Source organism: Methylobacterium sp. Gmos1, from assembly GCF_053764715.1.
This window is the reverse complement of the sequence record NZ_JBSNCC010000004.1, coordinates 220,132-444,168: the sequence shown is the minus strand read 5'-3', so window position 1 is coordinate 444,168 and position 224,037 is coordinate 220,132. Positions and strand designations below refer to the sequence as shown.

The window sequence follows — 224,037 nt, the reverse complement described above, 5'->3', positions numbered from 1 at the left end:
TTCGTCCCTCTCCCCGCCGGGCCGGCGGATCGACGCTTCGTCTCAACGCTAAGACATTGTAGAGCCGGCTTTTCCCCTCGCCACAAGGGCGCCGGGAGGGGCCGTGTCAACGGCCGGCATCCCCCCGCCTCCGCCGGCGCCCGGGGGAATTTCTCCGTGTTAAGTCTTGAACATTCCGCCGGTGACGCTAGAAGCGTTGACCCAGCGTCTCCCATCCGCGACGGATCTCGCCCGCCGCGGACGCAACATCCGGCGCTCCCAATCCGGCATAGCCGGAACCGGGAGCGTGGTTAACGGTTCGACACCACAAGGCAGCCGCCGATCACGCCAGACATCCGGGATCGCCAGACCCCCATCGTCTTCCGGAGTTCGCCCGTCATGCCCGTCTATCGCCTGCTCTCCGCCTCCCGCGACCGAAGCGAGGCCTTTCCCCTCCACGACCTGCCGATCGAGGCGCCGACCGTGCGCCACGCCGCCGCCCGCGTCCTCGGCCGGGCCGACGAGGTCCTGTGCGACCGCACCGGCGAGGCCTGGCTCGTCGCCGAGGACGGCGCCCGGGTCTGGAGCGTGAGCCTCGAGGCGGAGGAGGCCGAGAGGTCCGCCCTCGCCTGATTCCGGCCGGACGTCCCCGACGCCTTGCTGGCGCCGCAAGCGCCGCGCATCGGGACGGCCCCCGAGGCCCGTTCCGAGACCCCCGCTTCGATGAGAGCCCTGCTTCCGGGCGCCGTGATCGGCGTCGTTCTGGCCGCCACCCCGGCCGCCGCCGACTGGCGCTACTGCCTCGCCCGTGGGCCCGCCCGTACCGTCTACCTGTCGGCCCCGTTCTCGACCGTCGCGGCGATGCCCACCCTCGACGCCGCCTTCGGGCGCATGCTCGACCGGACCAAGCGCCCCCACGATCCGGTCCAGTGCCCCCGGGCCGACGACGCCGCGGCCCTGCGGGCGATGCGGCTGACCGCGCTCCGCTACAACCGCGAGGACGGCGAGACCGTGGTCGAGCTCGACTGGACGCCCGACCGCGACGCCGCCGCCCGGCAATAGGCGCGCCTTCCGAGCGCATGGCCGACCCGCGCCGGCCGCGCTTCACCCTAAATCGTTAGCATCCTATCTATGAGGACGATCAAGGATCGGTCCCACGACGGCGATGCGACGCGACCTGCTGCAATCCCTCACCCTGACCCTGCTCCAGGCCGGGCGCGTCTGGCGCCGGGCCGCCGACGAGGTCGTGACGGCCTACGGGCTGACCGAGGCAACGGCTCTGCCGCTGCTGCTGATCGGGCGGCTCGGCGGCGATCTGCGCCAGACCACGCTCGCCGATGCGCTCGGCGTCGAGGGGCCGAGCCTGGTGCGCCTCCTCGACCAGCTCTGCGAGGCCGGCCTCGTCACCCGCCGGGAGGACCCGACCGACCGCCGCGCCAAGGTGCTGCACCTGACGGAGGAAGGCCGGGCCCGCGCCGCCGCCATCGAGGCGCGGTTCGACACCTTGCGCGAGGCGGTCTTCACCCATGTCGGCGACGACGACCTGAAGGCCGCGCTACACGTCTTGCGCGCGCTCCAGGCCGAGGGCCCGAAGGGCGCAGGCAGGGGTGGGGCGAGCCTCGCCTGCGGGCCCGGCGACGCGCCGATGCCCCGCCCGGCCACCGGAGGACGCGCCTGATGCTGCCCGGCTGGCGCCAATGGCTGTTCGCGCTGAAGGTCAGCGGGGCGGCGCTGCTCGCCCTCGGCATCGCCCTGTGGGTCGACCTGCCGCGGCCGTACTGGGCGATGGCGACCGTCTACATCACCATGCAGCCGCTCTCCGGCGCCACCCGCTCGAAGGCGCTCTACCGGGTGGTCGGCACGCTGATCGGCGTCTCGGCGGCGGTCGTGATGGTGCCGCCGCTCGTCAACGCCCCGGAGGTGCTGACGCTCGCGCTCGCGCTCTGGACCGCCGGCTGCCTCTACCTCTCGCTCCTCGACCGATCGCCGCGGGCCTACCTGTTCATGCTCGCCGGCTACACCGCGGCGCTGATCGGCTTCCCGGCGGTGACGGCACCCGAGACGATCTTCGACACCGCGGTGTCGCGGGCGGAAGAGATCACGCTGGGCATCCTGTGCGCCTCGCTGGTGGCGAGCCTCGTCCTCCCCGAGGCGGTCGGCCCGGTGCTGGCGGCCCGGGTCGGCGCCTGGCTCGGCGAGGCCGGGCGCTGGACCGGCGACGTCCTGTCGGGCACCGGCGAGGCGCCGGCGACCCGGGCGCGGCGCCTGCGCCTCGCGGCGGAAGCGGCGGAGATCGACGCGCTCTCGACCCACCTCGCCTACGACACCTCGGCCCAGCGCCGGGCGGTGCCGCTGGTGCAGTTGCTGCGCGGCCGGATGCTGATGCTGCTGCCGGTGCTCTCCTCGCTGGCCGACCGGATCGCGGCGTTGAACGGCCTGTCGGGCCTCACGCCGGACCTGCGCCGGCTCCTCGCCGACGTCGAGGCGTGGTCGGAAGCCGGCGCTCCCGCGGCGGAGGCCGACGCGCTCATGGCCCGCATTGAGGCCGCCGACCGGCCCCTGTCCTCCCGCGCCTCCTGGCCCGCCCTGGTGCGGGCGAGCCTGATCGACCGCCTGCGCGAACTGGTGGCGATCGGGCGGGACTGCCGGGTGTTGCAGGACGGGATCGCCCGCGGCGACGGCCGTCTGCGCGAGCCGCTGGCCTTTGCGAGCGAGTTCGGCGGCCGCGCCCCGCGCCACCGCGACCACGGCATGGCGCTGCGTTCCGCGCTGGGCGCCTTCCTCGGCACCGTCGCCTGCGTGGTGGTGTGGATCGCCACCGCCTGGCCCGACGGCGCCACCGCGGCGATGATGGGCGCGGTGTTGTGCTGCATGTTCGCGACCCAGGACGATCCGGTCCCGGCGATCCTGAGCTTCGCCACCTGGACCGGCATCGCGGCCGCGGCGATCGGCGTGCTGCTGTTTGCCGTGATGCCGCTGGTGCACGACTTCGTCAGCCTGGCGCTCGTCTTGGCCCCGGCCCTGATCCTGTGCGGCCTGCTGATGACGTATCCGAAGCTGCTGCCGGTCGGCCTGGCGCTCGGCGTCAACGGCAACGCCCTCCTGGCGATCCAGGACCGCTACACCTCGGAATTCGGCGGATACGTCAATTCGAGCATCGCCCTCGTCGGCGGCATCTGGCTCGCCGCCCTCGTGACGCGGCTGGTGCGCTCGGTCGGCGCCGAGCACGGCGCCCGCCGGCTCGTCGCGGCGAGCCGGGCCGACCTCGCCCGGGCGGCGCGCCGGCGCGGGCGCGGCGACCGGACCGCCTTCGCCCACCTGATGCTCGACCGCCTCGGCCTGCTGGTGCCGCGGCTCGCCGCCAGCGGGCCCGGCAGCGACCTGTCGCGGATCGACACCCTGGCGGCCTTGCGGATCGGCATGAACCTCGTCTCGCTGCGGCGCGCCCGCCACGGCCTGCCGGCCGGGGCGGTCGCGCCCCTCGATGACGCCCTCGACGCGGTGGCGATCCACTACGAGGGCCCGCGCGGCCCGGCCTCGGGCGACCTGCTCCACCGCATCGACGCGGCGCTCGTCGGAATCGAGGCCTCCGAGGGCGCCGGCCGGCGCGACGCGCTGCTCGGCCTCGTCGGCCTGCGCCGCGCCCTGTTTCCCGAGGCGCCGCCGCCCGGCGCCGCCCTGCCCGCCCGGGAGGCCGCCTGATGACCGACATCGACCTCTACGGCGTCTTCGTGCCGGCGCTCCTGGTCTGGGCGCTCGTCGCCTTCGTCCTCAACCTCGTGGTGCGCCGGCTGATCGGCGCGCTCGGGCTCTACCGGCTGGTCTGGCACCGGCCGCTCTTCGACCTCTGCCTCTACCTCGTGTGCCTCGGCGGCGTCGTGTCGCTCGCCGGCCGCCTGACCTGAAGACCGGACCATGACCCGCGCGCTCGCCTTCCTCGGCCGCTTCGCCGTCACCGCCGCCATGCTGGCGCTCGCCATCGTCGTCGGGATGGCGCTCTGGGACTACTACCTCGAGGCCCCCTGGACCCGCGACGGCCGGGTGCGGGCCGAGGTCGTCGGCGTCGCCCCCGACGTCTCGGGGCTGGTGCGCGACGTCGAGGTGCGTGACAACCAGCGCGTCAGGCGCGGCGACGTGCTGTTTCGCATCGATCCCGACCGCTTCGGCCTCGCTTTGCGCCAGGCCGACGCCGTGGTCGCCGGCCGCAAGGCGACCCTGGTCCAGGCCGAGGCGGATCTCGCCCGCTACCGCCAGCTCAGCGACAACGTCGTGTCGCAGCAGAAGCTGGAGGCCACGCTCGCCGCCGAGCAGAGCGCGCGCGCCGCCTACGACCAGGCCGTGGCCGACCGCGACCTCGCCAAGCTCAACCTCGACCGCTCCGAGGTGCGCGCCTCGGTCAACGGCCGCATCAGCAACCTCGAACTGCGCCCCGGTGCCTATGTGGGGGTCGGCAAGGCCGTGATGGCGCTCGTCGACAGCGACACCCTGCACGTCCAGGGCTATTTCGAGGAGACGAAGCTCGACCGCATCCATCCGGGCGACCCGGTCAGCGTGCGGCTGATGGGCGAGGACCGCGACGTCACCGGCAAGGTCGAGAGCGTCGCCGCCGGCATCGAGGACCGGGAGCGCAGCGCCGGCTCGTCGCTCTTGGCCAACGTCAACCCGACCTTCGCCTGGGTGCGCCTCGCCCAGCGCGTGCCGGTGCGGATCGCGCTCGATTCCACCGTAGACCGCGACCGCCTGACGGTCGGGCGCACCGCCACCGTGGTGGTGCACCCGCGCGGCGAGCGGCCGGAGGTCCGCCCCTTCGAGGGTCTCCGCGATCTGAGCCTCGGCAGTTTCCGCCTGCGCGACGGCTGGGAGGCGCTGAAGGCCAACCTGGCGGTGCGCAAGGGCTGACGCGCCAGGGCCTGGTACTCGCCACCCCTATCGCCCCGGCCGGCGGCGGATTAAGCAGCGCCGCCAAGGCCACAGCAGCCAAGACGTAGTGCGTGGGCACGGCCGGGAGGAGACCCCATGGCAGACCAGAGAAGGGCAGACCCGCAGCAGGACGCCCTCGGCGTCGGCACCGATGCCCTCGGCATCGGCACGATCGCGACGATCACCTGGCGGCTGATGCCGCTCCTCGGCCTGATGTACCTGATCGCCTACATCGACCGGCAGAACGTCTCCTACGCCAAGCTCCAGATGGTGGGCGACCTGGGGCTCAGCGAGGCGGCCTACGGCTTCGGTGCCTCGCTGTTCTTCCTCGCCTACTTCCTGTTCGAGGTGCCCTCGAACGTCATCCTGGAGCGGGTCGGCGCCCGGGTGTGGTTCACCCGCATCATGGCGACCTGGGGGATCATCACGATCCTGCTCGGCTTCTCGACCGGGCCGGTGATGTTCTACGTCCTGCGCTTCCTCCTCGGCGCGGCGGAGGCCGGGTTCTTCCCCGGCGTGCTCTACGCGCTGACCCTGTGGTTCCCGCAGGCCTTCCGCGGCCGGATGGTCGGCTGGTTCATGATCGCGAGCGCGGTCGCCAACGCCGTCGGCGCGGCGATCGGCGGCGCGCTCCTCGACCTCGACGGGGCGCTCGGCTACCGCGGCTGGCAATGGGTGTTCATCGCCACCGGCGTGCCGGCGGTGCTGCTCGCCTTCGTGGTGTTCGTCATCCTGCCCGACCGGCCGGACAAGGCGCCCTGGCTCGACGCCTCCCAGAAGAAGTGGCTCGCCGACACCCTGGCGCGCGAGGCGGACACCACGCCCCACACCGACCATTCCAACCCGTTCCGGGTGCTCGCCGACACCCGCGTGGTGCTGCTCGCGCTCCTCTACGTCGCCTTCCCGCTCGCGGCCTACGGCCTGAGCTACTGGCTGCCGACCGTGGTGAAGGGCTTCGGCGTCTCGAACACCGTGAACGGCTTCATCAACATCATCCCGTGGATCTGCGTCGCGCTGGCGCTGTGGTGGGTGCCCCGGCACGCGGCCCGCACCGGCGAGACCACCTGGCACATCGCCGGCCCGGCCCTCGTCGGGGCGCTGGGGCTGGTCCTCAGCGTGGTGCTGCCCGGAGACGCGGTGAAGTTCGCCTGCCTGTGCGTGGCCGCCGCCGGCATCTTCTCGGGCCAGCCGGTGTTCTGGTCGCTGCCCCCGACCTTCCTGCGCGGCGCCACGGCCGCGGCCGGCATCGCGATGATCAACTCGGTCGGCAACCTCGGCGGCTTCATCGCCCAGAACGTCGTGCCGTGGATCGGCGACGTCAGCGGCAGCAAGCTCGTGCCGATGCTCTTCCTCGCCGCCTGCCTCGTCGTCGGCACCGTGATGGTGTTCGTGGTCCAGGGAATCCTCAAGCGCTCGGCCGCGGCCGAGACCGGGGGCGTCGCGCCAGGTCGGCGCTGATCGGGAAATTATCCCTTTTCGGGCCGGTTTCGGTCATGAAAGGGATAACGCCTTTCTTATCAATGGCCTGGCGGAGAAAAACGGCGTAGGATCGAGCCATAGGCAGCCCGATCCGAAACCCGATGGCCGATTTCACCGACTGGACGCACGAGCAGGTCCGCCAGTTCGTCGATGCCGAGCAGGTCTTGTCCGCCTACCAGGCGGCCCGGACCGAACTCGCCCGGCGCTACGCCGGATCGATGGCCTGGAAGACGGTGCGCGGGCACCAGTACCTCTACCGCAAGCGAGGGACCGCCTGGTCCTCCCTCGGGCCCCGCGGCGCCGAGACCGAGGCCGCCCACGCGGCCTTCCACGACGGCCGGTCACGGCTGAAGCAGCGCCTTTCCGGCCTCGCCCAACGTCTCGACGCGATGGCCCCGGTGAACCGTGCCCTCTCGCTCGGGCGGATGCCGGTCGTCGCGGCGCGCGCCCTGCGGGTGCTCGCGGCAGCGCACCTTCTCGGTGCCGGCATCCGGGTCGTCGGCACCCACGCCCTCTTCGCCTACGAGCGCATGGCCGGCCTGCGCATCGCCAGCGGCCACCTCGCCACCGGTGACATCGACCTGCTGTTCGACGCCCGCGCCCGCCTCAGCCTCGTCGCCGAGGCCCTGCCGGGGGGCGATCTGGGGCGGGACGGGCTGATCGGCCTGCTGCGCAGCGTCGACAGGTCGTTCGAGCCGACGGGGCCGCAGAGCTTCCGGGCGGTGAACCGGGACGGCTTCATGGTCGACCTGATCCAGCCGCTGCCGCCGGACCGCATGGCGCGCAACGCCCGCAGCCGGATCGGAACCTCGCCCGAGGATCTCAGCGCCGTCGAGATCGAAGGGCTGGCCTGGCTCGTCAATTGCCCGAAAGTGGCCGCAGTGACGATCGACGCCCGCGGCTATCCGGTCGGCCTCGTGGTGCCCGACCCGCGGGCCTTCGCCCTCCACAAGGCCTGGCTCGCCACCCGGGACGACCGCGACCCGCTGAAGCGCGGGCGCGACGCGGGCCAGGCGCGCCTCGTCGCCGGGCTCGTCGCCGCGCGCCTGCCGCACCTGTCCTTCGACGATCCGGCCCTCGGCGCGATCCCGCGCGCCCTGCGCGACCGGGCGGGCGAGATCCTGCCCGAACCGGGGGAGGCGCCCCGGTCCATCGAGCCGGACTGGTGAAGGCTCACACCACCAGCGCCAGACACGCCAGCCCCGCCGCCAGTCCCCACAGCAGCAAGCAGGCGCGCCGGTACAGCGCGAGCGCCCGCCGGATGTCGGCGGCGCTCGCCTCCGCCCGGCCCGATCCCATCCACGCATCCTCGACCCGGGTGGTGCCGTAGACCCGGGGACCCGCGAGGCGTAAGCCCAGCGCGCCGGCCATCGCGGCCTCGGGCCAGCCGGCATTGGGCGAGCGGTGGCGGCCGGCATCGCGCCGCAAAGCCGCGAGCGCGGCCCGGGCGCTGGCCCCCGGGGTGAGGGCGGCGGCGGCGAGGAGGAGCCCGGCGGTGAGGCGCGAGGCCGGCAGGTTGACGAGGTCGTCGAGGCGGGCGGCGGCCCAGCCGAAGGCCTCGTGGCGGGGCGTGCGGTGGCCGATCATGCTGTCGGCGGTGTTGATCGCCTTGTAGAGCGCCCCCCCGGGCAGGCCGCCGGCGCCGAGCCAGAAGGCCGGCGCCACGATCCCGTCGGAGAAGTTCTCGGCCAGGCTCTCGATCGCGGCGCGGCAGAGCGCGGCCTCGTCGAGGGTCTCGGGGTTGCGCCCGACGATCATCGCCACCGCCCGGCGACCGCCGGGAAGCCCATCGCGGTCGAGCTCCCGCGCCACCCGGGCGACGTGGTCGTGCAGGCTGCGCTGCGCCGGCAGGCTCGCGGCGAGGAGCGCGCAGACGATCGCGCCGGGAAGAAGCCCGAGCGCTCCGCAGGCGAGGGCGAAGGCCGTCGCCGTAAGGCCCGTCGCCGCGAGGACGAGGAGGAGCGCCAGCACCCCGGCGGCGCGCCGGCGCCCGGGCGGGTCGCCCTCGCGGTTGAGGCGGCGGTCGAGGGCGGCGATCAGGGCGCCGATCCAGGTGACAGGGTGACCGGCCAGCCTGTAGAGGCGGTCGGGATAGCCGAGCACGGCCTCGACCGCGAGGGCGAGGACGAGCACCGGGAGGCTGTCGGGCGGGTGCAGCAGGGCGGTCATGACGCGTGAGGTGGAAGGGGCGATCCGGCACGGGGGCGACCTCGGCGAGGCCCGCCGGCTCTTCCCGCAGGCCCCCGAGCCCTGGATCGACCTGTCGACGGGGATCAACCCGATCCCCTATCCGTGGCCGGCCCCGGAGGCCAGCGCCTTCACGCGGCTGCCGGCCGGCGACGACCTCGCGGCCCTCGAGGCCGCGGCGGCGCAGGCCTACGGCGCGGACTCGGCCCAGGTCGTCGCCGCCCCCGGCACGCAGGCGCTGATCGACCTGATCCCGCGGCTGCGGCCGCCCGGCCGCGTCGCGGTGGTCGGCCCGACTTATGCCGAGCACGCCGCGGCCTGGGCCCGGGCCGGGCACGCGGTCGCGACGGTGCCGGACCTCGCGGGCGAGGCCGACGTCGTGGTGGTCGTCAGTCCGAACAACCCCGACGGACGGGTGATCCCGGCCCGCGACCTCGCGGCGGCCTCCGCCGGGCTCGCGCAGCGCGGCGGCTGGCTCGTGGTCGACGAGGCCTTCGCCGATCTCGAACCGGTCGAGAGCCTGTGCGCGGCACCGCCGCCCGGCTGCCTGGTGCTGCGCTCCTTCGGCAAGACCTACGGCCTGGCCGGCCTGCGCCTCGGCTTCGCGGTGGCGGGCGAGCCCCTGGTCGGTCTGGTTCGCCGCGCGATCGGGCCCTGGGCGGTGTCGGGCCCGGCGATCGCGGTCGGCCGCCGGGCCCTCGCCGACACCGCCTGGCGGCGGGAGGCCGCCGCGGCGCGGGGCCGCGATGCGGCCCGGCTCGACGCGCTGCTCGCTGCCGCCGGCGGCCGGATCGTCGGCGGCACGCGCCTGTTTCGCACCGCCGACTTTCCCGAGGCACCGAGCCTGTTCGGGCAACTCGGCCGCGCCGGGATCTTCGTGCGCCGGTTCGAGGCGGCGCCGTCACGCCTGCGCCTCGGCCTGCCCGCCGACGAGGCGGCCTGGACCCGCCTCGCCGCCGCCCTCCGGGGGCAGTGAGGCGCCTTTAAAAAGGCCGAAAACCGCAGCATCCGGTGCCCTTGGCCATCAGGGTCACGCAGGCGGCCGACGCCGCACGAGGAATCTGGCAGTATGGACGCGGACGAGGTCAAACGGCGCGACAGGCTCGGCAGCATGATCGCGTTCGCGCGGCGCACCGTGCCCGACCTGCGCCGCAACGCCGAGACGGTCGAGCCGATCGCGCCCGAGGGCCCCCGGGGCCGGCTGCCGGCGCTCCTCAACCCGCTGCGCTGGACCCGCGTCCCGCTCCTGCCCACCGCCGGAACCCAGAACCGGGTCCTGGCCCGGCTGGTGCGCAACATCGGCATCTTCGTGCTGCTGCCGACGGCGCTGATCGGGATCTACCTGTTCGTCTTCGCCGCCGACCAGTACGTCGTCGAGACCCGCTTTGCCGTCCGCGGCGAGGTCGAGCCGATGGGCAACGTCGTCCTCGGCGAATTTTCCTCGCTGATCCAGAAGAACAACAGCCAGGACAGCTACATCGTCCAGGAATACATCCAGAGCCAGCCGATGCTCGAGAGCGCCCAGAAGGAGCTCGACGTCGTGCGGATGTTCACCCGCGACGAGGCCGACTTCTGGACCCGCTATTCCGGCGACAAGCCGATCGAGAAGCTGCTGAAGTACTGGCGCAAGCACGTCCAGGTCCACATCGACCTGGTCTCCGGCGTGATCACCCTGACGGTGCAGGCCTTCACGCCCGACGACGCCATGGCGATCAGCCGCCATATCATGGCCCGCGCCGAGGCGCTGATCAACGCGATCTCGTCCCGCGCGCAGCAGGACATGCTCAAGCACAGCCAAGCCGACCTGGCGGCGAGCGAGGAGCGGATGCGCAAGGCTCACCTCGCCCTGCGCGAGTTCCGCAACCGCTGGGGCATCATCGATCCGGCGAAGTCCGCGGAAGCCACGATGACCACGCTGCTCACCTTGCGCAAGGACAAGATCAAGGCGGAGAACGACCTCCAGGTGCTGCGCGGCTCCGGCCTCGACGAGAAGTCGCGCTCGATCCAGACCATCGTGGCGAGCCTCAGCGCCACCAACCAGCAGATCAAGCAGCTCGAGGACTCGCTGACCAACGACGGCATGGCGGTCGGCGGCCGGTCCGTCTCGGAGGCGATCCTCGAATACGAGGGGCTGATGGTCGAGCGCACCATCGCCGAGAAGCTGAACGATTCCGCTACCATCATGCTCGACCGTGCCCGGGTCGCGGCCAACCGCCAGCACGTCTACCTCGCGGTCTTCGTGCCGCCGAGCCGGCCCGAGCTCTCCACCGTGCCGATGCGCGGGCAGTCCCTGGCCGTCGCCTTCTTCGCCTTCCTGGTGATCTGGGGCTGCAGCAGCCTGCTCATCGCCGGCGTCAAGGACCACAACATGTGACCGGGCCCGTCTCCGGGGCCCTTCGGTCCCGGCGCGGGCCGTGCGATGAAGCGGGCCGGGGCGCCGCACGGAGCGCCCGCGACGCGTCAGGACGAGCAAGACACCGATGTCCGATTTCACGGACCTGGTCGCCCGGGCAATCTCCCCGGCGATGAGCCGCGAGGAGCGCGAGGCGGTCTACCAGGTGGTCAAGCAGGCCATGCGCCGGCTCCAGGAGCGCGAGAACCTGGAACCCGACGATCCCCGCGCCCGGCTCCAGGAGCACCTCGTCGAGGAGACCATCCGCGACGTCGAGGCGCTGGTCACCCGCTACCTCGCCCGCCAGACCATCCTGGAGGCCGAGCGTGCCAACGAGGCGGCCAACGCGGCGGCGGCGGCCGGCATCTAGCTCATGCCTCCTCGGTCAGCCGCTTGAGCGAGGTCTGGAGCGCGTCGCCGCCGAGGAGCAGCGCCCGCGACAGGTCGGCCAGGGTGACCCAGCCGGTGACGCGCCCGCCGGCATCCCGCACCGGCAGGCGCCGGACGTGGTGGGCGGCCATCAGGTCGAGGGCGGTGCGCACGGGATCGCTCTCGGTGCAGGACACGACCGGGCGCGACAGAACCTCGCTCACCCGCAGCGCCTTCGGGTCGAGCCCCTGCGCGACGACGCGATAGAGGATGTCCCGGTCGGTGACCACGCCGTCGAGGGCGTCCGCCGTACCGACCGGCAGGGCGCCGACGTCGAGCTCGCCCATCAGCACCGCCGCCTCCTGCACCAGGGCCTCGCCGGGGATGAACTCCACGTCCCTGCTCATCACGTCCGCGACCGTCGCGCTCATCGCATCTCCTCGGCGTCCTCCCGGCAACCCGCGGCGGCGCCCGCGGCTCCGGATCGCGGCGCGATTTCCGCCGGTAAAATTGCACCGGTGAAATTTTGACGGCGGGACGGGAGCTTGGGCGAGGGCCGGCGCGTTCAGCCCACAGTCAGGCTTCTCGCCTCCGGGACCGTTGAACGCGCCGATGAACATGGAACTCACGTCCAAGCCCGCTCCGGAAGCCCCGGCGGCCTCGCCGCTCGTCCGGCGCACCTCGCCCGTCTCGCGCATCAGCGAGGGCCAGCCCTTCCCGCTCGGCGCCACCTGGGACGGCCTCGGCGTCAACTTCGCGCTGTTCTCCGCCCACGCCACCAAGGTGGAGCTGTGCCTGTTCGACGATTCCGGCGAGACCGAGATCGAGCGGATCGCCCTGCCGGAATACACCGACGAGGTCTGGCACGGCTACCTGCCCGACGCCCGTCCCGGCACGATCTACGCCTACCGGGTCCACGGCCCCTACGAGCCGGAGGCCGGCCACCGCTTCAACCCCAACAAGCTGCTCCTCGACCCCTACGCCAAGGCGCTCGTCGGCTCCGTCACCTGGAACCCGGCTTTGTTCGGCTACGTGATGGAGAGCGGCGACGACACCACCTTCGACACCCGCGACAGCGCCCCCTTCACCCGCAAGTGCCGGGTGATCGACCCCGCCTTCACCTGGGGCCGCGACCAGAAGCCGAACGTGCCGTGGGACAAGACGGTCTTCTACGAGACCCACGTCAAGGGCTTCACCAAGCTGCACCCGGCGGTGCCTGAGCGACTGCGCGGCACCTATGCGGGCCTCGGCACGCCCGAGGTGCTGGAATACATCCGCAGCCTCGGCGTCACCTCGGTCGAGCTGCTGCCGATCCACTCCTTCGTCAACGACAGCTACCTGCTGGAAAAGGACCTGGTGAACTACTGGGGGTACAACACCCTCTCGTTCTTCGCCCCCGCCCGCCGCTACGCCGCCGTGCCGGACTTCGCCTTCTCCGAGTTCAAGGAGATGGTGGCGCGCATGCACGGCGCCGGCCTCGAGGTGATCCTCGATGTGGTCTACAACCACACCGCCGAGGGCAACGAGAAGGGCCCGACCCTGTCGTTCAAGGGCATCGACAACGCCTCGTACTACCGGCTGCTGCCGGACCAGAAGCGCTACTACATCAACGACACCGGCACGGGGAACACCGTCAACCTCTCGCACCCGCGGGTGCTGCAGATGGTGACGGATTCACTCCGCTACTGGGCGACCGAGATGCGGGTCGACGGCTTCCGCTTCGACCTCGCGACGATCCTCGGCCGCGAGCCCTACGGCTTCGACGAGGGCGGAGGCTTCCTCGATTCCTGCCGCCAGGACCCGATCCTGTCCTCGGTCAAGCTGATCGCCGAGCCGTGGGATTGCGGCCCGGGCGGCTACCAGGTCGGCGGCTTCCCGCCCGGCTGGGCCGAGTGGAACGACCGCTTCCGGGACGAGGTGCGCGGCTACTGGAAGGGCGACGAGGGCCTGCTGCCGGCGCTCGCCTCGCGTCTCACCGGCTCGGCCGACAAGTTCAACAAGCGCGGCCGGCGCCCCTGGGCCTCGGTGAACTTCATCACCGCCCATGACGGATTCACCCTCGCCGACACGGTCTCGTACAACGAGAAGCACAATTCGGCGAACGGCGAGGACAACCGCGACGGCCATTCGCACAACCTGTCCTACAATTACGGCGCCGAGGGACCGACCGACGATCCCGAGATCAAGGCGGTGCGGTTGCGCCAGATGCGCAACCTGCTCGCCACCCTGCTCCTGTCGCGCGGCACCCCGATGCTGCTCGCCGGCGACGAGTTCGCCCGCACGCAGAAGGGCAACAACAACGCCTACTGCCAGGACAACGAGATCTCCTGGATCGACTGGAAGGGGATCGGCGAGGACGAGCGCGACCTGGCGGAGTTCACCCAGCGCCTGCTGATCCTGCGCAAGTCCCTGCCGATGCTGAGCCGGGGGCGGTTCCTCACCGGGGCCTACGACGCCGATCTCGGCGTCAAGGACGTGAGCTGGCTCACCCCGGCCGGGACCGAGATGACCCCGGAGAACTGGAACGACGGCGGCGCCCGCTCGCTCGCCGTCGTCCTCGACGGCCGGGCGCAGACGAGCGGCATCCACCGCCGCGGGGGCGAGGCGACCCTGATGCTCCTGTTCAACGCCTATCACGACGTGGTGGAGTTCACCCTGCCGGAGGTGGTGGGGGGCGACGCCTGGATGCGGGTGCTCGACACCAACCTGCCCGACACCCAGGACCTCGCCCGGTTCGCCGTCGGCGACACCTACGCGGTCACCGGCCGCTCGATGCTGATGTTCGTGCTGCGCCCCACCGACGTCGACCACGCCAGCGAGACCTGGCGCTCCTACCAGCACGTCATCCAGGCCTTCGAGCGGGCGGAATCGGAGTGCGTGGAGTTCGGGTTGCCGCACGAGGGATGACATCCGGGCGGGCCGGCCCACTTGTGTCGGGCCCGATCTTATGGCCGGTCCGCCGCGTCGGCGGCGGGCCTGTACGAGGGCCTGTCGATCAGGCGCGAAGCCAGGGGCGGCCATCCGGCCCCCCGGGGGGTGCGCGAGCGTGGAGTGGGGGCGGTGGCAAAGATCCTTCTCGTCGAGGACCACGAGGAAATCTGGGATTTCCTCTCCCGGCGGCTCAAGCGGCGGGGCTACGAGGTGGTGCTCGCCCATGACGGCGAGGAGGGCGTGCTGAAGGCCCGCACCAGCCGACCCGACATCATCCTGCTCGACATGAACCTGCCGGTGCTCGACGGCTGGTCGGCGGCCCGCGCGCTCAAGTCCGACGCCGAGACCGCCCGGATCCCGATCATCGCGCTCACCGCCCACGCCATGTCGGGCGACCGCGAGAAGGTGATCCAGGCCGGCTGCGACGACTACCACCCCAAGCCCGTCGACTTCTCGAAGCTCCTGACCCAGATCGGCGCCGCCCTCGGCACGCCGCCGACCTCCTGACAGCGCGCACGGGCGCCGGTTTCGATCGCCTTCGCGTCGATCGAGGCGAGGGCGTGCCGCCGCGAGATCCTGTTTGATCGGGTCGGACAGTCCATCCTACCCTCGACCTCATCCTGAGGTGTCAGTCGATCAGAGGATCGACTGACCTCGAAGGAGGGCGCCAGAAACCTCCGAGAACTCTGGAGCCCTCCTTCGAGGCTCCTTTCAGTCGCACCTCAGGATGAGGTCGCGAACAGGAAAAGCAGATGCGTGCCATGTCGCTCTTGCCTATCGAACAGGCTCCGAGAGGCCGATGATCGACGATCCCGTGACGGCGCGCCGCCTGCGCGACGCGATGCCGGTGTTCACGGCGCTGGCGGCCTGCCTCCTGGTGCTCGCCATCGGCGCCATCCTGTCGCTCGGGCGCGACGTCCTGATGCCGATCACCCTCGCGGTGCTGCTCAGCTTCGTGCTGGCGCCGACGGTGCGCGGCCTGCAACGCCGGCGCCTGCCGCGCTCGCTCGCCGTGCTGGTCGTCGTGCTGGCCACCTTCGCGGGCCTCGGGGGCCTCGGCCTCCTCATCGCCAACGAGGCCTCGCAGCTCGCCTCCGACCTGCCGCGCTACACCGTGACGATGCGCGAGAAGATCGGCTCCTTACGCTCCCAGGCCGGCGGCGGCGCCACCCTGGAGCGGCTGTTCCAGGCGGTGCAGGACCTGAGCCAGGACCTGCAGCCGCCGGAGCCGGCGAAGACGCGGGGCGGCCCGGCCGAGACCGGCAAGCCGATGCTGGTCGAGGTGCAGGAGCCGAAGGCCGGCCTGCTCTCGACCCTCGGCAGCGTCGTGGCGCCGGTGCTGCACCCGCTCGCCACGGTCGGGCTGATCCTGCTCTTCACCCTGTTCTTCCTCGCCCAGCGCGAGGACCTGCGCAACCGCGCCATCCGGCTCGCCGGCTCCGGCGACCTGCGCGCCACCACGGCGGCGATGGACGACGCGGTGGCGCGCCTCTCGCGCTTCTTCCTCGCCCAGGCCGGGCTCAACCTCGCCTTCGGCGTGGTGGTGGCGATCGGCCTGTGGTTCATCGGCGTGCCGAGCCCGATCCTGTGGGGCGTGCTCGCGGCGATCCTGCGCTTCGTGCCCTATATCGGCGCAGTGATCGGCATGGCCTTCCCGCTCATGCTCGCGGCGGCGGTCGATCCGGGCTGGTCGATGCTGATCGCGACGGTGCTGCTGTTCGCGATCGTCGAGCCGATCGCCGGCCACGTCGTCGAGCCGCTGCTCTACGGCCACTCGACCGGCCTGTCGCCGGTGGCGGTGATCCTGGCCGCGACCCTGTGGACCTTCCTGTGGGGACCGGTCGGGCTGGTGCTCGCCACCCCGATCACCGTCTGCCTCGTCGTGCTCGGCCGCCACGTCGAGCGCCTGGCCTTCCTCGACGTGATGCTGGGCGACCGGCCGGCGCTCGCCCCCTCCGAGATCTTCTACCAGCGCATGCTGGCCGGCGACCCCCTCGAGGCGATCGACAAGGCCCGCCAGGTGCTCAAGGAGCGCGCGCTCGCGACCTACTACGACGAGATCGCGCTCGGCGGCCTGCGGCTCGCCCAGAACGACCGGGCGAGCGGCGCGCTCGCCGCCGACCGCCAGCAGGCCGTGGGCCGGGCGATCGAATCGGTGGTGACGACCCTTGGCACCCTGCCGGTGCGCAAGGGCGCCTCGGCGGTGCGCAGCGCCGAGACCGAGGCGGCGGTGGCCGCACTCGGGCCGGACCGGGCCTCGACCGCCATCGTGCGCCGCCCGGAGGATCTGGCCCCGGCCTGGCGCGGTCCCGCCCCGGTGCTGGTGGTGGCGGCCCGCGGGCCGTTCGACGCCGCCGCCGCCGGCATGCTGGCCCAGGTGCTCGGGAGCCACGGCCTCAACGCCCGCACCACCAGCCAGGACGCCCTGAACAAGGGCGAGCGGCCCGACACCGCCGGCGTCGCCCTGGTCTGCCTGTCCTACATCGAGCCGATCAGCACCTCGCACATCCGGCTCGCCGCCCGGCTCGCCCGGCGGGCGATCCCCGGCGTGCGGGTGATGGTGGCGATCTGGCGCGAGCGCGACCCGGCCGGCCGCGACCGCCTGCGCCGGGCGACCTCCGCCGACATCCTGGTCACCACGATCAGCGACGCCCTCGACGCCGCCCTGGTGCTCTCGGGCGACGGCGAGGTTCGCGAGGCGCGGCGCCGGGCGGCCTGATCGGGGCGGAGGATGCTGCGGGCCTCGGCCGCAGCATCCGGCGGTCGTCGCCGGTCGCTCTCCTCTGGAGGCAAGCACAGTTCGGCATCTGGCGCCCGTGTCAGAGCAGAGTCCGACGATCCTGTCCCGCCCCAGCGGTGTTGTGGCGGCGCAGAGCAAGTGCATCGGACGAGGGAGCGAGGAAAAGTCCGGTCGCGGCGATCGTTTGCCGCTTCGGCACCGCGTCTCGGCCGCCGCGGCCGCGATTGCAACCTTGCGTCCCCTGGCCTATCGAAGTCCCCAGGCGACGCCCGGTCGCGGTTGCAAGGGTCGTCTCGACCGTTGTGCAGGGGCGCCGAGTGTAGGATCCCTTGGCCGGGCAGGATCCTGGTCCGGAGCGGGATTGGGTCACCGGAGCGACGATGAGTGTGAAGCGAACGCCGACCGAACTCGGGACCCGGCCGACCGTGGCGGACGTGCCCACCGACGTCGCGGACCACCACAGCGACATCTTCTTCGCCGCCGTCGAGATGACGCGGATGCCGATGATCGTGACCGATCCGCGCCAGCCGGACAACCCGATCATCTTCGCCAACCAGGCCTTCCGGGCGATGACCGGCTACGCGCCCGAGGAGCTGGTCGGCCGCAACTGCCGCTTCCTGCAAGGGCCCGAGACCGACCGCGAGACGATCGCGGAGGTCCGCCGCGCCATCGCCGAGCGCAAGGAGATCGCGACCGAGATCCTGAACTACCGCAAGAATGGCTCGACGTTCTGGAACGCGCTGTTCATCTCGCCGGTCTACGATCCGAACGGTGAGCTGGTCTACTTCTTCGGCTCGCAGCTCGACGTGTCGCGCCGGCGCGACGCCGAGGAGGCCCTGCGCCAGGCCCAGAAGATGGAGGCCTTGGGCCAGCTCACCGGCGGCATCGCGCACGACTTCAACAACCTGCTCCAGGTCGTGGTCGGCTACGCCGACATCCTGCAATCGGGCCTGGGGGACCCGGCGGCGGATCCGCGCCGGATGACGCGCGCGGTCGACAACATCCGCAGCGCCGCCGAGCGCGCCACCACCCTGACCCAGCAACTCCTCGCCTTCGCCCGCAAGCAGCGCCTCGACGGGCGGGCGGTGAACCTCAACAACTTGGTCGAGGGGATGCGCGACCTCGCCGTCCGCACCCTCGGCGACGGGATCGCCCTCGCGGCGGAATTGCCCGAGGGCCTGTGGAACGCCCGCCTCGACCCGACCCAGACCGAGGCGGCGCTGCTCAACATCCTGATCAACGCCCGCGACGCGATGCCGGCGGGCGGCACGGTGACGATCCGGACCGAGAACCACGTCTTCACCGCCGAGGACCTGCCCTCCGGACTGCCCCAGCCCGGGCGCTACGTCTCGGTCGCGGTGTCCGACACCGGCGACGGCATGCCGCCGGAGATCCTGGCGCGGGTGATGGAGCCGTTCTTCACCACCAAGGAGGAGGGGCGCGGCACGGGATTGGGCCTCGCGATGGTCTACGGCTTCGCCAAGCAGTCCGGCGGCACCATCGTCATCGAGTCCCGGGCCGGCCACGGCACCACCGTGCGGCTCTACTTCCCGATGAGCGACAGCGAGGAGCGCCCGGCCCCCGGGCCCGGCCAGCGTGCCGACCAGCGCTCCGGCACCGAGACGATCCTGGTCGTCGACGACCGCCGCGACGTCGCCGAGCTCGCCCGGGCGATCCTGCGCGACTTCGGCTACACCACGCTGCTCGCCACCGACGGCCGCCAGGCCCTGGAACTCCTCGACGGCGGCGACCGGGTCGACCTCCTGTTCTCCGACCTCATCATGCCCGGCGGTATGAACGGCGTGATGCTCGCCCGCGAGGCCCGCCGCCGCCAGCCCCGCCTCAAGGTGCTGCTCACCACCGGCTACGCCGAGGCCTCGCTCGAGCGCACCGATGCCGGCGGCACCGAGTTCGAGATCATCAACAAGCCCTACCGCCGGATGGAGCTGGCGCGCCGGGTGCGGGCGGTGCTGGACGGGCCGACGGGGGTGACGTGAAAAACCCGCCCGCTGCCGGGAGGCCGCGGGCGGGTTTTTCGTCTTGCGCGGACGGGCAGCCGGGCGGAGCCCGGCCGCCCCGATGCGACGCCTTACGCCTTCATCGCGGTCTTCAGGTTCTCGTCGATCTTGTCGAGGAAGCCGGTGGTCGAGAGCCACTTCTGGTCGGGGCCGACGAGCAGCGCCAGGTCCTTGGTCATGAAGCCGGCCTCGACGGTGTCGACGCAGACCTTCTCCAGGGTCTCGGCGAACTTGGCGAGATCGGCGTTCGAGTCGAGCTTGGCGCGGTGCGACAGGCCGCGGGTCCAGGCGAAGATTGACGCGATCGAGTTCGTCGAGGTCTCCTTGCCCTTCTGGTGCTCGCGGTAGTGGCGGGTCACCGTGCCGTGGGCGGCCTCGGCCTCGACGGTCTGGCCGTCGGGGGTGAGCAGCACCGAGGTCATCAGGCCGAGCGAGCCGAAGCCCTGCGCCACGGTGTCCGACTGCACGTCGCCGTCGTAGTTCTTGCACGCCCAGACGTAGCCGCCGGACCACTTCAGGGCCGAGGCGACCATGTCGTCGATCAGGCGGTGCTCGTAGGTGATGCCGGCCGACTGGAACCGCGACTTGAACTCGGCCTCGTACACCTCCTCGAAGATGTCCTTGAACCGGCCGTCATAGGCCTTGAGGATGGTGTTCTTGGTCGAGAGGTAGACCGGGAACTTGCGGGCGAGGCCGTAGTTCATCGACGCGCGGGCGAAGTCGCGGATCGACTCGTCGAGGTTGTACATCGACAGGGCGACGCCGGCGCCCGGGAACTTGAACACCTCGCGCTCGATGACGGTGCCGTCCTCGCCCTCGAACTTGACCGTCATGCGGCCCTTGCCCGGCACCTTGAAGTCGGTGGCGCGGTACTGGTCGCCGTAGGCGTGGCGGCCGACCACGATCGGCTGGGTCCAGCCCGGCACCAGGCGCGGCACGTTCTTGCAGATGATCGGCTCGCGGAAGATCACGCCGCCGAGGATGTTGCGGATCGTGCCGTTCGGCGACTTCCACATCTCCTTGAGGTTGAACTCCTTCACCCGGGCCTCGTCCGGGGTGATGGTGGCGCACTTGACGCCGACGCCGTGCTTCTTGATCGCCTCGGCGGCCTCGATCGTCACCTTGTCGTTGGTGGCGTCGCGATGCTCGACCCCGAGGTCGTAGTATTCCAGCGGGACGTCGAGGTAGGGGTGGATCAGCTTGTCCTTGATGGACTGCCAGATGATCCGGGTCATCTCGTCGCCGTCGAGCTCGACGACGGGGTTCGCCACCTTGATCTTCGCCATGTCTGATCCAGCCTTCCGTGAACCGGGGGCCGCCCACATGCCCGCGTAAGGCACGCGGCCGGCCGTGGCGCGGTCATAGCGCGCTGCACAAACCTGGGGAAGCGCCGGGACGGAATGGTTTTTCGAGGCTGTCACGAAAAAAGCCCCGGCGCGGGGGCGCCGGGGCTGCAAGGAGGTCCGTGGAAAGAACGCGAACCGGGGGCGGCGGGTTCCCGGGCCGGCGCGAGGCCCCTTCGCGATCCGGACGCGAGGCCTTATGTGCCGGCGATCCGTTTCGTCCGACACCGCGCCATGACCGATCCTTCGCTGAACCGCCCCTGCATCATCCTGGTCGAGCCGCAACTCGCCGAGAATATCGGCATGACCGCCCGGGCGATGGGGAATTTCGGGCTCGAGGCCTTGCGGATCGTCAACCCGAAGGGCGGCTGGCCGATGAAGGGGGTGCGCGAGACCGCCTCGAACGCCACCCACGTCCTCGACGGCGCGACGATCTTCCCAACCGTCGCCGAGGCCCTGGCCGACCTGCACTACGTGCTCGCCACCACGGCGCGGGAACGCGGGCAGATGAAGCGGGTCTTCGGGCCGGACGAGGGGATGGCGGAGGCGGCAGGCCGCCTCGCCGCGGGGGAGCGGGTCGGCATCCTGTTTGGGCGCGAGCGGGTCGGGCTGTCGAACGACGAGGTGTCGCTGGCCGATGCCATCGTCACCTTCCCGGTCGATCCAGACCACGCCTCGCTCAACCTCGCCCAGAGCGTGCTCCTCGTCGCCTACGAGTGGCGCCGGGCGGCGGGGCGGGCGGTGCTGCCGTTCTCAGGGGCGATGCGGTCGGGGCCGGCGCCGCGGGAGGCCGTGATCGCGCTGTTCGAGAGCCTGGAGGCCGAGCTCGACGCGGCCGGCTACTACCCGCCGGCGAAGCGCGACGGGATGATCCGCAACATGCGCGACATGTTCCACCGCATGGCGATGACCGAGCAGGACGTGCGCAGCTTCCGGGGGGCGCTGCGGGCGCTGGCGCGGCGCCCCCCGGAGGAGTGACGCCTACAGCTTCACCACCAATTTCCCGAAATTGCGGCCCTTGAGCAGGCCGATGAACGCCTCCGGCGCGCTCTCCAGCCCCTCGACCACGTCCTCGCGGTAGCGCACGCGGCCCTCGCGCAGCCACTGGCCGACGTCGGAGAGGAAAGCCTGCTCCTGGTCGGCGAAGTCCCAGACGATGAAGCCGCGGAAGGTCAAGCGCTTGCTCAGCACCGCGCGCATCAAAGCCGGCACCCGGTCGGGCCCGGGGGGCAGCTCGGTCATGTTGTAGTTGGCGACGAGGCCGCAGACCGGGATGCGGGCGAAGTCGTTCAAGAGCGGCAGCACCGCGTCGAACACCGCGCCGCCGACATTCTCGAAATAGACGTCGATGCCGTCCGGGCAGGCCGCCGCGAGCGCCGCCGGCAGGTCGGCGGAGCGATGGTCGACCGCCGCGTCGAAGCCGAGCTCTTCCGTGAGGTGGCGGCACTTGTCGGCCCCGCCGGCGATGCCGACCGTCCGGGCGCCTTTGAGCTTGGCGATCTGGCCGACGAGCGAGCCGACCGGCCCGGTGGCGGCGGCCACCACCACGGTCTCGCCGGGTTTCGGCGCGCCGATGGTGAGGAGGCCCGTATAGGCGGTCATGCCCGGCATGCCGAGCACCCCGAGCGCCGTGGTGACGGGGGCGGCGGAGGCATCGAGCTTGCGCAGGCCCTGGCCGTTCGACACCGCAAAATCCTGCCAGCCGCCATAGGCCAGCACGGTGTCGCCGATCGCGAAGCCCGGATTGTGCGAGGCCACCACCTCCGCGACCGTGGCGCCGACCATCACCTCGTTGATCTCGACCGGCTTGGCGTAGGACTTCGCGGCGCTCATCCGGCCGCGCATGTAGGGATCGAGGGAGAGGTAGCGGTTGCGCAGCAGCACCTCGCCCTCCTTGGCCACCGGGACCGTGCCACGCTCGACGCGGAAATGGGCCGGATTCGGCTCGCCGTGCGGCCGGGACGCCAGGACGATGCGGCGGTTCACGTCGGACATGCGGGACCTCCCCTGTGGGTTCTTGCGCGGGCGCGGCCCCCGGCCCCGCTCGCGCCCGGTGTCGCACTTGGGACGCGAGGCCCCGCGCGTCAACGCCGCGCTGGCCGGACATCGCCGGAGCCTTACCTGCGAGAGGCGCGCCGGGCCGTCCGGCGCCGCCGCGAAAGGGTTCGGCATGATTCCGTCGTCGCTCCTCGCCTCGCTCCTCGCCGGCCCGCTCGTGCTCGCGGCGATCCTGCCGGCCGCCTCCGCCGGGTCCGACCTCGACCGCTACCGCTGGAAGTCCCGGGTGCTGGTGATCGCGGCCGCCGCCGACGATCCCCGTGCCGCCGCGCAGGGGCGCATCGCCGAGGCGGCGGGGGCCGGGATGCGCGAGCGCGACCTCGTGGTGGTGCGGGCGATCGGGGAGGGGTCCGAGGCCATGGCCCTGCGCCGCCGCCTCGGCCTGCCGGCGACCGGGTTCCGCGCGGTGCTGGTCGGCAAGGATGGCGGGGCGAAGCTCACGGCCGCGGAGCCGATCCCGGCCGAGCGGCTGTTCTCCACCATCGATGCGATGCCGATGCGGCAGGACGAGGCCGCGGGGCGGCGGAACTGATCGCGAGCCAAGGAAGCAGGGCACGAAAAAAGGGCCGCCCTCGCCGGGCGGCCCTTTTCCCTGCCGATGCGGCTTCCGCTCAGTAGCAGCGGGTCACGAGGACGCGGCGGTAGCCGTAGGGCGTCCAGCGCACCCGGGGCACCTCGTAGCAGCCGCCGCCGTAGCCGTAATCGTAGCCGCCGCCGTAATACCCGACCGGGGCGTAGCCGTAGCCGTAGCCGCCATAATACGGGTAGGCCGAGGCTGCCGCGAGGCCGAGACCGAGGCCGATCCCCAGGCCCGCCGCGCCGTAGCCGAAGCCGCCGTAGCCGCGGCGGTAGCCGTAGCCCCCGCGCCAGCCGCCGTAGCCGCCGCGGTACCCGCCGAAGCCGACCCCGCGATAGCCGCCGAACCCGCCGCGGTACCCACCGAAGCCGACGCCGCGATAGCCGCCGAAGCCGCCCCGGAACCCGCCGCCATGGAAGCCGCCGAAGCCGCCGCCGCCGCGGAACCCGCCGCCGCCGAAGGCGAAGCCGCGGGCTTCCGCGGTGGCCGGCACGGCCAGGAGCGCGCCCGCCAGGACCGCCGATGCCGCCAACATGCCCTTCATGATCCGATCTCCCTCGAGAGAGTGTCCGACCCCCAGGCCCTCAAAACACGCAAGCTCGATGATCGGTTCGTGCTGCAAAACGTCACGATCGCTCTATACCGGTAGCGCGAAAACCGGACGGAGTGCGGGGACAATGACGGCGGCGAAAGCGGGACGGATCGGGATGTGGCTGCTCGGGGCGGGCCTGTGCTGGCTCGCCGCCGGCCCTGCCCCAGCGGCACGCGCCGCCTCCCCTTCGGTCGCGCCCGCGCCGTCGGCATCCGCCGCCTCCTGCCGCCCGCAGACCCACGAGGGCCAGGCCTACGCCGTCTGCACCGTCGATCTGCGGCGTGCCCGGGTGAAGCTGTTCTGGCGCGGACCCGACGGCCTGCCCTACGGCTCGCTGTCGCGGCTCGCAGGCCAGCAGGGCGACAAACTCGCCTTCGCGATGAATGCCGGCATGTACGACAACGGCCTCGGCCCCGTCGGCCTCTACGTCGAGGACGGGCACGAGCTGAAGGCGGCCAACACCGCCAACGGCCCGGGCAACTTCCACCTCAAGCCGAACGGCGTGTTCTACGTCGCCGGCGACCGGGCCGGCGTGCTCGAGACCGGCCGCTACCTCAAGGTCCATCCCCGGGCCGAGTTCGCCACGCAGTCGGGTCCGATGCTGGTGATCAACAACCGCATCCACCCCAAGATCTCCGAGGACGGGCCCTCGCAAAAGATCCGCAACGGCGTCGGCGTGCGGCCGGACGGGCACACGGCGGTGTTCGCGATCTCGGAGGCGCCGGTGAGCTTCGGGGCCTTCGCGCGGCTGTTTCGCGACGCGCTCGGCTGCCCCAACGCGCTGTTCCTCGACGGCAGCGTGTCGAGCCTCTACGCCCCCTCGCTCGGCCGGCAGGACCTGAGCCGGCCGCTCGGGCCGCTCGTCGGCGCCGTGACCAGGTGAGCGGGCCGACGGGACGGGCGGTTCCGTCAGGCCCGAAAATGCTCTAGGGGGACCACGATGAACCGCACCGCGCTCTATGCCGGCTCCTTCGATCCGGTGACCAACGGCCATCTCGACGTGGTGCGCCAGGCCTGCCGCCTGGTCGGCTGCCTCGTCGTGGCGATCGGCGTGCATCCGGGCAAGACCCCGCTGTTCTCCGCCGAGGAGCGGGCGGAGCTGATCCGGGCCACCTGCGGGCCGCTCGCCGCCGAGACCGGGACGAGCCTCGAGGTGGTCACCTTCGCCGACCTCGCGGTGGCGGCGGCGCGCCGGCACGGCGCCAGCCTGTTCATCCGCGGTTTGCGCGACGGCACCGATCTCGACTACGAGATGCAGCTCGCCGGCATGAACGGCGCGATGGCGCCGGAGGTGCAGACCGTGTTCCTGCCGGCCTCGACCGGCGTGCGGCCGATCACCGCCACCCTGGTCCGCCAGATCGCCGCCATGGGCGGCGACGTGCGGCCCTTCGTGCCCGCGGCGGTAGCCGACCGCCTCGGCGCCCGCTTCGCCCCGTCCGCCTGACGCAGGCGTTCTTCCACCCAGGAGACCCCCATGATCCGCTGGCTCGCAGCCCTGGTGCTGTCCGTTGCCGCCTTCGCCGCCCCGGCGAGCGCCGCGCCCGACCAGAACACCGTCTACCTCGACACCAAGGACGGCCGCATCACCATCCAGCTGCGCCCGGACCTCGCGCCCAAGCACGTCCAGCAGATCAAGACGCTGACGAAGCGCGGCTTCTACAACGGCATCGTCTTCCACCGCGTCATCGACGGCTTCATGGCCCAGACCGGCGATCCGACCGGCACCGGCATGGGCAAGTCCGACCTGCCGAACATCCCGGCGGAGTTCTCCAAGGCGCCGTTCAAGCGCGGCACCGTCGGCATGGCCCGCTCGCAGGACCCGAACTCGGCCAATTCCCAGTTCTTCATCTGCTTCGGCGACGCCTCGTTCCTCAACAACCAGTACACGGTGGTGGGCGAGGTGACCTCGGGCATGGACGTGGTCGACAAGATCAAGAAGGGCTCGTCAGCCCAGAACGGCACCGTGCAGAGCCCGGACAAGATCGTCCGGATGAGCCTGGCCCAGGACGGCCAGTAAGGCCTTGCGCGGCGGGCTCCGGCCGGGCGGTCCCCTGATGAGGAGAATTCTGGCCGGCCTCGCGCTGGTCCTCCCGGCCGCGCCCGCCGCCGCGCAGTTCGACGTGTACGACAACCCCTCGGTGCTCTCGCTGCCGACGACCCTGCGGGCGACCGTGCGGGTGCCGGTGGCGAGCCCGCCCCAGGGGTCCGCCGACACCCTCGCGGCGCTCTATCCCCGGCTCGCCGCCTGCTGGCGCCCGTCGGCGGGCCTCGGGGCCGCGGCGATCACCGCGCGCTTCGCCCTGCGGCGGGACGGGAGCCTCCAGGGCACCCCGCGGATCACTTTCGCGCGCGTGGCCGAGGAGCGCCGCGCCGCCTTGACCGCCGAGACCCTCTCGTCGCTGGCCCGCTGCACCCCGGCGCGGCTGACGGCGGGGCTCGGCGGCGCCGTTGCGGGGCGTCCCATCGCCCTGCGTTTCGTCTACCCTGGTCCGAATCAAGGAGACCGACCATGACCGACAGCAACCGACTCGTGATGGAGACCAGCAAGGGCCGCGTGGTCATCGAGCTGCGCCCCGACCTCGCCCCCAACCACGTCGAGCGGATCAAGACCCTCTCGCAGCAGGGCTTCTACGACGGCGTGCCGTTCCACCGCGTCATCGACGGCTTCATGGCCCAGACCGGCGACCCGACCGGCACCGGCACCGGCGGCTCCGAGCTGCCGGACCTGAAGGCCGAGTTCAACGCCGAGCCGCATGTGCGCGGCACCTGCTCGATGGCCCGCACCAACTTCCCGCACTCGGCCAACTCGCAGTTCTTCATCTGCTTCGGCGACGCCAAGTTCCTCGACCGCCAGTACACGGTGTGGGGCAAGGTGGTCGAGGGCATGGAGGTGATCGACCAGATCAAGCGCGGCGAGCCGGTGCGCGATCCCGACACCATCACGTCGATGCGCGTCGAGGCGTAAGGCCGGGATCCGGCGAGCCCTCGGCTACCGATACGCGCGCGCGAACCCTCCCCCCTCTGCGGGGGAGGGTGGCCCGCGGAGCGGGCCGGGAGAGGGGCAGCGCGACGCTGGTCCAGCGGGCGCCCTTCACGACGGTTCGGTTCTTTCCGGAAACGTGGTTCCCCTCTCCCGCCCGGCGCACGAGTGCTTCGCACTCGCAGCCGGGCACCCTCCCCCGCAGAGGGGCGAGGGTTATGCCGGCGCTTCACTGGATCGGCGCTCGGCCCTCGTTCGCCACCAGCCGCTCCGCCGCCGAAAAATCCTCCGGCGTGTTGAGGTTCAGGAACGGATCCACCGGCTCCACCCCCCACGCCGCCTCCGCGGCGTTGTGCCGGGCGATCCACATGCCGACCCGCCGCAGGCCCCGCTCGACGAGGGCCGCCCGCAGGTCGTGGCGCAGGCCCACCGCCCAGAGCCCGTTGACGAAGTGCAATTGCCCGTCGGAGGCGGCCACCGCCATCTCGACGCCGTCGCGGGCGCGCGCCGCGTGCAGGCGTTCGACGAAGTCGTGCGGCAGGAACGGCGTGTCGCCGGCGACGCTCGCGACGTAAGGAACGTCCGGGTGGTGGCTCGCGCAGAAATCGAGGGCGGCGAGCACCCCGGCGAGGGGTCCGGGCGCGTCGGGCACGGAATCCGGCACCACGAAGCCCGTGAAGGTATGAAACCGCCCAGGATCGCCGTTGGCGTTGAGGATCAGCCCGGCGGCGCATTGCGGGCGCAAGCGCTCGGCCACGCGTTCCAGCAGGGTCCTGCCGCCGAGCCGCAGCAGCGGCTTGTCGCCGCCGCCCATCCGGCGGGCGAGCCCGCCGGCGAGGATCACCCCGAGGGTCGGCGGCGTGCTCACTCGATCACGATCCGGGGCGCCGGGCGCGGGCCGGCGCCGCCGCTGAGGTTGGCCCACAGGCCCGCGGCGATCGCCCGGTAGGCGGCGGCCTGCGGCCCGTCGGGATCGACCGCGACGACCGGACGGCCGGCATCCGATGATTCGCGGATCGTCATGTTGAGCGGCACCTCGCCGAGGAACGGCACGCCCATCGTCTCGGCCTCGTGGCGGGCGCCGCCATGGCCGAAGATGTGCGAGGTGCCGCCGCAATGCGGGCAGACGAAGGTCGCCATGTTCTCGACCACGCCGAGGATCGGCACCTCGACCCGGCGGAACATCGTCACCGCGCGCCGCGCGTCGATCAGCGCCAGGTCCTGCGGCGTCGAGACGATCACCGCGCCGGCAAGCGGCGTTCCCTGCGCCAGCGTCAGCTGCGCGTCGCCGGTGCCGGGGGGCATGTCGACGACCAGGACGTCGAGCTCGCCCCAGGCGACCTCGCGCAGGAGCTGGGTCAGGGCCGACTGCACCATCGGGCCGCGCCAGATCATCGCCGTGTCGGCGGAGATCAGGAAGCCGATCGACATCACCGCGAGGCCGTAGCCGTTGAGCGGCACGATGCGCTGGCCTTGCGGCGTGTTGATCGTCTCCGGCTTGCGGTCGAGGCCGAACAGCTTCGGCACCGAGGGGCCGTAGATGTCGGCATCGAGCAGGCCGACCTTGAGCCCCTGCGCGCGGAGCGCCAGGGCGAGGTTACAGGCGGTGGTCGACTTGCCGACGCCGCCCTTGCCCGAGGCCACCGCCACGATGTGGCGCACCCCCGGCAGGGCCGGGCCGGGACGGGGACCGCCCTGGGCGCCACCTTGCGGCGCGGCGGGGCGCGGGGCGGGGCCGGCGCCGCGCTCGGCGGTGAGGCTCGCGAGCGCCGCCTTGACGCCGGGCACCTTCAGCACCGCGATCTCGGCCGCCTGCCGCACCGCCTCGAAGGCCTTGGCCTCCGGCGGCGCGATGCCGATCGAGAACACCACCCGGCCGGAAGGGTCGATGACGATCTCGGACAGGCGGCCGGAGGCCGGCAAACTGGTGCCCGCCGCATCGACCGTCACGCCCGCGAGCGCCTTCAGCACGTCGTCCCGGGTGATCGCCACGTCGCCTCGCTCCTGTCCGCTGCTCGTCGTCCCGGCGTCATGTAACCCCTGCGCCGGGAAACGCCAGCGCGGCGGGAGCGGCCACGGGTCGGGGTCGGCGTGGGGCGCAGGCCTCACGAATGGTCAGGAGGTTGGCTCCAGGGGGTGGGAGCCGCCGCACGGGCCTTGCCGCTCCGTCCCACCCCCGACGGTTGAGAACGAGGCGGACGACGTCCCGCTTCATCCTGGAGCGTCAGCGGTCATGGGTCCCGGGTCCCGCTGCGCGGCCCCGGGATGACGTGGAGAGTGCCGGCTCTGCGGGATCCGATCAGACGGGCTCCGACACATCAGGACGAGGTCGCTGACGAGAGGAACGCTTCAATCGAGGCAGACGGGACTGCGCGCTCGACGCCGCCCGACCACCTCCTCAATGCGCCGCCACCCCCCGCGTCGGCACGATGTCGTTGGCGATCACCTCGCCGAACGGGCCGTCGTTGCGCGCGCCCGTCGCCGCCGTCCCGGTGGTGCTGCGCAAGGGGAGCTTGGGGAAGACCAGCTCGGCGAAGCGGTAGGCCTCCTCCAGGTGCGGGTAGCCCGAGAGGATGAAGCGGTCGATGCCGAGATCGATGTACTCCTTCATCCGGTCGGCGACCTGGTCGGGGGAGCCCACCAGCGCCGTGCCGGCGCCGCCCCGCACCAGGCCGACGCCGGCCCAGAGGTTCGGCGAGACCACGAGCTTGTCGCGCTTGCCGCCGTGCAGCTGCATCATCCGGCTCTGGCCGACGGAATCCTGGCGCGCCAGGGTCGCCTGCGCCTTGGCGATGGTGGCGTCGTCGAGACGCGAGATCAGCGACTCGGCCGCCTCCCAGGCCGCGCTTTCCGTCTCGCGCACGATGACGTGCAGGCGGATGCCGTAGGAGAAGGTCTTGCCGCGCTTCTCCGCCGCCTCTCGGGCCCGCGCGATTTTTTCCGCCACGCCGGCCGGGGGCTCGCCCCAGGTCAGGTAGACGTCGCAATGCTCGGCCGCGACCTCGATCCCGGCCGGCGACGAGCCGCCGAAGTAGAGCGGCGGGTAGGGCTTCTGCACCGGCGGGAAGATCAGCCGCCCGTCCTCGAGCCGCAGGTGCTCGCCCTGATAGGTCACCGTCTCGCCGGAGAGCAGCCCGCGCCAGACCCGCAGGAACTCGTCGGTCACCGCGTAGCGCTCGTCGTGGGCGAGGAACACGCCGTCGCCGCGCAGCTCGACCGGATCGCCGCCGGTGACCACGTTGATGAGGAGGCGCCCGTCCGAGATCCGGTCGAGGGTCGCGGCCATGCGGGCGGCGGTGGAGGGCAATTGCAGGCCCGGCCGCACCGCCACGAGGAAGCGCAGGCGCTTCGTCAGGGGGGCGAGCGCCGAGGCGACGACCCAGGAATCCTCGCAGGAGCGCCCGGTCGGCAGGAGCACGCCGAAATACCCGAGCTCGTCGGCGGCCTGGGCGATCTGGCGCAGGTAGGGCAGGGTGACAGCCCGCGCACCCTCTTGCGCGCCGAGGTAGCGGCCGTCGCCGTGGGTGGGCAGGAACCAGAGGACGTCGGTCTGGCCGGTCATGGGGGACTCCGTGAAGGGGTTTTGGCGCCTGGTCGGCGGCCGCTTTCCAATCATCCCAACCCGCAACCTCATCCTGAGGTGTCGGTCGATCAAGGATCGACTGACCTCGGAGGAGGGCTCCAGAAACCCCTGCGACCCCTGGAGCCCTCCTTCGAGGCTCCCTGACGGTCGCACCTCAGGATGAGGTCGTGGGTGGGATACGGGTCTGGATGGTGGGCTTGTCGGTCGAGGAGCCCGTCAGGCCCGCCCATCCAGGAGATGATCGAGGATGCGCCCTTCCAGGGCCGCCAGCTCCGGGTCGCCGCGCCGGCGCGGGCGGGGCACCGGCACCGCGACGTCGAGGGCGATGCGGCCGGCATCGACCACCAGGATGCGGTCGGCGAGCGCCACCGCCTCGGCGACGTCGTGGGTGACGAGGAGGGCGGTGAAGCCCTGCGCGCGCCAGATCCGCTCGATCATCGCCTGCATGTCGATGCGGGTCAGCGCGTCCAGCGCGCCGAGGGGCTCGTCGAGGGCGAGCAGCCCCGGGCGGCTGACGAGGGCGCGGGCGAGCGCCACCCGCTGGCGCTGCCCGCCCGAGAGGGTCGAGGGCCACTGCCCCGCCTTGTCGGACAGCCCCACCTCCTTCAGCGCCGCGGCGGCGCGCTCCCGCCGCTCCGCCGCCGAGCCGTCGCGCAGGCCCACCGCGACGTTGTCGAGGACCCGCGCCCAGGGCAGCAGCCGCGGCTCCTGGAACATGATCCGGCGCGGGGCCTCGGCCCCCTCGATCGCGATGCGGCCCGCGCTCGGCGCCTCGAGGCCGAGGATCAGGCGCAGCAGGGTGGACTTGCCGCAGCCCGAGCGACCGACCACGGCGACGAACTGGCCGGCCGGGATGTGCAGGTCGAGTCCGTCGATGACGGGCTTGCCGCCGTCGAAGCTCTTCGACAGGCCGCGGAGGGTGAGGCCGAGGCCGGCCGTCGTCGGCTCGCGGGCGATCTCGCGGTCGCGGGCGTCGCGGCGCAGGCGGGTGGGGGCGGCGGGCGAGAAGCCCTCGAACCGGCGAAGCGTGCTGGCGATCATGGAGAGAGAGTCCTGGACGCGGGTCTTTGGAGGGTCAGGCCGAGCGGTAGGCCGGGTTCCAGGCGAGGCAGGCGCGCTCCAGCTGGCGGGTCAGCAGGTCGGCGACCTTGCCGAGCAGCGCGTAGATCAGGATCGCCAGCACCACGACGTCGACCAGCATGAACTCGCGGGCCTGCATCGCCATGTAGCCGAGCCCCGAGGAGGCCGAGATCGTCTCGGCGACGATCAGCGTCAGCCACATGATGCCGAGCGCGTAGCGCAGGCCCACGAAGACCGAGGGCAGGGCGCCCGGCAGCACCACGCGGCGAAACAGTTCGGCCCGCGACATGCCGTAGATCCGGCCCATCTCGACCAGCTGCGGATCGACCGAGCGGATGCCGTGCAGGGTGTTGGCGTAGATCGGGAAGAACACGCCGAGCGCCACCAGGAAGAGCTTCGCTTCCTCGCCGATGCCGAACCACAGGATCACCAGCGGGATCAGCGACAGGTGCGGGATGTTGCGGATCATCTGCACGGTGGTGTCGGTGAGCCGGTCCGACACGCGCGACAGCCCGTTGGCGAGGCCGAGGGCAAAGCCGATGCCGCCGCCTATGAGGAAGCCGCTCGCCGCCCGCAGGAAGCTGACGCCGAGATTGGTCCAGAGCTCGCCGGTCTCGGCCATGCGCCAGCCGGCGGCGGCGACGTCGAGGGGGGCGGGCATCAGCCGGGTCGAGACGAGGCCGGCCGAGCCGGCGATCTGCCAGCCGACGAGGATCGCGGCCGGCAGCAGCCAGGGGGCGAAGCGCCGTGCGGCGGAAGCGGGGGAGGGGAGGGTGGGCATGGAGGGTCAGCCGTTCTGGGAGACGGGCGTGCGGAGCGCATCGGCGATCCGGATCGGGCGCGGGATCAGCGAGAGGGCGTGGAAGCGGTCGGCGACGCGCTGCTGCTCGGCCACCGCGCTCGCGGTCATCGGCCCGAGGACGAAGTCGGTGCGGTCGACCGCCCGGCGGGTCGCGGGCAGCGGCACGCCGGTGCCCTTGGACAGGATCGCCGCCACCTCGCCCCGGTTGGCCTCGCACCAGCGCGCCACGCCCGAAAGCGCGTCGAGCGCCGCGTCGAGCACCGGCCCGCGCTCGGCGGCGAGGGACCGGTGGGCGAGGAGGAAGCTGTTGGGCCTGGCGATGTCGTTGGCGAGCGTCAGCACCCGGGTCGTCGGCTGCATCTCCGCGATGGCGAAGTACGGATCCCAGATCGTCCAGGCATCGACGCTGCCCCGGGCGAAGGCCGCCGCGGCGTCGGCCGGCGCCAGGGTCACCGGCTCGATGTCGCGGTAGGTCAGGCCCGCCTTCTCCAGGGCCGCGATGGTGAAGTTGTGCGCGCTCGACGCCTTGGCGAAGGCGACGCGCTTCCCCCGCAGGTCCGCCAGGGTGCGGATGGGGGAATCCCTCGAGACCACGATCGCGGCGCCCGAGCCCGCGGCCTCCTGCGCCGCCACGTAGACCAGCGGCGACCCGGCGGCCTGCGCGAAGATCGGCGGCGCGTCGCCGGTCGAGCCGAGATCCAGGGCGCCGAGGCTGATCGCCTCGAGGAGCGGCGGGCCGAACGAGAACTCGACCCAGGCGACGGTGACGCCGAGAGGCTTCAGCCTCGCCTCGATCGCGCCCTGCTGCTTGGCGACGACCAGGATGCCGCTCTTCTGGTAGCCGATGCGCAGGGTGTCCCCGGCCGCGGCGCGGGCCGGCAGGGCGGCGCCCGCGAGCGCCGCCGCCAGGAGGGTGCGCCGGTCGATCACCGGGCGCCCCCGGCGACGCGGGCAAGCGGCGCCGCTTCCGTGGCGCGGGCGCCGGCGAGGGCGGCGAGCTGGCCGCCGGCCTCGGCCACCCGCTGGCGGATCGCCGCGGACTCGAGGCCGCCGTCGCGAAAATCGGCGTCCGAGGCGTAGACGGCGGTCGGCACCGTGAGCGCGGTGAAGAAGCCGAAGAGCGGGCGCAAGCTGTGCTCGACCACCAGCGCGTGGCGCGGGCCGCCGCCGGTGGCGACGAGCGCCACCGGCTTGCCGGCCAGGGCCTCCGGCGCCACGAGGTCGAACAGGTGCTTGAACAGGCCCGTATAGGCGCCCTTGTAGACGGGGGTGCCGACCACGAGGGCGTCGGCCTCCTCCACCGCCTCGACAAGGCGGCGGGCCGGCAGGGAGAGCTGGTCGCGGGTGAGCGCGGCCCCGAGGCCGGGGCCGGCATCGACGAGGTCGAAGATCCGCACCTCGACCGGCAGCCGTACGGCAGCCTCGGCGGCGACCGCCTCGACCAGGGTGCGGGTCTTCGAGGGCCGCTGGATGTTGGCGGAGAAGCCGACGAGGCGCGGTCGCGTCATGAGGATCGATTCCGATGGTCTGGGACGGGGCTCGGGCGGAGCGTCGCGGCCCCGGTCTTCGATGCCCAAGGATGCCGCCGGGGCCGGGATGCGTCAATGAAATGAGATTTTAAATGCGCGTATAGCGGGAGTTGATCCTGCTACGGCGGCCATGGAAGAGAGAAGATAAGGCTTGGTTCCCGGTCCGGAACGAGAATGATCCTGGATTTATCGTGGAATATGCTGGTGCGACCATGGTTGTCGTCACAGGGCGGCGTTTCGTCGGGCAGCGCGGCCGTGCGAGACCTATGCCGGCGGCCGGGCTGCCAGCATCCAGCATCTTCAAGCATTGGCGCGGGATTAATTTCGACCGACAAACGTGTGGAAGAAAAACCGGCCGGTATATGGGAGCTTAAGCCGGCAAATGGAATACGCCCAGCGCGAAAAATACTCTCTCTCGATAAGCCGCGTGGCGATCGACACCGCCGCATCGTTGCGGTAATCGACCGCCTGCGCTGATCGTCGACTCAGCACACTTCCAGAGCACTTGGCCAGGGGCCCCCGACGATGTTCAACATGTTCAAGTCGCAGACCTCGCTCGACCTCACGCCGCGGACCTGCCTCGCGGTCTCGCTGATCTACTGCATGAGCGCCGACGGCGAGATCGACCCGGAGGAGGTCGGCCACCTGATGTCGGTGCTCGGCCGCAACGCGACGCGCCAGAGCCTCGAAGCCGCCGTCAAGTACGCCCGCGCCACCCAGCCGGCCCAGTTCCTGGCCGACGCCGCGCCGCGCCTGCGCCCGGAGCAGAAGCTCTGCATCATCCTCAACATGATCGACAGCGCCATGGCCGACGGCGAGGCGGAAGCCGGCGAGCAGCAGCTGATCATGCAGTTCTCCCAGGCCTTCGGCCTGTCGGAGAACGACCTGACCCCGTACTTCAAGGCCCTGGTGGCGAAGAACGACCGGGCGGTGCTGGATCGGTGAGGGAGGCGCCGGGCGCAGTCTGAGGCGATCGCTCCCGGACCGGCACGGGAATTCCCCTTTCCCCGCCCGCGCAGGGCTGTCCGGGGAAAGGGAAGAGCGCGGGTTTCCCCCTCCCCCCAACGGAACTCGGGCATGCCCGAGTTCCGCATCCACTTGCCCAAGTCGGGCTTGCCCGACTTGGGTCGGGGGAGGGTGGCCTACGGAGTGGGCCGGGAGAGGGGCAGCGCGACGCTGATCCAGGGGGCGCCCTTCAGAACGGTTCCGCTTCATCCGGAAGCGGCGTCCCCTCTCCCGACCCCCGCTAACGCGGGGGCCACCCTCCCCCGCAGAGGGGGGAGGGAAAACCCGCGCCCCTTTCTTCCCGGACAGTCCTGCCGTCCGCGGGGAGAGGCGGACGCGCACAAGCCATCGGGTGAGCGGGAACCTGCGGAGATATGCGGTTCTTCTCGGACCCTCACACCACCGGGTTCACCAGCTCCTCCCCCCGCCGCAGCCGCGCCAGGTTCTCGACCAGCAGGTCGATCACCCGGCCCTCGTACTGGCTGGTCTCGCCGGCGCTGTGGGGGGTGACGATCACGTTCGGCATGCGCCAGAACGGGGCGTCGGCCGGCAGCGGCTCGTCGTGAAAGCAGTCGAGGCCGGCGCCGGCGATGCCGCCCTCGGCGAGGGCGCGGGCCAGGGCGTCCTGGTCGACCACGCGGCCGCGGGCGACGTTGACGAGGAGCGCGCCCGGCTTCATCGCGGCGAGCGCCGCCCCGTCGATCAGCCCCTCGGTCTCCGGCGTCAGCGGGCAGGCGAGCGCCACGACGTCGGCCTGCCCCAGCGCCTCGTGCAGCCGGTCGGGGGCGAAGACCGCCTCGACGGGGTCGCCGGCCTCGAGCGGGCGGCGGCGCAGGCCGATCACCCGCATGTCGAAGGCCTGGGCCAGCCGGGCGATGCGGGTGCCGATGCGCCCGAGGCCGACCACCAGCAGCGTCCGGCCGCCGAGCTCCTGCTCGCGCTTGCCCGGGTCGGCGATCATCGGCCGCCAGGTCGCGGCGGCCTGGTTGCGCAGGGCCTCCGGCAGGTGGCGGGTGAGGCCGAGCATCAGCGCCAGCGCGTGCTCGGCCACGGCGCGCTCGTTGCCGCCCTGCGCGCTGGCGAGCCGGATGCCGCGCTCGCGCAACAGGTCCTTCGGGAACTGGTCGGTGCCGGCGCTGACCGACTGGATGAAGCGCAGGCGGGGCGCCCGCTCCAGAAGGCCGTGGCGCCAGAGGCCGGAGACCACCAGCACCTCGGCCTCCGCCACCGCGTCCTCCAGCGCCGCGAGGTCGCGCACCTCGACGAAGGGCTGGGAGACGCCCTTTGCCCTGTACGCGTCGCCGAGGCGATAGGCGGCGTGGGCGAGGACGATGGGGCCTGCGAGGGCGGGTGCGGTCATCGGCGGGCGGCTCCGGGGCGCGGGGAGGCGGGAGTTCACACCGGTGACGGGTCGGAGGCAAGCCGCGGAGCGGATCGGCGGCCGCGACCGTCTAAAAACATGAAAGCCCGCCCCCGCTCGCGTAGGGACGGGCTTCACCGGCTCGCGAGAGCAGGGGTCCCGAACGGGGCGAACGGGACCCCGGGCTCGATCAGCGGCCGTAGACGTACGGCGCGGCCGGGGCGTAGCCCGGGGGCACCTCACGGACCAGCACGCCGCGGTCGTCGCGCGGGACGATGACGACGCTGCCGGTGCTGTCGATGGTGGTGGCCGGGGCGCCGCCCGGGGCGCCGTAGGCGCGCTCCATGCCGGCCAGCGGGCCGCCAGCCTGCGAGCCCGAACGGTTGTAGGGCGAGCCGCCCTGGGCGAAGGCGGGGGCGGCGGCGACGGTCAGCAGGGCGGCCGCGAGGGCGAGACGGGTCTTCATCGTGCAACCTATGAAGTGAGGGGGACCGCGATGCGGTTTCGCAGCGTCAACCGCCTCGCCGGCAAAAGGTTCGCTGCGACATGTGCGCTGCCGCACGCGGCCGGATCTGGGCGGTGCGAGGGGCCGGATTAGTTTGGAGCGCGTCTAGCTTGGAGAAAGCCGCATGAGCGTCGACATCGTCCTGACGGTGAACGGCACGAGGCGCACGATCCCGATCCCGGACCCGCGCACCACCCTGCTCGATCTCCTGCGCGAGGGCCTGCATCTCACCGGCGCGAAGAAGGGGTGCGACCGCGGCCAGTGCGGCGCCTGCACGGTGCTGGTCGACGGGCGGCGGATCAATTCCTGCCTCGCGCTCGCGGTCAGCCTCGACGGCGCCGAGATCCTGACCATCGAGGGCCTGGCCGAGGGAGACCGCCTGCACCCGGTGCAGGAGGCGTTCATCGCCCATGACGGGTTCCAGTGCGGCTTCTGCACCCCGGGCCAGATCATGAGCGCCGTCGGGCTGATCCGCGAGGCCCAGGCCGGCAACGATCCCGAGCGGGTGCGCGAGGCGATGAGCGGCAACCTGTGCCGCTGCGGCGCCTATGCGGGCATCACCGAGGCGGTGCTGGAGGCGCAAGGAGCCATGAGCCAGCAGGCCCGGCATCCGGCCGCGACCCGGCAGGGAGAGGCGGCATGATCCCGTTCGAGTACGTCCGCGCCACCGATCTCGCCGGCGCGCTCGCCGCAGGCTCGGCCCCCGGCGCCGCATACCTCGCCGCCGGCACCAACCTCCTCGACCTGATGAAGGGCGACGTCAGCCGGCCGGCCCGCCTCGTCGACATCACCCGCCTGCCCGGCCTCGCCGCGGTGGAGCGGCGGGACGACGGCGCGGTGCGCATCGGCGCGCTCGCCCGCAACAGCGACCTCGCCCACGATCCCGCCTTCGCCAGGGCCTATCCGGCGGTGGCCGAGGCGCTCCTGTCGGGCGCCTCGGCGCAGCTGCGCAACGCCGCGACCGCCGCCGGCAACGTGATGCAGCGCACCCGCTGCCCGTACTTCACCGACACCGCCAGCGCCTGCAACAAGCGCCAGCCCGGCAGCGGCTGCGACGCGCGCGGTGGCGAGAACCGGCTGCACGCGATCCTCGGCTGGAGTGAGGCCTGCATCGCTACCCACCCGTCGGATTTCTGCGTGCCGCTCGTGGCGCTCGACGCGAGCGTCGAGATCGCGGGTCCCGCCGGGACGCGCACCGTGCCGCTGGAGGAGTTCCACCGCCTGCCCGGCGACGCGCCGGAGCGCGAGACGGTGCTCGAACCCGGCGAACTCGTCACCGCCCTGGTGCTGCCGCCGGAGGCTTCGCGCTTCTCCGGCCACAGCCGCTACCTCAAGGTCCGTGACCGCACCTCCTACGCCTTCGCGGTGGTCTCGGCGGCGGTGGCCCTGCGGCTCGACGGCGGCCGCATCGCCGAGGCGCGGCTGGCGCTCGGCGGCGTCGCCCTCAAGCCCTGGCGCGCCAGGGAGGCGGAGGGCCTGCTCGCCGGGCGGGCGCCGGACGACACCGCCTTCCGGGCCGCCGCCGACGCCGCCCTCGCGCAGGCGAAACCCTCCGGCGACAACGCCTTCAAGATCGAGCTCGCCCGCCGCCTCGTGGTGCGGGCGCTTCATCGCGCCGCGTCCGGCACGCCCGAGCGCCTGCCGGCGCTGCCGGGTTCCGCCCTCGCCTCGGAGGCCGCTCATGTCTGAGACCGCTGCCCGGACCCGCCACGGCTCCAATATCGGCCAGCCGCTCACCCGCCGCGACGGGATCCTGAAGGTGACGGGCGCCGCTCCCTACGCCGCCGACCGCCACCCGCCCGGGATGCTCTACGCCGTGATGGCGGTGAGCCGCATCGCCCGCGGCCGCGTCACCGGTCTCGACGTCGCGGCGGCGGAAAGCCATCCCGGCGTCGTCGCGGTGATGACGCCGCAGAACAAGCCCACGCTCGCCCAGCACCCGGACGAGAAGCACGACGGCTTCACCTTCCGGCTCGACCTCCTGCAGGACGACCGCGTCCGCTACGCCAACCAGCCGGTCGCGGTGGTGATCGCCGAGACGCTGGAGGCCGCGACCGAGGGCGCCGCGCTCCTCAGCCCCCGCTACGAGGCCGAGACCCCGGCGGTCGGGCTCGATTCGGCGCGAGCATTCACCCCGCCGGCGATCGGCGTCGGCGACCCGGCCGACATGGAGACGGGCGACGTCGCGGCGGGCCTCGCCGCGGCCTCGCGCACCATCGAGGCGACCTACGAGACGCCGGCGCAGTACCACAACGCGATGGAGCCGCACGCGGTCGTGGCGACCTGGGACGGCGACCGGCTCGACCTCGACATGCCCTCGCAGGGGCTGGCGATGGCGCAAGGCCGCATCGCCGGCCTGTTCGGGATCTCAGCCAGCGACATCCACATTCGCAGCCCGTTCCTCGGCGGCGGCTTCGGCTCGAAGGGGATGATCGCCGGGCCCCAGGTGCTCGGCATCATGGCGGCCCGCCTCGTCGGCCGGCCGGTGAAGCTCGTGATGAGCCGGCCGCAGATGTTCGGCCCGGTCGGCCACCGCGCCCCCACCCGCCAGACCCTGCGCCTCGGCGCCACTGACGATGGCGGGCTCACCGCCCTCGAGCACCACACGCTCACGGCCACCAGCACCTTCGACGACTTCATCGAGCCGAGCGGCGGCGTCTCGCACACGCTCTACGCCGCGCCGGCGCTCGCCACCCGGCACCGGGCGGTGCGGCTCGATACCGGCACGCCGCTGTTCATGCGCGCGCCCGGCGAGGCCTCGGGCAGCGCGGCGCTCGAGGCCGCCATCGACGAGATGGCCGAGGCCTGCGGCATGGACCCGCTGGCGTTCCGCCTGCGCAACTACGCCGAGACCGAGCCGGCCTCCGGCAAGCCGTTCTCCTCCAAGGCCCTGCGCGAGTGCTACGCGCGCGGCGCGGAGGCGTTCGGGTGGGGCAAGCGTCCCCTGGCTCCGGGGCAGATGCGCAACGCCGACGGCCTCCTCGTCGGCTGGGGCGTCGGCACCGCGACCTTCCCGGCCCTGATGTTCCAGGCCGAGGCGCGGGCGGTGCTGAAGGTCAGCGGCGAGGCCTCCGTGGCGATCGGCGCGATCGACATGGGGCAGGGGGCCTGGACGGCGCTCGCCCAGATCGCCGCGGAGGAACTCGGCCTCGACATCGACGCGATCGACTTCCGCATCGGCACCTCGGACCTGCCGAACGGCGGCATCGCCGGCGGTTCGGCCCACACCGCCACCGCCGGCACGGCGATCAAGGGGGCGGCGGCCGACGCCATCGCGCAGCTCGCGGCGCTGGCCACGCAGGACGAGCGCTCGCCGCTCTACGGCGCCGGCAATGCCGGGGTGATCGCTCGCGGCGGCCGCCTCGTGCGGCGCGATGACGAGGGGCGGTCCGAGGCCTTCGCGGAGATCCTGGGGAGGGCCGGCAAGGAGTCGGTCGAGGGCAAGGGTGCGGCCGGGCCCGACGCGGCGCGGGAGCACTACGCCATGCACGCCCACGGCGCGGTCTTCGCCGAGGTGACGGTCGATCCCGATCTCGGCCAGATCCGGGCGACGCGCCTCGTCGGCGCCTTCGCGGCCGGGCGGATCATCAACCCGCGGCTGGTGCGCAGCCAGTATTACGGCGGGATGATCTGGGGCGTCTCCTTCGCCCTGCACGAGCAGGCGGTGATGGACCCGCGCACCGGCCGGCCGATGAACGCCAACCTCGCCGAGTACCACGTGCCGGTGAACGCCGACGTGCCCTCGCTGGAGGCGATCCTGGTCGATGAGGAGGATCCCCACGTCAACCCGCTCGGGATCAAGGGCGTGGGCGAGATCGGCGTCACGGGAAGCGCCGGTGCCATCGTCAACGCGATCTGGCACGCCACCGGCAAGCGGGTGCGCAAGCTGCCGGTGACGCTCGACAAGCTGCTGTAGGGCCGGGATCCGCCGGACAGAAACCTCCCCCGCAGAGGGGGGAGGGTTCCAGCGCGATTGCCGTCGCTGCCGCACGCGCGCAACCTGCCGTGTCGTGTACCGTGCTGCAGGGCGATCGGGCTCTGCCCTCGCGGGCGCATCCGTGCGACGCGACGAACCCCCGTCAGCGCCGCGGCCCGCGATCGAGCCCCGCCTTGCGCAGGGCGTCCGCCAGCGCCCCGCCGCCGGCCGGCTCCTCGCGGCGGGCTTGCGGGCGCGGCGCCTCGCGCCGTGGCGCGTCGCGGTGCTGGCCACCTTGCTCGCGCGGCGGCCTCGCGCCGACCTCGTCGTCGAGGCGCATGGTGAGCGAGATGCGCTTGCGGGGGACATCCACCTCCAGCACCTTTACCCGCACCACGTCGCCGGGCTTCACCACCGCGCGGGGATCCTTCACGAAGGTCTTCGCCAGGGCCGAGATGTGGACGAGCCCGTCCTGGTGCACGCCGACATCGACGAAGGCCCCGAAGGCCGCGACGTTGGTCACCACCCCCTCCAGCACCATGCCGGGTTTGAGATCGCCAATGGTCTCGACGCCGTCCTGGAAGGTCGCGGTCTTGAAGGTGGGGCGCGGGTCGCGGCCGGGCTTTTCCAGCTCGGCGATGATGTCGGTGACCGTCGGCAACCCGAAGGTCTCGTCGATGAAGGTCCTGGGGTTCAGGCCCTTCAGCACCGTGCCGTTGCCGATCACCGCCTTGATGTCGCTCTTCGTCGCCTGGAGGATGCGGCGCACCACCGGGTAGGCCTCCGGGTGGACGCCCGACGCGTCGAGCGGGTCGTCGCCGTTCTGGATCCGCAGGAAGCCCGCCGACAACTCGAACGCCTTGGGCCCGAGCCCCGCGACTTTCTTCAGCCCTGAGCGGCTGCGGAACGGCCCGTTGCTGTCGCGGTGCGCGACGATGTTCTGCGCCACCCGCTCGGTGAGGCCCGACACCCGGGCGAGCAGCGGGCCCGAGGCGGTGTTCACGTCGACGCCGACGCCGTTCACGCAATCCTCCACCACCGCGTCGAGGGAGCGCGACAGCTTCCCTTCCGCGAGATCGTGCTGGTACTGCCCGACGCCGATCGCCTTCGGCTCGATCTTGACGAGCTCCGCCAGCGGGTCCTGGAGGCGCCGGGCGATCGAGACCGCGCCGCGCAACGACACGTCGAGCCCCGGCAGCTCCTGGCTGGCATAGGCCGAGGCCGAGTAGACCGAGGCGCCGGCCTCCGACACCATCACCTTGGTGAGCTTGAGTTCCGGCTGCTTGGCGATCAGCTCGGCGGCGAGCCGGTCGGTCTCGCGCGAGGCGGTGCCGTTGCCGATCGCCACCAGCTCGACCCCGTGCGCCCGGCAGAGCTTGGCCAGCGTCATCAGCGAGCCGGTCCAGTCGCGCCGCGGCTCGTGCGGGTAGATCGTGTCGGTCGCCACCACCTTGCCGGTGGCGTCGACCACCGCGACCTTCACGCCGGTGCGGAAGCCCGGATCGAGGCCGAGCGTCGTCCGGGCACCGGCGGGGGCGGCGAGCAGCAGGTCGCGCAGGTTGCCGGCAAAGACCCGCACGCCCTCCGTCTCGGCGGCGTCCCACAGGCGCGCCCGCAGGTCGAGCTCGATCGAGAGCCGCAGCTTGGTGCGCCAGGCGAAGCGCACGACCTCCATCAGCCAGCGGTCGCCGGGCCGGCCGCGATCCTGGATCCCCACCGAGAGGGCGATGCGGCCGTCATAGAGGCTCTGCGCGTCGACCCCCTCCGGCGCCTCGTCGAGGCGCAGGTCCAGCACCTCCTCCTTCTCGCCCCGGAACAGCGCCAGCACCCGGTGGGAGGGGAGGCGGGTCAGGGGCTCGGAGAAGTCGAAATAGTCGGAGAACTTGGCCCCCGCCTGGGCCTTGCCGTCGCGCACCCGGGAGACGAGCCTGCCGCGGGTCCAGAACGCCTCGCGCAGCTGCCCCACGAGTTCCGCATTCTCGGCGAAGCGCTCGACCAGGATGGAGCGCGCGCCCTCCAGCGCCGCCTCCGGCGTCGCCACGCCCTTGCCCTCGTCGACGAACGGGGCGGCGGCGGTGAGCGGCACCTGATCGGGGCGGGAGAGCAGCGCCTCGGCGAGCGGGCCCAAGCCCGCCTCGCGGGCGATCTGCGCCTTGGTGCGGCGCTTCGGCTTGAACGGCAGGTAGAGATCCTCGAGCCGCGCCTTGGTGTCGGCGGCGAGGATCTGGCCCTTGAGCGCGTCGTCGAGCTTGCCCTGTCCCTGCACGCTCTCGAGGATCGCGGCGCGGCGGGCCTCCAGCTCGCGCAGGTAGCGCAGGCGCTCCTCCAGGGTCCGCAGCTGCGCGTCGTCGAGGGTGCCGGTGACTTCCTTGCGGTAGCGGGCGATGAACGGCACCGTCGAGCCGCCGTCCAGGAGTTCCACCGCCGCCTTGACCTGCCACTCCTGCGCGCCGAGTTCGGTGGCGATGCGCTGCGTGATGCTGGACATGACGACTCCGCGATTCCGGGGCGACGGGGAGGCGTGTCCTTAGAGGGGTTGGGAGCGCGTTGGAAGGGCGGGGACGGGTCAGGCGGCCGGGTCGTCCGACGCTGCCGTGGCTCGCCGGCGGGAGCGCAACGTCCACCCGTCGCGCTCCTCGCGGGTGAACAGGGCGCAGACCGTGATCTGGGAGAGCGCGATCACCGGCATCGCCAGCACGGCGGCGACGACATACTGCCCGTGGCCGCCGGGCAGGCGCCAGAGCGGGGCACCCTGCATGACGCCCTGGAGCAGGCTCAACTGGCCGCCGATGAGCTAGCCGAAGCGCTGGTCGCTCGTGAAGCGGCGCTCGACGGGGCGGAGCAGGATCACGAAGACCATGATCGACCACGCCGCCAGCCCGGCCACCAGGGGGATGACGGCCGGATCAAGGGTCCCGACGAGCAGCACCTGCAAGGTCTCGTAGAGGACGACGCTGACGGCGCCCGCGACGAGCAATACGAGCAGATGCGCCACATTACTCTCCCGGGACGGACTGCCGATGCGCTGGAGTTTCGCCTTCGCGGGATGATGATGTTGCTAGTCTATCTTTGGGTCAAGAGTCGCGTCGATCGCTCAGAGACGGAAATATTCGGAAATGAAAACAGTCGGCCTGCATGAGCAGGCCGACCGACGCGATCACGAATGGGGACGATGGCTCCCGTGGGCGCCGCTCAGCGCACCCCGCCCGCCGGCAGCACCCCGGTCGGGGCCGGCACCCGGCGCATCCGCTCGCGGTGGGCGGTGTAGAGGCCGCTGCCGCAGATCACCAGCACGCCGAGGCCCATATAGGCGTCCGGCACCGTGCCGAAGAACAGGAAGCCGAGGAGGCCGGCCCAGATGATCTGGCTGTAGGAGAACGGCACCAGGGTCGAGGCCGGGGCGTGGCGGTAGGCGATGGTGACGATCCAGTGCCCCATGGTCGAGATGAAGCCGATCGCGGCGCCGATCGCGACCTGGGTCAGGTTCGGGGTCTCCCAGACGAAGGGCACGATCGCGGACAGGATCAGGAAGCCGACGATCGCCGACCAGGTCATGGTGGTCTGCGGCGCGTCGTAGCCGTTGATCTTGCGGGTGACGACGAGGGCGGCGGCCCAGAACAGGGCGGAGACGATCGGCAGCAGGGCCGCGGCCTGGAAGGCGCTGGTGCCGGGCCGGACGATGATCAGCACGCCGATCAGCCCGACGAAGGCGGCGGCCCAGCGCCGGGCGCCGACCTTCTCGCCGAGCACCGGGATCGACAGGGCGGTGACGAAGATCGGCGACACGAAGGCGATCGCGGTGATCTCGGCCACCGGCAGGGAGCGCAGGCCCGCGAGGAACAGGAGCGCCGAGCCGACGAGGGCGACGCCGCGCACCACCTGGAGGCCGGGCCGCGCTGAGCGGAACGGCGAGGCGCCGCGCTTGAACCGCGCCCGCACCAGGGCGGCGACCAGCATCACGGCGAGGAAGCCGACGTAGCGCAGCCACGCGACCTCGATCCCGGAGAGCTGCCCGGTGAGGTACTTGGCGGTGGCGTCGGAACTCGACAGGAAGACGGTGGAGACCACCACCAGCACGATGCCGCGCAGCGGCTGGTCGCCGATGAGGGCCGGCAGGGCCGGGCGGGCGGAGGGGGCGGCGACGGGGAGTGTCAGGGAGGCCACGGGGCTAACGGCGGGTGCGGATGAGGGGCCTCCTCTGTAGCACCGCACGGCTCAGCTCAGCCGTGTCGATTGCGCGCCGCCGCCATGCCGTCCGATCAGCCCTAGTTAAGGCGCGCTTTACCCGATCGTGTTCGGCCGGTGGCGACTTGCGAGAGCACTGCCATCATCCTGCCGCAAGCGTTACGGGTGTCACCTGAAAGAACCATGAAGACGTTTCGTCTTCGCCGGAACCGGATCCGGCATTGCGTGTTGTTTCGCCCGCGCGGGTTCGAGCCTGCGCGGGCGAGAGGTCGGTCAGCAGCAGCGGAAGCCGCCGCGGCCGCCGACGCCGAACCGGGCGTTCTGGCGCTCGCGGAAGAACTCCGTCGGGGTCATCGGCTGCTGGTCGGGGTGGGTCTTGCGGATATGGGCGACGTAGGTGTCGTAGTTGCCCTGGCCGACCATCAGCCGCGCGCCGTCGCAGACGCAGCGGGTGAGGGCCGCCCAGCGCTCCCGCAAGGCCTGCCCGTTCGGTTGCGCGGTCGCGTGCCTGTTCATGGGCTCATTCATGGGCTCACTCCGCCGCCGCCGGCAGCGCCCGCGGATCCGCCTCGACGGCGGTCCAGCGGTCGGCCCGGTAGGCCTTGAGGCAGGCGCTCACGCCGAAGGCGATGATCGCCACCACGACGCCGACGAAGAGCAGCGCCAGCACCGCGTCGATGCGGTCGTTGAAGATGATCTGGCGCATCTGGTCGGCGCTCTTGGCCGGCGCCAGCACCTTGTTCTCGGCGAGCGCCGTGGCGTAGCGGTCGGCGTGGGCGAGGAAGCCGACCCGCGGATCGGCGGAAAAAACCTTCTGGAGGCCGGCGGTGAGGGTGCAGGCGACGAGCCACAGCGTCGGCACGATGGTGACGAGGGCGTAGCGCTCCCGCTTCATCTTGAAGATGACCACGGTGCACAGCGTCAGCGCGATTGCCGCCAGCATCTGGTTCGAGATGCCGAAGAGCGGCCACAGGGTGTTCACGCCGCCCAGCGGATCGGTGACGCCCTGGTAGAGGAAGAAGCCCCAGAACGCGACGCAGAGACCCGTCGCCACGATGCTCGGGCCCCAGGACGCGGTGTCCTTGAAGGCCGGCACCGCGACGCCGATCAGGTCCTGGAGCATGAAGCGCCCGGCCCGGGTGCCCGCGTCCACCGCGGTGAGGATGAACAGTGCCTCGAACAGGATGGCGAAGTGGTACCAGAACGCCATCATCGCCTTGCCGCCGACGACGTTCGAGATGATGTGGGCCATGCCGACCGCGAGCGTCGGCGCGCCGCCGGCCCGCGAGATCACGGTGTGCTCGCCGACATCCGCCGCGGTCTGCTTGATGGTCTCAGGGCTGATCGGGAAGCCCATCGTGGTGACCGCCGCCGACGCGCTCTCCGCCGTGGTGCCGACGACCGCCGCCGGCGAGTTCATGGTGAAGTACACGCCCGGATCGATGACGCTGGCGGCGACGAGCGCCATCACGGCGACGAAGGACTCCATCAGCATGCCGCCGTAGCCGATGAAGCGGGCATTGACCTCGTTGTCGATCAGCTTCGGGGTGGTGCCCGACGAGATCAGGCTGTGGAAGCCCGAGACCGCGCCGCAGGCGATGGTGATGAACAGGAACGGGAACAGCGAGCCCGACCAGACCGGGCCGGAGCCGTCGACGAACTTCGTCACCGCCGGCATCTGGAGATGCGGCGCCAGCACCAGGATGCCGAGCGCGAGGCCGACGATGGTGCCGATCTTGAGGAAGGTCGAGAGGTAGTCGCGCGGGGCGAGCAGCAGCCAGACCGGCAGGATCGAGGCGACGAAGCCGTACCCGATCAGCATCCAGCACAGCTGCGTGCCGGTGAAGGTGAACATCGCAGCCAGCGTCGGGTCGTTGGCGACGTTCTGGCCGAAGATGATCGCCGCCATCAGCAGCACGAAGCCGAGGATCGAGACCTCGCCGATGCGGCCCGGGCGGATCCAGCGCGAGTACACGCCCATCAGGAGCGCGATCGGGATCGTCGCCATGACGGTGAAGGTGCCCCACGGGCTCTCGGCCAGCGCCTTGACGACGATCAGCGCCAGCACCGCCAGGATGATGACCATGATGAGGAAGGCGCCGAACAGCGCGACGACACCCGGAATCGTGCCGAGTTCGGCCCGGATCAGCTCGCCGAGCGAGCGGCCGTCGCGGCGCATCGAGACGAACAGCACCATGAAGTCCTGCACGGCGCCGGCCAGCACCACGCCGGAGAGGATCCAGAGCAGGCCCGGCAGGTAGCCCATCTGGGCCGCCAGCACCGGGCCGACCAGCGGGCCGGCGCCCGCGATCGCCGCGAAGTGGTGGCCGAACAGGACGTACTTGTCGGTCGGGACGTAATCGAGCCCGTCGTTGTGGCGCAGAGCCGGGGTCTGGCGGGTCGGGTCGAGCCGCATGATGCGGTCGGCGATGTAGAGCGAGTAGTAGCGGTAGGCGATCAGGTAGACCGACACCGCCGCGACGACGATCCAGAGGGCGTTGATGCTCTCGCCGCGCTGCGTCGCCACCACGGCGAGGGCGGCGGCCCCGAGCGCACCCACGAGGGCCCAGGGTCCGTGCTTCCGGACGGCAGTCATGAGGGTTTCCTCCCGGCTTCGCCGCCGGGCTGACCACGGGCCTTCGGCGGCTTCCTTCGACTTTCGGGTAAAGGAAACGTTAAGGGCTGCCAATGCGGCGGCGAGGCGGGGGCGTCGGGGAAGGATTAGACTTTCGTCGCAAGGATGGATGAGAGGCGATGCGAGCACGTGGCGGGAAGCTCTGACACCCGCCATCGTCATCCCGGGGCCGCAACAGCGGAACCCGGGATCCACGAACGCCGACGATGCAGGACGAGACGGGACGGATAAGCTTCGTTCTGGAGCGTCAGCGGCTATGAATCCCAGGTTCTCCGTTGCACCGAGCTCCGGGATGACGTCGGGCTGGATGGGTCTCGTCTTGCGGATGGCCGCTCAGCCCGACGGCAACCCCGCCAGGATGTGATCGTAATCGAGGTTCGCCGTCTCGATGACGATCTGGGTCCGGCTGATGACCCCGAGCTTGCGCAGGATCTCCGAGACGTGGGCCTTGACGGTCGAGTCGCCGACGCCGAGCTCGTGGGCGATCTGCTTGTTGAGCTTGCCCTGGCGGATCATCAGCAGCACCCGGACCTGCTGCGGCGTCAGCTCGGCGATGCGCTCGGCGATCGGCGCCTTGCCGGGCTTGCGGCCGGGGGCCTCCGCCGGGCCCGCCACGCCCTCGGGCACGAACACCGCGCCGTTGAGCACGTCGGTGATGGCGCGGATCAGCACCGGCTTGCCGGCGGCCTTGGGCACGAAGCCGGCGGCGCCGTGGGCCAGCGCCTCGCGCACGATGCGCGGATCGTCGAGGCCCGACACGACCAGCACCGGGATGCGCGGGAAGCGGGTGCGGATCGCGATCAGCCCGTCGAAGCCGTTGACGCCCTGCATGGTGAGGTCGAGGAGCGTCAGGTCGATCGAGCGGCCGCGCGACAGCGCCGCGCAGGCGCTCTCGATGCCGTCGGCCTCCTCGACCTCGGCGGCCGGGAAGGCGAGGCGGACCGCGCTGCTCAGGGCGTCGCGGAACAGCGGGTGATCGTCGACGATGATCAGGTGCATGTCCGCCCCCTCCGCGACGGGCGTCGGCGCCCCGTCCGGCCGCGGAAGAGACACCCCAGGGGCCGGACCGGTCAATCCCGTCATCGCAGCGGACCCCCTCTTGCACATGCATGGCCTTGCGGCATGCGCACCCGCAGATCGGGCACAGCAACGCCGCCGCGCCCGTAAGTCGAGGAAAGAGTTAGCACGCGGAGCCCCGCAGCAGCCACCGTGCTTTGGTATGGATGTCGAAATCGAGGGGGGATTCCCCGGGGCCGGACCGCCCCCGCACATTGGTCCAATGGTGGGCGGTGCCAGCCCGGTCCTATCGTCGTGCGACCTTCCTCGCCAAGGGACCTCCTGGCCGAGGGACCTCCTCGCCGCGCCTGCGCACCGCACGCCTTTGTTGCCAGCCACACCCCCGCGCCGCATAATGGCGCCAACGCCGCGACGGAGCCGGCGACACGGGAGGGACGGCTTGGTGCTGGACACCTTGGCGCGGGGAGACCCGGCGCGGGCCATGCCGGAGATCGGGCCGGGCGAGGCCACGCGCACGCGCTCGCATCTCTGCGGGATCCAGACCGCCTGGACCGAGGCGACCGGGCCCGAGGCCGCCGCCAGGGCGCTCGCCGCCTCCCTCGACGTCACCCGCATCGCCCACCTCGTCATCTTCTTCTCGCCGGCCTACGGGGTCGAGGCGCTGAACGCGGCGCTCGCCCGCGCCTTTCCGGGCGTGCGGATCGCCGGCTGCACCTCGTCGGGCGAGATCAGCCCGATGGCCGGGCTCGACCGCGGCCTCGTGGCGATCGCCTTCCCGCACGAGGGGTTCCGCATCGCCTCGACGGTGCTGGAGGCGGTCGACAACCTCGACGCCGAGCGCGCCGCCGCCTCGATCCGCAGCTTGCGCTGCGCCCTCGAGCGGATCTCCCGCGGCGGGCAGCGTTTCGCGATCTCGCTCATCGACGGCCTCGCCAATGCCGAGGAGACGGTGATCGCCGCGATCGGCTACGGGCTCGACGGGGTGCCGCTGGTCGGCGGCTCGGCCGGGGACGAGCTGACCTTCTCCGAGACGGCGCTGATCCACGACGGGCAGGTGCACCGCCGCGCCGCGATCCTGCTCCTGATCGAGTCCGACTTCCCCGTCGAGATCTTCAAGAACGACAATTTCGAGCCGACCGGCGTCAAGTTCGTGGTCACCGACACCGACCAGGAGCAGCGCACCGTGCGCGAGCTGAACGCCGAGCCGGCGGCGGTCGAGTATGCCGGCGCGCTCGGCCTCGATCCCGACGCGCTCACGCCCACGAGCTTTGCCGCGCACCCCCTCGTGGTGCGGGTCGGCGGCGACTATTTCTGCCGCTCGATCCGCCACCTCAACCCGGACCGGTCGCTGAGCTTCCACTGCGCCATCGAGAGCGGCGTGGTGCTGACCCTGGCGCGCCAGAAGGACCTGGTCGAGGCGACCCGCGAGGAGCTGGCGCGGCTCGACGCGCGGCTCGGCGGCGTCGACCTGGTGATCGGCTTCGAATGCGTGCTGCGCCGCCTCGACGCCGAGATCCACCAGGCGCGCCACAGCATCGCCGACCTCTACCGGCGCTACAACGTCGTCGGCTTCGAGACCTACGGCGAGCAGTACCGCTCGATGCACCTGAACCAGACCTTCACGGGCATCGCCATCGGCCGGCCCGCCGGCCCGTGAGCGGGACGGACGAGGCGGGGGACGTCGCGGCGCTCCACCGCCGCATCGCCAAGCTGGAGCGCATCAACGCCGCCCTGATGTCCCAGGTCGAGCGCACGATGGACCAGCGCGGCAGCGCCTACTCGCTGTTCCAGACCGCCATCACCCTCGAGGGCCAGGTCCGCTCCCGCACCGAGGAGCTGACGGCGCTGATGCGCAGCCTGGAGCGCACGAACCAGGACCTGACCGCGGCCAAGGAGGAGGCCGAGCGGGCCAACCGCTCGAAGACCCGCTTCCTCACCGCCGCGAGCCACGACCTGCTCCAGCCGCTCAACGCCGCCCGGCTGTCGCTCTCCGCGCTCGCCGACATGCGGGTGAGCCCCGAGGCGCGGACCATCGTCGGCCAGGTCGAGCGGGGCTTGCAGACCATCGAGGACCTGATCAAGACGCTCCTCGACATCTCGAAGCTCGATGCCGGGCTGATCCAGCCGGTGGTGCGGCCGGTGCTCGTCGCCGACGTGCTGGAGGGCATCGAGGCGAGCTTCGGGCCGCTCGCCGCCCGCAAGGGCCTGCGCCTCTCGGTGCGCGGCGGCCAGGCCTGGGTGGCGAGCGACCTCGTGCTGCTCCAGCGCATCCTCCAGAACCTGGTCTCGAACGCGGTCCGCTACACCGCCGCCGGCGGGGTGCTGGTGGCGGCGCGGACGCGCGGCCCCGAGATCCGCATCGACGTGGTCGATTCCGGCGCCGGCATCCCGGCCGACGAGCAGGACCTGATCTTCGAGGAGTTCCACCGCGGCGGGCGCGAGAGCGTCGACGGCGAGATCGCGCTCGGCCTCGGCCTGTCGATCGTGCGCCGCTCGGCCCAGGCCCTCGGGCACCGGTTGAGCCTCGACTCGCGGGTCGGCCACGGCTCGCGCTTCAGCCTGCACCTCAATCCGTGCGCCCCCGAGCCGCCCCGGCCCGCCCCCTCGCTGGTGCCGCCGACGAGCCTGACCGGCGCGCGGATCGCGCTGATCGAGAACGACAAGGCGGCGCTGGAAGCCCTGGCGCGGCTGTTCCACGGCTGGGACGCCAACGCGTTCGCCGCCCGCGACCACCTCAGCCTGGTGCGGCTGTTGGGCACGACCTGGAGCCCCGACGTCGTCGTCGCCGACTTCCACCTCGACGGCGGCGCCTGCGGCCTCGACACCGTGGAATGGCTGCGCTCGGTCCACGGCCACCACATCCCGGCGGTGATCACCACCGCCGACCACTCGTCCGAGGTCGAGGCCCGGGTGCGGGCGGCGCGCTGCGAGCTGGTGCACAAGCCGCTGAAGCCGGCGCAGCTGCGGGCGCTGCTCGCCCACCTGCTGAGCCGCGGCTGAGCCCGCGCGGCCGTACCGCGGCCGTGGCAGAAACATTTCCGAAGATGTCTGGATCCCGGTTTCGCCACAAAGAGCGTTGCGTGGACTATTGTCCTTGGGTCGCACTAGGCCAGATGAGCTAGATCCGTCGTTTCCAGAATGTTTCTCGGCCGATTTTCACACGAATGGATTAATCAAAATGAGAAATAGACGGTTGCGACCGGGCAACATACTGCACGAATGAGAGACCGATGCCGCCAGGATGGATTTATTGCCTGCTCGTTTGTGGCATCTCTTCAGGATACGGGGAGGTCCAGCGTGGCACGGATATTACTGACGGGCGCAACCGGCTTTCTGGGCGGTGCCGTCCTTCACCAGGCCCTGAGCCGGCGTGACGGCACCGAGTGGGTCTGCCTCGTGCGCTGCGCCAGCGCCGAGCAGGGCCGCCAGCGGATCGCCGCGCGGCTGTCGCGCTTCACCGACCCGTTCACCGCCCAGCGCCTCGCCCGCGCGGTCGAAGTGGTGCCCGGCGACTTCACCCGCGCCGACCTCGACGCCGACCCGCGGCTCGATTCGGTGACCCACGTGCTGCATCTCGCCGCCGACACCTCGTGGTGGGGCGAGGAGCGGGTCAGCCGCACCAACCACGACGGCACGCTGGCGCTCGCCCGCCGCGCCCGGGCCATGCCGCACCTCACCCGCTTCCTGCACGTCAGCACCGCGATGATCTGCGGCGCCGAGGCGCCGTCCCTCGTCGAGGAGGCGGCCTATCCCTCGCCGCAGGCGCGCCACCTCGTCGCCTACACGGTCTCGAAGGCGGCGGCCGAGACCTCGCTCGCCGGCACGTTCGCCGACCTGCCGATCGTGGTCGCCCGTCCCTCGATCGTGGTCGGGCACTCGACGCTGGGCGCGACGCCGAGCTCCAGCATCCTGTGGGTGATCCGCGCCGCCGACCGGCTGCGCCTGGTGCCGTGCAGCCCTTCCAGCGCCGTCGACATCGTCCCGGTCGACTGGGTCGCCGACAGCCTGCTCGGCCTGCTGCGCAAGCCGCAGCTGGCACACAACCTCTACCACATTTCGGCCGGCGAGGGCGCCAGCGCCCGCTGGGACGACCTGATGCGGGCCTTCGCGGCGGCCGACCCGGCGGGCGGGCCCCGCGACGACTTCTCCCGCTTCGACCTTGCCGCCGACCGGGCGCTGCTGCGCCGGCGCTTCTCCGAGACCTTCGGCCTCGACGGCGCCCTGAAGCAGGCGATGCTGCGGGCGGTGCGGGCCTACTACGCCTTCTGCTCCCTCGACCTGACCTTCTCGAACGCCCGGCTCCTCGCCGAGGGCATCGCGCCGCCGCCGGCCTTCACCGACTACCTCAAGGTCTGCCTCGAGAACGCCCCCGAGATCGCCGAGCAGTTCGCCGACGACCTCGACATGTTCGTGGCGCCCGAGCCCGCCCCGGTCCTGCCCCGGACGGCGCGCGCATGAACCCGTTCCTCACCCTCGCGGTCGCCATCCTGGCCGAGATCACCGCCACCCTGTCGCTCAAGGCCGCCGACGGGTTCACCCGCCCGGGGCCGTCCGTCATGGTCGCGCTCGGCTACGGCACCGCGCTCTGGCTGATGTCGGGCAGCATGGACATGCTGCCGATCGGGATCGTCTACGCGATCTGGGCCGGGGTCGGCATGGTCGGCGCGGCGCTCGGCGGCGCGATCCTGTTCGGCGAGCCAGTGACGCCGCTGATGATCCTCGGCATCGGCGTCATCGCGGTCGGCGTCGGCATCCTGGCGGCGGCGCAGGCTCACGCCTGAGGGCGCGTCACCGCGGCCAGCAACTGGACGGCGCCGTCGATCGCCTCGCGCATCGCGGCCTCGTCCCAGTGCACGCGGGCGAGGACGTAGCCGCCCTCGACGACCGCGATCAGCGCCGCCGCGAGCGGGGCGGGGGCGACGCCCGGCGCCAGGCTGCCGGCGGCCTGCGCCTCCTCCAGGCTCGCCCGCAGGGCACCCTGGATGCGCCCGAGATAGGCCGCGACCGGCGTGCGCAGGGCCGGCTCCTCCATGGCGGATTCGTTGGCCAGCCGCGCGAGGCGGCAGCCGCGCAGGGCCTGCCGCTCGCGGGTCAGGTAGGCGCGCACGCGCGCCAGCGGCGGGGTCGAGGCCGCGAACAGCGCGTCGATGACCGCGATCTCCTCCTCGGCCATCTCGGCGAGCGCCGCCGCCGCCACCTCCCGCTTGCCGGGGAAGTGGTGGTAGAGGCTGCCCTGGCCGGCGCCGCTCAAGGCCAGCACGTCCCGCGGGCTCGTCGCCTTGTAGCCGCGCTCCCAGAGCAGCGCCTTTGCCGCCGCGACGATCGCCTCGCGCTTCGATGATCCCTGCCGCACCACGCTCCGTCTCCTGTCGCCGGCGGGGTCTTCAGGCCCCGCCCGCCAGGTGGGGCGGCGCCACGTCGGCATACGTGGCGAGCCGGTTGCCGAAGGACCAGTTCTCCCGGGCGATCTCCACCAGGGTGACGAGGACGTCCTCCGGCCGCACCCCGAGAGCTTCCAAGTTCCCCGCGATGGCGGCGAACAGCGCCTTCTTCTGCGCGACGCTGCGCCTAGTCGAGAGATGGATCTGGATCATCACCAGGTCGTCGCTGCGCCGGATGCCGAGATAGCCCGGATCGTAGATCACCTCGTCGAACTGGCTCGACACGACCTGGAACCGGTCGTCGTGCGGGATGCCGATGCTGGCGACCATGGCCTCGTGGACGGGGTCGGCGATGGCGCGCCGCTCGGTCGGGCTGCGGTCGCGCTTCAGGGTGATGGTGACGAGGGGCATGGAGGGATCTCCTCGGGATCCCTGCGGCTGCGAATGCTGCCTCGGTCCTTGTGGTGTACCTACTGGTATGTATGGAACGGCGATGCGCGCAGCCCAGGTCTGCGTCGGGCTCACCGCTCCAGAAGCGGCGCCACTTGGCGCGCCTGCCAGCCGTGGCGCACCAGTTCCGGATCGGCGTGCTCCTCGGCCGGGTAGCCGACGCAGAGATAGGCGATCAGCCCCCAGTCCGGCGGTACGGCGAGGGCGACCGTGACCTCCTCGGGGCACAGGATCGAGACCCAGCCGACGCCGAGGCCGCGGATCCGCGCCGCGAGCCAGAAGGTGTGGACGGCGGTGACCGCCGAGTAGCGCAGCATCTCCGGCATGGTGGCGCGGCCGAGCCCGTGGCCGGCCCCGGTCGCCGCGTCGCAGAACACCGCGAGGTGCAGCGGCGCCTCGCGCAGGCCCGCGAGCTTGAGGCTCCGGTAGGCCGCGGCCCGTTCGTCGTCGTAGGCGGCGGCGGCCGCCTCGTTGCAGCGGGTGAAGCTCGCCGCCACCGCCGCGCGGCGGTCGGGATCGGACACCCGCACGAAGCGCCAGGGCTGGCTGTTGCCGACCGAGGGGCTGAGGCAGGCGAGCGCCAGGCAGTCCCGGATATCGTCCTCCGGCACCGGATCGGGCCGGAAGCGCCGCACGTCGCGGCGCCAGGCGACCAGCTCGGCGAAGCGGGCCCGGAACTCCGCCCCGAAATCCGGCGGGCTCATCGTTGGGCCCGCTCGCCCCGTTGCGCCAGATCCCCGAGCAGGCTTGCCGCCACCGAGACCTTCGACACCGTGAGGCCCGACGCCGCGATGGCCGCGACCGCGGTGCGGATGCGGGCGAGCGAGGCGCCGCGGGCCTGGCTCCATTGCTCGACCGCGGCGGCTCCCTCGGCGTCGAACGCGGCGGCCTCGGCGGTGAGCGCCCGGTGGGCCGCGGCGATGCCGGCGACCGCGCGCTCGAGCGCGATGCGGTCGAAGGTGTCGGCCACCGGCACCGCCCGGGCGGCGGCCGAGAGGGCGTTGAGGCGGAAGAGGTCGGCGATCGCGAAATGGGTCGCGGCGATCGCCGCCGGCGGCCGCCCGGTCGCCTCGGCGACCTGGACGATGTCGGGCGCGGCCCCGAGCTCGCTCAAGGCGGCGAGGCGCGAGGCCAGGGGCTCCGGCACGCCGTGGTCGACGAGAGCCCGGATGCGCCGGGCCAGCGCCTCGGCGGCGGCCGGCGGCAGGGCGCCCGGCAGCGCGCGCGACACCGCCGCGATGCCGTCGCGGTAGCGTGCGACCTCCGCCTCGATGCCGCCGGGCGCGGCCTCGCCGTTGCGGATGAACCAGACCATGCGCTGGCGCAGCAGGTCCTGCAACTCGGCGTAGAGGGCGAGCTGCTGGTCGCCGGAGATCGCGCCGTCGAGCCCGTCCACGGCCTTGTTGAGGTCGATGAGCCCGAAGGCGTCGCGGGTGACCGCGTAGGCGGCTGCGATGGAGGGGGCTTCGGCGCCGGTCTCGTCGGAGAGCCGGCTGACGATGGTCGGCCCGCCGCGATTGACGATGGCGTTGGCCAGACTCGTGGCGATGATCTCCCGGCGCAGGCGGTGGCCCTGCACCGCGTCGGGGTAGCGCGCCACCAGGACCGGCGGGAACGCGCGCGCGAGCTCGCGGGCGAGGTAGGGATCGTCCGGCACCGCCGAGTCGAGGAGCGCGTCCTTGAGCGCGAGCTTGGCGTAGGCGAGCAGCACCGCCAGTTCCGGCCGGGTCAGGCCCTCGCCCCCTTGCGCCCGCTCGGCGAGGGTGGCGTCCGAGGGCAGGAACTCGACGGAGCGGTCGAGGCGGTTGTCGGCCTCCAGGGTCTGCATCAGCCGGGAGGCAAAGCCCGTCTCCGCCGCCGCCGAGCGCTGGGCGAGCGAGAGGGCGAGGGTCTGGAGCTGGTTGTTCCTCAGCACCAGGTCGGCCACCGCCTCGGTCATGCCCGCGAGGAGCGCGTTGCGGCTCTCGGGGCTCAAGCGCCCGTCGCGCTCCGGCGTCGCCAGCGCGATCTTGATGTTGACCTCGACGTCCGAGGTGTTGACCCCGGCCGAGTTGTCGATCGCGTCGGTGTTGAGGCGTACCCCCCGGCGGGCGGCCTCGATCCGGCCGCGCTGGGTGAGACCGAGATTCGCGCCCTCGCCGACGACCCGGGCGCGCAGCTCCTGCCCGGTGATGCGGATCGCGTCGTTCGCCCGATCGCCGGCCTCGTCGTCGCTCTCGGTGGCCGCGCGCACGTAGGTGCCGATGCCGCCGAACCACAGGAGGTCGACGGGCGCGCGCAGGATCGCCTGCATCACCTCCGCCGGCGTCGCCTCAGGCCTGTCGATCCCGAGGCGGGCGCGGATCTGGGGCGAGAGCGGCACGGTCTTGGCTTGCCGCGAGAACACGCCGCCGCCGGGAGAAATCTTCGACCGGTCGTAATCGGCCCAGGACGAGCGGGGCAGATCGAACAGCCGCTTGCGCTCGGCGAAGGCTGCGGCCGGGTCGGGATCGGGGTCGAGGAAGATGTCGCGGTGGTCGAAGGCGGCGACCAGCTTCAGGCAGCGCGACAGCAGCATGCCGTTGCCGAACACGTCGCCCGACATGTCGCCAACGCCCGCCACCGTGACCGGCTCGGCCTGGATGTCGATGTCGATCTCGCGGAAGTGGCGCTTGACCGCCTCCCAGGCGCCGCGGGCGGTGATGCCCATCTGCTTGTGGTCGTAGCCCTGGCTGCCGCCGGACGCGAAGGCGTCGCCGAGCCAGTGATGCGCCTCCAGCGACAGCGCGTTGGCGACGTCCGAGAAGGTGGCGGTGCCCTTGTCGGCGGCGACCACCAGGTAGGCGTCGTCCTCGTCGTGCCGCACGGTCGAGGGCGGCGGCACGATCTTGCCGTCGACGATGTTGTCGGTGAGCGAGAGCAGCGTGCGGATGAAGATCCGGTAGCTCTCGGTGCCCTCCTGCATCCAGGCTTGGCGGTCGCTGGGCGGCGGCAGGCGCTTGGGGAAGAACCCGCCCTTGGCGCCGACCGGCACGATCACGGCGTTCTTGACCTGCTGCGCCTTGACGAGGCCCAGCACCTCGGTGCGGAAATCCTCCGGCCGGTCCGACCAGCGCAGGCCCCCGCGGGCGATGTAGCCGAAGCGCAGGTGCACGCCCTCGACGCGGGGCGAGTAGACGAAGATCTCGAACAGGGGACGCGGCAGCGGCATCCCGTCGACCTTCGCGCAGCGGAACTTGAACGCGATGGTCTCCGGCGGCAGGCCGTTGCGGCCGATCTGGAAGAAGTTCGTGCGCTGCGCCGCCTCGACGAGGTTGACGAAGCGGCGCAGGATCCGGTCCTCGTCGAGGCTGGTGACCCCGGCGAGATCCGCCTCGATCTCGGCCCGCACCCCGCTCTCCGCCGCCGCTCGGTCACCGTCGCGGCGGGGGTCGAAGCGGGCGTAGAACAACGCCACCAGCCGCCGGGCGAGGCCGGGATGGCGCGCCAGCGTCGCCGCCAGGTAGTCCTGGCCGTAGCGGATGCGCAGCTGGCGCAGGTAGCGCCCGAGCGCCCGCACCAGGGCGACGTCGCGCCAGCCGAGCCCGGCCTCCAGCACCAGGCGGTTGTAGGCATCCGACTCGGCGAGGTCGCGGGCGAGGGCGAGCAGGGCCGCCTCGACCGGGCCTTCGACCGCCGCGACGTCGACCGCGCCGCCGCCGGCGCGCTCCAGCACCATGTCGTGCAGCCAGACCCGGGCGCCGGTCCCCTCGGGCTTGAGGCGGTAGGAGCGCTCGTCGATGACCCGGAAGCCGAGATTCTCCAGGACCGGTACCCGCTCGGAGAGCGGCAGGGCGGTGCCGCGGGAGAACACCTTCAGGCCGATCCGCGTGTCGGGGTCGCCGGGGCGGCGAAACAGGTCGACCGCCCGGGGCTGCGCTTCCGAGATCCGCTCCAGGATCGCGATGTCCGGCAGCGCCTGGGCGCCCGCATACATCTCGCGGTAGCCGGCCGGGAAGGCCTCGGCATAGACCGAAGCGAGGCCGCGGGCATCGCCGCCGCGGGTCTCGGCGAGTGCTTCGCGCAGCGAATCGGCCCAGGTGCGGGAGAGGGCGGCGATGCCGGCCTCGAGTTTTTCGGCGTCGATCTCGTCCGGCGGCGCGCCGGGTGTGGCCACGATGACGTGGAGGCGGGCGAGCGGTCCGTCGGGATAATCCGGCGCGATGGTCGAGAGCCGGCCGCCCAGTTCTTCCGCGAGATAGGCGCCGATGCGGGCCTGGAGCCGCGCGTCGGTGCGGTCCTTCGGCAGGTAGGCGATGAGCGAGACGAAGCGGCCGAACTTGTCGGGGCGGGCGAGCACCCGCACCCGCGGCCGGTCGGCGAGCGAGACGATGGCGAGCGCGAAGCGCAGGAGCAGGCCGGGCTCGATCTGGAACAGGTCGTCGCGCGGGTAGGTTTCGAGCACGTGCAGGAGCGAGCGACCGGCATGGCTCGTCGGATCGAGGCCGGCCCTGGCGACCACCGCCGCCACCTTGCGGCGCAGGTACGGCACCTCCTCGGCCCGGCTCGCATAGGCGCTGCCGGTGAACAGGCCGACGAGGCGCAACTCGCCCGAGAGCCGGCCGTCGCTCGCGAACAGCTTGATCGCCACCATGTCGAGATGGGCCTGCCGGCGCACGCGCGAGCGCAGGCTGGCCTTGGTGACCATCAGCGCCTCCGGCCCCTCCAGGAAGGCGCGGATCTCCGGCGTCACCGCCACCATGGCGTCGCCGCGGCGCAGCACCTCGACGGCGGGATCGCGCAGCAGGCCGAGCCCGCTGCCCCTGACGCCGGCATGGTCGGCTCCGTCCGCGTCGCGGTACTCGCGCAGGCCGAGCAGCACGAAATGCCCGTCGCGCAGCCAGTCGAGGAAGGCGCGGGCCTCGGCCCGCTCCTCCGGGGCGAGCGGGGCGGGCGCGTCGGCATAGGCCGCGGCCGCCTCGGCCAGGCGCTCGACCATGGCCGCATGGTCGGTCGCGGTGACGGCGACGTCGGCGTAGATCCGGGCGAGGCTGGCCGCGAGCGTCGCGCGGGCGGCCTCGTCGTCGATGCGGTCGAGATGGACGTGGATGAAGCTCTCGCGGGCGAGATCTCCGGTCATCTCCTGCGCCGTGGTCTCGCCGACGACCCGAACCAGGGCGCCGTCGGCGTCGCGCTCGACCCCGAGGATCGGGTGGGCGACGAGGCGGGGCTGGTAGCCGCGGGCGACGAGCTCGGCCAGCGTCGAATCGAGCAGGAACGGCCGGTTGGCGTTGACCGCCTCCAGCACCGTGAGGTCGCGCCGGCGACCGCCGATCTCGACCTCGACGTCGGAGAGGCGCACCGCGCTGATCGTGCGGCCGGGCCGCGCCGCGGCGAGGTGGGCCCGGGCGGCGAGCGCCAGGTCGGCCAGGGCCTCGGGGGGATAGGCGGTCAGGTCCTCCGGCGCGACGCGGCCGAACAGGTCGCGGACGAAGCCGCCGGGTCCCCCCCGGTCCTCGGCGACCGCTGCCGCAGCGGCGATCAGGTCGGTGCGGCTGGCCTTCGCTTCGGGGGTCGCGGTCGCGGTCGAGGGTTCCACGTCTGCTCGTCCTCTGCCGAGGTTGTTGGCGGGAGCGGTGGCACAGCGTCCCGGCACCCGCAACCCCGGCCTCGCGCCCCGGAGGTAAACTGCCTAAGCTCACGCGCGACGACAGGGAGGGACGAGCATGGCCGGGAGCGGGAAGCGGGCGAAGCCGGAGGTGGGCGAGCGGCCGGCGCTGCAGGAGCTGGAGGGCAGCGTGATGGCCCTCGATCTGCCGCCCGCGCCCGACCTGTCGCCGGAGATGCGGGCCTATTTCGACAAGTGCCGCGAGAAGATCGGCTTCGTGCCGAACGTGCTGCTCGCCTACGCCCACGACAGCGCCAAGCTCGAGGCGTTCACGGCGCTCTACAACGACCTGATGCTGGCGCCGTCCGGCCTGTCGAAGCTGGAGCGCGAGATGATCGCCGTGGCGGTGTCGAGCGTGAACCGCTGCTACTACTGCCTCACCGCGCACGGCGCGGCGGTGCGCAGCCTCTCGGGCGATCCGGTGCTCGGCGAGATGATGGCGATGAACTACCGCGCCGCCGACCTCTCGGATCGCCACCGCGCCATGCTCGACTTCGCCGTCGCCCTCACCGAGGCGCCCTGGACGATCGAGGAGGAGGACCGCGAGGCCCTTCGCGATGCCGGCTTCTCCGAGCGCGACCTGTGGGACATCTCGGCGGTCGCGAGCTTCTTCAACATGTCGAACCGCATGGCCTCGGCCGTCGACATGCGCCCGAACCGCTCCTACCACGGCGAGGCGCGCAGCCTGCCCGGCTCGGGCGCTGGCTAATCGGTCACCCGGTTGCCGCATTGTCGGCGTATCGCCCGCGGCGAAGCATGAACCGGGTCGGGAGCGCCTGTACGGCGCTGCCGTCCGAGCGGGAGCGGTGGATGGCGTACCAGGCGAAATCGGCGCTCGAGATCCAGATGGACGTGCTCGGCGCCCTCATGCTGCGCGACATCCGTACCCGCTTCGGCGGTACGATGTGGGGCTACGGTATCGCGGTCGGTTGGCCCTGCGCCCACATCCTGGTCATCACCGCCATCTACGTCGTCATGAAGAAGCCGACGCCGATCGGTGACAGCATCGTGCTGTTCGCCGTCTCTGGCCTGTCTCCCTACATTATCTTCAACTACATGTCTCGGAAGATGATGGAAGGGCCACTACAAAACAGACAGCTAATATACTTTCCGCAAGTTAAATTCTTTGATGTCGTCATGTCACGCGCCCTCGTGGAGATTTGTACCAGCAGCCTTAGCATATTTCTGGTTTTTGTCATCGCGGCGTGCTGCGGCGCCCATGTCGTGCCCAGGGATTCCTACGCTTTCTGTGAAAGCATGCTTCTCGCGCTATGTTTTTCAATGGGGGCGGGATTTTTCAACGTCTTCATTTCGCAAATATTTCAGCAGTGGATGATTGTCATCATCGTTCCTATCCTCATTATCTACTTCACGAGTGGAACGGTCATCGTGGTCGAAGCGATGCCGGCAGTCATTTATGAGTACGTGCAGTGGAACCCGCTCATGCACATCGTCAAGGTGTGCCGGTCGGCATTCTACCCGGGTTACGGGACAGATGCCGACATCCTGTACGTGCTCATCGTCAGCGGCTCGATGGCGCTGATCGGTCTCCTGGGCATCCGCTTCGTAGTCCCGCGCTTCCTCAACTGAAGGCGCGCTTGCTCCGTATCTCGGCGCCCGGGAACGGGCCCGACGGGCACGCGCGACGTCGGACGCACTCGGCCGTTCGGCCCCTCCGACCCGGACCGACCTGTCGCGCCGCTCATGCGATTTCCGACTGATCGCTTCGGGCTATCCTGTCGGATCGCTTTCGCCACGCGGAGATCGGCTTCGCTCGGACGTGTGAAGCCTGCGGCTTCACTGCGCGGGCCTGGGATACGATGTCCGCAAGGAAACTTCCAGATATCGTCTCATTGATGATGCAAAGGGCGCGGGCGGTGGATTTCCGAGGGGACGAATGCGCCAGACGGAAAGCTCGGGCAAACCTCTTGCGGGCAAGTCCTTTGATGGGGCGATCGCTCGTCGGGAACGACAAGCCCCGTGCCGCGAGGCGGGTGCGGGCTGTCCTGGACGCACGGGCGCGCAGCCGCGTCGCATGCATGGCGGCGCCGACGGCAGTTGCGAGAAACGACAGGTCGATCGAACGGCTTCGGAAGCTTCTGCTCTCCGCGCGCGATCGCGTCCGGGAGAGCGACGATCCTGCAGCGAGGATCCCGACATCCCGCACGAAGGCAGGATGGTGCGGCCGAGAGGACTCGAACCTCCACTGGTTGCCCAACTAGCACCTCAAGCTAGCGCGTCTACCAATTCCGCCACGGCCGCGGAGCGTGCTGGATATCAAAATACGATCCAGCTAATATAAAACGACTTTATCAACAATCGACGTCGAAGCCATCTTGGTGATTCGACGCCTCGGCAACTCCGATCCGGCCCACGATCTCGACGAGGATCGAGACGCTTGCGCCGAATCCGGTCCCCATCCCGTCCCGCACCGGTCCAGGACCCTGCAGGATGGATGGTGCGGCCGAGAGGACTCGAACCTCCACTGGTTGCCCAACTAGCACCTCAAGCTAGCGCGTCTACCAATTCCGCCACGGCCGCGGAGCGCTCGGGGCGGGGGTGAGACCCGTCCGAAGCGAGGCTGCGAATACCAGTCCCCTCCGGGGGACGCAAGCGCCCCGATGCGGATCCGGCGAACATTCTCGCCTAGAGGGCGTCCGAGAGGGCGTTGAGCAGGCCGGCGCTGCCGTCGCCGATGCGGATGCCCGGCTCCTGCACCACCTCGGCCTTGCGGATCAGCTCGGTGACCTCCACGGAGATGCGGTTGCCGGTGACCACGATCTGCCCGCGGGCGATCGGGTGGTTGTTGGCGAGGATCTCGACCATATCGGAATCGCTGGAGTCGAGCTCGATCACCGCGCCGCGGCCCATGCGCAGCAGCATGTGGATCGGCATCCGGGTCCGCCCGAGCACGACCGCGAGATCCACCTTGAGAATGTCGAGAACCGCCAACGGACGCACCCACCCTGACGACGAAGCGATGACCGAACAATCCGATCTTATGGTGAAGCCTTGGTAAACGACCGGCTCGCAACCGCCCCGGGCCACCTCCTGCCCGCCCCCGGCAGCCCCCCCGTCGAGTGGGTCGTGCGCGACGCGCTCCTCGACTACCGCGAGGCGGAGGCCGCGATGGAGGCGCGCGCCGCGGCGATCGCCGAGGGCCGCGCGCTGGAACGCGTCTGGCTCGTCGAGCACCCGCCGCTCTACACCGCCGGCACCTCCGCGAAGGAGGCCGACCTCGTGGCGCCGGAGCGCTTCCCGGTCCACCGCACGGGGCGGGGCGGGCAGTACACCTATCACGGCCCCGGCCAGCGGGTGGCCTACGTGATGCTCGACCTCAACCGGCGCCGGCCGGACCTGCGTGCCTACGTGGCCGCCCTGGAAGCCTGGCTGATCGAAACCCTGGAGGCCTTCACCGTGCGCGGCGAGCGCCGCGAGGACCGGGTCGGCGTCTGGGTGCGCCGGCCGGAGAAGGGGCCGGGCGTCGAGGACAAGATCGCGGCGATCGGCATCCGGGTGCGGCGCTGGGCGACCTTCCACGGCATCAGCCTCAACGTCGAGCCGGATTTGTCGCACTTCTCCGGCATCGTGCCCTGCGGCGTGCGCGAGCACGGCGTCACCAGCCTGGTCGATCTCGGCCGTCCGGTGACGATGCCGGAGGTCGACGCGGTGCTGCGGGGACGCTTCGAGGCGATCTTCGGGCCGACGGTGCTGGTCGACGACGATGGGCGGAGCTAATCCGGATAGCACCGGGCGGCGCGGTTTCCACCCCGCCCGGACTTGCACTAGAGTATCGGGAGAGAATGCGGCGACGACCCGCCCGCCGAGGCGGACGGTGCGGGCCCGCGCATCACGGAGGTCCGCCCGTGCCGGATGTCCCCGCGCCAGTGCCGGCCGCTGAGGCGCCGGGGGAGGCCGGGATGCTGCGCGCCGCGCTCACGGCCGCCCCCCTGCCGTCCCTGCTGGTCGCCCCCGGTCCCGCGGGCGAGGTGCGCTTTGCCAACCCGGCCGCCCTCGCGCTGCTGGGGGAGGCGCCCGCCGGCCTCGCGACTCTGGGTCTCGCGACTCTGGGCGCCGAGCCCGAGGCCGAGGCGGCCCTGCGCGCGCTTCTTGCCGGTGACGGATCAGGCAGCATCGAGGTGCTGCTGCGCCGGCACGACGGGGCGACGCTGTGGGCGCTCGTCCACCTCTCGCCGCTGCCGGGGCCGGAACCGCTCCGCCTGGTCCAGCTCGTCGAGACCTCGCGCCGCCGCGACCTCGAGGCGGCGCTCGGCCTGGCGCAGCGGCGCGAGGCGCTCGGCCAGCTCACCAACGGCGTCGCGCACGAGTTCAACAACCTGCTGCAGATCCTGGTCGGCTACGTCGACGGCCTGCGCCGGCGCCTCGGCGAGCATCCGGACGCCTTCGTGCAGCGGGCGCTCAGCCGCTCGACCGACGCGGCCGAGCGCGCCTCCTCGCTCACCCGCCACCTCCTGGCCTATTCGCGCCGGCACCGGCCGGAGCCGCGGCCGGTCGACCTCAACGGGTTGCTGCGCGACCACCGCGAGCGGGCCGTGGGCCTCCTCGGCGAGGGGATCGCCCTCGACCTCGATCTCGCCGAGGACCTGTGGGTCGCCTGCATCGACCCGGTCCAGACCGAGCTGATCCTCCAGATCCTGCTGCGCAACGCCGCCGAGGCGATGCCGGCGGGCGGGCGCGTCACGATCCAGGCCTGCAACCACGGCGGCGAGGGGATCGCCGCCGACGGGGCGGCGGGGCGCCACGTCGCGCTGATCGTGGCGGATACCGGCGCCGGCATGCCGCCGGAGGTGCTGGCCCGGGCGCTGGAGCCGTTCTTCACCACCCGCGAGCCCGGCCGCGGCACCGGCCTCGCCATCCTCAACGCCCTGGTCAAGCGCCAGAACGGCGCCGTCGCCCTGCGCAGCAGCCCCGGCGAGGGAACGGTGGTGCGCCTCACCTTCCCAGCCGCCGAGACCCCGCGGGCGCGGCCGCAACGAAGTGCCGCCGCTCCGTAATCCCGGTCATCTCAAAAATTTATCGCTTGGCAGATCTGGTGCCGATCGGCGACTCTTCATCGGGTGTAGTGATAAACGGGAAGGCATTCCGCACGATGCCTCCCTTCTACTGCGCCACCCGCGCCCCCATATGCATGGCAGGGGGCGGGACGCCCCTCACTGGTGATGGCACGAGGCGATACGAACCGATGATGACCACCTTCTCCCGCGGCCGCCGGACGGCGGTGGCCTTCGGCCTGGCGGCCCTGATGGCCGTGGCGGCGACGGCCGGCGAGGCGCGTCCCGGCAGCGGCTCCTCGGTGGGCTCGCGCGGCTCCAAGACCTTCTCCGCCCCGCCCTCCACCGCGACCGCCCCCGGCGCCCCGGCGCCGATGCAGCGCTCGATGACGCAACCCGGCCCGCAGATGGGCGCCCCGGCCGCGCCGCAGCGGCGCTTCGGCGGCGGCTTCTTCGCCGGGCTGCTCGGCGCTGGCCTGCTCGGCGCGCTGATCGGCGGCGGCTTCTTCGGCGGCCTCGGCGGCATCGCGTCGTTCCTCGGCCTGCTGCTCCAGGTCGGCCTCCTGGTCGGCGTGGTGCTGCTGGTCCTGCGCTTCTTCCGCCGCCGCCAGGCCGAGCCGGCCATGGCGGGCGCCTATAACCGCAGCGGCCCGGCCTCCGGTCCCCGTCCGGGCGCTCCGCTCGGCGGAAATCCCCTCGGTGGTCTCGGTGCCGGTCTCGGCGGCGGCGCTGCCGCCGCGCAGGCTCGCCCGGCCCAGCGCGACGAGGTGGGCATCGGCCCGCAGGATTTCGAGGCCTTCGAGCGCACGCTCGGCCAGGTCCAGCTTGCCTACGGCGCCGAGGACGTCGCCACCCTGCGCCGTCTGACGACGCCGGAGATGGCCGGCTACTTCACCGAGGAACTGCGGGCCAACGCCGCCCGCGGCGTGGTCAACAAGATCGCCGACGTGAAGCTGCAGCAGGGCGACCTCGCCGAGTCCTGGCGCGAGGGCCCGGTCGACTACGCCACCGTGGCGATGCGCTACACTCTGCGCGATGCCCTGATCAGCCGCGCCAACGGCCAGGTCGTCGAGACCAACCCGCCCGAGGCGACGGAGGTCTGGACCTTCCTGCGCGAGCGCGGCGGCCAGTGGGTGGTCTCGGCCATCCAGCAGACGCGGTGACGGGTGTTTCGCGGGGAGAGCGACGCTCCCCCGCGGCCCTTGCGAAGCCCTCGGTCCCGGTGGATCGGGGGCTTTCTTTTTTCAGGAAGGCTTTGTCAGGGAGGCTGGGCCCTACAGCACCCGCGCCATCGCCACGAACCCGGCGACCGGCACCTCCTCGGCCCGCGCCGTCTCGGGGATGCCTGCGGCGGCGAGCAGGCGGGCGGGGCCCGGGGTCGCGGCCTTCAGGCTCTGGCGCAGCATCTTGCGGCGCTGGCCGAAGGCGGCGCCGGTCACGGTTTCGAGGGCGCGGACCCGGCAGGGCAGGGGCTCCGGCCGCGGCACCAGCCGCACCACGCTCGACGTCACCTTCGGCGGCGGCACGAAGGCCGAGGGCGGCACGTCGAACAGGATGTTGGCTTTCGTGCGCCAGCCGCACAGCACCCCGAGCCGGCCGTAATTCGCCCGGTCGCCCTCGTCGGCCACGATGCGCTCGGCCACCTCGCGCTGGAACATCAGGGTCAGCGAGTCCCACCACGGCGGCCAGGCCTCCGACGTGAGCCAGCCGGTGAGGAGCTGGGTGCCGACATTGTAGGGCAGGTTGGCGACGATGCGGGCCGGGCCGTCGCCGATCAGCGGCCGCGGGTCGAACTCGAGTGCGTCGGCCTCCACCACCTCCAGCCGGCCGGGATAATGCGCGGCGATCTCGGCGAGCGCCGGCAGGGCGCGGGGATCGCGCTCGACCGCGATCACCTTGGCCGCACCGTGCATCAGGAGCGCCCGGGTCAGGCCGCCGGGACCGGGGCCGACCTCGACCACGGTGACGCCGTCGAGCGGCCCCGACGCGCGGGCGATCCGGCCGGTGAGGTTGAGGTCGAACAGAAAGTTCTGGCCGAGCGAGCGACGGGGCATCAGGTCGTGCGCCTGCACCACCTCCCGCAGCGGCGGCAGCCCGTCCGGCGAACTCATGCCGATGCTCCGTCCCTCGTTGCCTCTGCGTCCCTGGGCCGGGTCAGCCGGCCGGCGAGCTTCAGGGCGGCGATCAGGCTGTCGGGCTTCGCCAGCCCCTTGCCGGCGATGTCGAAGGCGGTGCCGTGGTCGGGCGAGGTGCGCAGGAAGGGCAGCCCGAGGGTCACGTTCACGCCCTCGTCGAAGGCGAGCGTCTTGATCGGGATCAGCGCCTGGTCGTGGGTCGGGGCGAGCGCGACGTCGTAGGTGGCACGCGCCCGGGCGTGGAACAGGGTGTCGGCCGGGTGCGGGCCGGTGATGGCGATGCCTTCGGCCCGCAGGCGCTCGATCGCGGGTGCGAGCACGTCGCGGTCCTCGGTTCCCATGGTGCCGGCCTCGCCCGCATGCGGATTGAGCCCGGCGAGCACGAGGCGCGGGGAGGCGAGGCCGAAGCGGGCCCGCATGTCGCGGTCGACGATCCGGGCGATCTCGACCACGAGCTCGGCCGTCAGCAGCTCCGGCACCCGGCGCAGGGCCACGTGGATCGTCACCGGCACCACCGCCAGCTCCTCCGACCACAGCAGCATCACGGGCGTCGGCGGCGTCTCGCCGGGCGCGGCGGCGAGCGCCGCCAGGTACTCGGTGTGGCCGGGATGGCGAAAGCCGGCCTCGTAGAGCACGTGCTTGGCGATCGGGTTGGTGACGAGGGCCGGCGCGCGGCCGGCCTGCACCAGCCGCACCGCCTCCTCGATCGAGGCCAGCGTTCCGGCAGCGCTCGCCGGATCGGGCCGGCCGGGCTCGGCCGCGACGGTGATCCCGTCCGGCAGCCGCATCACCGGCAGCGCCCGGGCGAAGGCCTCGGCCGCATTCTCGGGGTCCGCGTCCGCGAGGGGGACGTCGAGGCCGAGCCGGGCCGCGATCGCACGCAGGAAATCCCGGTCGCCGATGACGAAGAACGGCGCTAGGCCGTGCTCCTCCCGGGCGAGCCAGGCCCGCAGGGTGATCTCCGGGCCGATCCCGGCCGGATCGCCCTGTGTCAGCGCGAGGGCTGTGGTCATCGCGGGGATCCCCGTCCGTGGTGGCGCATCCCCGCGCCATGACATCCCCGCCCCCGCCGGGCAACCCGCCTCGGGGCTCGCGTCGCCCGGCCCGTCACCGGGCCGTGGCGATGCCGTCCGCGGTCGTGGTGCTGCTGAGGTTCTGGCGGAAGTTCGCCTCGCCGAGGGTGCGCAGCTCGATCCGCAGCAGGAAGGTGCGGTTGCGCTCGCGCAGGCCCGACGCCGTCTCGATCGGCGAGGACAGGTAGTTGAGCGAGACCGTCGTGCACTCGTCGCGGTAGCCGAAGCCGAGGCCCGACGACGAGACGTAGAACTTGTCCGGGCGGTCGTAGGTCGGCGCCGCGCCGACCGGGTTGAGGAAGTAGGACTGCGCCGCCGTGGCGTAGAGCTCGCGCACCTGGAGGTAGTGCGAGAGGTCGAACAGCACCGAGCCGGTGACGAACCAGTTCGGCGTGATGTTGTAGAGCGCCGAGGCCTGCAGGCCCTCGCGGCGGCGGTCGTAGCCGAGCTCGGGCTGCGCCTCGTAGCGGGCGTAGAGCAGCGAGGTCTCGAGCGGCAGGAACGGCGCGAACTTCGCCGTCACGCCGGCCTCGAAGCGCTTGAGCGCGAAGGTCGAGTTGTCGAACCGGGCCCGGGTGATGAAGCTGATGTTCTGGTTCGGCGAGATCTGGAGGCGCGAGACGAAGTCCGACTGCGCGGTCTCGAGACCGGAATTGAGACCGATATTGGCGATGTCGCCGCGGCGGAACGAGTTGACGCCGGCGATCGCGAGCGACTCGCCGAACATCGCGTTCATGTAGAAGCCGTTGCGGCCGGTGATCGAGTACTCGGCGCCGAGATTGGCGCGCACGCCGCCCTCGACCCGGTCGTAGCCGGAGAACTTGTCCCACTCGAACAGCGAGGTGTCGTCGAAGACGAGGCTCTGGGCGTCCTCGTTCGGCAGGCGGCCGATGCGGGTCTCGCTCGGCCGCGCGATCACCTGGACGATCGGCGACACGGTGTGGACCCCGAGCGGGCCCATGTCGGCGACGAAGGGGTAGCGGTATTCGAGGCCGACCGCCGGCATCACCCGGCCGGAGAAGTTCGATTCCGGCGAGAACAGGTTCGAGACCTCGGGGTTCTGGTAGCCGGTCGTGTTCGGGTTCACGAAGAACGCGTCGCCCCGCAGGTAGGCGAAGGGCTGCCAGCGCTGGCCGAACTCGTCGGTGAAGGTGCGCCGCCACGACACCTGGGCGGTCGCCCGGGTGGTGTCGCCGGCAAGTCCGCTCACCAGGCACTGCCCGCGCTCGAACACCGAGCAGGTGCTGTAGAGCGGGAAGGTGATGCCGTTGACGCTCGGGCTGAGCAGGTAGGTCCCGGTGCGCGGGATCTGGGTGTACTGCGTCGCCTCGCGGGTCAGGTGGGTGAAGTTCCCCTGGAACCGCACCTCGCCGCCGATCGGGTCCGGCCCGTCGCGGCGCTTGTCGTAGTCGATCACCGGGGCGACGATCGGCTGCTGCTTCTGCCAGTCGAAGGTCGACAGGCCCTTGAAGTAGTAGCCGCGCGCCTCGAACCACGAGCGGTCGCCCTGGCCGATCAGGAAGGCGGTGGACACCGCCTCGCGGAAGTAGTCCGTGCTGATCGTCTGGTTGCGGATGCGGTAGTTGTCGAGGAACCACTTGTCGGTGACGCCGACGACGTCCCATCCGGCGCGCCAGTTCGGGCTGAGATAGAACTGGCCGGCCGATTCGATCGAGCCGCGGAAGTCGCGGTCGCCCGAGCCGAGGGGACCTGGCAGGAAGGCGCTCGGCGTCGACTGGAAGATGCCGCTGACGCGCACGTTGTAGAAGCCGTTGGCGAGCCGCTGGCGCCACTCGGCCTGGCCGAGCACGCCCTGCTTCGAGAGGAAGGTCGGCTCGACCGTGAGGTCGTAGTCGGGCGCGATGTTCCAGAAGAACGGCGTGCCGATGCCGTAGCCGAGCACGTTCGAGGAGACGAAGTGCGGCGCCAGGAAGCCGGTGTCGCGCCGCACCGTCGGGTCGGGCGAATAGAAGTAGGGCAGGTAGGCGATCGGGATCCCGGCCACTTCGAGGTACGAATCCTCGTAGTAGATCCGGCGCTCCTCGTTGTTGTGGATGATCCGCGCCGCCTTGACCTGCCACAAGGGCGGCTTCTCGGGATGGTCCTTGCACGGCTCGCAGGCCGTGTAGGTGCCGTACTCGAAGGTCGTGGTCTCGCCCGCGATGCGCTCCGCCCGCGGGGCGGAGAACCGCACCCGGGCCGGGCGGCCGCGCTGCTCGATGGTCTGCTGGATGCGTAGCGAATCGATGAAGCCGGACTTGAAGTCGTCGGTCAGCTCCATCCGGTCGCCGGTCACGACCGCGCCGGTCTCGTCGGTGAGGCGGACGTTGCCCTCCGCGAAGACCCGGCCGGTGTTGCGGTCGTAGCGCACGCGGTCGGCGAGCAGGGTGCGGGGGCCGTAATGCAGCTCGGCGTTGCCGACCGCCGAGACCGTGTTCTTGTCGTTGTCGTAGACGAGCTCCTTGGCCTCGACGAGCAGGCGCTCCTCGCCGCTGCCGGGCTTGGCCTGGTTCTTGGCCGAGCGCGCCGCCAGGCGGTCGTTGAGGGTGCCCTGCGCGCGCGCGGGCTCGCCCGCGCCCACCGTCACGGCGGCCGCCAGCAGAACCGTCAGGGATCCCGTGACCGCGGCAACCGCGGCCTTACGCACGACTCGACCCATCCCTGCACCCGCTATGCCCGCGCCGCTTCCCCGGAGGCTGGGCATCAGCCGTCCTCCAGGTGCAGAAGCGCGAGCGTTCCGAGAAGACTCCCTACCACGGCCGGGAACCACGCCGCCACCGGCGCCGCCACCAATCCAGAGGCTCCTAGGCCCTCCATCACCTGGCGTGCCACGTAGAGCACGAAGCCCGCCGCGACGCCGCCCAGCACCATCTTGCCGATGCCACCGAAACGGAAAAACCTTAATGAAACCGATGCCGCCACCAGCACCATCGCCAGGAACAGCACCGGCCGGGCCATCAGCACGTCGTACTGCAGGCGGTAGCGCGTGGCGTCGAGGCCGGCCCGCTCGGTCCTGGCGATCGTCTGGTTGAGTTGCCAGAAAGGCACGGATTCCGGCGGGGTGAAGCGCTGGCGCACCTGCGACTGGTCCAGCGTCGAGGCGATCAGGTAGGTGTCGTAGCTCTGCGGCTCCTGGTCCAGTCCCTGGACGCGTACGTCCTGGAGCTCCCAGTAGCCGTCGTGCAGGGTCGCCCGCGCCGCCTGCATCTGCTGGGTGAAGGTGCCCGCGTCGTCGAAGGCGAACACCGCGACGCCGGCAAGCGTGGTGGTGCCCTCGATCGCGGTCTCGGCCCGGATGATCGCCTGGCCGTCGATGCTGCGCTGGCGGATCCACAGGTCCTTGCCGGAGGCGGCCTTGCCCGAGCGGGCGAAGATCTTGGCCTCGATCTGCGTCGAGCGCTGCTTCAGCTCGGCCGAGACCGGGTTGTAGACCCCGACCGTGAAGGCGCCGATGCCGAGCGCGACGAGCGCGCCGGGCTGGAGGAACTGCCAGGCCGAGATGCCGGCGGCCCGCGCCACCACCAGCTCCAGCTTGCGGCTGAGCTGGAGGAGCGCCGCCATGGCGCCGAAGAGGATCGCGAAGGGCAGCACCTGCTCGGCCACCGCCGGGGTGCGAAACAGCGCGAGGCGCGCCATCACGGCGGCCGACGCCCCCTCGGCGTCGCCGGCGCGCCGCATCAGCTCGACGAAGTCGAGGGTGTAGACGAGGGCGAAGACCGTGAGGAAGACCCCCAGGATCATGCGCAGGAAGCGGACCGCCAGGTAGCGGCCGAGGGTGGCGCCGATCAGCATCCGCTCAGCCCGCCCGCGTCCGCAGGACCGGGACCGCCCCGGAGAGCCGGCGCAGCCGCGCGGCGACGCCCGCATTGAACGCCCGCACCCGGTTGCCCTGGGTGGCGACGAGGAGGGAGAGCGCGATCGCGACGAGGGGTGCGGCGTAGACCGCCGTCACGGCGGCCTGGCTCCTCACCGCCGCGCTTGAGGCGGCAAAGCCCGCGATGCGCAGAGCCACCACCGCCGCGATGGCGCCGGCGACCGCGAGCCCGCGGCCCTGGCGGGTGGTGCGGGGATCGCCCAGAGCCGCGAAGGCGATGAGCCCGAGCGCCAGGGGGTAGAGCCAGGACGACAGCCGGTCGTGCAGCTCGGCCCGGAAGCGGCCCTTCGTCAGCTTGTAGTAGGTCTCGTCCGGGTTCGGGAACATCAGCTGCACGGTCGAGCGCTCGCGCGGCTTGTAGATCGTGTCGGCATCCGGCGGCGTGAACGCGGCGAGATCCACGGCGTAGCGCTGGAAGGTGATGATCGAGGAATCGCGGCTGTTCGGCTGCTGGCGGTGGATGCTGCCCTTCTCGAGCACGAGGTAGGTCTGCCCGTCGAGGTCGACCGCCTGGCCGCGCTCGGCGAGGTAGACCACCGTCTTCCCGGCCTCGCGCCGGTCCTGCATGAAGATGCCGAGCAAAGCCCCGTTCGGCGCCCGCTCGCGGAAGTGGAAGGTGATGCCGCTGTCCAGCGTCGTGAACTGCCCCTCCTTGACCACGTTGGCGATGAAGTCGCCGCGCACGCGGGTGAGCACGTCGCGCAGCTCCTGGAAGCTCGACGGCATCACCTGGATGGTGAGGAAGCCGATCGCCGCGCTGACGAGGAGCGCGAGCGTCAGGAACGGCCGCATCAGGTGGCGCGGCGACATGCCCGCCGCGCTCATCACGATCAGCTCGGAATCGCCGTTGAGCTTGTTGAGCGCGTAGACCACCGCGATGAACAGCGCGACCGGCGCGATCACGGTGATGAGCGTCGGCAGCGACAGCCCGGTGATCAGGAAGAAGATCAGCAGGGTCTGGCCCTTGGCGGTGATGAGGTCGAGTTCGCGCAGGGCCTGCGTCACCCAGATCACGCCGGTGAGGCCGATCAGGCACGACAGGAACGCCCCGAGGGCGATGCGGAAGATGTAGCGCTCGATCTGTCTCATCGGCCGGCTGCGGTCGGGCCCCCTTCCGCGTCGATGCTGGTTAGGCGCCCCCCGCCGGCCGCACAAGCATCCGATGCCCTCAAGCACGGCAAGTGCGGCCTTTTGCGGGCGGGCGCGCCCGGGCCGCCACACCCGGCACGCGTTGCGCTCGAAGCCGTCCGGCCGCTACACAGGATCCACGCGGCGCCCCTCGTGAGACGCGCGACTCCTTGAGGAACGGGACGAAAGCAACGCCATGGCGGACGGCATCAGCATCGAGATCGAATCCCTCGCCGCGTCCGGCGCACAGGCGAAGCCCGGCGGCGACCTCGTGCTGTTCGTCGGCGAGGACCTCGCCCTGTCGCCGCGGGCGGCCGAGATCGCCGGTCCCGGCGCCGCCGAGCTGGTGGCGCGCGCAGCCGGCGTCGAGCGGTTCAAGGGCAAGGCGCTGAGCGCCCTCGTCCTCACCGCTCCCGCCGGCCTCGCGGTCGAGCGGCTGGTGGTGGTCGGCACCGGCGCGGAGGAGGCCGCCCGCGACTGGGCGAGCTTAGGCGGCTACACCGCCGGCAAGCTCGGCAGCCGCTCGGCCACGATCGTGCTCGAATGGCCCGGCACGGCGCCCGGCTCCGACGAGGTCGCGGCGTTCTCGCTCGGCGCGCGGCTGCGCGCCTACAAGTTCGACCGCTACAAGAGCAAGAAGGTGCCGGAGGGCGAGGAGGCGAGCGGGGCTGGGCGCCTGACCCTGCTGGTGCCCGAGAATGCCGGGCAGAAGAAGGCGCTGCGTGCGGCCGAAGGCCTCGCCGAGGGCGTGATCCTCGCCCGTGAACTGGTCAACGAGCCGCCGAACGTCCTCGACCCGGAGGAGTTCGCCCGCCGCGCGTCGGCGCTCGAGAAGCTCGGCGTCGAGGTCGAGGTCCTCGACGAGAAGGACATGAAGAAGCTCGGCATGCGGGCGCTGCTCGCCGTCGCGCAGGGCTCGGCCAAGGAGGCCCGTGTCGTCATCATGCGCTGGAACGGCGCCGAGGACGCCTCCGAGGCACCGGTGGCCTTCGTTGGCAAGGGCGTGACCTTCGATTCCGGCGGCGTCTCCATCAAGGGGAGCGGCGGCATGGAGGACATGAAGGGCGACATGGCGGGCGCCGCCTGCGTCGTCGGCCTGATGCACGCGCTGGCCAGCCGCAAGGCCAAGGTGAACGCGCTCGGCGCCATCGGCCTCGTCGAGAACATGCCCGACGGCAAGGCGCAGCGCCCCGGCGACATCGTCACCTCGCTCTCGGGTCAGACGATCGAGATCATCAACACCGACGCCGAAGGCCGCCTGGTGCTGGCCGACGTGCTCTGGCACGTGCAGCAGAGCTACAAGCCGCGCTTCATGATCGACCTCGCGACCCTGACCGGCGCGATCCTGGTGGCGCTCGGCCAGGAATTCGCCGGCATGTTCTCGAACAACGACGAGCTCGCCCAGCGCCTCTCGGCCGCCGGCGAGGCCACCGGCGAGAAGGTCTGGCGCATGCCGCTGACCCCGGGCTTCGACAAGCTGATCGAGTCGAAGTTCGCCGACATGAAGAACACCGGCGGGCGCCACGGCGGCTCGGCCACGGCGGCGCAGTTCCTCAAGCGCTACGTCAACGACGTGCCGTGGATCCACCTCGACATCGCCGGCGTCGGCATGGGCTCGCCGGCGACCGAGGTGAACCGCTCCTGGGGCTCGGGCTGGGGCGTGCGCCTCCTCGACCGGCTCGTGCGCGACCACTACGAGGCGTGAGCGCGCTCGCCGGCGCCCTCCCGGGCGCCGCCCCCGTGACGGCCGCCCGGCCGGGGCGCCTCGCCGCCCTGATCCCGCTCGCGGCGGCGCTCGCCGCCGTGGCCCTCGTCGCCGCCACCGGCACGACGCAACGCAGCCTCGACGCGGCAGGCTTCGGGCAGTGGGCCTACGGCTTCTTCGCCGACCGCTACCCGCTGTTCTTCGCGGCCATCGCCTACGGGATGGTGCGGGCGGCGCTCCTGCCGCTCGCAGCACCTGGCTGGCGCGGCTGGCTCGGGGCGCTCGTCGGCCTCGCCCTCGTGATCGGCCTGTCGCTGCACCCGACCTATGGCGGGCTGGTGCTGCGGGCCGGCTTCTCGGTCGGCGGCGTCGCCTTCCTGTCCGGCCAGCCGATGGCGGTGGCGCAGGGGCTCGGCGCCGCCGCGGCGGCCTTCGTTCTCGGCGGGGCGCTGGGATTCTCCGCCCTCGTCGCCCGCGGACTGCCGCGCCGGGGCAGCCGGGTCCGCGCCCTCGGCCGGGGGCTCCTGCGCTTCGCGGCGCTCGCCTGGGCGCTCGGCGTCGTGGCGTCGGCCCGCGATCTCGGCCTGTCGGGCTTCCCGCGGCTCCCGCTCTCCGACGATCAGGCGGTGCTGGCGCTGGGCCTCGTGCTCGCGGCGTTCCTGCCGCACGTCCTCCTCGGCCTCGCCCGGCCGAGCGCGTCGGTTGAATCCACCCCGGGGAGGCGCTAACCCGGAGGCAAGCCGGGGCCCGTGAGGCACCCGGCACACGGGAGGGTGGAGTTCATGGGCAAGGGGTCGAGCGCGATGGAACCGAACACCCCGCCGCGGCCCTGGCTCGCCGCCTATCCGGCCGGCGTTCCGACGGAGATCGAGCCGGCGAGCCTCGGCACCCTCGTCGACCTGATCGAGACCGCTACGCGACGCTTCGCCGACCGCCCGGCGATCACCTGCTTCGGTTCCTCCCTGACCTACGCGGCGCTCAGGCGCGAGGGCGAGGCGATGGCGGCCTTCCTGCAAGCGCAAGGGGTGGCGAAGGGCGACCGGGTCGCCCTGATGATGCCGAACGTGCCGGCCTTTCCGATCGCGCTGGTCGGCGCGCTGCTCGCCGGGGCCACGGTCGTCAACGTCAACCCGCTCTACACCCCGCGCGAGCTGACCCACCAGCTGCGCGACGCCGGCGCCCGGGTGCTGGTGGTGCTGGAGAACTTCTGCCACACGGTCGCCGAGTCGCTGCTCGATCTGCCCGGCCTCGAGCGGGTGGTGGTGGCCGGCGCCGGCGACGGGCTCGGGATGAAGGGCTCGCTCATCACCCTGGCGGCGCGCCACCTCAAGAAGGCGGTGCCGGCCTACAGCCTGCCGGCGGAGCGCCGGACGTCCTTCAAGGCGGCCCTCGCCACCGGCCGCCGCGCCGGCTTGCGCCCGGTGGCGGTCGGACCCGACGACCTCGCCTTCCTGCAATATACCGGCGGCACCACCGGCGTCTCGAAGGGGGCGATGCTCACGCACCGCAACGTCGCCGCCAATGTCGAGCAGAGCCGGGTGTGGTTCCGCATGCGCGACGACGAGGGGCCGGGCCGGGTGATGGTGACGGCCCTGCCGCTCTACCACATCTTCGCGCTGACCTGCTGCTTCTTCTTCATGATGCGGCTGGGCGCCTGCTGCCTCCTGGTGCCGAACCCGCGCGACATTCCCGGATTCGTCGGCCTTCTGCGCAAGAGCCGCTTCACCAACCTGTCGGGCGTCAACACCCTGTTCAACGCCCTCCTCAACCACCCCGACATCGCCAAGGTCGACTGGTTGCGGCTCGAATACGCCATCGCCGGGGGCATGGCGATGCAGGGGCCCGTCGCCCGCCGCTGGAAGGACGTGACCGGCAAGGCGGTGATCGAGGGCTACGGCCTGTCGGAGACCTCGCCGGTGGTCTCGATCAACCCGCCGGACCTGCACGACTGGTCGGGCACCATCGGCTACCCGGCGCCCTCGACCGAGGTGTGCATCCGCGACGCCGAGGGCACCACCCTGCCGGTGGGCCAGCCCGGCGAGCTCTGCGTGCGCGGGCCGCAGGTGATGGCCGGCTACTGGGGCCGGCCCGACGAGACCGCCCGGGCGATGACCCCGGACGGGTTCTTCCGCACCGGCGACGTCGCCCTGATCGAGCCCGACGGGCAGGTCCGCATCGTCGACCGGATGAAGGACATGATCCTGGTCTCGGGCTTCAACGTCTACCCGAACGAGGTCGAGGACGTGCTCGCCGCCCATCCCGGGGTGCTGGAGGTGGCGGTGGTGGGCGAGCCCTCCGCCGAGACCGGCGAGAGCGTCGTCGCCCACATTGTCCGGCGCGACCCCGACCTCACGGCGGAGGCCCTGCGGATCCATGCTCGGGAGGGGCTGACCGCCTACAAGGTGCCCCGCCGCTACGTTTTTCGCGATAGCCTGCCGAAGACCAATGTCGGCAAGGTGCTGCGGCGGGCGCTGCGGGAAGGGGAGGCGGTGGGGTAGCGCGCCGAGCCCTCCCCCTTTTGCGGGCGAGCGTCCTGCCGGATGCCCGCCACCCGTTTCGAGAGGGCCGGCTGCCTCATCCGGGTCGCCGGCCGGCTCCTCAGCGCGCCTGCGGGTGCGGATCGGAACTCGCCGTGGACCGGAGGCTGGCGACGAACCGGCGCGCGATGTCGCGCACGGCCTCGTCGTCCTGCGTCGCGCCGCCGCCCGGATCGCCGAGGTGGTCGACGCTGGCATCGAGCGCGTCGAGCAGCTCCGGGTGCCGCCCGGCGAGGAAGCGCAGGGTGGTGAAGAGCAGGTGCTCGGCGACGATCTCGCGCCGGCGGGCCTGGATGGTCGGGTCGGGAGGCGTGTCGGTCATGCCGGGGCAACACGCGGCGGGGCCGGCGGTTCGCTTGCGTCGCGCCGGCATCCACCGGCCGGGACGGACGGTGGACTCCCCTTCTGGCCCCCGTCTCTGCTAGAGAGCGTGCAGAGCTGCGGCTCGGCAACAATACCCCAAGGGCAGGAAACTTACCGTGGAAGAGATCGAAACCAGGACGATCCGCAAGGTCATGTGGCGGCTGATGCCGTTTCTGGTCATTTGCTACTTCGTTGCTTACCTCGACCGAGTCAATGTCGGCTTCGCCAAGCTGCAGATGAACGCGGCACTCGGGTTGTCCGAGGCGGCCTACGGCTTCGGCGCCGGGCTGTTCTTCATCGCCTACTTCCTGCTGGAGGTGCCGTCGAACCTGGCCCTCGCCAAGTTCGGCGCGCGGCTGTGGATCGCCCGCATCATGTTCAGCTGGGGCCTGATCTCGGCTCTGTTCGCCTACATCCAGCCGATCTCGCGGGCGACCGGGATCTCGAACGAGTACGTGTTCTTCATCCTGCGCTTCCTGCTCGGCATCGCCGAGGCGGGCTTCTTCCCGGGCATCATCTTCTATCTCACGCTGTGGTTCCCGTCGGTCTACCGGGCCCGGGTCGTCGCGATGTTCATGCTGGCGATCCCGTTCTCGTCGATCGTCGGCGCGCCGGTTTCGGGTGCGCTCCTGAACATCACCGGGGCCGGCCACGAAGGCTGGCAGTGGCTGTTCATCCTCGAGGCGCTGCCGTCGATCGTGATGGCCATCGTGGTGATCTTCTACCTCACCGACCGGCCGGGCCAGGCGAAATGGCTGGCCGCCGACGAGAAGTCGTGGCTGGAGACGCGGCTCGAGACCGAGCGCAAGCAGAAGGTCGCCGTCGAGCACATGAGCATCGGCAAGGCGCTCTCGGACCCGCGGGTGCTGGCCTGCTCGTTCGTGTATTTCTGCCTCAACGCCGCGAGCTACGGCGTGGCGTTCTTCCTGCCGACCATCGTCAAGGGCTTCGGGGTCAGCAACTTCCAGACCGGCCTGCTCTCGGCGCTGCCCTTCGTGTTCGGGGCAGTCGGGATGGTGCTGCTCGGCCGCAGTTCCGACCGCACGCTGAAGCGCCGCGAGCACGTCTGCTTCGCGATGATCGTCGCGGCGGTCGGCGTCGCCGGGGCGGGCCTGGTGTCGAGCCCGGTCCTGGTGCTCGGGCTCCTGTGCCTGAGCCAGATCGGCGTCTCAGCGACGCCGCCGCTGCTCTGGCCGATCCCGAGCGCCTTCCTCACCGGCAGCTCGGCCGCCGCCGGCATTGCGGCGATCAACTCGATCGGCAACCTGTCGGGCTTCGCCGGTCCCTACGTCATGGGCTACCTCAAGGACCTGACCGGCACCTTCACCGCCGGCCTCCTCGTGCTCGGCGCGGTCACCCTCGCGGGCGGCATCGTGGCGATGACCCTCAAGGTCAGCCGCGACCTGGAGACGACGGCCACCCGGGCGGCCGCGGCGGAGTGAGAACGGCCCGCGCCGCCTGACCGATGCGGTCGACGGCGCGGGTCATGAGGCAACCGGGGCGTTCTGGCTGGACTATCAGCCCCTTTCCACCTCTCGCCCTCATCCTGAGATGTCGGTTCATCTCCGATGGACTGACCTCGAAGGAGGCCTCCTTCGAGGCGTGCGCTTCGCTTCGGCACCTCGGGATGAGGTCGCGGGTGGGAGAGCATGATCGCGACGGGCTCCCCGCCAGTGTCGTGGACCGGGCGTTCGGGAGCCGTCAGCTCCCGAGCGACCGCAGGGCTGGGTACAGGCCGCGATAAAGCGTGAGCCGCTCGGCATAGGCTTGCGCGAGGCCGGGATCCGGCCGCACGGTCTCTCCGCGCTCCGGCGGGGTGCAGACCGCGTCGGCCGCCTCGCCGGTCACCGCGAGCCGCGCGAGGCGGGCCGCCCCGAAGGCGCCGCCATGCTCACCCTCGGCGAGCGGGCGCAGGGGCAGGTCGAGGACGCTCGCCAGGATCCGGATCCACGCGCCCGACCGCGAGCCGCCACCGATGACGTCCGCCGCCTCGACCTGCGTGCCGGAGGCCCGCACCGCGTCGAGGCAGTCGCGCAGCGAGAACGCCACGCCCTCCATCACTGCCTGCGTCAGGGCAGCCCGATCGGTACCCGCCGACAGGCCCGCGAAGGCGCCGCGCACCGCGCCGTCGTTGTGCGGCGTGCGCTCGCCGGCGAGGTAGGGCAGGAACAAGGCCTCGCTCGGTCGCTCCACCGGACCGACCTCCGCTACCAGGCGCGCCTCGTCGGTTCCGGCGATGCCGGCCCACCAGGCGAGCGAGGCGGCGGCCGAGAGGGTCACGCCCATCTGGTGCCAGCGGCCCGGCAGGGCGTGGCAGAAGGCGTGGACCGCGCCTTCCGGGTAGGGCCGTGCGCCGTCGGTGTTGGCAAACAGCACGCCGGAGGTGCCGAGCGACACGAAGGCGTCGCCGGGCCGGATCGCGCCCAGCCCGACGGCTCCCGCGGCGTTGTCGCCCGCGCCGCCGGCGAGGAGCGGCGGGCTCGCCATGCCCCAGCGCCGGGCGAGATCCGGGCGCAGGACGCCCGCGGCTTGCGAGCCCTCGACGAGGCGCGGCATCGCGGCGGGCGTGAGCCCCGTCGCCGCGAGCGCGTCGCCCGACCAGCTTCTTGCCGCGACGTCGAGCCAGAGGGTGCCGGAGGCGTCCGACATCTCCTCGATCGCCTCGCCCGTGAGCGCGAGGCGCAGCCAGGCCTTGGGCAGCAGGACCCGGGCGGTCTTCGAAAAGATCTCGGGCTCGTGCGCCCGCACCCAGAGCAGCTTCGGGGCGGTAAAGCCCGGCATGGCGATGTTGCCGGCGACCCGGCGCAGGTCCGGCCAGGCCGCCTCCAGGGCGGCGCATTCGGCGGTGGCGCGGGTGTCGTTCCACAGGATGCAGGGGCGCAGCACCCGGTCATTCGCGTCGAGGAGCACCGCGCCGTGCTGCTGGCCCGACAGGCCGATGCCCCGGACCGCGGCGAGTTCCGCCGGGTGGCGCGCCTTCAGGCCATCGAGGACCTGCTCCAGGGCGCGCCACCACTGCGCCGGGTCCTGCTCGCTCCAGCCCGGATGCGGGCGGCTGACGGAGAGCGGCGCGGTGGCGCTGCCGACGATCGCTTGCGCGTCGTCGACCAGGACGGCCTTGAGGCCGGAGGTGCCGAGATCGAGACCGAGATACATCAGGCGGACACTCTCAACGCAGCACCGACAGGAGGTCGTCGCGGGTCGGCAGGTCGGCGCCGAGGCGGGTGCAGGTGATGCCGGCCGCCGCCACCGCCTCGGACAGGATGTCCCGCAGGGCCTCGGCGTCGAGGGCGAAGAGCGCCTCGCGCGCGAGCCGCCCGTCGCGGTCGAGGCGGGCGAGCAGGGCGGCGTGGAAGGTGTCGCCGGCGCCGACCGTATCGATCACCGCGACCTTGCGCCCCGGGACGGAGACCGGCCCGGCGGCGTGGTAGGCCCGCGCCCCGTCCGGCCCGGCGGTGACGACGACGAGCGCCACGCCCGCGTCGAGCCAGCCCCGCGCGACCGCGCCCTCGTCGGCGCCCGCCCCGTAGGCCGCGCGCAGGTCCTCGTCGGAGAGCTTGACGATGTCGGCGTGCGCCGCGAGCTCGGCGAACCGGGCGTGCCAGCGATCCAGGTCCGGGATCAGGCCGAGGCGCAGGTTGGGGTCGAGGCTGATGACCCGCCGCCGCGCCTCGCGCCTGGCGAGCGCCGCGTAGGCGGTGCCGACCGGCTCGGCCACCAGGGAGAACGACCCCATGGCGATCGCCCGCACCGCGTCGGGCAGGCTCGCCGGCAGCTCGGCGGGACCGAGGTCGGCATGCGCGCAGGATTCGGCGTGGAAGGTGTAGGCGGGGTGGCCGTCCGCGCCGGTCGAGACGATGGCGAGCGGCGTCGGCCGCGGGCTCTCCTTGGCGAAGGCGAGGTCGACGCCCTCCGCCGCCAGCCGGTCGGCCAGCATCCGCCCGAAGGCGTCCGAGGACAGGCCGGCGAAAAAGCCGCTCGCGGCGCCGAGCCGGCGGATGCCGATCGCCAGGTTGAACGGCGAGCCCCCCGCCACCGCCAGCGCCGGCAGGCCGCCGCGCTCCGGCGCCGGGCGTCCGGACTCGACGAAGAGGTCGATCAGGGCTTCGCCGCAGACCAGGATCATGGGGCTTTCCTCATGCGGCAGGTGAGTTCGCGCGACTGATGGTGTACGTCCCCTCTCCCCGCGGGCGGGGAGAGGGCCGCGACGACCTTGTCGTCGGCGCGGCGAGGCGGCGCATCGATCCCGTAGGGATCGACCCGAAGGTGAGGGGGTGATGCCGAAAGAGGCTCCTCCGGAACCACCCCCTCACCCTCGCCCTACGGGCTTGCTGCATCTCCTGAACGGAGACGCAGCCCTCTCCCCGCCCGCGGGGAGAGGAGAAATTCTGCGTTCTGCTGGATGACGGACGCTTCCATTCTTCACGCCGCCAGCGGGTGGCGCGAGCGGTGCGGCAGGGCCCGGCCCTCGCCGTCGAACAGGTGGGTCGCCGCGGGATCGATCGCCAGGCGCACCGCCTCGCCCACCCGCACCGGCGCGCTACCCTCGATCTGGGCCACCACCGTGGTGCCGCCCGCGACCGTCACGTGGGCGAGCGTCAGGCCGCCGAGGCGCTCGACGTGGCTCACCTCGCCGGCGAGCGCCCCATCCGCACCCGGCTTCAGCGCCTCCGGGCGGATGCCGAGGGTCACGCGCGTGCCGGGGGCGGCGCGCGCGGCCTCCACCGGCACCACGACCTCGCCGCCGCCGGGCAGCACCACCCGCACCCCGGCCGGATCGGCGCCGGTCGCCTGCACCGGCAGCAGGTTCATCCGCGGGCTGCCGATGAAGCCGGCGACGAACAGGTTCGCCGGATGATGGTAGAGTTCGAGCGGCGAGCCGACCTGCTCGATCCGCCCGGCCTGGAGCACCACGATCTTGTCGGCCATCGTCATCGCCTCGACCTGGTCGTGGGTGACGTAGATCATCGTGGCGGCGAGGTCGCGGTGGAGGCGCGCCAGCTCGATCCGCATCTGGCCGCGCAGAGCCGCGTCGAGGTTCGAGAGCGGCTCGTCGAACAGGAAGATCTTCGGGTGGCGCACGATGGCCCGCCCGATCGCGACGCGCTGGCGCTGGCCCCCCGACAGGTCCTTCGGCTTGCGGTCGAGATAGGCGTCGAGCTGGAGGATGCGCGAGGCCTCCGCCACCTTGGCGGCGCGCTCGGCCTTCGAGGCGCCGGCGAGCTTGAGGGCGAAGGCCATGTTGTCGCGCACGCTCATGTGCGGATAGAGCGCGTAGGACTGGAACACCATCGCGAGGCCGCGGTCGGCCGGGCCGACCTCGTTGACCCGGGCGCCGTCGATGAAGAGATCCCCGTCGGTGATCTCTTCCAGGCCCGCGATCATCCGCAGGAGCGTCGACTTCCCGCAGCCCGACGGTCCGACGAAGACCGCGAATTCGCGGTCGGCGATGTCGAGGTCGACGCCCTTGATGATCTCGGCGTCACCGTAGCTCTTGCGCAAGCCGCGGAGGCGAAGGGTAGCCATGGTTCGGGGCTCCTACTTGACGGCGCCGAAGGTGAGGCCGCGCACCAGCTGGCGCTGCGACAGCCAGCCGAAGACCAGGATCGGCGCCACCGCCACCGTCGAGGCGGCGGACAGCTTGGCGAAGAACAGTCCCTGCGGGCTCGAGAACGAGGCGATGAAGGCGGTCAGCGGTGCCGCCGCCGACGAGGTCAGGTTGAGGCTCCAGAACGCCTCGTTCCAGCACAGGATCAGCGAGAGCAGCCCCGTCGAGGCGACGCCCGGGAGCGTCAGCGGCAGGAGCAGGTGCCAGACCTCGGCGCCGGTGCGCGCGCCGTCCATCCGCCCGGCCTCCAGGATGTCGTTCGGCACCTCCTTGAAGAAGGTGAACAGCATCCAGACCACGATCGGCAGGTTCATCAGCGTGTAGACGACGATGAGGCCGATGCGGGTGTCGAGGAGCCCGAGGGTGCGGAACACGAGGTAGATCGGCACCAGCACGCCGACCGAGGGCAGCATCTTGGTCGAGAGCATCCACAGCAGCGTCGAGCGGGTGCGCTTCGTCGGGTGGAAGGCCATGACGTAGGCCGCCGGAATGGCGAGCGCCAGCGCCAGCACCGTGCCGCCGACCGAGATCAGCACCGAGTTCAACGCGAAGGAGAGGTAGTCGGCCCGGGCCAGCACGTCGCCGTAGCTCTGGAGCGTCGGCGCGAAGGCGAGCGAGGGGGTCACCGCCTCCGGCTCGCTCTTCAGGCTGGTGAGGAGCATCCACAAGAGCGGGAAGAACAGCACGAAGGCCGCGCCCCAGCCGAGGATCGCGATGCCGACGCGCTTGGGCAGAGATTGCTTCCTCACCTCACACCTCCAGCCGGCGCGCGATGGTGCGCACGAGGAAGAACGCCACGACGTTGGCAAGCACGATCGCCACCACGCCGCCGGCCGAGGCGCCGCCGACGTCGTATTGCAGGAGCGCGCGGGCGTAGATCAGGAAGGCGAGGTTGGTGGTGGCGTTGCCGGGCCCGCCCGCGGTGGTGACGTAGATCTCGGCGAAGACGGTGAGCAAAAAAATCGTCTCGATCATCACCACCACGCTGATCGCCCGGGAGAGGTGCGGCAGCACGATGTAGAAGAATTGCGCCAGCGCGCCGGCCCCGTCCATGCGGGCGGCCTCGAGCTGCTCGCGGTCGAGGGACTGGACGGCGGTGAGCAGGATCAGGAGCGCGAAGGGCAGCCACTCCCACGACACGATCAGGATGACCGAGAGCAGCGGATAATCGGCGAACCAGTCGACGGCCGGCAGGCCGAGCGCGCGAGCCACGGCGCCGAAGACGCCGTAGATCGGGTGCATCATCAGGTTCTTCCAGATCAGCGCCGCGACCGTCGGCATGACGAAGAATGGCGCGATCGCGAACAGCCGGGCGACGTCGCGGCCCGGGAACGGCTGGTCGAACAGCACCGCCAGCAACGTGCCGCCGACCACCGTGATGACCAGCACCGAGCCGACGAGGAGGAGCGTGTTGGTGAGCGAGGCCCAGAAATCCGGGTCGGTGACCAGGAACTCGTAATTGTCGAACCCGGCAAAGCCCGTCACCGTCGGGTCGAGCAGGTTGTAGCGCTGGAACGAGAACCACACGGTCATCACCAGCGGCACGATCATCCAGATCAGCAGCACGGTGACCGAGGGGCCGATGAGCGGCAGGCCGTTGAAGCGGCGGCCCTTGGTGGAGGCCGTGGTGGGGGTGGACATCCGGCGTCGCCTCGTCGCGCGGGTCTCGGGTCAGGGCCGTGGGTGGCCCCGGCATTATGACTATCCCATGCCAGGCAGGGCTGTGTCGGAAAGAAGAAGGCGCGGGATCACCTCTCCCGTGTGGGAGAGGGGTAGGGGTGAGGGTGCTACGGTCCTGAGTCTGACGCTAAGCGTCGAGCTGCCAGCACTACGGTTCCAGTTAGACTCAGAACCGTAGCACCCTCACCCCCGACTCCTCTCCCACACGGGAGAGGGGAGTGCGCCTCGTCCTGTCTCGGGGTTAGCTGTTCAGGCCGTGGGCCGGTCCTACTTCGGATACCCCGCCTGCCGCATCGTCCGCTCGGTCGCCGATTGCGCGGCCTTGAGCGCCGCGTCGACCGTCTGCTGGCCGGTGAGCGTCGCCGCGACGGTCTGGCCGACCTGGGTGCCGATGCCCTGGAACTCGGGGATCGCCACGAATTGCGCCCCCGTATAGGGCCGCGGGTTCTTGGTCTGGCCGCTCGGGTTGGCGCTGTCGATCGCCTTCAGGACGAAGCCCGCGAAGGGCGCGGCCTTCTGGTAGTCGGCCGACTTGTAGGTCGATTCGCGGGTGCCCGGCGGCACCGCGACCCAGCCGTTTTCCTTCGCCACCATCTCGACATAGGCCTTGCTGGTCGCCCAGGCGACGAAGGTCTTGGCGGCGTCCTTCTGCTTGGAGGAGGCTGGGATGCCGAGGTTCCAGCTCCACAGCCAGGTCGGCCCGCCCTTGAAGCTGCCGACCGGCATCGGCGCGAACGCGACCTTGTCGGCGACCTGCGACTGCTTCGGGTCGTAGAGCAGGCCGGCCGCGACGGTCGAGTCGATCCACATCGCGCAGCGGCCGCTGGCGAACAGGGCCAGGTTCTCGTTGAAGCCGTTCGAGGTCGCGCCGGGCGGGCCGTAGTTCTTCAAGACCTCGGTGTAGTAGGTGAGCGCGTTCTTCCACTCGGGCGTGTCGATCGTGGTCTTCCAGCCCTCGCCGAACCACTGGCCGCCGAAGGTGTCGACGAGCGTCGTGACGTAGGCCATGTTCTCGCCCCAGCCCGGCTTGCCGCGCAGGCAGAGGCCGTAGGTCTGGCTCGCCTTGTCGGTGAGCTTCGCGGCGAAGCCCTTGATCTCGTCGTAGGTCGGGGCCTCCGGCATGGTCAGGCCGGCCTTGTCGAACAGGTCCTTGCGGTAATAGGTCATCGCGCTCTCGCCGTAGAACGGCAGCGCATAGAGCTTGCCGTCGCGGCTCACGCCCTCGCGGACGGTCTTGAGCAGGTCGTTGGCGTCGTAATCGGCCGGCAACCCGTCCATCGGCTCGAGCCAGTTCTGACGCGCCCAGATCGGCACCTCGTAGTTGCCGATGGTCAGCACGTCGAACTGGCCGGCCTTGGTGGCGATGTCGGTGGTGACGCGCTGGCGCAGCACGTTCTCCTCCAGCACCACCCAGCGCAGCTTGATGTCCGGATGGGCCTTCTCGAAGGCCGAGGACAGCTTCTGCATCACCACCATGTCGCCGTTGTTGACGGTGGCGATGGTCAGGGTCGATTCGGCGAGCGCCGGCGTGCCGGCGAGAAGGGCCCCGGCGAGCAGCAGGGTGTGCGTCCGTCTCACGTCGTATCCTCCCGTCGCGCCGCTCTCACCCTGTGGGGGGCGCCGTTGCGCGCAATTGGTGAGCGTCCGGTGGGACGGCGTCAAGCCGGGAGGATGGAGCAAGATGCCGTTGCGGCATCGTCGTCCACGGGGTTTGCGGTGGACGAATCGTAGCTTTAAAGCTACAAACGTTCATGCCGACGATCAGACAGACCCTCGTCTTTCGTGCATGGATCGTCGGCCTTCGTGACGAGCGTGCCCGGCTCCGCATCGATACTCGCATCCGGCGTCTCTCGCTAGGAAATGCGGGCGACGCCAAGTCTGTCGGAGACGGTGTCAGCGAGTTACGGATTGATTACGGCCCGGGCTACAGGGTCTACTTCATGCAACGGGGCCCTGAGATCGTGATCCTGCTTTGTGGTGGCGACAAGCGCACGCAGGACAAGGATATTCTCGCCGCGAAGCGTCTCGCCCAACAACAGGAGTGACGACATGCCTCTCGAAACCGTCCCGTGGGACGTCGTCGACAGCCTCGACACGCCGGAGCGCGTGGCGCTCTACCTGGAGGCCGTCCTGGAGGAGGGCGATCCGGTCCTTCTCGCCGCGGCGCTCGGCGACATCGCCCGGGCGAAAGGAATGGCTCAGGTCGCCCGGGAGACCGGCCTGTCGCGGGAGACCCTGTATCGCACCCTGTCCGACGAGGGGAACCCGCAGCTCAAGACCCTGATGGCGGTGCTCAAGGCCCTCGGGCTGAAGCTGGCCGTCGCGCCGGTCGTCGCGACCGAGGCCGGGGCGGCCTGAAGGACCGCCCCGGCGGCCTCACGCCGCCCGCCGCGCCGCCTCGTCGAGCGTCGCCTGGATGCCGTGTCCGTCGAGCATCCCGAGCCATTCCGCCACCGGCGCGACGAGGCGCGGGTCGTCGCCGAGCTCGCCGAAGAGCGGGCGGATGCCGAGCAAGGGGCGCGGATCGGGACCGCCCGCGATCGCCTTTTCGCGCAGCAGCGCCGCCATCGGGTGGCGCACCTCGATCGCGCCGCCGCGCTCGTCCACGCCGCGCACCCGGCGCAGCCAGGCGGCGAGGGCCAGCGCCAGGAACTCGACGCTGCCGCCCTGCTCCAGCCGGCCGCGGATCGGGTCGACCAGCACGTTGAGCGGCGCGTCGGTGTTGACCCGCTCGACCGTGTCGCGGATCGCCGGGTTGGCGAAGCGCGCGACCAGCGTGCGCTTGTAGTCCGCCAGGTCGATCCCCGGCACCGGCGGCACGGTCGGGCCGGTCTCCCGGTCCATGAGCGCCGTCATGACCGCGGCGATGCGCGGGTCGGCCATCGATTCGTCGATCGTGACGTAGCCGGCGAGCCGCCCCAGCCCCGAGACCGCGAGGTGGCTGCCGTTGAGGAGGCGCAGCTTCATGAACTCGTAGGGCGCGACGTCCGCGACGAACTGCGCGCCGACCCTCTCCCAGGCCGGCCGCCCGGCGGGGAAGCGGTCCTCGATCACCCACTGGGTGAAGGTCTCGCTGAAGACCGGCCAGGAATCGGCGAGGCCGTGGCGCTCAGCCAGGCCCGCGACGTCGGCGGGCGCCGTCACCGGGGTGATGCGGTCGACCATGGTCGAGGGGAAGACGACCTGTGCGGTAATCCACTCCGCCAGATCCGGATCGCGCAGGCGCGCCAGCGCCACCACCGCGTCGCGCAGGACGTCGCCGTTGTGCTGGATGTTGTCGCAGGTGAGCGGCGTGAAGGGCGGGCGCCCCGCCGCCCGCCGCCGCCGCAGGGCCTCGACGATGACGCCGATCGCGCTCCTCGGCCGCTCGGGCGCGGCGAGATCGGCGCGGATCAGCGGGTGGTCGGGGTCGAGCCGCTTCGTCGCCGGGTCGAGGCAGTAGCCGTTCTCGGTCACCGTCAGGCTGACGATGCGGATCGCCGGGTCGTCGATCGCATCGAGCACGGCCGCGGTCGTCTCGCCGGCGAAGGCGACGCCGGCGAGAGACCCGATCACCGTCACGGTCTCGTCGGCGCCCTCGCGCTCGACGAGGGTGTAGAGCGCGTCCTGCGGCGCCAGGGCGTCGATCATTCGCCGGTCGCCCGGCATCAGCCCGACCCCGAGGATGCCGAAGGCCAGCGCGTCGGGGTCGCGCTCCATCAGGTCGTGGGTGTAGCGGGCCATGTGCGCCCGGTGGAAGCCGCCGAGCCCGAGATGGACGATGCCGGCGCGCACCCGCGCCACGTCGTAGGCGGGCACCCGCACGCTCGGGCCGAGGGCGGCCAGCGTGGCGCGGCTGAGGGGCACGGGATCGCGGTCTGCGCTCATGGTCGTCGCTCGGACTGGCGGCGGGTGAAGGAACCCGGCGGGAGCGCCCTGATTAATGCGCCGCTGCGGCAGCGTCGATGGCCTGCGCGGCCGGCGCCGGCGCCGACGGGCGGGTGCGGGACGATCCCGGACGTGCGATCCTGCCGTTGGGGCAGCCGGGCGCCGGGCCCGGCTCGCCGCTCCTCGGGGGACGATCGCATGCAGATTCTGGTGAACGGCGTGCGCCTGTTCGTCGACGTGGCGAATTTCGGCCTCGCGCCGGCCCTCGACGGGATGCGCGAGAAGCCGACCCTGCTGGTGCTGCATGGCGGGCCGGGCTTCGACCATACCAGCCTCAAGGAGGCGTTCGCGGGCCTCGCCGACGTCGCCCAGGTCGTGTTCTACGACCATCGCGGCAACGGCCGCAGCGAGGGCGACGACCCCGCGACCTGGACCCTCGCGCAATGGGCCGAGGACGTGAAGGGCCTGTGCGACGCCCTCGGAATCGTCCGGCCGATCGTCTGCGGCCTGTCCTTCGGCGGCTTCGTCGCCCAGGCCTACGCCACCCGCTACCCCGACCATCCGAGCAAGCTGATCCTGCTCAGCACGGCGGCCCGGATCGACTTCCCGACCGTCTTCTCCGCCTTCGCGCGCGTCGGCGGCCCGGAGGTCGGGGCCATCGCCGAGAGCTACTGGACGAACCCGACCGCCGAGGGGCGGGCGCGCTTCTTCGAGCGCTGCGTGCCCTTCTTCCGCCACCGCCGGGACCGCCCGCCGGCCGATGTCTCGCGCGTCATCATGCGCACGGAGGTGGCGCTGCACTTCAACGGCCCGCGCAACGAGCACGGCCGCTTCGATTTCCGCGCCGATCTCGGCCGCTTGCGCTGCCCCGTGCTGCTGATGGCGGGCGAGCACGATCCCATCGTGCCGATGCCCCTCGTCGAGGAGACCGCCGCGGCGATCCCCGCGCACCTGCTGCGCTTCGAGCGGCTGAGCGGGTGCAGCCACCAGATCCACGGCGACGACCCGGAGCGGGTGTTCGGGGCGATGCGAGAGTTCATCGCTGGGTCGGATGCGCAACCTGCGGCGAAGTGATCGCTATCAGGGACCGGGACGCGAAACAGGACAAAGCTGGATACCGAGGCGCTGACCCGTCTCCCACCGCGTCGCCGCGATGTCCCTTGACGCCAACACATGTTGTCCCATCATGACAACATGCCGGCGGAACTTCTCATTCGCCGTCGCGTCGCGTTCGACGAACGTGACTTCGCCGAGCTGGTGGTGTGGCGGGTTCCAACGCCGGTCCCGCCGACGGATCATGGGTTCAAGTATCGCCTCGTCGACGGCGCTCGGGTGATCGGCTTCGACAACGAGCGCGGCAAGGGCGATCACCGGCATGACGAGGGCCAGGAGACGCCGTATCGCTTCGTCGACGTCGACCGATTGCTTGGCGACTTCGTCGAAGCCGTCGACAGCTGGAGGAAGAGCCATGGCAAGGACTGAGATCAAGGTCGGCCAGAGCCTGCGCGAGGCGGCGGCCGAGGTCGCGGCGGCCTGGAAGGCCGCGGAGGCCGGCCAGCCCATCGCGGCCGATGACCGCCTCGTGTTCCGGAACTGGGAGGCCCTGTGCGCGGTGCTGACGCCGAAGCGCCTCGACCTCCTGCGGCATCTCCGGCGCTCGCCCGAGACCGGCATTCGCCCTCTGGCCCGGGCCCTCGGCCGGGACGTACGGCGCGTGCACGCCGACGTGGTCGCTCTGGCCGAACTGGGGCTCGTCGTGCGGGCGCAGGATGGCGGGCTGTCGAGCGAAGTCGACGAGATCGCCTCGACGATCCGGATCGCCGCGTAGCGGCGCCTGTCCGGAGAGGCGAGGGCGTCACCCCGGCCCCGCCTCCTCCCGCATCGCCGCGAGGCCGAGGCGGACGTGGTCGCGAAACAGCCGCACCCGGGCGGGCAATTCGCGCCCGGCGAGGCTGACGGCGCGCAGCACGCCGCCGCGGCTCGCCCAGTCGGGCAGCACCGGCACCAGGGCGCCTTCCTTCAGGGCGCGGGCCGCCACCAGGCTCGGAATGTGGCCGATGCCGGCGCCGGCCCGGGTCAGGCGCAGCACCGTGGCGTAGTCGGTGGCGCGGATCGCCGGCTGGGCGGTGACGTGGCCCTCGCGGCCCTGCCCGTCCGAGAGCCGCATCTGGGCCGGGCCGAGGCGCTCGCGCGACAGGATCAGGTCGTGGGCGCCGAGGTCGTCGAGGGTGTCGGGCGACCCGCGGGCGGCGAGGTAGGAGGGCGCCGCGTAGAGGCCGATCATCAGGCTCGCGAGCACCGGGGCGCGGTAACCGCCGTCCTGGCCCTCGCCGCTGCCGAGGCGCAGGGCGAGGTCGATGCGGTTGGCCGCGAGGTCGAGGCGGGCATCGGTGATGAGGAGGTCGATCGTGACCTGCGGGTAGAGCCCGCGGAAGCTCGCGACGAGGTCGGGCATCACCTCGATGCCGAAATCGATCGAGGTGGTGACCCGCAGGTGGCCCCGCGGCAGGGTGCGGGCGTTGCGGGCGGTCTCGAGCGCGCCGTCGAGGAGGCCGAGGCTCTCCTGCGCCTTGGCGTGGAAGGCCAGCCCCTCTACCGTCGGCGAGACCGCCCGCGGCGTGCGCGCGAGCAGGGTGACGCCGAGTTCCTGCTCCAGCCGCGAGACCCTGCGGGAGATGCTGCCTTTGGTTTCCCCGAGGATTTCCGCCGCCTGGGTCACGGTTCCGTGATCCACCACGGCGCAGAACGCCCGCACATCAGAGAGAGCACCCCGGAAGGTTTCCGATCCAGCAACCATGTGTCCCGGTTTAGCTGTCTTACGCCTGCGACGGAACCGGCTTAATCGAGGGGCCGCCCGCGGGGTTGCGGTGCAGTGAGCCCGGGTCCCGGGCCGCGCCCGTCCCCGCCGACACGGAGTCGTTCTCGTGAAGCTGTCCGTTCTCGCCCTCGGCCTCGCCGCCGGTCTCGCCCTCGCCGCCCCGGCCAGCGCCCAGGGCGCCGCGACCCGCGACCCCGCCCAGATCCCGGCGGGCACCTACGTGGTCGATCCCGGCCACACCCAGGCGGTGTTCACGGTCAACCATTTCGGCTTCTCGCAGTACACGGGCATCTTCTCGGACGTCTCCGGCACCCTGGAGCTGCAGCCGGCCAAGCCCGCCGAGAGCCGCCTGAAGGTCACCATCCCGGTGAAGTCGCTCTACACCCCGAGCCAGCACATGCTGGACTCGCTGAAGAGCGACAAGTTCCTCGACGTCGCCCAGTTCCCGGAGATGACCTTCACCTCCACCAAGGTGACGCCCGAGGGCAAGGACAAGGCCAAGGTCGTCGGCGACCTGACCCTGCACGGCGTGACCAAGCCCGTGACCCTCGAGGTGACGCTCGTCGGCGCCGGCGCCAACCCGATGAACAAGAAGCAGACCGTCGGCTTCGAGGCCAAGGGCACGATCAAGCGCTCGGAGTTCGGCGTGAAGGCCTTCGTGCCGGCCGTCAGCGACGAGGTCCACCTCGTCCTCAACGGCGCCTTCGAGCGCAAGGACTAAGTGCACCTCACGAAACTCCCGCTGCGCTGGCGCCGCCCCATCGAGCGACGCCGGTGACCGGGAGTTTCGTGAGAGACACCAACTCCTCGGAAGCCGAAGGTCCCGATCCCAAGGTCTCGATTATCATGCACACGGTCGCGACACCCCGTCGCTACACCCTCGTCGCGATCGTGCTGCACTGGCTGATCGCCCTCGGCATCCTGGCCCTGCTGGCCCTGGGCCTCGCGATGACGCGGGGCCCGCTCTCGCCGATGGACCGCTTCGCCTTCTACCAGTGGCACAAGTCCGTCGGCCTCACCGTGCTGGTGCTGATGGTCGTCCGCGTCGCCTGGCGGCTCACCCACCGGCCGCCGCCGCTGCCCGACGCGATGCCGAAGGCCGAGCGGCGGGCGGCGCACCTGGCCCACCTGGCGCTCTACGGCCTGCTGCTGGCCATGCCGCTCGTCGGCTGGGCGATGGTCTCGGCCTCGCCCTACAACATCCCGACGGTGCTCTACGGGACGATCCCCTGGCCGCACCTGCCGGTCCTGCCCGAGCTGCCGAACAAGGCGGCGGTCGAGGGTGTGCTGAAGCTCGTGCACAGCTACGGCGCCTGGCTGCTGATGGCGCTCCTCGTCCTGCATGTCGGCGCGGCCCTGCGCCACCACCTCGCGCTGCGCGACGACACCCTGTGGCGGATGCTGCCCCTGGTGCCGCGGCCCAGCCCGAAGCCTTGAGGTCTCCTCGCGATGAAGTCTCTCGTCCTCGCCCTCGCCCTGGTCTCCGCACCCCTCGCGGCGCAGGCCGCTGACTGGATTGTCGATCAGGGGAAGAGCCGCATCGGCTTCTCCGGCACCCAGGTCGGCGCGCCGTTCAAGGGCCGCTTCACCCGCTACGACGCGCAGATCAGCTTCGATCCGCAGAAGCCCGAAGCCGGCAAGGCGGTGGTGCTCGTCGACCTGACCAGCGCCGAGACCGGCGACAAGCAGCGCGACGAGGCCCTGCCGCAGGCCGACTGGTTCAACGCCGCCAAGGACAAGCAGGCCCGCTTCGAGGCGACCCGCTTCGTGCCGAAGGGCGGCGACGCCTACGACGCCGTCGGCACGCTGACGATCCGCGGGATGCGCAAGGACGTCACCCTGCCGTTCCGCCTGACCGTCACGGGCGGCACCGCCCACGCGGTCGGCCATCTCGACCTCGTGCGCACCGATTACGGCGTCGGCCAGGGATCGTGGGCCAACGACTCGATGGTCGCCCTGCAGGTCGGGGTGGACATCGACGTGACGGCGAGCGTGAAGACGGGCGGCTGAGCCCGTCCCGCCGACGCCCCCCCCGCGAAAGCCTCCTCCTCGGGCGGCCGCCGCCCCGCGGCCCCGATCCCGCTCTTGCGCGATGCCGTCGTACCTTGGCAGACAGGGTCTATGGACGGCCCGGCCCGGTGAACGGGCGGAAAGGGTGCCGCCGAACGGGAGGAGACGGGACATGGCCCAGAACACGGCGCAGGATCTGGCCGGCAAGGTCGCCTGGGTGACGGGCGCGGGTAGCGGCATCGGCGAGGCGGCGGCGCTGGCGCTCGCCGGGGCGGGCGCCCGGGTGGTGCTGACCGGGCGCCGTGAGGAGCCGCTGCGGGCGCTCGCCACGCGCATCGCGGAATCCGGGGCCGAGGCCGTGGTCGAGCCCGGCGACGTCACCGACGCGGGCCGCATCAAGGCCATCGTGGAGAGCATCGCGTCGCGGTTCGGCCGGCTCGACGTGCTGGTGAGCAATGCCGGCAGCAACGTGCGCGAGCGGCGCTGGGACGCCCTGTCGCCGGAGGGCGCGCAGGAGGTGATCCAGGCCAACCTGTCGAGCGCCTTCTACGCCTCGCTCGCGGTGCTGCCGCTGATGCGGGAACAGGGCGACGGCGTCCTGATCCACACCGCCTCCTGGGCCGGGCGCTTCGTCAGCCCGGTGAGCGGGCCGGCCTACACGGCGGCCAAGCACGCGGTGGTGGCGATGAGCCACAGCATCAACATGGAGGAATGTGTCAACGGCATCCGCTCGACGGTCCTGTGCCCGGCCGAGGTCGCGACCCCGATCCTCGACAAGCGCCCGGTTCCGGTGACGCCCGAGGACCGGGCCCGCATGCTCCAGCCCGACGACATGGCGGCGCTGGTCCTGTTCGTGGCGACGCGCCCGAAGCACGTCTGCCTCAACGAGGTGGTGATCAGCCCGACCTGGAACCGCGGCTACGTGCCGGACGCCAAGCTGGGGTCGCGCCTCGGTTCCTGAATCTTCGGCCTGAATCGCCGGGGCGTGCGGATCGACGGCTTCGGGGAACCGCCTCGCGCGGTCACCCGAAGCCGGTGGGGGCTCAGATGCCCTGCGGCGTCGCGGTGCGGGCAGCCTCCGCATCGGCCTTCAGCTGCATCTCGCTCCGGTGCAGCCGGCTGAGCAGCACGAGCATGCGGCCCGGCAGGGCCGTATCCTCGGCGGTGAGCGGCGCCGCACGGCGCCAGGGTGCGGTCTCGCGCACCGCAGTGGGGGTGTCCCGCAGGATGGGAAGATCCCGCACGGGAGCCTGAGCCGGGGCGGCGGAGACACCCGTCCGAACCTGCTCGCGAACTCGGGTACGCATCGTAGGATCCTTCAACGGCCGGCTTCTGGCGACCGGCGCCGCTATGAACGCCGCCCCGCTGCGCCGGTTCCGCGGGGGCAGTTCAAGTTTCCCTGTCGACAGGTCGGCCGTGCCGCCGCCGCCACACCCTTTCGGGGGGCCAGGGCGATTCGGCCGGCGGGAGAGATGCCGCGCCGGCGTGACGGGGCGGTGACGGCGGGCGGCGCGGATGCTATGGCGCGGGGCATGCTCGAAGGCCTGCCGCCCCATCGCCCGACCCACGTGCTGCGTCTCGACACGAACGAGCGCGCGGCCCGCGCCATGACCGACCTGATCGGCGAGGTGTTCGACCCGACCGAGACCGCGGTCGCGGCTTTCGAGGCCGAGGACGGCAAGACCTGGCACCTCGAGGCCTACTTCTCCGAGGAGCCCGACGAGGAGGCGGTGCGCGAGCTGATCCGCCCGATCCTGGGCGACGCCGCCGACGAGGCCACCTTCGCCGAGATCGACCAGCAGGACTGGGTCCGCACCTCTCTGGAGGGCCTGAAGCCCGTGCGGGCCGGGCGCATCCTGGTCCACGGCTCGCACGACCGCGGGCGGGTGCAGCCGAACGACCTGCCGATCGAGATCGAGGCGGCGCTCGCCTTCGGCACCGGGCATCACGGCACCACGCTCGGCTGCCTGCTCGCCCTCGTCGACGAGGTGAAGCGGCGCCGGCCGCACCGCATCCTCGACGTCGGCACCGGCACCGGCATCCTGGGGCTTGCCGCCGCGCGCCTCCTCCACACCACGGTGGTGGCCGGCGACCTCGACCCGGAGGCGGTGGCGACCGCGCGGACCAACGCCGCCTTCAATGGCCTCGCCAACCTGATGGCCTTCTACGAGGCGCCGGGCCTGCGCCACCCGCTCGCCCGCCACACCCGCGCCTTCGACCTCGTCTTCGCCAACATCCTGGCCCGGCCGCTGCGGGGGCTCGCACCGAGCCTCGCCCGCGCGGTGGCGACGGACGGCACCCTGGTGCTGTCGGGCCTGATCCCCCGCGACGTGCCGGGCGTGCTTTCGGCCTACGCCGCGCAGGGCTTCCGCCTGCGCCGGCGGCGCCTGATCGAGGGCTGGGTCACCCTGGAGTTGCGCCGCGGCGGGGCGGCGTCCAGGCCGCGCTGAGCCAATCCATGCTGAACCCCGCGGCCTCGTGCAAGGAACAGGCACACCGCTGATCGGTTGTCCGGGCATCGCCGCCTACCGGTAGGGAGTATAAGCATCCTGGCCGGCCGGCGGTCCGTGCGCGCGGACGGCCAATCCCGGTCCTTCGCGGCACGAGCCTCGGAGACCGATCAGCGATGAAGGCCCTCGTCTGGCACGGCACGGCGGATATCCGCTGCGACACGGTTCCCGATCCGACGATCGAGGACGGGCGCGACGCGATCATCAAGGTGACCTCCTGCGCCATCTGCGGCTCCGACCTGCACCTCTACGACCACTTCATGCCGGGCATGAAGTCGGGCGACATCATGGGCCACGAGACCATGGGCGAGGTGGTCGAGGTCGGGCGGGACAACAAGGCCTTGAAGGTCGGCGACCGGATCGTGGTGCCGTTCACCATCATCTGCGGCCAGTGCGAGCAGTGCAAGCGCGGCAACTTCTCGGTCTGCGAGCGCACGAACCGCAACAAGACGCTCGCGGAGACCGCCTTCGGCCACACCACCGCGGGCCTGTTCGGCTACACCCACCTCACCGGCGGCTATCCGGGCGGCCAGGCCGAGTACCTGCGGGTGCCCTTCGCCGACGCCACCCACATCAAGGTGCCGAACGGCATCCCGGACGAGAAGCTGCTCTTCCTCTCCGACATCTTCCCGACCGGCTGGCAGGCGGCGGTGCAGTGCGACATCCAGCCGGAGGACACGGTGGCGATCTGGGGCTGCGGCCCGGTCGGCCAGATGGCGATCCGCTCGGCGATCCTGCTCGGGGCGCGACGCGTCATCGCCATCGACCGGGTGCCCGAGCGCCTGACCATGGCGCGGGCCGGCGGCGCCGAGACGATCAACCTCGAGGAGGAATCGAACGTCGTCGCCAGGCTCAACGACATGACCGACGGCAAGGGCCCGGAGAAGTGCATCGACTCGGTCGGCATGGAGGCCCACGCCACCTCCTCGCTCGACGCGATCTACGACCGCGCCAAGCAGGCGGTGATGCTGGAGAGCGACCGGCCGCACGTGCTGCGCCAGATGATCATGGCCTGCCGCCCGGCCGGCGTGCTGTCGATTCCCGGCGTCTATGGCGGCCTGATCGACAAGGTGCCGTTCGGCGCCGCGATGAACAAGGGCCTGACCTTCCGCATGGGCCAGACCCACGTCAACCGCTGGACCGACGACCTCCTGCGGCGGATCGAGGAGGGGCAGATCGACCCGTCCTTCGTCATCACCCACACGGTGGGGCTGGAGCAGGGGCCGGAGATGTACCGGACGTTCCGGGACAAGCAGGACGGCTGCATCAAGGTGATGATCCGGCCATGAGGATCCAGCCATGACGCGCTCAGCCATGAAACGCACCGTCGATCCCCGCTCCCGCGCCGCGCACGACGCGCTCGCCCGCGGCCTCGGCTGGTTCTCGATCGGCCTCGGCCTCGCCGAGATCCTGGCGCCGCGGGCGCTCTGCCGGGCGCTCGGCCTTCAGGGCCGCGAGGCCCTGATCCAGGCCTACGGCGCCCGCGAGGTCGCCACCGGCGCCGCGATCCTGATGAGCCACGATCCGACGCCGTGGATCTGGGGACGGGTCGCGGGCGACGCCCTCGACCTCGCCACGCTGGCGACCGGCTTCGAGGGCGACAACCCCCGCGCCGGCACCCTGGCGCTGGCGACCGCCGCGGTGGCCGGCGTGACGCTCGCCGACATCGTCTGCGTCCAGGGGCTCACGGCCGACAAGCGCCCGGCGCCGCGGGGTGCCTACGAGTACCACAACCGCAGCGGCTATCCCGGGGGCCTCGCCTCCGCCCACGGCGCCGCCCGCGACTTCGCGGTGCCGCGGGACTTCCGCATCCCCGGCCCGCTGCGCCCCTGGCGCGACGGCCGGCCGGCGGCGTGAGCATCGGTTCTGCCGGCATGGCCGGCAGAACCGATGGCCCTCGATGTCATTTTCGGGTTCCGCTTTCGGGGGTCTCGAGAGGATGTCGAGGGTTTCGACGTCGTCGGGGCCAACGAAAAGGGCCGCCTCACGGCGGCCCTCCCGTCCCGGCTTGCGCCCGGACCTTACTCCTTGTCGCCGCGATGGATGCCCTTCTCGCGGTTCTCCTTCAGGCGGCCGTCGTCCGAATGCTGCACGGTGCCCTGGTTCGGGGTCTCGGGATTCTTGTGGTTGTGCCGGCCGTCGTCAGTGTTCGTCGACTGAGACTGCTGCTTCTTGTCCGCCATTCCCGTATCTCCCATGATCTGCGGCGCACCGCGATGAGTGATCCGATAACATATGATCGGGATACGGGTTCCTGGTAAATCGCACGACTGTGCGTGACGGCGCGCGACATTCCGTCGGTGCCGGCTTGATGTCGCAGAGGACTGGAAATCGATCGTTCAAGCCGTAGCCCGGGGGAACCAAACGCCGGAGTGGGAATGGACACGCGGTTCGCTCGCCGGACGACGCCCCGCCTTCGTTGCACGGGGCGCAGCCCAACGGGACACCAGGGATTCGACATCCCGCGACGTGGCCGGGAGCACGCCTGCGCGGGATCCGACGGCTTCCGGTCTCGACGACGGTGACGTCAGTTGACGGAACGCGGGATCGGGCGTCCGCGGCAAGCCGCCCGGAATTGCTGCCGGGTCAGCCCGCGGAGGCCGCGCCGGTTCGCCGCGCCCGTGCAAGCGGCCTTGCGGTCGGCCTTGCTGAGGACCCGGGTCGCGGTGGTCGGCACGTCGGTGGGGCTCGGCGCCGTGTAGGACTGAGCATGGGCGGCGCCTGCGGTGCCGGCCAGGACGAGGACGATCAGGGCAGCTTTCAACACGGCGGGCGGCTCCATAACTCGCGAGAGTGAGGTGAACAGGCCACCCAGCCCAGCAAGGGCCGGGCCAATGGCCCCGCTTGCTGCATCGGTCGCGCTGCAGGCGCGTTGCCGCCGGGATGCCCCGCGGGTGAGCCGGGCCGTTGCGGGGCCGGGTGCGACCGCGCGATTCCCGGACGACCACCGTGCCGCCGGCCGCGGGCCCGGGCCTCCTCGACCCGGGGCATACAGGTCGCCGGGTGCGCCTCGGGCGAGACGGGGCCGCCCCCCCCCCCCCCCCGTCGCGCTGCCGCCGGCCCCGGAGGCGGCGGCAACGTCCGATCCTCTCGGATCCCTGTTGCCCCAAGGGGAGATTGCCCCTAGCATCGTCGCATGAGCCCGACCCGCCCGATGATGACCGTCCGAGGCCGACGCTGCGTTCGACGCGGTCGGCGGGATCGGGGCGTGTAGCGCCTCGCCAGCTTGAGCAGCCTGCGCTGCTTGCTGGCACCCCTCACCAGATCGCGTCTCCGAGCCCTGCGGCCGTGAGCGCGGCGGGGCCTCACCTGCCCCGTGCAGTGGAGCCCGATCGTCGGGGCCGGGGCGCAAGCAGGGCGACACGCCGTGAAGACCATCGATCCGCCGACCGTCTGGACCGTGCCGGACGCATTCCGCACGATCTACACCCATGCCTGCGAGGCGCCGGTCGGGCGTCTCCTTTTCGTCTCCGGCCAGTTCGGCGTCACGCCGGAGGGCCGGATGCGCGAGGACTTTGCCGGCCAGCTCGGGCAGGCGATGGACAACGTCGAGGCGCTGCTCGCCGCCGCCGGCTCAGGCTTGCCCCAGGTCGCCAAGGCGACGTTCTTCCTGACTCGCACCGCCGACCTGGCCGAACTCGGTGCGTTGCGGCGGGCGCGCTGGGCGTCCGACAGGCCCGCCGCCGTCACCGTGATCGTCGTGGCGGGGCTGGCGCGGCCGGATGCGCTGGTCGAAGTCGAGGTGACGGCCGTCGCGGCCGCGCCCGCCCTCGGGACCCTGCGCTCCGCGACGAAGGCCGATGTCCCGGCGATCGAGGCCCTGGTGCGGGCGGCCTACGCGAAGTGGGTGCCGGTGATCGGCCGGGAGCCCGTGCCGATGACGGCCGATTACGCGCAGGCTTTGCGCCTTCACCGCTTCGACCTGCTGGAGCGGGACGGTGCCCTCGTGGCGCTCGTCGAGACGATCCCGCGCGCCGATCATCTCTGGGTCGAGAACCTGGCGGTTGCCCCGGAGCATCACGGCCAGGGGCTCGGCCGGACGATGCTGCGGCGGGCCGAGGAGATCGCGCGCGAACTCGGTCACACCACGATCAAGCTCGGAACGAACCAGGCCTTCGCCGGCAATGTCGATTTCTATCGGCGGGCCGGCTTCGCCGTCGAGCACGAGGAGCCGTTCCGGGGCGGAGTCGGGGTGTAGTACCTCACCAAGGCTCTCTGAGCGGAGGCGGGCCCGGCGACAGCCCGGGCCTGTCCCTCCTATGCGAGGCCCGGGGCGCTACCCCACCCCCGTCGGCCCGTCCAGCGTCAGGCGCACCCGCCGCGCCAGCTCCATCCGGCGATACGGCTTGTTGATGATCTCGAACTCGCTGCCGCCGGCATCCGTGCGCTCGATCGAGGCCTCGGCGTAGCCGGTGGTGAGCAGCACCTTGATCCGCGGCTGGCGCTCGCGGGCGGCGCGGGCGAGCAGCACGCCGTTCATGCCGCCGGGCATGATCAGGTCGGAGAACAGGAGGTCGATCTTGTCGCCGCTGTCGAGGAGGTCCAGCGCCTCCTGGGCCCCGTGGGCGACGAGCACCGTGTAGCCGAAATCGTCCAGGATCACCCGGGCGGTCTCGGCGACGTCTGGGCGGTCGTCCACCACCAGGATGGTCTCGGTGCCGCTGCGGTCGGTGGCCCGCGGGGCGGGGCGGCGCTCGGTCGCGACGGCCTGGTCGGTCGCCGGGAAGAGCAGGCGCACGGTGGTACCCTGGCCCACCTCGGAGGTGATCCGCACCGTGCCGCCGGACTGCTTGACGAAGCCGTAGACCATGGCGAGGCCCAACCCCGTGCCGCGGCCCTCCTCCTTGGTGGTGAAGAACGGCTCCATCACCCGCGCCAGAATCTCCGGCGCCATGCCGAGGCCGGTATCCTGCATCTGCACCACCACGTAGGCCCCCGGCCGCACCAGCAGCAGCAGGGCCATCTCGTCGTCGATGGTCAGGTTCTCGGTCCTGATCGTCACCGTGCCGCCGCCCGGCATCGCGTCGCGGGCGTTGAGGAGCACGTTGAGCAAGGCCACCTCGGCCTGGGTCGGGTCGATGCGGCAGTTCCACAGATCGGGCGCGAGCTCGGTCTTCACCACGACGTGGTCGCCGAGCGTGCGCCCGGCGATCTCGTTCATGCCGCGCACGAGGGTGTTGAGGTTGAGCGCCCGGCCGTCGAGGCGCTGCTTGCGGGCGAAGGCGAGGAGCTGGTGGGTGAGGCGTGCCGCCCGGTCGGTCGCGGCGCGGATCGCCTCGCCGGCGCCCGTGAGCCGGCTCGCGTCGATCTTCGGGTGCTCGGGGAGCGCCAGCACCACGTCGGTGTAGCCGCTGATGACCTGGAGCAGGTTGTTGAAGTCGTGCGCGATGCCGCCGGTGAGCTGGCCCAAAGCCTCCATCTTCTGGGCCTGATGCAGCGCCTGCTCGGCGTCGCGCCGGCGCGAGACGTCGAGCTGCGAGCCGAAGAAATAGACCAGCTCGCCCTGCTTGTCGTAGACCGGCGAGATGAACAGCGCGTTCCAGAAGGTCGAGCCGTCCTTGCGGTAGTTCAGGATCTCGGTCGCGATCTCCTTGCGCTCGGCGATGGCGCGGCGGACCTCCGACACCGTCTCGCGGTCGGTCTCGGGACCTTGCAGGAAGCGGCAATTGGTGCCGACCAGCTCCTCCGGCCGGTAGCCGGTCATGCGCAGGAAGGCCTGGTTGGCAAAGACGATCGGATTGTCCGGCTGGTGCGGATCGGTCACGATCATCGGCATCCGCGTCGTCTCGACGGCGGCGAAGAAGATGTCCGAGTGGGTGTCGTTGACGGCGCGGGGGCCGCGCGAGGTGACGGCAGGCCCCGGCCCGCCGAGATCCGGCTTCTCCGAAATGTCCGCCATCGCTGCCCCCATGCCGCTGTCTGAGCCACGCGGCACGCGGTCCGGCCTCAGTCACCCGCAAGAAGATAGGCACCGAGGGGCGATATCAAGCGACGCGAAAGGATAGTGCACGATTTCCAGCAGCGCGACTTTGCCGCGGTGGCGCCGAGGAACGAATCAAGCCGAGAAGCGGCGGGATGAAGGAAGCGATCTCGTCCTCACGTGACGATCCGCCGTGGTTTCGTGCATTCACCTCGTCTGGGGCCTGCGGCGGGAATGGGTGGCGAGTCGGTTCCGCCGACGCGTCCGGTCTGCCCCGCGGGCGGGGCGATTTTTTTACCGTGACGGCGGGCGGGCGGCGGAGCTAGTCTCGTGGCGCCCGTTTCGCTCGTCCACGATGCGTTCTTCCTGCGAGGTTCCGATGCAGCCCGCCACCGTCCCGGACGTGACCTTCCACATCCGCGTCAGGAACGAGACCCTCGGCGGCCCCAACCCGTTCGAGTGGAAGGACCTGACCTCCGCCGAGGTCTTCGGCGGCCGCAACGTCGTGCTGTTCGCGCTCCCCGGCGCCTTCACGCCGGCCTGCTCGGACGACCATCTGCCGGGCTACGAGCAGCACGCCGACGACTTTCTCGCGCTCGGCATCGACCGGGTGATCTGCCTGTCGGTCAACGACGCCTTCGTGATGTACCAGTGGGCGAAGTCCAAGGGCATCGAGAAGGTGTTCATGCTGCCCGACGGCAACGCCGACTTCACGCGCCAGATGGGGATGCTGGTCAAGCGCGGCCGGCAGGGCATGGGGATGCGCAGCTGGCGCTACTCGATGCACGTCGAGGACGGCGTGATCGCTAAGATGTTCGTCGAGCCGGGCTTTCGCGACGACCCGCCGGGCGTCGGCCTCGCGGTCTCGGATGCCGGGACGATGCTGGACTACCTGAAGGGCCGGTAGGGCGCGATCACGCCCCCCGCCTCGCCTCGCCCTCGATCGCGTCGAGCAGCCCGCCGTAGAAGGCCGCCGGGCGGCCATGGGCGGTGTTGAGCGGCAGCAGGCTGCGGTCGGTCGCCTGGGAGAGGTCGCGCAGCGGCACGCGGGTGAGGTTCGCGGCGAGCGTCGCCTTGGCCTCGGGGAAGTCGGCCAGGATCCCGGCGAAGGCCGCCCGCGTCAGCTCGAAGACCAGGCTCTGCGTCACCGCCGACACCGTGGCCGGGTGGGCGAGGCCCGACAGGAGGGCGCGCCGCCCGAGAAGCTGGGTCGCGACGTAGCGTTCCTCGACGAAGTCGGGCCGGTCGGGCCGGGCGCGGCGGCGGGAGATCAGCCCCTCGCCGATGATGAACAGCGAGGGCCGGACCTCGCCCGCCTCCACCAGCACGGCGCCCGGCTGGAGCTGGCGCTCGACCAGCGCGGCGGTGACGCGGCCGCGCACCTCCGCGGGCAGACCCTCGAACAGCCCGCATTGCTGGACCAGGACGCCGCGGTCGAAGGCCCGGTCGGCGACCCGGATGCGCCGGTCGGTGTTGACGACCTCCTGCTTCGGGTAGGCGACGCCGATGCCGGAATCCCGCAGGTGGGCGAGGATGCTCTTGATCACCGCGTGGTCGGAGGCCAGCGCCTGATCGTGGCTGGCGATGACGTAGCGCACCGCGTAGAGGACGCCGTCCCGGTCGAGCCGGATGGCGTGCACCCGCGGCGCGTCGACGAGGGCGACGCCGCCTGCGCCGAGCACGCCCGCGAGCAGGATGCGCTCGGCGCTCTCCGCCGTGACGCTGTAGTCGAGGCAGATCTCGAGGATGCGCTGCTCGCTCCGGTCCGGCCGGTCGAAATTGGTGATCGAGGCGGTGCCGAGCGCCACGTTCGGGATGGTGACGAGCCGGCGCGCGCTCGTCAGGATGGTGGTGCTGCGCCAGGTCGATTGCACGACCTTGCCGTCGACCTCTCCGATCTTGATCCGGTCGCCGACCGTGAAGGCGTTCTCGACGCTGAGCGCCGCGCCGTTGAACACCGCCAGGATCACGTCGCGCAGCGCGATGCCGACGATGGCAAGGCCGATGCCGCCCGCCGCCACCACCGCGCCGAGATCCTGGCCGTAGACGCCGGTCATGACGACGGCGCCGCCCGTGAGCAGCACCAGCAGGGCCGCCACGTCGCCGAGCAGGTGGGGCAGCGCCTTGCCGGCCCTGGCCTCCAGCACGCCGTGGATCAGGTCGCGCCGCACGATCCGCGCGACCACGAGGGCGCTGATCGCCAGGAGCAGCGTCGTCTCGCCCCGCCTCACCAGGTCGGGATTGGCCCCGGTGAGGTAGGTGAATGGCCGGGTGAACAGGTCGTCGAACAGGATCACCGCGGCGACGGCGAGGAACGGGATCGACAGCGCCAGGGGCGGCCGGGTGATGGGCCCGCGGCGCATCACGCGCTCCTCAGCGTGAAGGAGAAGCCGATGCGCCGCGGATCCTCGTCGACCAGCGCCAGCGCGCCGCCGAATCCCTCGATCGTCAGGCGCGCCAGGACCAGGCTCTCGCCGAGGCGCGGCCCCAGGCCGGAGGCGAAGGCTACCGCCTCGTCGAGCGCCGGCGGCCCGGCGGCCCAGGCGCCGGTGCCGGTGATGAGGCCGGAGACCGCCGCGCCCTCGCTCCAGGCCTCGACCGACAGGCCGACGGCGTTAGCGCGGCGCGGCAGGGCGTGGACGAGGGCCCGGAACGCCGCCCGCAGCAAGGCCGCGTTGCCGGCGACCGGCGGGAGGGCGGCGATCGCGATGCGGTCGTAGGATCCGGACTCGTCGAGGAGCTCGGCCAGCATCGCGGCGAAGTCGACCGGCTCGACGTCGATCCGCTGCAGCCGGTCGCGCATCGCCAGCATCTTCACGTGGTCGTCGAACGCCGCGTTGAGGCGGCCGATCTCCCCGGCCGCGAAGGCGATCTCAGGGGAGGCGCCGGCGCGCGGGCGGGCGGCATCGAGCGCGCCCTGTACCGCCGCGAGCGGGTTGCGGACGACGAGGACGAGCTCGCTCAGGATGCCGAGCTTCCAGCCCTGCAGGTCGCGCAGCGTGTGGTTCATGCGGTCGTAGGCGAGCGCCTTGCTGCGGACCTCCTGCAGCCGCCCGGCGAAGCTCTCCTCGAGGCGCGCCCGCAGGGCCCGGAACTGGAAGATCCCGGTCAGGATCAGCCCGAGCAGGACGAGGGTGGCGAGCCCGGTATAGAGCACGATCGTGGTACGCCGCGCCGACAGCCCCTCGGTCAGGTCCTCGACCACCGTCACCCGGGTGACCGGCTGCCGGCTCGCATCCGGGACGGGGATCGTTCGCAGGAAGATCTCGCGGCCCTCGCTCGCCAGAAGCATCGCGCCCGCCGCGCCCGGGTCGAACGCCGCCCCCGCCAGGAGATCGCGGATCCCGGGCTTCGAGGTGCGGATGTACAGCACGTCGCCCTTGGCGAGGTCGGCCGAGCCGCGCACCCGGTCGAGCAGCTCGGCGGTGCGCCGGTCCATCGCGAAGGCGAAGTCGAGCCCGGTCGCCTGGGCGGCGATCTGGAGCGCGTCCCAGGGCGAGGAGCCGAGCTCCAGCGCCCCGATCAGCGCCTCGCCGGCGACGACCGGCGTCATCGCGCGCAGTTCCGGGCCGGACCGGCCGATCTCCAGGCCGGCGACCGTGATGCGCGACTTGAGCGTCGCCGTCACCATCGCCCGCTCGGCGACGCTGTCGCCGAACAGGTCGGCGCGGTGGGCGCGAAAGAACATCGTGCCGTCGGTGCCGGGGAAGTCGAACACCGTGACGCCGAAGCGCGGCTTGAGCACCTGCTCGTAGAGCGGGACGGTGCGCCGGGCGAGCTCGGCCCGGTCGCGGCGACGGAACGCCTCGACGATGCCCTCGTCCCGCGCCAGGACCTCGACCCCGAGGCGCAGGGCCTGGAGGCGCGCCTCCGAGGCCTCGCGAAAGACCGCCTCGAAGCGGGCCGCCCGGTTCTCCGCATCGTCGGCGACGGCGCGGCGCGCGCTCGCATACTGGCCGACGCCGGTCAGGAGGCCGATCGCGCAGGCCGCCACGGCGGCGACGAGCGCCAGCAGGACCTGCCGCGTCCCGAAGGTCGTCCCCGCGCTGCCGTCGCTGTTTACGCTCATCGATGCCGTGTGCCGTTCTCGCCGCCGCCGGTGGAGCGCCGGACCCGTCGGGTCGGGCGCGATCCGCTCGCGCACAGACCTTCCGCCTTCATCGAAGTCGTGATGGAACTGCGTCAACTATAGGTGAGTCGCCGGTTTGTAAAAGTCGCGTAATGGTGCAGAATTATCACTGCCGTGACGATGGGTGACGCAACTATCGGCTGTGTCCGGCGTGGAGCGGGAGAGGTTTCAGAGGCGGGCCACCAGTCACCGGCGTGCCGCGGCCAGCACGATCCGGGCGGCGCTGCGGCTCGGGTCGTCGCCGTCGGGCAGGCGCATCGTGGCGTCGAGGCGGGCGAGCGCGGCCTCCTGCGCCGCCCGGGCCGGGCCCTCGGGCAGGAGAGGGGCTAGAGCCGCCGCCAGCCGCTCCGGCGTGCACTCGGCCTGGATCAGCTCCGGGATCGCATTCTCGCCGAGGATCAGGTTCGGCAGCACGATCGTCGGCACCTGGATCAGGCGGCGCACGATCACCTCCTCGATCTTCGGCACCTGATAGGCCACCACCATCGGCACGCCGGACAACGCGAGTTCGAGCGTCACCGTGCCCGACGCCGCGAGCGCCGCGCGCGCCCGCCGGAAGGTCGCGAGCTTGTCGGCCTCGCCGTCGATCAGGCGCGGGCGCACCGGCCAGGCGGCGGACAGGCGCTCGATCAGGGCGCGGTGGCGCGTCACCGCCGGCAGCTCGACGCGGAAGGCGTGGCCCTGCGCCTGCACGCGCGCCAGCGCGGCGCCGAAGATCGGCATCAGCCGCTCGATCTCGGAGCGGCGCGAGCCCGGCAGCACCGCCAGCACCGGGGAGGGGCCTTGGCGGGCCGCGATCTCGTCCGGGCCGGGCCGCAATTCCCCCAGGCGCTCGATCAGCGGGTGGCCGACATAGGTGCAGGCGGGCCCATTGAGGCGGCGATGGGCGTCGGGCTCGAACGGCAGCAGGGCGAGCACGTGATCGATGTAGCCGCGCATGGTCTTTGCCCGCCACGGGCGCCAGGCCCAGACGCTCGGGCTGACGTAGTCGACGACGGGGAGGTCCGGCACCTGCCGACGCACCCGGCTCGCTACCGCGTGGGTGAAGCCCGGGCTGTCGATGATGACGAGCACGTCGGGGCGGGCGGCGACGCAGGCCCGCACGGTCTGGCGGATCCGCCGCATCAGGAGGCGGATGCGCGCCGCCACCGCGAGGTAGCCGATCACCGCCACGTCCTCGAGCGGGAACAGCGAGTCGAGCCCTTCCGCCGCCATCGCGTCGCCGCCGACGCCGGACAGGACCAGCGGCCGGTCGGAGAGCGCGCGCAGCGATCGGATCAGCTTGGCGCCGAGCTGGTCGCCGGATTCCTCGCCGGCCACCAGCCACACGGTGAGAGGACGCGCGCTCAACGGGAGGGCTCCGGATCGGGCGGCAAGGGAGAGGGCGGCAAAGGATCCGGCGGCGAGGGATCCGGCGGCAAGCCGAGGAGGAAGAGGCCGAGCCGGTCGGCGAGCGCCACCGTCTCCGCCCGGTCGAGCACCAGGGTGTCGCCGGCCCCGACCGCGATGCCGAGGCAGCCGGCCTCCGCCGCGCGCTTCACCGTGCGCGGGCCGATCGCCGGCAGGTCGACGCGCAGGTCCTGGCCGTCCTTGGCGCGCTTGACCAGCACCATCCCGGCGGGCGGGCGCCCGAGGCCCAGGGGGCGGCGGGCGAGCGCCCGGGCGCGGGCGAGCATCCGGTCGGTGCCCTCCGGCCCCTCGACCGCCAGCACCCGCCGGCTCGCCACCACGGCGGCCTGGCCGACATCGTGCGGCGACAGGCTGGCGAGCAGCGCTCGCCCGGCCTCGACCGATCCTTCCGCCGCCTCGTCGGGCCCGAGGGCACCGAGGCGCCCCTGCGGCGCCATCAGGTTCGGCGCGAGGTCGCGCACGCCGAGCACCTGCAACCCGTGCTCCTCCAGGAGCGCGAGCACGCCGCGCAGCAGGTGGTCGTCGCCGCCCGACGCCAGCGCCCGCAGGGTGTCGCGGTTGCGGTAGGCGGCGAGCGTGTTGAGGAGGGCGGCGGGACTCGGCCGCGCCACCGCGCCGGCGAGCGTCACCCCGGCGGGCGCCCAGGCGCTCAGGGTGTCGAGGGCGCCGCGCACGTCGAGGAGGTCGACCGTGGCGTCGGCCCGCCGCCGGGTCGCCGGATCGGCGAAGCCCCGGATCGCCAGCACGCGGCAGGAGCGCCCGGCCCGGTCGAGGGAGGCGGCGATGAGGAGCGGCAGCCGGCCGGCCCCGGCCACGATCGCGACCGGGCGCGCCGGGGCCGATGCGGCCGTCGCCGCCGCAGCGTTCGTCACGCGGCGCCCGGCGCCTCGCGCGGCGTGCAGACCGAGCGCTTGCCGCCCTCGCGGATGAAGGCGAGGATCTCCTGCACGATCGGGTGCTGGTCGAACTCCGCCGCCACGTCCTCGACCCGCTCCATCAGCGTGCCTTCGAGGGCAAACAGCAGGCGGTAGGCCTTGCGCAGCGCGTGGATCTCCTCGCGGGAGAAGCCGCGGCGCTGGAGCCCGATGATGTTGAGCCCCGACAGGTGGGCGCGGTTGCCCACCGCCATGCCGTAGGGGATCAGGTCGTTCTCCAGCCCCGACAGGCCGCCGACGAAGGCGTGCGCGCCGACCCGGGCGAACTGGATCACCGCCGCGCCGCCGCCGAGGATCGCGTAGTCGCCGACCTGGCAGTGGCCGGCGAGCATCACGTTGTTGGAGAACACGACGTGGCTGCCGACCCGGCAATCGTGGCCGACATGGCTGTTGGCGAGGAAGGCGCACCCGTCGCCCACCACCGTGGCGAGGCCGCCGCCGGCGGTGCCGGGATTCATCGTCACGCCCTCGCGGATCTGGCAATCGGCGCCGATCGTCAGGGTCGAGTCCTCGCCGCGGAACTTGAGGTCCTGCGGCGGATGGCCGATCGACGCGAAGGGGTAGATCCGGGTGCGCGGCCCGACCGTGGTGCGGCCGGCCACGACGACGTGGCTGACGAGCTTGACGCCGTCGCCGAGCTGGGCTTGCGGGCCGACATGGCAGAACGGCCCGATCTCGACGCCGGCGCCGATCACCGCGCCGTCCTCGACCACCGCGCTCGGGTGGATGCGGGTCTCGTGGCTCTCGCTCATCTCGGGCCGCTCGCTCATTCGGTCACCAGCATCGCGCCGATCTCGGCCTCGGCCACCAGCACGCCGTTGACCTTGGCCTCGCCCTTGAACCACCACATGAAGCGACGGTTGCTGGTCTTGCGCATGTGGTACTCGACGACGTCGCCCGGCACGACCGGCTTGCGGAACTTCGCCTTGTCGATGGTCATGAAGAAGACCTTGCTCGGCTTGGCGTCGCCCTTGAGCTTGTGGGCGCAGCAGATCGCGCCGGCGGTCTGGGCCATGCCCTCGATCAGGAGCACGCCGGGGAAGACCGGCGCGGCCGGGAAGTGCCCGGTGAAGTGCGGCTCGTTGATCGTGACGTTCTTGATGCCGATGCAGCTCTCGTCCCGGTCGATCTGCACGATCTTGTCGATCATCAGGAACGGGTAGCGGTGGGGCAGGAGCTCCATCACCCGCAGGATGTCGGCCGTACCCAGCTCGGCAGGCATCTCGGTCATGGCGTCAGGCTCCCTCATGGCTGCCCCGGTGGCACTCGGATCGTCGGTGCGCCGTCTTTGGCGAGAAGCGGCGCGGATGCAAGCGATTTGCGGCGGGAGCGCGGCGGACCACATCCTCCTCGGTGTCCCGGCCGGAGGCCGGAACGTCCGGCGCATCGGCGCCGGCGCCAGGAGCAGGGGACCTCGCGGGGTAACGAATTCAGCCCTCGCCGTCCTCGTCGCGGGCGCGCGCCGCGAGGTTCTTGAGCGTCGTCATCTCGCGGAACCACTCGCGCACGGGCTTGGCCGGGGTGCCGCCCCAGCGGGATCCTGCCGGCACGTCCTTGTTGACGTTGCTCGATCCGGCGATCTGCGCGCCCATGCCGATGCGCAGATGGCCCACGACGCCGACCTGGCCGCCGAGCACGACGTAATCCTCGAGCGTGGTCGAGCCCGAGATGCCGACCTGGGCGACGATCACGCAGTGGCGGCCGATGACGACGTTGTGGGCGATCTGCACCAGATTGTCGATCTTGGTGCCCTCGCCCACCACCGTGTCGCGGCTGGCGCCCCGGTCGATGGTGGTGTTGGCGCCGATCTCGACGTCGTCCTGGATGATGACCCGGCCGACCTGCGGCACCTTGAGGTGGCCGCCCGGCCCCATGGCGAAGCCGAACCCGTCCTGGCCGATGCGGGCGCCGCCATGCACGATCACCCGATTCCCTAAGAAGGCGTGCAGCACCGAGGCGTTGGGGCCGATGGCGCAGCCCCGGCCGATCCGCACGCCCGGACCGACGACGCAGCCCGCCGCCAGCACCGTCCCGGCGCCGATCTCGGCCTCCGGGCCGATCACCACGCCGGGATCGACCACGACGCCGGGCTCGAGCCGGGCGGTCGGGTGGACGAAGGAGCCCGGCGACACGCCGGTGGCGCCAAACAGCGAGGTCGGGCGCGCCGCGCTCGGAAACAGCCGGGCCAGCACCGTCGCGAAGCCGCGATAGGCCTGCGGCGTCACCAGCGCGACCGTGCCCTCCGGCACCCGGGCGGCGAAGCGCGGGGTGACGAGGCAGGCGCGGGCCCGCGTCGCGGCGAGCGCGTCGGCGTATTTGGCGTTGTCCATGTAGGCGAGGTCGTCGGGACCGGCGCTCTCCAGCGGCGCCGCCGCCCGGATCACCGCCTCGCCGTCGATGCCGGGCGGCAGGGTCGCGCCGGAGAGCGCCGCGACCTCGCGCAGGGGAACGGGAGCCGCGAGGGGAAAGAAGACCGGTTCCGACATCGCCTGCATCCGCTTGAGGCCCGACGGGCCGGTTTGGCCGGCCCGCCACGTCTCCCGTCGAGGGGAGGGCGCCCGGACTAACCGGTCGGGACGGGGGGCACAAACGAAAACAGCCGCGGAGGGTGGTCACCCCGCGGCCGCCGGTCGATCCTGGGGGCGCCGTCGGCGCCCCCGGAGGGTGTGTTAGAAGCGCGAGCCGCCCGAGAAGCGGAAGGCCTGCGTCTGGTCCTTGCCGACCTTGCCGAAGTAGGTGCCGTCGGCGCCGAAGACCTTCTGGCCCTCGTCCTTGGTGAGGGCGTAGGCGTAGTCGAAGCGGATCGGGCCGAGCGGCGAGTTCCACAGGATCGACGCGCCGACCGACGAGCGGATCGTGGACTTGTCGCGGACGTTCACGCATTCCGGCTCGACGCCGATGGTGAGCGCGTTGAAGTTGCAGGAACCGTTCGGGGCGGTGCCGTTGATGAAGCCGTCGCGGTTCACGTCGAAGGCGCGGCTGCCCTTGTAGCCGAACAGCGTACCGGCATCGGCGAAGACCGCACCCTTCAGGCCGAGGTCGCGGGGCAGGCCCCAGATCGGGAACTGCACCTCGACCGAGGCGCCGATATAGGTCGTGCCGCCGATCGCGTTCGAGCGGGCGTCGCCCGAGCCGACGTCGCGCGGGCCGATGCCGTTCGGCGCGAAGCCGCGCACCAGCGACGGGCCGAGGAAGAACTGGTCGGTGACGCGGAGCGCGTTGCCCTCGGTCGGCAGGACGTGGCCGCCCTGGAGCTTCACGAAGCCGACGACGTCCTCGTACAGCTCCTTGTAGTACCGGGCCTCGCCCGTGACGCGGAAGAACTTCGAGTCGCCGCCGAGACCGGCGTATTCGGGCTTCAACTCGCCGTAGAAGCCGTTGCGCGGCAGCTGCAGGTTGTCGAGGGTCGAGTAGGCGAGCGTCACGCCGGCGAGCGAGGTCAGCGTCGAGCCGACCGCCTCCTTCAGGGCGATCGAGGCCTCGCCGTCGTAGGCGCAGTTCGGGTACTGGGCCAGGCCGCCGACGTTCCGGCCGTTGAGGATCGTGCCCGGATCGTAGGTCTTGGTGTAGCCCGGGATCGGGAACGAGCAGTCGTTGTACGGCCGCTTGAGCGTGTTCGGGATCTTCAGGTCGGTGTTGTAGATCGAGTAGCGCAGCGTGATGCCGAACTCCTCGGTGATCGGCAGGCCGAGGCGGAGCTGGCCGCCGACCACGTCGGTGATGTAGCGCGAGTAGCGGGTCTGGTCGCTGTACTTGTTGAAGACGTCGAAGCCGGCCGCGAGGCGGTAGCCGAGGAAGTACGGCTCGGTGAACGAGAAGTCGATGCCGCGGGTGTACTGGCCGGCGGTACCGGCGAGGCGGACGTACTGGCCGCGGCCGAGGAAGTTCGACTCCGAGACCGAGACCTCGCCGATGATGCCGTCCGCCGTCGAGTAGCCGCCGGCGACCGAGAACGAGCCGGTCGGTTGATCCTCGACGTCGATGTTGACGATGACGCGGTCGGGGGCGGAGCCGGGCTCGTTGGAGAACCGCACCTTCTTGAAGAAGCCGAGCCCGTTCAAGCGCCGCTCGGCCCGGTCGACCAGGACGCGGTTGTAGGCGTCGCCCTCGGTCAGGTCGAGCTCGCGCCGCACGACGTAGTCGCGGGTGCGGGTGTTGCCGCGCACGTTGATGCGCTCGATGTAGACCTTCGGGCCGTCCTCGACGATGTAGCCCAGCGCCACGGTGCCGGTGGCGCGGTCGCGCTCGCCGGTCGGGCGGACCTGCGCGAAGGGATGGCCGGCGCGGGCGACCGAGGTGGTGACGCCGGTGAGCGTCTTCTCGACGTCCTCGGCGTTGTAGACGTCGCCGACGCCGGTGCGCAGCTCGTCGCGCAGCACGGTGCCGTCGACGCCGGGAATGCGGGAATCGACCGAGACCGCGCCGACGCGGTACTGCTGGCCTTCCTCGACCGTGATGGTGATGATCCAGCCGCCGGCGGCGTCGTCGAAGCGCGAATCAGCCGAGGCGACCCGGAAGTCGGCGTAGCCGTTCTTCAGGTAGTAGCGCCGGATCAAGTCGAGGTCGTTGGCGAGCCGGTCGGGATCGTAGACGTCCGAGGTCTTGACGAAGCTGAGGAGGTTCATCTCCGACAGCGTCATCAGGTCCTTCAGACGACCGTCCGAGTAGACCTGGTTGCCGACGAAGCGGATCTCCTTGACGCCGGTCTTGTCGCCCTCGTCGATGGTGTAGACCACGTCGACGCGGCCGTTCGGCAGGTCGACGGTGCGCACCGACACCTTGGCGAGGCCGCGACCGGCCCGGCGGTAGACCTCGCGGATGCGATCGAGGTCGGAGTTGATCGTCCCCTGGCTGTAGGGGCCGCGCGCCTTCGACTCGACGACGCCCTCGAGCGTGCCCTTCTCGACCTTCTTGTTGCCCTCGAAGACGACGCGGTTGATCGTGTTGTTCTCGCGCACGGCCACGACGATGCGCCCGCCGCTATGCGACACCCGCACGTCGGAGAACATGCCGCTGGCGATCAGGTTGCGGCGGCCCTCCTCGGGCGACACGCCGACCACGTAGGAACGGACCGTCTCTGCGTCGATCCGGGTGTTGCCCTGAACGACGATCTGCTGCGCGAAGGCGCTGCCGCTGGCGGCGATGGTGGCGGCCATGACAATGGCGCCTCTCGCCGACGCACGCCGGCGCTTACCCGTCATCGACATCATCAAATGGCCCGTCTCATTTTTTGTCGGCGCGGATTCACATCCGCAGGCGATCACTCTCTCGCGAGTGCGAAGGCCCCTGGTCCTAGCCTCGCTTCTATCGGGATTCCCCGGCGAAGCAAACGCCACGCTCCCGGCCGGGGGGGATTTTGCCCACACGTTGCCTTCCGGTCACGGGCACCATCCACGCTTTTCAATCGTCAGGGTCAGCGCGCGGTGAACCGCCCGCCGGCGCCAGCGCCCCGGAATGGGACGCATTTTAAGAAAATTGGCGGAGTTCCCGATCCTTCGCGGCAACCACGAAAAAGAGCCGCCCGCGCGACGCGAACGGCTCTCGGATGGGTCGGGGAGGGAGGCCTTCCGGCGCGTCAGGTGCCGCGATTGAAGGCGGCGCCGATATGCAGGATGTCGTTCCAGGTCGCGAACAGCATCAGCATCAGCACCAAAGCGAGGCCGATGCGGAAGCCGATCTCCTGCGCCCGCTCGCTCAGGGGGCGGCCGCGCACGATCTCGACGGCGTAGAACATCAGGTGGCCGCCATCGAGCATCGGCACCGGGAACAGGTTGATGAGCCCGATCGACACCGACAGCACCGCGATCAGCCCGACCAGCGCCCCGATGCCCCCGACCTTGGCGGCCTGCCCCGAGACCCGGGCGATGCCCATCGGGCCCGAGAGCTGGTCGGCCGATTCGCGGCCGGTGACGAGCTTGCCGATGTAGCTGAAGGTGCGGTCGACGACGAAGTAGGTCTCGAAGACGCCGATCTTCAGCGAATCGAGCGCGCCGTAGCGCACCAGCTTGACGTCGGCGGCGTCGCGCGGGCCCTGGATGCCGAGCCGCCCGATGCGCTGGGTGCCGAACGGGGTCTTGTCCTCGTAGACGTCCGGCGTCGCGGTCAGCGGCGTGGTGACGCCGCCGCGCTCGACCGTGAAGTCGAGCTTGTCGCCGGCGGCGCCCGATACGGTGCGCTGCATGTCGGCGAAGTTGGCGATGGCGCTGCCGTTGATCGTCAGCACCACGTCGCCGGCCTGGAAGCCGGCGCGGTCGGCCGCGCTGCCCGGCTGCACCGCCGAGACCCGGGGCGCCACCTCGTAGCGCCCGGTGGCGTAGACGGCGCCGGCGAAGACCGCGATGGCGAGCAGGAAGTTCGCGATCGGCCCCGCCGCCACGATGGCGACCCGCTTCCAGACGTTCTGGGCGTGGAAGCTGATCGCGTGGTCGGCCGGATTCATCCGCGCCATCGCGTCCGGATCCGGCACGCTGGCGCCGTTCATGTCGCCGACGAACTTGACGTAGCCGCCGAGCGGGATCGCCGAGAGCTTCCAGCGGGTGCCGCCGCGGTCGTTGAAGCCGACGATCTCGGGCCCGAAGCCGATCGAGAAGCTCGTCACCCCGACGCCGCACCACCGCCCGACCAGGAAGTGGCCCATCTCGTGGATGAACACCACGACGGTGAGGACGAACAGGAACGGCACGATGTAGCCGAGCAGGTTCGTCGTCGCACCGCCGACGACGTTGAGCAGGTCCATGGTCACCTCGATGCGGCGCGCCGGGCCCTCCCTGGCCCGCCACGGCCGCCTTGCCGATCCCCCTTCATACAGAGTCCCGGGGACGGCGAACAGAGCGCGAAACGGCCGAGGGTTAACTTAACGGAAGCTTAAGCGTCCGGTCAGGCGGCGAGGGCCGCCCGGCTCCAGCCGCGCACCTCGGCGTCAATGGCGAGCGCCTCCTCGACGTCGGCCGGGGCCGCGGGGAAGCGCGCCGCGAAGTGCTCGCAGGCCCGCTCGACCAGGGCGGCGATGTCGTAGAAGCCGATTGTCTCCGCGATGAAGGCCGCGACCGCGATCTCGTTGGCCGCGTTCATCACCGTCGGCTGGGCGCCGCCGGCGGCGAGCGCGCTCTTCGCGATGCGCAGGCAGGGGAAGCGCTCCTCGTCCGGGCGCTCGAAGGTGAGGCTGCCGACGCTCGCGAGGTCGAGGGGCTTGCCCCGGGCGATCGACAGGCGCTCGCCGAGGCCGAGGCAGTGGGCGATCGGCACCCGCATGTCGGGGACGTAGAGCCCGGCGGTCACCGCACCGTCGCGCCAGGTGACGAGGGCATGCACGATCGATTGCGGATGGACCACGGCGTCGAGGCGCTCCGCCTCGATGCCGAACAGGTGGTGGGCCTCGATCAGCTCCAGCCCCTTGTTCATCAGGGTGGCCGAATCGATGTTGATCTTCATGCCCATCGACCAGGTCGGGTGGGCCGCCGCATCCGCCGCGCTCGCCGCGGCGATCCGCTCGCGGCTCGCGGTCCGGAACGGCCCGCCCGAGGCGGTGATGGTCATCCGGGTGATGTCCTCGATCCGGCCGGTGCCGATCGACTGCTCGAGGGCGTTGTGCTCGGAATCCATCGGCAGGAGGCGGGCGCCGTACTTCCTGGCGTCGCGCATGAAGGCGTCGCCGGCGCAGACCAGGCTCTCCTTGTTGGCGAGCGCCACGGTGCGGCCCTGGCGGATCGCCGCGCAGGTGGGCGAGAGGCCCGCAGCCCCGCTCACCGCCGCTACCACGAGGTCGGCCTCCCGGGTCGCCGCCTCGATCACCGCCGAGGGGCCGGCACCGCAGGCGATGCCGGAGCCAGACAGCGCGTCGCGCAGGGCCGGGCCTGAATCGGGATCGGCGATCGCCGCGAACTCGGCGTTCAGCTCGCGGGCGACGCGGGCGAGCGCCACCGCGTCGCGGCCGCCCGCCACGGCGCCGACCCGGAAGCGGTCGCGGTGCTGGTCGAGCAGGTCGGCGGTGGAGCGCCCGATCGAGCCGGTCGCGCCCAGGACGGAGACTGTGAGGGTCATGGATGTGCCGTGAGAGTGAGGCCGGCGAGCAGGAGGCCGGCGAGGAGGGCCGCGGCGAAGAAGCCGTCGAGGCGGTCCATCACGCCGCCATGGCCCGGGATCAGGCGGCCGGAATCCTTGGCGCCGTAGGCGCGCTTGAGGGCCGATTCGGCGAGGTCGCCGCCCTGGCTCATCACCGAGCCCAGCGCCGAGAGCGCGGCCGCGAGGGGGACCGACAGCGCCTCGGTGGCGCCGAGATGGCGCGCGCCGGCCGCGACCGCGCCGCCGACGAGGGTCGCGGCGAGGAGCCCGCCGCAGAAGCCCGACCAGGTCTTCTTCGGGCTCACCGCCGGCCAGAGCTTGGGCCCGCCGAGGGTGCGGCCGGTGAAATAGGCGGCGATGTCGGTGGTCCAGACGACGCCGAACAGCCAGAGCGGGCCGGCAAGGCCGATGCGCGGATCGTCGCGAAGCAGCACCGGCACCAAGGCAACGACGAGGGCGCAGGCGAGGCTCGAGGGCGCCCAGATCCGCCCCGAGGCCGGGCGGGCGACGAGCGCCAAGAGCGCGAGGCCGGCGACCACGGCGCCGACCAGCCAGGGGAGGGGAGCGGCGAGCCGCGCGCCGACCACCACGCCGAGGAGGACGAGGCCCGCGAGCGCGAGCAGCGGCCGGTGCGGCGCGGTGCGGGTGATGGCCATCCACTCGCCGACCACCGCGAGGCCGGCGAGGAACCAGACGACCGCGAAGATCCAGCCGCCGTTCAGCGTCGCGCCGAGGACCAGGAGGCCGAGCACGATGCCCGACACCGTGCGGGCGCCGAGTTCCGTCGCCGGCCAGGCCGGCCGTCCCGCGGGGGCTGCCGTGCCGGGTGCTTTCGTGCCGTCGCCCGCCATCATCCCGCCCGGGCGCTGAGGCCGCCGAAGCGGCGGTCGCGGTTCTGGAACTCGCCGATCGCGGCGAGGAACGTGGCGTGGTCGAAGTCGGGCCAGAAATCCGGCACGAACACGAACTCGGAATAGGCGGTCTGCCAGGTCAGGAAATTCGACACCCGCTGCTCGCCGGAGGTGCGGATGACGAGGTCGGGATCGGGGATGCCGTCGGTGTCGAGGGCGCCGGTGAGCGCCGCCGCGTCGATCGCGTCGGGCGCGAGCCGGCCCTCGGCGACCGCCCGGGCGAGGCTCTGCACGGCGCGCAGGATCTCCTGGCGCCCGCCGTAGTTGAACGCCACCACGAGCGTCAGCCGGGTGTTGCGGGCGGTGCGCTCCTCGGCCTCGCGCAGGAGGCCGGCGATGTCGCCCGGCAGGCCGGCGCGCTCGCCGATGATCCGCACCCGGACGCCGTTGGCGTGCAGGTCGGCGAGGTCGCGGCGCACGAACAGCTTGAGCAGGCCCATCAGGTCCGCCACCTCGGCGGCGGGCCGGCGCCAGTTCTCGGAGGAGAAGCTGTAGATCGTCAGGTAGGGGATGCGCAGGTCGATCGCCGAGCGCACGGCGCGGCGCACCGCCTCGACCCCGCGGCGGTGGCCCTCGACCCGCGGCAGCCCGCGGCGGGCGGCCCAGCGGCCGTTGCCGTCCATGATGATGGCGACGTGGCTCGGCATCGCCCCGCCGGGGCGGCTCCCGCCCGGCGCGGGGCCTGCCGCCGTGACGGCCTCGTCCTGGCCTGCCTCCAGCAGGGTCACCGTCTCGCTGTCGCCTGCCATGCTGGCCCCGACCCCGGCGGAGCCGCGTCCCGGCTCCGCGCTCCCCACGCGCTTCTTCCCGTCATGCCGGCCGGTGTCAGACCTGCATGATCTCCTTTTCCTTCGACGCCAGGGTCTGGTCGACCTCGGCGATGTGCTGGTCGGTCGCCTTCTGCACCTGGTCGGCCTGGCGCTTCTCGTCGTCCTGGCTGATGGCGCCGTCCTTCTCGAGCTTCTTCAGGTGGTCGAGACCGTCGCGGCGGACGTGGCGGACCGCGACGCGGGCCTCCTCGGCGTACTTGTGCGCGACCTTGACCATCTCCTTGCGGCGCTGCTCGTTCATCTCGGGGATGCGCAGGCGGATGGTCTGGCCCTCGGTCATCGGGTTGAGGCCGAGGTCGGATTCGCGGATCGCCTTCTCGACCGCCGCCACCATGCCGCGGTCCCAGACCGAGACGCTCAGCAGGCGGGGCTCCGGCACGCTGATCGTGGCGACCTGCGCCATCGACATCGCGGCGCCGTAGGCGTCGACCTGGATCGGGTCGAGGAGCGAGGGCGTGGCCCGGCCGGTGCGCAGCGAGCCGAGGTCGTGCTTGAGGGAGTTCAGCGCGCCCTGCATGCGCCGCTTGATGTCGTTGAGGTCGAAGGGGGGAGGAGAGGCCATTCCTGCGCGTCCCGAGGCATCTTGAGGAGAAGGGGAGGTAGGGCGCGCCCGTGCCGGGCCCGCCCTGATCCGGCTTCAATGAACCAAAACCCGACCTGCCGCAAATCGTCCGGTGCGGTCGCGGCCCGGGTGCGGCGCCTCTAGGGCGCCACCAGGGTCGAGGGCGCGGCACCGGTGAGGATCGCCGTCACCGAGCTCGGCGCGTGGACCGAGCCGACGATCAGCGGCAGGCCGCCGTCGCGGGCGAGCGCGAAGGCGGCGGTGTCCATGACCTTGAGGTCGCGGGCGATCGCCTCGTCGTGGCTCAGGCGCTCGTAGCGCACCGCGTCCGGGTTGGTCTTCGGGTCGGCCGAGTAGACGCCGTCGACCTGGGTCGCCTTCAGCACCGCGTCGCATTTCAGTTCGGCGGCGCGCAGGACCGCGGCGGTGTCGGTGGTGAAGTAAGGGTTGCCGGTGCCGCCGGCCAGCACCACGACCTGACCCTTGTCGAGGTGGTGCAGGGCCGGCTGGCGGGCGTAGGTCTCGCAGATCGTCGGCATCGACACCGCCGACATGGTGCGGGCGGTGACGCCGGCGGCGTTGAGCGCGGTCTCGAGCGCCAGCGAGTTCATCACCGTCGCCATCATGCCGAGGGAGTCGCCGGTGGCGCGGTCGATCCAGCCGGCGGCCGAGACGCGGGCGCCGCGGATCACGTTGCCGCCCCCGACCACGAGCGCGATCTCGAATCCCTTCTCCACCGCCCGGGCGATGTCGTCGGCGAGCGCCGCGAGGGTCGGCGGGTGCAGCCAGTAGCCGTCGGGGGCGGCGAGCGCTTCGCCGGAGAGCTTCACCAGCACGCGGCGGAAGGAGGTCGAGCGTTGCTCCGGCAGGGGATTGTCCGGCATGGGGGCTCCTCCGGCCGCCCGCGGGGCGGCCACTGTCGGCGTCGAGTGTCGTTGCGAGTCGGCCGGGTTCTAGCCTGTCGATCCCGGCCCGTCGAGGCGCCGCCGGAGCGGAATCCGCGGCCCGGCGCTGCGGGAATCCGGGCACGAAAAAGGGGGCCCGCCGGGCGGGCCCCCTCCTCGACCTTCGCGCGATGCGCGGCTGGTCCGATCAACTGTTGGCGTTGACCCTTGGCGTTGGCCCTTGGCGTCAACCCTTGGCGACGGCCGCGACCTCGGCGGCGAAGTCGGGGGCCTCTTCCTTCTCGATGCCGTCGCCCAGGGCGTAGCGGACGAAGCCGGTGAGCTTGACCGGACCGCCGGCCTTGCCCTCGGCCTCCTTGAGCACCTGCGAGACGGTCTTCGAGCCGTCGTGCACGAAGGGCTGCTCGAGGAGGGTGACCTCCTTGTAGTAGCTCTTCAGGCCGCTCTCGACGATCTTGGCCATCACGTGGTCGGGCTTGCCGGCGTTCTTCTCGCGCAGGATGTTGCTCTCGCGCTCGACCGTGGCGGCGTCGACGCCGGAGGCGTCGAGGGCCACCGGGTTGGTCGCCGCGACGTGCATGGCGATCTGGCGGCCGAGCTGGCTGAGGACGGTCACGTCGCCGGCCGACTCGAGCGCGACGAGCACGCCGATCTTGCCGAGGCCCTCGGAGACCTGGCCGTGCACGTAGGACGCGATCACGCCCTTCTCGACCTGGAGCTTGGCGACGCGGCGCAGCGTCATGTTCTCGCCGATGGTAGCGATCAGCTCCTGGAGCTTGTCCTTCACCGTGGTCGCGGCGCCGGGGAACTTGGCGGCCTCGAGGGTCTCGATGCTGTCGCCGGCGGTGAGCGCGAGCTTGGCGGCCTCGCGGACGAAGGCCTGGAAGCCGTCGTTGCGGGCGACGAAGTCGGTCTCGGAGTTCACCTCGAGCACCGCGGCGTGGTGGCCGGCGGACTCGACCGCGACCAGGCCCTCGGCGGCGACGCGGCCGGCCTTCTTGGCGGCCTTGGCGAGGCCCTTCTTGCGCAGCCAGTCCACGGCCGCCTCGAGGTCGCCGGCGGTCTCGTTGAGGGCCGACTTGCAGTCCATCATGCCCGCGCCGGTCTTCTCGCGCAGCTCCTTGACCATCGCTGCCGTGATGTTGGCCATCGTGGGATCCTCTCGATTGGCGCCCCGGCCCGCCCGAGGGGGCCGGTCGGCGGATAAAGGGAGCCCGGCACCGTGGCGGCGCCGGGCTTCTGAAAGCGTCAGGTTCGCGGGGCGCTAACGCGCTCCGCGTGCGATCCGTGCCGGGATCACGCGGCCGCGGCGGCCTCGACGAAGCCGCGGGCCTGGTTCACCCAGCCGTCGCGCTCGATGCGGCCGTTGAGCTTCAGCTCGCCGTCGACCTTGGCGACGTCCTCGGGCGTCATCGCGGCGACCTGCCAGTAGTGGTAGACGCCGGCGTCGTTGAGCTTCTGCACCAGCTGCGGGCCGACGCCCGTGAGCTTGGTCAGGTCGTCCGGCGCGCCGCGGGGGGCGGCCAGCAGCTCGAAGGGCTCGCCGACATACGGCTCGGTGACGTCGACCGGCACCACCTCGGGCTCGTTGGCGAGCGGGGGCAGCTCCTCGGCCATCGGCTCGTCGGACTCGCCGAGGTCGATGCCGAGCGCGCCCTGGCCGCGCGAGATGCCGTCGATCGCCGCGCGGGCGACGAGATCGCAGTAGAGCGCGATGGCGCGGCCGGCGTCGTCGTTGGCCGGGACCACGTAGGTGATGCCGTCCGGGTCGCAGTTGGTGTCGACGATGGCCGCCACCGGGATCTTGAGGCGGTTCGCCTCCTTGATCGCCAGCTGCTCCTTGTTGGTGTCGATCACGAACAGCAGGTCGGGCACGCCGCCCATGTCCTTGATGCCGCCGAGCGCCTTCTCGAGCTTGTCCTTCTCGCGGGACAGCATCAGGCGCTCCTTCTTGGTGAGGCCCTGGCCGCCGCCGCCGAGGATCTCGTCGACCTTGCGCAGGCGCTGGATCGAGCCCGAGATGGTCTTCCAGTTGGTCAGCGTGCCGCCGAGCCAGCGCGAGTTCACGTAGTACTGGGCCGAGCGCTTGGCCGCGTCCGCGATGGTGTCGGCGGCCTGGCGCTTGGTGCCGACGAACAGCACGCGGCCGCCCTTGGCGACGGTGTCGCTCACCGCCTGCAGCGCCTGGGCGAGCGCCGGCACGGTCTGGGCGAGGTCGATGATGTGGATGTTGTTGCGGGTGCCGAAGATGTACGACTGCATCTTCGGGTTCCAGCGGTGCGACTGGTGGCCGAAGTGCGAGCCGGCCTCGAGCAGCTGGCGCATGGTGAAGTCGGGAAGGGCCATGGTCTGTGTTCTCTCCGGTTGATCCGCCGCGGAGGAAGCGACCGGCGCCAGAGGCGGAGTGCCAAGTGACGACCGGCCACCGGAAACGCCTCATTCAGGCATGAGGCCGGCTCCGCGTGTGGGATGGGCGGGCCTTTATCCGATCGGGGGTGGGATGGCAAGGCGGCGCACGGGAGCGTGTGCGGGCCGCGCCGGCGGTCGACTCCGGATGGACGCCGCCCCCGAGGCGGTCTCGCGGGCGGGGACGATCCGGGTTGCAGGGATGTCCTGCACCTCAGTGTCCAAGCTCCTCGGTGCCCAAGGCTTCGATAGCGAGATCGTGGATGGATGCGGTGATTCGCTCCGGCCCTGCGTCGCACGGTACAGGACGCTGTAGGCTCCGGCGTCGAGAGGCCACCGCCTCATCGTGAGCCGCCGCCCCTTTCCGGACTCGGAAAGGAGGGTGGCTTACGACGGATCGTGGCCCGGTCGGTACCGTAACTGACAGTGTCGTGTACCGTGGCGTTGCAATCGCGCAGCTCTCCAGGTCTTTGATTTTGCCGCATTTTCCGCGACGAACCGGTATCCATTTCGTCGGAAAACGCTCTAGCGCCGCCGCTCGCACAGGGTCTTGACGTAGGTGCCGGCCTCGGTGCCGCGGCCCGAGCCGGCGGCGATGGCGGGCCCGAGCAGCATGCATTCCTGCGGCGAGTGGGCCGGGTGGGTGATCACGTCCTGGGCGGTGTCGCGGGTGCAATCCTGCGGCGCCAGGGAGGAGGCGCAGATCAGCGTGACGACGAGGATGGTGGGCACGGCGGACCTCCCGGCGGGAGGCGGAGAGATAATGCCGGATCCGCGGACGCCAACGGGACGACCTGAGATATCTTGCGTCAGACGGGGGGCGCCAGCGCGGCGAGCCGCGCGACGAGGCGGCGAGCGACTTCGTCCTTGGGCAGGTCCGGCCAGGTCTCGAGGCTGCCGTCACGGCCGATCAGGTGGACGGCATTGCGGTCGCCCCCCATCACCCCGGTGGCGGTCGAGACGTCGTTAGCGACGATGAGGTCGCAGCCCTTGCGGGCGATCTTGGCGCGGGCATGGGCGATCACGTCGGTGGTCTCGGCGGCAAAGCCGACCACCAGGGGCGGTCGCCCCTCGCGCCGCCGTGCGACCGTCGCCAGGATGTCGGGATTCTCGGTGAGCGCCAGGGGAGGGGGGCCGTCCGGGCCCTTCTTGATCTTCTCCTCGCCGAAGGCCGCCGGGCGCCAATCGGCGACGGCGGCGGCGAAGACCGCGATGTCGGCCGGCAACGCCGCCTCGACCGCCGCCAGCATCTCGCGGGCGGTCTCGACCCGCCTGACCGTCACGCCCGGGGGGTCGGGCAGGGTCACGGGGCCCGAGACCAGGGTCACCCGGGCGCCGGCCGCGGCTGCCGCCGCCGCGATGGCGTGGCCCTGCTTGCCCGACGAGCGGTTGGCGAGGTAGCGCACCGGGTCGACCGGCTCGTGGGTCGGCCCGGAGGTGACGAGGAGGTGGCGGCCCGCGAGCGGCCTGTCCTCTGGCCGCGCGCCCAGCAGGGTCTCCACCGCGTCGGCGATCTCGTCGGGCTCGGCCATCCGGCCGGGACCGATCTCGGCCTCGGCCATCCGGCCCACATTGGGCCCGACTACCGCGACGCCGTCGCCCTTGAGCAACGCGAGGTTGCGCTGCGTCGCCGGGTGCAGCCACATCCGCACGTTCATCGCCGGCGCGATCAGGATCGGCAGGGTGGTGGCGAGCAGCACCGTCGAGGCGAGGTCCGGCGCGTGGCCGCCGGCCATGCGGGCGAGCGTGTTGGCGGTGGCCGGCGCCACCACCACCGCATCGGCGTCGCGCGCGAGCTTGATGTGGCCGATATCCGCCTCGTCGGCCCGGTCGAACAGGTCGGTATGGGCGCGCTGGCCCGACAGCGACGCCGCGGCGAGCGGGGTGACGAATTCCTGCGCGCCCTTGGTCAGCACGCAGCGCACCGAGGCGCCGCGCTCGCGCAGGCGCCGGATCAGGTCGAGCGACTTGTAGGCCGCGATGCCGCCCCCGATGACGAGGAGGATCCGCCTGCCGTCGAGGGCGCCCATCTACACCGTGACCTTTTTAGACAGTGACTTGGGTGCCGACCTCGACCACGCGCCCGGTCGGGATCTGGAAGAAGTCCGTCGCGTCGTTGGCGTTGCGGGCGAGCGTGATGAACACCCGGTCCTGCCACAGGGGCATGCCGGACTGCGCCGCCGGGCGGATCGAGCGCCGCGACAGGAAGAACGACGTCGCCATGATGTCGAACTTGAAGCCCTGCTTGCGCAGGAGCGCCAGGCCCTTCGGGATGTTCGGCGATTCCATGTAGCCGAACTTCATCACGACCTTCCAGAAATGCGGGCCCATCGGCTCGATCCGCACCCGGTCGGCGTCGTTGAGGCGCGGCAGGTCGATGGTCTTGACCGTGAGCACGACGTTCTTCTCGTGCAGCACCTTGTTGTGCTTCAGGTTGTGCAGCAGCGCCGCCGGCGCCGTCTCGGGGTCGCTGGTGAGGAAGACGGCGGTGCCGCGGACGTGGTGCGGCGGGCTCTTCTCCAGCATCGCGACGAGCTCGGTCAGCGGCACGTCGGTCTTGCGGGTCTTGTTGAACAGGATGGTGACGCCGCGCACCCAGGTCCACATCAGCACCACCAGCACGCCGGCGAGCAGAAGCGGCATGTAGCCACCCTCGAAGACCTTGAGCAGGTTCGAGACCAGAAACAGCAGCTCGACGGCGATGAACGGCACCATCGCGGCGCCGGCGGCGAGCGGCGACCACTTCCACACCCGCCACAGCACCAGGAAGGCGAGGCCGGCGGTGATCAGCATCGTGCCGGTGACGGCGATGCCGTAGGCCGAGGCGAGCGCCGAGGAGGAGCGGAACAGCACCACCAGGATCACCACGCCGAGCATCAGCAGGGTGTTGATCTGCGGCAGGTAGATCTGGCCCGAATGCGATTCCGAGGTGTGGCGGATCTCGAGCCGCGGCAGCAGCCCGAGCTGCACCGCCTGGCGCGAGAGCGAGAACGCGCCGGTGATCACCGCCTGGCTGGCGATGACGGTGGCGGCGGTGGCGAGCAGCACCATCGGCAGCAGGCCCCATTCGGGGACGAGCTGGAAGAACGGGTCGGTCGTGCCCGGCTCGGCGAGCACCAGGGCGGCCTGGCCGAGATAGTTGACCGCGAGCGCCGGGCCGACGAGGGCGATCCAGGCGGTCTGGATCGGCCGGCGGCCGAAATGGCCGAGATCGGCGAACAGGGCCTCGGCCCCGGTCACCGCCAGGAACACCGCGCCCAGCGCCACGAGCGCGCCGGTGCCGTGGCCGAGCAGGTAATGCACCGCGTGCCACGGATTGAGCGCCCACAGCACCTGCGGGGTGCGCGCGATGTGCGGCAGGGCCGCCAGCATCAGCGCCGTGAACCACACCAGCATGATCGGGCCGAAGAACGTCGCCATCTTGGCGGTGCCCCGGCTCTGGACCAGGAACAGCGGCAGGATGATCGCGATGGTGATCGGCAGGACGTAGTGGTCGAGGGCGGGGGTGACGAGCTTCAGGCCCTCCACCGCCGACAGGACCGAGATCGCCGGGGTGATGATCGCGTCGCCGTAGAACAGGGCGGCGCCGAACAGGCCCAGCATGAACACGATGTGCGAGCCGCCGAGCGCCTTGCGGGCGAGCGCCATCAGCGAGAGGATGCCGCCCTCGCCCTTGTTGTCCATCTGCAGGAGCAGCAGGACGTACTTGATGGTGACGATGAGCACGAGCGCCCAGAGCAGCAGCGAGACGGTGCCGAGCACCTCCTCGCCGGTGAGCACGCCGTCGGCCCGGCCGGGCGCCAGCGCCTCGCGGAACGCATAGAGCGGGCTCGTGCCGATATCGCCGTAGACGACGCCGACCGAGCCGAGGAACAGGGTCCAGAAGCTGGCTTTCGCGTGGCCGTGGCCCTCGGCCTCGTCGACGCTGCCGGCCTTGGTCGGCGGGCCGCCGCTCGGCGGGGTGAGGGAATCGGGTGGCGCGACGGGTCCGCCCGTGGGTGCGGCTGACTGTGTCATGTCTGTTCGGGGATGCGCCCGCGGGCGGCCGGGATTGCCGCCAAGCGCGCTGATGGGCCGGGTGGCGGGCTCGAATCCTAAAGCGGCCCGGCGCGTCCGCCAGGCCTCATTGTGGCAGGATTGTAGCACGGGCCCGGAGGGGCGCAAGGCGGCGCGCCTGCCCCTCCGTCATCTAACTTCCCGCAGTTCCGCCTCACTCGGCGGCGCTGCGGTTACCTTGCCCGAAGCGCCGCTCGATGTAGTCGATGACGATGCCCTCGAAGTCCTTGGCCAGCGTCGGGCCGCGCAGGGTCATCGCCTTCTTGCCGTCGATGAAGACCGGGGCGGTCGGGGTCTCGCCGGTGCCGGGCAGCGAGATGCCGATATCGGCGTGCTTCGACTCGCCCGGGCCGTTGACGATGCAGCCCATGACCGCGACGTTCAGGCCCTCGACCCCCGGATAGGTCTTGCGCCATTCCGGCATCGAGGTGGTGATCCAGTTCTGGATGTCGCGGGCGAGCTCCTGGAACACCGTCGAGGTGGTGCGGCCGCAGCCCGGGCAGGCGGCGACCAGCGGCACGAAGGTGCGGAAGCCCATCGTCTGGAGCAGTTCCTGGGCCACCTTCACCTCGACGGTGCGGTCGCCGCCCGGCTCCGGGGTGAGCGAGTAGCGGATCGTGTCGCCGATGCCCTCCTGGAGCAGCACGCCGATCGCCGCGGAGGCCGCCACGATGCCCTTGGTGCCCATGCCGGCCTCGGTCAGGCCGAGATGGATGGCGTAGTCCGAGCGGCGCGCCACCTCGCGGTAGACCGCGATCAGGTCCTGCACCGCCGAGACCTTGGCCGAGAGCACGATGCGCTCCTTGGGCAGGCCGATCTCCACCGCCCGGTCGGCCGACAGGAGAGCGGACTGCACCATCGCCTCGCGCATGACGGCGCGGGCGTCGCGGGGACGCGCCGAGTTGGCGTTCTCGTCCATCATGTGGGTGAGGAGCGCCTCGTCGAGGGAGCCCCAGTTGGCACCGATCCTCACGGCCTTGCCGTAGCGGGCGGCCAGCTCGACGATGGTGCCGAACTGGAGGTCCTTCTTCTCCTTGAAGCCGACGTTACCCGGGTTGATCCGGTACTTCGCCAGAGCCTCGGCGCAGGCCGGGTGGTCGGAGAGGAGCTTGTGGCCGATGTAGTGGAAGTCGCCGACGAGCGGCACGTGCACGCCGATGCGGTCGAGCCGCTCGCGGATCTTCGGCACGGCCACCGCCGCCTCGTCGCGATCGACGGTGATGCGTACGACCTCGGAGCCGGCCCGCGCGAGGGCGGCGACCTGCGCCACCGTGGCGTCGATGTCGGCGGTGTCGGTGTTGGTCATCGACTGCACGACGATCGGGGCGCCGCCGCCCATCACCACCGCGCCCTCGCCCTCGCCGATCCGGACGCCGACGGTGCGGTGCCGGGGGCTCGGGCCGGCGATCTCGGGAGCGGCGTCCGCCGGGGCGGTCGCGGCGAGGGCTTCCATGGCTTCCATCGGATACCTTCGGGGGTCGTTCGCTAGAGTCTTCGGGGTCGCTTCAGTGTCTCTCACGAAACTCCCGGTCACCGTCATCGCTCGCCGTGGCGGCGTCAGCGCAGCGGGAGCTTCGTGAGGTGCACTCAGTCGCGGCGTGACAACCGTCTAGAGCATTTCAGGGCGTGGTGGAAATCGCTTCGTATGCGCAGACGGGGTGGGCCGCGGTCCGGATCGATGAACCCCGGGATGCTGCGACATCCTTGCCAAACCCTTCCCCCAGGCGCCCTCGCCGGGATTATCCCGGCCCGGATCACCGTCTTAGCTGAGGATGGCGATCGCACGCGTCAAGCGCGTGACGCCGGGTCCGCCGGCGCGACGTTGCGGCGCACCATTTGCTTTCGCAGCGCAACACACCACATCCCGGACATGACGGATACGAGCTTTCCCCAAGAGGCCTCTACCCTCGAGGCCGACTCCCGCGGGGCGAACGTCCCCGATGCTGCCGGCGAGGCTCGCCGGCAGGCGGCCTCCGGCCCCCTCGGCCGCGGCCTCGTCGGTCCCCGGGCCGAGAAGCCGATCGCGCTCGCGCTCCAGGGCGGCGGCGCCCACGGCGCCTTCACCTGGGGCGTGCTCGACGCCCTGATCGAGGATGGCCGCCTCGCCTTCGAGGCGATCACCGGGGCGAGCGCCGGCGCCATGAACGCCGTCGTGATGGTCGACGGCTGGCTGCGCGGCGGTCCCGATGGCGCGCGCGAGCGCCTGGAGGCGTTCTGGCGCGAGGTCAGCCTCGATGCCGACCTGCCGCAGGCGCAGCAGACCTTCGTCGACGGGGTGATGAGCTTCTGGAAGAAGACTCCCGCCGGGGCGTTCTGGAACGCGGTCGCCAGCCCCTACATGGCGAACCCGCTCAACATCAACCCGCTCAAGCGGGCGCTCGTCGACACGGTCGATTTCGACGCCGTGCGCCGGGACGGGCCGGCCGACCTGTTCATCTCGGCCACCAACGTCTGGACCGGCAAGCTCGCGGTGTTCGAGCGGCCCGACCTCACGGTCGACCACGTGATGGCCTCGGCCTGCCTGCCGACGGTGTTCCAGGCGGTGGAGATCGACGGGGTGCCGCACTGGGACGGCGGCTATCTCGGCAACCCGCCGCTCTACCCGCTCTATCACGGCGCCCGCTCGCCCGACATCCTGCTCGTCCAGATCAACCCGGTCGAGCGCCGCGAGACGCCCCGCAGCCCGGCCGAGATCCGCGACCGGCTCAACGAGATCACCTTCAACGCCAACCTGCTGCGCGAATTGCGGTCGATCGACTTCGTCGACGGCCTGATCGAGGACGGCGTGCTCGGGCGCTCGAACGCCTACAAGCAGGTGCTGCTCCACCGCATCGACGGCAGCGGCTCGGCGCTGGACGACGCCTCCGCCTCCTCGCGGCTGCGGGCACAATGGCCGTTCTTCCTCCACCTGCGCGATGCGGGCCGTGATGCGGCGAAGGCCTGGCTGGAGCAGAACTACGACGCGGTCGGGCGCGAGAGCACGCTGGATCTCAAGGCGATGTACGCCTGAAACGCGCCGCTCGGTGAACCCTCCCCCCTCTGCGGGGGAGGGTGGCCTACGGAGTAGGCCGGGAGAGGGGCAGCGCGACGCTGATCCAGGCGGCACCCTTCGGAGTGGCGCCCTTCAGAACGGTTCCGCTTCATCCGGAAGCGGCGTCCCCTCTCCCGACCACCGCTGGCGCGGGGGCCGCCCTCCCCCGCGGAGGGGGGAGGGTTCAGAGGCGCGCGTCACAACGGACCTTTCCTTCCGTCAGACTTGACGCCCTAAAATATTAGTGCACCAATGGATCGAAACCGCGGAGCGATCCGTGGCCGATCGAGGGCCGGCAGAGCCCAGGCGGACGAGCGGGGGAAACATGACGATCACACGCCGCAGCGCGGTCGCGGGGCTCGCGGCCGGCGCGGGGCTCGCCCTCACGGGCCGGGCCAGCGCCCAGCTGCCCCTGCCGAAATCGCCCGTCGTCGTCACGGTGGTCGACGTCGCCGGCAACCTGGCGCTGACCCAGAAGGCGATCGAGGCCTACCGGCGGGCGCGGCCCGGCATCGTCTCGCGCTTCGCCTTCACCAAGGCGCCGGCCCCGGAACTGCCCTCGAAGCTCAAGGCGCAGCAGGCCGCCGGCCGGGTCGACATCGACCTCGTGCTCACCGGCACCGACGGCATCGCCGCCGGCATCGAGCAGAAGCTCTGGGTCGATCTTAAAGTCCATGCCGGCCAGCTGCCGAAGCCCGACGACATCTACCAGCCCGCGGCGCTGCGGCTGAACGGCCTGGCGCAGGGCCAGGGCCTGTGCGTCGCCTGGTACCCGTCCGGGCCGCTGATCGAGTACATGCCCGAGCGGGTGAAGACGGTGCCGACCACGGCAGAAGAACTGCTTGCCTGGGCGCGCCAGAACAAGGGCAAGTTCATGTATGCCCGCCCGGCAAATTCCGGTCCCGGGCGCACCTGGATCATGGGCCTGCCCTACATCCTCGGCGACAAAGACCCGACCGACCCGGACAAGGGCTGGGACAAGACCTGGGACTACCTGCGGGCGATCGGCGAGACCGTCGACTACTATCCGGGCGGTACCTCGCAGACGATGAAGGAGCTCGGCGAGGGCAGCCGCGACATCATCGTCTCCACCACCGGCTGGGACATCAACCCGCGGGTGCTCGGCGTGGTGCCGGCGGAGGCCAAGGTCGGGACGCTGAAAGGTTTCCGCTGGGTCGCGGACGCCCACTACATGGCGGTGCCGAAGGGCGTGCCGGACGAGAAGCTCGCGGTCATCCTCGACCTGATGGCGTTCCTGCTCCAGCCGGCGCAGCAGGCCTACACCTACGACGAGGGCTACTTCTATCCCGGCCCCGCGGTGAAGGGCGTCACCCTCGACATGGCCCCGCCCGAGAGCCGCGCGGCGATCAAGGAGTTCGGCCGGCCGGAATACGATCGGATGATCGCCGAGCACCCGATCGAGATGCCGCTCGACCCCGACAAGCTGGTGGTGGCCTTCCGCCGCTGGGACGAGCAGGTCGGCTCCGGCAAGAAGCGATAGACCGCGCCCGACGCCCGAGAAGAGGCGCGCGGCAGGAGAGGACACGAGATGGCACGCCATCACGAGACGCCGCAGGACCTGCGGCTGAGCGGCCTGAGCCGCCGGTTCGGCGCGATGACCGCCCTCGACGGGCTCGACCTGACGATCCGGGGCGGCGAGTTCATCGCCCTCCTCGGGCCGTCCGGCTGCGGCAAGTCGACGGCGCTCAACTGCATCGCCGGGCTCCTGCCGCTCACCGGCGGGTCGATCCATCTCGGCGAGCGCCGCATCGACCGGCTGAAGCCCGAGGAGCGCGGCTTCGGCATGGTCTTCCAGAGCTACGCGCTGTTCCCGCACATGAACGTGGCGAAGAACGTCGGCTTCGGCCTCGCCATGCGGGGCATCAAGGGCGAGGCGGCGGCGCGCCGGGTCGACGACGCGCTGGCGCTGGTGCGGCTGCAATCGCAGGCCGGAAAGCTCCCGGGCCAGATGTCCGGCGGCCAGCAGCAGCGCGTCGCGATCGCCCGGGCGATCGTGATCGAGCCGCCGGTGGTGCTGATGGACGAGCCCCTGTCGAACCTCGACGCCAAGCTGCGGCTCGAGATGCGGGCCGAGATCCGCCGCATCCACGACGCCATCGGCTCGACCACGATCTACGTCACCCACGACCAGGACGAGGCCCTGTCGATGGCCGACCGGATCGTGGTGATGCGCGACGGGCGCATCCGCCAGGTCGGCACGCCGGAGGACCTCTACGAGCGGCCCGCGCACCCCGACGTCGCCGACTTCATGGGGTTTCGCAATCGCCTGCGCGGCCGGACGGTCGCGGTCGACGGCGAGCGGGCCGAGGTCGAGGTCTGCGGCACCCGCCTCGCCGGCACCTTGCGCGAGCGCGTCAGCCCCGGCGCGCCGGCGGTCGCGGCGATCCGCCCGGAGGACCTGACGCCGGCCCCCGAGGGCGTGCCGGTCCGGGTCGCGAGCATCGAGTATCGCGGCCGGGCCTTCTTCGGCACCGCCGTGGCGCAGGACGGGACCGAGCTGTTCTTCCGCTCCGACCGGTTGGTGGCGCAGGACGAGGTTCTTCGCCTCGCCGCCGCCTCGCCCCGGGTCCTGGTGTTTCCCGGGGAGGCCGCGTGACCTCGGCCTCGCTCCCCGGTACCGCGCCGGCCGCGGCGCGGTCCGAGACGCCGCCGCTCTCGGTGAGGCTCGCCGCGCGCGGGCTCGACGGCACCACGCTCCTGGTGCTGCCGGCGCTGCTGGCGATCCTCGGGCTGTTCGTCTACCCCTTCGCCTACGGGCTGGTGCTGTCGCTGCAACCGAAGGCCGGGGCCTGGTGGGCGAACTACGCCCGCTTCTTCTCCGACCCGTTCCTCTACGACACCATCGCCGCCACCCTGCGCCTCGCGCTCCCCGTCACGCTGCTCAACCTGGCGCTGGCGGTGCCGATCGCGTTGCGGGTGCGGCTCATGCGCAGCCAGCGCCTGCTCACCACCATCCTGGTCCTGCCGATCACGCTCGGCACGGTGCTGGTCGCCGAAGGGCTCCTCAACTTCCTCGGGCCGCAGGGGTGGTTCAACCGCTCGCTCGTCTGGCTCGGGCTGATCGGCGGTCCGCTCAAGCTCACCAACAACTACTGGGGCGTCTTCGCCTCGCTCCTCATCACCGGCTTCCCGTTCGCGTTCCTGCTGACGCTCTCCTCCGTCACCGGCATCGATCCGGCGCTCGAGCAGGCGGCGGCGACGCACGGCGCCAATGCCTGGCAGCGCTTCACGCGGGTGATCCTGCCCCTGATCCTGCCGGGCCTCGCCGTGACCTTCTGCCTGTCCTTCGTCCAGGCCTTCTCGGTGTTCCCGTCGGCGGTGCTCCTCGGCGCGCCGGCCGGCGCCACGCGGGTGATCTCGATCGCCGCCTACCAGGCGGCGTTCGAGGAGTACGACTACTCGCTCGCTTCCGCGATCGCGATGATCATGGCGGCGGTCCAGCTCGCCATCGTCGGCCTGCTGCTCTGGGGGCGCACGCTCCTCTATACCGGCCCCGTCGGAGGCACCAAGGGATGATCCGCGACACCGGCCTGTCCTCGCGCCTGTGGCGGATGGCGGTGTGGGCCGTCACGCTGCTGTTCTGCCTCAACCTCCTGGCGATGATCGCCGCGGTGGTGCTCAACTCCTTCGCCACGCGCTGGCTCGGCACCTGGCTGCCGCTCGGCCTCACCACCCGCTGGTATTCCGCGGCCTGGGACGAGTTCCAGCTCGGCGACGTGCTGGTGGTGACGCTCCAGGTGGTGTTCCTGGTGGTCTTCCTCTCCGGGCTCCTCGGGGTCACGGCCGCCTACGCGCTCGCGCGCCGCGACTTCCCGGGCAAGCGGCTGGTGATGCTGGTCTTCCTGCTGCCGCTGCTCGTGCCGCCGATCACCTACGGCATCCCGCTCGCCACCGTTCTCTACCGGGCGGGACTCGCCGGCACGCTGTGGGGCGTGGTGCTCGCCAACCTCGTGCCGAGCGTGCCCTTCGTGGTCCTGGTGATGATCCCGTTCATCGAGCAGATCGACCCGCGCATCGAGGCGGCGGCCCGGGTGTTCGGCGCCGGCACGCGCCAGCTCTTCTGGCGGATCCTCCTGCCGCTCCTCGTCCCCGGCATCCTCGCCGCCCTTCTTCTGGTGCTGGTGCGCACCATCGCGATGTTCGAGCTGACCTTCCTGGTCGCCGGGCCGACGAGCCAGACGCTCGTCGTCGCGCTCTACTACGCGGTCTTCGCCGCCGGCGTCCGCGCCGGGCAGTCGATCGACGCGATGGCGGTGGTGTACATGGCCGTCACCCTGGTCTGGCTGGTGATCGCGCTGCGCTTCGTCAACCCGACGCAGATCGTCGCGCGGGCCAAGCAGCAGCAGGGAGCGCATTGACCGCCGGGTCGATCGCGCGACGGTCGAGCGGTTCGATCAGGATCCCGTGCCTCATCCCGGGGCGGGCCGACGGCGGGGATCCGGGATGACGCCGGAGGATGGGCGGACCGCCCGCCTTCTCACGGGTGCAGGCTCGCCCGCGGCCGCCCGTCCCGGGTCCGGGCCGCGTCGCCGTCCATCGCGTGCACCCGCACCGGAATCGACTTCGCCGCCGGGGTCATGCTGCCGACCGCGTAGTGCCAGAGCGGCAGGAGCACGTTCGCCTCCGGGTAGTAGGCGCCGACGCAGCCGAGGGGGATGTCGTACGCGACGATCCGCAAGCCCGGCAGCTCGCGCCGCACGCCATCGTCGGCCACCGTCTCCACCCGCACCATCGCCCCGTCGGCGAGGCCGAGCCGGTCGATGTCGAGGCGGTTCATCAGCAGCACGTCGCGGGTGCCCTTGATGCCGCGGAAGCGGTCGTCGTAGCCGAATACCGTGGTGTTGAACTGGTCGTTGCTGCGCAACGTCATCATCCGCAGCACGCCGGGGCCGTCCCCGGGCATGTCGTCGTCCTCGTCGAGGCCCGTCGGGGTGACGAAGTTGGCCTTGCCGGTCTTCGTGTGCCACTGGCGCTTGCAGGCCGGCAACGCGCGCTGGAAGCCGCCGGGCTCCCACATCCGCCGGTCGTAATCGTAAAACGTCTCCGGGTAGGTCTCGCCGATCGCTGCGCGGATCAGCCGGTAATCGTCGCACCACGCGTCCCACGTGACTCGCGGGTTCGGCTCCAGCACGCGCTTTCCCAGCTCCGCAACGAGCCGGATCTCGCTGAGGAGGTGAGGCGAGGCCGGGCGGCGCATCCCGCGCGAGCCGTGGATGCAGCCGGTCGTGTCCTCCATCGACAGGGACTGGATCCCAGTCGCCTGGCGGTCGGTCTCGATCCGCCCGAGCACCGGCAGGATGTAGGAGATCTCGCCCGGGACCAAAGCCGTGCGGTTGAGCTTGGTGATGGCGTTGACGGTCAGCCTCAAGCCCCGCCAGGCCGGCTCGACGCGGCTGCGGTCCGGCACCGCGCGCACGAAGTTGCCGCCGAGCTCGACGAAGCAATCGACCTCGCCCCTGAGAACCGCCTCGCACGCCTCCACGCTGGTGTAGCCCGCCTCCCGCGGCGGCGAGAACCCGTATTGCCGCGCCAGCCGATCGAGGGGCACCAGCTCGGGCTTCTCGGTGACGCCCATGGTGCGCTGGCCCTGGACGTTGGAATGCCCGCGCACCGGGCAGATGCCGGCGCCGCTGCGGCCGATGTTGCCGCGCATCAGGAGGAGGTTCGCCAGCATCTGCACCGTCTCGACCCCGGCGCGGTGCTGCGTCAGCCCCATACCGTAGACGCCGATCACCGCCCGCGACCGGGCGTAGACCGCCGCCGTCGCCTCCATGGCGGCCCGCGGCAGGCCGGCGCGGCGCTCCAGCTCGGCCCAATCCTGGGCGCGCAGCCACGCGGCGAAGGTCTCGAAGCCGTTTGTGTGCTCGGCGATGAAGCCGTCGTCGAGATCGCCGATCTCCAGCACCGCCTTGCAGATGCCGGTGAGCGCCGCGAGGTCGCCGCCGGCCTTCACCTGGTGGTACTGCGAGCTGATCCGTGTCTCGTGCCAGGTCAGCATCTCGGTCGGCGATTGCGGGTTGGTGAAGCGCTCCAGCCCCCGCTCGCGCAAGGGGTTGTAGGTGATGATCGGCACGCCGCGCTCGCTCGCCTCCTGCAGCGGGTGGAGCATGCGCGGGCTGTTGCTGCCCGGGTTCTGGCCGAAGAACAGGATGCAGTCGGTGTGGCCCCAATCGGCCAGCGACACGCTGCCGACCGGTTGGCCGATGCTCTCGGGCAGCGCCACCGAGGTCGTCTCGTGGCAGAGGTTCGAGGAATCCGGTAGGTTGTTGTTGCCGTAGAGCCGGGCGAACAGCCCGTAGAGGTAGCTCGCCTCGTTCGAGCAGCGGCCCGACGAGTAGAACACCGCCCGCTTCGGGTCGCGGGCGCGGCTCGCGCGCAATTCGCTCGCGATCTCGTCGAGGGCCGCCGCCCACGAGACCGGGCGGTACTTGTCGGTCCCGGGGTCGTAGCGCATCGGGTGGGTGAGGCGGCCGGGCTGCTCCAGGTGGTAATCGTCCCAGTCGCGCAGCTCGGAGACAGTATGTTTTGCGAAGAACTCGGGGCCGCAGCGGTGGTTGGTGATCTCCCAGGCCACCGTCTTGGCGCCGTTCTCGCAGAACTCGAACGGCAACGGCTGGGCCGGCTTCACCCAGGCGCAGCCGACGCACTGGAAGCCGTCGACCTTGTTGTGGCGGGTCAGCAGCAGCGCGCCACTCGCCAGCACGTTCTCGCGCGCCAGGATGTTGCCGACCGAGCGGGCCGAGCCCCAGCCCCCCGCCGGGCCCGCATACGGCTTGAGCGAGACGCGCCTTGCTCTGGATCTCGCCATTCCTCGGCTCCGCTGGTTCGGGTTGATGGATGATAGGGGAGGGCGGGATCCGTCGTGTTAGCTCTTAGGATGCGACAGATCCTGGAGCGACGCCGATGCTCGTGACCCGCGACTACATGCTGGAGCAGCCTCCCGGCCCGTCGGGACCTAAGCGCATCCTCGACCAGGTGGTGGTGCCGGGGCTCGCCAACGCGGCGGGTACGGTCGAGGCGGGAATCGAGCGGGTGGTCATCGGCGCGCGCCGCAATCCTCTCCTGGCCGCCGGGCTCGTCGCTGGACTCGGCCTCGCCCTGGCGGTGGCGCGCTGGCCGCGCCGGTTGCCCCGACAGGACGGCGCTTCCGAGACCTGGACAACCACATAGGTCAAAGTCACGGGTGAGGGATCGTCAGTCTGTCGCCGGCAAAGATCCGGAGTTACCGCGCTTCGATCCATCCGATCTTAACATGCGTCAGTGCATGGCGGGCGCTTTCGACGGCACAACGAGGATAGATGGTCCGATCGACACGATGTTGATCGATCGGATACGCTGGAGGGCCGTATGCACCGCAGCCAGCCACGAGACGGTCTCGTCAAGTCTTTGGTCGTGCCTGTCGCAGCGTCGCGCCGATGAGGCGGAACGCAGCCCGGCCGCCAGGGCGGAGTGCGAAGAGCCGCGCCGCTTTCCCCCGCCTCGCGATCGTCGCCGCCGCCGGCCTCGCCCTGTCCGGCTGCCAGATGAACCTGCTCAACGCCAAGGGCCCGGTCGGCGCCGACGAGGCCAACATCCTGATCGTCGCCTCGATCATCATGCTGGCGATCATCCTGCCGACCATGGTCGGCACGCTGGTCTTCGCCTGGTGGTTTCGCGCCTCGAACACGAAGGCGCGCTACCGGCCGGACTGGGCGTTCTCGGGCAAGATCGAGCTCGTGGTCTGGTCGGTGCCGTTCCTCACCATCGTGTTCCTCGGCGGCATCGCGTGGATCGGCGCGCACCGGCTCGATCCGGCGGTGCCGCTCCCGTCCGACAAGCCGCCCTTGCGGGTGCAGGTGGTGTCGCTCGATTGGAAGTGGCTGTTCATCTATCCCGAGCAGCAGGTCGCCTCGGTCAACGAGCTCGTCATGCCGGTGAATACCCCGGTGCAGTTCATTCTGACGTCGAGCAGCGTCTGGAACTCGTTCTTCGTGCCGCGGCTCGGCAGCATGATCTACACGATGCGGGGCATGACCTCGCAGCTCAACCTGATGGGTGACCAGGAGGCGACGCTGCACGGCCTGTCGACGCATTTCAGCGGCGACGGCTTCCCGCACATGCAGTTCCCGGCCCGAATCGTGCCGGACGGCGCCTTCACCGACTGGATCCAGCGCGCCAAGGCCGGTCCGCCCCTCGACACCCCGGCCTACGGCGAACTCGCCAAGCAGAGCGTCGCCGACACGCCCGTCACCTATGGCAGCGTCGAGCCGGACCTATTTGCCCGCATCGTCGACCAGACCATCCCGAAGGGCCCCGGCCCGGGCCGGGAGGGCGACAACGGCGCCCCGGCGAACGTCAAACCCAAAGGGGGCTCGTGAGCATGCTCGGCAAGCTGACCTGGTCGGCGATTCCGTTCGACCAGCCGATCCCCCTCGTCGCCGCGGCCCTGGTGGGCCTCGTCGTCCTCGGCGTCATCGCCTGGGTGGCGGTTGCCGGCTGGCTGCCGTACCTGTGGCGCGAGTGGATCACATCCGTCGACCACAAGCGCATCGGCGTGATGTACGTGCTCCTCGGGCTCGTCATGCTGATCCGCGGCTTCTCCGACGCGGTGCTGATGCGCTCGCACCAGGCGCTGGCCTACAACGCCCCGGGCTACCTGCCGCCGGAGCATTACGACCAGATCTTTTCGGCGCATGGCACGATCATGATCTTCTTCGGCGCGATGCCGTTCATGATCGGGCTGATGAACTTCGTCGTGCCGTTGCAGCTCGGCGTGCGCGACGTCGCCTTCCCGACCCTCAACTCGGTCAGCTTCTGGCTCACCGCGAGCGGCGCGCTCCTCGTCAACGTCTCGTTGGTGGTGGGCGAGTTCGCCCGTACCGGATGGTGGCCGTCGCCGCCGCTGTCGGAGACCACGTACTCGCCCGGGGTCGGCGTCGACTACTATCTCTGGGCGATCCAGATCTCGGGCGTCGGCACGCTGATGTCGGGGGTCAACCTCGTCACCACCATCCTCAAGATGCGGGCGCCGGGCATGAGCTACCTGCGCATGCCGATGTTCTGCTGGACCGCGCTCGCCTCCAACCTCCTCATCGTCGCAGCCTTCCCGATCCTGACCGCGACCCTCGCGATGCTGACCCTCGACCGCTACCTCGGCTTCCACTTCTTCACCGACGAGGCCGGCGGCAACTCGATGCTGTTCATGAACCTGTTCTGGTGCTGGGGTCACCCCGAGGTCTACATCCTGGCGCTGCCGGCCTACGGCGTGTTCTCGGAAGTCATCTCGACCTTCTCAGGGAAACCGCTCTTCGCCTACCGCTCGATGGTCTGGGCGACGCTCGCCATCTGCCTGCTCTCGTTCACGGTCTGGCTGCACCACTTCTTCACCATGGGGCCGGGCGGCGACGTCAACGGCGTGTTCGGCATCACCTCGATGATCATCGCGGTACCGACGGGGGTGAAGATCTTCGACTGGATGTTCACGATGTATGGCGGGCGGGTGCGGTTCACGACCCCGATGCTGTGGTCGGTGGCCTTCCTCGTCACCTTCGTGGTCGGCGGCGCCACCGGCGTGCTGCTGGCGATCCCGCCGGCCGACTTCGTCTTGCACAACTCGCTGTTCCTGGTCGCGCACTTCCACAACGTCATCGTCAGCGCGGTCGTGTTCGCGGCGTTCGCCGGCTACACCTACTGGTTCCCGAAGGCCTTCGGCTTCACCCTCGACGAGTGGTGGGGCAAGGCGGCGTTCTGGTTCTCCCTCGTCGGCTACGTCTGGGTGTTCACGCCGCTCTACGTCGTCGGCCTGATGGGCATGACGCGGCGCTTGCAGCACTTCTCCGTCGCCGAGTGGTATCCGTGGATCGTGGCGGCGAGCCTCGGCGTCGTCGTGATGGTGGCGGGCGTGGTCTGCCAGGTGGTGCAGCTCGTCGTCAGCATCCGCCGCCGCGAGTCCTTGCGCGACGCGACCGGCGATCCGTGGGACGGCCGCTCGCTCGAATGGGCCACCGCCTCGCCGCCGCCCTCGTTCAACTTCGCGGTGATGCCCCACGTCGAGGGCGAGGAGGCGTACTGGGCGATCAAGCAGCGCGCCCGCGAGCAGGCGCGGCTGCGCGAGGAGCCGGATTACGAGCCGGTCGAGATGCCGTTGAACAGCCCGACCGGCGTCGTCTGCGCCTTCTTCGCCACCCTCGTGGGCTTCGCGATGATCTGGTACATCTGGTGGCTCGCCGCGCTCGGGCTCGCGGGTGCCTTCGCCACCTTCGTGGTCTTCGCCTGGCGTGACCGGGTCGAGTACGAGATCCCGGCGGACGCCGTCGCCCGTATCAACCGCGAGAACCGCGCGAGCCGCCTCGAGGCGCTGCAGCAGGCCCGCCGCAAGGAGGCCGCATGAGCCACTCCGCGGCCATCCCGGGGACCGGTTCGGACGTCGTGCCGATCCGGCGCGACCCCAACCATCTCGGCCACCACGCGCGGGGGGAGGGCGAGACCCGCGCCACCGGGCGCGGCATCGGCGGGCCGGCGCCGAAGCGCATCGTCGTTGCTTACGGCTTCTGGATCTTCCTGCTCAGCGACATCGTGATGTTCGCCGCGTTCTTCGCGGCCTACGCGGTGCTGTGGGGCGGCACGGCCGGCGGGCCCGGCCCTGCGGAGCTGTTCGACGTCACCAACGTGGCGATCGAGACGGTCCTCCTCCTGTTCTCGAGCTTCGCCTGCGGCATCGCCACCCTGGCGCTCGACGCCCGCCGCCCCTTCGCCTTCCAGGCCGCGATGGCGGCGACCTTCCTGCTCGGCGCCGGATTCCTGGCGCTGGAACTGCGCGAGTTCAGCGACCTCTTCGCCCGCGATGCCGGCCCGACCCGCAGCGCCTTCCTGTCGGCTTTCTTCACCGTCGTCGGTTGCCACGGCCTGCACGTCACGGTCGGGCTGCTCTGGCTGCTCACCATGATGGCGCAGGTCTTCGCCAAGGGGTTCCGACCCGACATCCTGCGCCGGGTGATGTGCTTCTCGCTGTTCTGGCACGCCCTCGACATCGTCTGGGTCGCCGTCTTCACGGTCGTCTACCTGATGGGGTCCGCCGCATGAGCCACACCCGGGACGCCCATGACCGGGCGCATGCCGACCTTGCCCCCGGCGAAGAGTACGCCCACGAGGAATTCGGCACGGGCTTGCGCAGCTACCTGATCGGGCTCGCGCTGGCGCTGCTTCTCACCGCCGCCTCGTTCTGGGTCGCGCAGACCAAGATCATGTGGGTCCCGGCGATTCCCGTCGCGCTCCTCACCTTCGCCATCGCCCAGATGGGCGTGCACTTGGTGTTCTTCCTCCACCTCACCAGCGGACCCGACAACACCAACAACATCATGGCGCTGGCCTTCGGCGTGCTGATCGTCTTTCTGCTGTTCGGCGGGTCGGTGTGGATCATGCACCACATGAACTACAACATGATGGCGCCGGTCGAGGGCGGGGTGCGGATGCCGTTGCAGAAGGGGGTGCCGTTGCAGCCGGAGCCGCAGCGAGGGGTGCCGATGCAGCATGGGAGTGGCGGGCATCATTGAAGAGTGAGCGGTCGTTGTAGGGTAGCGGCGCCACGATCCGCTTCTTCCCGCCAGCGATCTCAGGATGAGGTCATGAGTGGGAAGTGGGATGCTTGAAAAGTGCACTCAGGCTCAGAGCGATGTCTATCACAGACCGCGTCATTCCGGGGCCGCGCAGCGGAGCCTGTAATCCAGAGTCGCAGTCGATGAAGAAGAAAGCGGATCGGTTCTGATAAGAGATCCGGAAGACTGCTTCCGGATCTCTTATCGCTAGCCCGCGCGGCGCCTGAGCGGAGCCGACTTCCGCATCGCGAAGCGATCATTCGGAAGTCGTATGACACATCCTTCTACACCTGCGTATCTGGATTCCGGGCTCCGCTGCGCGGCCCCGGAATGATGCGGAGGATGTGAATTGCGTCGAGGAATGCCTGTCAGTAGTCGATTGGCGGAGATTGCAATCAATCTCGGAAATGCCAATGAAGCCGCCAGACTATTTCAGAAAAGAAATGGTGCCCGGGGACGGAGTCGAACCGCCGACACTGCGATTTTCAGTCGCATGCTCTACCAACTGAGCTACCCGGGCGCACCGGCCGCGCGAGGCGACGGTCCAAGCACCAGAGATCGTCCTGACGTCAGGACGGCACCACCCTTACCGAGGATAAGGAAGTGGTGCCCGGGGACGGAGTCGAACCGCCGACACTGCGATTTTCAGTCGCATGCTCTACCAACTGAGCTACCCGGGCCCGCCGGCTGCCTGGGGCAGCGGCGTTGAGCGGCGGTATAGAGACGCTCGGATCGCCTGTCCAGCCGTCTCGTGCGGGCGCGCGGGCGATTGTTTGCCGGCGCTCGCCTCACGGGCCGGCGGCAGTTCGGCGACGGCGCGGCGCCCGTGCCGGGCTCGCGGTGGCGCGGGGGCGGCGGGCCTTCTTCGCCGGGGCCTCGCGGGCGGGCGCGGCCTTCCCCGCCTTGGCCTCGCCGCCGCCCGCATGGGCGTCGAGGAAGGCGCGGCAGGCGGCAAAGTCGGTCTCGATCTCGGGCGGCAGCGCCTCCAGGCGCTTCTCGCGGGCGAGCGAGGCGGCGAAGCGCAGCATCGCCGGGGTCGGCGGGCGGGTGCCGCCCTCGCCGGTCGGGGCAAGTTTCGGTCCGGCATGGGTGTTGAGGAATACCCGGCAAGCGCCGGCGTCGCGCGTCGCTTCCGGGGGGAGGGGGATGCCCTTGCGGGCGGCGAGGGACTTCGCGAACGACACCATCGCGGCGGTCGGCGCGCGGCCGCTGCGGGGCGGCGCCTCGCCCTCGACCTCCAGGCGCTCGGCGCCCGAGACCGCGCCGATCAGCGCCTCGACCCGCTCGCGGGTGCGCTGGCGAAAGGCGTTCGCCCGGCGCAGGGCCTCCGCCTTCGTCGTCGCCCGGCCGATCTCGGCCAATTCCGATTCGAACACCGCCCGCCCGACCGGGTCGCCGTAGGCCGGGAACACCCGGCGCACCGCGGCGACGAAGGCGAGGCCGACCTCCGTCACGGTGATCGCCGGGTCCTTGCCCTTCAGAAGCGTGACGTAGTGGCTCTTCATCAGCTTCGGCAGCACCGCGTCGCGGGTGGCGGCGGTACCGAGGCCCTTCGGCTCGGTCGGGTTGGCGGGGTTCTCCAGTGCCCGCTTCAGGGCCGGGTCCTCGACCTGGTCGATCAGCCGGCCCATCACCACCGGCAACTCGCCCCGGGTGATGCGCCGCGGCGGCTCGGTTCGGGCGGTCTCGATCGTGGGCTCAGCCCCGGTGCCGGCCTCGCCGTCGCGCACCGGCGGCAGGCGGCCGGTGGTCGGCTCGTCGTCGGCCTTGGCCTTGCCGGGCACGACATCGTCCTCGTCGGCCTCGGTGCCGTAGAGGGCGCGCCAGCCCGGCACCTTCACCACGCTGCCGGTGATGACGAAGCGCTTCTGGCCTAGCGGCGTCGGGACCTCGGCCGTGACCGTGGTGCGGGCGTCGATCCCGTCGGCCATGTGCGCGGCGAGGAAGTTCTTTGCCACGAGCAGCCACAGCTTCTGCGCGTCGGGCGCGACGTCGCCGGGCCCCGGCACCTTGCGCAACGGCACGATGGCGTGGTGCTCGCCCGGATCCTTGACGTAGTGGCCCTTCGGCCCGCGGCGGATCTGCGGCGTCGCCGGGACGTGGGCGGCGATGGTCGTGTCGGCGGTCGCGATCGCCGCGAGCACCGCGCCGGCGTCCTTGGCTTGCGACTCCGGCAGGTGGATCGATTCGGTGCGGGGATAGGTGAGATAGCCCTTGTCGTAGAGCGCCTGCGCGTGGCGCGCCGTCGCTTGCGGGTCCCAGCCGAAGCGCTTGGCGCAGGCACGCGCCAGGGTGTCCTTCGAGAACAGCTTGGGCGGTGCCCGCCGCACGTCCTTCTGCACCACCGCGAGCGGGCCGGCCCAGCCCTCGGCCGCGTCGCGGATCGTCTCGGCGTCCTTGAGTTCGAAGATCTTCTCCTTCGGCGCGTGCCACAGCGTCAGGCCGGCCCCGCTCTCAGTCGTCACCGGCATGGCGATCTTGTAGAAGTCGCGCGGCACGAAGGTGCGGATGCGCTCCTCGAGATCGGCGAGGATCGCCAGCGTCGGCGTCTGCACCCCGCCGAAGCGCCAGGGCTCGCGGAAGGCCGGCGGGCGCAGGCGCAAGGACACCGCCCGCGTGCCGTTGAGGCCGAGATGCCAGTCCTCGTACTGTCGGCACAGGGCCTCGAGATAGGCGGCGTAGTCGCGCTCGCCGGAATCGTCCTCGTGCGCCAGCAGCCCGAAGGCGCGGCGGATCGAGATCTCGTCGAGCGCCCCGAGGCGCAGGCGGTCGACCCGGCCGCGCCAGCCGAGATGCTCCAGCACCTCCCAGGCGATCATCGAGCCCTCGCGGCCCGGATCGGTGGCGATGATCACCCGCTCGACCCCGTCCAGCGCCTGGCGGATCGCCGCGAGCTTCGGCGCGTGCGACTGGCCCGAGCGCCCGTGGCCGGGGGCGACCGGCAGGCGCTCCATCGCGATCGGCAGCGCCTCGAAGCGCCAGGGCTTCCAGTCCGGCCGGATCTCCCCGGGCTCGGCGACCTCCAGGAGATGCCCCTCGGCGGCGACGCAGACCGTGCTGGGCGAGCGGAAGAACCGCTGCACCTGGCGCATCGCCGAGGGCTTCTCGAAGAAGAACAACGTCTTGCCGGAAGAGGATCTGCCGGCGGAGGTGGCCTGCGCCATGGCAGCGGGACGCTCCTGGACGGGCGGATGAGCCCGAACGAAGCGGGAACATACCGGAGTGCCACCGGTGCGGTCAACGGTCGACGCCCGCGGTTTCGGCTCGGCGAAACCGCCCGGGCGCATTTCCCGCGCTCGACGCCTGAACACCGCTTGCGCCCTCGGCATTCCTCACATAAAGATATCTTTATGTTTGAAGTCGGAGGCGAGGAGCCCCCAGCGATGACCGCCACCGTCCCCTTCGCCGACGCCCTGGGCGTGCTGCGCGCCGCGGCGGAGGAGACGCGCCTGCGCATCCTGGTGCTGCTCGGTGAGGGCGAGTTGTCGGTCTCCGACCTCACCGACATCCTCGGCCAGTCGCAGCCCCGGATCTCGCGCCACCTCAAGCTGCTGGTCGAGGCCGGGCTGGTGGTGCGCCACCGCGAGGGCGCCTGGGCGTTCTTCCGCCTGCGCGAGGGCGTGTCCGGGCTGGTGGCCCCGCTCGTCGCGGCGCTCGACACCGCCGCACCGCCGCTCTCCGAGGACCGGGCCCGGCTCCAGGCGGTGCGGGCCCAGCGCGCCGAAGCCGCGCAAAACTTCTTCGCGCGGCTGGCGCCGCAATGGGACCGGGTGCGCTCGCTCCACGTGCCGGAGGCCACCGTCGAGGCGGCGGTGCTCGACGTGCTCGGGGGAGGTCCGATCGGCAGCCTCGTCGATCTCGGCACCGGCACCGGGCGGATGCTCGGGCTGCTCGCACCCCGCGCCGCCCGGGCGACGGGGCTGGATGCCAACCACGCCATGCTGTCGGTCGCCCGCGCCAACCTGGAGCGCCAGGGCCTGACCCGGATCGACCTGCGCCAGGGCGACATCCACGCGCCGCCCTTCGGCCGGGCGAGCTTCGACCTCGTGCTGATCCACCAGGTGCTGCACTACCTCGACGATCCGGCCCGGGCGCTACGCGAGGCTGCCCGCCTCGTCGCGCCCGGCGGCCGCCTCCTCGTGGTCGATTTCGCGCCCCACAGCCTGGAATTCCTCCGCGCGGACGAGGCGCATCGCCGCCTCGGATTCGCGCCCGAGCAGGTCGCGGGCTGGCTCTCCGAGGCCGGTCTCACCGACGTGCGGCTGCGCCACCTCGCGCCCTCCGGGGCTGCGGAGCACCAGCTCACCGTCACGCTGTGGCTCGCCCATCACCCGGAGGCGGCCGCCGGCCTGCCCGACCGCGCCGTCGCCTGACGATCCGATCTTTTCGCCCTTTCGCCCGAGGCCGCCGATGTACCCCACCGCCTTCCGCCCGAGCCGCGAGAGCCGCCGCCCGATCCGGGTGTCGTTCGAGTTCTTTCCGCCGAAGACGCCCGAGATGGAGGCGACCCTGTGGTCGTCGATCGAGCGCCTGGCTCCCCTCGGCCCCAGCTTCGTCTCGGTGACCTACGGCGCCGGCGGCTCGACCCGCGAGCGCACCCACAACACCGTGTCGCGCCTGGTGCGCGAGACCGACCTGAAGCCCGCCGCCCACCTCACCTGCGTGGCGGCGACGAAGTCCGAGGTCGACGACGTGGTGCGGGCCTACCACGAGGCCGGCGTGCGCCACATCGTGGCCCTGCGCGGCGATCCGGCGGAGGGGGTCGGCAGCGCCTACACCGCGCATCCCGGCGGCTACGAGCGCTCCTGCGATCTCGTCGCGGGCATCAAGCGCATCGGCGACTTCGAGGTCTCGGTCTCGGCCTATCCCGAGCGCCACCCCGAGGCCGGCTCCCTCGACCAGGACCTCGACGCGCTCAGGGCCAAGGTCGATTGCGGCGCCGACCGCGCCATCACCCAGTTCTTCTTCGACAACGACCTGTTCTTCCGCTACCTCGACCGGGTGCAGTCGCGCGGCATCGACATCCCGATCATCCCCGGCATCCTGCCGGTGCAGAACTTCAAGCAGGCCGCCAACTTCGCCCGCCGCACCGGCGCCTCGGTGCCGGACTGGCTCGCCGCCCGCTTCGAGGGGCTGGAGGACGACGTCGCCACCCGCAAGCTGGTGGCCGCGGCGGTCGCCGCCGAGCAGGTGCTCGACCTCGTTGACCGCGGCGTCACCGACTTCCACTTCTACACCATGAACCGCGCCGACCTCGTCTACGCGATCTGCCATCTGCTGGGCCTGCGCGCGGCGCCGGCGTCGGCGGAGAAGGCGGCGGCCTGACCATCGAATTTCTCACCATTGACTGTCACCCGGGCCGCATCACGCGGCCCGGCTCGATTCCGCACCGATCGTACTGCCCGACACTCGCTGGAACCCCACCCCGATGACCGATATCCGCCCCGCCGACGGTGCCGACATCCTGACCGCCCTGCGCCGGCGCGCGGCGGAGAAAATCCTCGTCCTCGATGGGGCGATGGGCACGGTGATCCAGCGCCTCGGCCTGACCGAGGCCGACTTCCGCGGCGAGCGGTTTCGCGAGCACGCCCACGACCAGAAGGGCAACAACGACCTGCTGATCCTCAGTCAACCCGACGCGATCCGGCAGATCCACCTCGACTACTTCCTCGCCGGCGCCGACGTCGTCGAGACCAACACCTTCTCGGGCACCACGATCGCCCAGGCCGATTACGGCATGGAATCGGTGATCCACGAGCTGAACGCGCAGGGCGCGCGCCTCGCCCGCGAGGCGGCGATCCTCGCCGAAGGTCAGGACGGGCGCCGCCGCTTCGTCGCCGGCGCCATCGGCCCGACGAACCGCACCCTGTCGATCTCGCCGGACGTCAACAATCCGGGCTACCGCGCCGTGACCTTCGACCAGGTCCGCGAGGCCTATGCCGAGCAGGTCCGCGGCCTGATCGCCGGGGGCGCCGAGCTGATCCTGATCGAGACGGTGTTCGACACGCTGAACGCCAAGGCGGCGGTGGCGGCGGCCTGGCAGGTCTTCGAGGAGACCGGCACCCGCCTGCCGATCATGATCTCCGGCACCATCACGGATCTGTCGGGCCGCACCCTGTCGGGCCAGACCCCGACGGCGTTCTGGCATTCCTTGCGCCACGCCGAGCCGCTGACCTTCGGCCTCAACTGCGCGCTCGGCGCCCGCGAGATGCGCGCCCATATCGACGAGCTGTCGCGCACCTGCGACACGCTGGTCTGCGCCTACCCGAATGCCGGCCTGCCGAACGAGTTCGGCCTCTACGACGAGAGCCCGGAGGCGATGGCCAAGCTCGTCGGCGAGTTCGCCGAGAGCGGCCTCGTCAACATGGTCGGCGGCTGCTGCGGCACCACGCCGGACCACATCCGCGCCATCGCCGGTGCGGTCGCCGGCAAGGCGCCGCGCCGGGTGCCGAGCGTGAAGCCCTTGATGCGGCTGTCGGGCCTCGAGCCGTTCACCCTGACGCCCGAGATCCCGTTCGTGAACGTGGGCGAGCGCACCAACGTCACCGGCTCGGCGCGCTTCCGCAAGCTCGTCACCAACGGCGACTACGCCGCCGCCCTGGATGTCGCCCGCGACCAGGTCGCCGCCGGCGCCCAGGTCATCGACGTCAACATGGACGAGGGCCTTCTGGATTCGCAGAAGGCGATGGTCGAGTTCCTGAACCTCGTCGCTGCCGAGCCCGACATCGCCCGCGTTCCGGTGATGATCGATTCGTCAAAATTCTCGGTCATCGAGGCCGGCCTGAAATGCGTGCAGGGCAAGGCGATCGTGAACTCGATCTCCCTCAAGGAGGGGGAGGAGAAGTTCATCGCGGAAGCGAAGATCTGCCGCGCCTACGGCGCCGCCGTGGTGGTGATGGCCTTCGACGAGGAGGGCCAGGCCGATTCGCTCGAGCGCAAGGTCGCGATCTGCACCCGCGCCTACAAGGTGCTGACCGAGACGGTCGGCTTCCCGCCAGAGGACATCATCTTCGATCCCAACGTCTTCGCGGTGGCGACCGGCATCGAGGAGCATGACGGCTACGGCGTCGCCTTCATCGAGGCGGCGCGGATCATCCGCGAGACCCTGCCCCACGCCCATATCTCGGGCGGCATCTCGAACCTGTCCTTCGCCTTCCGCGGCAACGAGCCGGTGCGCGAGGCGATGCACGCGGTGTTCCTGTACCATGCGATCAAGGTCGGCATGGACATGGGCATCGTGAATGCCGGCCAGCTCGCGGTCTACGACGAGCTGCCCGCCGAGCTGCGCGACCTGTGCGAGGACGTGGTCCTCAACCGCCGCTCCGACGCGACCGAGCGCCTGCTCGACGCCGCCGCCCGCTTCAAGGAGGGGGGACAAGCGCGCGACAAGGGCGCGGATCTGGCCTGGCGCGAGGCCCCGGTGGAGAAGCGCCTGGAGCACGCGCTGGTCAACGGCATCACCGAGTACATCGAGGCCGACACCGAGGAGGCCCGGGCGAAGGCCGAGCGCCCGCTCCACGTCATCGAGGGCCCGCTGATGGCCGGCATGAACGTGGTCGGCGACCTGTTCGGCGCCGGCAAGATGTTCCTGCCGCAGGTGGTGAAGTCGGCCCGCGTGATGAAGCAGGCGGTGGCCTACCTGATGCCGTTCATGGAGGCGGAGAAGGCCGCCAATGGCGGCGTCGGCGGCCGGCAGGCGGCCGGCAAGGTGCTGATGGCGACCGTGAAGGGCGACGTCCACGACATCGGCAAGAACATCGTCGGCGTCGTGCTCGCCTGCAACAACTACGAGATCATCGACCTCGGCGTGATGGTGCCGGCGGCAAAGATCCTGGATACCGCGCGGCGTGAGAACGTCGACATCGTCGGCCTGTCGGGCCTGATCACCCCGTCGCTCGACGAGATGGTCCACGTCGCGGCCGAGATGGAGCGCGAGGGCTTCGACGTGCCGCTGCTCATCGGCGGCGCGACGACGAGCCGGGTGCACACCGCGGTGAAGATCCACCCGGCCTACGCCAAGGGCCAGGCGGTCTACGTGACCGACGCCAGCCGCGCCGTCGGCGTGGTCTCGAACCTGCTCTCGCCCGACACCAAGGTCCAGACGATCGAGGGCGTGCGCGCCGAGTACAAGCGCGTCGCCGAGGCCCATGCCCGTTCGGAGGCCGACAAGCAGCGCCTAGCCCTGGCGAAGGCCCGCGCCAACGCGTTCAAGGCCGATTGGAGCGCCTACAAGCCGGTCAAGCCGACCTTCACCGGCACTCGGGTGTTCCGCAGCTACGACGTGGCGGAGCTCGTCCCCTACATCGACTGGACGCCGTTCCTGCAGACCTACGAGTTCAAGGGCCGCTATCCGGCGATCCTCGACGACCCCGAGCAGGGACCGGCCGCCCGCGCCCTGTTCGAGGACGCGCAAGCCATGCTGCGCCAGATCGTCGAGGAGCGCTGGTTCAACCCGAAGGCGGTGATCGGCTTCTGGCCAGCCAACGCGGTCGGCGACGACATCCGGCTGTTCACCGGCGAGAGTCGGACCGACACGCTCGCGACCTTCCACGGCCTGCGCCAGCAGCTCTCGAAGCGCGACGGGCGCCAGAACACCTGCCTGTCGGACTTCGTCGCGCCGGTCGAGAGCGGATTGCCCGACTATGTCGGCGGCTTCGTCGTCACGGCGGGCCTCGAGGAGGTGCGGATCGCCGAGCGCTTCGAGCGCCAGAACGACGACTACAAGTCGATCCTGGTCAAGGCGCTCGCCGACCGCATCGCCGAGGCCTTCGCCGAGCGGATGCACGAGCGGGTGCGGCGCGAGTTCTGGGCCTACGCGGCCGACGAGACCTACACGCCTGCCGAACTCGTCACCGAGCCCTATGCCGGCATCCGCCCGGCCCCGGGCTACCCGGCCCAGCCCGACCACACCGAGAAGACCACCCTGTTCGACCTGCTCCAGGCCGAGCCGCGCATCGGCGTGAAGCTCACCGAATCCTACGCGATGTGGCCGGGCTCCTCGGTCTCGGGCCTCTACCTCGCCCATCCGGACGCGCATTACTTCGGTGTCGCCAAGGTCGAGCGCGACCAGGTCGAGGATTACGCCGCCCGCAAGGGGATGGACGTGGCCGAGGTTGAGCGCTGGCTCGGGCCGGTGCTGAACTACGACACGGCGCGGTATCGCGCGGCGGCGGAGTAGGGAGATGTCGCCGCGGCGGTGAGCTGCCGCCGCGGCATTCGCTTGCGTCGGGATCCCTCCGGCTCCATCTTGGAGAGGGATATCGGAGGCGCGCATGGGCGATATCGCGAAGCTGTTCTGGACGGATGGCGCCCAGGCCGTGCGTCTTCCCGAAGGATGGCGGCTAGAGGGCGAGGCGGTGCAGGTGCGCCGCGAGGGTGATGCGGTGATCTTGGAACCGGTCACTTCTGAGCCAGTGACCTCAGAGCCCGTGCCGGGAAGCTGGGACTGGTTGCAGGCGCGTGTGCGGCCGCTGGATGACGATGTTCAGGCTGCTCTCGACGAGGAGGTATCCGAGCAGGTTCGCCCTGCCGCGGATCTGCCAGAGTGAAATTCCTTCTGGATACTAATGCAGTCTCTGCCCTATTGCGGAACCACATCGGCATCTGGAGCCGATTGCATCGTATGCAGCCAACCGATATCGCAATCTCGGCGATTGTGGCCCACGAACTCTTCTATGGGGCACATCGCGGGCGGCGCACGGAACAGACGCTGACTCAGATCGATGAATTGCCCTTCGCGATCCTGCCGTTCGATGCCGCTGATGCCCACCGGGCCGGCGAGATAAGGGCGGCCTTGTCCCTCGCGGGGACGCCTATCGGCCCTTACGACGTGCTGATCGCCGGTCAAGCCAGCCAACGAGGTCTGGTGCTGGTGACCCGCAACCTGAGAGAGTTCCGCCGCGTACCCCGCCTCACGGTGGAGGACTGGGAAGTCGAGGACATCGTCCACTGACCCGGGCTTGACCGCCGCCGCCGCCCCGGCTCAAAGCTGGGCTCGAGGATGCGGGAAGGACCGGGGATGCGGACAGGACCATGGGCGCTCGCGCTCGTCGCCGTCGGGGCGGCGGCCGGCTGCACCGAATTCTCCTACATCTCGAAGACCTATGTCGGGCTCCAGCCGCAGGTCGTCACGATCGGCTGCAACGACCCCTACGAGGTCTACGACCAGCGCCAGCAGCGCAAGGTCCTGATCGTCTCCAATCACCTGCGCGAGATCGCCGGCTGCGGCCTGGAGGGCAAGGACCCGGCGCTCACCCGCCGGCGCCGCTTCTCGGAGGCCGCAGCGGCCTACCTCAACGAGACGGCGCGGGAGACCTGCACCATCGTCGGCGAGACGGTGTTCACCGATCTCCAGACCGAGTTCGTCTATTCCTGCGCCGAGCCGATCGAGAAGCCCGGCACCAAGGTGCCGCGCCTGCCGGGCCGCTACTGATCCCTCGCGCGGTCGCCGCGCCATCGTCTCGCCGGCGACCTCGCCTGCTTACCGGGAGCTCCGCCGCGCGTCCCGCCGCGTCCGGGTCATCCGCGTCGCGGTGTGGAAGTCGTCGGGCTTGGTGCGGACCCACTCGAGGAAGCGGGCGATCTCGGGTTCGGCCCGCAGGCTCTCGACGTCGCTGAGGCGGCGCGCCAGCTCGGCCTCGCTGTGGCGGGCATGGATCGCCGAGTGGCAGATCTGGTGCAGCTGCACCGTCTCGCCGTGGGTGCCGCCCTTCAGCTTCGGCGTCAGGTGGTGCTTGCTCTGGCGGGCGCCGGGCGGGATCGGCCGCTCGCAGAGCGGGCAGATCACCGCGTCGCGGGTGCCCGGGCCGTGGGTGGAGGGGTCGTCGTCGCGCCAGCGCCGGTCACGGCGTCCCAAGCTCTGCTCCCGAATGGTCGAAGATCGTCTCTCCTATATCTGGGTCACGGCCCTGAAGCGTTTCAAGATTGCGGCCGGGATGCCGCAGCGGCGCTCTCACCGGGCGCGATTGACAAACCTCCCGCGCCACCCGACAGTCACCCCCGTTACCGAGGGGAGCCCCGCCAGCTGGGGCTGAGATTGGACGAGCGCGCGTCCCGACCCTTGAACCTGATCCGGTTCGTACCGGCGGAGGGACGGGAACCTGCCATGATCGACGTGACCCGTGCGTCCTCGCGCCCCGAGGCCGGATCGTCTCCCCGGGAGAGATCCATGAACGCACCCATCCTCGCGAAAGACCTGCCCGAAAAGGACCTGCCGCACAGCGTCACCACCGGGCCGGTCACCGGCTCGGCGAAGGCCTACGCCTCGCCGAAGGAGCGCCCCGACCTCCGCGTGCCCTACCGCGAGATCGCGCTCTCCGATCCGGCCGAGGCGCCGGTGCGGGTCTACGATCCGTCGGGTCCCTACACCGAGACCGACGCGCGCATCGACCTCGCGGCCGGGCTGCCCGAGATCCGCGCGCCCTGGATCGAGCGCCGCGGCTATGCGGCGGTCGCCCCCCGGGCGGTGCGGCCGGAGGATAACGGCTTCGTGAGCGCGGACCGGCTGGTGGCGCCGTGCCCGGCCGCCCGCACCCATCGCCGGGGCGCCCCGGGCCAGATGGTCACGCAGTACGAGTTCGCCCGCGCCGGGATCGTCACCGAGGAGATGATCTACGTCGCCCACCGGGAGAACCTGTGCCGCGAGCAGATGCTCGCCCAGGCCGGGCACGCCATCGCCGACGGCGAGAGCTTCGGCGCCGCGATCCCGCCCTTCATCACCCCGGACTTCGTGCGCGACGAGGTGGCGCGCGGGCGGGCGATCATCCCGGCCAACATCAACCACACCGAGCTCGAGCCGATGGCGATCGGCCGCAACTTCCTCGTCAAGATCAACGCCAATATCGGCAACTCGGCCGTCACCTCCTCGGCGGCGGAAGAGGTCGAGAAGATGGTGTGGGCGATCCGCTGGGGCGCCGACACGGTGATGGACCTCTCGACGGGCCGCAACATCCACAACATCCGCGGCTGGATCCTGCGCAACGCCCCCGTGCCGATCGGCACGGTGCCGATCTACCAGGCGCTGGAGAAGGTCGGCGGCGATCCGCTCAAGCTCGACTGGGAGGTGTTCAAGGACACCCTGATCGAGCAGGCCGAGCAGGGCGTCGACTACTTCACCATCCATGCCGGCGTGCGCCTCGCTCACGTGCCGCTGACGGCGCGGCGCGTCACCGGCATCGTCTCGCGCGGCGGTTCGATCATGGCGCGCTGGTGCCTCGCCGGGCACCGGGAATCGTTCCTCTACGAGCGGTTCGAGGAGATCTGCGACATCTGCCGCGAGTACGACGTGTCGTTCTCGCTCGGCGACGGGCTGCGCCCGGGCTCGATCGCCGACGCCAACGACGCGGCGCAATTCGCCGAGCTGGAGACCCTGGGCGAATTGACCAAGGTCGCCCACGGCAAGGGCTGCCAGGTGATGATCGAGGGCCCCGGCCACGTGCCGATGCACAAGATCAAGGTCAACATGGAGAAGCAGCTGACCGAGTGCGGCGAGGCGCCGTTCTACACCCTCGGCCCGCTCACCACCGACGTGGCGCCGGGCTACGACCACATCACGTCGGGCATCGGCGCGGCGATGATCGGCTGGTTCGGCACCGCGATGCTCTGCTACGTGACCCCGAAGGAGCATCTCGGCCTGCCGAACCGCGACGACGTCAAGACCGGCGTCATCACCTACAAGATCGCCGCCCACGCCGCCGACCTCGCCAAGGGCCACCCGGCCGCGCAGCTGCGCGACGACGCCCTGTCCCGGGCCCGGTTCGACTTCCGCTGGGAGGACCAGTTCAACCTCTCCCTCGATCCGGACACCGCGCGGGCCTACCACGACGAGACCCTGCCGAAGGACGCCCACAAGGTCGCGCATTTCTGCTCGATGTGCGGGCCGAAATTCTGCTCGATGAAGATCACCCAGGACCTGCGAGCCGAGGTGCTGGCGATGGAGGCGGCGAGCGCCGTGGTCGAGGAGGCCACACCCTTGAGCGAAGCGGCCCGGGCGGCCGGCATGGCCCAAAAATCGGCGGAATTCTTGGGCGGAGGCGGGAGGCTCTACGTCGAACCCGGCGAGTAGGACCACCTTCCATGCTGATGCAGGCCCCCGCGGCCCCGCCGGGGCCTGCCCCGTCACCCGAGACCGGGCGCGCCCGCCCGGGCTCGATCGTGCGCCGCCTCGTCGTGTTCGCCCTCGGCCTGGCGGTGCCGATCCTGATCTTCGGCGCCGTGGTGCTGTGGCAGTTCGCCGGCGCCGCCCGCGAGCGCCTGGAGGCGGACGCGCTCGGCCGCGCCCGGATGGAGGCGGCCGCCGTCGACCGCGAGGTCGCGAGCCTCATCGCGACGCTCGAGGCCCTGAGCCTGTCGAACGCGCTCCAGCGCGGCGACGTCACGGCGTTCCGCGAGCAGATGCAGGAGCTCAACCGCCGCAGCGGCCTGCCGGCGACCCTGCGCGATCCCGACGGGCGGCGCCTGATCGATCTCGGCGCCGAGCCGATGGCGGAGCGCCTCGACGCGGCGGATGCGAGCGCCCTCGGCGGCCGTCCGGCGGTCTCGGGCGTGGTCGACGGGCGCTTCCGGGTGACGGTGCCGGTGGTGCGCCGCGGCGGCGACGCGGTGCTCTACCTCCTGTCCTTCTCCCTGCCGACCGCGCGCATCCGCGACGTGCTGGCCTCCGGCGGCGTGCCGAAGTCCTGGGTGCTGACCGTGATCGACCGCGACCACCGGGTGCTGACCCGCACCCGGGCGCCGGAGCGCTTCACCGGCACCCAGGCCCCCGACGAGCTGCGGGCCGCCGACGGGGCCGAGGGCAGCTGGCGCGGCGCCTCGCTCGAGGGTGATCCGTTCTTCGTCGCCTATGCGCGGGCCGGCGTGCCGGACTGGCGCGTCGCCGTCGGCGTGCCGGAGGAGGCGCTGGCCGCGCCGGTGCGGGCGTCGCTGGTGTGGTTTGCCGGCCTCGGCGGCATGCTGGCGGCGGTCGCGGCGCTGCTCGCCTTCGCCTTCGCCCGCGGCATCGCGGCGCCGCTCCAGGCCCTGCGCGACCAGGCGGTGGCGCTGGGCGCCGGCCGCACGACGCCGGTCCTCGACGGCGTGCCGGCGGAGGTGGCGGCGGTGAGCGCCGAGATCGCGGGGGCGGCCCAGCGCCAGCGCGAGCGGGCGGCCGAGCGGGCGCGGGCCGCCGCTACCCTGCGCGCCGAGACCCAGCGCCTGGAGGTGCTGAACCGCCTCGGCACGGCCCTGTCGAGCGAGCTCGACCGCCAGCGCCTCGGCGACACCGTGGTCGAGGCCGCAACCCACCTGACGGGGGCGGCCTACGGCGCCCTGTTCGAGCGGGTGCCGGCGAGCGAGGCGGGGCCCGAGCACTGGCGGCTCCTCAGCCTCACCGGGGCGCCGCGGGAGGCCTTCACCCGCTTCGGCCTGCCGCGGGTGACGAACCTGTTCAGCGAGACCTTCGCGGCCGGCGGCGTGGTGCTGAGCGAGGACGTGACGGCGGATCCACGCTACGGCAGCCACGGCGGCATGCCGAAGGGCCACCTGCCGGTGCGCAGCTACCTCGCGGTGCCGGTGGTCTCCGGCACCGGCGCCACCCTCGGCGCGCTTCTGTTCGGCCATCCCGAACCGCACCGCTTCGGCCCGCGCGAGGCCTCCCTGATCGAGGGCCTGTCCGGCCAGGCCGCGGTGGCGATGGACAATGCCCGGCTCTTCGCCTCGGTGCGGCGCGAGCAGGACCGCTTCGCCGCCGCCGTCCAGGCGGTGCGCGGCGTGCTCTGGACCAACGACGCCACCGGCCGGATGAGCGGCGACCAGCCGGCCTGGGCCGCGCTCACCGGCCAGACGCCGGAGCAGTATGCCGGCTACGGCTGGGCCGAGGCCGTTCATCCGGAAGACCGCGCCGCCAGCGTCGAGACCTGGAACCAGGCGGTGGCCGAGCGCCGGCGCTACACCCACGAGCACCGGGTGCGCCGCCACGACGGGGTGTTTCGCACCTTCGCGATCCAGGCGGTGCCGGTGCTCGATCCCGACGGCACGATCCGCGAGTGGGTCGGCGTGCATTCCGACATCTCCGAGCAGCGCGCCGCCGAGACCGCGCTTCGCGAATCGAACGAGGAGATCCAGCGCTACGCCTACATCGTCAGCCACGACCTGCGGGCGCCGCTCGTCAACATCATGGGGTTCACGAGCGAGATCGAGGCGAGCCAGGACGACATCCGGGCGGCCCTCGCCGGCCGGCCGGAGGCCGGGCGGATCGATGCCGACCTCTCCGAATCGGTGAGCTTCATCAAGGCCGCGATCACCAAGATGGACGGCCTCATCAACGCCATCCTCAAGCTCTCGCGCGAGGGGCGGCGCAACTTCCAGCCCGAGCCCCTGGCGATGACGGCTCTCGTCCAGGGCCTCGCCGACGCGCAGCGCCACCAGGCCGACACCGCCGGCGCCGCGATCGAGATCGGCGATTTGCCGGAGATCACCGCCGACCGGCTCGCCGTCGAGCAGATCTTCGGCAACCTGATCGACAACGCGATCAAGTACCTCGCCAAGGACCGGCCGGGGCGGATCGCCGTCGACGGATCGGTCCTGGACGGGCTCGCGGTGTTCCGGGTCGCCGATAACGGGCGCGGCATCGACGCGCGCGACCACGGCCGGGTGTTCGAGCTCTTCCGCCGCTCCGGCGTGCAGGACCGGCCGGGGGAGGGGATCGGGCTCGCCCATGTCCGCACCCTGGTCCGCGCGCTGGGCGGGCGCATCGACCTCTCGTCCGAGTTCGGCGCCGGCACCACCTTCACGGTGACGCTTCCCTTGCGCCAGGCATGACGACTGCAACGCTAGGTTAACCGGGTCTCGGTGTTTTCTACGCCAACCGCGTGTCCAAGCCGGCGGGAAATGGTCTAGAGAGTGTGTGACGGGAGGATGTCTCCCACGGGCGACCGTTCTCGGTGCGGTGCCGCGAGCAAGCTAGAGGCGTCCCGGCGTGGCCGGGTCGTCGCCACGGGGAGTCGTCAGGTGCCGGCCGTACACATCGTGATGATCGAGGATGACGAGGGCCACGCCCGGCTGATCGAGCGGAACATCCGCCGCGCCGGCGTCAACAACGTCATCGAGTCGTTCCGGGACGGAACCTCCGCGCTCGCCGCCCTGTTCGGGCCGGACGGCAGCGGCGAGATCAATGCCGGCCGGCCGCTGCTGATCCTGCTCGACCTCAACCTGCCGGACATGACCGGGATCGACATCCTCCAGAAGGTGAAGTCGAACCCGCACCTGAAGCGCTCGCCGGTGGTGATCCTGACCACCACCGACGACCAGCGCGAGATCCAGCGCTGCTACGACCTCGGCTGCAACGTCTACATCACCAAGCCGGTGAACTACGAGGGCTTCGCCAACGCGATCCGCCAGCTCGGCCTGTTCTTCTCGGTGATGCAGGTTCCGGAGAGCGCGTGACCGTGACCGAACCGGTCCGCCTGCTCTACATCGACGACGATCCCGGGCTGGCGCGGCTGGTGAGCCGCACCCTGGCGGCCCGCGGCTGCACGGTGGTGCACGCCGCCGACGGCGAGGCCGGCCTCGCGCTCATCGCGAGGGAGCGGTTCGACGTGGTCGCCCTCGACCACCACATGCCGATGGAAACCGGGCTCGACATCCTGCCGCGCATCCGCGCCCTACCCGAGGCGCCGCCGGTGGTCTACGTCACCGGCTCGGAGGACAGCCGCGTCGCGGTCGCGGCGCTCAAGGCCGGCGCCGTCGACTACGTCTGGAAGGACCTCCAGGGCCATTTTCGCGAGCTGCTCGCCGAGGCGGTGGCGACCGCGGTGCTCCAGGACCGCACCCGGCGCGAGAAGGAGCGGGCCGAGGCCGAGGTGCGCGAGGCGAGAGACCGGGCCGAGCTGCTGCTGCGCGAGGTCAACCACCGGGTGGCCAACAGCCTCGCCCTGGTGGCGGCTCTGGTGCGGATGCAGGCCAACACCGTCACCGACGCCTCCGCCCGCGCGGCCTTGGAGGAGACCCAGACCCGCATCACCGCGATCGCCGGCATCCACCGGCGCCTCTACACCTCCGACGACGTGCGGGTGGTCGCGGTCGACGCCTACCTGGCGACCCTGGTCGAGGATCTCGACGGGGCGATGAACGCCACCGGCCAGCGCCACCACATCCTGCTCGACGCCGAGCCGGTCGAGGTCGCGACCGACAAGGCGGTCTCGCTCGGTGTGATCGTCACCGAGCTCGTGACCAACGCCTACAAGTACGCCTATCCGGAAGGAGCGACCGGCGAGATCCGCATCGCCGCGCGCCGCGCCGGCGACATCTTGCGCCTCACCGTCGCCGATGACGGCGTCGGCTGGCAGGGCAGCGGCACCCCGCGCGGCACCGGGCTCGGCTCGCGCATCGTGCGCGCCATGGCGTCGAACCTGCGCGCGCAGATCGACTACGCCCAGGCCGAGAGGGGCACGGCGGCGAGCATCGACATCGCCCTGTGACGGCGCCTCGCGCGATCGGCTCCGCCCGTCGCGAGAGACGTGAGAGGGGGTTCGACCGGCCGCTGTTGGATCCGACATCCTCCTCGTCATTCCGGGTCCCGCTTTCGCGGCCCCGGAATGTCCCTGAGAGTGTCATTTCCGTCGAGCGAGGCTGGCAGGGACTGCCTTCCGGAACGCCGGTTTCGCCCGATGCACTTAACTCCCCCGCAAGCCTGACCCGTTACCCATGACCCTCGCGCGGCGCGACGGAGCAGCGGGATGGCGGCCGGGGCTTCGGTCAGCGAGGCGGAGGCGGGCGGCGCCGGCACCGCGCTCGCCGTGTTCGGCGTGCGGATCGCGGCGGCCGCCTGCGCCTTCGTGGCGCAGGTGCTGATGGCCCGGCTGATGGGGGCGGAGGAATACGGGATCTTCGCCGCGATCTGGGTCTGGACCGCGCTCCTCGGCCACGCCTCGACCTGGGGCCTGTCGCAGGCCGCCTGCCGCTTCCTGCCGACCTACCGCGCGCAGGGAGCCGCCGGGCCGGAGCGCGGCTTCCTCGCCTTCGGGGCGGCGTTCTCCCTCGCCGCCGCCTCTCTCCTGGCGGGGTGCGGCGCGGCCCTGCTCTGGCTCGCGCCCGGCCTCGTCTCCGGGGCTTACGCCGGCGCGCTCCTCGTTGCCGCCCTGGTGCTGCCGCTCTTCGCGCTCCAGGATTTCTGCGAAGGCGTGGCACGGGGCCGCAACTGGACGCTGCTCGCGGTCGTGCCGCCCTACCTCCTGCGCCAGAGCCTGATCATGGCGCTGATGCTGGCGGCGGTCGGGTTCGGCGCGCCGGCGCAGGCCGCCATCGCCGTCGCCTGCACGCTCGCCGCCACCGCCCTGTCGCTGGCGCTCCAAGCGTCGATCCTCGTGTGGCGCCTGCGGGCCGGGCGGCACTCGTCCCGCGCCCTCTATCCCTGGCGCGACTGGATGCGGGCGGCCCTGCCGATGGCGCTGATCGATCTCGCCGGCTCGGGCTTCAACTTCATCGACGTGCTGGTCCTCGGCTTCCTGCTGCCCCCGGCGGAGGTCGGCGCCTATTTCGCCGCGACGCGGCTTCTGCAATTCGTGGTCTTCGTCCAGTACGCCGCCTCCTCGGTCACCGCGCAGGCCTTCGCCGCGGCGCAGGCGCGGGGCGACCGGGCCGGGCTCGAAGCCCTGATCCGGCGCTGGTCGCGGCTGACGCTCCTTGCCACCGTGGCGACCGGCCTCGCCGTGGTGGGCGCGGGTCCGCTGCTGCTCGGCCTGTTCGGGCCGGGCTTTCGCGAGGCCCTGCCGCTGCTGGCGCTCCTCGTCGCCGGCCACGGGCTCGCCGCCGCCTGCGGGCCGGCGGAAGACCTCCTGACCATGCTGGGGGCCGAGCGCGCCTGCGCCGCCGTCACCGTCGCGCTCCTTGCCGCGGCGATCCTCCTCACCCTGGCGCTGGTGCCGGCCTTCGGCCTCGCCGGCGCGGCGCTCGCCGCCGCCCTCGTGACCGCCGGGCGGGGCGCCGTCCTGGCCGACCTCGCCCATCGCCGCCTCGGTCTCCTCACTCTGGCCCTCGTCCGATGAACGCGCACGCGCTCCCGTTCCCGCACCTTGCCGCGGCCCCGGCCTGCGCGGTCACCACCCTGGCGGCCTTGGGCCGCGAGCCCGCGGCCTGGGACGCCCTCGTCGCCCGAGCCGACCGGCCGACCCCGGATTACGCCCGCCGCGTGCTGGAGGCGCATCGCGACCACGGCCTCGCTCCGGCGGACCTGCCCTGCCTCGCGGTGCGCGCCGGCCCGGACCTCCTGGCGCTGCTGCCCTACCGGGTCGGGCGCGGGCCCCTCGGGCTCGGGCGGGCTGCCCGGCCCTTCGCCTCGCCTTACCTCACCGTGACGGCCCCCCTGGTGGTCGCCGGGCCCGAGGCCGCCCCGGCCCTCGCGGCCCTCGTCGCCGGGATGCGGGGCCTCGGTCTCGCGTGGTGGTGGCCGCTCCTGCCGGCGGAGGGGCCTCTTCCCGCCGCGCTAGCCCGCGACGGCTGGGAGCGCGCCGAGGTCTCGGGCTTTTCGCGCCCGGTGCTCGACCGGCGGGCGAGCCACGACACGTTCCTGAAGAACCATCCCCACAAGGGCCGGCTCAAGGACCTGCGCCGCCGCCGCCGGCGCCTCGACGAGGCCGGGCGCGTCACGGTCGAGGCGGTCGGGCCGGACGGCGACCTCGCGAGCGCGGTCGCGGCCTTCCTCGACCTGGAGCGGCGCGGCTGGAAGGGGCGGGCCGGCACCGCGCTCGCCTGCCGGGCGCAGACCGCCGATTTCGCCAGATCCCTGTTCCGGGCCGGCTCAGGTCCGGTGACGGCGCGGGCCGACCTGCTGCGCCTCGACGGGCGGGTGATCGCCGCGAGCCTCGCGCTGGTCTGCGGCGGCACCGCGACCCTGCTCAAGACCGCCTACGACGAGAGGTTGCGCGCGCTCGCCCCCGGCGTGCTGCTGGAGGCCGAGATCGTCCGGGCCCTGCACGAGACCCGCTTCGCCGACCGGCTCGATTCGGCGACGCTGGCGAGCGCGGTGCTCGACGACCTCTACCCCGAGCGCGCCCGCATCACCGAGATCGTGGTCTCGCCGCCCGGCGGGCCCTCGCCGGAGCGGATCGCCGCCCGGGCGAGGGCGCAGCACGCCGGCAAGGACTGGCTCAAGGCGCAGGCGATCCGCCTTCGCGGCCGCTGATCTCCGCCTCCCGCCAGCCGACCCGGGCCTCCGGCCGCGCGTCGGTCGAGGCGAAGTAGGGCTTGATGTCGAGGAGCGGCGTGCCGTCGAGGCAGTCGAGCCCGCGCACCCGCACCGTGCCGCCCTCGATCCCGAGCAGTTCCACCACCGAGACGGCAATCGGGTTCGGCCGGGCCGGCGAGCGCAGCGCGAAGGTGCCGCGGGGCTCCGGCGCGTGGCGCGGCTGCTGCGCCACGAGGTTCCGCGGCGCCCGGTCCATCCAGTACAGCACGATCAGGTGGCTGGTGCCCTGAAGGCGGCGCAGGCCGGGGGCGAAGCGGGGATCGACCTCGAGCGTGCAGACCGCGTCCGACTGCGCCGAGTTGCGCGGGCACTCCGCCCGCACGGTCCAGGGCGTGCGCACCCGGCCGATGAAGTAGAGCCCCGCGTCGAAGCCCGCCGGCAGGTCGACCGTCTCCTCGCCCGGCCTCGGGCCGAATTCCGCTCGGCCATCCCCTTGGCCATCCCCCTGGCCATCCCCTTGGCGCATCGCTCGTCCCTTCGATCGCGGCGGGATCCGGGTCGCCCCGCCGCATTCCCCGGTATAGGCTGGGCCCGAGCGCATCAGGGAGACCGATCGACCGTGTTCGCCGACGAGCTGAGACCGATGGAGACGGTGGCCGATCCCGAGACGGCGGTCGACCGCCTGGCGGCGCTCCACGCCGCCGCCACCGGGAGCCTGCGGGACGCGCTGACCCGCTTCCTCACGGACGGCGTGCCGCCCGACGCCGCCGAGCGGCTGACCTTCCGCTATCCCGAGCTGCGGCTGACCTACAATCCGACCGGGCCGATGCCGCGGATCACCCGCGCCACCGCGAAGTTCCAGGGACCGGGCGCCTATGCCACCACCCTGACCCAGCCGGCGCATTTCCGCGCCTACCTGCTGGAGCAGCTGCGCCCCCTGGTGCAGGATTACGGCGCCACGATCGAGGTGGGCTTGAGCGCCCAGGAGATCCCGTACCCCTACGTGGTCGAGCCGGGCGCCGAGCTCGCCCGCGGCGTCACGTCGAGCGACCTAGCGCGCTACTTCCCGACCCCGATGCTGTCGAGCGTCGGCGACGAGATCGCCGACGGCCTGTGGCTGGAGGCCGGCGACGAGCCCCGGCCGCTCGCCCTGTTCGACGGGCCGCGGGTCGATTACTCGCTGCGCCGCCTCGTGCACTATACCGGGGCCGACTGGCGCCAGATCCAGCCCTGGATCCTGCTCACCAACTACCACCGCTACGTCGACCAGTTCGTGCGGGTCGGCCTCAAGGCGCTCGCCGCCGAGCCGGAGCGCTACGCCCGCCTGGTCCTGCCCGGCGGGGTCGCGGTCGAGGCCGGGGAGGCGGCGGGCGCCGACGCCGACGCGCTGATCGCCGCCTCGCCCTGGCACCGGTTCCAGATGCCGGCCTATCACCTCGTGGCGCGGGACGGGCAGGGCACCAGCCTCGTCAATATCGGCGTCGGTCCCTCCAACGCCAAGACGATCACCGACCACCTGGCGGTGCTGCGGCCGCATTGCTGGCTGATGGTCGGCCATTGCGGGGGCCTGCGCCAGTCGCAGACCATCGGCGACTACGTGCTCGCCCACGGCTACCTGCGCCGCGACCGGATCCTCGACGAGGTGGTGCCGCCCGACGTGCCGATCCCGGCTCTAGCCGAGGTGCAGGTGGCACTCCAGGAGGCCGCCGCCCACGTCACCGGCGAGCGGGCCGAGGCCCTGAAGCAGCGCCTGCGCACCGGCACGGTGGTCACCTACGACGACCGCAACTGGGAGCTGCGCTGGTCGCAGGAGCGGCGGCGGATCAACCTGTCGCGGGCGATCGGCGTCGACATGGAGAGCGGCACCATCGCGGCGCAGGGGTACCGCCTGCGGGTGCCCTACGGCACGCTGCTCTGCGTCTCCGACAAGCCGCTGCACGGCGAGATCAAGCTGCCGGGCGCCGCCAACGCCTTCTACGAGCGGGCGGTCGGCGAGCACCTGCTGATCGGCCTCGCGACTCTCGATTCCCTGAGGCGCAACCGCCACGGCCTGCACTCGCGCAAGCTGCGCAGCTTCGACGAACCGCCGTTCCGGTAGTCTCGCGTGCCGCTGCCGATCTCGAACAGCCGTCACGTCGCGGTGGCGGACGGCCTCGCCTCGCGCGTCGTCGCGATCGCCGACCTCGCCGCGTCGCTGGGCGTCGATGCGCTGATCCGCCTGCACGAGGAGGATTTCTCGGGGCTGGCGGGGATCGGCCGCGACTTCGTCCACTTCAACCTGGAGCGCACGATCAACCGCGTCGGCCTGCGCTACGCCCTGCTGCCGATCCGGCAGGCCGGCCGGCGCCGGCCGGACGGCACGGAAGAGCTGCCGGTCCTCGACCCCGGCCGTTTCCGGACCGGCCTGTGCGTCGAGGTGCGCCAGGGCGTGCCGGTGGCGGCGGTGACGCCGGAGCTGTTTGGCGCCTCGCTGCCGGCGATCCGCGACGCCGACGCCTTGGCGGCGGCCCTGGTGCGCCGCTACGCCGGCCTGTTTCCCGACCTCGGTCCGGCCGCCCTCGTGGCGCGGGGCTGCGCGATCACCCGGCTGCGGCTCGCGGACGGTTGAGCCTGTCCGTCCGGATTTCGAACGCCGCGTGGGGACGGCCTTTCTCTGGGTCAGGCCGGGATACGACAGGATGAGACTTCCGTCCTGCCCGAGGGTCCGTTCACCCGGCCGATGGCAGATCGATTCCCGCCTGCCCGACCTGACCGGTGCAAATCTGTGTGGTTCGCCCCGGGCCGGCCGAATCCGCCGAGCTATTTTACCGCTTCGCAACCCGCTTCCCGCCACGGTGGCGGGAGCCGAGGCTGGACCACGAACCTCTCATGCTGCAGACCGCCGAAACCCTGCTCGCCCTGCATGACGGGCGGCTCATCGGCCTGTCGCTGCTGATCGGCGTGCTGTCGGCGATCACCATGATCGACCTGTTCCAGCACGCCCGCGCCACCAGCGGCTCCAGCCGGGGCATCTGGATCTCGGCCGCCGGCATCGCCGGCGGGTTCGGGCTGTGGGCGAGCCAGTTCATCGCGCAGGCCGCGATCCGCCCCGCCGCCGAGGTGTTGCGCGGAAGCGAGACCCTGCTGCTCGGCCTCGTGCTGATGGTGCTCCTCGCCGGGGGCGGCCTGCGGGCCGCGGTCTCCGCGCCCCGGCGCATCGCCCGGGCCCTCGGCGGGGGCGTGATCGGCCTCGGCCTCGCGGCCGTGGGCACCGTGGTCTCGGCGGGCCTGCCGGGGGCGGGCGGGCCGGCCTGGCTCGCGGGCCTCGCCCTGTCCGGCGCCGCCGGGACGGTGCTGTCGGGCCTCGCCCTGTCGTGCAGCCTGAAGGAGAGCCCGGCGAGCCGCGCCGCCGGGGCCCTGTTCCTGTCCTGCGCCGCGATGCTGCCGCACGCGATCGGCCTCGTCGCGGCCGGCGGCGGGCTCGAGCCCGTCGCCCTCGACGGCGAGTACGCCGCCTCCCTGGGATTTGCCAGCCTGACGCTGCTCGTCCTCGTCTTCCTGGGCCAGACCCTCGACGGCCGGGTGCGGCGCCGGCGCGAATCGCAGGACCTGATGAACAGCCTCGCCGATGCGGCGGTCGAGGGCATCGCGATCTGCGAGGGCGGGCGCATCGTGACCGTCAACACCAGCCTCGCCGAGCTGATCGGCCGGGCGCCGGCGGCGCTCGTCGGCCGGCCGATCGGCGCGATCCTGCCGGAGGCGGTGGTCGCGCGCCTCGATGCCGGCCCGCACGGCCTGGCGATCGAGGCCGAGCTCGCCGGCCCGGACGGCGAGCCGGTCCCGGTCGACGTGATCCGCCGTCCCCTCGGCAACCGGCCCTGCCACGCCATCGCCGTGCGCGACCTGCGGGCGCGGCGCCAGGCCGAGCGCGACATCCAGTTCCTGGCCCATCACGACACCCTGACCGGCCTGCCGAACCGCGCGACCTTCCGCGCCCGCCTCGACGAGGAGATCGCCCTGGCGCGGGCCGGCGGCCGGATGGTCGCGGTGCTCTGCCTCGACCTCGACCGGTTCAAGGACGTCAACGACCTCTACGGCCACGCCATGGGCGACGGGCTGCTCCAGGCCCTGGCGCGCTGGGTCGCGCCGGTGCTGGGCCCGCGCCAGATGATGGCGCGGCTCGGCGGCGACGAGTTCGCGATCCTCCTGCCCGACGTCGAGCCGGACGAGGCCGGCCGGGTCGCCGAGGAGATCCTGCGGGTGATCCGCGAGGGCAACCTGCAGGCGGGAAGCGGCCCGATCCTGGCGACCAGCATCGGCATCGCGCTCTGCCCGACCGACGCGGAGGACGGCCAGACCCTGCTCAACCACGCCGACGCCGCGCTCTACTGCGCCAAGAACCACGGTCGCGGCGTGCACCGGTTCTTCGAGCCGGTCCTCGCGGCGCAGATCCGCGACCGGCGCTCCCTGGAGCACGACCTGCGCCACGCCGTCGAGCGGGGCGAGCTCCGGGTCGTGTACCAGCCGCAGATGGCGATCGACAGCGGGGTCGTGGTCGGCTTCGAGGCGCTGCTGCGCTGGCACCATCCCGAGCGCGGCATCGTCTCGCCCGACCTGTTCATCCCGATCTCCGAGGAGACCGGCAGCATCCTCGGGATCGGCGAGTGGGTCCTGCGCGAGACCTGCCGCGAGGCCGCCTCGTGGGAGAAGCCCCTGCGCATCGCCGTCAACGTCTCGGCGGTGCAGCTCCACGCCCCCGGCTTCGCGGAGCTGGTGCACGAGGTGCTGTTCGCCACCGGCCTCAGCCCCGCCCGCCTCGAACTCGAGATCACCGAGACCGCGCTGGTGCGCGATCCGGTCCGGGCGCTCTCGGCGCTCCGGCGGGTCAAGGCGATGGGTGTGCGGATCGCGATGGACGATTTCGGGACCGGCTACTCGTCGCTGTCGAACCTGCGCGCCTTCCCGTTCGACAAGATCAAGATCGACCGCTCGTTCATCCGCGCCGTCGACGTCAACCGGGAGACCGCCGCGATCATGCGGGCGGTGCTGGGCTTGGGGCGCGGCCTCGGGTTGCCGGTGCTGGCGGAGGGTGTCGAGACCTCGGCCGAACTCGCTTTCCTCGGCGCCGAGAACTGCCACGAGGCGCAGGGCTACCTCCTCGGCCGCCCCGGACCGATCGGGCAGTTCGCCGAGCACACCTGCGCCGATCAGACTGGCGCCGAGCAGACCGGTGCCGAGGAGGCGGGCGAGACCGCTGCGGCCTGAACGGCTCTGGCGCTCGGCGGATGATCGGGCAAGCGCCGGCACGGAGCCAGACGCTCACCCGCCGTCGCGTGCCGAACCGCACCGCACTCCGGCGTCGCGCCGGTCAGTCGACCCGCCGCAAACCTTGCGCGAAGCGCTTGGCGTTGGCGACGTAGCGGTCGGCGGAGGCGCGCAAGCCCGCCACCGCCGCCTCGTCGAGCACCCGCACCGCCTTGGCCGGCGCGCCGACGATCAGGCTGTTGTCGGGGAACTCCTTGCCCTCGGTGACGAGCGCGTTGGCGCCGACGAGGCAGTTGCGGCCGATCTTGGCCCCGTTGAGGATCGTCGCGCCCATCCCGACCAGGCTGTCGTCGCCGATCGTGCAGCCATGCACGATGGCGCCGTGCCCGACGGTGATCCCGGAGCCGAGGGTGAGCGGGAAGCCCGCATCGGTGTGGAGCACCGCGCCCTCCTGGATGTTGGTGCGGTCGCCGATCGTGATCGGCTCGTTGTCGCCGCGGATGACCGCGCCGAACCACACCCCGACCTCGCGGCCGAGGCGCACCCGGCCGATCACGTGGGCGTCGGGGGCGATCCAGGCGCTGCCGTCGTCCGGCACGACCGGGCTGACGGCGTCGAGGGCGTAGAGCGGCATCGCGGGTTCCTCCGGTAGTCGAGGCCTCCTTTCGCATGCCGGAGGGGCCCCGTCAGCCCGCTCCTCCACTACCCCGTCGCCCACGGCATCGGCGCCGCCGCGCCGGCCCGGGAGACGATCGCCTGGTGGCCGGTGCCGTCGCCGGCGCTCTGGATCGCCAGCGCCACCTCGGTCAGGTGCAGGGCGAGGTCGGCGTCGAGGCGGCTCGCGCGCCCCTCCGCCTTCGCCGCCAGCATCTCCTGCGGCCCGAGCGCGAAGTTCATCGCCGTCGCCCCCTTGCGCCCGACCTTGGCGTGGGTGGGCCGTCCGGCGCGCAGCCGGCGGGCGAGGGGGGAATCGATCAGGCGGCGGCGCACCACGTGCCGGCGCCGCACCCGCACGGGAGCGTCGTTCGACCAGCACTCGCCGACTTCCAGGATCCCCTCGTCGCCGAAGATCCGCAGGGAATGGTCGTGCGGCGCCACCACCGAGCAGGTGAGCCGCGCGACGACCCCGCTCTCGAAGAACAGCGAGGCGCAGGCATAGGTGGGAGCCGCCGCCCCGTCGGCGAGGGTCAGGCCGAGCACCTCGGCGGAGGCCGCCGCGACCCGGGTCACCGAGCCGAACATCGCGATGAGCCAGGTCAGGTAGTAGCCGGCATGCTGGAGCGCGCAGCCCACCGCCAGTTCGTCCTGCACCGGCCAGGGCGCGCCGGATTCGCTGCGCCAGGTCGCGTGCGGCGCGCGGATCAGGAAGCCGTCGTCGATCTCGGCGTAGACCAGCCGCGGCGTGCCGATGACCCGCTCGCGCAGGGCCTTCCACAGGATCTGGGCGCTCTCGCCCAGCGCGCTGCACGGCGCCGAGGCGAGCATCACGCCCCGCTCGGTCGCGACCCGGTGCAGGTGGCGGGCGTGGTCGAGCCGGGTGGCGAGCGGCTTCTCGGAATAGACCGCGAGTCCCGCCTCCAGGCAGGCGAGGCTCACGGCGTAATGCGCGCCCGGATTGGTCAGGTTGAGGATCAGGTCGGGCCGGCGGCCGATCAGGTCGTCGAGGCTCGTGGCGGCCGGGACGCGCCAGTACTTGCGGAAGGCGTGCAGCCGGTCGAGGTCGATGTCCCAGGCCCCGGCCACCGTCGCCCCCGGCAGCGTCGCCAGGGAGCGCATGTAGTAATCGGCCACGAAGCCCGTGCCGACGATGCCGATGCTCGCCACCTGATCTGCTCCCCTCTCGCATGCTGCGCCGCGAAGGCTAGACCAGGGTGCGGCAAATCGAACGAGCGCAAAGGGCCGAGGGGTGGCTCCCACTCAGGAGAGGATTAAGTCGCCGCTTTACCGCTTTCGGAGAAACGGCGACGGGCCGCCCGTCTGTTCTTGAACGGCGAGGGAGTATTGATGCCGACGCATCATGGCGCCCGGACCTGACGAGGCGCGTGGAGCCGGCGTCGTCTCGGCCCAGCTCCGCATGCCGCCGTTTGAAATCGTTCTAGATCTGGCGTCGGCGGCGAGACGACGGCGACGCCTCAGACCGACCCGACGGTCTTCAGCCGGGCGCGCGGGTGGATCTCGGCCTGGCTCATCACCGGGGTCTCGCGGCGGAAGCGCTCGATGATCGAGCGCACGAAGGGCCGGGCCTGGACCGAGGTGACGAGGACCGGCATTTCCCCTGAGCGCGCCGCCTCCTCGAACCGATCGCGCACCGTGGTGACGAAGTCGGAGAGCTTCGAGGGCTGCATCGCCAGGTGGCGCTCGTCGCCGTGGCCGACGATCGCCTCCATGAAGGCGCCCTCCCAGGCCGGCGACAGGGTGATGATCGGCAGGACGCCGCCCGGTCCCTGGTACTGGGCGCAGATCTGGCGGCCGAGGCGGGCGCGGACGTGCTCGACGATATCGCGCGGGTTCTTGATGTGGCCGGCCACCTCGGCGATGCCCTCGACGATGGTGCCGAGGTCGCGGATCGAGACGCGCTCGGCGAGCAGGTATTGCAGCACCCGCTGGATGCCCGTGGTGGCGATCTGGCCCGGCACCACCTCCTTGAGGAGTTCGCCGTGCTCCTTGGGCAGTTCCTTCAGGAGCTTGTGCACCTCGACGTGGTTGAGGAGGTCGGCGACGTGGGCCTTGATCACCTCGGTGAGGTGGGTCGAGACCACGGTCGCGGCATCGACCACGGTGTAGCCCTTGAGCTGGGCCTCGTCGCGCAAAGCCGCGTCGACCCAGGTCGCCGGCAGGCCGAAGGTGGGCTCCATCAGGTGCTGGCCGGGCAGCTGGACCTGGCCGCCCATCGGATCCATCGCCATGAACTGGCCTGGAAAGACCTGGCCCGATCCGGCCTCGATCTCCTTGACCCGCACCACGTAGGTGTTGGCGTCGAGCTGGACGTTGTCGAGGATGCGCACCGAGGGCATCACGAAGCCGAGTTCGGAGGCGAGCTGCCGGCGCAGGGCCCGGATCTGATCGGTGAGCCGGTCCTGGCCCTCCGGCCCGTTGACGAGCGAGAGCAGGGCGTAGCCCATCTCGAGCTTCAGGTCGTCGAGCTTGAGGAGGTCGGCCGCGGTCTCCTCCTTCGGCGCTCCGGGCCCGGTCGCAGCGCCATCGACTCCGGGCGCGCCGCTTAGTCCCTCGTCCTCGGCGGGCTTGGGCAACAGCGCGATGCGGCGGGCGAGGTAGGCGGCCCCCAACCCCAGCGTCAGGAACGGCAGCATCGGGATGCCGGGCAGGAACCCGATCAGCAGCATCACGCCGGCCGACATGCCGAGCGCCTTGGGGTAGTTGGCGATCTGGCGCCCGAGCGCCCGGCCGGCGGCGCCGCGCACGCCGGCCTTCGAGACGAGGAGGCCTGCGGCGGTCGAGACGATCAGGGCCGGGACCTGGCTGACGAGGCCGTCGCCGACGGTGAGCAGGGTGTAGGTCTTGCCGGCATCCGAGAAGCTCATGCCCTGCTGGGCGACCCCGATGATGATGCCGCCGACCACGTTGATGAAGGTGATGAGGAGTGCGGCGATCGCGTCGCCGCGCACGAATTTCGAGGCGCCGTCCATGGCGCCGAAGAACGAGGATTCGTCCTCGAGCGACTGGCGCCGGGTCCGGGCGGTCTTCTCGTCGATGAGGCCGGCCGAGAGGTCGGCGTCGATCGCCATCTGCTTGCCGGGCATCGCGTCGAGGGAGAAGCGGGCCGCGACCTCGGCGATGCGGCCCGAGCCCTTGGTGATGACGACGAAGTTCACGATGATGAGGATCGCGAAGACGATGATCCCGATCAGGAAGTTGCCGCCCATCACGAAGTGCCCGAAGGCCTCGATGACGTGGCCGGCCGCCGCCGTACCCTCGTGACCGTGGCCGAGGATCAGCCGCGTCGAGGCGAGGTTGAGCGCCAGCCGCAGCATCGTGGTGATGAGCAGCACCGTCGGGAAGACCGTGAACTCGAGCGGGTTCTCGATGAACAGCCCGGTCATCAGGATCAGGACCGACAGGATGATCGAGACCGCGAGCAGGAGGTCGAGCAGCAGCGCCGGCAGCGGAAAGATCAGCACCACCAGGATGGCGAGCACCGAGACGGCGAGCACGAGGTCGCTGCGCCGGGTCAGCGCCATCAGGTCCGCCCGCGTCGGCAGGGCGAAGATGCGGCCCGCGCCGAGTGCCCCCGTCTCGCCCATCGTGATCCCACCTTCCCGTCGACCCGGCAAGAAATGCCGGGTGCATGGTTAGGGAACCGTTAACGGGATCGCGGCCGGCGCGGACGGTCCGGCGCCTTGGTGCGCTGCACAATGAAGGAATGTTAAGTTTCAGACGGGAACAATCCTCCCGTTCTATTTTTGTGCGTCGCGGTACAACCGAAAAAACAAAGATCCCGTCTTGCACGGTCAAGCTCGCTTGGAACTTTCGCGCAATGCGAAGATCGTACTCGGTTCAACGTTCCTCCTGCGGAACCAAGCCGCCCTGCAACGATTGAGATGGCATCGATCAATCAGACAAGGTTCGAGGAGACCATGCGCAAGACCCTCATCACCCTCGCGGCCCTCGGCATGATCGGGGCCGGCGCGGCGCAGGCCCAGACCACCGTGACGGGCGATCCGGCCCGCGACGCCAAGCCCAGCACCCAGTCGCAGGGCCAGGAGGCGGTGACCCGGCCCAACACCGACATGATGGACAAGAACAACCCGGGCTCCACCGGCACGGTCGCCACCAACGCCAAGCTCGAGCCCGGCGCCAACAGCTTCACCGAGGCCCAGGCCCGCAGCCGCATGGAGCAGGCCGGCTTCAAGGACGTGAAGGACCTCAAGAAGGACGACCAGGGCATCTGGCGCGGCCAGGCCATGCAGTCCGGCAACACCGTGATGGTCGGCCTCGACTTCAAGGGCAACGTCTCGACCGCCCGCTGATCCGATCCAAGTCCCGTATCCGACACTCGACCCTTGAGGAGGACGCCCATGGCGACCCGTACCATCTCGGCCCTGTTCGACAGCTACGACGACGCCTCGGCGGCGGTGCGCAAGGTGGAGGCGGCCGGCGTGCCGCATTCCGACATCAGCATCGTGGCCAACAACCAGGGCGACCGCTATTCCGGCCATCTCGGAACGCGTGACGCCGCCACGACGACCACGACCGGCGCGACGACCGGCGAGACCGCGCACGACGCCTCGAACGGCGCCGGGGCCGGCGCCTCGCTCGGCACTGTCCTCGGCGGCGGCGCCGGCCTGCTCACCGGCCTCGGCCTGCTCGCCATCCCGGGCGTGGGCCCGGTGGTCGCGGCCGGCTGGCTCGTCGCGACGCTCACCGGCGCCGGCGTCGGTGCGGCGGCGGGCGGCCTGATCGGTTCGCTCACCGGCGCGGGCCTCAGCGAGGAGCACGCCCACACCTACGCCGAGGGCGTGCGCCGCGGCGGCACCCTGGTCACCGTGCGGGCCGACGACGCCCATGCCGACCGGGTCAACAGCATCCTCAAGGAGCACGGCTCGGTCGACATGGACGACCGCACCCGCGGCTGGCGCCAGGAGGGCTGGACCGGTCGTCACGACGAGACCGCTCCCTCGCTGACCAACCCGGCGGCGGTCGCCGGCGGCTCGTCGGCGGTGGGCGCGGCCGGCAGCACGACCACCGGCCTCAACACCGGCGGCATGCCCTTCGCGGCCGGCGCCACGCCGACCACCCAGACGGTCGATACCGGCCTGCCCGGCACCACCCGCGAGCGCCACGTCGGCATCGAGGACGAGCTGCCCCCGGTCCGTCAGCCGCTGGGCACCGAGCGGCGCTGATTGGTAGCCGATTGACGTGAGCAGGCGGCGGCAGGGGCGACCCTGCCGCCGCTTCCTTTTGGGATAGACGCTTTTGGGATAGACGCCCGGGCCATAGGCGCTCCAAAGCAATCCACCAAGACTTGACGTGGGTGTTTTCAGGTCAAGCGCGGGATCCCCTCTCCCGTGTGGGAGAGGGGGAGGGGTGAGGGTGACACGCCTCCGAATAAAGCTCAGGACGTCACGGTACCAGCGCCACGCTCTAGCGTTTCATACTGCACCGTATCACCCCCACCCCTACCCCTCTCCCACACGGGAGAGGGGATCCCGCGACTCTACGTTTATCGATGTTTGTTATCAGTGAACGACAGTGCAGTGCGAGAGTTTCGGCGCCGTTGATTGTTTCATGACTTGCCGTCGACATCGACAAACCGTGCGCCACCGCACCCGACCTCCTTCAATCGAAGGACGCGCAGCGCCGGGTTTTGGCATCTTTATGGCACCCGAAGGGCGCCGCTCGCGCCCGGGGGATGCCGGATGTTCGACGCCGATGCGTGGCCCGCCCTGCTGGGGCCGCTCTTCACCGCCTACGCCCCCGTCCTCGCCGCGCCCGGGCCCAACCTGCTGGTGGTGCTGCGGGCGAGCGTCGCCGCACCCGGGCGCGGCCCGGTCGTCGCGGCCCTCGGGGTCGCCTGCGGCGCCGGGCTGGCGGCGGCCTTCGCCGGGCTCGGCGCCTCGCTGCTGCCGGCCGGGCACCTCGTCACCGGGATCGGCACCGCCCTGTTCGTGTTCCTGATGCTGCGCGCCGCCTATCGCCTGGCGAGCGGCCGGGCCGGCCTGCCGGACGATCCGGCCCGGCTGTCGCCGGGGCGCGCCGCCGGCACCTTCGCCCTCGGGCTCGGGGCGGCGTTGACGAACCCGGTCAGCCTCGCCTTCTTCGCCGGCTTCTTCCTGGCTCATCCCAACCGGGCGGCGGTGCCGCTGGCGGGCGCCGCGGTGTTCTGCATGGCGGCGACGTGGTTCGGCCTCCTCGGCCTCGTGCTGGCGCGGCCGTCCTGCCGGGCGCGGCTCACCCGTGCCGGGCGCCTCGCCCGCCTCGTCCTGGCGGCGCTCCTCGTCGCCTGCGCGGCGCTCGCGGTCCGGCGCGCGCTCCAGGCTTGAGCGCTGGCGCGGCGGGCCCTTCCTCCTCTACAGTGTCGGCAACAAAACGATACCGGGAGGAAATTCATGCGCTGGCTCGCCGTCCTCGTCGCCCTCGCTTGCGCGGCTCCCTGTGCCGCCCCGGCCCTGGCCGACGAGCCGCTGCAATTCCGGGTCGATGCGGCCTGGCCGAAGCCGTTGCCGAACAACTGGATCATGGGCCAGGCCTCCGGCGTCGCGGTGGATGCCCAGAACAATGTCTGGGTGATCCAGCGCCCGCGCACGCTGACCGACGACGAGAAGGCCGCGAGCCTCAATCCTCCGCGCACCCGCTGCTGCGTCCCGGCCCCGCCAGTCCTGGTGTTCGACCAGGAGGGCAACCTCATCAAGTCCTGGGGCGGGCCGGGCCAGGGCTACGACTGGCCCCAGAACGAGCACGGCATCCACATCGACCACAAGGGCTTCGTCTGGCTCGCCGGCAACGGCGAGCAGGACGGACAGATCCTGAAATTCACTCCCGACGGCCGCTTCGTGATGCAGATCGGCAAGTCCGGCCCGCAGACGAACAGCCGCGACACCACGCGGCTGGGCCGCCCGGCCAACATGCAGGTCGACCCGGAGACGAACGAGCTCTACGTCGCCGACGGCTACTACAACCACCGGGTCATCGTGTTCGACGCCGAGACCGGGGCGTTCAAGCGGATGTGGGGCGCCTACGGCGAGCCCCCGACCGACGAGGCGCAAGGCCCCTACGACCCGGCCGCGCCGCTGCCGCGCCAGTTCCGCAACCCGGTCCACTGCATCCAGGTCGCCCGCGACGGCCTCGTCTACGTCTGCGACCGCACCAACGACCGGGTCCAGGTCTTCCGCCGCGACGGCACCTTCGTGAAGGAGTTCCGGGTCGAGCCGCAGACCCGGGCCAACGGCTCGGTCTGGGAACTCGCCCTGTGGCCGGACGAGGCGCAGACCTACCTGATGAACGCCGACGGCGCCAACAACGAGGTCCGCACCCTGCGGCGCGACGACGGCGCGGTGCTCGGCCGCTTCGGCCGCAACGGCCGGATGGCCGGCGACTTCCACTGGGTGCACAACCTCGCGGTCGATTCGCGCGGCAACGTCTTCACCACCGAGGTCGATACCGGCAAGCGGGCGCAGAAATTCCTGTTCCAGGGCAACATGGTGCTGCGCAAGCGCACGCCGTGAGGCCGCTCACGCCTCGCCGGCCCCGGGCCCGGAGAAATCCGCCGCCCGCTCGGCGAGGTCGTCGAGGTTGCGCCGCAGCTGCTCCAGGCTGAAGGCGAGCCAGAAGATGCGTCCGACGCCGTCGGTGGACAGCGTCCGGGTCACCTGCCGCTGCCGCATCCCGTCGATGGCCTCGCGGTAGCGGGCGATCGCCGCGGCGAGCGCCGCATCGTCGCCGGTCGGGCGCTGCCCGCGATCGAGGGCGTCGGCGAGGTCGCGCAGGCGCGCGGCCGCCGCCCGCGCCGCCCCGCCCCAGGCCTCCGCCAGATGCACCCGCAGCACCTCCGCGTCGGCCTCCGAGATGGTGCGGCGCAGGAGCACGAGGTCGTGGCGCAGGCGCATCAGGGTGCGCACCAGCGGATCCGGATCGGGGGCGGCCGAGAGCCGGCTGCGGCGCTCGCGGGCGGCCTCGCCCGCCAGGGTCTCGAGCCGCGCGAGGCTGCGCCGCACCGCCGGCGGCAGGCTCCTCGCCTCCGGCGTCTCCTCCGCGTCGAGGCGCGCCAGCGCGTCGAGCTGGTCGGCGAGCAGGCGGGCGAGGCGACCGGCCTGTCCGGTCACGGCGCGAGCGGCCCGGGCCGGGGCGACGAGAAGCGAGACGGCGAGCCCGACGACGCAGCCGAGCCCGATCTCGACGATGCGGTCGAGGGCGAAGGCGAGGGGGCCGAGCGTCGAGCCGGTGGTGGAGAGCAGCACGATGATCGCGGTGATCGGCGCGATCCGGAATCCCGCCGAGACCGCCGCCGCGAAGGTGAGGGGGGCCACCGCGACGAACAGGGCCGCGAAGGTCGAGGCGCCGCCGTGATGCGGGATCGCGAACGCGACCGCGCCGCCGTAGCAGGCGCCCAGCACCGAGCCGAGGAACCGGTCGAGCGCCGCCTTGAGCGAGCCGCCGACGCTGCTCTGGGTGACGATGAGCGCGGTGATGACCGCCCAGTAGCCCTGGGGCAGGCCGAAGGACTCCGCCAGCACGAAGGTGGCGAGGCTCGCGACCGTCATCCGCAAGCCCTGCGTCAGGCGCGGGCGCTGGCGGTCGAACTGGCGTCGCAGGGTCGTCGGCAGGCGCCGCGGGCGGTCCGGGAGTGAGGCCATGGCGGGGAGGGAGCCGGTGCCGGCCGCCGAGTCAATGGCCCGGCCAGTCGATGGCCCACGGTCCGATCGCGTGTGGCCACACCGTCATCCGGGCTTTACCGGACCCGTGCGATGTCCTTACGAGAGAAGAGGTGACGGCAAGCGAGGATCAGGGCGGTGACGATGCGCAAGATCGCGAGTGTAGTCGGGATGATTGGCCTGCTCTCGAACGTGCAGGTGGAGGCGCGGTCACTCGCCGCGATCAAGCAGGACGGCACGCTGCGGGTCGGGCTGACCGGCGACTACGCACCCTATTCCCTGCGCCTGCCCGACGGCAGCCTCAAGGGCGCCGACGTGACGATGGCCGGCGAGCTCGCCCGGGCCCTCGGCGTCAAGGTCGAGGTCGTGCCGACGACCTGGAAGACCCTGAAGGACGACCTGCTGGCCGACCGCTACGACGTCGCGATGGGCGGCGTCACCATCACGCCGGACCGCGCCGCGGCGGCGGAGTTCTCGATCCCGCTCCTCACCGACGGCAAGCGGCCGATCGTGCGCTGCGCCGACAAGAACCGCTTCGTGACGGTCAAGGACATCGACAAGCCGGAGGTCCGCGTGGTGGTCAACCCCGGCGGCACCAACCAGCGCTTCGCCGACGCCAACTTCCCGCACGCCTCGGTGCGGGTGGTCCCCGACAACCGCACCATCTTCCAGGAGATCGCCCAGAACCGCGCCGACGTGATGGTCACCGACGGCACCGAGGTCGACTACCAGTCGCGGCTGAATGCCGGCGTGCTCTGCCCGGCCGCCGTGCCCGAGGCCTTCAACAAGAACGACAAGGCCTTCTGGATGACCCGCGACCCGGCGCTGAAATCGGCCGTCGACGGGTGGCTGACGACGGTTCTGAGGAGCGGCGCCTACGGCCGGGCGCTGGCGAAGGCGGCGGAGTAGGGGCGAAGTCGCCTTCCGTCGACAATCGACAGACTCCGCGTCGTCCCGGGTTCCGCCTCGGAACCTCGGGACGACGTGGAGCGTGTTAGGACCGGTATCCGATCAGCCCAGGAACCCGATCGAGATCCACGGCACCAGGATCACCACCACGAGGCCGACGAGCAGCGCCAGCATGTAGCCGACGATCGGCCGGATGCCGGCATCCGGATGGATCCGGCTGATCGCGCAAGCCGCATAGTAGCCGACCCCGAAGGGCGGTGCGAACAGGCCGACGCCCATCGCCAGGATCACCACCATCGCGTAGTGCACCTCGTGCACGCCGACCTGGCGGGCGATCGGGAACAGCAGGGGGCCGAACAGCACGATCGCCGGGATCCCCTCCAGCACCGAGCCGAGGATCACGAAGGCCACCGCCGAGACGACCAGGAAGCCGAGTGCCCCGCCGGGCAGGCCCTTCATCATCACGGCGAGGCTCTGCGAGAAGCCCGACTGGGTCAGCGCCCAGGCCATGCCGGTCGCCGCCCCGATGATGAGCAGGATCGCCCCCGACAGCGAGGCGGTGGAGACCAGCATCGGGTAGACCCGGCGCCAGTCGAACTGGCGGTAGATCAGCAGGCCGGCGAGGATCGCGTAGACGATGCCGATGGTCGAGACCTCGGTCGCGGTCGCCACGCCTTCGACCACCGCGGCGCGGATGACGAAGGGCAGAGCCAGCGCCGGGAAGGCGATGACGAGGGCTTTCATCACCTCGCCCTTGCTCGCGCGCTTGACGTGCCGCAGGTCCTCGCCCCGGTAGCGCCACCAGACCAGCGCGCAGAGCGTGATGCCGAGCACCACGCCCGGCAGCAGGCCGCCGGTGAAGAGCGCGGTGATCGAGACGCCGGTCACCGACCCGATGGTGATGAGCACCAGGGACGGCGGGATGGTCTCGGTCTGCGCGCCGGTGGCGGCGAGCAGCGCGACGAGGTCGCCCTCCTTGGCGCCGCGCTTCTTCATCTCGGGAAACAGCACGGGGGCGACCGCCGCCATGTCGGCGGCCTTGGACCCCGAAATCCCTGAGACGAGGTACATCGCGCCGACGAGCACGTAGTGCAGGCCGCCCCGCACGTGGCCGAGGAGGCTGGCGAGAAAGCCCACCATGGCCTTGGCCATGCCGGTCATCTCGATCAGCAGGCCGAGGAACACAAAGAGCGGCACGGCGAGCAGGATCAGGTGGCTCATCCCCTCGTCCATGCGCCCGACCACCACCATGGCGGGGGCCCGCGTCGTCAGCATCAGGTAGCCGAAGGTGGCGAGCCCGAACGCGAAGGCGATCGGCACGCCGGTGAAGACGAGGGCGCCGACGCCGAGCACGAAGAAGATCAGCAGGTTCCAGTTGCCGAGCGTGCGCAAGCCCGGCTCGGCCAGCATCAGGGCGGCGATGATGAGGCCGGTGAGCGCCACCGCGCCGACGGCGTGGCGCCAGTCGGCGCACTCGATCAGCCGCAGGGCCGCGACAACCAGCATCAGGCCGAAGCCGACCGGGAGCGCGGCGGCGCGCCAGGCATTGGTGATCTCGAGCGCCGGCGTCTGGACGAAGATCTCCTCCGCCGCGAACTCGTAGGCCGGATGCAGCAGCATCAGCACGAAGGCGAGGCCGGCGGCGAGCGCCACCGCCTCCAGGAAGGCCTGGGTCTTGACCGAGGCCATGCTCACCAGAGCCGTCATCCGCATGTGCTCGGCGCGGCGGTAGGCCACCACCGAGCCGAGCATCGCGAGCCACAGGAACAGGATCGAGGCGAGCTCGTCCGACCACACGATGGGGGAGTGGAAGACGTAGCGGCTGACGACGCCGGCGAGCAGCACCACCACCTCGGCCACCACCAGGAGGGCGGCGGGAATCTCGATCAGCGGGCCGAGGGCTCTGTCGAGCGTGCGCGCCCAGCCGCGGTTGGCGGAGGCCGCCGGCAGGGCCGGCGTCTCCGTCGCGATGTCGACATGCATGGTTGCCTCCCTCAGGCCAATTTGCCGGAGACGGCCTCGAGGTGCTCCCAGGCGGCGTCGCCGTACTTGTTCTTCCAGTCCTTGTAGAAGGTCGTGCGGCCGAGCGCATCGCGAAATTTCCGGCGATCGACGTCGATGAACGCGATTCCCTTGGCGCCGAGCTCCTTGACCAGGGAATCATTGAGCCGGACGATGTCGGCGCGCTCGTCGTCGGCCGAGCGGTCGAGCTCGCGGGTCACGAGGGCGCGCAGGTCCTCGGGCAGGCGCTGGACGGCTCGTCTGTTGCCGAGGATCCAGTAGCCGTCCCAGACGTGGCCGGTGAGGCTGCAGGTCTTCTGCACCTCGTAGAGCCGGGTCGTCGCGATGATCGCGAGCGGATTCTCCTGGCCCTCGAAGATCCTGGTCTGGAGCGCCGAGTACAGTTCGTTGAAGTTGAGCGGCGCGGCGCCGGCATCGAACGCCTTGAACACCGAGGTCAGCATCGGCGAGGGCGGCACGCGGATCTTGAAGCCCTTCAGGTCCTCCGGGCTGCGGATCTCCCTGGTCGAGGAGGTGATCTGGCGAAAGCCGTTGTCCCAGATCTTCGATACGGCCTGGATCGGCGTCTTGGCGATCTGCTCGCGGATATAGGCGCCCAAGCCCCCGTCCATCGCCTTCCAGACCTCGGGGTAGTCCTTGAACGCGAAGCCGGTGTTCGGCAGCGCGGCGGCGGGCACGAAGGTCGAGAGGATCGAGGTCGAGAGGTTGAAGAACTCGACGCTGCCGTTGCGCACCTGCGACAGCAGGTCGGTGTCGGAGCCGAGCTGGTTGGCTGGAAACAGCTTGATGTCGAGCCGCCCGTTCGAGGCCTCGCGGATGCGGGTCAGGGCTTCTTGCGCGCGCAGGTTGACCGGGTGGGTCGGGTCCTGGCCGGTGGCGAGCTTGTACTCGAACTCGGCGGCGCGCACCGGGCGGGTGAACACCGCGGCGAGGGGGAATGCGGCGGCGCCGGCGAGCAGCGTGCGGCGGGAGAGGGCGTGGCGCATGGGGTTTCCTCGACTGTGGGAGGGGGCCGGTTGGGTCGGCTTCTGAGAATAGGACGCCTTCCCCTCCCCCTTGTGGGGAGGGGTCAGGGGTGGGGGTGGTGCCGGATAGACCGCTGAGCTTTACGCGGCACCACCCCCCCCCCCCCCCCCCCGCCCCTCCCCACAAGGGGGAGGGGAGATTTGGTCATTACTTGCCGTTGAGCGCGCGGTACGAGCCGATGACCTGGCTGTCGTCTTCCGATCCAGCGCCTCTGCCCGAGGCCGCGAGGAAAAGCTGATGCGCCAGCGCCGCCAGCGGCAACGCCGCCTTCTCGCTGCGGCCGGCCTCCAGCACGATGCCGAGATCCTTGACGAAGATGTCGACGGCGCTGGTGACCCGCGGGGTCTCCTCCAGCATCCGCGGGCCGCGGTCGCGCAGCATCCAGCTCGACGCCGAGGAGCCCGAGACGATCTCCAGCGCCGTCGCGCCGTCGATCCCGACCTTGGCGGCGAGCGACAGGGCTTCGGCCGCCGCGGCGAGGTTCACCCCGCACAGGAGCTGGTTGACCGCCTTCATGGTGGCGCCCTGGCCGGGCTCGGGCCCGACGTGGAACACCTTGTCGCCCATCGCCTCCAGCAGCGGGCGGACCTCGGCGATCACCGCGGCGGGAGCCGCCGCCATGATGGTGAGGGTGCCGGCCTCGGCCCCGACGACCCCGCCGGAGACCGGCGCGTCGACGAAGGCCCGGCCGGTCGCGGTCACCCGCTTGGCGAGGCCTGCGACGGCGGCCGGCGGGCAGGTCGCCATCAGGACGACGGTCGCCTCCGGGGCCAGACGCTCCAGGGCGCCATCGCCGAACAGGATGCTCTCCGCCTGGTCGGCATTGACCACCATCAGCACCAGCGTTCCGGCGCCGTCGGCGACCGCCTCGATCGTCTCGGCGGGGGTACCGCCGGCACCCGCGAAGGCGCTGCGGCCTTCCGCCCGCACGTCGAAGCCGCGCACGGACAATCCGTGCCGCACGAGGTTGCGGGCCATCGGCAGGCCCATCGAGCCGAGGCCGATGAAGGCGATGGGAGACGGAGTGCTCACAGCCATTCGCGGATGCTCCGGACCATGGCGTTCGTCGAGATGCCGTAGCGGTCGTGGAGGGTCGGCAGGGCGCCGGCATCCAGGAATTCGTCCGGCAGGCCGACCTGGCGAAAGGCCTTCGGGATCGTGCCGGAGCGCAGGAGCAGCCCCGCCACCGCCTCGCCGAGGCCCCCGACCACGGTGTGGTTCTCCGCCACCACCACCAGGCGCCCGCCCTTGCCGGCCTCGCGCAGGATGGTGTCGGTATCGAGCGGCTTGATCGTCGGCACGTGCAGGACCGAGACGTCGACGTGATCATCGCGCAAGGCGTCGGCCGCCTCGAGGGCCCGCATGGTCATCAGGCCGGTCGAGATGATCAGGACATCGCGGCCGTCCCGGATGGTCTTCGCCTTGCCGAGCTCGAACGTGTAGCCGTACTCGTCGAGCACGAGGGGCACGTTGCCGCGCAGGAGCCGCATGTAGACCGGCCCCTTGTGATCGGCGATCGCCGGCACGGCCTGGGCGATCTCGTGCGCGTCGCAGGGGTCGAGGATCGTCATGTTGGGCAGACCGCGGAAGATCGCGATGTCCTCCGTCGCCTGGTGGCTCGGGCCGTAGCCGGTGGTGAGGCCGGGGAGCGCACAGACGATCTTGACGTCGAGATTCTCCTCCGCGATCGCCATGCAGATGAAGTCGTAGGCGCGCCGCGCGGCGAACACCGCGTAGGTGGTGGCGAAGGGCTGAAAACCCTCGCGCGCCAGGCCGGCGGCGGCGCTGATGAGCAGCTGCTCGGCCATGCCCATCTGGTAGAAGCGCTCGGGGTGCCTTTGGGCGAAGACGTGCAGGTCGGTGTACTTGCCGAGATCGGCGGTGAGCCCGACGATCTCCGGCCGCTCCTCGGCGAGCTTCGCCAGCGCGTGGCCGAAGGGCGCGGGCGCGGTGCGCTGGTCGGGGCCGGCGAGCGAGGCGATCATCGCCGAGGTGGTCAGGCGCTCGCCCGTGCCGGCCTCGGTGAGCCAGGCCGGGCGCGTGTATTTCGAGCGTTTCATGCGGGCCTCCCGGCATCCAGGATTTTTATCGCGTCCTGCCATTCTGGCGGCTCCACCCGCAGGAAGTGGTTGCGCTCGCGCGCCTCCAGGAACGGGATGCCCTTCGCCATCGTGGTGTCGCAGATGATGATGCGGGGCTTTTGCTCGGAGCACGCCTTGGCGGCGTCGAAGGCCCGGACGAGCGCGTCGATGTCGTTGCCGTCGACCCGCTGGACGTGCCAGCCGAAGGCCTCGAAGCGCGACGCCGCCGGCTCGAAGCCGGTGACCTGCGAGGCCGGGCCGTCGGCCTGCTGGTTGTTGACGTCGACGATCGCAATGAGATTGTCGAGCTTCCAGTGGCTCGCCGACCAGGCGCCCTCCCAGATCGAGCCCTCGCCGAGCTCGCCGTCGGAGATCAGGCAGTAGACTAACGAGTCCGACCGCTTGCGCTTGAGCCCGAGGCAGAAGCCGACCGCGAGCGCCAGCCCGTGGCCCAGCGAGCCGCCGGTGATCTCCATCCCCGGCGTGTAGGCGGCCATGCCGGACATCGGCAGGCGGCTGTCGTCGGCGCCGTAGCTCGTCAGCTCGTCCTGCGGCAGGATTCCGGCCTCGAGGAGGGCGGCGTAGAGCGCGATGGCGTAGTGGCCGATCGAGAGCAGGAAGCGGTCGCGCCCCTCCCATTCCGGGTCGTCGGGCCGGTAGCGCATGGCGTGGAAGTACGACACCGCCAGCACGTCGGCGATGCCGAGCGCCTGGGCGATGTAGCCCTGGCCCTGGACCTCGCCCATCAGCAGGGCGTTGCGGCGGATGCGGTAGGCCCGCTCGGCGAGCGAGGGGCTGTTGACCCGCGGCGGGGAGTCGGCGTGGGGCATGGTCGTCATCCTCAATGGATCAGCATGCCGCCGTTCACGTCGAGGACGGCGCCGGTGATGTAGGAGGAGAGGTCGGAGGCCAGGAACAGGCAGGCCTTCGCCACGTCGTCGGCGACGCCGAGGCGGCCGAGCGGGATGCCCCTGGCGATCTCGGCCTTCAGCTCGTCGGTGAGCTTGCCGGCGGTGATGTCGGTCTGGATCAGGCCCGGGGTGATGCTGTTGACCCGCACCGTATCGGGCCCGAGCTCGCGGGCCATCGCTTTCCCCAGGCCCAGCACCCCGCCCTTGGCGGCGCTGTAATGCGGCCCGCCGAAGATGCCGCCGCCGCGCTGCGCCGAGACCGACGACAGGCAGACGATCGAGCCGGATTTCTGCCGGCGCATCTGCGGCACCACCGCCTGGCTCATGTACAGCGTGCCGCGCAGGTTCACGTCGAGCACCGCGTCGTAGTTGCCGGGCTCGATCTCCATGAACTTCAGCGGCTGGGTGATGCCGGCATTGTTGACGAGCACGTCGATGCGGCCGAGCCGCGACACGGCCTCGTCGGCGGCGGCCTGGCAGGCGGCCTTGTCGGTGACGTCGCAGGCGAGCCCGACATGGCCCTCGCCGATCGTCCGGGCGGCCTCCTCGGCCTGGCCGGCGTCGAGATCGAGGATCACCACCCTGGCGCCGTGCCGGGCAAAGAGCGTCGCGGTGGCCCGCCCGATGCCCCGCAGCGATGCGGCGCCGGTGATCAGGCAGACCTTGTCGGTCAGCAGCATGTCGTCCTCCCTGGCTTGTCCAAGCGCGTGCCCGTGCGTCGGGCCGGCCTTCGGGCACGAGGGAGGGTTTTCGCGGCGCCCGGGGCTCACCCCCGTCGCGCCGCCCGTCCTCGACGGTTCCTCCCTCGTCTCGTTGCGGGCACTGTGCCCGGACGGGGGGAGGCGGACAAACGCGGAAATTGCAGCCGGAGGTGAATGGGATTCATCTGGCGGGGCGGGGCGGGTCGAGCCGCCGCCGCGGCGCGCGAGCCGCCTCCTCAGCCGCCCTGCGCTCCCCCGGGCACCGGCCCCAGGCGCCGCGCTAGCCGCTCGATGCGTTCCGCCGTGCGCTGCACGGTCTCGGCGAGGCGGGCCTCGGAGGCCTCACGCTCGGCGCTGCCGGCATCGGTGGATTCGCGCAGGGAGGCGGTCTCGCGCTCCATCGCCTCCATCCGGCGCTTGGTCTCGGCGAGCTCGTCGGCGAGGGTGAGCGCCGCCATCACGTGCAGGCGCATGTCGCCGATCTCGCCGAATGCCTTGCGCATGTCGCCGATGCGGGCGTCGAAGCTCGCGGCCAGCCCTTCGAGGTGGCGTTCCTCGCCCTCGCCGCAGGCCATGCGGTAGGTCTTGCCGGCGATGGTGACGGTCACTTGAGGCATGGGGTCACCCTGGAGCATTTTCCGACGAAGTGGATGCCGGTCCGTCGTGGAAAACGCGGCACAATCAAAGGCCTTGGAGCGCCGTCCGAGTGCACGCGATCGGGCAGCGCTCCAGGCGCGAACGCATGAAGCGCGGGGTCGGGACCGTCAGCCCTCGCCCCGCTCGCCGGTGCGGCCGAGCACGCCCTCGACGGTGCCGATGGCGCGGCCGAGGCGGTGGTCGACGTCCTCGGTCACCGACTGCATCTCGGCGAGGCGCGCGGTCGCCCCGTCCAGCTCCGCCGCCAGCCGGGCCCGGTCGTCGCGCATGATCTCCAGCTCGGTCTCAAGGTCGCTGTGGCTGCGCTCCGCGTCGAGCCGGCGCGCCACCGCGGATTCGAGCAGGGCCACCGAGGCTTCGAGGCGGCGCAGCGCTTCCTCCACCGCTGCGGTCATGCTCACCTCCGAAAAAACGCGCGACGAACGCCGACTGGAAGACCAGGGATACTCGGCCGAAACCCTAAAGGTCCGGGGCCCGCCTCGCAATCGCCGTGCCTTTGCGCCCTCGCGCGATGGCGCATCCCTTGGGGACGGCGGGGACAATTCAGGCCGCCGCCGCGACCTCCAGCCGGTTCCGGCCGCCGGCCTTGGCCCGGTAGAGGGCGCGGTCGGCGGCCGAGAGCAGGGCCGGCAGGTCGCCGCGCTCGGTCCGCGCCGCGGCGAGCCCGATGCTGACGGTCGCCGGGATGCCGGGCCCGGCCCGGTCGAGCGCCGCCTCGGCGAAGCGGCGGGCGACGCCCTCGCCGACCTGCCGCGCCGCGGCGACGTCGAGCCCCGGCAGCAGGGCGGCGAACTCCTCGCCGCCGAGCCGGGCGACGAGGGCCTCGGGCCCGGCGGCCCGGCGGGCGGTGTCGGCGAAGAGCCGCAGCACCGCGTCGCCGGCGGCGTGGCCGTGGCGGTCGTTGATCGCCTTGAAGTGGTCGAGGTCGAAGGCCAGCAGCGCGGCGGGGCGCTCGGCGAGGAGGCGCGCACCGTCCTCGAAGAAGCCGTGGCGGTTCTGGAGGCCGGTGAGGTGGTCGGTGCGGGCCGCCGCCACGGCTTGAGCCTGCGCCTCCTCGCGCACCAGCGCGATCAGCCCCATCGGCATGGCGACGGAGTAGAGCACGCCCTCGTACATCGTCATCTTGCCGAAGACCGGCATCAGCCAGTCGCCGTAGATCGCCACGATGACCGGCGTCACGAGCGCCCGAGCCAGGTAGAACAGGGCGTGCCCGCCCGCGACCGCGACCGCGACCTGGCGCGCGCGCAAGGCCCGGGCGGTGCGGCTGCGCAGGAGCCGCCAGGCGGTGAGACCGCAGGCGAGCGCGATCGGCAGCGAGCCGACATAGGTCCAGAGGACGACGGGGAAGCGCACCCCGAGCGTCGCCCACAGGAGGGCGAGCCCGCCGAGCACGGCCAGCGGCAGGCGCAGCCGCGCCCGCCCGTCGAGGAGGACGACGCCGTGCAGGATCATCAGGTAGCCGGACACGATCAGCAGGTTGCCGAGCGCAGACCCCAGGACGCCCGGCAGGGCGGCCCGGTTGATCGACACGACGAGACCCGCCGCGAAGGCCAGGAAGGCGCCGGTCCAGAGCCCGAGCTCGCGCGCCCGCCGTGGATGGCCCTGGCGCTCCCAGAGCATCGTCGCCGCGGCGACCAGCACCGTCCCCACGATCAGGCAGTAGAGGGTGTGAAGATCGATCTGCATCGCTGTCGTCACCTACACCTCAAGGCATACGAGCCGGCGGTTGCGATCTTCGTTACGGTTCCGATCGCTCCCTGCCCGTTGCACGGGCATGGTTAAGCGTTTCTGCCACGATGTCTTTGCCTTCTCGTCGTCGAGACCACGTGCGGGAGCGACATTTCATCCGGCGCAAGACCGCGGGTGCCGCCGGATCCGGAGCGCTGGACGGGACGGTTTTCCCCAAGGCCCCGCTCGGGTTTGACACGCCCCGGCGCCATGATAGGAAGCCGGCGCCCCCGCCGGGCGGCTGTCGCCGGCGGATTGACAGAAATACGAGCTGCCGTGACGCCTCCCGTGCTCCCCGCCAGTGCCGTCCCCGCCGGGACGGCCGGCGCGTGCGGGACCACGAGCGCAGCAGGCCTCGCCGGCGAGCGCCGGTCCTTCTTCAGCGTCGATGCGCGCCGTGCCGGCCGCTCCGCTGCCGGGCCCCTCGGCCCCCACCGCCTCCGCCACACCGATTCCACGGGAGAGAACACATGACGGTCAAGGTCGCCATCAACGGCTTCGGACGCATCGGCCGCAACGTCCTGCGCGCCATCAAGGAGGCCGGCCGCACCGACATCGAGGTCGTGGCCATCAACGATCTCGGCCCGGTCGAGACCAACGCCCACCTGCTGCGCTTCGATTCGGTCCACGGCAAGTTCCCCGGCACCGTCTCGGTCGAGGGCGACCACATCGTGGTCGACGGCCAGCGCATCCGCGTCACCGCGATCAAGAACCCGGCCGAGCTGCCCCACCGCGAGCTCGGCGTCGACATCGCGATGGAATGCACCGGCATCTTCACCTCGAAGGACAAGGCGAAGCTCCACCTCGACGCCGGCGCCAAGCGCGTCCTCGTCTCGGCCCCGGCCGACGGCGCCGACCTCACGGTCGTCTACGGCGTGAACCACGACAAGCTGACGGCCGACCACCTCGTGGTCTCCAACGCCTCGTGCACCACCAACTGCCTGGCTCCGGTCGCCAAGGTGCTCAACGACGCCGTCGGCATCGAGCGCGGCTTCATGACCACCATCCACTCCTACACCAACGACCAGCCGTCGCTGGACCAGATGCACAAGGACCTCTACCGGGCCCGCGCCGCGGCCCTGTCGATGATCCCGACCACGACCGGCGCCGCCAAGGCCGTCGGCCTGGTGCTGCCGGAGCTGAACGGCCGCCTCGACGGCACCTCGATCCGCGTGCCGACCCCGAACGTCTCGGTCGTCGACTTCAAGTTCAACTCCAAGCGCTCGACCTCGGTCGCCGAGATCAACGAGGCGATCAAGGCGGCGGCGAACGGCCCGCTCAAGGGCGTGCTCGGCTTCACCGAGGCCCCAAACGTCTCGATCGACTTCAACCACGACCCCCACTCGTCGACCTTCCACATCGACCAGACCAAGGTCATGGATGGCAGCTTCGTGCGCGTGCTGACCTGGTACGACAACGAGTGGGGCTTCTCGAACCGCATGGCCGACACCGCCATCGCGATGGCGAAGCTGATCTGACGCGGCGGACGGGCCGGCCCGAGCGGGCCGGCCTTCGTTTTCGGACGGCCCCGTCGTGGGGCCGCCCGTCATGCCCTTGAAGGATTCGCCCCCGAGGATCCGCCGATGACCGACGCCGCGCCCTCCACCCGTCCCGCGAACGCCGCCGATACCGCCCTGCTCCAGGGGCAGGTTCCGACCCCGGCCGGCACGCCGCCGAACGCGACGCCCGCCGTCTCGGCGCACCTCGCGCCGAGCCCCGTTCCCGCCCAGATCCCCGCGCAGCCCCAGCCGGACGCCTCCGCCCGGGCCGTCGTGGCGCTGCCTGCCGGCGTCGCCGACCAGCTCGCCCGCATCGAGGACAAGGCCTCTCGGATCGAGGACAAGTACGCCCGCTCCGAGGCCCTGCTCACCCGCGTCGAGGACCGGGTCGAGGCGGCCGGCGCCCGCATGAACGAGGCCGCCCGCCAGGCCGACCTCGCGGCCCTGCGCAACGAGGTCCGGGCGCTCGGCGAGCGCACCCGCCGCCTGCCGGGCGCCGGCGCCCTCATCGTGACCGCGGTCGTCACCGCCGTGCTGACGGTGGCGCTGACCCTGGTGGCGCAGCGCCTCAACCTCCAGGGCCTGATCCCGCTGCGCTGACAAGCGCGCCCGTCCCCACCCTCCCGACAAGGTGCCCCCGCCGATGACCCGTTTCCGTACCCTCGACGATGCCGGCGACCTGAAGGGCAAGCGCGTCCTCGTGCGCGTCGACTTCAACGTGCCGATGGACCAGGGCCGCGTCACCGACGCCACCCGCATCCAGCGCGTGGTGCCGACCCTCACCGAACTCTCCGAGGCCGGCGCCAAGGTGATCCTGCTGGCGCATTTCGGCCGTCCGAAGGGCAAGCCGGTCGCCTCCGAATCCTTGCGCCCGATCGCTGAGGCCACCGCGAAGGAGTTCGGCCGCCCGGTCGCCTTCGCGGAGGATTGCGTCGGCGAGAAAGCCGCCTCGGCGATCGCAGGCCTCAAGGACGGAGACGTCCTGATGCTGGAGAACACCCGCTTCCACGCCGGCGAGGAGAAGAACGACCCCGCCTTCGTCAAGGCGCTGGCCGCGAACGGCGACGTCTACGTCAACGAGGCCTTCTCCGCCGCCCACCGGGCGCACGCCTCGACGGAGGGCCTCGCCCACGTGCTGCCGGCCTATGCCGGGCGCCTGATGCAGGCCGAGCTCGACGCGCTGACCAAGGGCCTCGAGGCCCCGGCCCGGCCGGTGGTGGCGATCGTCGGCGGCTCCAAGGTCTCGACCAAGATCGACCTTCTGAAGAACCTCGTCGCCAAGGTCGACGCCCTGGTGATCGGCGGCGGCATGGCCAACACCTTCCTGCACGCCGCTGGCCTCAACGTCGGCAAGTCGCTGTGTGAGCGTGATCTGGCCGGCACCGCGCAGGCGATCATCGAGGCGGCGCGGGAGAACAACTGCGCGATCATCCTGCCGGTCGACGGCGTGGTGGCCGAGGAGTTCAAGGCCGGCGCCCCCCACCACACCTACGGCGTCGACGCGATCCCCGATTCCGGCATGATCCTCGACATCGGCAGCCTGTCGGTCGACCGGATCTCCGCGGCGATCGACGACGCCAAGACGCTCGTGTGGAACGGCCCGGTCGGCGCCTTCGAGATCGCGCCCTTCGACCAGGGCACGGTGGCGGCGGCCCGCCACGCGGCGGCGCGCACCAAGGCCGGCCAGCTCGTCTCGGTGGCGGGCGGCGGCGACACGGTGGCGGCGCTCAACCATGCCGGCGTGTCGGAGGACTTCACCTACGTCTCGACCGCCGGCGGCGCCTTCCTGGAGTGGCTCGAGGGCAAGCCGCTCCCGGGCGTCGACGCGCTGCGCCAAAAAGCTTGAGGGTTCCATTCAGGTCGGCGGGGTTATGACGCCCGCCGGCCCGTCCGCTATAATGCGGCAACACTGACGATCTCGGAGGATACGGATATGGCGCGCATCACGCTCAGGCAGCTCCTCGACCACGCCGCCGAGCACGGCTACGGGGTGCCGGCCTTCAACATCAACAACATGGAGCAGGGCCTCGCCATCATGGCGGCGGCCGACGCCACCGACTCGCCGGTGATCCTTCAGGCGAGCCGCGGCGCCCGCTCCTATGCCAACGACGTCGTGCTGGCCAAGCTGATCGACGGCCTCGTCGAGATCTACCCCCACATCCCGGTCTGCATGCACCTCGACCACGGGAACAACGAGGCGACCTGCGCCACCGCGATCCAGTACGGCTTCACCTCGGTGATGATGGACGGGTCGCTCAAGGCCGACGGCAAGACCCCGGCGGACTACAATTACAACGTCGAGATCACCCGCAAGGTGACCGAGATGGCGCACTGGGCCGGCTGCTCGGTCGAGGGCGAGCTCGGCGTGCTCGGCTCGCTCGAGAGCGGCGAGGGCGAGGCCGAGGACGGTCACGGCGCCGAGGGCGTCCTGTCGCACGACCAGCTCCTGACCGACCCGGCCGAGGCCGAGAAGTTCGTCGCCGCCACCAAGGTCGACGCGCTCGCGGTCGCGATGGGCACCTCGCACGGCGCCTACAAGTTCACCCGCAAGCCCGACGGCGCGGTGCTGGCGATGAACGTGATCGAGGAGATCCACCGCCGCCTGCCCAACACCCACCTGGTGATGCACGGCTCCTCGTCGGTCCCGCAGGACCTGCAGGATATCATCAACCAGTACGGCGGCGAGATGAAGCCGACCTGGGGCGTGCCGGTGGAGGAGATCCAGCGCGGCATCAAGCACGGCGTGCGCAAGATCAACATCGACACCGACAACCGGATGGCGATGACCGGCCAGATCCGCAAGATCCTGATGGAGAACAAGGCCGAGTTCGACCCGCGCAAGTACCTGAAGCCGGCGATGGACGCGATGACGAAGCTCTGCAAGCAGCGCTTCGAGGAGTTCGGCACGGCGGGCAACGCCAACAAGATCCGGCCGATCGCCCTGTCCGAGATGGCCAAGCGCTACGCCGCCGGCAAGCTCGACCCGTCCTTCGCCCCCGCGAAGGCCGCCGCGGAGTAATCCACCCGGCGATACGGCCCGCGCCGCATCGCCGCCCCACTCGCGATGCACCAGGGCGGGCGGCCGCAAGGCCGTCCGCCCCGTGCGTTTCTCGCCCCCGTTCGCCCCGAAGGCTCGACGTTCCCGATGGCCGATCCCCAGACCCGCCTCATCCTCCTCACCGCCCCCGAGGCCGGCCCGGATCTCAGGGACCGCCTCGCCCGCGCGGTCGCGGCCGGCGACGTCGCCGCGGTGATCCTGCGCCTGCCGGCGGGCGACGAGCGGGCGCTCGTCAACGCCGTCAAGGCGGTCGCGCCGGTCGTGCAGGACGCCGGCGCGGCGCTCGTCATCGCCGGCGGCGGGGGACTCGATCTCGCGACCGTGGCGTCCCGCAGCGGCGCCGACGGCGTCCACGTCCAGGCGAACGAGGACGAGGCGGGCCCGGCGGAGGCTTCGTCCGACGGGGACGACGAGGAGGAGGACGACCGCAAGGGGCCGCTGCACGCCTTGCGCGAGCGCCTGCGCGACGGCCGCATCCTCGGCGTCGGCGGCATCCGCAGCAAGCACGCCGCGATGCAGGCCGGCGAGGCGGGCGCGGACTACATCCTGTTCGGCGACGATCCCGGGCTGCCCCTCGACGACCTCGTGGCGCGGCTGACCTGGTGGGTCGAGATCTTCGAGACGCCCTGCATCGCGCTTGCCCGCGACCTCGCGGCCGTGCCCGACCTCGTGGCGACCGGCGCGGAGTTCATCGGCCTCGATCCCGCGCTCTGGGCCGGGGAGGGGGGCGAGGCCGCGGTCGCCGCGGCGCAGGCGCACATCCTGAACCGCCCGGCGGGCGGGGAGGGGTGAGGATGCGCCGTTCCCGCCTCGCGACGCTGGCGCTCTCCGGGACGCTGGCCTTGGGACTCGCGGCCGGACCGGCCGCGGCCCGGTCCGGCCCCTCGACGACCGAGCCCGCCGCCGCCCCGCCGGGTGCCGCCGCGCCCGGTTTCGGTTCCCCCAATGCCTTCGGGGCCAAGGTCAACACCTTCGGCGCCAAGTCCACGACCCTGCCGGGCGCCGCCACGCTGCCGCCCGCGCCGTCGAACGACCCGAATGCCGACCTCGCCTACGGCGCCTACCAGCGCGGCTTCTACGTCACGGCGTTCCGCGAGGCGACGAAGCGGCTGGAGAAGAACAAGACCGACTTTCCCGCCATGACCTTGCTGGCGGAGCTCTACAGCCAGGGCCTCGGCGTGCGCCAGGACCCGGTGCGGGCCGCCGAATGGTACCGCCTGGCCGCCAATCTCGGCGACGCGCACGCCGCCGCCACCCTCGGGATGATGCAGATCGAGGGCCGCGGCGCGCCGAAGGATCCGGCCGCCGGCCGCGCGCTCCTGGAGAAGGCCGCCGCCCGGGCCGACGCCACCGCGAGCTACAACCTCGCCCTGATCCTGCTCGGCTCGGGCGCACCGGCCGACCTGACCCGCGCGATCGAGCTCCTGCGCCAGGCCGCCCACCAGGAGCTGGCCCCGGCCCAGCACGCGCTCGGCGTGCTCTACCTCCAGGGCCGCGGCGTGGCGAAGGACACCACCAAGGCCGCCGGCTGGTTCCGCCGCGCCGCCGACAACGGCGATCTCGCCGGCGAGGTCGAGTTCTCGATCCTGCTGTTCAACGGCGAGGGCGTGCCGAAGGACGAGGCCCGCGCCGCCCGCTACTTCCGCCACGCCGCCTTCCGGGGCAACGCGGTGGCGCAGAACCGCGTCGCCCGCCTCTACGCCAGCGGCCGCGGTATCCCGAAGAACCTCGTCGAGGCCGCCGCCTGGGACATGGCCGCCCGGGCGCAGGGGCTGTCGGATGCCTGGCTGACGCAGGCCGTGTCCGGGCTCACCCCGGAGGAGAAGGCGCGGGCGGAGCGACTGGCGGCGGACCGGGCGGGGCCTTGAGGCGGTCTTCGGATCGCTCCAGCTCCTGGCCCGACGGAGCCTTCACGGTTCTGCGCAGGGCTGCGTCACCCGAAAAGTGGTTTCCTCGTCTCGGGTTGATGCTCTAGAGCCAATCACCAGCGAGGCGCCCCGCGCGGATGCGGCCGCGCGCCTCTCACTCACGTTCATCCCGCGCGGGCGCGACCGCCCGCCCTCGAAGGATCGTTCCATGACCCCGACCCGCATTCCGGGAGCCGCCGCCCGATGATCGTCTCCCCCCTGATGACCGTGATGGTCGATGCCGTGCGCAAGGCGGCGCGCGGGCTCAAGCGCGACTTCGGCGAGATCGAGAACCTCCAGGTCTCGCGAAAAGGACCGGGCGACTTCGTCTCCGCCGCCGACCGCAAGGCCGAGGCGACCTTGCGCGAGGCGCTGACGAAGGCGCGGCCGGGCTACGGCCTCGTGATGGAGGAGAGCGGGATCATCGAGGGCCAGGACAAGACCCATACCTGGCACGTCGATCCCCTCGACGGCACCACCAACTTCCTGCACGGCGTGCCGCATTTCTGCATCTCGGTCGGCCTCGAGCGTGAGGGCACGATCGTCGCCGCGGTGATCTACGAGCCGATCAAGGACGAGCTCTACATCGCCGAGCGCGGCAAGGGCGCCTTCCTCAACAACAAGCGCCTGCGCGTCGCCGGCCGGCAGGACCTCGCCGACAGCCTCGCGCTCTACGGCTCGCCTTATCTCGGCCGCGGCAGCCATCCGCGCCTGCTCAAGGAACTCGCCGCCGTGATGGCGGTGACCGGCGGCGTGCGCCAGACCGGCTCGGCCGCCCTCGACCTCGCGGCGGTGGCCTGCGGCCGGGCCGACCTGTACTGGGAGCGCGACATCAAGACCTGGGACATGGCGGCCGGCCTGCTCCTGGTGCGCGAGGCCGGGGGCTTCGCCACCAGCGCCGACGGCGGCGCCGATCCGATGACCGCCGGCTCGGTCGCCTGCGGCAACGAGGTGCTGCAGCGCGAGCTGGTCGCCATCCTGCGCAAGGTCGGCGGCTGACCGCGCCAGGCCCGGACCGAGGCCGGTCCGGGCGCCCGCCTCGCCCCGCACTCGAACCCGAAGGTCTTTTTCCATGGACCCGCGCACCACGTCCGCCCTCAAGGACGCGATCCGCTCGATCCCGGACTATCCGAAGCCCGGCATCATGTTTCGCGACATCACCACCCTGCTCGGCGACGCCCGCGCCTTCCGGCGCGCGGTGGACGAGCTGGTACACCCTTACGCCGGCGGCCGGATCGACCAGGTCGCCGGCATCGAGGCGCGGGGCTTCATCCTCGGCGGCGCCATCGCCCACCAGCTCTCCTCGGGCTTCGTGCCGATCCGCAAGAAGGGCAAGCTGCCTCACACCACGGTCTCGATCGCCTACGCGCTCGAATACGGCACCGACGAGATGGAGATCCATTCGGACGCGGTGAAGCCCGGCGACCGGGTGATCCTGGTCGACGACCTGATCGCCACCGGCGGCACCGCCACGGCGGCGGTCGAACTCCTGCGCCGGATCGGCGCCGAGGTGGTGGCGGCCTGCTTCGTCATCGACCTGCCGGAACTCGGCGGCGCCGACCGCCTGCGCGCCCTCGACCTGCCGGTGCGTACCCTGATCGAGTTCGAGGGGCATTGAACGACGAAAGGCGGGCCTTGCGGGCCCGCCTTGTCTGTCCGTTCCGGGTGATCCCGCGCAAGACGCCCTTTGTCAGGCAGCCCTTTGTCAGGCAGCCTTGGCCAGGCTCTCGAACAGCCCGCGCCCGTCGGTGCCGCCGACCAGGCCTTCGACGAAGTTCTCCGGGTGCGGCATCAGCCCGAGCACGTTGCGGGCCTCGGAATAGATGCCGGCGATCGAGTTGAGCGAGCCGTTGCGGTTGGCCTCGACCGTGAGCGCTCCGGTCGCGTCGCAGTAGCGGAACGCCACCCGGCCCTCGCCCTCGATCCGCGCCAGCGTCTCGGGATCCGCGAAGTAGTTGCCCTCGCCGTGGGCGACGCAGACGTCGATCACCTGATGCTCGGTATAGGCCCGGGTGAAGGCGGTGTCGGCGCGCTCGACCCGCAGGGTCTGGCGGTGGCAGATGAAGCGGCGGTTGACGTTGCGCATCAGCACGCCCGGCAGGAGGCCGGACTCGCACAGGATCTGGAAGCCGTTGCAGATGCCGAGCACCAGGCCGCCCCGGGCGGCGTGGGCCCGCACCGCGTCCATGGCGTGCGCCCGTCCCGCGATGGCGCCGCAGCGCAGGTAGTCGCCGTAGGAGAAGCCGCCGGGCAGCACCGCGAGGTCGGTGCCGGCGGGGAGCTCGGTCTCGGTGTGCCACACCGAGGTCACCTCGGCGCCCGACAGCCGCAGGGCCCTGGCGACGTCGGCGTCGCGGTTCGAGCCCGGGAAGACGACGACCGCGGCCTTCATCGGGCGATCTCGACGCGGTAGTTCTCGACCACGGTGTTGGCGAGCAGCCGGTCGCAGGCCGCCTTCACGGTCGCCTCGGCGCTCGCCTCGTCGGCGGCGTCGACCTCGACCTCGAAGAACTTGCCCTGGCGCACGCCGGCGATGCCGGAGATCCCGAGCGAGCGCAGCGCCCCCTCGATCGCCTTGCCCTGGGGGTCGAGGACGCCGGTCTTCAGGGTGACGGTGACGCGCGCTTTCATCGGCAAGACCTTCGGCAGCGGGAGGGCTTCTTGCCGCTCCCGATAGTGCGGATCGTGCGCTGAGGCAACGCCGCCCGCGGCGGCCGCGCGGGCCGCATTGATCTTTGCTGGTAGGATTCTATTACTGGCGGCTATCGCGACCGGGCGGGGTCGCCTCGCGCGAGGGCGGCGCGGGGTTCAGGGGCAGGTCATGTCGGACGCCGACGACGCGTTCATTCGTCAATCCTTCGACCTGATCGACGGTCTCGACGGGCTGTCGGACCCGCTCGACGTGCAGAAGACGATCTTCGATCTCGTGGCCCGCTGCGGCTTCTCCTCCTTCGCGATCACCCGGCTGCCGCAGGCGAGCGAGCGGATCAGCCCCCACATCCTGCTCAGCGTCTGGCCGCAGGACTGGCTGGCGCATTACGACCGGGTCGGCCACTACCGCTACGATCCCGTGGCGCGCCACTGCCTGCGCACCACCGAGCCCTTCGTCTGGAGCGAGGTGCCCTACGAGCCCGAGACCGCGCCCCAGGCCCGCCGGGTGATGGAGGAGGCGCGCGAGCACGGGCTGGGCGTGGGCTACTGCGTGCCGATCCACGATGCCAGCGGCTTCCTGGGCGGGTTCTCGCTCGCCGGCGAGCGGGTCGACATGACGCCGCGGGTGCGCCGGGCCATCCATCTGCTCGGGCTCTACGCCTGGTCGGCCGCCTCCCGGACCACGGCCCGCCGGCGCCGGCCAGTCGGCCGGCTCCTGAGTGCCCGCGAGCGCGATGTCCTCTCCTTCGCCGCGCAGGGCCGCACCCGGGAGGAGACCGCCGACCTCCTCGGCGTCTCGGTCGAGACCGTCGCGACGCACCTGCGCAACGCCCGCAGCAAGATCGGCACCCGCAACACCACCCACACGGTGATCGAGGCCCTGCGCCTGCGCGAGATCACGCTCTGACACGATTTTCGCACGCTTCCTTCCGGACATCGTATCACCAGCCCGCGCGGTGACGCCGTAGGCTTCGCACGCCCGAGCGAAGCCGATTTCCGCATTGCGACCGCGATCCGGCACGATCGCCTGAAAGCAATCGCTCGGAAATCGTATGATCTCGTCCCGAGTCGATTGCTTGCGGATATGAGGTCGGGAGCCCTTCGCGGCGCCCGGAGCCGAGCCCGATGCGGGGCACCCCGGCAGATCGCGCTAAACTCGCTCTCGTCCTACCGGTTTTCGGGGATACCGGAGCGCGTCCACCTCTGGCCTTATGGAGGCCGGTACCGAGGGACATCGGCGCATGATCCGCCTCCACGTCATCGACCGGGCGAGCCGTGGCGCCTACGCGGACGCTCTGGCGCAGCACCACGCCCTGCGATGCGCCGACGCCGGGGAGAGCGGCTGCCGGACGCTGCGCGCCGTCGATGCCGCCGGGCGCGACCGGTTCGACGGCGAGGCCACGCGCTACCTGCTCGCCATCGACGATGACGGCCAGGTCGCGGGCGGCACGCGGCTCCTGCCCTCCGACGAGCCGACGCTCCTGAGCGAGATCTTCCCGCACCTCGCCGAGATACGCGGCTTCGAGCGCGGGCCCGCGACGTGGGAATGCACCCGGTTCTTCGCCTCGGCGCGCTTCCGCGAGGATCGGCCGCTGTCGCGAGCGGCCGGGGTGGTGGCGGCGGGCCTGATCGAGCACTGCCTCGAGCAGGGCATCCCGCGCCTGAACCTCGTCATCGAGACCTGCTGGATTCCCCAGATGGCGGATATCGGCTGGAATCCGCGGCCCCTCGGCCTGCCGGCCGTCACGGCGGGCGTCTCGCTCTGCGCAGTGACGATCGCGATGACCGAGGAGGCGCTGGAGACGACCCGAGCCGCCTACGGCGTCGACACCCCCGTCCTCGCCGGGGCCCGCCCTTCGATTCCGCCGGCCCGGGCCCGGCCCGGGTGCGGCCTGACAGCCTGAGATCGCCCGCGATGCCGCGTCCCGACGACACTCACCTCTCCACCCCGATCCTGCGGAGCGTGCGCCTGCCGGCTCGCCCGCCCGCTCCGGCCGACCGCCTGGCCGAGCACCTGATCGAGGCCTACCGGCACGCCGCGGAGTGCCAGGACCCGGTCGCCCTCGACCTGATCCGGCTCGCGCTCTGGCACGTGGGCCGGACCTATCCGCCCGCGGACGCCACGGCATCCGCCAAGGAGCGGTGGTCATGACCTTCGGCGCATCCCCTTTCACCCGGTCCCGCCGCGGGCCGGCCCGTCCCGACACCCGTTCCGCTCCCGACCAGGCACGCACCACGATGGCGACCGCTCATCCTTTCCCTCTCCCGTCCCTCTCCCAGGCCGCCCGGGCCGAGATCCAGGCCCTGCGCCTCGCCGCCGGCATCCTCGACCTGCAGTGCACCGCGAGCCCGGACATCCGCGACCTGCCCTCGGTGCAGGCGATGATCCGGGCGGCCGCGGCGGTGTTCGACGAGCTCGGCTTCGGCGAGGAGGGCGAGGCCGAGCGGGCGATGTCGTGCTGAGCGGCGAGGGGCCGCTTCTCTCTTTCGCCGGATGATGCACCGGGCGGACCCTCCCCCGCAGAGGCAGGGCTGCCCGGGCAAAGGGGTGGCGCGCCTCCCCTCTCCCACTCGGGAGAGGGGATCCCGCGCTTGATTTCGAGAGGGATTTTTCCTGGACAGCCCTGCCGCAGACGGGGGGAGGGTTCAGGGCGCGGCGTTCAATACGCCACCCGCTTCTCGACGTAGCGGAACTGGATCGCCGTCAGCCCGATCACGATCGCCATCAGCACCACCGACTGCGCCGCCGAGCCGCCGAGATCGGCGCCGATGCGGCCGTCCTGGTAGACCTTGTAGACCAGGGTCTGGGTCGCCCGGCCCGGGCCGCCGTGGGTGAGTACGTCGATGACGCCGAACGTCTCGCAGAAGGCGTAGACGACGTTGACCACCATCAGGAAGAACGTGGTCGGCGAGAGCAGCGGGAAGACGATGGTCCAGAATCGCCGCGCCGGACGGGCGCCGTCGATCGCCGCCGCCTCGATCACGCTGCCCGGAATCGCCTGGAGGCCGGCGAGGAAGAACAGGAAGTTGTACGAGACCTGCTTCCAGGCCGCCGCCATCACCACCAGGATCATCGCGTGGTTCCCGTCGAGCAGCGGGTTCCACGGGATGCCGATCTGGTTGAGCCCGCGGGCGATCAGCCCGAGGCCCGGCTGGAACAGGAAGCCGAACAGCACGCCCGCCACCGCCGGCGCCACCGCGTAGGGCCAGATCAGCAGGGTCCGGTAGATCCCCGAGCCGCGGATCTCCCGGTCGGCCATGACGGCGAGCAGCAGCGCGAAGCCGAGAGAGAGCCCCGCCACCGCCGCGGCGAAGACCAGCGTGGTGGCGAGCGCCTGGTAGTAGGCCGGATCCGTGAACAGGGCCCGGTAGTTCTCGAACCAGACGAACTCGGTCGAGAGCCCGAACGCGTCCTGCATCTGGAACGACTGCCAGACCGCCTGCACGGCCGGCCAGTAGAAGAACAGGCCGACGATGAGGAGCTGCGGCGCGATCAGCGCCGCCGGCAGCAGCCGGCCTCCGAAGGTGACGCGCTCGGGCCCCATGATGTTACCGTCCGGCCTGCTTCTCGAACTGGCGCAGCATCGCGTTGCCGCGGGTCGCCGCCTCGTCGAGGGCCTGCTTGGCCGTCTTCTTGCCGGCGAGCGTCGCCTCGATCTCCTCGGCCCACATGTCGCGCATCTGCGGCAGGTTGCCGAGGCGCAGGCCCCGGGAATTCTCGGTCGGCGGCTTGTTGGTCAGTTCCTTGATCGGCACCTCGAGCGCCGGGTTCTTGTCGTAGAAGCCGTCCGCCTTGGACTTCTCGTAGGCCGCCTTGGTGATCGGCATGTAGCCGGTGGTCTGGTGGAGCTTCGCTTGGCGATCCGTATCGGACAGGAAGCTGAAGAACTTCGCCACGCCCTTGTACTCGTCGGGCTTCTTGCCGCCCATCACCCACAGCGAGGCGCCGCCGATGATGCTGTTCTGCGGCGCGCCCGGAACGTCGGGATAGTACGGCATCGGCGCCGAGGCCCAGGCGAACTTCGCCGCGCCCTTGACGTTGCCGTAGGAGCCGGACGACCCGAACATGATCGGGCACTCGCCGGCGGTGAAGCGGCCGAAGCCGCTGTCGTAGCGGCCGGAATAGTCGAAGGACTTGTCCTTCTGCGCCTCGGCGAGGTTGCCGATGTGCTTGACCTGGAGCGGGCCGTTGATCTCGAGCGTGGTGTCGAGGCCGTCCATGCCGTTCGCCTTGGTGGCCACCGGCACGTTGTGCCAGGCCGAGAGCTGCTCGATGTTGAGCCAGGTGACCCAGGTGGTCGAGAAGCCGCAATTCGGGAAGCCGTTCTGCGTCAGCTTCTTGGCCGCCGCGAACAGGTCCGGCCAGGTCTTCGGCGGCTCGGAGAGGCCGATCGCCTTCAGGGCGTCGAGGTTGACCCACATCACCATCGACGAGGAGTTGAACGGGAACGAGAGCATCTCGCCCTTGGTCGTCGAGTAGTAGCCGGTGATCGCCGGCAGGTAGGCGCTCGGGTCGAACGGCTCGCCCGCGTCCTTCATCAGCTGGTAGACCGGCTTCACCGCGCCCTTGGCCGACATCATCGTGGCGGTGCCGACCTCGAACACCTGCATGATGTGCGGCGCGGTGCCGGCGCGGAAGGCGGCGATGCCGGCATTCAGCGTCTCGCCGTAATTGCCCTTGTAGGTCGGCACCACCTTGTAGTCGCTCTGCGAGGCATTGAACTCGTCGGCGAGGCGGTTGACCGCGTCGTTGTTGGCGCCCGTCATCGCGTGCCACCATTGCAGCTCGGTCACGGCGAGCGCCGGGGTGGCGGCCAGGCCCAAGCCGAGGCCGGCGAGCGCGATGCGGATGGTCGTGGTGGGGGCCATCGGGTGTCCTCTCCTCGTGTGCGGCCCCTCATGCGGGGCCCGCGTGACACTCCGACGACAAAAGCGCCGGTGCGACGCGGCCCGCACCGTTCCGGCGGCGGGCGCTTGTTGGTAGCTGGCTAAGCACAGCCGTGCCGAGCGAGCAAGGGAGGTTGTGACGGCTACGACCGCTTGCGGTTGCGCAGGGCCTGGATGGTCGTCGTCGGGGTGATCGCCTCGGGGTCGATCGGGCAGTGCAGGATCGCCGGCAGGCCCGACTCGATCGCCCGCGCCAGTGCCGCCGGAAAATCCTCCGTGCGCTCGACCCGCTCGCCGTAGCCGCCGAAGGCCTTGGCATAGGCGGCGAAATCCGGGTTCCGGAGCGCGGTGCCGGAGACGCGGCCGGGATATTCCCGCTCCTGGTGCATCCGGATCGTGCCGTACATCCCGTTGTCGACCAGGATGATGATGACCGGCAGGTCGTACTGCACGGCGGTCGCGAAGTCCTGGCCGTTCATCAGGAAGTCGCCGTCGCCCGACACCGCCACCACGGTGCGCTCCGGCAGGAGCCGCTTGGCGCCGATGGCGGCGGGCACGCCGTAGCCCATCGAGCCCGAGGTCGGGGCGAGCTGGCCGTCATGGGCGCGGAACGGCCAGAACCGGTGGACCCAGGTGGCGAAGTTGCCTGCCCCGTTGCACAGGATCGCGTCCGCCGGCAGCGCCTCGCGCAGATGGGCCATCACGCCGCCCATCTGGAGGGTGCCCGGCGTGGTGATCCGGGATGGATCGCTCCAGGCGAGGTAATCGGCGTGCAGGGCCTCGGTGCCGGCGGCCCAGGGCAGGGCCCGGGGCGGCTGCACCGTCTCGATCGCCGCCGCGAAGGCGGTGGGGCTCGCGTTGATCGCGAGCGCCGGGCTGTAGACGCGGCCCAGCTCCTCCGGGTCCGGGTGGACGTGGACGAGGGTCTGGCGGGGTCCTGGAATGTCGAGGAGCGTGTAGCCCTGCGACGGGATCTCCGACAGCCGGCCGCCGACGAGGAGCAGGAGGTCGGCCTCCTCGATCCGGGCCAGGAGCTTCGGGTTGACGCCCAGCCCGAGATCGCCGGCGTAGCAGCGATGGTCGGCCGGGATGGTGCCCTGGCGCCGGAACGAGCAGGCGACGGGGAGCGAGAACAGGTCGGCAAAGCGAGCGAAGCGCCGCACGGCCTGCTCCGACCAGCGGCTGCCGCCGAGGATCGCGAAGGGCTTCTCGGCGCGAGCGAGGAGGTTCTGGAGCTCGACCATCTGGGACAGCGCCGGATGGGTCTCGACCGGCCGGAAGGCGGGCGCGTCGGGCACGCTCGCCGTCCCGGTCAGCATGTCCTCGGGCAGCGCGATCACCACCGGGCCGGGCCGGCCGGCGGTGGCGACGTGGAAGGCGCGGGCGACGAGTTCCGGCAGGCGCTCGGCGCTGTCGATCTCGGTCACCCACTTGGCGATGGTGCCGAACACCGCCCGGTAATCGAGTTCCTGGAACGCCTCGCGCTCGCGCGCCGCCCGCTCGATCTGGCCGACGAACAGGATCATCGGGGTCGAGTCCTGCTTGGCGATGTGCAGGCCCGGCGAGGCGTTGGTGGCCCCGGGCCCGCGGGTGACGAAGCAGATGCCGGGCTTCCCCGTCAGCTTGCCGTGCGCCTCCGCCATCATGGCGGCCCCGCCCTCCTGCCGGCAGACGGTGAGGCGGATCTCGGCGTCGTGCAGCGCGTCGAGCACCGCGAGGTAGCTCTCGCCGGGCACGCAGAAGATGTCGCCGACGCCGTGGCGGGCGAGCTGGTCCACCAGGATCTGCCCGCCGGTGCGGGGGCGGGGGGCGTCGGTCATGGGCGTGTCCTCCGTCGAGTCATCTTCTTGAGTTGCTTCTCGCGCGTGCTGTGTAGACTGAGGCCTTGCGAGCGCTGCCTGCTCTGACTTGGCGCTACCAATCCGACCGACGCTTCACGGCTTCAGGATTCGTGCCAACGCGATGACTGCTCCGATGATAGCGAGTGTCTGGAATCCTATAAGCCCGGCGACCCATTTGATGACATCGCTCTTGGTCGACTCGATGCGCGATTCGAGACGCAATTCAGTCTCTCGCAGACTCGCTTTGACGCCCTCAATATCGGATTTCGTGCCGGCTTTCAGTGCTTCGATGCTTGTTTCGACACTCTTGAAATCCGTTTTCGTTGGAATGTCGCCTTGGATTGCCTCGACAAAGGCATCGGCTAGACCCTCTGCCTGCTCTGGCGGCATCTTCGCTCGGTCGCGGAGCGTACGAGCGAATTTGAGGGTGTCGAAAGCGATCGAGGTCATGGCGGGGTTCGGGCACCTTCCGGAGGCTCGTACCAACGATCATAGCAGTCCGTACCGGCCTTGGCTCGCGTAGCCGGTACGAATGGAATGCGTCACCCGCCCCAGGCCGGATCCGCCAGCACGCTCTCGGTATGATCCCCGACCTGCGGCGAGGCGGTCTCGGCCGCCATCGGCACGCCGTCGATGACGATCGGCGAGCGCACGCTCGGGATCGTGCCGCCCTTCGCCCGCGGATCGGGCAGGTCCAGGCGCATCCCGCGATGGACCACCTGGGGGTCGGAAAAGACCTCGGCGAGGTCGTTGATCGGGCCGACCGGGACGTTGACCGCGCCGAGCCGCGCCAGCAGATCGGCCTTGCTGTGGCGGCTGGTCTCCGCCGCGATGAGCGGGATCAGCACGTCGCGCCGCGTCACCCGGCCGGGATTGGTCGAATAGTCCGGATCGAGGTGCCAGGTGGTGCCGAGCACGGTGCAGAACTTCTGGAACTGCCCGTCGTTGCCGCAGGCGACGATGATGTGGCCGTCCGAGGTCGGGAAGACCTGGTAGGGCACGATGCTGGTATGCTCGTTGCCCATCCTGGGCGGCAGCATCCCCGACACGAGGTAGACCAGGGCCTGGTTGCCCAGCACCGAGACCTGCGTGTCGAGGAGCGCCATATCGATGTGGCAGCCCTTGCCCGTGGCGTGCCGGCCCTGGAGTGCGGCGAGGATCGCCACCGTGCCGTAGACCCCGGTGAACACGTCCGCGAAGGCGACCGCGGTCTTGACCGGCTCGCCCTGGGGCTCGCCGGTGAGCGACATGATCCCGCCGAGCCCCTGGACCATGAAGTCGTAGCCGGCCCGCGGCGCGTAGGGGCCGTCCTGGCCGAAGCCGGTGACCGAGCAGGTGATGAGCCGCGGGTTGAGGGCGCTTAAAGCTTCGTGGTCGAGGCCGTACTTCTTCAGCCCCCCGACCTTGAAGTTCTCGATCACCACGTCGGCGTGGGCGGCGAGCTTCTTCACCACCGCCTGGCCCTCGGCGGTCTCGAAATCCGCCGCGACCGAGCGCTTGCCGCGGTTCGTCGAGTGGAAATACGAGGCCGAGAGCGTGTCGCCATGTGCGCCCTCGACGAAGGGGGGGCCCCAGGAGCGGGTGTCGTCGCCGACGCCCGGCCGCTCGACCTTGACCACGTCGGCGCCGAGATCCGCCAGGAGCTGGCCGATCCAGGGCCCTGCCAGGATGCGGGCGAGTTCGAGCACCTTGATGCCGGCGAGCGGTTTGTGCACGGAAACGATGCCTCCCGTCAGGCGCCTCCCGTTCCAGGATGGCGCTTTCGGATTCCCCCGCGGGAATCTCAGTCCCGCTTGCATACGACGCAGTTCGAGCCGCGGGAAAGCCCGCCCGCCTCCGGTCAGCCCTGCACCAGCCGCCGTCCGGTGGCAGGGTCGAACAGGTGCAGGGCGGAGGGCTCGATCGCGAGGCGCACGGTGTCGCCCTCCTGCTGGCCCGAGCCCGCCGGCACCTGCACCGCGACGTCGGTGCCGGCGAGCGGCCCGTGCAGCAGGCGGGTGGCCCCGAGTTCCTCCACGAAGGCGATCCGGAAGGGGAGGCCGTCCTCGGCGATCCGCAGGTCCTCGGGCCGGATGCCGGCCTCGACCGCGGTGCCCGGCGCGACCCCGGAGACCGGGATCACCGCGCCGTCGATCCGCACGCCCCCGGCGACGGCCTCGGCCTTCAGGATGTTCATCGGCGGCGAGCCCATGAAGGTCGCGACGTAGCGGGTGGCGGGGCGGCGGTAGATCTCGATCGGCGTGCCGACCTGCTCGATCTGCCCGCCATTCATCACCACCAGCCGGTCGGCCATGGTCATCGCCTCGACCTGGTCGTGGGTGACGTAGACTGTGGTGACGCCGAGCTGGCGCTGGAGGCGGCGGATCTCGACCCGCATCTGCACCCGGAGCTTGGCGTCGAGGTTCGACAGTGGCTCGTCGAACAGGAAGACCTGGGGCTTGCGCACGATCGCCCGCCCCATCGCGACGCGCTGGCGCTGGCCGCCCGAGAGCTGGCGCGGGTAGCGCGTCAGCATCGCATCGAGGCCCAGCAACCGCGCCGCCTCCTTCACCCGGGTCTCGATCTCGTCCTTGGGCGTGCCGCGGTTGCGCAGGCCGTAAGCCAGGTTGTCGTAGACGCGCATGTGGGGATAGAGCGCGTAGTTCTGGAACACCATCGCGATGTCGCGGTCGGCGGGCTCGACGTCGTTGACGGTGCGGCCGCCGATGGTGATTGCCCCCGAGGTCACGGTCTCGAGGCCGGCGATCATCCGCAGCACCGTGGACTTGCCGCAGCCGGACGGGCCGACGAGGACGCAGAAGGCGCCGTCCGGCACGTCGAGCGAGACGCCGCGCACCGCGTCGACGCCGCCGGAATAGGTCTTGCGCAAGTTGTCGAGGGCGAGGCCGGCCATCAGACGCGTCCGATCGTACGGGAGTAGGTCACTTCTCGGTCTCCACCAGGCCGCGCACGAACAGCTTCTGCATCGCGAACACCACCACGACCGGCGGCAACATGGCGAGCACCGCGGTCGCCATGACGATCTGCCACTCGGTGAGCTGGTCGGTGATCGAGGTCATCTTGCGCAGGCCGATCACCACCGTCTGCATGTCGTCGCGGGTGGTGACGAGGAGCGGCCAGAGATACTGGTTCCAGCCGTAGAGGAACTGGATCACGAACAAAGCCGCCATCGTCGTGCGCGAGAGCGGCAGCAGGGTGTCGAGGAAGAACCGCACCGGCCCGGCCCCGTCGATGCGGGAGGCCTCGACGAGCTCGTTCGGCACCGTGAGGAAGAACTGGCGGAACAGCAGCGTCGCGGTCGCCGAGGCGATCAGCGGCAGGGCGAGGCCGGCATAGGTGTCGAGGAGCTGGAGGTCGGCCGCGACCTTGTAGGTCGGGTAGATGCGGACCTCGACCGGCAGCATCAGGGTGACGAAGATCGCCCAGAACGCGGTCTGCCGGAACGGAAACCGGAAGTAGATCAGCGCGTAGGCCGAGAGCAGCGAGATGAAGATCTTTCCCAGCGCGATGGCGAGCGCCATGATCGTGCTGTTGAGCAGCATCAGCCCGACCGGCGCCCCGGCCATGCCGGATTCGGTCAGCGCGCGCCGGTAGGTCTCGAATCCGTGGGTGCCCGGCCAGAGCGGCATCTGGCCGTTGGCGATGGTGGCGGCGTCGTGGGTCGAGCCGATCAGCGCGAGGTAGACCGGGAAGACGACGATGCCGACCCCGAGGCAGAGCACGAGGTGCGGGATCAGGTTGCCGAAGCGGCGGTTCTCGACCAACGGGGCCGCTCCCTGGCGGGTGGTTTCTTCGTGTTCCGGTGCCGCACGCGCGTGACGGGCGTGCGACGCTTGGGGTCCCCGGTGCGTCGCAGGCTCGCGCCGCGAAGCCGGCACTCACTGTCGTGAAGCCGGCTTAGCATCGGTCAAGCTCTGACGAAAGCGCCGCTTGTCCGTCAGATCTTCAGGCCGGCCTCTCCGGCGAGCGCCTTGAGGTCCGCTTGCGGCCGGGCGCCGAGATGCGAGATCACCTCGGCGGCGGCCACCGCGCCGAGACGGGCGCAATCGGCGTGGTCGAGGCCGCGGGCGAGGCCGGCGAGGAAGCCCGCCGCGAACAGGTCGCCGGCGCCGGTGGTGTCGACCACCTCGCGCACGGGCGAGGCCGGCACGGATTTCGTCTCCGCGCCCGACACCACCAGGGCGCCCTCCTCGGAGCGGGTGACGACGCCGAGAAGGCCCTTCTCCTCGCGGAGCGCCGCGAGCGCCGCGTCGGCGTCGGCGGTCTGGTACAGGCTCTTCAGCTCGTGGATGTTGGCAAACAAGATGTCGAGGCTGCCGTCGCGGATGAGGCCGAGAAACTCGTCGCGGTAGCGGTCGACGCAGAACGCGTCCGACAGGGTCAGCGCGACCTTGTTGCCGGCGGCATGGGCGATCTGGGCGGCCTTGCGGAACGCCTCCTTGGCGGCCGGCGGGTCCCACAGGTAACCCTCGAGGTAGACGTAGGCAGCGCCCTTCACGGTGTCCTCGTCGACGTCCGCGGCGCAGAGGCCCTGGCAGGCGCCGAGATAGGTGTTCATCGTGCGCTCGCCGTCCGGCGTCACCAGCACGAAGCAGCGGGCGGTGGCCGGCCCTTCCGTCGCCGGGGCGACGTCGAAGCGCACGCCGGTGGCCTTGAGGTCATGGGCGAACAGGCGGCCGAGCTCGTCGTCGCGCACCTTGCCGATGAAGCCCGCCCGGGCTCCGAGGACGGCCGCGCCGACCGCCGTGTTGGCGCCCGAGCCGCCCGAGATCACCGTCGCCGGGCCCATCACCTGAAACAGGTGCTCGGCCCGCGCCTCGTCGATGAGCTGCATCGCGCCCTTGTGCACTTCCTCGCGCACCAGGAAGGCCTCGTCGGTGCGGGCCATCACGTCGACGATGGCGTTGCCGAGGACGAGGAGGTCGAGGGAGGCGGTCATGCAGGGGCCCGTGCGCGAGGGATCGGGCCGCCTGTCGCACTCGCCGCCGGGAGGGTCAAGCCGCGGCCTTCACGCCGCCTCGAACAGCGACGCCACGGGAAGTTCGAGGCCCAGCGGGTCGAGGACGAGGGTGCCGTCCTGGAGGAAGGCGCTTTCGATCCCGTCGCCGGCCCGGCGGTGGTGGACGACGGTGCGGCGGTCGGGATCGACCATCAGGTAGTGGCGGATGCTCGGCACCCGGAAGTAGCCGGTGAGCTTCTCGCTCGCGTCGGTGCGGCGGGTGCTGGGGGACGAGACTTCGACGACGATGACGGGATTGTCCACCTCGACCGCATCGGGGCCGATGCGGGGGCCGCAATAGACGAGCGCGTCCGGCTCGTAGGCCGTACGAGTGTCGGTGCGGACGGTCATCCCGTCCGGCATCGCTTCGCATGCGTCACCTGCGGCGTGCACCGCACGCCGCAGAGCGTCGAAGACCGCAACCCGCGTCCTTGCATGCCGCGCCGGCTCGGCTGCCATCGCGTAGACCTCGCCCTGCACGAGTTCGTAGCGTCCCGGATTGTCCTCGCTCCAGGCCAGGTACTCGTCGACGCTCATGCGGGTCTGCGGGAGCGGCTTCATCGCGCTGAACCTGTTGGTGACGTGCCGACAGCGATTATTCTAGCACGCGGCTCCGCGCCTGCCGCAAGGATCTCCCGTCCCGGCCGCGTCCTCACCCCCGCAGCAGCGAGAGCAGATCCGCCGGCAGGTCGCCCCGCCGGGCCCGCTCGGCGAGGCACAGCAGCAGCGCCACGCTCGCCCCGTCGGTGATCGCGCCCGACAGGGCCTCGCCCACCGCCTCGGCGAAGGGGAGGCGGCGCACCCGCAGGCTCTCCTGCGGGTCCGGATGGGCCGGGCCGCGCTTCAGGTTCCAGGCGACGAAGGCCGGCATCTGCTCGCTCGAGATGCCCGGCGAGGCGTCGAGGCGCAGCACCTCGAGCCAGGATTCCGCCTCGTCGCCGGTCTCCTCCGCCAGTTCGCGCCGCGCGGTGGCGAGCGCGTCGTCGGCGACCGCGCCGGAGCCGCGGGGCAGTTCCCAGGTGAAGCGGTCGAGCACGTAGCGGTACTGGCCGATCAGGCTGACCCGGCCGGCGGGATCGACCGGCAGCACCGCGACGCCGTACACCTTGAAGCGCAGGGCGACGTGGGGGTGCTCGCGGCCGGATTCGTGCCGCAACTGGTCGAGGTCGACGCCCAGATAGCGGTCCTCGTAGCGGCGCTCGCGCGAGAGCGTCACCCAGGGATTGGTGCGGTCGGTCATGCGCGCCTGCCATTCCTGCCCGGGCTTCTTAGCCCGGGCTTCTTGGCGATCCCGCCTGCGTGCAGGATGCGGGCCGGCAACGCGGGGCGGGCGCGAAAGATCGCGCCGCCCCGCGATCTCACAGCGTCTCGAGCAGCCGCCGCATCAGCCGCATCCGCGGGGCGATCGAGGAGATCAGTCCGTATTCCTGGAGCGTGTGCGCCCCGTCGCCGTCGATGCCGAGGCCGTCGAGGGTCGGGATGCCGAGCGCCGCCGTGAAGTTGCCGTCCGAGCCGCCGCCGGTGAGCGGCACCTCGCCGAGCTCGAACCCGAGCTCGTCCCGCGCCAGCGCCTTCGCATGGGCATAGAGCGCGGCGCCGGCTTGCGACGCGTAGGGCGGCCGGTTCATGCCGCCGGTCACCGCCACGCGAAAATCCTGGGTCGCGGACAGCCCGAGGATCCGGCCGGCGTAATCCTCCCCGTCCGCCGCGGTCACGACCCGCAGGTCGACGGCAAAGCGGCAATGCTGCGGCACCACGTTCTCGGCGGTGCCGCCGGCGATGACCCCGACCGTGGTGGTGACGCCGCGGGAATAATCGGTCAGCCCCTCGATCTCCAGGATCAGCCGGGCGGCCTCCCGGATCGCGTTGCGGCCGTCGGCGTGGCGGGTGCCGGCATGCGAGGGCCGGCCCTCGACATGGACGTCGAAGCGCCCGACGCCTTTTCGCCCGGTCACCACCTTGCCGCCGTCGCGGCCGGGCTCGGTCACAAGCACCGCGGAACTCGCCCGTCCCAGATCCTCGATCAGCGCGCGGGTCGATTGCGAGCCGGTCTCCTCGTCGCTGGAGAACAGGAAGGCGAGGGGCCGCCGCGCGAGGCCGCCATGGGCCGCCGCCGCGAAGGCCTGGAGCGCCAGCCAGGCGCCGCCCTTCATGTCGTAGACGCCCGGGCCGTAGAGCCGGTCGCCCTCGACCCGCACCGGCAGGTCGTTCGCCAGCGTGCCGATCGGATGCACGGTGTCGAGGTGGGACAGGACCAGGATGCCGGGCTCAGCCTTCCGGGGGCCCGCGCGCAGGATCAGGTTGTCGCCGAAGCCGTCGCGGCCCGGCACCCGCTCGGCGTCAAGGCCCAGGCTGGCGGCCTCGGCGGCGACGAGGTCCATCATCCGGTTCACGCCGTCGGTCGAATCCGTCGGGCTCTCCACCGCCAGCCAGCGCGAGATGGCCGCGACGGCACGCTCGGGCGAGAGGTCGGTCGGGTGCGGGGAGGGGGTCATCGTGGCCTCGGGGAACGGTCTAACAACGAGAATGCACCGCCGCTTCGGCGCGCGAAATGCGGCGCAATCAAGAAGCGGGCCTGCACCGCCACCGCCGGACGGCTCAGCGCGACTATAGCCGTCCAGGCCGCGGTGCAGGGGGTGTCGGCCCAAGGGCTCCTCGTCCCAAGGGTGATGCGACGCGGACCGAGAGATCCGCGACCTCAACGCCCCAGGTAGTCCTTGCGCAGCATGCAATGCACGCCCTTGTGCTGGTTGACCGTCTGTGTCACCCGCAGGTCGGCGGCGATGCTGCACAGGGCGTAGGCCTCGTCGCGGGTAATCCCGGCGCGGGCGACCACGAGGTCGATCATCTCGCGCAGCGCGCGCTCGGCACAGCGGTCGAGGTCGGGATCGAGGCCCATCGTGATCACGTGGGTCGGCGTCTCGGCCCGGGGAATCGTGAGCCGCAGGTCGCGGCGCAAGGCGAACTCGAAGGTGCCCGAGAGCGCGGTCTCGATCGCCGTGACGTTGACCTCGCCGTCGCCCTGCGCGCCGTGGCCGTCGCCGCAGGAGAACAGCGCCCCCTCGGTGAAGACCGGCAGGAAGAGCGTGCTGCCGGCGGTGAGCTCCTTGTTGTCGAGGTTGCCGCCGAAGGCGCGCGGGATGATCGAGGTGCAGCGGCCCCAGGCCGGCGGCGGGGCGACCGCCATCACGCCGAAGAACGGCGACAGCGGGATGTCGAGCCCCCAGGGCATCCGGGCGGTCAGGCGCTCGCGGTCGAGGGGGATGTTCATGTGGTGGAAGACCGGGAAGTCGTCCGGGAGCGTGCCGGCAAGCGGCCGGTGGCGGTTGAAGCCCCAGTCCTGGCGCAGGGCGACGTCCAGGATCCGCACCTCCAGCACGTCGCCGGGCCGCGCGCCCTCGATCGCCACCGGACCGGTCAGGATGTGGCCCGTCGGAATGCCGGTCTCGGCGGCGTGGATCGCCCGCAGCTCCGGGGGAACGTGGAAGCCCGCCGGCGGCAGGGCGTCGGGCCCGCCCGAGACGGTCTCGATCGTGACCCGCTCGCCGCTGCGGATGGTGAGGACCGGCCGCACCGAAGCGTCGAGGTAGCCCCAGCGGCAGGTCTCGGGCGAGGCGGTCAGGCGATGCGTCATGCGGCAGTATCCGGAATCGGCGGGCAGGAGACCGCAGCATCGCGCGCCGGCGGCGGCGCGTCGAGGGCCGCCCATCGCCCCGCGGGTGCTGCCGGATTCGGGCCCCGTGGCAATCCGCGGGGCGATGCCCACGAGGAGGATGGGCGGCACCAGCACCGTCTGCGAGACCCAAGCCCCCGGTCATGTCGCCGGGAAACGCCCTAATCCTTCATCGGGCACCCGCCGTCCTTCATCGGGCGGAACGCCTGGTCGCCGGCAATGGTGGTCACGAGCTTGTAGTAGTCGTAAGGCCGTTTGCTCTCCGAGGGACCCTTCACCTCGTAGAGGTACATGTCGTGCACCGCGCGTCCGTCCGGGCGGATCGTCACCGTGCCGAAGAGGGGGTCCTGGATCGGGGCCTTGCGCATCGCCGCCACGACCCGGTCGCCCTCGAGCGTGCCGGCGTCGCGCACCGCGCGGAGATAGGCCAGCGTCGCCGAGTACACCCCCGCATGGTCCTCCGTCGGGCGCCGGCCGTTCATGAGGGCGCCGAAGCGCTCGCCGAAGGCGCGCGTGCGCTCGTCGCGGTCCCAGTAGAATGCGGAAACGAGCTGCAGGCCCTGCGCGGTCGCGAGGCCCAGGGAATGGGTGTCGGAGAGCTGGATGAAGAGCGCGGCCACCTTCATCTTCGGCGTCAGCCCGAATTCGCCGGCCTGCTTGATCGCGTTGATCATGTCGGCCCCGGTATTGGCCAGCGCCAGGACCTGCGCGCCCGCGCTCTGGGCGGTGAGCAGCGCCGAGGAGAAGTCGCCGGTGCCGAGGGGAAGCCGCGACCCGCCGGCCGACCGGCCGCCCGCCTCGACGAGCGCCCGCGTGGCGTCGCGCTCGAGCGCGTGGCCGAGGGCGTAGTCGACGGTGAGGAAGTACCAGTTCTGCGCGCCGCGCTCGGCCAGCGCCCGCGCCGTCGCCGAGCCCTGCGCCCAGGTATCCGACACCCATTGCACGGTGGTGGGCGCGCAGAACTTCCCCGTCAGGTCGGACGTCATCGCGCTCGAGGCGAGCGCGACGCGGTTGCGCTCGCGCATCAGGTTGGCGACCGCGAGGGCGACGCCGGAATTCGGCAGGTCGACGATCGCCGAGACCTTCTCCTGGTCGAGCCAGCGCCGGGCGATGCCGAGGCCGATATCGGGCTTGTTCTGGTGGTCGGCGGAGAGGAGCTCGACCGTGACGCCGCCGCTCTCCCGCGCGAAGTCCTCGATCGCCAGACGGGCGGCGGCCACCGAGCCGGCACCGACCTGGTCGGAGAACGGCCCGCTCATGTCGCTCAGGACCCCGATGCGGACGGGCTGGTCGAGCGCTCGGGCCCAATCGGGCAGGCCGATGCAGGCCAGGGCGAGGGCAACGACCAACCGGAAGGTGCGACCAGGCTTCATCTCTCGTGATTCCCCGCCAAGTTCGACCGGACGATCGGTCGATCAGAAGATCTCGAAATACTCGCGCTGCTCCCAGTCGGTGACCTCGGCCTGGAAGCGCTCGATCTCCGCATTCTTGATGTGCGTGTAGTAGTCGACGAACGAGGAGCCGAGGGCGCCGCGAAAGAACGGATCCTCGTGCAAGGCATGGACCGCCTCCCGCAGCGACTTCGGCAGCAGCGGCGCCACGGCCTCGTAGGGCGTGTCGGCGCTCGGTCCGGGATCGAGGCCCCGGTCGGCGCCGTCGAGCCCGGCGAGGATCTGCGACGCCATGTAGAGGTAGGGGTTCGCCGCCGGCTCGCCGACCCGGTTCTCCAGCCGCGTGGCCGGGTCGCCCGGGCCGCCGAGGACGCGGATCATCACCCCGCGGTTGTCGCAGCCCCAGACGGCGCGGTCGGGCGCGAGCGAGTAGGACCGGTAGCGCTTGTAGCCGTTGATGGTCGGCGTCGTGAAGACGCCCGAGGCGCGCGCATGGGTCAAGAGCCCGCCCAGGAACCCCATGCCGAAGGCCGAGAGCGGCCCGGGGCCCTCGGTGGGCACGAAGGCGTTCGCCCCCGTCCGGAGGTCGCGCAGCGACTGGTGCAGGTGCCAGCCCGACGAGACCACGTTCGGGATGCGGGGCCGGCACATGAAGGTGGCGTGGTAGCCGTGGCGGCGGCAGATCTGCTTCACCGCGCTGCGAAACAGCACCATCAGGTCGGCGGGCACCATGCCGGTCGTCGGCTGGAAGGTGAACTCGCACTGGCTCGGACCGTACTCGACCTCGATCGAGCGCAGCGGCAGGCCGAGGGCGACGATGTCCTTGCGCAGGATCTCCAGGACCGGCTCGACCTGGTCGTAGCGCTGCTCGGTCAGGTACTGGTAGCCGTGCGAGATCAGGCTGACGTCGGGCGGCGTCCCGGGCTGGCCGGCATCGTTCGGCGCCATGCGGGGATCGTCGAGCTTGAAGACGTGGAACTCGACCTCGAGCCCCGCGACGTAGTCGAGCGACCGCCCGGACAGCGTGTCGAGGACGGAACGGTAGAGGCCGCGCGTGGCGAAGGGGACGGGACGGCCGTCGCGGAAGTAGAGGTCACAGAGCAGCCACCCGGTCCGCGGCGCCCACGGCAGCGTCCGGAACGTCGTGGGGTCGGGCACCATGACGACGTCGGCCGCGCCCTCCATCTCCCGCATCCCGAAGCCGCCGCCGGCGCTGAAGACCGGAAAGACGGTGCGGTGCGAGGTGTCCTTGGCGAGCATCGTCGTGGTGATCGCGCACCCGGCCTCGAGCGCCTTGACGGCCTCGGCGGCGACGAGCGTCTTGCCCCGCAGGATCCCGTGCTGGTCGGGGAAGGACAGGCGCACGGTGTCGATCCGGTCCGGGTCGCACCGCTCGCGCACCTCGCGGGCCGCGTCGGCCTGCGCGGTGCTCCACAATCCATGGTCCTGTACGAATGTCACGGCCGTCCTCCTCCGGCTCGGGCGGCGATCTGGGGCATTTTTCCGACGGATGGGGTACCGGCTCGTCGCGGAAAATGCGGCACAATCAGGGACCCGGAGAGCTCCGCGATGGCAGCGCGATCGTGAAGCGCTCCGGGCGCCGCCCTACTCGGCCGCGTCCCGGCGCGGCGCGGCGGACGCGGCCTGCGGGGCGAGGTCGGGGTTCCCGTCGGAGGGGAGGGCGGGCATCCACGGTGCTCCGCGGCGGCGGCGCACGTCCACGTCCATCCAGTAGGTCTCCCAGCCCTTCGACGGGCCGATCCCGTCCATCGTCGCGGGGCCCTGGATGCTTCTTGCGTGCCGCGCGTCGAGCACCATCAGCGGGGAGTCGCCCGAGGCGGCCTTGTCGATCTGCTCGCGCAGGATGCGGCGGTAGAGGATGATGGCCTTGTCCGACTGCCCGAGATGCTCGCGCGTCCGGTCCTGGATCGGCCCCATCGACTCGACGGCCCACTGGTCGTGGACGTTGATGTCGAGGCCCATCCCCGTATAGGTCGAATGGGCCTGCTCGTGCGGATCGAACCCGTAATCGTTGGTCTTGTTCTTGCGCGAGCGGTACTCGGGCAGCTCATAGAGTTCCAGGCGCTGGTCGCGCATCCGCTGCTTGTCGACCGGCGCTCCGTAGCTCGTGAAGATCGCGTACCAGTAGCAATGCTCATCGTCGACCGGGACGTGCCACTGCGTGATCGTCATGTCCGCCGACATCGGAATGACGAAGGCGTGCGGAAAGACCTGGTTCGTGACGCGGACGTGGGTGCGCTCCTGGTCGATCTCGCGCAAGGCGATCAGCCGCATGCCGTACTCCGTGCGCTCGACATTGATGATCGGCCGGTCGTACTCGCGCAGGATCTTCGTCATCGGCAGCTCGCTGTCGGCCGACGCGGCGCGGAACTGCTTGCCGTAGGAGGCGGCGGTGTCCTCGTCCTCGAAGAAGCGGTGCAGGAAGGAGGCGTGCGCCGGGTCGATCCCGACCTCGAGCGCCTGCAGCCAGTTGCACTCGAACAGGCCCTTGAACGCGAAGGTGTAGGCGTCGGGCGCGAGGAAGCAGTCGAGTTCGGGAAAGGCGGGCGGCTCGCCCTCGCCCAGATAGGCAAACAGGATCCCGCTGCGCGCGATCACCGGATAGGCGCGCTGCCGGACGTTCTGGCAGAGCCTGCTGCCCGCCGGCTCGGCGGGCGTCTCGAGGCAGCGTCCCTCCACGTCGAACAGCCAGCCGTGGAAGGCGCAGCGCAAGCCTCCATGTTCGAGCCGGCCGAAGGCGAGGTCGGCGCCCCGATGCGGGCAGTCGCGGTCGAGGAGGCCGTAGCGCCCGGCCTCGTCGCGAAACAGCACGAAGTTCTCGCCGAGCAGCCGCACCGGCACCACGGGGCGCTCGCCCTGCACCTCGTCCACGAGGGCGGCCGGCTGCCAGTAGCGGCGCATCAGCGTGCCGAGCGGCGTCCCCGGTCCGCTGCGGGTGATGTGGTCGTTCTGCTCACGGCTCATCATGGCGGCGGCCTCCGGCGAGCGTCTGCCCGCATTCGCTCGGGCTCATCGGCTTGTTCGTTGAACGAACACATGTTCGATTTTAAGTTGGTTTGGACGGGTTGCAAGCACGATCGGTGGGCAGGCCTCGCCCAACGCGGCGGCGTCCGGCGCCCACGATCGCGGCTCTTGCCAGGCCGCGCCGGGCCACGCACAGGGGCTCGGCTCATCGCACCGGATGCCGCACCAGAGCACTTCACGATCGCGCTGCAATCGCGAAGCTCTCTAAGTCCTTGTTTTGCCGCATACCTTCGACGAACCGGTATCCACTTCGTCGGAAAATGCTCTAGAGGCCGTTCCATGCCGCGCGTCAGACGTTCCGAGACCGAACAGCGACTCGTCGACGAGCACGGCCCGGACTTCTCCGAGGCCCTGGCGCGGGGATTGCGGGTGATCTCGGCCTTCGGTGCCGAGCGTCCGATGATGACGCTGGCCGACGTCGCCCGGGAGGTGGATCTCCCGCGGGCCACGGTGCGGCGGGCGCTCCACACCCTCGACCGCCTCGGCTACGTGCGGTCGGACGGACGGCTGTTCCAGCTGACGCCCAAGGTCCTGTCGCTGGCGACCGCCTACCTGGCCTCCAACAGCCTGTCGGCGACGCTGCAGCAGGCCGTCGAGCGGGTCGCGGGCCAGCTCAACGAGGCCTGCTCGGCGGCGATCCTGGACGGGGACGACATCGTGTTCATCGCCCGCGCCGGGCCGACCCGCCTGCTCGGCGTGGGCGTCGACATCGGCTACCGGATCCCGGCCTATTGCAGCTCGATGGGGCGGGTCCTCCTCGGCGGTCTCGACGACGGCGACCTCGCCGCGTTCCTGGAGCGCATCCGGCCCGAGCCGCTGACGCCGCAGACCCTCGTCGACCGCGCTGCCCTGCGGACCGCCATCCACCGCGACCGCGAGCGAGGCTACTCGCTCGTCGACCAGGAGGCCGAGGTGGGATACCGCTCCCTCGCGGTGCCGGTGCGGCGCTACGACGGGCGGGTCGTCTGTGCTCTGAATGCCGGTGCGAATGTCGACCGGGTCGCGGTGGAGCGGATGCTGGAGACGTTCCTGCCCGTCCTGCGCGACGTCGCGGCGGTCCTGGGACCCCAGATGGTGTGAGACGGCGCAGGGCGTCCGGTCATCGTTCCGACCGCTCCACGCGGCGGAGCTCGCGCGGTGAAGCCATAGGCTTCGCACGCCCGAGCGGAGCCGATCGTCCCGGTGCGACTGCGATCCGGCAGGATCGGCTCGAGCATTCGACCGGGAAGCGAACGATCCGCCAGGATCATCTCAAGCGGAGCGGGCCGGTCTTCCCCGGATCGGGACCGGCCACCGCAGCAGGCTCCTCGCGGCTGGTGCCGGCCCCGGCGGTGAGGCCGCGCATCGCGACGTCATCGGGGTTCGCGTCGCCTGGGATACCAAATCGATCTTAATGGTCAAAGGCTGGGCAGTCCAGGAGTATAATTTAGGCGAAGACGATTTTTGGCAAGTTATGCCAGTATGAGGGGCTTTACGCCACCGGTCTGGCTGCCTAACGTGGGATACCACCGCTGGAGCCATTGCCTCATGGCCGTCGAAGAGCCGGTACCGAGCAACATCGTGCCGCTGCCGCCTGCCGAGGGCGGCATCACGACTCAGGTCTATCTGCGCCTGCTGCGGGGGATCGAGCGGCGCGAGTACCGGCCGGGACGGCAGATGGACGAGCGCGGCCTGGCGGACGCCATGTCGGTATCCCGCACGCCTCTGCGCAACGCGCTGAGTCGGCTCCTCGGCGAGGGCTATCTCGAACGTCTCCCCAACGGCTCGCTCGCGGTCTGCGAGGTCGGCGCGGGCGAGGTGCTGGAGTTGCTGGCCGTGCGACAGCTGCTGGAGCCGGAAGCCGCCGCGCAGGCAGCCGGTCGCGTCGCGCTCGACGTGGCGATCGGCCTGCGTCGAAGGCTCCTCGACATCGATCCCCAGGAGCCCAGTCTGCTCGCCTGGCAGCTCGGCGACCGCATCCACGACCTCGTCGTCGAGCATTGCGGCAACCAGTCCCTGGCCAGGATCGTGGGCGATGCCCGCCGGCGCATCCACATGTCGCCGCTGGAGGACGTGTCGGGCCGGTTCGAGACGGCGAGAGCGGAGCATGTCGCCATTCTCGACGCTCTCGTCCGCGGTGACCCGGCAGAAGCCCGGCATGCGATGGCGGTGCATCTCGGCAACAGCCGTGCCGCTTTCCTCGCGGTCTTCGGGATCGGGCGATGATCATGCCGGCCGAGCCACGACCCGGTCTCACCGTCGCGATCGAGCCGCTGACGGCCGCGACGTTCGAGCCCTTCGGCGACGTCATCGCTCACGCGGGGAATGAGCGGCGCCGGTTCTTCCCGCAGGTCCTCGACCACGCGACCGAGGCGGGACAGGCGAGTTTCTGGGTTTCGCGCGTCGACGAGGTCGGTACGCTGCCTCTGACGGTGACGCTGCTCGAACGGCACCCCTTCTCGGCTCAGACCTTCCTGCCGCTCACCGGCGCGCGCTATCTCGCCATCGTGGCGCAGAGCGACGACGGCGGCGGACCGGACCTCGAGACGCTGCGCGCCTTCCTCGCTGAGCCGGGTCAGGGCGTCACCTACCGCCGCGGCGTCTGGCATCACGGCATGACGATCCTCGACGGGCCGGCGCAGTTCGCCGTGCTGATGCACAAGACCGGGCGTGACGACGACGACGTCTTCCTCACCCTCGCGGATCCCGTCATCGTCCGCCCGGTGAGGGCGCTTGCCGGAGGCACCGACGGATGAACAGGGACGTTCACCTCACGCGTGACTTCATCGGGTATGGCGCGACCCCGCCGCATCCGCGCTGGCCGCACGGCGCCCGGCTCGCGCTCAACCTCGCCATCAATGTCGAGGAGGGGTCCGAAGCCTCGTTTCCGGATGGGGACGGCCTGAGCGAGACGCGCCTCACCGAGGGGGGAGGGGGCTTCGAGGGCCGCGACCTCGCCGCCGAGTCGATGTTCGAGTACGGCAGCCGTGTCGGCTTCTGGCGCATCAACCGCCTGCTCGCCGAGCGCGGCCTGCCGGCGACGGTCTTTGCCTGCGCGCTCGCCCTCGAGCGCAACCCGGCGGCCTGCGTCGAGATCGCGGCGCGGGGCTACGACGTCTGCGCCCACGGCTGGCGCTGGGAACGCCACCAGGACCTGAGCGAGGACGAGGAGCGGGAGAGGATCGCGCGGACCGTCGAGAGCCTGAAACGGACGACAGGGCGGGGACCGGACGGCTGGTACTGCCGCTACGGACCGAGCGTCAATACGCGGCGGCTTCTCGTCGAGAACGGCTCCTTTGTCTACGATTCCGACGCCTATAACGACGAAATCCCGTACTGGACGCAGGTCCTGGGACGAAACCACCTCGTCCTGCCCTACAGCCTCGTGACCAACGACGCGAAGTTCATCGCCGGTCACGCCGCGACGGCGAACGACTTCTTCGAGAGCCTGCGGGACAGTTTCGACATGCTGTATCGCGAGGGCGCGCAGCAGCCGCGGATGATGTCCGTCGGCCTGCACCTGCGGATCGCCGGGCATCCCGGGCGTGCCGCCGGGCTCGAACGCTTCCTCGATCACGTGCTGCGACACGAGGACGTCTGGGTCTGCCGACGCGTCGAGATCGCCCGCCACTGGCGGGAGATGCATCCGCCTGCCGTCTGAGCACCGCCTTCAGGGCACCATCGAAAGAAGGAATCAACGATGATCGGACGTCTTTGCCGCCGGGTCGCGGCCGGTGCGATCGTGCTCGGCCTCGCCGCTCTGCCCGCCGTTGCGCAGGAGGCGGATCACCCGGGCGGCAAGACCCTCGTCGTGGGGACCGATTTCGGCGTCGCGCCGTGGATCATGCGCGGCGCCGGCGGTCCCGAGGGCTTCGGCAACGACCTCATCGTCGAGATCGCCAAACGGCTCGGGCGGCCCGGCGTCGAGATCGTCGACGTGCCGTTCTCCGGGCTGTTCGCCGCGCTCTTTGCCAAGCGCATCGAGTTCACGGTGAATCCGCTGAACATCACGGCGGAGCGGGCCGAGCGCATGCTGTTCACCGAACCGTTCTTCGCCACCGGAAACGGCTTCCTGACGCGCGCCGGCGAGACGATGAAGGGGTTCGAGGACCTCAAGGGCAAGTCGGTCTCGGTCAATCGCGGCACGATCTCGGACACCTGGGCCACCGCGAACGCCGAGAGATACGGCTTCGAGGTGCAGCGCTACGACAGCTTTCCCGACACGGTGCAGTCGGTGATCACGCGACGTTCCTTCGCCGCGTTGAACGAGATCCCGACCACCGTCTATGCCGCCAGCCGCAACAAGGCGCTCACCGTCGCGTTCAAGGACTTCAACGGTCGCAATTTCGGCTATGCCTTCCGGCTCGAGAGCGTCGCGTATCGCGACAAGGTCGAGGCCGTGATCGAGTGCCTGAAGGCCGAGGGCTGGCTCGCGAGGCTCTACGAGAAGTGGTACGGCACCGCGCCCGAGAAGGGAACCTCGATCGACGTCGTCTATCCCGGCTACGGCGCCCCGGGCTTCAAGAATTACGATCCGACGCCGCATGCTCCGGCCTGCAAGTGACCGGCCTGCAAGTGATCGTCCTGCGGCGGGGCGGTTGCCGGTGAGGCAAAGCCCTTCCGTGTTCAGCACCCGGCCATGAGCGGCCAAGCAGACTTGCCTTGGCAGGCCAACGTTTCGTCCGCTCAGGTTCTTGTTTTGCCGCCGATTTTTGGCGCCGAACCGGCATCCACTTCGGCGAAATCTGCTCAGGCCTCACACAATGTCGGAAGCGAGGCCGGCGGCTCCCGTCTCCCGACTCGTCCGAGCGCAGCATGGACCGGATCGTCGACAACTACTTCAATCTGCACGTCATGGCGGAGGCCTTTCCCGCCGTGCTGCGGGGGTTCGGCATCACCGTGCTGGTCACCGTGCTGGTGATCGCGTCCGGAGTCTCGGGCGGCCTCGGACTGGCCCTGCTGCGCACGCTGCGCATCCGCGTGGTCGACCTGCTGATCGTCGTCTATGTCGATGCCTTCCGGACGCTGCCGCAACTCGTCGTCATCATCGTCATCTATTTCGGCCTGCCCTATGCGGGGCTCGCGCTGTCGCCCTTCGTCACGATGGTCCTGGCGCTGGGCATGGTCCTGTCGGCCTTCGCGGCGGAAATCTTCTGGTCGGCGATGCTCGCCGTACCGAGGGGCCAGGGCGACGCCGCCCGCGCGCTCGGATTGCGGCCGCGCCACGTGCTGGCTCTGGTCGTCCTCCCCCAGGCCTTCCGCCTCGCCCTACCGATGCTGACCAACCGGGCGATCGCCATCGGCAAGGGCACGGCTCTGGGAACCGCGATCTCCCTGCCCGAAACGCTCGGCCAGGCGCAGAGCGTCATGGCGATCGTCGCCAATCCGTCACCGCTGACGCTCGCGGCGCTCCTCTATCTGGCGCTGTTCCTTCCGCTCGTCGCACTCAGCCGAGCGGTCGAGAGACGCTTCGGGCCTGGGCATTGAGGAGAGGGGCATGCTCGAACTCTTCACGGAAAACTTCCTCAACCTCGACTCGCTCATCCAGATCTATCCGCTGCTGTTGCAAGGGCTGCAATTCACGATCTTGCTGGCGGTCGTCGCCCTGCCTCTCTCGATCCTGTGGGGACTGGCATTGGCGATAGCCTATTCTTTCCACAATCGCGCGCTGAACATTTTCCTGATTTGCTATATCGACCTCGTGCGGGCGTTTCCGGTGGTGGTGTTGCTCGTGCTGATCTTCTACGGGCTGCCGCTCCTCGGCCTCAAGCTGGGAGGTTTCACCGCGGCGGTCCTGGCGATCGCGCTGAACAACTCCGGGTATTTCGGTGAGATTTTCCGTGCCGGCATCGAGTCGATCCCCAGAGGACAGCGCGAGGCGGGCCGGTCGCTCGGCCTGCGCGGCTGGCACGTGATCGCTCTCATCGTTCTGCCGCAGGCGCTGCGCAAGGCGCTGGCCCCCTTTGCCAGCAACTCGCTCGAACTGGTCAAGACGACGTCCATCGCGGCTCTCGTGGCGCTGCCGGAGCTGCTGCGCTCGGCCCGCGTCGCCCAGGAGCAGACCTACAACCCGACGCCGCTGATGGCGGCCGCGGCGATCTACGTCGTCCTGCTCTGGCCTTTCGCGCGCTGGGTCGCGGTGCTGGAGCGGCGCGCGCAGATGCAGCGCTGAGGCGGGAGACAACGTTCGGCCATGTCTCGCGGCACGGAAGCGACCATGAAGGTTCTGATCACCGGCGGCAGCGGCTTCGTCGGCCTCGCCCTGGCGGAAAGGCTGCTGGCGGATGGGGCGGAGGTCTGCCTCTTCTCCGCCGCGGCACCGCCTGACGCACTGGCCGGACGGCTCGCCTGCGAGCGCCTGCGCGTCGTCACGGGCGATGTCCGCTCGGCCGACGCGCTGGATGCGGCACTCGTGACGTGCGGGGCCACCCATCTCGTGCATGCCGCCGCGATCACGCCGGGACCGGAGCGGGAGATGCGCGAGGCCCGCACCATCCTCGACGTCAATATCGGCGGCACGGTCAATGCCATCGAGCGCGCTGCGGCGGCCGGCCTCGCACGGGTGGTCGTCGTCAGTTCGGTCGCCGTCTACGGCTTCTCTCCACCCGCCGCCTCGGGCCTCTACGAGGAGGCGGGCTCGGCGCCGGCGCCGGCGACGCTCTACGGCATCTCCAAGCTCGCCGCCGAGCAGGCGGCTCTGCGTCTCGGCGCTCTGCACGGGCTGGACACGAGGGTCGTTCGTCTCGGCCCGGTCTTCGGGCCGTGGGAATACGCCACCGGCCTGCGCGACGCGATGAGCCCCCACCGTCAGATCCTCGCCGCCGCCCGCCGGGGCCGGTCGATCGTCCTGCCGCGCCCGATGCGCGCGGACTGGCTCTATTCACGGGATGCCGGCGCCGGCCTCGCCGCGCTCCTGCGCAGCGACAGGCTGACCTGCCCGCTCTACAATCTCGGGGCCGGCCGGATGAGCGACCTGCCGCACTGGTGCGCCGCACTCGGCCGGGCCGGGCTGCACGCCGGCTGGCGCATGGCCCACGAGGGTGAGGAACCCGATATCCGCTACAATCTCGCGCAGGATCGGGCGGCGATGGCAACCCGGAGCATCGCGGCAGAGACGGGTTTTCGGCCGGGCGTCGACCTCGATGCGCAGGCCATGGATTATCTCGGCTGGGTCGAGGGCCTTTCTATTGAGGCAGCATTATGAATTGATCAGTATGTTTTCGATCTCAGCGCGAGAAAATACATCGCAATCGGCGGCGATCGCCGGCATAAATCCGGGATGGCGAATACGAGTTCCTGACCCGAGGCGGTCCATCACGACCTGTGTCCATGATGGCCGGTTCTAAGTGCTTCCGGTCATTGGGGTTCCTCTATCCCGCCACCCTGACGCTGACCATCACGCCGTGATCTCGCGGCGAACGCCTCGGCCATGAGCGTCGCGATCCGGTCTGCGCTCATCGGCAAGCGAGACCCGACCGGACGCTCCGCGAAAACGAAAACCGCGAAGCCCGGAAGCGCTGCCCCCGGACTTCGCGCGATCGTTGCTCTTGGTCTCTCAGAGGAACCCGATCGAGAACCACGGCACGAAGGTGAGGACCAGGAGGCCGAGGAACAGCGCGCCGAGATAGATCCAGATCCGGCGCATCCCGGCCTCGGGCGCCACTCCGCCGATGATGCAGGCGGCGTAGTAGCAGAGGCCGAAGGGCGGGGCGAAGAGGCCCAGTCCCATCGCCAGGATCACGATCATGCTGTAATGCACCTCGTGGATCCCGAACTGGTGCGCGATCGGGAACAGCAGCGGGCCGAACAGGACGATGGCCGGGATGCCTTCGAGCAGGCTGCCGAGCACGATGAAGGCCACCACCGAGATCAGCAGGAACCCGGTCTTGCCACCGGGCACCGCCGCCATCGCCCGGGCGAGGTCGTGCGAGAAGCCGGACTGGGTCAGCGCCCAGGCCATCGCGCTCGCCGCCCCGACGATGAACAGGATCGCCCCCGACAGCGAGGCGGTCCGCGCCAGCATCGGGATCACCTCCCGCCACTTCAGCCCGCCGCGATAGATGACGAGGCCGAGCACCAGCGAATAGGCGATGCCGATGGTCGAGACCTCGGTCGCCGTCGCGACGCCCTCCACCACCGCGGTGCGGATCAGGAACGGCAGCAGCAGGGCCGGCAGCGCGATCAGCAGGGTCTTCTTCACCACCGAGGCGGGCGCGCGCGGGATGACGACCGCGTCCTCCTCCCGCCCGGCGCGGTAGCGGGCCACGGCTGCCAGCACCAGGGCGAGCACCAGGGCCGGCAGGATCCCGGCCGTGAACAGGGCGGCGATCGAGACGCCGGTCGCCGACGCGATGGCGATCAGCACGATCGAGGGCGGGATCGTCTCGCTCATCGCCCCCGAGGCGGCGAGGATCGAGAGCAGCTCGCCGTCCTTCATCCCGCGCTTGCGCATCTCGGGAAACAGCACGGGCGCCACCGCCGCCATGTCGGCGGTCTTCGAGCCGGAGATCCCCGACACGAGCAGCATCGCGCCGAGCAGCACGTAGGACATGCCGGCCCGCACGTGGCCGAGCAGCGAGGCGAGGAAGGCCACCATCACCCGCGCCATCCCGGTCGCGTCGACGAGCTGGCCGAGCAGCACGAAGAGCGGGATGGCGAGCAGGATCAGGCTGCTCATCCCCTCGTCCATCCGCCCGACCACGATGGTGAGCGGCGTCGAGGTGGTGGTGAGGAGGTAGGCGGAGGTCGCGAGCGCGAACGAGAACGCGATCGGCACGCCGGCGAGGATCCCGACCCCGAGGAGCCCGACGAAGAATACGAGCAGCGCCCAGTTGCCCATGCCGGTGAGCACCGGCGCGCCGAGGGCGAGGAGCCCGACGAGGCCGAGGAGCACGGCGCCGACGCCGAGGAGGTCGGCCGGGCGGTGGCGGGCGAGGCGCAAGGCGCAGGCGAGCAGCGCCAGCACGAAGCCGACCGGCACGGCGAGGGCCCGCACGGTGCCCGACCAGCCGAGCGCCGGCGTCTCCACGAAGGACTGGTCCTCGGTGTAGTCGTAGGCGGCGTGCATCAGCAGCACCAGGAAGGCGAAGACGGTGCCGATGGCGAGCGCCTCGCACCAGGCCCGGGCGCGCGGCGACAGCCCGCCGACCACGAAGGTCAGCCGCATGTGCTCGCCGCGCTGCACCGCCACGACGCTGCCGAGCATCGCGAGCCACAGGAACAGGATCGAGGCGAGTTCGTCGCTCCAGATGATCGAGTGCCCGATCGCCCGCGAGACGATGCCGGCGAACAGGATGACCGCCTCGGCGGCGACGAGGACCGCCGCCGGCACCTCCACGACGAGGCGCAGGGCCCGCTCGGCGGAGGCGAGCCAGTCGGCGGGCAGGGCGGCAGGCCGGGCGCCCGCGTGGGTGTCGGCGAGCGCGCTCATGCCAGCCCCCCGGTCACGGCCTCGAGCGCCTTCCAGGCCTCGGGCCCGAACTTCTCCTTCCAGTCGCGGTAGAAGCCGGCCTGGGTCAGTGCCTTGCGGAACGCCGCCTTGTCGGCGCTCTCGAAGACGAGGCCGCGGCCGGCGAGCTGGGTCTTGAGCGTGCCGCCGAGGCGCACCACGTCCTCGCGCTGCTCGGTGGCG

The 224,037-nt window shown here is 71.2% G+C and carries 202 protein-coding genes, 4 tRNA genes, 1 pseudogene and 1 riboswitch (1 of these 208 only partly in view); of the genes and pseudogenes, 103 read left to right on the top strand and 104 right to left on the bottom strand.

The features are described from left to right. The first annotated feature begins 378 nt into the window (after positions 1-378). From ACS5PV_RS11175 to ACS5PV_RS11140, 8 genes are all read left to right on the top strand, one after another. Entirely contained in the window at positions 379-612 is a 234-nt protein-coding gene (locus ACS5PV_RS11175; protein ID WP_455395399.1) for a hypothetical protein, read from the top strand. A 90-nt stretch (positions 613-702) separates the two neighbouring features. Then, the gene (locus tag ACS5PV_RS11170; RefSeq protein ID WP_455395398.1) at positions 703-1,041 is read left to right on the top strand and encodes a hypothetical protein; all 339 of its coding nucleotides are present in this window, start codon (positions 703-705) and stop codon (positions 1,039-1,041) included. 103 nt (positions 1,042-1,144) lie between these two features. Further along, complete coding sequence (locus ACS5PV_RS11165) at positions 1,145-1,657, top strand: MarR family winged helix-turn-helix transcriptional regulator (protein WP_455395543.1); 513 nt, start codon at positions 1,145-1,147, stop codon at positions 1,655-1,657. After that, positions 1,654-3,681 (top strand): FUSC family protein, encoded by a 2,028-nt coding sequence (locus ACS5PV_RS11160; protein WP_455395542.1) that lies wholly within the window; start codon positions 1,654-1,656, stop codon positions 3,679-3,681. Before ACS5PV_RS11165 ends, ACS5PV_RS11160 begins: the two co-directional genes overlap by 4 nt. Continuing rightward, positions 3,681-3,884, top strand: coding sequence for a DUF1656 domain-containing protein (locus ACS5PV_RS11155; protein ID WP_455395397.1), 204 nt, complete (start codon positions 3,681-3,683; stop codon positions 3,882-3,884). Before ACS5PV_RS11160 ends, ACS5PV_RS11155 begins: the two co-directional genes overlap by 1 nt. 10 nt (positions 3,885-3,894) lie before the next feature. Beyond that, entirely contained in the window at positions 3,895-4,878 is a 984-nt protein-coding gene (locus tag ACS5PV_RS11150) for an efflux RND transporter periplasmic adaptor subunit (protein WP_455395396.1), read from the top strand. A gap of 117 nt (positions 4,879-4,995) precedes the next feature. Next, positions 4,996-6,357, top strand: coding sequence for an MFS transporter (locus ACS5PV_RS11145; protein ID WP_455395395.1), 1,362 nt, complete (start codon positions 4,996-4,998; stop codon positions 6,355-6,357). A gap of 122 nt (positions 6,358-6,479) precedes the next feature. Beyond that, positions 6,480-7,547: a GSU2403 family nucleotidyltransferase fold protein gene (locus ACS5PV_RS11140; RefSeq protein WP_455395394.1), complete on the top strand. Its 1,068-nt coding sequence runs from the start codon at positions 6,480-6,482 to the stop codon at positions 7,545-7,547. Between the two features lie 4 nt (positions 7,548-7,551). On the opposite strand, the gene cbiB is transcribed toward ACS5PV_RS11140, so the two are convergent. Continuing rightward, positions 7,552-8,547, bottom strand: coding sequence for an adenosylcobinamide-phosphate synthase CbiB (gene cbiB / locus ACS5PV_RS11135; protein WP_455395393.1), 996 nt, complete (start codon positions 8,545-8,547; stop codon positions 7,552-7,554). Here cbiB and cobD point away from each other — a divergent pair. From cobD to ACS5PV_RS11120, 3 genes are all read left to right on the top strand, one after another. After that, positions 8,546-9,541 carry a threonine-phosphate decarboxylase CobD gene (gene cobD, locus ACS5PV_RS11130; RefSeq protein ID WP_455395392.1) on the top strand — a complete coding sequence of 332 codons (996 nt, stop codon included), beginning with the start codon at positions 8,546-8,548 and terminating at the stop codon, positions 9,539-9,541. The two genes, cbiB and cobD, sit on opposite strands and share 2 nt — an antisense overlap. A gap of 93 nt (positions 9,542-9,634) precedes the next feature. Further along, positions 9,635-10,939, top strand: a complete 1,305-nt coding sequence (locus ACS5PV_RS11125; RefSeq protein WP_455395391.1) for a capsule biosynthesis protein — start codon at positions 9,635-9,637, stop codon at positions 10,937-10,939. A gap of 106 nt (positions 10,940-11,045) precedes the next feature. Then, positions 11,046-11,327: a hypothetical protein gene (locus ACS5PV_RS11120; RefSeq protein WP_455395390.1), complete on the top strand. Its 282-nt coding sequence runs from the start codon at positions 11,046-11,048 to the stop codon at positions 11,325-11,327. Between the two features lies 1 nt (position 11,328). On the opposite strand, the gene ACS5PV_RS11115 is transcribed toward ACS5PV_RS11120, so the two are convergent. Then, the gene (locus tag ACS5PV_RS11115; protein WP_455395389.1) at positions 11,329-11,757 is read right to left on the bottom strand and encodes a CBS domain-containing protein; all 429 of its coding nucleotides are present in this window, start codon (positions 11,755-11,757) and stop codon (positions 11,329-11,331) included. Positions 11,758-11,938: 181 nt separating this feature from the next. Here ACS5PV_RS11115 and glgX point away from each other — a divergent pair, with 181 nt between their 5' ends. The 4 genes from glgX to ACS5PV_RS11095 all read left to right on the top strand — a co-directional run bounded on the left by glgX (position 11,939) and on the right by ACS5PV_RS11095 (position 18,994). Then, entirely contained in the window at positions 11,939-14,233 is a 2,295-nt protein-coding gene (gene glgX / locus ACS5PV_RS11110) for a glycogen debranching protein GlgX (RefSeq protein WP_455395388.1), read from the top strand. 153 nt (positions 14,234-14,386) lie between these two features. Further along, on the top strand, positions 14,387-14,764 hold the full coding sequence (locus ACS5PV_RS11105; RefSeq protein WP_455395387.1) for a response regulator: 378 nt from the start codon (positions 14,387-14,389) through the stop codon (positions 14,762-14,764). Between the two features lie 292 nt (positions 14,765-15,056). Next, positions 15,057-16,976 (top strand): AI-2E family transporter, encoded by a 1,920-nt coding sequence (locus tag ACS5PV_RS11100; protein WP_455395386.1) that lies wholly within the window; start codon positions 15,057-15,059, stop codon positions 16,974-16,976. Between the two features lie 401 nt (positions 16,977-17,377). After that, positions 17,378-18,994 carry a hybrid sensor histidine kinase/response regulator gene (locus ACS5PV_RS11095; protein ID WP_455395385.1) on the top strand — a complete coding sequence of 539 codons (1,617 nt, stop codon included), beginning with the start codon at positions 17,378-17,380 and terminating at the stop codon, positions 18,992-18,994. Between the two features lie 92 nt (positions 18,995-19,086). Here the strand turns inward: ACS5PV_RS11095 and ACS5PV_RS11090 are convergent, their stop codons facing one another. After that, the gene (locus tag ACS5PV_RS11090; protein WP_455395384.1) at positions 19,087-20,301 is read right to left on the bottom strand and encodes an NADP-dependent isocitrate dehydrogenase; all 1,215 of its coding nucleotides are present in this window, start codon (positions 20,299-20,301) and stop codon (positions 19,087-19,089) included. 291 nt (positions 20,302-20,592) lie between these two features. Here ACS5PV_RS11090 and ACS5PV_RS11085 point away from each other — a divergent pair, with 291 nt between their 5' ends. Beyond that, positions 20,593-21,336, top strand: a complete 744-nt coding sequence (locus tag ACS5PV_RS11085) for an RNA methyltransferase (protein WP_455395383.1) — start codon at positions 20,593-20,595, stop codon at positions 21,334-21,336. Positions 21,337-21,339: 3 nt separating this feature from the next. Here the strand turns inward: ACS5PV_RS11085 and ACS5PV_RS11080 are convergent, their stop codons facing one another. Continuing rightward, complete coding sequence (locus ACS5PV_RS11080; protein WP_455395382.1) at positions 21,340-22,353, bottom strand: NADP-dependent oxidoreductase; 1,014 nt, start codon at positions 22,351-22,353, stop codon at positions 21,340-21,342. Between the two features lie 175 nt (positions 22,354-22,528). Here ACS5PV_RS11080 and ACS5PV_RS11075 point away from each other — a divergent pair, with 175 nt between their 5' ends. After that, positions 22,529-22,948: a DUF4174 domain-containing protein gene (locus tag ACS5PV_RS11075; RefSeq protein ID WP_455395381.1), complete on the top strand. Its 420-nt coding sequence runs from the start codon at positions 22,529-22,531 to the stop codon at positions 22,946-22,948. Positions 22,949-23,027: 79 nt separating this feature from the next. Here ACS5PV_RS11075 and ACS5PV_RS11070 read toward each other — a convergent pair whose 3' ends face one another. After that, entirely contained in the window at positions 23,028-23,537 is a 510-nt protein-coding gene (locus ACS5PV_RS11070) for a hypothetical protein (RefSeq protein WP_455395380.1), read from the bottom strand. Positions 23,538-23,670: 133 nt separating this feature from the next. Here ACS5PV_RS11070 and ACS5PV_RS11065 point away from each other — a divergent pair, with 133 nt between their 5' ends. From ACS5PV_RS11065 to ACS5PV_RS11045, 5 genes are read left to right on the top strand one after another with little or no spacing between them, the layout of a single operon-like run. Beyond that, complete coding sequence (locus tag ACS5PV_RS11065; RefSeq protein WP_455395379.1) at positions 23,671-24,468, top strand: phosphodiester glycosidase family protein; 798 nt, start codon at positions 23,671-23,673, stop codon at positions 24,466-24,468. Positions 24,469-24,525: 57 nt separating this feature from the next. After that, on the top strand, positions 24,526-25,029 hold the full coding sequence (gene coaD / locus ACS5PV_RS11060; RefSeq protein WP_455395378.1) for a pantetheine-phosphate adenylyltransferase: 504 nt from the start codon (positions 24,526-24,528) through the stop codon (positions 25,027-25,029). Between the two features lie 30 nt (positions 25,030-25,059). Continuing rightward, positions 25,060-25,602 carry a peptidylprolyl isomerase gene (locus ACS5PV_RS11055; RefSeq protein ID WP_455395377.1) on the top strand — a complete coding sequence of 181 codons (543 nt, stop codon included), beginning with the start codon at positions 25,060-25,062 and terminating at the stop codon, positions 25,600-25,602. 37 nt (positions 25,603-25,639) lie between these two features. Next, the gene (locus ACS5PV_RS11050; protein WP_455395376.1) at positions 25,640-26,098 is read left to right on the top strand and encodes a hypothetical protein; all 459 of its coding nucleotides are present in this window, start codon (positions 25,640-25,642) and stop codon (positions 26,096-26,098) included. Then, positions 26,095-26,550 (top strand): peptidylprolyl isomerase, encoded by a 456-nt coding sequence (locus ACS5PV_RS11045; RefSeq protein WP_455395375.1) that lies wholly within the window; start codon positions 26,095-26,097, stop codon positions 26,548-26,550. The genes ACS5PV_RS11050 and ACS5PV_RS11045 overlap by 4 nt, the downstream gene beginning before the upstream one ends. Positions 26,551-26,794: 244 nt before the next feature. Here ACS5PV_RS11045 and mobA read toward each other — a convergent pair whose 3' ends face one another. From mobA to msuE, 7 genes are all read right to left on the bottom strand, one after another. Continuing rightward, positions 26,795-27,433: a molybdenum cofactor guanylyltransferase MobA gene (gene mobA, locus ACS5PV_RS11040; RefSeq protein ID WP_455395374.1), complete on the bottom strand. Its 639-nt coding sequence runs from the start codon at positions 27,431-27,433 to the stop codon at positions 26,795-26,797. Further along, positions 27,430-28,557 (bottom strand): Mrp/NBP35 family ATP-binding protein, encoded by a 1,128-nt coding sequence (locus tag ACS5PV_RS11035; RefSeq protein ID WP_455395373.1) that lies wholly within the window; start codon positions 28,555-28,557, stop codon positions 27,430-27,432. Before ACS5PV_RS11035 ends, mobA begins: the two co-directional genes overlap by 4 nt. Positions 28,558-28,963: 406 nt before the next feature. Continuing rightward, positions 28,964-30,127, bottom strand: coding sequence for an FMNH2-dependent alkanesulfonate monooxygenase (ssuD, locus tag ACS5PV_RS11030; protein WP_455395372.1), 1,164 nt, complete (start codon positions 30,125-30,127; stop codon positions 28,964-28,966). Between the two features lie 237 nt (positions 30,128-30,364). Then, a complete protein-coding gene (locus tag ACS5PV_RS11025; RefSeq protein ID WP_455395371.1) occupies positions 30,365-31,189 on the bottom strand; it encodes an ATP-binding cassette domain-containing protein in 825 nt (274 codons plus the stop codon). A gap of 34 nt (positions 31,190-31,223) precedes the next feature. Continuing rightward, positions 31,224-32,009, bottom strand: coding sequence for an aliphatic sulfonate ABC transporter permease SsuC (gene ssuC / locus ACS5PV_RS11020; protein ID WP_455395370.1), 786 nt, complete (start codon positions 32,007-32,009; stop codon positions 31,224-31,226). Between the two features lie 6 nt (positions 32,010-32,015). After that, complete coding sequence (locus tag ACS5PV_RS11015) at positions 32,016-32,960, bottom strand: aliphatic sulfonate ABC transporter substrate-binding protein (RefSeq protein ID WP_455395369.1); 945 nt, start codon at positions 32,958-32,960, stop codon at positions 32,016-32,018. Continuing rightward, positions 32,957-33,538, bottom strand: coding sequence for an FMN reductase (msuE, locus tag ACS5PV_RS11010; protein WP_455395368.1), 582 nt, complete (start codon positions 33,536-33,538; stop codon positions 32,957-32,959). The genes ACS5PV_RS11015 and msuE overlap by 4 nt, the downstream gene beginning before the upstream one ends. Before the next feature lie 555 nt (positions 33,539-34,093). Between msuE and ACS5PV_RS11005 the strand changes: the two genes are divergently transcribed. Beyond that, on the top strand, positions 34,094-34,504 hold the full coding sequence (locus tag ACS5PV_RS11005; protein WP_455395367.1) for a tellurite resistance TerB family protein: 411 nt from the start codon (positions 34,094-34,096) through the stop codon (positions 34,502-34,504). Between the two features lie 454 nt (positions 34,505-34,958). Here ACS5PV_RS11005 and ACS5PV_RS11000 read toward each other — a convergent pair whose 3' ends face one another. Both ACS5PV_RS11000 and ACS5PV_RS10995 read right to left on the bottom strand, forming a co-directional pair. Next, positions 34,959-35,924: a D-2-hydroxyacid dehydrogenase gene (locus tag ACS5PV_RS11000; protein ID WP_455395366.1), complete on the bottom strand. Its 966-nt coding sequence runs from the start codon at positions 35,922-35,924 to the stop codon at positions 34,959-34,961. Positions 35,925-36,114: 190 nt separating this feature from the next. After that, the gene (locus ACS5PV_RS10995; RefSeq protein WP_455395365.1) at positions 36,115-36,390 is read right to left on the bottom strand and encodes a hypothetical protein; all 276 of its coding nucleotides are present in this window, start codon (positions 36,388-36,390) and stop codon (positions 36,115-36,117) included. Positions 36,391-36,553: 163 nt separating this feature from the next. Here ACS5PV_RS10995 and ACS5PV_RS10990 point away from each other — a divergent pair, with 163 nt between their 5' ends. Genes ACS5PV_RS10990 through ACS5PV_RS10980 form a run of 3 tightly spaced genes read left to right on the top strand, consistent with a single transcriptional unit; the run spans position 36,554 to position 40,345 of the window. Beyond that, complete coding sequence (locus ACS5PV_RS10990) at positions 36,554-37,072, top strand: (2Fe-2S)-binding protein (RefSeq protein WP_455395364.1); 519 nt, start codon at positions 36,554-36,556, stop codon at positions 37,070-37,072. Then, the gene (locus ACS5PV_RS10985) at positions 37,069-38,118 is read left to right on the top strand and encodes an FAD binding domain-containing protein (RefSeq protein ID WP_455395363.1); all 1,050 of its coding nucleotides are present in this window, start codon (positions 37,069-37,071) and stop codon (positions 38,116-38,118) included. The genes ACS5PV_RS10990 and ACS5PV_RS10985 overlap by 4 nt, the downstream gene beginning before the upstream one ends. Continuing rightward, on the top strand, positions 38,111-40,345 hold the full coding sequence (locus ACS5PV_RS10980) for a xanthine dehydrogenase family protein molybdopterin-binding subunit (protein WP_455395362.1): 2,235 nt from the start codon (positions 38,111-38,113) through the stop codon (positions 40,343-40,345). The genes ACS5PV_RS10985 and ACS5PV_RS10980 overlap by 8 nt, the downstream gene beginning before the upstream one ends. Positions 40,346-40,508: 163 nt before the next feature. Here ACS5PV_RS10980 and ACS5PV_RS10975 read toward each other — a convergent pair whose 3' ends face one another. The 7 genes from ACS5PV_RS10975 to ACS5PV_RS10945 all read right to left on the bottom strand — a co-directional run bounded on the left by ACS5PV_RS10975 (position 40,509) and on the right by ACS5PV_RS10945 (position 48,164). Next, positions 40,509-42,833, bottom strand: a complete 2,325-nt coding sequence (locus ACS5PV_RS10975) for a Tex family protein (RefSeq protein ID WP_455395361.1) — start codon at positions 42,831-42,833, stop codon at positions 40,509-40,511. A gap of 78 nt (positions 42,834-42,911) precedes the next feature. After that, positions 42,912-43,124: a hypothetical protein gene (locus tag ACS5PV_RS10970; RefSeq protein ID WP_455395360.1), complete on the bottom strand. Its 213-nt coding sequence runs from the start codon at positions 43,122-43,124 to the stop codon at positions 42,912-42,914. Positions 43,125-43,139: 15 nt separating this feature from the next. After that, the gene (locus tag ACS5PV_RS10965) at positions 43,140-43,340 is read right to left on the bottom strand and encodes a hypothetical protein (RefSeq protein WP_455395359.1); all 201 of its coding nucleotides are present in this window, start codon (positions 43,338-43,340) and stop codon (positions 43,140-43,142) included. A gap of 197 nt (positions 43,341-43,537) precedes the next feature. Further along, positions 43,538-44,500, bottom strand: a complete 963-nt coding sequence (locus tag ACS5PV_RS10960; protein WP_455395541.1) for a DMT family transporter — start codon at positions 44,498-44,500, stop codon at positions 43,538-43,540. Between the two features lie 303 nt (positions 44,501-44,803). Beyond that, positions 44,804-45,058: a YbdD/YjiX family protein gene (locus ACS5PV_RS10955; RefSeq protein ID WP_455395358.1), complete on the bottom strand. Its 255-nt coding sequence runs from the start codon at positions 45,056-45,058 to the stop codon at positions 44,804-44,806. Between the two features lie 4 nt (positions 45,059-45,062). Beyond that, a complete protein-coding gene (locus ACS5PV_RS10950; RefSeq protein WP_455395357.1) occupies positions 45,063-47,126 on the bottom strand; it encodes a carbon starvation CstA family protein in 2,064 nt (687 codons plus the stop codon). 372 nt (positions 47,127-47,498) lie between these two features. Next, entirely contained in the window at positions 47,499-48,164 is a 666-nt protein-coding gene (locus ACS5PV_RS10945) for a response regulator (RefSeq protein WP_455395356.1), read from the bottom strand. Between the two features lie 499 nt (positions 48,165-48,663). Here ACS5PV_RS10945 and ACS5PV_RS10940 point away from each other — a divergent pair, with 499 nt between their 5' ends. From ACS5PV_RS10940 to ACS5PV_RS10925, 4 genes are all read left to right on the top strand, one after another. Beyond that, positions 48,664-49,839 carry an FIST N-terminal domain-containing protein gene (locus tag ACS5PV_RS10940; RefSeq protein WP_455395540.1) on the top strand — a complete coding sequence of 392 codons (1,176 nt, stop codon included), beginning with the start codon at positions 48,664-48,666 and terminating at the stop codon, positions 49,837-49,839. After that, a complete protein-coding gene (locus ACS5PV_RS10935) occupies positions 49,836-51,182 on the top strand; it encodes an ATP-binding response regulator (RefSeq protein ID WP_455395355.1) in 1,347 nt (448 codons plus the stop codon). Before ACS5PV_RS10940 ends, ACS5PV_RS10935 begins: the two co-directional genes overlap by 4 nt. A gap of 297 nt (positions 51,183-51,479) precedes the next feature. Next, on the top strand, positions 51,480-52,640 hold the full coding sequence (locus tag ACS5PV_RS10930; RefSeq protein WP_455395354.1) for an SDR family oxidoreductase: 1,161 nt from the start codon (positions 51,480-51,482) through the stop codon (positions 52,638-52,640). Then, positions 52,637-52,963: a DMT family transporter gene (locus ACS5PV_RS10925; protein WP_455395353.1), complete on the top strand. Its 327-nt coding sequence runs from the start codon at positions 52,637-52,639 to the stop codon at positions 52,961-52,963. The genes ACS5PV_RS10930 and ACS5PV_RS10925 overlap by 4 nt, the downstream gene beginning before the upstream one ends. Here ACS5PV_RS10925 and ACS5PV_RS10920 read toward each other — a convergent pair. From ACS5PV_RS10920 to ACS5PV_RS10905, 4 genes are all read right to left on the bottom strand, one after another. After that, positions 52,954-53,535 (bottom strand): TetR/AcrR family transcriptional regulator, encoded by a 582-nt coding sequence (locus tag ACS5PV_RS10920; protein WP_455395352.1) that lies wholly within the window; start codon positions 53,533-53,535, stop codon positions 52,954-52,956. The two genes, ACS5PV_RS10925 and ACS5PV_RS10920, sit on opposite strands and share 10 nt — an antisense overlap. Before the next feature lie 31 nt (positions 53,536-53,566). Further along, positions 53,567-53,974: a tautomerase family protein gene (locus ACS5PV_RS10915; RefSeq protein WP_455395351.1), complete on the bottom strand. Its 408-nt coding sequence runs from the start codon at positions 53,972-53,974 to the stop codon at positions 53,567-53,569. Positions 53,975-54,084: 110 nt separating this feature from the next. Further along, complete coding sequence (gene bluB / locus ACS5PV_RS10910; RefSeq protein WP_455395350.1) at positions 54,085-54,717, bottom strand: 5,6-dimethylbenzimidazole synthase; 633 nt, start codon at positions 54,715-54,717, stop codon at positions 54,085-54,087. Then, positions 54,714-59,570 (bottom strand): NAD-glutamate dehydrogenase, encoded by a 4,857-nt coding sequence (locus ACS5PV_RS10905; RefSeq protein WP_455395349.1) that lies wholly within the window; start codon positions 59,568-59,570, stop codon positions 54,714-54,716. The genes bluB and ACS5PV_RS10905 overlap by 4 nt, the downstream gene beginning before the upstream one ends. 127 nt (positions 59,571-59,697) lie before the next feature. On the opposite strand from ACS5PV_RS10905, the gene ACS5PV_RS10900 reads away from it, so the two are divergent. Together ACS5PV_RS10900 and ACS5PV_RS10895 are read left to right on the top strand one after the other, a co-directional pair. After that, a complete protein-coding gene (locus tag ACS5PV_RS10900) occupies positions 59,698-60,348 on the top strand; it encodes a peroxidase-related enzyme (protein ID WP_455395348.1) in 651 nt (216 codons plus the stop codon). A 101-nt stretch (positions 60,349-60,449) separates the two neighbouring features. Further along, positions 60,450-61,229: an ABC transporter permease gene (locus ACS5PV_RS10895; protein WP_455395347.1), complete on the top strand. Its 780-nt coding sequence runs from the start codon at positions 60,450-60,452 to the stop codon at positions 61,227-61,229. A 587-nt stretch (positions 61,230-61,816) separates the two neighbouring features. Here ACS5PV_RS10895 and ACS5PV_RS10890 read toward each other — a convergent pair. From ACS5PV_RS10890 to ACS5PV_RS10880, 3 genes are all read right to left on the bottom strand, one after another. After that, positions 61,817-61,901 (bottom strand) — tRNA-Leu (locus tag ACS5PV_RS10890). Between the two features lie 194 nt (positions 61,902-62,095). Continuing rightward, positions 62,096-62,180: transfer RNA gene (locus ACS5PV_RS10885), tRNA-Leu, on the bottom strand. Positions 62,181-62,285: 105 nt separating this feature from the next. Next, positions 62,286-62,591, bottom strand: a complete 306-nt coding sequence (locus ACS5PV_RS10880; protein WP_455395346.1) for a FliM/FliN family flagellar motor switch protein — start codon at positions 62,589-62,591, stop codon at positions 62,286-62,288. Between the two features lie 60 nt (positions 62,592-62,651). Here ACS5PV_RS10880 and lipB point away from each other — a divergent pair, with 60 nt between their 5' ends. The 3 genes from lipB (at position 62,652) to ACS5PV_RS10865 (ending at position 65,814) form a co-directional block, all read left to right on the top strand. Beyond that, complete coding sequence (lipB, locus tag ACS5PV_RS10875) at positions 62,652-63,377, top strand: lipoyl(octanoyl) transferase LipB (protein ID WP_455395345.1); 726 nt, start codon at positions 62,652-62,654, stop codon at positions 63,375-63,377. 182 nt (positions 63,378-63,559) lie between these two features. Further along, the gene (locus ACS5PV_RS10870; RefSeq protein WP_455395344.1) at positions 63,560-64,654 is read left to right on the top strand and encodes an ATP-binding protein; all 1,095 of its coding nucleotides are present in this window, start codon (positions 63,560-63,562) and stop codon (positions 64,652-64,654) included. Between the two features lie 188 nt (positions 64,655-64,842). Further along, positions 64,843-65,814 (top strand): TIM44-like domain-containing protein, encoded by a 972-nt coding sequence (locus ACS5PV_RS10865; RefSeq protein WP_455395343.1) that lies wholly within the window; start codon positions 64,843-64,845, stop codon positions 65,812-65,814. Positions 65,815-65,925: 111 nt separating this feature from the next. On the opposite strand, the gene rsmA is transcribed toward ACS5PV_RS10865, so the two are convergent. The 5 genes from rsmA to lptF form a co-directional block, all read right to left on the bottom strand. Continuing rightward, on the bottom strand, positions 65,926-66,762 hold the full coding sequence (gene rsmA / locus ACS5PV_RS10860) for a 16S rRNA (adenine(1518)-N(6)/adenine(1519)-N(6))-dimethyltransferase RsmA (protein ID WP_455395342.1): 837 nt from the start codon (positions 66,760-66,762) through the stop codon (positions 65,926-65,928). After that, positions 66,759-67,799 carry a 4-hydroxythreonine-4-phosphate dehydrogenase PdxA gene (gene pdxA / locus ACS5PV_RS10855; RefSeq protein ID WP_455395341.1) on the bottom strand — a complete coding sequence of 347 codons (1,041 nt, stop codon included), beginning with the start codon at positions 67,797-67,799 and terminating at the stop codon, positions 66,759-66,761. The genes rsmA and pdxA overlap by 4 nt, the downstream gene beginning before the upstream one ends. Positions 67,800-67,893: 94 nt before the next feature. Continuing rightward, positions 67,894-70,563: an LPS-assembly protein LptD gene (locus tag ACS5PV_RS10850; protein ID WP_455395340.1), complete on the bottom strand. Its 2,670-nt coding sequence runs from the start codon at positions 70,561-70,563 to the stop codon at positions 67,894-67,896. After that, entirely contained in the window at positions 70,563-71,651 is a 1,089-nt protein-coding gene (lptG, locus tag ACS5PV_RS10845; RefSeq protein WP_455395339.1) for an LPS export ABC transporter permease LptG, read from the bottom strand. Before lptG ends, ACS5PV_RS10850 begins: the two co-directional genes overlap by 1 nt. Before the next feature lie 4 nt (positions 71,652-71,655). After that, on the bottom strand, positions 71,656-72,822 hold the full coding sequence (gene lptF, locus ACS5PV_RS10840) for an LPS export ABC transporter permease LptF (protein ID WP_455395338.1): 1,167 nt from the start codon (positions 72,820-72,822) through the stop codon (positions 71,656-71,658). A gap of 235 nt (positions 72,823-73,057) precedes the next feature. Here lptF and ACS5PV_RS10835 point away from each other — a divergent pair, with 235 nt between their 5' ends. The 3 genes from ACS5PV_RS10835 to ACS5PV_RS10825 all read left to right on the top strand — a co-directional run bounded on the left by ACS5PV_RS10835 (position 73,058) and on the right by ACS5PV_RS10825 (position 77,064). Then, positions 73,058-74,566, top strand: coding sequence for a leucyl aminopeptidase (locus tag ACS5PV_RS10835; RefSeq protein ID WP_455395337.1), 1,509 nt, complete (start codon positions 73,058-73,060; stop codon positions 74,564-74,566). Then, positions 74,563-75,294: a hypothetical protein gene (locus tag ACS5PV_RS10830; RefSeq protein ID WP_455395336.1), complete on the top strand. Its 732-nt coding sequence runs from the start codon at positions 74,563-74,565 to the stop codon at positions 75,292-75,294. The genes ACS5PV_RS10835 and ACS5PV_RS10830 overlap by 4 nt, the downstream gene beginning before the upstream one ends. Before the next feature lie 75 nt (positions 75,295-75,369). Then, entirely contained in the window at positions 75,370-77,064 is a 1,695-nt protein-coding gene (locus ACS5PV_RS10825) for an AMP-binding protein (protein WP_455395335.1), read from the top strand. A gap of 100 nt (positions 77,065-77,164) precedes the next feature. On the opposite strand, the gene ACS5PV_RS10820 is transcribed toward ACS5PV_RS10825, so the two are convergent. After that, entirely contained in the window at positions 77,165-77,425 is a 261-nt protein-coding gene (locus tag ACS5PV_RS10820) for a hypothetical protein (RefSeq protein ID WP_455395334.1), read from the bottom strand. A gap of 157 nt (positions 77,426-77,582) precedes the next feature. Here ACS5PV_RS10820 and ACS5PV_RS10815 point away from each other — a divergent pair, with 157 nt between their 5' ends. Continuing rightward, positions 77,583-78,908, top strand: a complete 1,326-nt coding sequence (locus ACS5PV_RS10815; protein WP_455395333.1) for an MFS transporter — start codon at positions 77,583-77,585, stop codon at positions 78,906-78,908. Positions 78,909-79,167: 259 nt separating this feature from the next. Here the strand turns inward: ACS5PV_RS10815 and xylB are convergent, their stop codons facing one another. The 6 genes from xylB to ACS5PV_RS10785 all read right to left on the bottom strand — a co-directional run bounded on the left by xylB (position 79,168) and on the right by ACS5PV_RS10785 (position 86,332). After that, positions 79,168-80,622 (bottom strand): xylulokinase, encoded by a 1,455-nt coding sequence (xylB, locus tag ACS5PV_RS10810; RefSeq protein WP_455395332.1) that lies wholly within the window; start codon positions 80,620-80,622, stop codon positions 79,168-79,170. Between the two features lie 13 nt (positions 80,623-80,635). Beyond that, on the bottom strand, positions 80,636-81,592 hold the full coding sequence (locus ACS5PV_RS10805) for a carbohydrate kinase family protein (RefSeq protein ID WP_455395331.1): 957 nt from the start codon (positions 81,590-81,592) through the stop codon (positions 80,636-80,638). A gap of 296 nt (positions 81,593-81,888) precedes the next feature. Then, positions 81,889-82,992, bottom strand: coding sequence for an ABC transporter ATP-binding protein (locus ACS5PV_RS10800; protein ID WP_455395330.1), 1,104 nt, complete (start codon positions 82,990-82,992; stop codon positions 81,889-81,891). Between the two features lie 12 nt (positions 82,993-83,004). Beyond that, positions 83,005-83,823, bottom strand: coding sequence for a carbohydrate ABC transporter permease (locus ACS5PV_RS10795; protein ID WP_455395329.1), 819 nt, complete (start codon positions 83,821-83,823; stop codon positions 83,005-83,007). 1 nt (position 83,824) lies between these two features. Then, positions 83,825-84,715 (bottom strand): carbohydrate ABC transporter permease, encoded by an 891-nt coding sequence (locus ACS5PV_RS10790; protein ID WP_455395328.1) that lies wholly within the window; start codon positions 84,713-84,715, stop codon positions 83,825-83,827. A gap of 306 nt (positions 84,716-85,021) precedes the next feature. After that, the gene (locus ACS5PV_RS10785) at positions 85,022-86,332 is read right to left on the bottom strand and encodes an ABC transporter substrate-binding protein (protein ID WP_455395327.1); all 1,311 of its coding nucleotides are present in this window, start codon (positions 86,330-86,332) and stop codon (positions 85,022-85,024) included. A 173-nt stretch (positions 86,333-86,505) separates the two neighbouring features. Between ACS5PV_RS10785 and ACS5PV_RS10780 the strand changes: the two genes are divergently transcribed. Together ACS5PV_RS10780 and ACS5PV_RS10775 are read left to right on the top strand one after the other, a co-directional pair. Then, on the top strand, positions 86,506-86,799 hold the full coding sequence (locus tag ACS5PV_RS10780; RefSeq protein ID WP_455395326.1) for a type II toxin-antitoxin system RelE/ParE family toxin: 294 nt from the start codon (positions 86,506-86,508) through the stop codon (positions 86,797-86,799). 4 nt (positions 86,800-86,803) lie between these two features. After that, the gene (locus ACS5PV_RS10775; RefSeq protein ID WP_455395325.1) at positions 86,804-87,112 is read left to right on the top strand and encodes an addiction module antidote protein; all 309 of its coding nucleotides are present in this window, start codon (positions 86,804-86,806) and stop codon (positions 87,110-87,112) included. Positions 87,113-87,130: 18 nt separating this feature from the next. Here ACS5PV_RS10775 and ACS5PV_RS10770 read toward each other — a convergent pair whose 3' ends face one another. Next, positions 87,131-88,621 (bottom strand): mannitol dehydrogenase family protein, encoded by a 1,491-nt coding sequence (locus tag ACS5PV_RS10770; protein ID WP_455395324.1) that lies wholly within the window; start codon positions 88,619-88,621, stop codon positions 87,131-87,133. Between the two features lie 198 nt (positions 88,622-88,819). Here ACS5PV_RS10770 and ACS5PV_RS10765 point away from each other — a divergent pair, with 198 nt between their 5' ends. The 3 genes from ACS5PV_RS10765 (at position 88,820) to ACS5PV_RS10755 (ending at position 90,449) form a co-directional block, all read left to right on the top strand. Continuing rightward, on the top strand, positions 88,820-89,695 hold the full coding sequence (locus ACS5PV_RS10765; RefSeq protein WP_455395323.1) for an alpha/beta fold hydrolase: 876 nt from the start codon (positions 88,820-88,822) through the stop codon (positions 89,693-89,695). A gap of 99 nt (positions 89,696-89,794) precedes the next feature. Continuing rightward, positions 89,795-90,103, top strand: coding sequence for a toxin-antitoxin system TumE family protein (locus tag ACS5PV_RS10760; RefSeq protein WP_455395322.1), 309 nt, complete (start codon positions 89,795-89,797; stop codon positions 90,101-90,103). Further along, positions 90,090-90,449 (top strand): HVO_A0114 family putative DNA-binding protein, encoded by a 360-nt coding sequence (locus ACS5PV_RS10755; RefSeq protein ID WP_455395321.1) that lies wholly within the window; start codon positions 90,090-90,092, stop codon positions 90,447-90,449. The genes ACS5PV_RS10760 and ACS5PV_RS10755 overlap by 14 nt, the downstream gene beginning before the upstream one ends. 27 nt (positions 90,450-90,476) lie before the next feature. Here ACS5PV_RS10755 and ACS5PV_RS10750 read toward each other — a convergent pair whose 3' ends face one another. Beyond that, positions 90,477-91,418, bottom strand: coding sequence for a LysR family transcriptional regulator (locus ACS5PV_RS10750; RefSeq protein WP_455395320.1), 942 nt, complete (start codon positions 91,416-91,418; stop codon positions 90,477-90,479). 127 nt (positions 91,419-91,545) lie between these two features. Here ACS5PV_RS10750 and ACS5PV_RS10745 point away from each other — a divergent pair, with 127 nt between their 5' ends. The 4 genes from ACS5PV_RS10745 (at position 91,546) to ACS5PV_RS10730 (ending at position 94,410) form a co-directional block, all read left to right on the top strand. Continuing rightward, positions 91,546-92,160 (top strand): YceI family protein, encoded by a 615-nt coding sequence (locus ACS5PV_RS10745; RefSeq protein WP_455395319.1) that lies wholly within the window; start codon positions 91,546-91,548, stop codon positions 92,158-92,160. Positions 92,161-92,228: 68 nt separating this feature from the next. After that, the gene (locus ACS5PV_RS10740) at positions 92,229-92,876 is read left to right on the top strand and encodes a cytochrome b (RefSeq protein ID WP_455395318.1); all 648 of its coding nucleotides are present in this window, start codon (positions 92,229-92,231) and stop codon (positions 92,874-92,876) included. 12 nt (positions 92,877-92,888) lie between these two features. Next, positions 92,889-93,449: a YceI family protein gene (locus tag ACS5PV_RS10735; protein WP_455395317.1), complete on the top strand. Its 561-nt coding sequence runs from the start codon at positions 92,889-92,891 to the stop codon at positions 93,447-93,449. Positions 93,450-93,621: 172 nt separating this feature from the next. Continuing rightward, positions 93,622-94,410: an SDR family oxidoreductase gene (locus tag ACS5PV_RS10730; protein ID WP_455395316.1), complete on the top strand. Its 789-nt coding sequence runs from the start codon at positions 93,622-93,624 to the stop codon at positions 94,408-94,410. Between the two features lie 82 nt (positions 94,411-94,492). On the opposite strand, the gene ACS5PV_RS10725 is transcribed toward ACS5PV_RS10730, so the two are convergent. Further along, positions 94,493-94,654 (bottom strand): hypothetical protein, encoded by a 162-nt coding sequence (locus tag ACS5PV_RS10725; RefSeq protein ID WP_455395315.1) that lies wholly within the window; start codon positions 94,652-94,654, stop codon positions 94,493-94,495. A gap of 327 nt (positions 94,655-94,981) precedes the next feature. On the opposite strand from ACS5PV_RS10725, the gene ACS5PV_RS10720 reads away from it, so the two are divergent. From ACS5PV_RS10720 to ACS5PV_RS10710, 3 genes are all read left to right on the top strand, one after another. Next, positions 94,982-95,899: a 50S ribosomal protein L11 methyltransferase gene (locus tag ACS5PV_RS10720; RefSeq protein WP_455395539.1), complete on the top strand. Its 918-nt coding sequence runs from the start codon at positions 94,982-94,984 to the stop codon at positions 95,897-95,899. A gap of 176 nt (positions 95,900-96,075) precedes the next feature. After that, positions 96,076-97,248: a zinc-dependent alcohol dehydrogenase gene (locus ACS5PV_RS10715; protein WP_455395314.1), complete on the top strand. Its 1,173-nt coding sequence runs from the start codon at positions 96,076-96,078 to the stop codon at positions 97,246-97,248. A gap of 10 nt (positions 97,249-97,258) precedes the next feature. Beyond that, the gene (locus ACS5PV_RS10710; RefSeq protein ID WP_455395313.1) at positions 97,259-97,816 is read left to right on the top strand and encodes a cyclase dehydrase; all 558 of its coding nucleotides are present in this window, start codon (positions 97,259-97,261) and stop codon (positions 97,814-97,816) included. A gap of 164 nt (positions 97,817-97,980) precedes the next feature. Here ACS5PV_RS10710 and ACS5PV_RS10705 read toward each other — a convergent pair whose 3' ends face one another. Next, positions 97,981-98,142, bottom strand: coding sequence for a hypothetical protein (locus ACS5PV_RS10705; protein ID WP_455395312.1), 162 nt, complete (start codon positions 98,140-98,142; stop codon positions 97,981-97,983). Between the two features lie 344 nt (positions 98,143-98,486). After that, a complete protein-coding gene (locus ACS5PV_RS10700) occupies positions 98,487-98,726 on the bottom strand; it encodes a hypothetical protein (protein WP_455395311.1) in 240 nt (79 codons plus the stop codon). Between the two features lie 600 nt (positions 98,727-99,326). On the opposite strand from ACS5PV_RS10700, the gene ACS5PV_RS10695 reads away from it, so the two are divergent. Beyond that, positions 99,327-100,157: a GNAT family N-acetyltransferase gene (locus tag ACS5PV_RS10695; RefSeq protein ID WP_455395310.1), complete on the top strand. Its 831-nt coding sequence runs from the start codon at positions 99,327-99,329 to the stop codon at positions 100,155-100,157. A gap of 78 nt (positions 100,158-100,235) precedes the next feature. Here ACS5PV_RS10695 and ACS5PV_RS10690 read toward each other — a convergent pair whose 3' ends face one another. After that, positions 100,236-101,858 carry a hybrid sensor histidine kinase/response regulator gene (locus ACS5PV_RS10690; RefSeq protein ID WP_455395309.1) on the bottom strand — a complete coding sequence of 541 codons (1,623 nt, stop codon included), beginning with the start codon at positions 101,856-101,858 and terminating at the stop codon, positions 100,236-100,238. Between the two features lie 400 nt (positions 101,859-102,258). Between ACS5PV_RS10690 and ACS5PV_RS10685 the strand changes: the two genes are divergently transcribed. Further along, positions 102,259-102,786, top strand: a complete 528-nt coding sequence (locus tag ACS5PV_RS10685) for a redoxin family protein (protein WP_455395308.1) — start codon at positions 102,259-102,261, stop codon at positions 102,784-102,786. A gap of 7 nt (positions 102,787-102,793) precedes the next feature. On the opposite strand, the gene ACS5PV_RS10680 is transcribed toward ACS5PV_RS10685, so the two are convergent. The 20 genes from ACS5PV_RS10680 to ispG form a co-directional block, all read right to left on the bottom strand. Next, a complete protein-coding gene (locus tag ACS5PV_RS10680; RefSeq protein WP_455395307.1) occupies positions 102,794-104,242 on the bottom strand; it encodes a mechanosensitive ion channel family protein in 1,449 nt (482 codons plus the stop codon). Further along, entirely contained in the window at positions 104,242-105,948 is a 1,707-nt protein-coding gene (locus ACS5PV_RS10675; RefSeq protein ID WP_455395306.1) for a cache domain-containing protein, read from the bottom strand. Before ACS5PV_RS10675 ends, ACS5PV_RS10680 begins: the two co-directional genes overlap by 1 nt. 246 nt (positions 105,949-106,194) lie before the next feature. Then, positions 106,195-107,358 (bottom strand): lipid-A-disaccharide synthase, encoded by a 1,164-nt coding sequence (gene lpxB, locus ACS5PV_RS10670; RefSeq protein WP_455395305.1) that lies wholly within the window; start codon positions 107,356-107,358, stop codon positions 106,195-106,197. Further along, positions 107,355-108,290, bottom strand: coding sequence for an LpxI family protein (locus ACS5PV_RS10665; protein ID WP_455395304.1), 936 nt, complete (start codon positions 108,288-108,290; stop codon positions 107,355-107,357). Before ACS5PV_RS10665 ends, lpxB begins: the two co-directional genes overlap by 4 nt. Continuing rightward, positions 108,287-109,123 carry an acyl-ACP--UDP-N-acetylglucosamine O-acyltransferase gene (gene lpxA / locus ACS5PV_RS10660; protein ID WP_455395303.1) on the bottom strand — a complete coding sequence of 279 codons (837 nt, stop codon included), beginning with the start codon at positions 109,121-109,123 and terminating at the stop codon, positions 108,287-108,289. The genes ACS5PV_RS10665 and lpxA overlap by 4 nt, the downstream gene beginning before the upstream one ends. Next, the gene (gene fabZ / locus ACS5PV_RS10655; RefSeq protein WP_395413591.1) at positions 109,120-109,575 is read right to left on the bottom strand and encodes a 3-hydroxyacyl-ACP dehydratase FabZ; all 456 of its coding nucleotides are present in this window, start codon (positions 109,573-109,575) and stop codon (positions 109,120-109,122) included. Before fabZ ends, lpxA begins: the two co-directional genes overlap by 4 nt. Before the next feature lie 208 nt (positions 109,576-109,783). Continuing rightward, positions 109,784-110,839 carry a UDP-3-O-(3-hydroxymyristoyl)glucosamine N-acyltransferase gene (lpxD, locus tag ACS5PV_RS10650; protein WP_455395302.1) on the bottom strand — a complete coding sequence of 352 codons (1,056 nt, stop codon included), beginning with the start codon at positions 110,837-110,839 and terminating at the stop codon, positions 109,784-109,786. A 183-nt stretch (positions 110,840-111,022) separates the two neighbouring features. Further along, entirely contained in the window at positions 111,023-113,563 is a 2,541-nt protein-coding gene (gene bamA / locus ACS5PV_RS10645; protein WP_455395301.1) for an outer membrane protein assembly factor BamA, read from the bottom strand. A 365-nt stretch (positions 113,564-113,928) separates the two neighbouring features. Beyond that, complete coding sequence (rseP, locus tag ACS5PV_RS10640; protein WP_455395300.1) at positions 113,929-115,089, bottom strand: RIP metalloprotease RseP; 1,161 nt, start codon at positions 115,087-115,089, stop codon at positions 113,929-113,931. Between the two features lie 140 nt (positions 115,090-115,229). After that, positions 115,230-116,393, bottom strand: a complete 1,164-nt coding sequence (gene dxr / locus ACS5PV_RS10635; protein ID WP_455395299.1) for a 1-deoxy-D-xylulose-5-phosphate reductoisomerase — start codon at positions 116,391-116,393, stop codon at positions 115,230-115,232. Further along, positions 116,390-117,265, bottom strand: coding sequence for a phosphatidate cytidylyltransferase (locus ACS5PV_RS10630; protein WP_455395298.1), 876 nt, complete (start codon positions 117,263-117,265; stop codon positions 116,390-116,392). Before ACS5PV_RS10630 ends, dxr begins: the two co-directional genes overlap by 4 nt. Then, the gene (locus ACS5PV_RS10625; protein WP_455395538.1) at positions 117,265-117,972 is read right to left on the bottom strand and encodes an isoprenyl transferase; all 708 of its coding nucleotides are present in this window, start codon (positions 117,970-117,972) and stop codon (positions 117,265-117,267) included. Before ACS5PV_RS10625 ends, ACS5PV_RS10630 begins: the two co-directional genes overlap by 1 nt. Positions 117,973-118,150: 178 nt before the next feature. Further along, complete coding sequence (gene frr / locus ACS5PV_RS10620; RefSeq protein WP_455395297.1) at positions 118,151-118,717, bottom strand: ribosome recycling factor; 567 nt, start codon at positions 118,715-118,717, stop codon at positions 118,151-118,153. A 140-nt stretch (positions 118,718-118,857) separates the two neighbouring features. Beyond that, on the bottom strand, positions 118,858-119,601 hold the full coding sequence (pyrH, locus tag ACS5PV_RS10615; protein WP_455395296.1) for a UMP kinase: 744 nt from the start codon (positions 119,599-119,601) through the stop codon (positions 118,858-118,860). 247 nt (positions 119,602-119,848) lie between these two features. Continuing rightward, positions 119,849-120,772, bottom strand: coding sequence for a translation elongation factor Ts (gene tsf / locus ACS5PV_RS10610; RefSeq protein WP_455395295.1), 924 nt, complete (start codon positions 120,770-120,772; stop codon positions 119,849-119,851). A 146-nt stretch (positions 120,773-120,918) separates the two neighbouring features. Beyond that, positions 120,919-121,968 carry a 30S ribosomal protein S2 gene (locus ACS5PV_RS10605; RefSeq protein WP_455395294.1) on the bottom strand — a complete coding sequence of 350 codons (1,050 nt, stop codon included), beginning with the start codon at positions 121,966-121,968 and terminating at the stop codon, positions 120,919-120,921. 585 nt (positions 121,969-122,553) lie between these two features. Continuing rightward, complete coding sequence (locus ACS5PV_RS10600) at positions 122,554-122,760, bottom strand: hypothetical protein (RefSeq protein WP_455395293.1); 207 nt, start codon at positions 122,758-122,760, stop codon at positions 122,554-122,556. Positions 122,761-122,837: 77 nt separating this feature from the next. After that, positions 122,838-124,058: a bifunctional phosphopantothenoylcysteine decarboxylase/phosphopantothenate--cysteine ligase CoaBC gene (coaBC, locus tag ACS5PV_RS10595; RefSeq protein WP_455395292.1), complete on the bottom strand. Its 1,221-nt coding sequence runs from the start codon at positions 124,056-124,058 to the stop codon at positions 122,838-122,840. A 16-nt stretch (positions 124,059-124,074) separates the two neighbouring features. Continuing rightward, positions 124,075-126,045 (bottom strand): potassium transporter Kup, encoded by a 1,971-nt coding sequence (locus ACS5PV_RS10590; protein ID WP_455395291.1) that lies wholly within the window; start codon positions 126,043-126,045, stop codon positions 124,075-124,077. Positions 126,046-126,238: 193 nt separating this feature from the next. Beyond that, a complete protein-coding gene (ispG, locus tag ACS5PV_RS10585) occupies positions 126,239-127,546 on the bottom strand; it encodes a flavodoxin-dependent (E)-4-hydroxy-3-methylbut-2-enyl-diphosphate synthase (protein ID WP_455395290.1) in 1,308 nt (435 codons plus the stop codon). A gap of 408 nt (positions 127,547-127,954) precedes the next feature. On the opposite strand from ispG, the gene ACS5PV_RS10580 reads away from it, so the two are divergent. The 5 genes from ACS5PV_RS10580 to ACS5PV_RS10560 all read left to right on the top strand — a co-directional run bounded on the left by ACS5PV_RS10580 (position 127,955) and on the right by ACS5PV_RS10560 (position 133,494). Then, positions 127,955-129,094 (top strand): patatin-like phospholipase family protein, encoded by a 1,140-nt coding sequence (locus ACS5PV_RS10580; RefSeq protein ID WP_455395289.1) that lies wholly within the window; start codon positions 127,955-127,957, stop codon positions 129,092-129,094. 346 nt (positions 129,095-129,440) lie between these two features. Further along, positions 129,441-130,616: an ABC transporter substrate-binding protein gene (locus ACS5PV_RS10575; protein WP_455395288.1), complete on the top strand. Its 1,176-nt coding sequence runs from the start codon at positions 129,441-129,443 to the stop codon at positions 130,614-130,616. A 48-nt stretch (positions 130,617-130,664) separates the two neighbouring features. After that, entirely contained in the window at positions 130,665-131,732 is a 1,068-nt protein-coding gene (locus tag ACS5PV_RS10570; RefSeq protein WP_455395287.1) for an ABC transporter ATP-binding protein, read from the top strand. Further along, entirely contained in the window at positions 131,729-132,652 is a 924-nt protein-coding gene (locus ACS5PV_RS10565) for an ABC transporter permease (RefSeq protein WP_455395286.1), read from the top strand. The genes ACS5PV_RS10570 and ACS5PV_RS10565 overlap by 4 nt, the downstream gene beginning before the upstream one ends. Next, entirely contained in the window at positions 132,649-133,494 is an 846-nt protein-coding gene (locus ACS5PV_RS10560; protein WP_455395285.1) for an ABC transporter permease, read from the top strand. Before ACS5PV_RS10565 ends, ACS5PV_RS10560 begins: the two co-directional genes overlap by 4 nt. Before the next feature lie 119 nt (positions 133,495-133,613). Here the strand turns inward: ACS5PV_RS10560 and ACS5PV_RS10555 are convergent, their stop codons facing one another. Continuing rightward, positions 133,614-135,944, bottom strand: coding sequence for an FdhF/YdeP family oxidoreductase (locus tag ACS5PV_RS10555; protein ID WP_455395284.1), 2,331 nt, complete (start codon positions 135,942-135,944; stop codon positions 133,614-133,616). 95 nt (positions 135,945-136,039) lie between these two features. Between ACS5PV_RS10555 and ACS5PV_RS10550 the strand changes: the two genes are divergently transcribed. The 5 genes from ACS5PV_RS10550 to cyoD all read left to right on the top strand — a co-directional run bounded on the left by ACS5PV_RS10550 (position 136,040) and on the right by cyoD (position 140,667). Further along, positions 136,040-136,306 carry a hypothetical protein gene (locus ACS5PV_RS10550; protein ID WP_455395283.1) on the top strand — a complete coding sequence of 89 codons (267 nt, stop codon included), beginning with the start codon at positions 136,040-136,042 and terminating at the stop codon, positions 136,304-136,306. 245 nt (positions 136,307-136,551) lie between these two features. Next, a complete protein-coding gene (gene cyoA / locus ACS5PV_RS10545; RefSeq protein ID WP_455395282.1) occupies positions 136,552-137,493 on the top strand; it encodes a ubiquinol oxidase subunit II in 942 nt (313 codons plus the stop codon). A 2-nt stretch (positions 137,494-137,495) separates the two neighbouring features. Continuing rightward, the gene (locus ACS5PV_RS10540; RefSeq protein ID WP_455395281.1) at positions 137,496-139,505 is read left to right on the top strand and encodes a cbb3-type cytochrome c oxidase subunit I; all 2,010 of its coding nucleotides are present in this window, start codon (positions 137,496-137,498) and stop codon (positions 139,503-139,505) included. Continuing rightward, positions 139,502-140,197 carry a cytochrome c oxidase subunit 3 gene (locus tag ACS5PV_RS10535; protein ID WP_455395280.1) on the top strand — a complete coding sequence of 232 codons (696 nt, stop codon included), beginning with the start codon at positions 139,502-139,504 and terminating at the stop codon, positions 140,195-140,197. The genes ACS5PV_RS10540 and ACS5PV_RS10535 overlap by 4 nt, the downstream gene beginning before the upstream one ends. Then, complete coding sequence (gene cyoD, locus ACS5PV_RS10530) at positions 140,194-140,667, top strand: cytochrome o ubiquinol oxidase subunit IV (protein WP_455395279.1); 474 nt, start codon at positions 140,194-140,196, stop codon at positions 140,665-140,667. Before ACS5PV_RS10535 ends, cyoD begins: the two co-directional genes overlap by 4 nt. Positions 140,668-141,153: 486 nt before the next feature. Here the strand turns inward: cyoD and ACS5PV_RS10525 are convergent. From ACS5PV_RS10525 to ACS5PV_RS10515, 3 genes are all read right to left on the bottom strand, one after another. Next, positions 141,154-141,229 (bottom strand) — tRNA-Phe (locus ACS5PV_RS10525). Positions 141,230-141,313: 84 nt separating this feature from the next. Continuing rightward, positions 141,314-141,389: transfer RNA gene (locus ACS5PV_RS10520), tRNA-Phe, on the bottom strand. Positions 141,390-141,497: 108 nt separating this feature from the next. Further along, positions 141,498-143,873, bottom strand: coding sequence for a type IA DNA topoisomerase (locus ACS5PV_RS10515; RefSeq protein WP_455395278.1), 2,376 nt, complete (start codon positions 143,871-143,873; stop codon positions 141,498-141,500). 219 nt (positions 143,874-144,092) lie between these two features. Between ACS5PV_RS10515 and ACS5PV_RS10510 the strand changes: the two genes are divergently transcribed. From ACS5PV_RS10510 to ACS5PV_RS10485, 6 genes are all read left to right on the top strand, one after another. Further along, on the top strand, positions 144,093-145,082 hold the full coding sequence (locus ACS5PV_RS10510) for an ArsR/SmtB family transcription factor (RefSeq protein WP_455395277.1): 990 nt from the start codon (positions 144,093-144,095) through the stop codon (positions 145,080-145,082). Positions 145,083-145,119: 37 nt separating this feature from the next. Then, entirely contained in the window at positions 145,120-146,034 is a 915-nt protein-coding gene (metF, locus tag ACS5PV_RS10505; protein WP_455395276.1) for a methylenetetrahydrofolate reductase [NAD(P)H], read from the top strand. A 103-nt stretch (positions 146,035-146,137) separates the two neighbouring features. Then, positions 146,138-149,887 (top strand): methionine synthase, encoded by a 3,750-nt coding sequence (gene metH / locus ACS5PV_RS10500; RefSeq protein ID WP_455395275.1) that lies wholly within the window; start codon positions 146,138-146,140, stop codon positions 149,885-149,887. 94 nt (positions 149,888-149,981) lie between these two features. Next, positions 149,982-150,257 (top strand): antitoxin, encoded by a 276-nt coding sequence (locus ACS5PV_RS10495; protein ID WP_455395274.1) that lies wholly within the window; start codon positions 149,982-149,984, stop codon positions 150,255-150,257. Further along, positions 150,254-150,661, top strand: a complete 408-nt coding sequence (locus tag ACS5PV_RS10490) for a PIN domain-containing protein (RefSeq protein ID WP_455395273.1) — start codon at positions 150,254-150,256, stop codon at positions 150,659-150,661. The genes ACS5PV_RS10495 and ACS5PV_RS10490 overlap by 4 nt, the downstream gene beginning before the upstream one ends. Before the next feature lie 66 nt (positions 150,662-150,727). Then, entirely contained in the window at positions 150,728-151,141 is a 414-nt protein-coding gene (locus tag ACS5PV_RS10485; protein WP_455395272.1) for a hypothetical protein, read from the top strand. A 48-nt stretch (positions 151,142-151,189) separates the two neighbouring features. On the opposite strand, the gene ACS5PV_RS10480 is transcribed toward ACS5PV_RS10485, so the two are convergent. Next, entirely contained in the window at positions 151,190-151,564 is a 375-nt protein-coding gene (locus ACS5PV_RS10480) for a restriction endonuclease (protein ID WP_455395271.1), read from the bottom strand. 142 nt (positions 151,565-151,706) lie between these two features. Then, a riboswitch (TPP riboswitch) is annotated at positions 151,707-151,818 on the top strand. A 58-nt stretch (positions 151,819-151,876) separates the two neighbouring features. On the opposite strand from ACS5PV_RS10480, the gene thiC reads away from it, so the two are divergent. From thiC to ACS5PV_RS10450, 6 genes are all read left to right on the top strand, one after another. Further along, the gene (gene thiC / locus ACS5PV_RS10475) at positions 151,877-153,772 is read left to right on the top strand and encodes a phosphomethylpyrimidine synthase ThiC (protein WP_455395270.1); all 1,896 of its coding nucleotides are present in this window, start codon (positions 151,877-151,879) and stop codon (positions 153,770-153,772) included. Between the two features lie 11 nt (positions 153,773-153,783). After that, the gene (locus tag ACS5PV_RS10470; RefSeq protein WP_455395269.1) at positions 153,784-156,504 is read left to right on the top strand and encodes an ATP-binding protein; all 2,721 of its coding nucleotides are present in this window, start codon (positions 153,784-153,786) and stop codon (positions 156,502-156,504) included. 210 nt (positions 156,505-156,714) lie between these two features. Next, a complete protein-coding gene (locus ACS5PV_RS10465) occupies positions 156,715-157,128 on the top strand; it encodes a response regulator (RefSeq protein WP_048426740.1) in 414 nt (137 codons plus the stop codon). Then, positions 157,125-158,162 (top strand): sensor histidine kinase, encoded by a 1,038-nt coding sequence (locus tag ACS5PV_RS10460; RefSeq protein WP_455395268.1) that lies wholly within the window; start codon positions 157,125-157,127, stop codon positions 158,160-158,162. Before ACS5PV_RS10465 ends, ACS5PV_RS10460 begins: the two co-directional genes overlap by 4 nt. Before the next feature lie 258 nt (positions 158,163-158,420). Beyond that, positions 158,421-159,728: a lipopolysaccharide biosynthesis protein gene (locus tag ACS5PV_RS10455; protein WP_455395267.1), complete on the top strand. Its 1,308-nt coding sequence runs from the start codon at positions 158,421-158,423 to the stop codon at positions 159,726-159,728. Further along, on the top strand, positions 159,725-160,864 hold the full coding sequence (locus tag ACS5PV_RS10450) for a GNAT family N-acetyltransferase (protein WP_455395266.1): 1,140 nt from the start codon (positions 159,725-159,727) through the stop codon (positions 160,862-160,864). Before ACS5PV_RS10455 ends, ACS5PV_RS10450 begins: the two co-directional genes overlap by 4 nt. Here ACS5PV_RS10450 and tsaA read toward each other — a convergent pair. Further along, complete coding sequence (gene tsaA, locus ACS5PV_RS10445; protein ID WP_455395265.1) at positions 160,830-161,393, bottom strand: tRNA (N6-threonylcarbamoyladenosine(37)-N6)-methyltransferase TrmO; 564 nt, start codon at positions 161,391-161,393, stop codon at positions 160,830-160,832. The two genes, ACS5PV_RS10450 and tsaA, sit on opposite strands and share 35 nt — an antisense overlap. A 93-nt stretch (positions 161,394-161,486) precedes the next feature. Here tsaA and ACS5PV_RS10440 point away from each other — a divergent pair, with 93 nt between their 5' ends. The 3 genes from ACS5PV_RS10440 (at position 161,487) to ACS5PV_RS10430 (ending at position 166,111) form a co-directional block, all read left to right on the top strand. Beyond that, positions 161,487-162,965: an AMP nucleosidase gene (locus ACS5PV_RS10440; protein ID WP_455395264.1), complete on the top strand. Its 1,479-nt coding sequence runs from the start codon at positions 161,487-161,489 to the stop codon at positions 162,963-162,965. 6 nt (positions 162,966-162,971) lie between these two features. Then, positions 162,972-163,475 (top strand): hypothetical protein, encoded by a 504-nt coding sequence (locus ACS5PV_RS10435; protein WP_455395263.1) that lies wholly within the window; start codon positions 162,972-162,974, stop codon positions 163,473-163,475. 260 nt (positions 163,476-163,735) lie between these two features. Next, a complete protein-coding gene (locus tag ACS5PV_RS10430) occupies positions 163,736-166,111 on the top strand; it encodes a putative bifunctional diguanylate cyclase/phosphodiesterase (RefSeq protein WP_455395262.1) in 2,376 nt (791 codons plus the stop codon). A 103-nt stretch (positions 166,112-166,214) separates the two neighbouring features. Here ACS5PV_RS10430 and ACS5PV_RS10425 read toward each other — a convergent pair whose 3' ends face one another. The 3 genes from ACS5PV_RS10425 to flhA form a co-directional block, all read right to left on the bottom strand. Further along, positions 166,215-166,745, bottom strand: coding sequence for a gamma carbonic anhydrase family protein (locus tag ACS5PV_RS10425; RefSeq protein ID WP_455395261.1), 531 nt, complete (start codon positions 166,743-166,745; stop codon positions 166,215-166,217). Between the two features lie 68 nt (positions 166,746-166,813). Further along, positions 166,814-167,935, bottom strand: a complete 1,122-nt coding sequence (locus ACS5PV_RS10420; RefSeq protein ID WP_455395260.1) for a Gfo/Idh/MocA family protein — start codon at positions 167,933-167,935, stop codon at positions 166,814-166,816. A 308-nt stretch (positions 167,936-168,243) separates the two neighbouring features. After that, positions 168,244-170,373, bottom strand: a complete 2,130-nt coding sequence (gene flhA, locus ACS5PV_RS10415; RefSeq protein WP_455395259.1) for a flagellar biosynthesis protein FlhA — start codon at positions 170,371-170,373, stop codon at positions 168,244-168,246. 333 nt (positions 170,374-170,706) lie between these two features. On the opposite strand from flhA, the gene ACS5PV_RS10410 reads away from it, so the two are divergent. The 4 genes and pseudogenes from ACS5PV_RS10410 to ACS5PV_RS10395 all read left to right on the top strand — a co-directional run bounded on the left by ACS5PV_RS10410 (position 170,707) and on the right by ACS5PV_RS10395 (position 174,294). Then, a complete protein-coding gene (locus ACS5PV_RS10410) occupies positions 170,707-171,099 on the top strand; it encodes a hypothetical protein (RefSeq protein WP_455395258.1) in 393 nt (130 codons plus the stop codon). A 48-nt stretch (positions 171,100-171,147) separates the two neighbouring features. After that, positions 171,148-171,726 (top strand): annotated as a pseudogene (locus tag ACS5PV_RS10405) (hypothetical protein); the annotation flags it as partial. A gap of 762 nt (positions 171,727-172,488) precedes the next feature. After that, positions 172,489-173,112 carry a LysE family transporter gene (locus ACS5PV_RS10400; RefSeq protein ID WP_455395257.1) on the top strand — a complete coding sequence of 208 codons (624 nt, stop codon included), beginning with the start codon at positions 172,489-172,491 and terminating at the stop codon, positions 173,110-173,112. 66 nt (positions 173,113-173,178) lie between these two features. Continuing rightward, positions 173,179-174,294, top strand: a complete 1,116-nt coding sequence (locus ACS5PV_RS10395) for a hypothetical protein (protein ID WP_455395256.1) — start codon at positions 173,179-173,181, stop codon at positions 174,292-174,294. Between the two features lie 6 nt (positions 174,295-174,300). Here ACS5PV_RS10395 and ACS5PV_RS10390 read toward each other — a convergent pair whose 3' ends face one another. Then, positions 174,301-175,422: an FUSC family protein gene (locus ACS5PV_RS10390; RefSeq protein ID WP_455395255.1), complete on the bottom strand. Its 1,122-nt coding sequence runs from the start codon at positions 175,420-175,422 to the stop codon at positions 174,301-174,303. 162 nt (positions 175,423-175,584) lie between these two features. Between ACS5PV_RS10390 and ACS5PV_RS10385 the strand changes: the two genes are divergently transcribed. Beyond that, positions 175,585-176,349, top strand: coding sequence for a transporter substrate-binding domain-containing protein (locus ACS5PV_RS10385; protein WP_455395537.1), 765 nt, complete (start codon positions 175,585-175,587; stop codon positions 176,347-176,349). 102 nt (positions 176,350-176,451) lie between these two features. On the opposite strand, the gene ACS5PV_RS10380 is transcribed toward ACS5PV_RS10385, so the two are convergent. The 9 genes from ACS5PV_RS10380 to ACS5PV_RS10340 form a co-directional block, all read right to left on the bottom strand. After that, on the bottom strand, positions 176,452-178,332 hold the full coding sequence (locus ACS5PV_RS10380; protein ID WP_455395254.1) for a TRAP transporter large permease: 1,881 nt from the start codon (positions 178,330-178,332) through the stop codon (positions 176,452-176,454). A gap of 11 nt (positions 178,333-178,343) precedes the next feature. Continuing rightward, positions 178,344-179,357, bottom strand: coding sequence for a TRAP transporter substrate-binding protein (locus ACS5PV_RS10375; protein WP_455395253.1), 1,014 nt, complete (start codon positions 179,355-179,357; stop codon positions 178,344-178,346). A 187-nt stretch (positions 179,358-179,544) separates the two neighbouring features. Continuing rightward, positions 179,545-180,435 carry an NAD(P)-dependent oxidoreductase gene (locus ACS5PV_RS10370; protein WP_455395252.1) on the bottom strand — a complete coding sequence of 297 codons (891 nt, stop codon included), beginning with the start codon at positions 180,433-180,435 and terminating at the stop codon, positions 179,545-179,547. After that, complete coding sequence (locus ACS5PV_RS10365) at positions 180,426-181,457, bottom strand: transketolase family protein (protein ID WP_455395251.1); 1,032 nt, start codon at positions 181,455-181,457, stop codon at positions 180,426-180,428. The genes ACS5PV_RS10370 and ACS5PV_RS10365 overlap by 10 nt, the downstream gene beginning before the upstream one ends. Beyond that, entirely contained in the window at positions 181,454-182,308 is an 855-nt protein-coding gene (locus tag ACS5PV_RS10360; RefSeq protein WP_455395250.1) for a transketolase, read from the bottom strand. The genes ACS5PV_RS10365 and ACS5PV_RS10360 overlap by 4 nt, the downstream gene beginning before the upstream one ends. A gap of 11 nt (positions 182,309-182,319) precedes the next feature. Then, positions 182,320-183,069, bottom strand: coding sequence for an SDR family NAD(P)-dependent oxidoreductase (locus ACS5PV_RS10355; RefSeq protein WP_455395249.1), 750 nt, complete (start codon positions 183,067-183,069; stop codon positions 182,320-182,322). Between the two features lie 257 nt (positions 183,070-183,326). Beyond that, positions 183,327-183,707 (bottom strand): cell division protein ZapA, encoded by a 381-nt coding sequence (locus ACS5PV_RS10350; RefSeq protein WP_109971276.1) that lies wholly within the window; start codon positions 183,705-183,707, stop codon positions 183,327-183,329. Positions 183,708-183,854: 147 nt separating this feature from the next. Beyond that, positions 183,855-184,142 carry a DUF4164 domain-containing protein gene (locus ACS5PV_RS10345; protein WP_109971275.1) on the bottom strand — a complete coding sequence of 96 codons (288 nt, stop codon included), beginning with the start codon at positions 184,140-184,142 and terminating at the stop codon, positions 183,855-183,857. A 148-nt stretch (positions 184,143-184,290) separates the two neighbouring features. Continuing rightward, positions 184,291-185,433: a diguanylate cyclase domain-containing protein gene (locus ACS5PV_RS10340; protein WP_455395248.1), complete on the bottom strand. Its 1,143-nt coding sequence runs from the start codon at positions 185,431-185,433 to the stop codon at positions 184,291-184,293. Between the two features lie 512 nt (positions 185,434-185,945). Between ACS5PV_RS10340 and gap the strand changes: the two genes are divergently transcribed. The 8 genes from gap (at position 185,946) to ACS5PV_RS10300 (ending at position 193,557) form a co-directional block, all read left to right on the top strand. Next, positions 185,946-186,953 (top strand): type I glyceraldehyde-3-phosphate dehydrogenase, encoded by a 1,008-nt coding sequence (gap, locus tag ACS5PV_RS10335; RefSeq protein WP_455395247.1) that lies wholly within the window; start codon positions 185,946-185,948, stop codon positions 186,951-186,953. A gap of 105 nt (positions 186,954-187,058) precedes the next feature. Beyond that, entirely contained in the window at positions 187,059-187,574 is a 516-nt protein-coding gene (locus tag ACS5PV_RS10330) for a hypothetical protein (RefSeq protein WP_455395246.1), read from the top strand. A gap of 43 nt (positions 187,575-187,617) precedes the next feature. Further along, complete coding sequence (locus ACS5PV_RS10325) at positions 187,618-188,820, top strand: phosphoglycerate kinase (protein WP_455395245.1); 1,203 nt, start codon at positions 187,618-187,620, stop codon at positions 188,818-188,820. Positions 188,821-188,907: 87 nt separating this feature from the next. After that, positions 188,908-189,993 carry a class II fructose-bisphosphate aldolase gene (gene fba / locus ACS5PV_RS10320; RefSeq protein ID WP_455395244.1) on the top strand — a complete coding sequence of 362 codons (1,086 nt, stop codon included), beginning with the start codon at positions 188,908-188,910 and terminating at the stop codon, positions 189,991-189,993. 126 nt (positions 189,994-190,119) lie between these two features. Further along, positions 190,120-190,824, top strand: a complete 705-nt coding sequence (locus ACS5PV_RS10315; RefSeq protein WP_455395243.1) for a thiamine phosphate synthase — start codon at positions 190,120-190,122, stop codon at positions 190,822-190,824. A 2-nt stretch (positions 190,825-190,826) separates the two neighbouring features. After that, positions 190,827-191,900, top strand: a complete 1,074-nt coding sequence (locus ACS5PV_RS10310; RefSeq protein WP_455395242.1) for a tetratricopeptide repeat protein — start codon at positions 190,827-190,829, stop codon at positions 191,898-191,900. 243 nt (positions 191,901-192,143) lie between these two features. Further along, complete coding sequence (locus tag ACS5PV_RS10305) at positions 192,144-192,938, top strand: inositol monophosphatase family protein (RefSeq protein ID WP_455395241.1); 795 nt, start codon at positions 192,144-192,146, stop codon at positions 192,936-192,938. Positions 192,939-193,011: 73 nt separating this feature from the next. Continuing rightward, positions 193,012-193,557 (top strand): adenine phosphoribosyltransferase, encoded by a 546-nt coding sequence (locus ACS5PV_RS10300; protein ID WP_058618423.1) that lies wholly within the window; start codon positions 193,012-193,014, stop codon positions 193,555-193,557. An 87-nt stretch (positions 193,558-193,644) separates the two neighbouring features. Here ACS5PV_RS10300 and purQ read toward each other — a convergent pair whose 3' ends face one another. Together purQ and purS are read right to left on the bottom strand one after the other, a co-directional pair. Beyond that, positions 193,645-194,331 carry a phosphoribosylformylglycinamidine synthase subunit PurQ gene (gene purQ / locus ACS5PV_RS10295; protein WP_455395240.1) on the bottom strand — a complete coding sequence of 229 codons (687 nt, stop codon included), beginning with the start codon at positions 194,329-194,331 and terminating at the stop codon, positions 193,645-193,647. Then, the gene (purS, locus tag ACS5PV_RS10290) at positions 194,328-194,570 is read right to left on the bottom strand and encodes a phosphoribosylformylglycinamidine synthase subunit PurS (RefSeq protein ID WP_109959050.1); all 243 of its coding nucleotides are present in this window, start codon (positions 194,568-194,570) and stop codon (positions 194,328-194,330) included. The genes purQ and purS overlap by 4 nt, the downstream gene beginning before the upstream one ends. 190 nt (positions 194,571-194,760) lie before the next feature. Here purS and ACS5PV_RS10285 point away from each other — a divergent pair, with 190 nt between their 5' ends. From ACS5PV_RS10285 to ACS5PV_RS10270, 4 genes are all read left to right on the top strand, one after another. Next, positions 194,761-195,498, top strand: a complete 738-nt coding sequence (locus ACS5PV_RS10285; protein WP_455395239.1) for a helix-turn-helix transcriptional regulator — start codon at positions 194,761-194,763, stop codon at positions 195,496-195,498. Between the two features lie 334 nt (positions 195,499-195,832). Continuing rightward, the gene (locus ACS5PV_RS10280; RefSeq protein WP_455395238.1) at positions 195,833-196,495 is read left to right on the top strand and encodes an acyl-homoserine-lactone synthase; all 663 of its coding nucleotides are present in this window, start codon (positions 195,833-195,835) and stop codon (positions 196,493-196,495) included. A gap of 11 nt (positions 196,496-196,506) precedes the next feature. Then, positions 196,507-196,743 (top strand): hypothetical protein, encoded by a 237-nt coding sequence (locus tag ACS5PV_RS10275; protein ID WP_455395237.1) that lies wholly within the window; start codon positions 196,507-196,509, stop codon positions 196,741-196,743. Continuing rightward, on the top strand, positions 196,740-197,054 hold the full coding sequence (locus ACS5PV_RS10270; protein WP_455395236.1) for a hypothetical protein: 315 nt from the start codon (positions 196,740-196,742) through the stop codon (positions 197,052-197,054). The genes ACS5PV_RS10275 and ACS5PV_RS10270 overlap by 4 nt, the downstream gene beginning before the upstream one ends. 197 nt (positions 197,055-197,251) lie before the next feature. Here ACS5PV_RS10270 and ugpA read toward each other — a convergent pair whose 3' ends face one another. The 15 genes from ugpA to ACS5PV_RS10195 all read right to left on the bottom strand — a co-directional run bounded on the left by ugpA (position 197,252) and on the right by ACS5PV_RS10195 (position 214,370). Beyond that, positions 197,252-198,136 (bottom strand): sn-glycerol-3-phosphate ABC transporter permease UgpA, encoded by an 885-nt coding sequence (gene ugpA, locus ACS5PV_RS10265; protein ID WP_455395235.1) that lies wholly within the window; start codon positions 198,134-198,136, stop codon positions 197,252-197,254. Positions 198,137-198,140: 4 nt separating this feature from the next. Then, positions 198,141-199,460: a sn-glycerol-3-phosphate ABC transporter substrate-binding protein UgpB gene (gene ugpB, locus ACS5PV_RS10260; protein WP_455395234.1), complete on the bottom strand. Its 1,320-nt coding sequence runs from the start codon at positions 199,458-199,460 to the stop codon at positions 198,141-198,143. A 161-nt stretch (positions 199,461-199,621) separates the two neighbouring features. Further along, entirely contained in the window at positions 199,622-201,298 is a 1,677-nt protein-coding gene (locus tag ACS5PV_RS10255; protein WP_455395233.1) for a thiamine pyrophosphate-binding protein, read from the bottom strand. A 114-nt stretch (positions 201,299-201,412) separates the two neighbouring features. Beyond that, complete coding sequence (locus tag ACS5PV_RS10250) at positions 201,413-201,769, bottom strand: DUF1640 domain-containing protein (protein ID WP_455395232.1); 357 nt, start codon at positions 201,767-201,769, stop codon at positions 201,413-201,415. A 92-nt stretch (positions 201,770-201,861) separates the two neighbouring features. Then, positions 201,862-203,034, bottom strand: a complete 1,173-nt coding sequence (locus tag ACS5PV_RS10245) for a CaiB/BaiF CoA transferase family protein (protein ID WP_455395231.1) — start codon at positions 203,032-203,034, stop codon at positions 201,862-201,864. Between the two features lie 125 nt (positions 203,035-203,159). After that, positions 203,160-204,212: an ABC transporter ATP-binding protein gene (locus tag ACS5PV_RS10240; RefSeq protein WP_455395230.1), complete on the bottom strand. Its 1,053-nt coding sequence runs from the start codon at positions 204,210-204,212 to the stop codon at positions 203,160-203,162. A 28-nt stretch (positions 204,213-204,240) separates the two neighbouring features. Next, on the bottom strand, positions 204,241-205,083 hold the full coding sequence (gene ugpE, locus ACS5PV_RS10235) for a sn-glycerol-3-phosphate ABC transporter permease UgpE (RefSeq protein ID WP_455395229.1): 843 nt from the start codon (positions 205,081-205,083) through the stop codon (positions 204,241-204,243). Positions 205,084-205,256: 173 nt separating this feature from the next. Next, positions 205,257-206,258 (bottom strand): adenosine kinase, encoded by a 1,002-nt coding sequence (locus tag ACS5PV_RS10230; RefSeq protein WP_455395228.1) that lies wholly within the window; start codon positions 206,256-206,258, stop codon positions 205,257-205,259. Positions 206,259-206,327: 69 nt separating this feature from the next. After that, entirely contained in the window at positions 206,328-206,855 is a 528-nt protein-coding gene (locus ACS5PV_RS10225; protein ID WP_455395227.1) for a Uma2 family endonuclease, read from the bottom strand. Positions 206,856-206,970: 115 nt separating this feature from the next. Beyond that, positions 206,971-207,558: an NUDIX domain-containing protein gene (locus ACS5PV_RS10220; protein WP_455395226.1), complete on the bottom strand. Its 588-nt coding sequence runs from the start codon at positions 207,556-207,558 to the stop codon at positions 206,971-206,973. 118 nt (positions 207,559-207,676) lie between these two features. Then, positions 207,677-208,813 (bottom strand): M20 family metallopeptidase, encoded by a 1,137-nt coding sequence (locus ACS5PV_RS10215; protein WP_455395225.1) that lies wholly within the window; start codon positions 208,811-208,813, stop codon positions 207,677-207,679. Between the two features lie 203 nt (positions 208,814-209,016). Beyond that, entirely contained in the window at positions 209,017-209,952 is a 936-nt protein-coding gene (locus tag ACS5PV_RS10210; protein ID WP_455395224.1) for an acetamidase/formamidase family protein, read from the bottom strand. 200 nt (positions 209,953-210,152) lie between these two features. After that, complete coding sequence (locus ACS5PV_RS10205; RefSeq protein ID WP_455395223.1) at positions 210,153-211,364, bottom strand: ABC transporter substrate-binding protein; 1,212 nt, start codon at positions 211,362-211,364, stop codon at positions 210,153-210,155. A gap of 42 nt (positions 211,365-211,406) precedes the next feature. Next, entirely contained in the window at positions 211,407-212,843 is a 1,437-nt protein-coding gene (locus tag ACS5PV_RS10200) for a glutamine synthetase family protein (protein ID WP_455395222.1), read from the bottom strand. 144 nt (positions 212,844-212,987) lie between these two features. Beyond that, positions 212,988-214,370: an aromatic ring-hydroxylating dioxygenase subunit alpha gene (locus tag ACS5PV_RS10195; protein ID WP_455395221.1), complete on the bottom strand. Its 1,383-nt coding sequence runs from the start codon at positions 214,368-214,370 to the stop codon at positions 212,988-212,990. Positions 214,371-214,706: 336 nt separating this feature from the next. On the opposite strand from ACS5PV_RS10195, the gene ACS5PV_RS10190 reads away from it, so the two are divergent. The 8 genes from ACS5PV_RS10190 to ACS5PV_RS10155 all read left to right on the top strand — a co-directional run bounded on the left by ACS5PV_RS10190 (position 214,707) and on the right by ACS5PV_RS10155 (position 221,610). Next, the gene (locus ACS5PV_RS10190; RefSeq protein ID WP_455395220.1) at positions 214,707-215,507 is read left to right on the top strand and encodes an IclR family transcriptional regulator domain-containing protein; all 801 of its coding nucleotides are present in this window, start codon (positions 214,707-214,709) and stop codon (positions 215,505-215,507) included. A gap of 447 nt (positions 215,508-215,954) precedes the next feature. Continuing rightward, positions 215,955-216,632, top strand: a complete 678-nt coding sequence (locus ACS5PV_RS10185; protein ID WP_455395219.1) for a GntR family transcriptional regulator — start codon at positions 215,955-215,957, stop codon at positions 216,630-216,632. Continuing rightward, positions 216,629-217,162 carry an ureidoglycolate lyase gene (locus tag ACS5PV_RS10180; protein WP_455395218.1) on the top strand — a complete coding sequence of 178 codons (534 nt, stop codon included), beginning with the start codon at positions 216,629-216,631 and terminating at the stop codon, positions 217,160-217,162. The genes ACS5PV_RS10185 and ACS5PV_RS10180 overlap by 4 nt, the downstream gene beginning before the upstream one ends. Then, the gene (locus tag ACS5PV_RS10175; RefSeq protein ID WP_455395217.1) at positions 217,159-218,067 is read left to right on the top strand and encodes an allantoinase PuuE; all 909 of its coding nucleotides are present in this window, start codon (positions 217,159-217,161) and stop codon (positions 218,065-218,067) included. Before ACS5PV_RS10180 ends, ACS5PV_RS10175 begins: the two co-directional genes overlap by 4 nt. Before the next feature lie 39 nt (positions 218,068-218,106). Next, positions 218,107-218,970: a substrate-binding periplasmic protein gene (locus ACS5PV_RS10170; RefSeq protein WP_455395216.1), complete on the top strand. Its 864-nt coding sequence runs from the start codon at positions 218,107-218,109 to the stop codon at positions 218,968-218,970. Between the two features lie 251 nt (positions 218,971-219,221). After that, positions 219,222-219,893, top strand: a complete 672-nt coding sequence (locus ACS5PV_RS10165; RefSeq protein WP_455395215.1) for an amino acid ABC transporter permease — start codon at positions 219,222-219,224, stop codon at positions 219,891-219,893. 10 nt (positions 219,894-219,903) lie between these two features. Further along, positions 219,904-220,578, top strand: coding sequence for an amino acid ABC transporter permease (locus ACS5PV_RS10160; protein ID WP_455395214.1), 675 nt, complete (start codon positions 219,904-219,906; stop codon positions 220,576-220,578). Positions 220,579-220,623: 45 nt separating this feature from the next. Next, positions 220,624-221,610: an NAD-dependent epimerase/dehydratase family protein gene (locus tag ACS5PV_RS10155; protein ID WP_455395213.1), complete on the top strand. Its 987-nt coding sequence runs from the start codon at positions 220,624-220,626 to the stop codon at positions 221,608-221,610. Between the two features lie 351 nt (positions 221,611-221,961). Here the strand turns inward: ACS5PV_RS10155 and ACS5PV_RS10150 are convergent, their stop codons facing one another. Together ACS5PV_RS10150 and ACS5PV_RS10145 are read right to left on the bottom strand one after the other, a co-directional pair. Beyond that, entirely contained in the window at positions 221,962-223,836 is a 1,875-nt protein-coding gene (locus ACS5PV_RS10150) for a TRAP transporter large permease (protein WP_455395212.1), read from the bottom strand. Beyond that, a protein-coding gene (locus ACS5PV_RS10145) for a TRAP transporter substrate-binding protein (protein WP_455395211.1) crosses the window boundary here: on the bottom strand, positions 223,833-224,037 show its end. Its footprint extends 821 nt past the window's final position; 205 of the gene's 1,026 nt are visible here — the last part of the coding sequence; its start codon lies beyond the right edge, outside the window; it ends in the stop codon at positions 223,833-223,835. Before ACS5PV_RS10145 ends, ACS5PV_RS10150 begins: the two co-directional genes overlap by 4 nt.

What these genes read in the sequence shown, in the direction of transcription:
- ACS5PV_RS11175 (WP_455395399.1), top strand. Translation starts at nt 379, where the DNA reads ATGCCCGTCTATCGCCTGCTCTCCGCCTCCCGCGACCGAAGCGAGGCC.
- ACS5PV_RS11170 (WP_455395398.1), top strand. Translation starts at nt 703, where the DNA reads ATGAGAGCCCTGCTTCCGGGCGCCGTGATCGGCGTCGTTCTGGCCGCC.
- ACS5PV_RS11165 (WP_455395543.1), top strand. Translation starts at nt 1,145, where the DNA reads ATGCGACGCGACCTGCTGCAATCCCTCACCCTGACCCTGCTCCAGGCC.
- ACS5PV_RS11155 (WP_455395397.1), top strand. Translation starts at nt 3,681, where the DNA reads ATGACCGACATCGACCTCTACGGCGTCTTCGTGCCGGCGCTCCTGGTC.
- ACS5PV_RS11150 (WP_455395396.1), top strand. Translation starts at nt 3,895, where the DNA reads ATGACCCGCGCGCTCGCCTTCCTCGGCCGCTTCGCCGTCACCGCCGCC.
- ACS5PV_RS11145 (WP_455395395.1), top strand. Translation starts at nt 4,996, where the DNA reads ATGGCAGACCAGAGAAGGGCAGACCCGCAGCAGGACGCCCTCGGCGTC.
- ACS5PV_RS11140 (WP_455395394.1), top strand. Translation starts at nt 6,480, where the DNA reads ATGGCCGATTTCACCGACTGGACGCACGAGCAGGTCCGCCAGTTCGTC.
- cobD (WP_455395392.1), top strand. Translation starts at nt 8,546, where the DNA reads ATGACGCGTGAGGTGGAAGGGGCGATCCGGCACGGGGGCGACCTCGGC.
- cbiB (WP_455395393.1), bottom strand. Translation starts at nt 8,547, where the DNA reads ATGACCGCCCTGCTGCACCCGCCCGACAGCCTCCCGGTGCTCGTCCTC.
- ACS5PV_RS11125 (WP_455395391.1), top strand. Translation starts at nt 9,635, where the DNA reads ATGGACGCGGACGAGGTCAAACGGCGCGACAGGCTCGGCAGCATGATC.
- ACS5PV_RS11120 (WP_455395390.1), top strand. Translation starts at nt 11,046, where the DNA reads ATGTCCGATTTCACGGACCTGGTCGCCCGGGCAATCTCCCCGGCGATG.
- ACS5PV_RS11115 (WP_455395389.1), bottom strand. Translation starts at nt 11,757, where the DNA reads ATGAGCGCGACGGTCGCGGACGTGATGAGCAGGGACGTGGAGTTCATC.
- glgX (WP_455395388.1), top strand. Translation starts at nt 11,939, where the DNA reads ATGAACATGGAACTCACGTCCAAGCCCGCTCCGGAAGCCCCGGCGGCC.
- ACS5PV_RS11100 (WP_455395386.1), top strand. Translation starts at nt 15,057, where the DNA reads ATGATCGACGATCCCGTGACGGCGCGCCGCCTGCGCGACGCGATGCCG.
- ACS5PV_RS11095 (WP_455395385.1), top strand. Translation starts at nt 17,378, where the DNA reads ATGAGTGTGAAGCGAACGCCGACCGAACTCGGGACCCGGCCGACCGTG.
- ACS5PV_RS11090 (WP_455395384.1), bottom strand. Translation starts at nt 20,301, where the DNA reads ATGGCGAAGATCAAGGTGGCGAACCCCGTCGTCGAGCTCGACGGCGAC.
- ACS5PV_RS11085 (WP_455395383.1), top strand. Translation starts at nt 20,593, where the DNA reads ATGACCGATCCTTCGCTGAACCGCCCCTGCATCATCCTGGTCGAGCCG.
- ACS5PV_RS11080 (WP_455395382.1), bottom strand. Translation starts at nt 22,353, where the DNA reads ATGTCCGACGTGAACCGCCGCATCGTCCTGGCGTCCCGGCCGCACGGC.
- ACS5PV_RS11075 (WP_455395381.1), top strand. Translation starts at nt 22,529, where the DNA reads ATGATTCCGTCGTCGCTCCTCGCCTCGCTCCTCGCCGGCCCGCTCGTG.
- ACS5PV_RS11070 (WP_455395380.1), bottom strand. Translation starts at nt 23,537, where the DNA reads ATGAAGGGCATGTTGGCGGCATCGGCGGTCCTGGCGGGCGCGCTCCTG.
- ACS5PV_RS11065 (WP_455395379.1), top strand. Translation starts at nt 23,671, where the DNA reads ATGACGGCGGCGAAAGCGGGACGGATCGGGATGTGGCTGCTCGGGGCG.
- coaD (WP_455395378.1), top strand. Translation starts at nt 24,526, where the DNA reads ATGAACCGCACCGCGCTCTATGCCGGCTCCTTCGATCCGGTGACCAAC.
- ACS5PV_RS11055 (WP_455395377.1), top strand. Translation starts at nt 25,060, where the DNA reads ATGATCCGCTGGCTCGCAGCCCTGGTGCTGTCCGTTGCCGCCTTCGCC.
- ACS5PV_RS11050 (WP_455395376.1), top strand. Translation starts at nt 25,640, where the DNA reads ATGAGGAGAATTCTGGCCGGCCTCGCGCTGGTCCTCCCGGCCGCGCCC.
- ACS5PV_RS11045 (WP_455395375.1), top strand. Translation starts at nt 26,095, where the DNA reads ATGACCGACAGCAACCGACTCGTGATGGAGACCAGCAAGGGCCGCGTG.
- ssuD (WP_455395372.1), bottom strand. Translation starts at nt 30,127, where the DNA reads ATGACCGGCCAGACCGACGTCCTCTGGTTCCTGCCCACCCACGGCGAC.
- ACS5PV_RS11025 (WP_455395371.1), bottom strand. Translation starts at nt 31,189, where the DNA reads ATGATCGCCAGCACGCTTCGCCGGTTCGAGGGCTTCTCGCCCGCCGCC.
- ssuC (WP_455395370.1), bottom strand. Translation starts at nt 32,009, where the DNA reads ATGCCCACCCTCCCCTCCCCCGCTTCCGCCGCACGGCGCTTCGCCCCC.
- msuE (WP_455395368.1), bottom strand. Translation starts at nt 33,538, where the DNA reads ATGACGCGACCGCGCCTCGTCGGCTTCTCCGCCAACATCCAGCGGCCC.
- ACS5PV_RS11005 (WP_455395367.1), top strand. Translation starts at nt 34,094, where the DNA reads ATGTTCAAGTCGCAGACCTCGCTCGACCTCACGCCGCGGACCTGCCTC.
- ACS5PV_RS11000 (WP_455395366.1), bottom strand. Translation starts at nt 35,924, where the DNA reads ATGACCGCACCCGCCCTCGCAGGCCCCATCGTCCTCGCCCACGCCGCC.
- ACS5PV_RS10995 (WP_455395365.1), bottom strand. Translation starts at nt 36,390, where the DNA reads ATGAAGACCCGTCTCGCCCTCGCGGCCGCCCTGCTGACCGTCGCCGCC.
- ACS5PV_RS10990 (WP_455395364.1), top strand. Translation starts at nt 36,554, where the DNA reads ATGAGCGTCGACATCGTCCTGACGGTGAACGGCACGAGGCGCACGATC.
- ACS5PV_RS10985 (WP_455395363.1), top strand. Translation starts at nt 37,069, where the DNA reads ATGATCCCGTTCGAGTACGTCCGCGCCACCGATCTCGCCGGCGCGCTC.
- ACS5PV_RS10980 (WP_455395362.1), top strand. Translation starts at nt 38,111, where the DNA reads ATGTCTGAGACCGCTGCCCGGACCCGCCACGGCTCCAATATCGGCCAG.
- ACS5PV_RS10975 (WP_455395361.1), bottom strand. Translation starts at nt 42,833, where the DNA reads ATGTCCAGCATCACGCAGCGCATCGCCACCGAACTCGGCGCGCAGGAG.
- ACS5PV_RS10955 (WP_455395358.1), bottom strand. Translation starts at nt 45,058, where the DNA reads ATGAATGAGCCCATGAACAGGCACGCGACCGCGCAACCGAACGGGCAG.
- ACS5PV_RS10950 (WP_455395357.1), bottom strand. Translation starts at nt 47,126, where the DNA reads ATGACTGCCGTCCGGAAGCACGGACCCTGGGCCCTCGTGGGTGCGCTC.
- ACS5PV_RS10945 (WP_455395356.1), bottom strand. Translation starts at nt 48,164, where the DNA reads ATGCACCTGATCATCGTCGACGATCACCCGCTGTTCCGCGACGCCCTG.
- ACS5PV_RS10940 (WP_455395540.1), top strand. Translation starts at nt 48,664, where the DNA reads ATGCCGGAGATCGGGCCGGGCGAGGCCACGCGCACGCGCTCGCATCTC.
- ACS5PV_RS10925 (WP_455395353.1), top strand. Translation starts at nt 52,637, where the DNA reads ATGAACCCGTTCCTCACCCTCGCGGTCGCCATCCTGGCCGAGATCACC.
- ACS5PV_RS10915 (WP_455395351.1), bottom strand. Translation starts at nt 53,974, where the DNA reads ATGCCCCTCGTCACCATCACCCTGAAGCGCGACCGCAGCCCGACCGAG.
- bluB (WP_455395350.1), bottom strand. Translation starts at nt 54,717, where the DNA reads ATGAGCCCGCCGGATTTCGGGGCGGAGTTCCGGGCCCGCTTCGCCGAG.
- ACS5PV_RS10900 (WP_455395348.1), top strand. Translation starts at nt 59,698, where the DNA reads ATGGCCGGGAGCGGGAAGCGGGCGAAGCCGGAGGTGGGCGAGCGGCCG.
- ACS5PV_RS10895 (WP_455395347.1), top strand. Translation starts at nt 60,450, where the DNA reads ATGGCGTACCAGGCGAAATCGGCGCTCGAGATCCAGATGGACGTGCTC.
- ACS5PV_RS10870 (WP_455395344.1), top strand. Translation starts at nt 63,560, where the DNA reads ATGCTGCGCGCCGCGCTCACGGCCGCCCCCCTGCCGTCCCTGCTGGTC.
- ACS5PV_RS10865 (WP_455395343.1), top strand. Translation starts at nt 64,843, where the DNA reads ATGATGACCACCTTCTCCCGCGGCCGCCGGACGGCGGTGGCCTTCGGC.
- rsmA (WP_455395342.1), bottom strand. Translation starts at nt 66,762, where the DNA reads ATGAGTTCGCCGGACGGGCTGCCGCCGCTGCGGGAGGTGGTGCAGGCG.
- pdxA (WP_455395341.1), bottom strand. Translation starts at nt 67,799, where the DNA reads ATGACCACAGCCCTCGCGCTGACACAGGGCGATCCGGCCGGGATCGGC.
- ACS5PV_RS10850 (WP_455395340.1), bottom strand. Translation starts at nt 70,563, where the DNA reads ATGCCCAGCCTCCGGGGAAGCGGCGCGGGCATAGCGGGTGCAGGGATG.
- lptG (WP_455395339.1), bottom strand. Translation starts at nt 71,651, where the DNA reads ATGCTGATCGGCGCCACCCTCGGCCGCTACCTGGCGGTCCGCTTCCTG.
- lptF (WP_455395338.1), bottom strand. Translation starts at nt 72,822, where the DNA reads ATGAGACAGATCGAGCGCTACATCTTCCGCATCGCCCTCGGGGCGTTC.
- ACS5PV_RS10835 (WP_455395337.1), top strand. Translation starts at nt 73,058, where the DNA reads ATGGCGGACGGCATCAGCATCGAGATCGAATCCCTCGCCGCGTCCGGC.
- ACS5PV_RS10825 (WP_455395335.1), top strand. Translation starts at nt 75,370, where the DNA reads ATGGAACCGAACACCCCGCCGCGGCCCTGGCTCGCCGCCTATCCGGCC.
- ACS5PV_RS10820 (WP_455395334.1), bottom strand. Translation starts at nt 77,425, where the DNA reads ATGACCGACACGCCTCCCGACCCGACCATCCAGGCCCGCCGGCGCGAG.
- xylB (WP_455395332.1), bottom strand. Translation starts at nt 80,622, where the DNA reads ATGTATCTCGGTCTCGATCTCGGCACCTCCGGCCTCAAGGCCGTCCTG.
- ACS5PV_RS10805 (WP_455395331.1), bottom strand. Translation starts at nt 81,592, where the DNA reads ATGATCCTGGTCTGCGGCGAAGCCCTGATCGACCTCTTCGTCGAGTCC.
- ACS5PV_RS10800 (WP_455395330.1), bottom strand. Translation starts at nt 82,992, where the DNA reads ATGGCTACCCTTCGCCTCCGCGGCTTGCGCAAGAGCTACGGTGACGCC.
- ACS5PV_RS10790 (WP_455395328.1), bottom strand. Translation starts at nt 84,715, where the DNA reads ATGTCCACCCCCACCACGGCCTCCACCAAGGGCCGCCGCTTCAACGGC.
- ACS5PV_RS10780 (WP_455395326.1), top strand. Translation starts at nt 86,506, where the DNA reads ATGCCGACGATCAGACAGACCCTCGTCTTTCGTGCATGGATCGTCGGC.
- ACS5PV_RS10775 (WP_455395325.1), top strand. Translation starts at nt 86,804, where the DNA reads ATGCCTCTCGAAACCGTCCCGTGGGACGTCGTCGACAGCCTCGACACG.
- ACS5PV_RS10770 (WP_455395324.1), bottom strand. Translation starts at nt 88,621, where the DNA reads ATGAGCGCAGACCGCGATCCCGTGCCCCTCAGCCGCGCCACGCTGGCC.
- ACS5PV_RS10765 (WP_455395323.1), top strand. Translation starts at nt 88,820, where the DNA reads ATGCAGATTCTGGTGAACGGCGTGCGCCTGTTCGTCGACGTGGCGAAT.
- ACS5PV_RS10760 (WP_455395322.1), top strand. Translation starts at nt 89,795, where the DNA reads ATGTTGTCCCATCATGACAACATGCCGGCGGAACTTCTCATTCGCCGT.
- ACS5PV_RS10755 (WP_455395321.1), top strand. Translation starts at nt 90,090, where the DNA reads ATGGCAAGGACTGAGATCAAGGTCGGCCAGAGCCTGCGCGAGGCGGCG.
- ACS5PV_RS10750 (WP_455395320.1), bottom strand. Translation starts at nt 91,418, where the DNA reads ATGGTTGCTGGATCGGAAACCTTCCGGGGTGCTCTCTCTGATGTGCGG.
- ACS5PV_RS10735 (WP_455395317.1), top strand. Translation starts at nt 92,889, where the DNA reads ATGAAGTCTCTCGTCCTCGCCCTCGCCCTGGTCTCCGCACCCCTCGCG.
- ACS5PV_RS10730 (WP_455395316.1), top strand. Translation starts at nt 93,622, where the DNA reads ATGGCCCAGAACACGGCGCAGGATCTGGCCGGCAAGGTCGCCTGGGTG.
- ACS5PV_RS10720 (WP_455395539.1), top strand. Translation starts at nt 94,982, where the DNA reads ATGCTCGAAGGCCTGCCGCCCCATCGCCCGACCCACGTGCTGCGTCTC.
- ACS5PV_RS10715 (WP_455395314.1), top strand. Translation starts at nt 96,076, where the DNA reads ATGAAGGCCCTCGTCTGGCACGGCACGGCGGATATCCGCTGCGACACG.
- ACS5PV_RS10710 (WP_455395313.1), top strand. Translation starts at nt 97,259, where the DNA reads ATGACGCGCTCAGCCATGAAACGCACCGTCGATCCCCGCTCCCGCGCC.
- ACS5PV_RS10705 (WP_455395312.1), bottom strand. Translation starts at nt 98,142, where the DNA reads ATGGCGGACAAGAAGCAGCAGTCTCAGTCGACGAACACTGACGACGGC.
- ACS5PV_RS10690 (WP_455395309.1), bottom strand. Translation starts at nt 101,858, where the DNA reads ATGGCGGACATTTCGGAGAAGCCGGATCTCGGCGGGCCGGGGCCTGCC.
- ACS5PV_RS10685 (WP_455395308.1), top strand. Translation starts at nt 102,259, where the DNA reads ATGCAGCCCGCCACCGTCCCGGACGTGACCTTCCACATCCGCGTCAGG.
- ACS5PV_RS10680 (WP_455395307.1), bottom strand. Translation starts at nt 104,242, where the DNA reads ATGCGCCGCGGGCCCATCACCCGGCCGCCCCTGGCGCTGTCGATCCCG.
- ACS5PV_RS10675 (WP_455395306.1), bottom strand. Translation starts at nt 105,948, where the DNA reads ATGAGCGTAAACAGCGACGGCAGCGCGGGGACGACCTTCGGGACGCGG.
- lpxA (WP_455395303.1), bottom strand. Translation starts at nt 109,123, where the DNA reads ATGAGCGAGCGGCCCGAGATGAGCGAGAGCCACGAGACCCGCATCCAC.
- fabZ (WP_395413591.1), bottom strand. Translation starts at nt 109,575, where the DNA reads ATGCCTGCCGAGCTGGGTACGGCCGACATCCTGCGGGTGATGGAGCTC.
- lpxD (WP_455395302.1), bottom strand. Translation starts at nt 110,839, where the DNA reads ATGTCGGAACCGGTCTTCTTTCCCCTCGCGGCTCCCGTTCCCCTGCGC.
- bamA (WP_455395301.1), bottom strand. Translation starts at nt 113,563, where the DNA reads ATGATGTCGATGACGGGTAAGCGCCGGCGTGCGTCGGCGAGAGGCGCC.
- rseP (WP_455395300.1), bottom strand. Translation starts at nt 115,089, where the DNA reads ATGGACCTGCTCAACGTCGTCGGCGGTGCGACGACGAACCTGCTCGGC.
- dxr (WP_455395299.1), bottom strand. Translation starts at nt 116,393, where the DNA reads ATGACCCTCACAGTCTCCGTCCTGGGCGCGACCGGCTCGATCGGGCGC.
- ACS5PV_RS10630 (WP_455395298.1), bottom strand. Translation starts at nt 117,265, where the DNA reads ATGGCGGGCGACGGCACGAAAGCACCCGGCACGGCAGCCCCCGCGGGA.
- ACS5PV_RS10625 (WP_455395538.1), bottom strand. Translation starts at nt 117,972, where the DNA reads ATGCCGAGCCACGTCGCCATCATCATGGACGGCAACGGCCGCTGGGCC.
- frr (WP_455395297.1), bottom strand. Translation starts at nt 118,717, where the DNA reads ATGGCCTCTCCTCCCCCCTTCGACCTCAACGACATCAAGCGGCGCATG.
- pyrH (WP_455395296.1), bottom strand. Translation starts at nt 119,601, where the DNA reads ATGCCGGACAATCCCCTGCCGGAGCAACGCTCGACCTCCTTCCGCCGC.
- tsf (WP_455395295.1), bottom strand. Translation starts at nt 120,772, where the DNA reads ATGGCCAACATCACGGCAGCGATGGTCAAGGAGCTGCGCGAGAAGACC.
- ACS5PV_RS10605 (WP_455395294.1), bottom strand. Translation starts at nt 121,968, where the DNA reads ATGGCCCTTCCCGACTTCACCATGCGCCAGCTGCTCGAGGCCGGCTCG.
- coaBC (WP_455395292.1), bottom strand. Translation starts at nt 124,058, where the DNA reads ATGGGCGCCCTCGACGGCAGGCGGATCCTCCTCGTCATCGGGGGCGGC.
- ACS5PV_RS10590 (WP_455395291.1), bottom strand. Translation starts at nt 126,045, where the DNA reads ATGACACAGTCAGCCGCACCCACGGGCGGACCCGTCGCGCCACCCGAT.
- ispG (WP_455395290.1), bottom strand. Translation starts at nt 127,546, where the DNA reads ATGGAAGCCATGGAAGCCCTCGCCGCGACCGCCCCGGCGGACGCCGCT.
- ACS5PV_RS10580 (WP_455395289.1), top strand. Translation starts at nt 127,955, where the DNA reads ATGACGGATACGAGCTTTCCCCAAGAGGCCTCTACCCTCGAGGCCGAC.
- ACS5PV_RS10575 (WP_455395288.1), top strand. Translation starts at nt 129,441, where the DNA reads ATGACGATCACACGCCGCAGCGCGGTCGCGGGGCTCGCGGCCGGCGCG.
- ACS5PV_RS10570 (WP_455395287.1), top strand. Translation starts at nt 130,665, where the DNA reads ATGGCACGCCATCACGAGACGCCGCAGGACCTGCGGCTGAGCGGCCTG.
- ACS5PV_RS10560 (WP_455395285.1), top strand. Translation starts at nt 132,649, where the DNA reads ATGATCCGCGACACCGGCCTGTCCTCGCGCCTGTGGCGGATGGCGGTG.
- ACS5PV_RS10555 (WP_455395284.1), bottom strand. Translation starts at nt 135,944, where the DNA reads ATGGCGAGATCCAGAGCAAGGCGCGTCTCGCTCAAGCCGTATGCGGGC.
- ACS5PV_RS10550 (WP_455395283.1), top strand. Translation starts at nt 136,040, where the DNA reads ATGCTCGTGACCCGCGACTACATGCTGGAGCAGCCTCCCGGCCCGTCG.
- cyoA (WP_455395282.1), top strand. Translation starts at nt 136,552, where the DNA reads ATGAGGCGGAACGCAGCCCGGCCGCCAGGGCGGAGTGCGAAGAGCCGC.
- ACS5PV_RS10540 (WP_455395281.1), top strand. Translation starts at nt 137,496, where the DNA reads ATGCTCGGCAAGCTGACCTGGTCGGCGATTCCGTTCGACCAGCCGATC.
- ACS5PV_RS10535 (WP_455395280.1), top strand. Translation starts at nt 139,502, where the DNA reads ATGAGCCACTCCGCGGCCATCCCGGGGACCGGTTCGGACGTCGTGCCG.
- cyoD (WP_455395279.1), top strand. Translation starts at nt 140,194, where the DNA reads ATGAGCCACACCCGGGACGCCCATGACCGGGCGCATGCCGACCTTGCC.
- ACS5PV_RS10515 (WP_455395278.1), bottom strand. Translation starts at nt 143,873, where the DNA reads ATGGCGCAGGCCACCTCCGCCGGCAGATCCTCTTCCGGCAAGACGTTG.
- ACS5PV_RS10510 (WP_455395277.1), top strand. Translation starts at nt 144,093, where the DNA reads ATGACCGCCACCGTCCCCTTCGCCGACGCCCTGGGCGTGCTGCGCGCC.
- metF (WP_455395276.1), top strand. Translation starts at nt 145,120, where the DNA reads ATGTACCCCACCGCCTTCCGCCCGAGCCGCGAGAGCCGCCGCCCGATC.
- metH (WP_455395275.1), top strand. Translation starts at nt 146,138, where the DNA reads ATGACCGATATCCGCCCCGCCGACGGTGCCGACATCCTGACCGCCCTG.
- ACS5PV_RS10495 (WP_455395274.1), top strand. Translation starts at nt 149,982, where the DNA reads ATGGGCGATATCGCGAAGCTGTTCTGGACGGATGGCGCCCAGGCCGTG.
- ACS5PV_RS10485 (WP_455395272.1), top strand. Translation starts at nt 150,728, where the DNA reads ATGCGGACAGGACCATGGGCGCTCGCGCTCGTCGCCGTCGGGGCGGCG.
- thiC (WP_455395270.1), top strand. Translation starts at nt 151,877, where the DNA reads ATGAACGCACCCATCCTCGCGAAAGACCTGCCCGAAAAGGACCTGCCG.
- ACS5PV_RS10470 (WP_455395269.1), top strand. Translation starts at nt 153,784, where the DNA reads ATGCTGATGCAGGCCCCCGCGGCCCCGCCGGGGCCTGCCCCGTCACCC.
- ACS5PV_RS10465 (WP_048426740.1), top strand. Translation starts at nt 156,715, where the DNA reads ATGATCGAGGATGACGAGGGCCACGCCCGGCTGATCGAGCGGAACATC.
- ACS5PV_RS10455 (WP_455395267.1), top strand. Translation starts at nt 158,421, where the DNA reads ATGGCGGCCGGGGCTTCGGTCAGCGAGGCGGAGGCGGGCGGCGCCGGC.
- ACS5PV_RS10450 (WP_455395266.1), top strand. Translation starts at nt 159,725, where the DNA reads ATGAACGCGCACGCGCTCCCGTTCCCGCACCTTGCCGCGGCCCCGGCC.
- tsaA (WP_455395265.1), bottom strand. Translation starts at nt 161,393, where the DNA reads ATGCGCCAAGGGGATGGCCAGGGGGATGGCCAAGGGGATGGCCGAGCG.
- ACS5PV_RS10430 (WP_455395262.1), top strand. Translation starts at nt 163,736, where the DNA reads ATGCTGCAGACCGCCGAAACCCTGCTCGCCCTGCATGACGGGCGGCTC.
- ACS5PV_RS10425 (WP_455395261.1), bottom strand. Translation starts at nt 166,745, where the DNA reads ATGCCGCTCTACGCCCTCGACGCCGTCAGCCCGGTCGTGCCGGACGAC.
- flhA (WP_455395259.1), bottom strand. Translation starts at nt 170,373, where the DNA reads ATGGGCGAGACGGGGGCACTCGGCGCGGGCCGCATCTTCGCCCTGCCG.
- ACS5PV_RS10410 (WP_455395258.1), top strand. Translation starts at nt 170,707, where the DNA reads ATGCGCAAGACCCTCATCACCCTCGCGGCCCTCGGCATGATCGGGGCC.
- ACS5PV_RS10400 (WP_455395257.1), top strand. Translation starts at nt 172,489, where the DNA reads ATGTTCGACGCCGATGCGTGGCCCGCCCTGCTGGGGCCGCTCTTCACC.
- ACS5PV_RS10395 (WP_455395256.1), top strand. Translation starts at nt 173,179, where the DNA reads ATGCGCTGGCTCGCCGTCCTCGTCGCCCTCGCTTGCGCGGCTCCCTGT.
- ACS5PV_RS10390 (WP_455395255.1), bottom strand. Translation starts at nt 175,422, where the DNA reads ATGGCCTCACTCCCGGACCGCCCGCGGCGCCTGCCGACGACCCTGCGA.
- ACS5PV_RS10385 (WP_455395537.1), top strand. Translation starts at nt 175,585, where the DNA reads ATGCGCAAGATCGCGAGTGTAGTCGGGATGATTGGCCTGCTCTCGAAC.
- ACS5PV_RS10380 (WP_455395254.1), bottom strand. Translation starts at nt 178,332, where the DNA reads ATGCATGTCGACATCGCGACGGAGACGCCGGCCCTGCCGGCGGCCTCC.
- ACS5PV_RS10375 (WP_455395253.1), bottom strand. Translation starts at nt 179,357, where the DNA reads ATGCGCCACGCCCTCTCCCGCCGCACGCTGCTCGCCGGCGCCGCCGCA.
- ACS5PV_RS10370 (WP_455395252.1), bottom strand. Translation starts at nt 180,435, where the DNA reads ATGGCTGTGAGCACTCCGTCTCCCATCGCCTTCATCGGCCTCGGCTCG.
- ACS5PV_RS10365 (WP_455395251.1), bottom strand. Translation starts at nt 181,457, where the DNA reads ATGAAACGCTCGAAATACACGCGCCCGGCCTGGCTCACCGAGGCCGGC.
- ACS5PV_RS10360 (WP_455395250.1), bottom strand. Translation starts at nt 182,308, where the DNA reads ATGCCCCACGCCGACTCCCCGCCGCGGGTCAACAGCCCCTCGCTCGCC.
- ACS5PV_RS10355 (WP_455395249.1), bottom strand. Translation starts at nt 183,069, where the DNA reads ATGCTGCTGACCGACAAGGTCTGCCTGATCACCGGCGCCGCATCGCTG.
- ACS5PV_RS10350 (WP_109971276.1), bottom strand. Translation starts at nt 183,707, where the DNA reads ATGCCTCAAGTGACCGTCACCATCGCCGGCAAGACCTACCGCATGGCC.
- ACS5PV_RS10345 (WP_109971275.1), bottom strand. Translation starts at nt 184,142, where the DNA reads ATGACCGCAGCGGTGGAGGAAGCGCTGCGCCGCCTCGAAGCCTCGGTG.
- ACS5PV_RS10340 (WP_455395248.1), bottom strand. Translation starts at nt 185,433, where the DNA reads ATGCAGATCGATCTTCACACCCTCTACTGCCTGATCGTGGGGACGGTG.
- gap (WP_455395247.1), top strand. Translation starts at nt 185,946, where the DNA reads ATGACGGTCAAGGTCGCCATCAACGGCTTCGGACGCATCGGCCGCAAC.
- ACS5PV_RS10330 (WP_455395246.1), top strand. Translation starts at nt 187,059, where the DNA reads ATGACCGACGCCGCGCCCTCCACCCGTCCCGCGAACGCCGCCGATACC.
- ACS5PV_RS10325 (WP_455395245.1), top strand. Translation starts at nt 187,618, where the DNA reads ATGACCCGTTTCCGTACCCTCGACGATGCCGGCGACCTGAAGGGCAAG.
- fba (WP_455395244.1), top strand. Translation starts at nt 188,908, where the DNA reads ATGGCGCGCATCACGCTCAGGCAGCTCCTCGACCACGCCGCCGAGCAC.
- ACS5PV_RS10315 (WP_455395243.1), top strand. Translation starts at nt 190,120, where the DNA reads ATGGCCGATCCCCAGACCCGCCTCATCCTCCTCACCGCCCCCGAGGCC.
- ACS5PV_RS10310 (WP_455395242.1), top strand. Translation starts at nt 190,827, where the DNA reads ATGCGCCGTTCCCGCCTCGCGACGCTGGCGCTCTCCGGGACGCTGGCC.
- ACS5PV_RS10305 (WP_455395241.1), top strand. Translation starts at nt 192,144, where the DNA reads ATGATCGTCTCCCCCCTGATGACCGTGATGGTCGATGCCGTGCGCAAG.
- ACS5PV_RS10300 (WP_058618423.1), top strand. Translation starts at nt 193,012, where the DNA reads ATGGACCCGCGCACCACGTCCGCCCTCAAGGACGCGATCCGCTCGATC.
- purQ (WP_455395240.1), bottom strand. Translation starts at nt 194,331, where the DNA reads ATGAAGGCCGCGGTCGTCGTCTTCCCGGGCTCGAACCGCGACGCCGAC.
- purS (WP_109959050.1), bottom strand. Translation starts at nt 194,570, where the DNA reads ATGAAAGCGCGCGTCACCGTCACCCTGAAGACCGGCGTCCTCGACCCC.
- ACS5PV_RS10285 (WP_455395239.1), top strand. Translation starts at nt 194,761, where the DNA reads ATGTCGGACGCCGACGACGCGTTCATTCGTCAATCCTTCGACCTGATC.
- ACS5PV_RS10280 (WP_455395238.1), top strand. Translation starts at nt 195,833, where the DNA reads ATGATCCGCCTCCACGTCATCGACCGGGCGAGCCGTGGCGCCTACGCG.
- ACS5PV_RS10275 (WP_455395237.1), top strand. Translation starts at nt 196,507, where the DNA reads ATGCCGCGTCCCGACGACACTCACCTCTCCACCCCGATCCTGCGGAGC.
- ACS5PV_RS10270 (WP_455395236.1), top strand. Translation starts at nt 196,740, where the DNA reads ATGACCTTCGGCGCATCCCCTTTCACCCGGTCCCGCCGCGGGCCGGCC.
- ugpA (WP_455395235.1), bottom strand. Translation starts at nt 198,136, where the DNA reads ATGGGGCCCGAGCGCGTCACCTTCGGAGGCCGGCTGCTGCCGGCGGCG.
- ugpB (WP_455395234.1), bottom strand. Translation starts at nt 199,460, where the DNA reads ATGGCCCCCACCACGACCATCCGCATCGCGCTCGCCGGCCTCGGCTTG.
- ACS5PV_RS10255 (WP_455395233.1), bottom strand. Translation starts at nt 201,298, where the DNA reads ATGACCGACGCCCCCCGCCCCCGCACCGGCGGGCAGATCCTGGTGGAC.
- ACS5PV_RS10250 (WP_455395232.1), bottom strand. Translation starts at nt 201,769, where the DNA reads ATGACCTCGATCGCTTTCGACACCCTCAAATTCGCTCGTACGCTCCGC.
- ACS5PV_RS10240 (WP_455395230.1), bottom strand. Translation starts at nt 204,212, where the DNA reads ATGGCCGGCCTCGCCCTCGACAACTTGCGCAAGACCTATTCCGGCGGC.
- ACS5PV_RS10230 (WP_455395228.1), bottom strand. Translation starts at nt 206,258, where the DNA reads ATGACCGCCTCCCTCGACCTCCTCGTCCTCGGCAACGCCATCGTCGAC.
- ACS5PV_RS10225 (WP_455395227.1), bottom strand. Translation starts at nt 206,855, where the DNA reads ATGAGCGTCGACGAGTACCTGGCCTGGAGCGAGGACAATCCGGGACGC.
- ACS5PV_RS10220 (WP_455395226.1), bottom strand. Translation starts at nt 207,558, where the DNA reads ATGACCGACCGCACCAATCCCTGGGTGACGCTCTCGCGCGAGCGCCGC.
- ACS5PV_RS10215 (WP_455395225.1), bottom strand. Translation starts at nt 208,813, where the DNA reads ATGACCCCCTCCCCGCACCCGACCGACCTCTCGCCCGAGCGTGCCGTC.
- ACS5PV_RS10210 (WP_455395224.1), bottom strand. Translation starts at nt 209,952, where the DNA reads ATGACGCATCGCCTGACCGCCTCGCCCGAGACCTGCCGCTGGGGCTAC.
- ACS5PV_RS10205 (WP_455395223.1), bottom strand. Translation starts at nt 211,364, where the DNA reads ATGAAGCCTGGTCGCACCTTCCGGTTGGTCGTTGCCCTCGCCCTGGCC.
- ACS5PV_RS10195 (WP_455395221.1), bottom strand. Translation starts at nt 214,370, where the DNA reads ATGATGAGCCGTGAGCAGAACGACCACATCACCCGCAGCGGACCGGGG.
- ACS5PV_RS10190 (WP_455395220.1), top strand. Translation starts at nt 214,707, where the DNA reads ATGCCGCGCGTCAGACGTTCCGAGACCGAACAGCGACTCGTCGACGAG.
- ACS5PV_RS10185 (WP_455395219.1), top strand. Translation starts at nt 215,955, where the DNA reads ATGGCCGTCGAAGAGCCGGTACCGAGCAACATCGTGCCGCTGCCGCCT.
- ACS5PV_RS10180 (WP_455395218.1), top strand. Translation starts at nt 216,629, where the DNA reads ATGATCATGCCGGCCGAGCCACGACCCGGTCTCACCGTCGCGATCGAG.
- ACS5PV_RS10175 (WP_455395217.1), top strand. Translation starts at nt 217,159, where the DNA reads ATGAACAGGGACGTTCACCTCACGCGTGACTTCATCGGGTATGGCGCG.
- ACS5PV_RS10170 (WP_455395216.1), top strand. Translation starts at nt 218,107, where the DNA reads ATGATCGGACGTCTTTGCCGCCGGGTCGCGGCCGGTGCGATCGTGCTC.
- ACS5PV_RS10165 (WP_455395215.1), top strand. Translation starts at nt 219,222, where the DNA reads ATGGACCGGATCGTCGACAACTACTTCAATCTGCACGTCATGGCGGAG.
- ACS5PV_RS10160 (WP_455395214.1), top strand. Translation starts at nt 219,904, where the DNA reads ATGCTCGAACTCTTCACGGAAAACTTCCTCAACCTCGACTCGCTCATC.
- ACS5PV_RS10155 (WP_455395213.1), top strand. Translation starts at nt 220,624, where the DNA reads ATGAAGGTTCTGATCACCGGCGGCAGCGGCTTCGTCGGCCTCGCCCTG.
- ACS5PV_RS10150 (WP_455395212.1), bottom strand. Translation starts at nt 223,836, where the DNA reads ATGAGCGCGCTCGCCGACACCCACGCGGGCGCCCGGCCTGCCGCCCTG.